This is a genomic window from Pseudomonas sp. AC252 (assembly GCF_979258105.1).
In genome coordinates this window covers 2223823-2454508 of the sequence record NZ_OZ409837.1, presented here as the reverse complement: position 1 = coordinate 2454508, position 230686 = coordinate 2223823, and the positions used below count along the sequence as shown (strand labels likewise).

The following is a 230686-nucleotide window of genomic DNA, read 5'->3' as shown; positions in this document are numbered from 1 at the left end:
CATCACCGTGACCACGCATCCGGCGGCTGACGGCCAGTGGGTCTGGTACATGGGCGGCGACATCGCCGAAAGCGAAGGCGTGGCTCGCGAGCCGGCAGAACAGATTGCCACGGCGCAAAAGGAAATCGCCCAGCTGCTGCCGTGGATCGACCTCAGCACCACGCGATGGGCCACCCTGCGCGTCGACCGCGCCGAGCCGCTGCAGACTGGCCTGACCCGCCCGGACAACGCGTTCCTCGCCGAGGAAGGCCGCTTGCTCGTCGGCTGGCCGACCAAACTGGCACTGGCGCCGGACTTCGCCGACCGCGTCATCGCTTCGCTGCAACACGACGGCATCCAGCCGCAAGCGACCGAGCCGCTGCCGCCGTTGCCTAAACCGCCGCTCGGCGTACCCGCGTGGGAGCAACTGCTGCCATGACCATCGCCACTCTGCACGATCTGCATCGCCCGTTGGGCAGCACCGGCCTGACGGTTTCCCCGCTGGGCCTGGGCACGGTCAAACTCGGCCGTGACCAGGGGGTGAAATACCCCAACGGCTTTCAGATTCCCGGCGACGACGAGGCGCGCATGCTGCTGCGCCAGGCGCGCGACCTGGGCATCAACCTGATCGACACGGCACCGGCCTATGGTCGCAGCGAAGAACGCCTCGGCCCGCTACTGCGCGGTCAGCGACAGGATTGGGTGATCGTCAGCAAGGTCGGCGAAGAGTTTGCCGACGGCGTATCGCGTCACGACTTCAGCGCCGCGCACACGCGGATGTCGGTCGAGCGCAGCCTGCAACGTCTGGAAACGGATTTTATCGATCTGGTCCTCGTGCACTCGGACGGCAATGACAAGGTCATTCTTGAGCAGGAAGAGGTGTACGCCACCCTCGCGGCGTTGAAGGCCGAGGGCAAAATCCGCGGCTTCGGTTTTTCCGGCAAAACCGTCGAAGGCGGCTTGAAAGCGTTGGAGCAAGGCGACTGCGCGATGGTCACCTACAATCTGAACGAACGAAACGAAAAAGCGGTCATTGACTATGCTGCTGCCCACGGCAAAGCCATTCTGGTGAAAAAAGCCCTGGCCAGTGGTCATGTCTGTCTGAGTCCGGGAGTCGATCCGGTGCGCGCCAGCTTCGAGTTGCTGTTCACTCAGCCCGGCGTCGCCAGTGCTATTGTCGGCACGATCAATCCGCTGCACCTCGCCCATAACGTAGCGACCGTTGCCCAGGTCCTGCGTGGTCACTGACGCCGCCCCGCGGCCTTAAGCAGGAGCTGATATGCCGCGCACGCTCATCCGCAAGAACCCGAGCAACTTCAAGACGCTGCCGCTGTTCGTCGAAGCCACGCCCGAAGGCCTGAGCTACCAGAGCGTCGGCATGCCGCTGAATTTCGCCCAGACTCTGCAACGACGCAAACCGGTCAGCGTCGCCGACAGCGAGCGCTTTGCCGTCGAATTAGCCAACCTCGGCGTATCCGTGCGCCTGACCCTGCATTGGCAGAACCGCGATTATTGGGTGCTGGTCCGCCAGCGTCGGCAGGATCGCGGCGATGTCGTGCTGAAGCTGATTTCCGGCTACGTGCCGGCCCATGAATTGAATATCCCGCTGCACACGGCGATTCAGGAAATTGCTGAAGAGTGCCTGCTGGAAACCCCGGAAGGCTGGCTCGGCGGGCGCTTCAACGAAACCTGGCTGCCAGCGCCCTACTCCGCTGCCCTGCATTATCGCGAGGCGCTGCCGTTTCGCCTGTCGCCGCTGTCCGGCTCGGCGCGTCCGGTACGCTGCGCCAACCTGCAACTGCTGGAACGGCCACGGGCCTACGTGCATTTGCCGACCGCGTCACTGCAATTGATCTACGACTTGCGCCTGGAAGTGCCCAAGGAAGCCAAATCCCTGAGCCTGTTCCATGTCGATGAACGCCTGGAGGGCGATCAACTGGTGGCGCGGCTGGACCGCAAGCGTCCGGATCTGTATCTGATGCCACTCAAGGACGGCGCGCCAACCGCGGAGCTGTTCACCCTCAAACGCGACAAGCTGATACCGGCGAGCACCCGCGGCATTCACCTGGCTGAAAGCTTCGCTACGCAGCAAGGCTGGGTCGTGCATGACGAACGCATTCGCTGGAAGGACTGGCTGGTGCAACAAGGCCTGCAACCGGCCAAGGCACCGCGCACGGGTCTCAAACAATTGAGCATCAAGGCACTGCGCCTGGTCGGGCTGGGCAGGAAGCGCGCGAGCCGATAACCCCTAGCGGCGACGATCCCGCCAAGTGCGCAACTTCGCGAAGAAATGGAAGTAACGGTTTTCGCGCTTGCCCATGCCACGCTTGGGTGAGAACGACTCTTCGGCAAATGCGCCAGTGATTCGAACGCGCGACGCCTGGATCGGCAACGTGCAGACCTTGGCGCCTGCCTCGAGCAGGGCGTATTTGAGCAAGCGCTCGGAATGCAGCTTGCGGCCGGTCGCCTTGCAGAAATCGAAGATGCGCTCGATGCGTTTGCCATAGGCGATATACGTATCGCGCCCGCATACGGCGAACCGATCATTCAGACCACCCCACCACTGCCAGTCCGGGATATAGACGTTGTGCCGTCGCGCTTCGGCGTGGTTGAACAGGTAGCCCGGCAGCGGCGTGTGGAAGAAATTGTCCGGCCGCACGAACACAACGAAATCCGGATTGAAGGATTCGATCTCGGTGGTAACGGTGTGCAATGAGTTGAGCTGATAAATCAGGTTGCGCAGCGACGCATAGTCGTCGGCCCAGGTATCACCCTGCGCCTTGACCTGCTCGAAATCCCAGCGCTCCAGCACACCTTCAGTCGAGGTGAGCGCGCCGGTCATCGATTCGAAGGGCTGGTAGTTGTCAGCCGCCAGCTCGCCTTTCTCGCCGGAGCGCGAATTCTGCACTTCATCGACTTTATACAGATGATAAAAGCACTCGACCTCGCTGCCCGCAGGCAACTGCGCAAGTACGTTCTGTTCGATTGAAGGGAAGCAGATCGGCGAATTTCTCGGAATTCCGAAAAACGCCACGGCAATTTTCACCACTCGATTGCACCTATGAAGAAATGATTCGGCCCGGCAGGCACCTGACTGCGGCGTGGTTTATTTGCGTTTGAACAGTTTCTGCCACCAGCGTCGGGGTTGCAGCGGCACGACAATGACATTGGACTTTTGCAACCAGTCCCGCTCGTAATCCCAGGCATGGCCACCCCACAGTTTCCCCGCTTCGTTGGAGAAACCCAGGGTCATCAGCTGATAGGTATAAGCGAGATGCCCGCGCAGCCAGTCGAGCAGCACCAGCGTGTTGAAGCCGGTGGAGGGGCCGACGTAGCGCTTGCCGCCCGGGCGGTCGACCGGGTAGTTCCACAGCGGCGGCAACGGTATGCGATCCCAGTACATCGCCACGCGCGGCATCGGGCACATCGGCGCTGCGCAACCCACGAGCATGGTGAAGCAGCGCTCGCCCGCGCGGTCGAACAGTCGCTGTACGTCCTGGTTGCCGGGCAGCCCGAAGAAATAGGCGTCGGGCGCGTTGTAGCCGTGCACGAAGAGATTGACGCTTTGCTCATTGAGCAGCGACGCCTTGATGCAGTGATTGAAACTGACGACGACGTCATTAGCGCCGATATTCAGCGCTGCGAAATCTGCTGCGGTAATCGCGGGATTATTAGCGATCAATACCACCCGCGCCGCACGGCTGAGGCATTCGCGCAGGGCTTCGGGCAAAGCCTGCAAAACCGACTGGTCACCACCGGGCAGCGCATCCAGCGCCATGTATTCGTCCGTCATTCAGGCCGGCACCTTCATGCCGTAACGCAGCTTGACCCAGAACCGAGTGAAAGCCGACGGTGGCTGCCATGGACGCATCTCGCGCTGGATGGCCTCGGCGAGTGCCTGACCGACCCGCGCAAACGAATAGCGACTCTCGGCAAACGCCTGGCCGTTGCTGGCGATGCGTTGCGCCAGCTCGGGGTCGTCCTGCAGCATCTTGATTTTGGCCACCGCCTCGTCTTCGCTGCGATAGAACACGGTGTTGTGCATGTCTTCGAAACCAAGCAAGCGGTCTTCCTCGCCCTGGCTCCAGGCCAGCAGCACACAGCCGCACGCCATGGCTTCGAAGTTCTTGATCATGAACTCGTTCATGCCGATATCGGCGCTGACGAAGATTTTGATGCGATTGAGCGTTTCGAGGTATTCCGCACCCGATTTGGTGCGAGTCACGAGCATGCCGGTACGCTGCGAAAGGGATTCGAGCATGGCCTTGCGCTCGGCGTACTCAGTGCTTTTCAGGCTGCCGAGGAAGCCGATCGGGATGTCGCGCGCGACGCCGGTGTTGCGCAGCATCTGCTCGTCGTAGCCTTTGGAGACGAACACCGTATCGATGCCTTCCGCCAGCATCTTGCGCGCGACAACAGCGCCGGACACCAAGGCCCGGCAGCTCGGCAAACGGCTATACAGGCGCGAATACACGCCGCGGTATTTACTGGCGGGCATGTAGTTCTGGTAGGCATCGTGCTCGAGAAAGACCAGCCCGGGAATGCACTTGAGCACCCGCAGTTGCGGGGCCAGACGCTTGACCCGGGAGAAAATCACCACGCGGTCAAAGGTCTGGTAATCGACCGAAGCCAGAAAAACGCCGAGGTTCATCTGCTGCTGTTTGCTCAGACGATAGATGAAACACTCATCGCAGTTCTGCTGAACGATGTCGTAGAGCCGGTCAAGTATGACCCGTTGCTCGTCCATCACCAGAAGCATGACTTTCATAGATTAGTCGACCACGTAACATAGGCGGGCAAGCGCAGCGGATTCAAACCTGCCTACATCAACGGAAACGGTGAAATCCCCAAGGCAAAATCCGTTCACACGCGGTACACAACGGCAAAAACTCATCTGATCAGCGACTGCGTATTTTTTCGACAATCGCGGTCGTCGAGCTGTTTTCCACCAGCCCCAACACTTTCACGGTACCGCCATAAGCGGTGACGATATCAGCACCGACAACCTGATCGATGCCGTAATCGCCGCCCTTGACCAGCACATCAGGCTTGACCTCGCGCAGCAGGTTCTCAGGCGTACCTTCCGGGAAACTGATGACCCAATCCACCGCACCGAGGCCCGCCAGAACAGCCATGCGCCGGTCGACACTGTTGATCGGGCGACCAGGGCCTTTCAGGCGACTGACCGAGGCATCGTCGTTGACCGCGACAATCAGTCGATCGCCTTGCGCTCGTGCCTGCTCAAGATAAGTCACATGGCCGGCGTGCAGGATGTCGAAGCAGCCGTTGGTGAAGACAATTCGTTCGTTATGCGCACGGGCGTCGGCAACGGCCAGCACCAATTGCTCAAGACCCAGCACACCACGCTCGGAGCCTTCCTCGCGCTGAATGGCGCGACGCAGCTCCGGGGCGCTGATCGCTGCGGTACCCAGCTTGCCGACGACAATGCCCGCCGCCAGATTGGCCAGCGCCACCGCGTGCGGCAGTTCTTCGCCAGCCGCTATGGCCGCTGCCAACGTGGAAATCACCGTATCGCCTGCACCGGTCACATCGAAGACTTCCCGGGCACGGGCAGGCAAATGCAGTGCTGGATGATCGGGCCGTAACAGCGTCATGCCGTGTTCGCCACGGGTGACCAGCAGCGCCCCGAGATCGAGATCATGCATCAGCGCTGCGCCCTTGCTGACGAGTTCGTGTTCGTCAACGCAACCGCCGACGATGGCTTCGAATTCGCTCAGGTTCGGCGTGATCAGGCTGGCGCCACGATAGATGGAAAAATCCTTGCCCTTCGGATCGGCCAGTACCGGAATGTTTTTCGCCCGTGCCGCCTGAATCAGCGCCTGATGATTTTTCAGCGCGCCTTTGCCGTAATCGGAAAGGACCAGCACCTTGATGCCCTCAAGCAGGTCGTCGACCTGCGAGCCAAGTGCCAACGCGTCGGTGGCAAAGGGTTCTTCGAAGTCGATACGCAGCAATTGCTGGTGCCGACTCATGACCCGCAGCTTGACGATGGTGGGCTGGTGCGCGATGCGCTGGAACAATGCGCGTACGCCGGCCCCCTTGAGACTGTTGCTCAGGCTGTCGGCGGCTTCGTCATCGCCGGTCACGCCGACCAGCGATGCCGGCGCACCCAGCGCGGCAATGTTCAAGGCAACGTTCGCGGCACCGCCCGGGCGGTCTTCGATCTGCTCGACCTTGACCACCGGCACTGGCGCCTCAGGGGAAATCCGTGAGGTTCCGCCATGCCAGTAACGGTCGAGCATGACATCGCCGACCACCAAGACAGGGGCTTGATCGAAACGCGGCATGGACAACTTCATGGAGCAACCCACATACAAAATGAACAGGGGCGCGATATTAACACAGGGTAAAGCGCCGTCCGCCTCAATCTCAAAGGTCGCGGACCCAGAACAGTTCGTGGCGGCGAACAGCCTTGCGGAAAAACTCGTTACTGCCTGTGACAGGCCAGCGACGTCCAGCAAGCACCTGTTGAATGACGCGACGCAACTGCCGCTTGAATCCGAGCGGGCCCTGCAGGTCATGCTCCATGGCCAGCGCCATGGCCTTGTCCAGCTGCACGTCCGCTGACAGCAGCGGACTCCACAAACGGTCGGCCGGCAACGGTTCGATCGCCGGCGGCAGTGCAATACCGCCACCGGCCGGGCCCATTGGCCAACGATCATTGTCATGCAGATGGTTGGCGTACATCAGCAAGGTCGACGGCTGCCACGTACTGGCGGCGATGGCTTCCAGCAGGGCACGGGTGGAAGCGACGTGATCGCTGTGCGGGTCCAGTTCGGGATGCGGAGTGACGACGACTTCGGGGCGAAAGTGCTCGAGCAATTGCCGTAAATCGCCGACCAGATTGATCCAGGTCGGCGCGCCATCGACATCGCCCGGCAGGTCGAACGGATTGTGCTGACGGACAGTACGCACATCATTTTCGCCGGATTCGCGCGAGCCGAATGAGGTGTTCGGCTCTTCGGCCATCGCTGGCAATTGCAGGCAGTAATAGCCCAGCTGTACACAACGACTGGCCGGCACCCCGCCCCACAACGGAATACTCAGGCTGTCCCAACTGCGCAGGCGACCTTTCAAACGAGCCGCCTGAGCCTTGTCCAGACCCAGTCGCTGAAAATCTTCGGCTTCGATTTCGCCCTGGGTCAGGGTGACGATGCTTGCTTTTTCGCCGCGACTGTAGAGCCCGAACGCTGCAAGCTCGGCATCATCGGCGTGGGGCGCGATGACCATGACCCGTTGCTGCGCGTAATCGGGATTGCTCATGACCCACAACGTGCCGCTGGAACTCAGCGTGCAATGCCGACCACGCACTGTCAGCGCGTTTTCGCCAAGCGCTGCGGCTTGCCCGGAGAGATTGAGAAAGCGCCGCCCACCGACGCCACGCTCGAAATCCTGGCGATCATTACCCAACTCGACATAGGGATCGCGCCAGCGGCCCAGCCACGTCGCTTTGATCTGAAGTTCCAGCAGCAGCGTTTCTCCCGGCGCCAGCGGCTCGCTCAGATGTACGACTCCGCCATCCAGCTTCACGCTTTGCCGCGCTGTATCGCCGGGAAACTGGTACTGATAGTCGTCGCTTGCGCGGTAGAACAGGTGGTCGGCGAACCACGCTTCGTGCGCCCCCCACGCCAACACCAGTAGCACCGGCACCAGCCACCAGCCCAGCCCGAAACCGGCCGCCACCAGGACGATCAGGAACGCGATGAGGAACAAGCGCTTGCTGCGCCGATGCGCCTTGAGGAGCTGTTGCTTGCGAGCAGTCATGGCTTCAGACCTTGTAGACGGGCACCGTGTGGCACCAGCGATCCTTGTATTCACGGTCGGCACGGCCGAACGAATAGCGCAGCGTCTTGCCCAGTGCCTGAGCATCCGCCCAGGCCTGCTGGGTGTTGACGAAGCTCAGCACACTGCCGGGGCTGAACTCACGGCTTTGCGGATCGACGCCGCCGTTGACGTATTCCAGCGATACCCATTGCGGCGCTTCGACACGGTAGAGGATCTGAATTGCCACTGGCGCCGACTCAAGCATGACCACTGAACCGGTCATGAACTCGCGCAAGAGCGTGAAGACCTCGACCAACCCGGCCTTGCCGGGCACCTCGAACCCCCAGCGACGCTGGAACAGATCACCGTAAGCGGCGGCCTGCTCCTGTGGCGTCAAGTCGGCCATCGGAATCAGCGCACCACCCGCCTCTTCCAGCAGGCGCTGTTCGCGACGCTGGTTGTAGCGAAACTTCTTCGAGTAATCCTCGGGCAGCCGCGCCAGTGCCAGGCCTTCGGGCTGGGCGCGCAGGGTGCTGATCTGCTCGGCGTTGAGTTGCGACACGTAAGCCATGCGCTGGCGAACCGGAACCACGGCATCCGCAGCAATCGGCAGAATCACTTCGGCGTTGCCCATGTCCAGCAGCCCGCGCTTGCCCTCGCGCTTGAGCACTTCCTTGGACAGCGCGGCATGTTTTCCCCAGCAAGCAACAGCCGCGACGACTTCGCCGTCAACGATCCAGCCCAAATAATGCAGCTGGATGCCGACAAATGCCGACAGCCGCTCCACCACATCGGGATGCGTGGCAAAACTGCCACCGAAGCGCTGCCAGGCCTGTGCGTAGGCCGCCTGATCGATCTGGCTCCAGCCGCGCTCCCGCCAAGCGCGAAACGCCGTCAGCATAGGTCGGTCACATGGGTCGGCTGCGGCTCGTCGCCTTCTTCGAATTCCTTCGCATGCAAGCGTGCGTAATAGCCATTTTGCGCGAGAAGGTGGGCATGAGTGCCGCGTTCGACAATCTTGCCGTCATCCATGACCAGAATCAGATCAGCCTTTTCGATCGTGCTCAAACGGTGAGCGATGACCAGCGTCGTGCGGTTCTGCACCACATGATCGAGAGCCGCCTGGATATGCCGTTCCGACTCGGTATCGAGGGCCGAGGTGGCCTCATCGAGAATCAGCAGCGGCGCGTCCTTGAGCAATGCACGTGCGATGGCGATGCGCTGACGCTGTCCACCGGACAGCAACACACCATTTTCGCCGACCAGGGTTTCATAGCCCTGCGGCATCTTGACTATGAACTCATCGGCGTAGGCTTCGGTGGCCGCGCGTTTGACCTCATCGAACGGCGCCCCCGCCAGGTCGCCGTAAGCGATGTTGTTGGTCACCGTGTCGTTGAACAGCGTGACCTGTTGGGTCACGAGGGCTATCTGCCGACGGAGGCTGCGAAGGGTCAGGTCCTGCACCTGCACATCATCGAGCAGAATCTGCCCATGTTCCTGCTCGTGCTGGTAGAAACGCGGAATCAGACCGGCCAAGGTCGACTTGCCACTGCCGGAACGACCGACCAGCGCGACCATTTGTCCTGGTTCGACGACGAAACTGATGTCATCAAGGACTTTCTTCTCACTGTCGGGATAACTGAAGCTGAGGTTGCGCACTTCGAGGCGACCTTGCAGACGGTCGCGCTCGACCGTGCCGTGATCGACTTCCGCCGGCTCGTCCAGCTGCTCGAAAATGCTCTCGGCACCGGCCACGCCCTTCTGGATCGTCGAGCTGACTTCCGAGAGCTGGCGAATCGGTTTTGGCAGCAGGCCGGCCATGGTGATGTAGGCCACCAGATCACCAGGCGATGCATCACCGCGAAGGTACAGGACCAGAAACATCACCACCGCCATGGCGCTATAGGTCACCAATTGCAGCATCGGTGTATACACCGCGCCGGTCTTGGTCATGGTCAGTTGCTTGTCGGTGTTGCTTTGGCTGGCGTCGTGAAAGCGAACCTTTTCGTAGGTTTCGCCACCAAAGCTGCGCACCACGCGGTAACCATGAATCGTCTCGGACGCCACATGCGTGACGTTGCCCATCGACACCTGAATCTTTTTGCTCTGCTTGCGGAATTTCTTGCTGGTGCTGTTCACCATCAGACCGATTACCGGCAGGATGGCGACCATCACCAGGGTCAACTTCCAGTTCATCCACAACAGGGTGCAGAACAGGAAAATCACGGTCATGCCTTCGCGGATCACCACTTTGATCGCGTCGGTGGCGGCGCCGGTGACCATCGTCACGTTGAAGGTGATACGGGAAATCAGGTGACCAGAGTTGTTCTTGTCGAAATAGCTGTTGGGCAGATCGAGCAGCTTGTTGAACAGGACCACACGCAGGTCATGCACCAGCCCCAGCGAAACCCGCGCCAGAAAGTAGTTGCCCAGATACGAGCCGACGCCTTGCCACACGGCAATCAGCACGATCAACAACGGCACACTCTCGAGCAATTGCAACTTGCCAAGGTAAGGATTGCCGGGGAACAGACTGGCCTCGGGATTGGCCAGACCGTCGACGAAATATTTGAGGATGTAGGCGAGCATCGGTTGGGTCGATGCGAAGATCAGGAAGCCGACGATACTCAGGATGAACAAGCCGGCGTAGGGACGCACGTAAGCCAAGAGGCGGAAATAGATCGCCAGCGTTGACTGGGCTTTCGGTTCAGGACTGCTCATGGTAATCCGCGTAAATCAGTGAGGCGGCGATGATATCACAGGCCCTTTTGCGCCGATAAACATCGCCGGACGCCAGCCTTTGGCCAAGTCGGTTAAGATAGCCGGCTCACGATGGGGAGTCAGGCATGCAATCGATTGATCACAGCACTTACGAGGCACTGCGCAAGGGCGCTCAGGTACTCGAAGCCGACGGTTCCGGCGACAAGGTGCTCAGGTTGGCCGACGGTCGCATGCTCAAGCTATTCCGCCGCAAGCGCTTGTTGAGTTCAGCGCTGTTCTTTCCCTACGCCCAGCGCTTCGCCAACAACACCAAGGCGTTGCAGCAGCGCGGCATTCTCTGCCCCGATGTGATCGCGGTTTATCGTATTCCAAGCATTCAGCGCGATGGCGTGTATTACGCACCGCTGGCGGGCGAGACCGTACGGCAATTGCAGGGCACGCCCGAAGAAACCGAGACGTTGCGCGCTCAGTTGGGCGCGTTCATTGCGCAACTGCACGAAAAAGGCGTGTATTTCCGGTCCCTGCACTTCGGTAATGTCGTGCAGACGCCGCAGAATCAGCTCGGGTTGATCGACATCGCCGACCTGCGCTGCCAGAGGCGCGCTCTGAGCGACAGCAAGCGACTGCGCAACTTCGCCCATTTGCTGCGCTACAAACAAGACCGGCAATGGCTGCTCGGCGACGACGCCGGGCACACCTTCCTGGAAGGTTATCGCCAGGCGTTGCCGAGCAAGCGGCAGGCTGCGCTGATCGAACGCCTGCGCCTACTGCTCGATTGAGCCTTACTTGCCGATCACCAGAATCGTCGCACCCTTGCGATTGGCGAAGCGCTCAATGATGCGCATCTTGTGCGCCACCAGCCACTCGCCCAGCCACGACTCATCGCCTTTGCCTTCGATCAGGAAATAGCGATAGTCATCGGCGTGCTCCGGCGACATCGCCTGTTCACGCGTGAGCGTCGGCAGGACATAACCCCGCCCCGCGTAATAGCTGATGCGACCGTCTTCGAACCAGGCGCTGGCCTCAGGCTCAACGTGCGCGGACATCCAGCGCCCGGCGGCCACGTAATGGGTCTTGCCAGCGCCAGTCGAAATCACATTCGACAGCATCACCAGCAACGCTGCCACGACCAGCACTTTGGTCCAGCGCGGAAACTGCCGGGCAAATGCCGCCAGCCCCATCGCCAGTACCGGTACGAACAGCAAATTCAGGAAACTCAGATACCGGGCGTTCATGAACTGCTGCTTGATGAAAAACAGCATCAGCACGACGAGATACAGCAGTGCTGCCCAGGCGAACGGACGATAGTCACGCCAGTAAACACCCAAGACTCCCCAGTTGCGACGCAGGACAAATGGCGCAGCGAACGGCCCCATCAGCTTGACGAAGGTGATCATCATCGTCGCCAGCAGCCCGAAGAACACGATGCGCCCGGCTTCATCCTGGGAGTACTTGTTGATCAGCGAGTTGCCAAACTGTTCAGACAGCATCTGAAACGACTTGTAGACGCCCTGCGGTGCAATCATGTCCAAATACAGGAGGAAGCGTGCCGACATGAAAAATCCGAAGGCCGATGCAACCAGCAGCCCCACCACCGGCAACAGAGCAAACTGCAGCAAACGCGCGCGCTGACCGGAGCGCCACAGCCCCGGCAACTGCCACAGCCCCAGCGCTGGCAATAAAAGCAATGCCTCCAGCCGGAACAGCGCTGCGGCCACGATAGCCAAGTGAATCAGGCCGGCTCTGAGCCAGCCGCCCAAGGCTTGCCAACGCAGCGCCTGCCATAACGCCAGCGTGCAGAAAAACCAGAAACCGCATTCACGGATGATGTCATTTCGAAAGGAATTGACCGCGGGCATTGCCAGCACAACCAGGCATGCCCACCCGGCAAGTTGTGGCGAACGTCGGCGAATACAATCGACCATCAGGGCACTGGTGCCGGCGAAAAACAGACCGCACCAGAGATAGGCGCTCAACTCCAACGGCAACCACAGAAAGCGATGGGTCAGGGCCAGAAGAATGGAGAACCACGGCCAGTCGAAATGCACCCAGGCCACGTCGGCCCCGTGCAAGACAACCTCATGGGCGATATCGATGTACAGCGCGGCATCGCGACCGACCGTTGCGGTACCCCACACGGCGATCAGTGAAAGGAGAATGCTTGCCCAGAACGCGACACTGACCGGTCGCTCATTGATTACCCGAGCTGCCTTGATCACCCACTTGTTATCCGTACCTTTCACCCAGCCCCCTCAACATCACGCGCCACAGGTACGCCAAAAAACAACAGATTTATCGGAACAGCAGGCGCAAGGCTTTGCGCATGTAAGACCAACGCCCGAGAATGCGCCAGTCGGCGCGTAGCGCCTGCATGTAGAATGCTTTCGCCAATGCGTATTCGCCATGCGAATAGCAATCTCGAAACAATGACAGGCATCGTTGAGCGAGATATGCCTGACGCAAATCGTGAAATTCTCGCGGCATCCGCTGACTGGAAAAAACTTCAGCAACCACCTGCTCGGTACCCGCTGCCAAGCTCTGGCGCAAATCATGGCGCATGCTGTCGGCGTGCTTGTAAATGAGTGCCAGTGGCTGTTCGATCACCGTGCAGGGAAAGCGCGCCAGCACTTGCGCAAATACCGGTAAATCCTCAACGTTGCGCAGATGCTCGGGATAGTTGCCCGGCGCGAATACATCACGATGCATTGCGCAAGCACCGTTGGAGATCGACACCGTCTTGTCCAGCAAATAGCCTCTGACCCGCTGGCGCAACGTTGCCGGCAGTGGTTTGACAGCCTGCAGGCTGCGCTTGCCACCGGAGAAGATTGACCAATGAGCGCCGATGATCATCCGCGTTTCAGGGTAACTGGCGATGTGTTGCGATAACGCCGCCAGTGCCCCGGAAGCCATCTCGTCATCTGCGTCGAGAAAAACCAGAAATTGCCCGACGGTTTCCTCGATCCCGCGATTGCGCACTGAAGACAGTCCGCCATTGCTTTGGCGTATGGCACGAAAACGCCCGGGGTGCTCTGCCAGCAACGCTTGTACAACCTCAGGCGTCGCGTCAGTGGAACCGTCATCGATAACCAGCAGATCCGCCGTCGCTTCATGCAACTGCGCCAGCACCGACTCCACAGCCCGAGGCAGCGAACTGGCGTAGTTGTACGCGGGGATCACAACGCTGATCAGTGTTTCAGTCAAGACCGTTTCCTTGCACGCCGTCTTTGACGACAAGAATATCTTCCATGATCAGATATTGCAGGTCAGAACCAAAAAACATATTCAGCGCATCGGTCGGCGAGCAGATCATCGGTTCGCCTCGACGGTTGAGCGAAGTGTTCAGCGATACGCCGTTGCCGGTCAGGTCTTCCAGCGCCTTCATCATGTCGTAGTAGCGCGGATTGTATTCACGCTTGAGCACCTGGGCGCGGGAAGTGCCGTCTTCATGGACAACTTCCGGCACGCGGGTTTTCCATTCTTCGGCGACTTCGAAGGTGAAAGTCATGAAGGGCGCCGGGTGATCGATCTTGATCATCTGCGGCGCGACGGTGTCGAGCATCGACGGGCAGAAAGGCCTCCAGCGCTCGCGGAACTTGATCTGGTGGTTGATTCGATCAGCCACACCGGGAATGCTCGGGCACCCGATGATCGAACGACCACCCAATGCGCGCGGGCCGAATTCCATCCGGCCCTGGAACCAGGCCACCGGATTGCCCTCAACCATGATTTTGGCAATCTCTTGCGGCATGTTGTCGAGCTTGCGCCAGGTCGGCTTGTTCTCATGACGGGCGCACGCAGCGATCACATCTTCGTTGCTGTAGGACGGGCCGAGGTAGACGTGTTCCATCTTCTCGACCGGTACGCCACGGGCGTGCGACACGTAAGCGGCAGCGCCGACCGCGGTGCCGGCATCGCCGGACGCAGGCTGTACGAACAGCTCTTTGATGTCGTCACGGGCGATGATTTTCTGATTCAGCTTGACGTTCAACGCACAGCCACCGGCGAAAGCCAGTTTGCCGGTTTCCTTGAGCACGTCGCCCAGGTAGTAGTCGATCATCTGCAACGCCAGCTTCTCGAACAGCGCTTGCATGCTCGCGGCGTAGTGGATGTACGGCTCGTCGGCGATGTCGCCTTCGCGCTTCGGACCCAGCCACTCGATTAGCTTCGGCGAGAAGTAGAAGCCTTTGCCCTTTTCTTTATAACGACGCAGGCCGATCACGTTGGCGTAGTCGGTGTTGATCACCAGCTCGCCATTTTCGAACGAGGCCAGACGCGAGAAATCATATTTGCTGGCATCGCCGTACGGCGCCATGCCCATGACCTTGAACTCACCGTCGAGCATCTCGAAACCGAGGAACTCGGTGATCGCACCGTACAGGCCGCCGAGGGAATCCGGGTCGAAGAATTCCTTGATCTTGTGAATCTTGCCGTTTTCGCCATAGCCGAAGAAAGTCGTGGCGTATTCGCCCTTGCCATCGATGCCGAGAATCGCGGTTTTCTCTTTGAAACCCGAGCAGTGATAGGCGCTGGAAGCGTGTGCCAGGTGGTGCTCGACCGGCTCGATCTTGATTTTCTTCGGATCGAAGCCCAGTTGCTCGAGGCACCAGACGATCTTGTTGCGATAGCGCTTGTAGCGGCGGTTGCCCATCAGGATTGCATCGAGAGCGCGATCCGGGGCGTACCAATAGCGCTTGGCGTAGTGCCAGCGGGCCTTGCCGAACAGGCTGATCGGGGCGAATGGAATTGCCACCACGTCAACGTCGGACGGCTTGATGCCAGCTTGCTCGAGGCAGAATTTCGCCGATTCGTAGGGCATGCGGTTCTTTGCATGTTTATCGCGTACGAAGCGCTCCTCTTCAGCCGCCGCGACCAGCTTGCCGTCGATGTACAAGGCTGCGGAAGGATCATGGCTAAGGGCGCCGGACAGGCCAAGAATCGTCAATGCCACAGGGGTCTAGCCTCTTTAGTCTGCATGCAGGCGCGATGCGCCTTGAGTATTGATGTGCCTTCGCACAGGGCGAGTGGCAGCTAAAGGGCGGGATTATAGCGTAAACATGACGGGAATTACCTTGTGCGAATTGTCACCTGCGCGAATGGGCCGATTCAACGGACCGAACGACTCAATAGCCGTCTCTGCGCCAGTAAATACTCAGGTTTGAGTCGGCGACCTGGCGATGAATCGTATAGGGCAGCGACAGCGTATCGAACACGGCGGACAGCGGAAGATCAAGCAACACAAAGGGCGCCAGCATGCCCGTCGGATCGGGCGGCGCATTCAACGTGCAAAAATCGAAGGCCAGGCCACTGTATACGCGCGGAATCGATTGGCAGTAGGTCTTCTTCTTGCGCAAGTCACGGGCAGCATCGGCGTCGTCCTGCAATACGGTCGAGACACTGCCACAGCCTGAGAGAACCCAGGAAAGAACGCCCAGCGTCATCAGTTTTTTCATGCTCAAGATTCGCCCTCCAGAATCGACAGGCAAATTAGCATCGAGGCCGAGCAGGGCACAGTTCATGGCTTCTGGAGAAGCTGTAGGACAAGTCGCTGTGTTTTGTCCGTTACTGCCCGCAGACTCGGATCCGCAGGGGACCGAGTCCATCGCCGGAAGCGGCCTGCTCGCGAAATGGAGTCACCCCGCGCTCGAGACCTCTTTCGGCAGGCGCTGATCAATGACGCGATACAACGCACTGCCTGGCGGCCAGTTGCGCATGAAACGCGCGCGATCCCGGGCGTAGGCCGGGGCAAAGCTGCTGACAGAGCCGTGCTGGCACATCGAGTCGAGGTCGATCAAAGCCCAGCGATCCGTCTGCCAGAACAGGTTGTGGCCCTTGAAATCGCCATGACTGATGCGCTCGGCAATCAACCGGGCAAACAGCTGATCCAGTGCCTGCAACTCGGCTTCTGGTGCCTCGCCATTCTCCACGTAAGGCGTGAAGCGCTCGATGATGTCTGGCCCCGGCAGGAATTCCGTGACCAGATAGGCACTGCGGCGCAGCCACAAAAACCGCTTTTCCAGTACCGCCAGCGGTTTCGGCGTGGCGATACCAAGGAAGGCCAGGCGATTGCCTTCGCGCCACGAATGCCAGGCCCGACTCGGGCGCCAGAAGCGCTTGAGCCAGTGGGCAAAGCCCTTGATGTTGTAGCGCTTGATCACCAGCGTGCGGCCGCCCGCCTCGACTCGGCCGACGCTGGCCGCGCCACCGGTCTTGTACAGATGCCCCCGATCAAGCAAGGCGTCGGCCTGTTCGAGTACCGGCAGCATGGCGGTTTCTTCTTCGCGGCGAATGGCGCGCAAGGCGAATGCGCCGCGGTGAACCGCGAACAAGGTGCAGTCGCGGCCGACCTTGATCAGATAATCCCTGAGTCGCCAGCTACGGACCTTGTCGATCTGCTTCTGCAATGCCTCCAGCGGCAGCGCATGTTCGCTGTTGCTCAGCAGGTAATACACCAGCAATTCTTCGGTGAACGGTTCGAGTGACTTGGGCAGTTGGGCGAAAAACACTCCGAGGTTTTCCAGAACCTTTTGCCGGGACAATGGCTGCCCGGGCGTTTCCGCACGCACCCCGGCACCATCGATCAGATACAGCTGGCCGCCGTGACGCAGCAGATTGTCCAGGTGCAAGTCTTCCTGCCAGAGCCCTTTGCCATGCAGGCGACCGATGGCATCCAGCGCTTCGGCCAACACGGCCGTTTGCTCATCGGCCAACACAGGCAGCGACTCGACCTTCGCCCAGGCATCACCGAGGCTTTCGGCGTCTTCGAGAAATTCAAACAGCAGCCAGCCGCCCTCGCCGTCTTCCAGCCCATCGGCCAACAGCAGCGGCGTGGTCAGGCCCTGCGCAGCGAGTAGCCGCACGCCATCCAGCTCACGCTGAAAATGCCGGGCAGCCTTGCTGCCGACCAACAACTTGGCCAGTACCGGCCGACCGCGCCAGACCCCGGCACCGACGTAGCGCTGCCCGGGCAGCACCCGTAACAGGCTCAGCAACTGCAAATCCGCAGCCCCGGCTGCATCCGCCAGAGTCACAGTCAGCGGCAACGAGGGTGAGCGCCCGGATCGGGCCAGTTCGGACAAGCGCATCAGCGGGTCTCCTTGTGACTGCGCCGTGCCGTCAGCCGATCGAGCCAGCGGTCGAGCAGCGAACTGTCAGTCGGCTGATCGAGATAAGCCGCGAGCAACTGGCGCAAGTCCGCCTCGCTCCACTGCGGCGAACGGCGCTGCAACGGCTCCAGATCCTTGACCCGATCACGCGCGCCGAACAGCAGCGGCCGGGTCTTTTCCAGATCAATCAGTTGCGCCTCGAAACCGTCGCCAGTGGCGCGCAGAAAAATATGCTTGGGATAAAAACAGCCATGCACCTGACGCATGCCGTGCAGACGCCGCGCCAGCAATCCGCAGGCCTTGAGAATCGCCGAATGTTGCGCGGCACTGAGTTGAGCCCAGCGTTCAAGCAACGAATCCAGATCGCTCCAGCCGTCCAGTGCGCGGGTCAGCAAAATGGCGCGCACTTCCCCATCAACCTTGCGCTCACCGAAAAACGCGGCCTGCAATGCCGGGATGCCAAGCTTGCGATAGCGGCTGATATTGCGGAACTCGCGGGCAAAGCTCGGCTCGCCAAGCGGTGCATGCAAGGTGCGGGTCAGATAGTTGCTCTGGCGCTTGAGGTAGTAACCCTGGCCTTCCAGGTTCAGGCGGAACACGCTGCTCCAGCCGCCGCCAGAAGTGTTGGGCTCATCCACCGCTTCCAGCTGTTTGGCCCACAGCGCGTCGAAAGTGCCGAGACCGTGGCGTTCCAGCAGCGCACGGTCCTGCTCGGCAATAAAATCAGTCATTCACGTCCCTCAAAAATCTCACCACGTGCCGAATCCGTTTCTTGTCGGCGCCATCGAGCCGATCGCACTGGCGGTACTGCTTATAGAAACGCAGGCGTTGGGTATTGGACAGGTGATATTTGGCCAGCTTGTCGAGACAGGCCAGGTCCTTGGTGATCCGGTACTTGAGCCAGAAGCCGCGCCAGAACTCACCGTTGGGGCAGTCGATGAGAAAGATACGCGCCTGATCGTCGATCAACAGGTTGCGCCATTTCAGGTCGTTATGGGTAAAGCGGTGATCATGCATGGTCCGGGTATAACCGGCCAGTTGCCGGCTGACACCGTCGACCCAGGCGCGATCCTTGAGTTTGGGATCCTTGCGCTCGGCCAGCGCGGAGAGGTCTTCAGTGTTGGGCAATTCGCGAGTGATCATGGCGCCACGATCATAAGCCGCACCACGTCGTTCCAGCCCCCAGGCGACCACCTCGGCGGTAGGGATGCCCCACTTGGCGAAGCGCTTGAGGTTCTGCCACTCCATCTTCACTCGCGGCTTGCCGAGGTAGCGACGCAGGCCCTTACCGGCGCCGACGTAGCGCTTGACGTAATAGTTGACGCCGGCGCGCTGCACGCGAATGACCTCCGAGAGCGGGTCGCGAGTCAGGCGTTCACCCTGCAACGCAAATACGGCGTCGAGGCTGCCAAACTCTTCGGCGAGTTCGCTGTACTGCGGCTCAAGCGTCCAGCCCGCCATCAGAGCGCATCCCCGTAACGCTGCTTGCGTTCGTAGAGCTTGTCGGCCTTGCCTTGCAGCCAGTTCAGCAGCGGCGCCTCTTCTGCCAGAATCTGCCGCAGCGGTTGCTGGAAATAACCCTTGAGGAAACGCAGCTTGTCGCGGCGAGTCAGGCCGATGTCCAGCGCGGAGAAATACAGCGCCGCCAGATCCTTGTTGCGCCAGCGCTGAGTGATTTTCGCGCGGGTCTGGGCACGGTGCAGATCGATCACCGAGAGTTTGAAATCTTCCGGCGTCACCGGTTTGTCGGTGTGCAGCAGGAAGTGGCAGATGTAGCAGTCGCGGTGGTTGACCCCGGCGCGGTGCATCATGCCGGTCATCCGCGCCACTTCGGCAATCAATGCGCGCTTGAGTGTTGGCTCGGGGGGTGCTTGACCCAGTCGATGCTGAAGTCTTCCAGGCTGATGGTCGGCGCCAGTTCTTCGGTGACGATGAACGAATGCTGATCCGCCGGGTTGCTGCCCTTCTCGCCGTAGGCGACGGCGGTCATGGTCGGCACGCCGACTTCCTGCAGGCGCTGAATGGCTTTCCACTCTTGCCCGGCGCCGAGCACCGGCAGCTTGGCGGTCAGCAGGTTCTTGAAGATTTCGCCCCAGCCGATGCCACGGTGGATCTTGACGAAAAAGCCATGGCCGTCGACTTCCGTGCGCAATGTCCGGCGTGCTTCCAGCTCGCGGTATACCTCGCCCTGCAAGCCTTCGACTGCGGCGAACGGGTCGCGTCCGGCCCAAAGGCTTTTGAACGGTTCAGCCAGCATCAACTTCATTAAGCGTGCTCCGCCAGAATCACATCCGCCGCATGCTGCGGCATGCTGTAGAGGTCGGCCGTCTCGGCGAAGGCCAGACCGTTGCGGCTCCAGGCCGCACGTGCAGCGTCATTGCTCAACATCTCGGTCAGGTATTGCGTCAGCTGCGCCTGCTCGAACGGCTCGTCCAGCACTCGCCCGGCGTCGGCCTCGGCAATGTAATGGGCGTATCCGCAGACCGCGCTGACCAGCACCGGCAAACCGGACACCAACGCTTCAAGCAGCACGGTACCGGTGTTTTCGTTGTAGGCCGGGTGAATCAACAGGTCGGCGCCGAGCAGAAAACGCGGGATATCGCTGCGCCCTTTGAGAAAGGTCACGTTGTCACCCAGGCCCAGCGTCGCACTCTGCATCTGGAACAATTTGGGGTCATCCTGGCCGATTACAAACAGCCGGGTGCGTTTGCGCAATTCGGCGGGCAGTGCGGCCAGCGCTTTGAGGCTGCGATCGACACCCTTGGTCTTGAAGCCGGAGCCGATCTGCACCAGCAGCAGCTCGTCGTCCTTGAGATTGAATTCAGCGCGGAAACCGGCGCGAATTTCATCAGCATTCGCCGGACGTCGACGATCCTGGGCGATGCCCGGCGGCAGCAGATGGAAGCGCTCAAGCGGCGTGTCGTAGTGCTTGATGAACAGTGGTTGCTGCACTTCGGAAATCATCAGCACTTCGGTCTTCGCGTCCTTGGCGAACACCGCGCGCTCGTATTCGGCGAAGTGACGATAGCGGCCCCAGCGGCGATACAGCGAGTTGCGCAGGTTCTGCGCCTTGTCTTCGAAGCAGCCATCAGCCGCGTAGTACACGTCCAGGCCCGGCATCTTGTTGAAACCGATCAGACGATCGACCGGGCGCCTGGCCAGATCTGCCGCCATCCACGCGCTGAGTTTCTCATTGCGACGGTGATTGAAGAACGCCTTGACGGGCGCCACCAGCACTTCAAAACCCGGCGGTATATCGCCTTCCCAGATCAACGTGTAAACACGGATCTGATGGCCGCGCTTCTGGCATTCGAGGGCGATGCGCATGAAGTCGCGCTGCAAGCCACCGAACGGGAAATATTTGTACAGGACGAATGCCAATTGCATCAGCGCAGCTCCTCAGCCATCAACAACGTGCTCAGTCGGCTGGCGACACGCTCGGGATTTACACGCGTGAAGCACAAAGGCTGCTCGCGTTTCAGGTCAAACTGACGGGCATCCTGCTCGGTCGGTTGGTAGGTACATTTTTTCTGCATGCAGGGCGCGCACGGGAAGTCGCTGGCCAGATGAATCTGCAGCTTGCCGTAGGCGCCAGTCAGGCCCGGGTTGGTCGGGCCGAACAGCGAGATGGTCGGCACGTCCAGCGCAGCGGCCAAGTGGCCGAGACCGGTGTCCACCGCCACACAAGCCTGCGCGCCGGCGAGGACTTTGCCGACGCCGGCCAGATTGAGCTTCGGCAGCACTTCGGCATGTTTGAAGCCGGCAGCGATGCGCTCGGCGCGGGCTTTTTCCTGTGGGTTGCCCCACGGCAACTTCACGCCAACGCCGAGGTAGCCGACCCGCTCGGCCAGCTCGCGCCAGTAGATTTCCGGCCAGTGCTTGGTGTCCCAAGTGGTGCCGTGGAGGAACACCACGTAGGCATTCTTGCGCGGCAACTCAACCAGTCGCTCGACGTTGAGGCCGTAATCACCGAGGCCTTTGGGCAAGTCGTAACCCAGCGCGATGGCGAACAACTGGCGCACGCGCTCGACGGCATGTTGGCCACGGGCGACAGCGAGTTTGCGATTGTAGAAGCGCGCAGCCATCGGCTCGCGAGCGGAGGTTTTATCGAGGCCGGCCACCGGCGCTTTGACGTAGCGGGTCAGCCAGGCGCTTTTCAGCAAGCCTTGAGCGTCGATCACCAGGTCGTATTTATTGGCGCGCACGCTTTGCTTGAAGCGTTTCCACTCGCCGCTGGTGATGGTGTTCCACAGATTCTTGCGCCAGCGGCGGATGGCCACCGGAATTACCTTATCGACCGCCGGGTGCCAGCTCGGAATCTCGGCGAAGCCTTCTTCCACCACCCAGTCGAACTTGATGCCCGGGATCGCGCGGGCGGCGTCGGTCAGCGCTGGCAACGCGTGAATCACGTCGCCCAGCGATGAAGTCTTGATCAGCAATACCCGCAAGTTAATGAACCTCGATCACGGAGCCCTGCAACTTCTGCAAGGCATCGTTGACCGCGTCCGGCATCAGCTGGCGCAGGCAGTTGTAATGGCCAAAACGGCAGGTGCGATCGAAGCACGGGCTGCATTCGATGCCCAGGCGCACGATCTCGACCTGCTCGGCCAGCGGCGGGGTGAAGCCCGGCGAGGTCGAGCCATAGACCGCGACCAGCGGGCGATTCAATGCCGCAGCGACGTGCATCAGGCCGGAATCGTTAGAGACAACCGAATCAGCACAGGACAGCAGGTCGATGGCCTCGGCCAAAGAAGTGCCGCCGCTGAGGTTGACCGATTCTTCGCGCAGGCCCGGGATCAGCCGGGCGCGAATGTCCTCGCCGACCGCGTGATCGTTTTTCGAACCGAACAGCCACACCTGCCAGCCCTCGCGAATGCGCGCTTCGGCGACCTTGGCGTAGTGCTCGGACGGCCAGCGCTTGGATTCGCCAAACTCGGCGCCGGGGCACAGGGCCAGGACCGGGCGATCGAGGCTCAGGCCGAATTTGGCCAAAGCGGCTTCGCGGGTGACCGGGTCAATTTGCAGGCTCGGGCGCGGATAGGGCTTCGGCAATTCCGCATCGGTTTCATAGGCCAAGGCCATGAAACGCTCGATCATCAGTGGATAGCGTTGTTTGTCGAGGGTGCGCACGTCGTTGAGCAGACCGTAGCGGAATTCGCCGCGCCAGCCGGTGCGCTTGGGGATGCCGGCAAAAAATGGCACCAGTGCCGATTTCAGCGAATTGGGCAGCAGGATCGCCTGATCGTACTGGCCGCGCAGGGATTTGCCGATGCGTCGACGCGTCGCCAGTTCCAGCGCGCCGTGGCCGAGCGGGAAGCTCAAGGCCTTGCGCACTTCGGGCATGCGCTCGAGGATCGGCCGGCTCCATTCGGGCGCCAGCACGTCGATTGCGCATTGCGGGTGGCGCTGTTTGAGACACTGAAACAGTGTCTGCGCCATCACCATGTCACCGACCCAACTGGGCCCAACGATCAGAATATTCATGTGGTTTCCAAAAACGAACCGGGGAGGCATTTACGCCTCCCCGCCTCGATAATCATTGTGGAAGCGGCGCTGCTGGCGATGGGTCATTTCCTTCAACATGACTGTCGACTGTCACTCCGCTATCGCGAGCAGGCTCACTCCTACAGGGTTTTGCATCCGGCCATACATCTGTGGTTCAGCTTAGCCCCAACTCTTTCCAGATCCGCAACACCTGTTGCCGCTCTTCGACAAACTGATCCCCGGCTATCACCCCGGCGTCCTTCTGCAAGGCCTGCCGGTGGGCGGCGGAGCGGAAAGCCTTGTAGGCCTCGCGCAACAGACTGGCATCTTCGGCGGGCATCAGCCCTTCGTGCTCCAGCTCTTCCAGAATGCGGATGTTATCGGTCCAGCGCAGCAGTGGCGGATGGCTGTGTGACCACGCCAGGGCCGCGTATTGCACCATAAATTCAATATCGACGATACCTCCGGCGTCCTGCTTGAGGTCGAACGGCACGCCCGCGTCGAACGCATTCGCCGCCGTGCCGGCCGCGGTGCTGCGGGTGCCGAGGTTGTCGCGCATCTTGGCACGCATCTCGCTGACTTCCTGCTGCAGTTTGGCCAAATCCCGAGGCTTGCCCAGCACCTGCGCGCGGACTTTCTCGAAGGCCTGGCCAACATCCTGGCTGCCCACCAGCACCCGCGCGCGCACCAAAGCCTGATGCTCCCACGTCCAGGCTTCATTTTCCTGATAGCGAGCGAACGCGCCGAGAGAACTCACCAGCAGCCCGGAAGCGCCGGACGGACGCAGGCGCATATCCACTTCATAGAGCTGGCCGGAGTTGGTCTGCGCCGTGAGCAGGTGAATGATCCGCTGCCCCAGACGCGTGAAGAACTGCGCGCCGTCGATGGATTTCGGCCCATCGGTTTCCGCCTGCGGATCGCCGTCATGGATGAACACCAGATCCAGATCGGAACCATGCCCCAGTTCGATACCGCCGACTTTGCCATAACCGACAATGATGAAGCCGGGATCGCACAGCGTGCCGTCGGTGCGCAGCGGCGTGCCGTACTTGGCCACGGTCTGCCGCCAGGCCAGGGCCAGCACTTGTTCGAGAATCGCCTCGGCCAGCCAGGTCAGGTAATCGCTGACCTTCATCAACGGCAGGCTGCCGGCGATTTCCGAGGCGGCGACGCGCAAGCGGTGCGCCAGTTTGAAATGGCGCAAGGCTTCCATTTGTTGCTCGAGGTCGTCCTCGGGAATTCGCGTCAGCCGTTCGCGCAACTCGGCCGCCAGTTCCGGCGCCAGCGGCGGCTTGAACAGCCGGCCCTCGTTGAGCAATTCGTCGAGCAGCAGCGGGAAGCGCGTGATCTGCTCGGCAATCCACGGGCTCGCCGCACACAGGGTCAGCAGGCGGCGCAGCGCGCCGGGGTTTTCCGTGAGCAACACCAGATACGCCGAACGCCGCGCCACCGCTTCCACCAGTGGCAGCACGCGCTCAAGCACCAAATCGGGATTGGCATGCTCCACCGCTTGCGCGAGCAGTCGTGGAATAAACGCATCGAGACGCTCGCGCCCCAGTCGCTGCATCGCGCGCAATTGCGGACTGCCACGCAAACCGGCCAGCGCTTTCAGCGCTTTGCCGGCATCGACAAAACCGCCTTCCTGCAACTGCCGGCACGCGGCCTCTTCGTCCTGTTCTTCCTCCCACAGCGGCAGCCATTCACCACCGACCACCACTTCGCTTTCGCCGCCCTCTTCTTCGTCGGGATCAGCGATCACTTGGGCGAAATGCCAGGCCACACGCCCACGCCAGTACATCAGTTGTTCATGGAAGGCGGGCCAATCGGCGAAACCCAGCATGAAGGCGATGCGCGCCTGATCCTGAGCATTGTCCGGCAGCATTTGCGTCTGGCGGTCAGCGATCGCCTGAATCGCGTGTTCGGTGTAACGCAGAAACTCGTAACCCTCGCGCAATTCACTGACCACCGCCGGCGGCAGATAACCCTGCCCTTCCAGCGTGCTCAGCACCTTTAATAAAGGACGCTGTTGCAGGCTCAGGTCGCGGCCACCATGGATCAGTTGAAAGGCCTGAGCGATGAATTCGACCTCACGAATGCCGCCGGAACCGAGCTTGATGTTGTCGGCCATGCCCTTGCGCCGCACTTCCTGCTGGATCAACTGCTTCATGGTGCGCAGCGCTTCGATCGCCGAAAAATCCAGATAACGCCGATAAACGAACGGCCGCAGCATGTCGAGCAACTGCGCGCCGGCCACCTGATCGCCAGCCACCACCCGCGCCTTGATCATCGCGTAGCGTTCCCAGTCGCGGCCCTGATCCTGGTAATACTGCTCCAGCGCATTGAAGCTCAGCACCAGCGCACCGGACGATCCGTATGGGCGCAGGCGCATGTCGACGCGGAAGACGAAGCCGTCGACCGTCATGGGATCCAGCGCCTTGATCAGACGCTGGCCGAGACGGATGAAGAATTCCTGGTTATCCAGCGAGCGTTTCACGCCGACGGTTTCGCCGCCTTCGGGGTAGGCGAAGATCAGGTCGATGTCGGAAGACAGATTCAGCTCGACCGCGCCGAGCTTGCCCATGCCGAGGATGACCATCTGCTGCGGCTCACCACTGCGCCGACCGGTCGGCGTGCCGAATTGCTCGCAATGACGGCTGTAAAGCCATTGATAAGCCTGATCGATGGTGGCGTCGGCCATGTCCGAGAGGTCGCGGCAGGTCTGCACCAGATCGGCCTGGCGTGTCAGGTCGCGCCAGATGATCCGCACCTGATGGCGCGCGCGTTGGCGACGCAAGGCGCGGCCGAGTTCGTCTTCGCTCTGCGCGCTGTTTACGGCGGCGGCGATCTGTGCGCGCAACTCGCCGGGCGCAAAGGGCCGATCGAGTTCGCCGGACGCCACCAGTGCCAGCAACATCAAAGGGTCACGAATGCTCTGTTCAATGACAAATTCGCTGGCAGCGCTGACGCGGGCGAATTGCGCCCAGCGCTCCGGCGTCCAGCTCGACAGGCCGTGATCGTCTTCAAGGGCGGCGACGGACGTACGGAACGACTGCTCGGATCGGCTGACCAACGGCAGGAGAATGGCGGGCAGTTCGGCAAGCACGGGCAGGGTCATGGTCTATCCTTGATCGGCGTATAAAGGGCCGCTTGTAGTGAATGATGAAAACCCGCTACGTGAAGGACTGTCGAACAAAAGTTAGAAATAGCTGAAATTTCTTCTTCTTTGGCATCCAGCATCAAACTTTCACCTTATTCGGATGGAAATCGACCCGCCTTAACGATTATTTTCACAACGCAGTCGGAGGCCACAAGCCTTTCATCTGTAGTTTTACTACTCGTCTATACATTCGAAAGGCTGAAATGCCGGAAGATTTGTAGTAAAACTACACGCCGCCGGAACAACCTGTCGGCAATCCAAGAATTTTAAATCGTCTGCCCACAAGGCCAGTCGCAAACTCAGGCAACCGATTCTGGAAGCCTTTCCGCCCTGGAGCAAGCCATGCAAGACCTCGATCCCGTCGAAACCCAGGAATGGCTGGACGCCCTGGAATCGGTTCTCGACAAAGAAGGCGAAGACCGTGCTCACTATCTGATGACCCGTATGGGCGAACTCGCGACCCGCAGCGGCTCGCAGCTCCCTTACGCGATCACCACGCCTTACCGCAACACGATCCCCGTTACCCACGAAGCACGCATGCCTGGCGACCTGTTCATGGAACGCCGCATTCGCTCGCTGGTACGCTGGAACGCGATGGCCATGGTAATGCGCACGAACCTGCGAGATTCGGACCTGGGTGGTCACATCTCCAGCTTCGCTTCCAGTGCGACCCTGTATGACATCGGCTTCAACTATTTCTTCCAGGCCCCGACCGACGAACACGGTGGCGACCTGATCTACTTCCAGGGCCACACCTCGCCAGGCGTTTATGCCCGCGCATTCATGGAAGGCCGCATCACCGAAGACCAGATGAACAACTTCCGTCAGGAAGTCGATGGTCAAGGCCTGTCGTCCTATCCGCACCCTTGGCTGATGCCTGACTTCTGGCAGTTCCCGACCGTATCGATGGGTCTGGGTCCGATCCAGGCGATCTACCAGGCGCGCTTCATGAAGTACCTGGAGCACCGCGGTTTCATCCAGCCGGGCAAACAGAAGGTCTGGTGCTTCCTGGGCGACGGCGAGTGCGACGAGCCGGAATCCCTGGGCGCGATCTCCCTGGCCGGCCGCGAGAAGCTGGACAACCTAATCTTCGTCATCAACTGCAACCTGCAGCGCCTCGACGGCCCGGTTCGCGGCAACGGCAAGATCATCCAGGAACTCGAAGGCGTGTTCCGCGGTGCACAATGGAACGTAACCAAAGTCATCTGGGGCCGTTTCTGGGACCCATTGCTGGCCAAGGACGTCGACGGCATCCTGCAGCGTCGCATGGACGAAGTCATCGACGGCGAATACCAGAACTACAAAGCCAAAGACGGCGCGTTCGTTCGCGAGCACTTCTTCAACACGCCTGAACTCAAGGCAATGGTTGCCGATCTGTCCGACGACGAGATCTGGAAACTCAACCGTGGCGGCCACGACCCGTACAAGGTCTACGCGGCGTACCACGAAGCGGTCAACCACAAGGAACAACCGACCGTCATCCTCGCCAAAACCATCAAGGGTTATGGCACCGGTGCCGGCGAAGCGAAGAACACCGCGCACAACACCAAGAAGGTCGACGTCGAGAGCCTGAAGCTGTTCCGCGATCGCTTCGATATCCCGGTCAAGGACGAAGAGCTGGAGAACCTGCCGTTCTTCAAGCCAGAGCCGAACAGTGCCGAAGGCCGCTACCTGGCCGAGCGTCGCGCTGCATTGGGCGGCTTCGTGCCACAACGCCGTGCGCAGAGCTTCAGCGTGCCGACTCCGGATCTGGACACCCTCAAAGCCATCCTCGACGGCTCGGGCGACCGTGAAATTTCCACCACCATGGCCTTCGTGCGGATCCTCGCGCAACTGGTCAAGGACAAGGAAATCGGTCCGCGCATCGTCCCGATCATCCCGGACGAAGCCCGTACCTTCGGTATGGAAGGCATGTTCCGTCAGCTGGGTATCTACTCCTCCGTCGGCCAGCTCTACGAGCCAGTCGATAAAGACCAGGTGATGTTCTACAAGGAAGACCAGAAAGGTCAGATCCTTGAAGAAGGCATCAACGAAGCAGGCGCCATGAGCTCGTTCATCGCTGCCGGTACTTCGTACTCCAGCCACAACCAGCCGATGCTGCCGTTCTACATCTTCTACTCGATGTTCGGCTTCCAGCGTATCGGCGACCTGGCCTGGGCCGCTGGCGACAGCCGTACCCGTGGCTTCCTGATCGGCGGCACCGCCGGCCGTACCACCCTGAACGGTGAAGGTCTGCAGCACGAAGACGGTCACAGCCACCTGCTGGCCGCGACCATCCCGAACTGCCGCACCTACGATCCGACCTACGGCTACGAGCTGGCGGTGATCATTCAGGACGGCATGAAGAAGATGACCGAAGAGCAACAGGACATCTTCTACTACATCACCGTGATGAACGAGTCGTACCAGCAGCCAGCCATGCCGGCCGGTGCCGAAGAAGGCATCAAGAAAGGCATGTACCTGCTCGAGGAAGACACTCGCGATGCGGCGCACCACGTTCAGCTGATGGGCTCCGGTACCATCCTGCGCGAAGTGCGTGAAGCGGCGAAGATCCTGCGTGAAGAGTTCAACATCGGCGCTGACGTGTGGAGCGTTACCAGCTTCAACGAACTGCGTCGCGACGGCCTGGCCGTAGAACGCAGCAACCGTCTCAAGCCTGGCCAGAAGCCTCAGCTGAGCTACGTCGAAGAGTGCCTGAACGGCCGTAAAGGTCCGGTCATTGCCTCTACCGACTACATGAAGCTGTTCGCCGAGCAGATCCGTCAGTGGGTACCGTCCAAGGAATTCAAGGTCCTGGGCACCGACGGTTTCGGCCGCAGCGACAGCCGCAAGAAACTGCGTCATTTCTTCGAAGTCGACCGTCATTTCGTGGTGTTGGCAGCCTTGGAAGCACTGGCTGACCGTGGTGATATCGAACCTAAGGTTGTGGCTGAAGCCATCGCCAAGTTCGGCATCGACCCGGAAAAACGCAACCCACTGGACTGCTGAGGAGACATTTTGTGAGCGAACTCATTCGCGTACCTGACATCGGCAGCGGTGAAGGTGAAGTAATTGAACTGTTTGTGAAGGTCGGCGACCGCATCGAAGCCGACCAGAGCATCCTGACTCTGGAATCGGACAAGGCCAGCATGGAAGTGCCGGCCCCGAAAGCCGGCGTCATCAAGAGCCTGAAAGTGAAGCTGGGCGACCGTCTGAAAGAAGGCGACGAACTGCTCGAACTGGAAGTCGAGGGCGCTGCTGAAGCGGCCCCTGCGCCGGCCGCCGCACCTGCTGCGAAAGCCGAAGAGAAACCGGCTGCCGCCCCTGCTGCTGCCGCGCCTGCCGCTGCTCCTGCTGCCGCTTCGGTACAGCAAGTGCACGTGCCGGACATCGGTTCGTCGGGCAAGGCACAGATCATCGAGATTCAGGTCAAGGTCGGCGACAGCGTCGAAGCTGATCAATCGCTGATCACCCTGGAATCCGACAAGGCGAGCATGGAAATCCCGTCGCCTGCCGCTGGCGTGGTCAAGGCCATCAGCGTCAAGCTCAACGACGAAGTCGGCACTGGCGATCTGATTCTGGATCTGGAAGTGGCGGGTGCTGCGGCCCCTGCTGCGGCCGCTCCGGCTCAGGCTGCTGCGCCTGCTGCTGCCGCTGCGCCAGCCCCGGCTGCTGCTCCGGCCGCACCGGCCGCTGACAGCGTTCAGGACATCCACGTGCCGGACATCGGTTCGGCCGGCAAGGCGAAGATCATCGAAGTGCTGGTCAAGGCCGGCGACACCGTCGAAGCCGACCAGTCGCTGATCACCCTGGAATCCGACAAGGCCAGCATGGAAATTCCATCGCCTGCCGCTGGCGTGGTCGAAAGCGTTTCGATCAAGCTGGATGACGAAGTCGGCACCGGCGACCTGATTCTCAAGCTGAAAGTCAAAGGCGCGGCACCTGCTGCTGCCCCGGCTGCACCCAGCGCGCCGGCACCTGCCGCTGCTGCTCCGGCTGCCGCTGCCGCTAAACCTGCCGCCGCTCCAGCCGCCGCACCGGCCAAGCCGGGCGCGAAGGTTCACGCCGGCCCTGCCGTGCGTCAACTGGCTCGTGAGTTCGGCGTCGAGCTGAGCGCCGTTGGCGCCAGCGGTCCGCATGGTCGCATCCTCAAGGAGGACGTGCAGGTTTACGTCAAGGCGATGATGCAGAAGGCCAAGGAAGCACCGGCCGCTGCTGGCGGCGCTACCGGTGGCGCGGGCATCCCGCCGATCCCGGTGGTCGATTTCAGCCGTTTCGGCGAAATCGAAGAAGTGCCGATGACCCGCCTGATGCAAGTCGGCGCGGCCAACCTGCACCGCAGCTGGCTGAACGTGCCACACGTGACGCAATTCGACTCGGCGGACATCACCGAGCTGGAAGCCTTCCGTGTAGCGCAAAAAGCCGTGGCCGAGAAGGCTGGCGTCAAGCTGACCATCCTGCCGCTGCTGCTCAAGACCTGCGCGCACCTGCTCAAGGAGCTGCCGGACTTCAACAGTTCGCTGGCGCCAAGCGGCAAGGCGATCATCCGCAAGAAATACGTGAACATCGGCTTCGCCGTCGACACTCCGGATGGCCTGCTGGTGCCGGTGATCAAGAACGTCGACCAGAAGAGCCTGCTGCAACTGGCGGCCGAAGCGGCTTCGCTGGCTGAAAAGGCCCGCACCAAGAAGCTGTCCTCGGACGAGATGCAAGGCGCCTGCTTCACCATTTCCAGCCTCGGTCATATTGGCGGCACCGGCTTCACGCCAATCGTCAACGCGCCGGAAGTGGCGATCCTCGGTGTTTCCAAGGCAACCATCCAGCCGGTCTGGGACGGCAAAGCCTTCCAGCCGAAGCTGATGCTGCCACTGTCGCTGTCCTACGATCACCGTGTGATCAACGGCGCTGCAGCTGCACGCTTCACCCAGCGTCTGGGCAGCCTGTTGGGCGACATCCGCACCATCCTGCTGTAACCCAAACGGCCCTCCGGCAACGGAGGGCTGTTTGCTGCACCCTTTCGAGCGCCACACGCTCGTACCTCAACCCCGTCAATTGACGGGGCTTTTTTTTGCCTGAAATAAACCGGATCGCGCCTCTTTCCTACAACCTGCGCTGACATCGGCCACAGGCCTGGTCCACTTAACGCCAATATTTTCCGCCGCCGGCCAACTAACCTCTGCTCAGGAAAGTTGCTTCAATGCGCTCCGCTTATTTAATTCATCTTATTAAAATCTCGAACGGAATCGATCATGTTCAAACCGACTATCGGCCCTATTGTGGGCCACACCACAACTAACGAAGTACGCATTTTCATTCGCGGCGAACAGCAGGACAGAAAAAGAGTGTTTGCCGGAGTCCGCGCTCGCAAGGCCGGTGCGGAAAAATGGTCCAACAGCGTATTTGCACTTTTGAATCCGGCTAATGACATGTCGGGTGTGCTCGTATTGCACGATCTCGATGCCGATTGTGAATACGAATATCAAGCCGGTTGCCTAAGTCCGATGAACCCGGTGCATACCATCGACACGGTGGTCGAGTTTCCATTGCAATGGCCGCGTCAGCTCTACCGCTTTCGCACCCGAACTGCGCAGGGCAACCAGCCCCGCAGCTTTATCGTCGGTTCGTGCCGTTATCTGCGGATCACCGCAGGCATCGCTTCCCTGCCGCAACTGGGCGACCGCATCTTTGGCTCGATCAATCAACTGATCGAAAACAGTCATCTACCGGTCAGTGCGGTAATCATGACCGGCGACCAGGTTTATGTAGATGACTTGAATATCATTGCACCGGATCGCGAAGCCAAAGACATTCTGAAGAAATATCGAACGGCATTTTCGCAACCGAATATTCAACGACTGATGTCCAGTACATCGACTTACATGATGCTTGACGATCATGAAATCGAAGATAACTGGCCCGCCAATGCCAAAGATGCGGACAAGGACTTGTATCGCAATGCCATGGCCGCTTATGAACTTTATCAAGCCAGCCACAGCCCGGTTTATGCATGTAACGGCAAGGGCCAGATAGACCGGGACAGCTTGAAGCATTACTGGTATCAGTTCGGCGACAGCGATATCGCTTGGTTCGTTACCGACAGTCGCACCCAGCGCAACCTGTCGAAAGACGATCGGCGCATTCTCGACGTCGAACAGGAACAAGCGCTGCTTGAATGGCTGATTCACACTCCGGCACGGGTGAAATTCGTGGTGACCAGCGTGATGTTTTATCCCGACCGCAAGCTTCACGGTGACGATGCCTGGAAAGCTTTTCCCGAACAGCGTCTGCGCCTGCTGGAAACCATTCGTACCCATCGGATCAAAAACGTGGTGTTCGTCTCAGGCGATGTCCATGGCTCGCTGACCAGTCGCTTGACTCACAGCGAAGACACCGATTTCGAAGTGCACACCATCGTGTCGTCACCGCTGCACAACAGCAAACTGTTGCCGTATGCCAAAGCCTCGACGTTTATCCTCGATCAACCGCTGGTGCGCACGGCAGCCGGGGATTATCGGCACGAGCTGACCGGTGCCGTGGTGAGTCAGGACAATTTTGCGCATGTGGTCGTTGAGGCTGATCAGATATGGGTCAACTACCATGACCGCGATGGCAAGAAGCTGCAGTCGATCAGTATGAAATTGCGTTGAAACAGCAAAAGATCGCAGCCTTCGGCAGCTCCTACACCAGGCGCATTACCCTGTTGGGGCGGCGTGAAGCTGCGATCTTTTGTTCATTTCAGTCATGCACTGGAGAAATGTTCACTGCAGCCGACATATTCTTATAGCACTTGGCCTTCATCTCTCTTGTCAGTCGGTGCCGCAATGATGCAACCTTGCCGCAGCCAACAGACAAGAGGGCGAGAGCCCGGCGCATTCAGCATATTTCCAAGCGAGTTCCCTTCATGAAGAGCCAACCCGATGCCGCCAGCCGTATGGCGGCCGAGGTAGTGACGCAGTTGCCTGTGCCCTCGCGGCTCGGCATGCTGCGTTTCGAGCGCTTGAATGAAGCCAGTTGGGCGATGCTGTTCCTCGATCCCAACTGCGAACGCCAGTTCGGCCAGCCGGCCGTCGAGCTCTGCGCCCTGGTCGGCTCGCCCTACGCCAGCCTGATGGAGCCCGAAGCGCGCTACCAACTGCATGACGCGATCCAGCAGCAGTTGAGCAAAAGCGCGCATTACGTGGTGCGCTACACCCTGCACACCGCCGCCGGCGCGTTGAACATCCTCGAGCTGGGTGAAGCCTACAAACAGCACAACCGGCATTTGCTGCGCGGCTACCTGCTGGCCGTCGACGAGGTGTTCGACGAAACCCAGGCGCTGCCTTCGGTCGACCTGGAAACCCAGAACTCGCGCCTGCAAATCGCCCTTGAGCTGAACCAGCGTGCCCAGCAGGAACAACTGCAGCATCTGGAACGCGTACGCGCCCAGCAGGATCTGATTCTGCTGCTCGCGCGCCAGCGCTACAGCACCCACAATTCGCTGCAGGAAGCCGCCGAGCTGATCACCCGCTGCGCCTGCGACATTTACGAGATCGACTGCGCCAGCCTGTGGAACCTCGAAGGCCAGCGCTTGCTGCCGATCTCCGCCTACCATCGCGCAACTCAGGAATACATCCTGCCGGAGCCGATCGATATCAGCGGCTTCCCCGATTACATGGAGGCGCTGCACAGCAGCCGCGCCATCGATGCCCACAACGCCATGCACGACCCGCGCACCCGCGAGATGGCCGAGGCGATGCGTCCGCGTGACGTTAACGCCATGCTCGACGCCAGCATTCGCGTCGACGGGCAAGTGGTCGGCGTGTTGTGTCTGGAACAGACCGGCGCGACCCGCGCCTGGCAGTCCGACGAAATTGCCTTTGCCGGCGAGCTGGCCGACCAGTTCGCGCAAGTGATCAACAACCACAACCGCCGCACTGCCACCAGCGCCCTGCACCTGTTTCAGCGCGCGGTCGAGCAAAGCGCCAACGCCTTTTTGCTGGTCAACTGCGACGGCGTTGTCGAGTACGTCAACCCGAGCTTCACCGCGATCACCCAGTACACCACCGAGGAAGTCCACGGTCAGCGCCTGTCGGAGTTGCCGGCGCTGGAAAACCTCAGCGAACTGCTGTTCGACGCGCCCTCGGCGCTGGCCCAGAGCAACAGCTGGCAGGGTGAATTCAAGAGCCGCCGGAAAAACCTCGAACCCTACTGGGGGCAGTTGTCGATTTCCAAGGTCTATGGCGACAACCGTGAGCTGACGCATTACATCGGCATCTACGAAGACATCACCCAGACCAAACTCGCGCAGCAGCGTATCGAGCGCCTGGCCTATACCGACAACCTGACCAACCTCGGCAATCGTCCGGCATTCATCCGCAATCTCGATGAGCGTTTTGCCCGCGACAGCGATGCGCCGATCAGCCTGTTGCTGGTCGATATCGACAACTTCAAGCGGATCAACGACAGCCTCGGTCACCAGACCGGCGACAAACTGTTGATCAGCCTCGCCCGGCGCCTGCGCAACAGCCTCAGCCCGAGTGGGAGCCTGGCGCGTTTTGCCAGTAACGAATTTGCCGTATTGCTCGACGACACCGATCTTGAAGCCGGGCAGCAGATCGCCAGTCAGTTGCTCATGACCCTCGACAAGCCGATGTTCGTCGACAATCAGCTGATCAGCGTCACCGGCTCCGTCGGCCTCGCCTGCGCGCCGCTGCACGGGCGCGATCCGCAGACACTGATGCGCAACGCCGGTCTGGCGCTGCACAAGGCCAAGGCCAACGGTAAACATCAGTTGCAGGTGTTCACTGAAGCGCTGAACGCCGAAGCCAGCTACAAACTGTTCGTCGAGAACAACCTGCGCCGCGCCCTGACCCAGAACGAGCTGGACGTGTTCTACCAGCCGAAACTGTGCCTGCGCAGTGGGCGCCTGCTGGGTATGGAAGCGCTGTTGCGCTGGAACCATCCGGAACGCGGCATGATCCGCCCGGACCAGTTCATCAGCGTCGCCGAGGAAACCGGCCTGATCATTCCGATCGGCAAATGGATCGCCCGTCAGGCCTGCCGCATGAGCAAATCCTTGACCGCCGCCGGCCTGGGCAATCTGCAAGTGGCGATCAATCTGTCGCCGAAACAGTTCTCCGATCCGGATCTGGTCGCCTCGATCGCCAACATCCTCAGGGAAGAAGCGCTGCCGGCGAGTCTGCTCGAACTGGAGCTGACCGAAGGCCTGCTGCTGGAAGCCACCGAAGACACCCACTTGCAGCTCGACCAGCTCAAGCGCCTGGGCCTGACCACTGGCCATGGATGACTTCGGCACCGGATACTCGTCGCTGAGCTATCTGAAGAAATTCCCGATCGACATCATCAAGATCGATCGCAGCTTCATCCATGAAATTCCGGACAACCAGGACGACATGGAAATCACCTCCGCCGTGATCGCCATGGCCCACAACCTGAAACTCAAGGTCGTCGCCGAAGGCATCGAAACCGCCGAGCAACTGGCGTTCCTGCGCCGGCACCGTTGCGACGTCGGCCAGGGTTATCTGTTCGACCGACCGATTCCCGGTGACGAGTTGATCAAAGCCCTCAAGCGCTACCCGCGTGGGCCGCTGTGCCTCTAAAGCCTGCCTCTATGAAGATCCCTTGTGGGAGCGAGCCTGCTCGCGAAGGCGATAAAACCATCGACATCTTCGTCGCCTGACACCCCGCTTTCGCGAGCAGGCTCGCTCCCACAGTTTTGATAGTGCGAATTCCGGCATCATTCGGCACACTGGCGGTCTGACTTTTTACCTCCAACCTGACTGAGAGGAACGCTCATGGTTCTGCGCTCGGAAATTCTGGTGAACAAAAACGTGCTTCCAACCAAAGAACAAGCCCTGCCCGGCCGCGAAACCCCGATGACTCTGCCGGAAAAACACTTCGTCTTCGAAGACACCCCGCTGCTCGGTCCATTCTTTCAGGACGTCGACTTTGCAATCTTCGGGCTGGGTTGCTTCTGGGGCGCGGAACGACGTTTCTGGCAGCGCGAAGGCGTGGTCAGCACAGTCGTCGGTTACGCCGGCGGCTTCACGCCGAACCCGACGTACGAAGAAGTCTGCTCGGGCCTGACCGGCCACGCCGAAGTGGTATTGGTGGTGTATGACAAGGCCCAAGTCAGTTACGAAGAACTGCTGGCGATGTTCTGGGAACTGCACAACCCGACTCAGGGCATGCGTCAGGGCAACGACATCGGCACCCAGTACCGCTCGGTGATCTACGCGACCACCCCGGAGCAACTGGATGCGGCGCTGAAAAGCAAAGACGTATATCAGGCGGAACTGGCCAAGGCCGGTCTGGGTGAAATCAGCACCGAGATCGACCAGGCCCCGACCGTGTACTTTGCCGAGGCTTATCACCAGCAGTATCTGGCGAAGAACCCTGAAGGTTACTGCGGGATTGGCGGCACCGGCGTGTGCATGCCGAGCTAAAAGCTGCTAGCGGCAAGCTTCAAGCTGCAAGCGCTGTTTTCGCTTCAGCTTGTAGCTTGTAGCTTGTAGCTTGTAGCTTGTAGCTTCATTCCGCTATTAACCAATCCATCTGCCAGCCACCCTGGGTCTGCCCCAGTTTCCTCGACAACCACGGCAGCAACTCACGCAACTCTTCCTCCAGCCCCCACGGCGGATTGGCGATCGCCAGCCCGGAACCGTTCAGGCTGTTCGGTGTGTCCAGCGGATGCACCAGCAGCTCCACACGCAGCAACTTCGGTGCACCCGTGCCTGCCAGGTCCTGATAAAAACGCCGCAGTGCACGCTGATCCTTCACCGGATACCAGATCGCAGCCACGGTCTGGCGCATGCGGCCGATGGCTTCTTTCATCGACGCCGCACAACGCTGCATCTCGTCCAGTTGCTCGAACGGCGGATCGATCAGCATCACCGCCCGCTTTTCCTGCACCGGCAACATCGCCCGTGCCACGTGCCAGCCCTCGCCCAGATGCACTTTTACCCGACGATCGCCGGCCATGTTGTCCTTGAGCAACACGCCATCTTCGGGGTGCTTCTCGTTGAGCATCACCCGATCCTGCGGCCGCGTCAGGCGCCGCGCCAGCTCCGGCGAACCCGGGTAATAGCGCAACTGGCCATCCGGGTTCATCTCGTGCAGCACCTTCATATAGTCGGCAGTCAGCGCCGGCAGGTCCGGCTGATCCCACAACCGCGCAATGCCTTCCAGGTACTCGCCGGTGCGATTGGCCTGATCGCCCTGCAAGTCATACAGACCAATGCCCGCGTGGCTGTCGAGATAGGCAAACGGCTGCTCCTTGCGCGACATCAGGGCGATGAGGCGGGTCAAGGTCAGGTGTTTGAACACATCGGCGTGATTGCCGGCATGGAAGGCGTGACGATAATTCATGGCTGCTCCTGCGAGGGCCGCAAAGTTTACCTTTTACCGGGCGGCAAGTCAGGGGTTCACAGCCGAGTGGACAAAAGCCTTTCCCTCACCCTAACCCTCTCCCGGAGGGAGAGGGGACTTACGGTGGCGATCTTGCGAGTTACATCGACCTGAATGATCGACGTGATATCAGGCTTGGCCAAGCGTAGATAAGCGCCCAAGTCGCAAGTCGTCACACGACCAGTTCCCAGAAAGAACTCCACCATCCAGGCTTGGCCAAGCGAAGTTCACCACTGAAGTCGCAGGTCGGCGTACATCACCCAGACAACTCGGTCAGTCCCCTCTCCCTCTGGGAGAGGGCTAGCGTGGGGGGCTTTGCTTTTATGCCGTTAAACTGGCTGACCATGAACGACAGGAAGTCAAAAACTCATGCGATATCTCATCATCTGTTCACTCAGCCTTCTAAGTCCATACCTCGCCCTTGCCGACGAAACTCACATTGAACAGGCACGCCAGACACTAAAGAACTACGGGCTGAGCCACTGCATTCTGAAGCCATACAACGAACGCTCAGCGCTGGAAAAAGACATTGCGCTGTCCGCCAATGCCTATTCATTCATGGGCAACGGCCTACATTCCATCCTGCAAAATGAAGACACGCTGCAAGTGCTGCACGATCCCTATAAAGAAACACTGAGCTACATATCGGCGGCTTACCAGCAGACACCTTCACGCAGCAAACACTCAAATGAAAAAGTGGTGTTCCTTGCGTGCCTGAAGATCTACAACTCCGAAGCGTTCAGCCGCTTTATCAAAACTCAAGATGCCTACATCTCTGACTGACCCCCTGATTTCAATCAACATCAAAAGATCGCAGCCTTCGGCGGCTCCTACACGGGATGGGCGCTCACTCTGCCGAAGGCTGCGATCTTCTGATCTTCAGGCGGGCAAGCTGCGCAGGCGCTTGCCGATGACATCGAGCACGTCACAGCCGTCACGCAATGGGATGGCGCACAGCAGGGCGAAGTCGCTGAGGATCACAGAGTCGCATTCGATCGAGCCGCGCATGCACATGTTTTCCAGAACCTGGACCACGGCGCGGATGCGATGGTTGGCGGCGTCCATGAGGATGTCGAGGGGCACGTGGGTGTCGATGAACAGGCTGGGCATGTCGCTGCAATTGCCGGTGAGGGCCATGAAGCGGTTGTCGGGGTGAGGCGTGATTTTTTCGTAGGGTGGATCAGTATGCATATTGGTCATTTTCCGGGTCCCATGATTGATAAACGTGAGCCGCCATCACACCTTCCTACGGGTTAGGGTGGCAGCTGTGCGCAGGAGTAGGAACCGAGCAATCATGGACCTCGGCCACGCCGAAGCGTGCCCCACGCACAGCCGCCGCGAACGATCTTACGGACTTGAACCAAGTGCCGCAAAAAGCCAACGAACTGTAACGTCATGAATGCGGGGATCCTTCACCCTGCCACCGCTCTCGCAGTGACAACGAAAAGACTATCCCTGCAACCCACCACGCACCAGTTCATGAAAACCGCCGCAATTCGAAGGAAACGTCCGAAGCGTTTGCCCCGAAATTTCATTCTGCCTCTGCCAGTAAAAACTCCAGAAGCGCCGATCGTGACGAATCTTCCGACATCGATAATTTGAAAAACTGCCCGACCTTGCAGCGCAGGACCGTCTCGGGAAACGCCTCGAACACGGCCGGCTGCTCCTCGCTCAGCCACTGCAGAACATTGGCGATGCGTACGCTCGCATCAGTCTGCGCCAACAGCGATTGCGGCACGCTCCACCACGGGAAGACCCGCCCCGAAACCAGCGCACGCCCCCCGACGTCAATGGCTTGGCCATTGATCAAGGCTCGCGAAACGACCGGCAGCAATTGCGCGGGATTGACCTCGCCAGACTGCAAAAGAGGCAGCAGAAAACGACCGTCCCAGAAGCGGAAAAACACCGCTTTACCGTCCGGCATCAGCACTTGAGTCAGGCTACGGAAATGTTCGACCAGCACTTCCAGATCTGCCGAAGACACCGCCAACCATCCCCAATCCCGAGATTCTGTTTCCGCCACCCAACGTAAAAACTCACTGTCCGCAGCGACAATTCCCACATAGGGCATCACCGCATCCCACTCGGCATAAATGGTCTCGGCCCACACTGGACTCGCTGTGCCCTGCCAGGCTTTGAACGCATCGGCGTCGCTGGCGCGGCTGAAAACTGAAAACAGTTGTTCTGACGCCAGCAGCGGCTGACGCGCCAGCCAATCTTCGGGGGTTAACTCTTCAGGCTGCACAAACACCATCCTTACAACGCTCGCACACTTCGCAGAACGGCGCATCACCTTTGAAACTCATGATCTGTGCGGCCGTGAGAATCGCCGCCGGCGCAGCGGCCAGTTTCTCCGCCAAACCCGGCACCACCGGCGCCGCGCTCATCGCCGCCATCGGCGCGCCGCCTACAACAATCGGCACGCTGCTGAAAATTCCGCCGGGGCCGATGTTGATCCACTGTCCGCCGGCCTGAATCGTCGCGCTCGCGCCGCCATCGATGACCACTTGCTGGCCTGCGCTGATATGGATTTGCGCCGAGGCGCTGGTGGCTTGACTGTTCACCCGAACCTGTCGATCGCCGAGCACGGACAAATGATCATCCTGCCTCACTTCGGTCTGACGCTGGCCGTGGGTGATGCGCTGTTCGTCGGCCTTCAGTTCATGGCGGGCGGTGCCGGTGACCACCACACTGCGCTGGTTGTCGACCTGCAACTGCTGGTCGTTGAGCACATGCTGGGTCCAGTTGCGCTGGGCACGCAGGTAGATTTCCTCGGCACCCTTTTTATCCTCGATGCGCAGTTCGTTATAACCGCCACCGCCAGGGCTGCTCTGGCTGCGGAAGATGCTGCGGGTCTTGTCCGCCGGCAGGTCCAGCGGCACCGGAGTCGCCGCATTTGGCAGGCATCCCATGACCAGCGGCTTGTCGGCATCGCCATCAATGAAGCCGACCAGCACTTCCATGCCGACTCGCGGAATCAATACGCTGCCGTAGTGATCGTGAGCCCAACCGGTCGCGACGCGCAGCCAGCAACTGGAGTGCTCGTTCAATTCGCCATCGCGGTCCCAGGCCAGTTGCACTTTGACCCGGCCAAATTCATCGCAATGGACCTCCAGGTCTTTCGGTCCGGTGACCACGGCGGGCTGGTAACCGGACATGCGCGGCTTTTCCGGCGCCAGCGCCGGACGGAAGATCACGTCCCACGGCGTGGCCACGAAAGTATTGCGGTAGCCCTGGAAGGATTCGCCATCGCTGGTCACCGACTCTTCCAGCACTTGCGGCTGGCGCCCGCGATGTTCGACGGTGGTGAGCAACCACAGATCATTCCAGTCGCTGCGTGGATGCTCGGTGAGTTGCAGGAAATGCCCGCAGACCAGTGAAGACTCGTCGCTGCTGCCCTCGGCCTGACGGTAATCGGCAACGTGCCGTTCCAGCGTTCGCCGAGTCAGCTGTTTGCCGGTTTCGCGATCACTGAATTGGCCGGGGAAGTGATAGTCCTCCAGCACCGGACGCTGCTCGCCGTCACTGCGACTTTCCAGAGACAGGCGTGGTTTTTCGAAGTTGTAGTCGCGCCGGGTGACGACGCTGGTGCGGGTTTCCACGCGCACATTGAAACGTTGAATCGCCGGCGCGCCAGCGGACATGCCGCTGCCCGGCAGATAAAGCGTCGGCTCGGGCAGCCTGGGGAACACGGTCTGGTCGTCGCCGAACACCAGCAGATGGCCTTCGGGGCTGTGTTGAAAGTGGTAATGAATGCCGACTTCGGCACACAGACGCTGGATAAAGGCCAGATCGCTTTCGGCGTATTGCACACAGTACTCGCGCTGCGGGTATTCGCTGCCCAGGCGAAATTCAAAGGCATCGCGCAGGATCGAATGGTCCTTGAGAACCTGAGTGACGATTTGCGGCACGCTCTGATGCTGGAAAATCCGCTGGTTGATGCGATGCCCGAGATACGTCAGACGCGGGACGAGGCTGAGGTGATAGCGTGTCAGGCGTTTCCCGGAGTCTCCCTGTCCGACCTGATAAATCTGACCATGAATACCGCAACCCTGAGCCTCGAAACTCAGAAACGCCTGACCATGCAGCAGGCTTTCCAGATCCAGGTCCGGCCGCTCGCTGACCAGTTCCAGTTCGAAGCGAAATGGCTGGCTGATGGCTTCCCTGCCCGTGAACTCAAGAACTTTGAGGTCATGCTGGGCGCCTTCGAGGGTCAACGTGAAACGCGGTTGATTGGCAGGCGCGAACATCCGATGTCTCTCTGCAGTGTGAGGGCGGGCGATTCTGCATGAGGGGCAAGGGGTGCTGAGCAGGTGACGGGAAATTCAGATTTGCCCTACGTGGTTTGCTGAAAGGACCTTTAGAAATTAGCACTTTGCCTGCAGACATTCCTTCAAGCCGGTCAGTGTCCCTGTGGGAGCTGGCTTGCCAGCGATGAGGTTGGCACATTCAACTTATCGCTGACTGACACACCGTCATCGCTGGCAAGCCAGCTCCCACAGGGTTCTCCAGTGTTATTGAAGAATCACAGGCAATAAAAAACGGCCCGCCTCCTGTAGGAAACGGGCCGTTTTTATGTGAGCCGAAGCTCAGTTCATCACTTGTTCAGGTGGAAATCTTTTTCCGCCGCTTCGAAGCGCTGCACCATGCCAGCAGTCGGCGCGCCGAGCTTGCTGACGATGTAGATGGCCAGGCTGGCGAAGATGAAGCCAGGGATGATTTCGTACAGCCCCATTACTTCCCAGTGCTTCCAGGCCACCACGGTGATTGCGCCGACTAGAATACCGGCCAGTGCGCCGTTGCGGGTCATGTCTTTCCAGACTACCGAGATCAGCACGACAGGACCGAACGCAGCACCGAAACCGGCCCAGGCGTAGGACACCAGGCCCAGTACGCGGTTTTCCGGGTTGGCAGCCAGCGCGATAGCGATCAGGGCTACCAGCAGCACCATGGCACGACCGACCCAGACCAGCTCCAGTTGCGAAGCGGACTTGCGCAGGAAAGCTTTATAGAAGTCTTCGGTCAGGGCGCTCGAGCACACCAGCAACTGGCAGCTCAGGGTGCTCATTACCGCAGCCAGAATGGCCGACAGCAACACACCGGCAACCCATGGGTTGAAGAGAATTTTCGCCAGTTCGATGAACACGCGCTCCGGGTTCTCGGTCACAGGACCGGCCACTTCCGGGTGCGCCGAGAAGTAAGCGATACCAAAGAAGCCCACCGCCACGGTGCCGCCCAGGCACAGGATCATCCAGGTCATGGAAATGCGACGCGCCTTGGCAATCGACTTCACCGAATCCGCCGCCATGAAACGCGCGAGGATGTGCGGCTGACCGAAGTAGCCCAGACCCCAACCCATCAGCGAGATGATGCCGATGAAGGTGGTGCCTTTGAGCATGTCGAAGTTGCTCGGATCTTGCGCTTCGATAGCGAGGAACGTGGTGTCGACGCCGCCGGTTGCCAGCAGGACGATGATCGGCGTGAGAATCAGCGCGAAGATCATCAGGGTCGCTTGCACGGTGTCGGTCCAGCTCACCGCGAGGAAACCGCCGATGAAGGTGTAGGCAATCGTTGCCGCCGCACCGGCCCACAGCGCCGTTTCGTAGGTCATGCCGAAGGTGCTTTCGAACAGGCGGGCACCGGCGACGATGCCGGAAGCGCAGTAGATGGTAAAGAACACCAGAATCACGATTGCCGAGATAATCCGCAGCAAGCCGCTTTTATCTTCGAAACGGCTGGAAAAATAATCCGGCAGAGTCAGGGCATCGCCGTTGTGCTCGGTCTGCACACGCAGACGGCCGGCGACAAACAGCCAGTTCAGGTAGGCACCGACGATCAGGCCGATGGCGATCCAGCTTTCGGACAGGCCGGACATGTAGATGGCGCCCGGCAGGCCCATCAGCAACCAGCCGCTCATGTCGGAGGCACCGGCAGACAGCGCGGTGACAACGCTGCCGAGGCTGCGACCGCCGAGAATATAGTCGGAAAGGTTGTTGGTGGAGCGATAGGCCATCAAGCCGATCAGCACCATTGCTGCGATGTAGATCACGAACGTGATCAGGGTTGGATTGCTTACGCTCATTGAGTTACGCCCTGGCTTTGTTTTTATGTAGCGGCGGTGGTGAACCGCTCGCAAACGACGACGTTTGGCAGACGATCCGGGATCCCGCGCATTTAAGACTGATGTTTCCCCAGGAAAGCCATCAGCCGGTACACCGGGTTATTCCCGGTTGCACCTTGGCGGCGAATGCTATGCAACAAAGCAAATAAGGTGCAACCAGTTTCGCGAGAATTAGTTGCACCCAGTCGGATTAATCGACGATCACCCCGTTTTTGCTCCCTTTTGTCGCAGTCATGGCTCTTTGCTAGAAGCAAAAGCACCAAGCAGGAGCAGCGCATTCGTACCAGAAATTATTTCCTGACGAGCTGCGTATTATTCCGGCAAAAAAAGGGTTGCACCCGGTTGCACCTCATTCAGCGCACGGCTAATCTTGCGGCCAGCTGATGCCACGCAACTGTGGCAACCATGAGGATAAAAATATGGCTACCACCACCCTTGGGGTCAAACTCGATGACCCGACCCGCGAGCGCCTGAAGGCTGCCGCAACCTCGATTGATCGCACGCCGCACTGGCTGATCAAGCAGGCAATTTTCAATTACCTGGAAAAACTCGAGGGTGGTGCAACCCTGACCGAGTTGAACGGTTTGACCGCCAAAGACGCCGATGACGTAGGCGAAGTGCAGACCGATCACGCTCACCAATGCTTCCTCGAATTCGCTGAAAGCATCCTGCCGCAATCGGTTCTGCGCGCTTCGATCACCGCCGCCTACCGCCGCCCTGAGCCGGAAGTGGTGCCGATGCTGATCGAGCAGGCGCGCCTGCCGGCCCCGATGGCCGAAGCCACCAACAAGCTCGCGGCGACCATCGCCGAAAAACTGCGCAACCAGAAAAGTGCCGGCGGTCGTGCCGGTATTGTTCAGGGCCTGCTGCAGGAATTCTCCCTGTCGTCTCAGGAAGGCGTGGCGCTGATGTGCCTGGCCGAAGCGCTGTTGCGCATTCCGGACAAAGGCACCCGCGACGCGCTGATCCGCGACAAGATCAGCACCGGCAACTGGCATCCGCACTTGGGCAACAGCCCGTCGCTGTTCGTCAACGCTGCGACCTGGGGCCTGCTGCTGACTGGCAAACTCGTCTCCACCCACAACGAAGCCGGCCTGACCTCGTCGCTGAGCCGCATCATCGGCAAGAGCGGCGAGCCGATGATCCGCAAGGGCGTCGACATGGCCATGCGCCTGATGGGCGAACAGTTCGTGACCGGCGAAACCATCGCCGAAGCGCTGGCCAATGCGAGCAAGTTCGAAGCCAAGGGCTTCCGTTATTCCTACGACATGCTCGGTGAAGCGGCACTCACCGAAGTCGACGCGCAGAAATACCTGGCCTCGTACGAACAAGCGATCCACTCGATCGGCAAAGCCTCCCACGGCCGTGGGATTTATGAAGGCCCGGGCATTTCCATCAAGCTCTCGGCCCTGCACCCTCGTTACAGCCGCGCGCAGTACGAGCGGGTGATGGACGAGCTGTACCCGCGCCTGCTGTCGCTGACCCTGCTGGCCAAGCAATACGACATCGGTTTGAACATCGACGCCGAAGAAGCCGACCGCCTTGAGCTGTCGCTGGATCTGCTCGAGCGTCTGTGCTTCGAGCCGCAGCTGACTGGCTGGAACGGCATCGGTTTCGTCATCCAGGCTTACCAGAAGCGTTGCCCGTACGTGATCGACTACGTGATCGATCTGGCCCGCCGCAGCCGCCATCGCCTGATGATCCGCTTGGTGAAAGGCGCGTACTGGGACAGCGAAATCAAACGCGCCCAGGTCGAGGGTCTGGAAGGCTATCCGGTCTACACCCGCAAGGTGTACACCGATGTTTCCTACATCGCTTGCGCGCGCAAACTGCTGTCGGTGCCGGAAGTCATCTACCCCCAGTTCGCTACGCACAACGCCCACACCCTGTCGGCCATTTACCACATCGCCGGTCAGAACTATTACCCGGGCCAGTACGAATTCCAGTGCCTGCACGGCATGGGCGAACCGCTCTACGAGCAGGTTGTCGGCAAGGTTGCCGAAGGCAAGCTGAACCGTCCGTGCCGTGTGTACGCTCCGGTCGGCACCCACGAAACCCTGCTGGCTTACCTCGTACGTCGCTTGCTGGAAAACGGCGCCAACACCTCGTTCGTCAACCGCATCGCCGACCAGTCGATTTCGATTCAGGAACTGGTGGCCGATCCGGTTGCGCAGATCGAGCAGATGGCCACCGTGGAAGGCGGTTTCGGCCTGCCGCACCCGCGCATTCCACTGCCGCGTGATCTGTACGGTGCCGAGCGCGCCAACTCCAGCGGCATCGACATGGCCAACGAACATCGTCTGGCTTCGCTGTCCTGCGCTTTGCTCGCCACTGCACACAACGACTGGAAAGCCGCGCCGATGCTTGGTTGCGCTTCCAGCAACGAAACGCCGGCGGCCGTGCTGAACCCGTCCGATCACCGCGATGTGGTCGGTCACGTTCAAGAAGCTACCGTCGAAGACGTCGACAACGCCATTCAATGCGCGCTGAACGCCGCGCCGATCTGGCAGGCCACGCCGCCGGCCGAGCGCGCGGCGATTCTGGAACGTGCCGCTGACTTGATGGAAGGCGAGATCCAGCCGCTGATGGGCCTGTTGGCTCGCGAAGCCGGCAAGACCTACGCCAACGCCATCTCCGAAGTCCGCGAGGCCGTCGACTTCCTGCGTTATTACGCAGTGCAGGCGCGCAACGATTTCAGCAATGACGCCCACCGCCCACTGGGTCCGGTGGTTTGCATCAGTCCGTGGAACTTCCCGCTGGCGATCTTCAGCGGTCAGGTGGCTGCGGCATTGGCCGCCGGTAACCCGGTACTGGCCAAACCGGCCGAGCAGACGCCGCTGGTTGCCGCGCAGGCCGTGCGTCTGATGCTCGAGGCAGGCATCCCGGAAGGCGTGCTGCAACTGCTGCCGGGTCGCGGTGAAACCGTCGGCGCCGGCCTGGTCGGTGACGAACGCGTCAAAGGCGTGATGTTCACCGGTTCCACCGAAGTCGCGCGCTTGCTGCAACGCAACATCGCTGGCCGTCTCGACAGCCAGGGCCGTCCGATTCCGCTGATCGCCGAAACCGGTGGCCAGAACGCGATGATCGTCGATTCCTCGGCTTTGACTGAACAAGTGGTGATCGACGTAGTGTCGTCGGCCTTCGACAGCGCCGGTCAGCGTTGCTCGGCACTGCGCGTGCTGTGCCTGCAGGAAGATTCCGCCGATCGCGTCATCGAAATGCTCAAGGGTGCGATGGCCGAAAGCCGTCTCGGCAACCCCGAGCGTCTGTCCGTGGACATCGGCCCGGTGATCGACGCCGAAGCCAAGGCCGGCATCGACAAGCACATCCAGGGCATGCGCGATAAAGGTCGCAACGTTTACCAGGTGGCGATTGCCGACAGCGAAGAGATCAAGCGCGGCACCTTCGTCATGCCGACCCTGATCGAGCTGGAAAGCTTCGACGAACTGCAACGCGAAATCTTCGGCCCGGTACTGCACGTGGTGCGCTACAAGCGCAAAGAGCTGGATAACCTGATCGGCCAGATCAACGCCTCCGGTTACGGCCTGACGCTGGGCGTGCACACGCGCATCGACGAGACCATCGCCAAGGTGATCGACAACGTCAACGCCGGTAACGTCTACGTCAACCGCAACATCGTTGGTGCCGTGGTCGGCGTGCAGCCGTTCGGCGGCGAAGGCCTGTCGGGTACTGGCCCGAAAGCCGGTGGCCCGCTGTATCTGTATCGCCTGCTGTCGACGCGTCCGACCGACGCCATCGAACAATCCTTCGCTCGCGGTGACGCCATCGTCGCCCCGGACGTGCGCTTGCGCGATGCCATGAGCCAATCGTTGAACGCGCTGAAAGCCTGGGCCGACAACAACCAGTTTGCCGACCTGAGCGCTCTGTGCGTGCAATACGCGGCGCAATCGCAGAGCGGCATCACCCGCGTGCTGGCTGGCCCGACCGGCGAGAAAAACAGCTACGCGATCCTGCCGCGCGAACACGTACTGTGCCTAGCGGAAGTTGAGGGTGATCTGCTGACGCAACTGGCGGCGGTGCTGGCGGTGGGCGGTTCGGCGGTGTGGCCGGAAACCGAGCTGACCAAGGCGTTGTTCGCCCGTCTGCCGAAGGAAGTGCAGGCGCGGATCAAGCGCGTTGCCGACTGGAACAAGGACGAAGTGGTGTTCGATGCCGTGCTGCATCACGGCCACTCCGACCAGTTGCGCGGCGTCTGCCAGCAGATCGCCCAGCGTGGCGGCGCGATCGTTGGCGTTCAGGGCCTGTCTCAGGGCGAGACCAACATTGCCCTGGAGCGTCTGGTGATCGAACGGGCATTGAGCGTCAACACCGCTGCGGCGGGGGGTAATGCCAGCCTGATGACGATCGGATAAAAGCAGCTACAAGCTGCAAGCTGCAAGCTGCAAGTAGAAGCCAACTGCTCTTACTTGCAGCTTGAAGCTTGTGGCTTGTGCCGCCCCATCACCCTTATCTATCTTCCTTCCCCATTTTTATGGGCCTACCTAGACTGCGGCATACTTTCTTTAAGGTAGGCCGCCATGTCCGAGACGCTGCTCAGTTCCCGCAATCTGGCTTTCGAGCTGTACGAAGTCCTCGATGCCGAGGGCCTGACCCGGCGCGAGCGCTTTGCCGAGCACAATCGCGAGACCTTCGACGCCGCCATCGGCACCGCGCGCAACATCGCCGAAAAGTATTTCGCCCCGCACAACCGCAAAGGCGATGAAAACGAGCCGCGCTATGAAGATGGCCAGGCCATTCTGATTCCCGAAGTGAAACCGGCGGTGGATGCCTTTCTCGAGGCGGGATTCCTCAACGCCGCGCGCAGTTTCGAGGCCGGCGGCATGCAATTGCCGACCCTGCTGTCGCAAGCTTGCTTCGCGCACTTTCAGTCCGCCAACGCAGCGTCGACCTCGTACCCGTTCCTGACCATGGGCGCGGCCAATCTGATCGAGAGCTTCGGCAGCGAAGAGCAGAAACAGCGCTTCCTGCAACCGATGATCGACGGACGCTTCTTCGGCACCATGGCCCTGACCGAGCCCCATGCCGGTTCGTCACTGTCGGACATTCGTACCCGCGCCGAACCTGCATCCGACGGCACCTATCGCCTCAAGGGCAACAAGATTTTCATTTCCGGTGGCGATCACCCGCTGTCGGAAAACATCGTGCACATGGTGCTTGCCAAGCTGCCGGACGCCCCACCGGGGGTCAAAGGTATTTCGCTGTTTATCGTGCCGAAGTTTCTGGTCAACGACGACGGCAGCCTCGGCCAGCGCAACGATGTGCTGCTCGCCGGCTTGTTCCACAAGATGGGCTGGCGCGGCACCACATCGACGGCGCTGAACTTCGGCGATAACGGCGAGTGCGTCGGCTATCTGGTAGGCAAGCCACACCATGGCTTGAGCTACATGTTCCAGATGATGAACGAAGCGCGGATCGGCGTCGGCATGGGCGCGGTCATGCTCGGTTATGCCGGTTACCTGTATTCACTGGAATATGCGCGCGAGCGGCCGCAGGGTCGGGTGCCGGACAGCAAGGATCCGACCACCGCGCCGGTGGCGATCATTCAGCACGCGGACGTCAGACGCATGCTGCTGACGCAGAAATCCTACGTCGAAGGCGCATTTGACCTCGGCCTGTATGCCGCGCGGCTGTTCGATGACACCACCACGCTGGAAACCGAAGCCGAGCGTAAACAGGCACATGAGCTGCTGGACCTGCTGACGCCGATCGTCAAATCCTGGCCTTCGGAGTTCTGCCTGAAGGCCAATGAACTGGCGATCCAGATTCTTGGCGGCCACGGCTACACTCGCGAATACCCGGTAGAGCAGTACTACCGCGACAACCGCCTGAATCCAATCCACGAAGGCACCCACGGCATTCAGTCGCTGGATTTGCTCGGGCGCAAACTGTCACAAAACGGCGGCGCCGGTCTGAAGCAATTGATCAGATTGATCGCCAACACTGGCGAACGCGCCACTGAGTACGACTCGCTGACTGCGCTGCGCGAACCGCTGGAAAAACTCGTGGCCCGCCTGCAAACCGTGACCATCGGCCTGCTCACGGATCTGGCCCAAGGCAAGGTCAACAGCAGCCTGGCGAACTCGGCGCTGTACCTGAAAGTGTTCGGCCACGCAGTGATCGGCTGGCGCTGGCTGGAGCAGGCGATCCACGCCGAGGAAGGCCTGGCCAAAGGCAATTCGACGGATGTCGACTTCTATAAGGGCAAGTTGCAGGCGGCGCGGTATTTCCTCACGTGGGAAGTGCCGGGTTGCCAGCATGAGCTGGACTTGCTGGAGGCGCGGGACGATACGTGTCTGGGGATGCGGGAGGAGTGGTTCTGATCCGGATTATGCGTAGTGGCTGATGCTGTCTTCGCGGGCGAGCCCGCTCCCACAGGTATTGTGGCGTGTTCATGATGCGTGAACACCCCAGAACCCTGTGGGAGCGGGCTTGCCCGCGAAGAGGCACGAGCTGACGGAGCATCAACTCAACTTGAACCCACCCATCTGCCGCGCCAGATCATCCGCCAGCCGCTGCAACATCTGACAATCCTCACGACACGCACGAACCTCCCCCGCCGTCGCCCGCGCCAGATCGGAAATCCCCTGCACATTGCGGTTGATCTCTTCAGTCACCGCCGACTGCTCTTCGGTCGCTGTGGCCACCTGATGGTTCATATCGCTGATGCGCTCGACCTGGCCGGTGATCGCCGTCAGCGATGCACCGGTCCGCTGGCTTGATTCAACCCCGGTGCCAGTTGCCGCCTGGCCGGTGCGCATCGAAGACACGGCGTTCTCCGCACCTTGCTTGAGGCTGCCGATCATCAGTTGAATTTCGTCGGTCGAGGCCTGAGTCCTGCGTGCCAAGGTGCGCACTTCATCAGCGACCACTGCGAAGCCACGGCCCATGTCGCCAGCGCGGGCGGCTTCGATGGCGGCGTTGAGTGCGAGCAGATTGGTCTGTTCGGAAACGCCACGAATCACCGCCAGCACCGAATCGATCGATGCCACTTGCTGCGCCAGCTCAGCCACCGCCCCCGCCGCCACGCCGATGTCATCGGACATGCTTTCGATATGACGGATCGAGCCGCCGACCACCTCCCGCGCCTGCAACGCTTCATCACGGGCTGTTTGCGAGGCGAGCGCGGCATTGCCGGCGTTCTGCGCGATTTCCTGCACGGTCAGGCCCATTTCGTGAACGGCCGTGGCGACCATGTCGGTCATTTCCTGTTGGCGGCCGGATCGCTCGGCGGTGTTGTCTACCACCTTCGCCACTTGGCCCACGGCCGTGCGCAAGCGCTCGCTGGTGGTCAGCACTTCGCCGATCATCGCGCGCTGGCTGTCGAGGAAACGGTTGAAGCCGCGAGCCAGGTCGCCGAGCTCATCGGCACGACTGGAATCTAACCGGTGAGTCAAATCTCCACCACCGCTACCGATGGCCACCAGCGCCCGTGTTACTTGTCGAATCGGTCGCACCAGCCCCTGCGCCAGCCACACCACAAGCGCCAGGCAAACCAACGCCACCACCAGACCGATGCCGCCACTCATCCACATCGCTTTGCGCGCTTCGGCGTAGATCTGCGACTGCGGCACTTCGGCCACCAGCGTCCAGCCGAGATCGCGCAGGGGCAGGCTGAAGGCGAGGAAGTCTTCACCGTCGCGCTGGAAGCTGCTGTTGACCGCATCCTTGTGCCCCATCAGCGCTTGTGCCGCATTGGCACCGATCTGCTCGGTCAAGGTGCGTTTGCCGCTGAACTGCGCCTCAGGATGGACCTGAATCAGACCGTCGGAACGCACGAGATAGACCTTGCCGCGCTCGCCGAAGCTGAAGTTGTGAATCAGCTCCGACAGCTCTTTCATGCTCAGCCCGAGCCCGGCGACACCGACGACTTTACCGGCCTGCTCGACCTTCAAATCGATGAACAGGGCCAGCTCGCCAGTGGCGCCGTCGTTGTCGATATTGAGGGTGCGCGGCTGATTGCTGTCGAGAAAGGAATAGAACCACGCATCGGCCGGTTTTGAACGGCTGAGGGTGCGGTCCAGGCCTTTTTCGGTGATGTAGTGGTTGGATTCAGTGCCGATGATCAGCGCGGTAAACGCTTTGTGTTCAGCGCGGATGCCTTCCAGATACTCTGCGAAGAGCGCGGTTTTGCTGCTGCCTTCGCCGGATGCCAGCCAGTCACGCACCATGCTGTTGCTGGCGATGTCTTTGGCGGCGGTGAGCGGTTGTACGAGGATCCGTTCGATGTCGTTGCGCGTCGCTTCGATGCTCGACGGCAGCGCTTGTTCGACCAGATAGCTCTGGGCGAGGCGGTTGACCACCAAGGTATAAATGCCAACCACAATCACGATGCTGATCAGCAGGGCCGCGCCCATGCCAATAATCAACTGCCACTGAATACTGCGTCGCCACCACTGCATGGAGCACCCCCAAGGAATAAGTGGCCGAAACACTGCAACAGCCGTGCCGATTGTATACATCCCAACCGACAATCTATTCCCTGGTTGTGCGCAACCTCATCAGCCCTGACTGATGGTCTTGGCAATCGTCTCGACCGTGGCGCTGACTTGCTCTTGATAACGCTCGAGTTCTTCTTTGTGCTGCTTCTTCATTTCGATCTGCTGCGAGCACAGATTCATCGCTGCCAGCACCAGCAAACGGTCACCGATCAGCGTCGGGTATTTGCGCTTGGTGTCTTCCAGCGCTGCCTTGAGCATCATCGCCGCGTCCAGCAGGGTCTGTTCTTCCCCGGCCGGTGCCTTGATCGAATAGTCCTCGCCGAGAATGGAGATGACTTTTACCCCTGCTGTGCCGTGGTTCATGCGCTGACAGGACCGGCATTGACGCGATCAACCAGCGCCTGGATGCGCGCGGCGGTGGCGCCGTGTTTTTCTTCCTGCTCCATCAGGTTCAGTTGCAGGTTTTCGTTTTCATCCTTGGCCTGGGCCAGTTCCGTGGACAGGGTCTGGTTGGTCTGCAGCAGGGTCTGGTTCTGTTGCACCAGGTCGCTGACGAGCTGTTCCAATTGGCTGAGGGATGCTTCCAACATTTTGATCTTCCAAGCGTTTTTCAAAGGGCGCGTACGATAAAGAAAAGTCACCACGGATGCCAGGGTTAAACCGGCGCAAGGCCTTGATTTTCCTGGGTGGCGAAGCTTCTCGCGAGTTTAAAAGACTGTGATTGGTCGATCTGGTTCCTGCACTTCGTCGCTCAAGCCTGTCTGCGACAAATACGCACACCACCTCAAGACTTTAGTCGTATGACCGATAAGTCACCCATACAGCAGTCTCAGCCCGCATGGATGCGGCCCTTTTCGGTATCCGCCCATGTCCCTTCGCAATATGAATATCGCCCCACGGGCGTTTACTGGTTTCGCCCTGATCGGCGGCCTGATGTTGATCCTCGGCGTGTTTGCGCTGAACCAGATGAGCAAGATCCGCGCGGCCGGCGAAGACATCGCCACCGCCAGCGTGCCATCGATCAAGGCCCTCGATGAGTTCACTCAACTGACCCTGCGCCTGCGCGTGCTTTCTTACCGCCTGCTGATCAACCGCGAACCCGACGTGCAGCAGAAAACCATCGAGCTGTTCGACCTGCGCAACCGCCAGATCGCCGATGCGCAACGCGCCTATGAGCCACTGATCGAAGGCCCGCAGGAACGTGCGGCGTACGATCAGTACGTGCAATTGCTGGCGCAGTACCGTCAGCTTGAAGAGCGCATGAAAACCCTGTCGCGCAACAATCAGGTCGACGAGTTGCGGCAGATGCTCAACAGCGATTTGCTGAGCAATTCGGAAGCGGTGAATACCGCGCTGGCGCGCTTGCTGGAGATCAACACCCAGCAGATCGCCGAGACCAATCAAGGTGCCAGTGACCAGTATTCAATGTCGTTCAACCTGGTCGTCACCCTGTTGGTGATTGCCAGCGGCCTGACGTTGCTGTTCGCCTGGTTATTGACCACTAGCATCACCAAGCCGATTTCCAAGGCACTCGAAGCGGCGGAAACCATCGCCGAAGGCAACCTGACCCAGCCGATCCATGTCGATGGCGAAGATGAAGCCGGGCGCCTGCTGGCGGCCATGGCGAAGATGCAATCGAAGCTGCGCGACACCCTGCAGCGCATCTCCGGTTCGGCCACACAGCTTGCTTCTGCTGCGGAAGAGCTGAACAGCGTCACCGACGAAAGTGCTCGCGGCCTGACCCAGCAGAACAATGAAATCGAGCAGGCGGCCACTGCGGTCAATGAGATGACCAGCGCCGTCGAGGAAGTCGCGCGCAACGCGGTCAGCACTTCGGAAGCCTCGAAGAACGCCACCACTTCGGCGGGCGACGGTCGTGATCTGGTGCAGGAAACCGTCAGCGCCATCGAACGCATGAGCGCCGATGTGCAAAGCACCGCGTCCCTGATCGGCGATCTGGCCAATGAATCCCGCGACATCGGCAAGGTGCTCGACGTGATTCGTGGCCTCGCCGATCAGACCAACCTGCTGGCCTTGAACGCAGCGATCGAAGCGGCTCGTGCCGGTGAGGCCGGTCGTGGTTTTGCCGTTGTGGCGGACGAAGTGCGCGCACTGGCCCATCGCACCCAGCAGTCGACCAGCGAAATCGAGCGCATGATCGGCAGCATCCAGAGCGGCACCGAACACGCCGTGGATTCAATGCGCAACAGCACCGAACGCGCCGAATCGACGCTGAACATCGCCCGTGGCGCGGGGATGTCGCTGGACACCATCAACAGCGCCATCGTTGAGATCAACGAGCGCAACCTGGTCATCGCCAGCGCCGCCGAAGAGCAGGCGCAGGTAGCGCGTGAAGTCGATCGCAACCTGGTCAACATCCGTGATCTGTCGGTGCAATCGGCGACCGGGGCGAATCAGACCAGCGCGGCGAGCAATGAGCTGTCGCGCTTGGCGCTGGATCTGAACAACATGGTTGGGCGGTTCAGCCTGTAACACACTTCGCTGGAACTTCCCCTGTGGTGAGGGGATTTATCCCCGTTGGGTGGCGAAGCCGCCCCAAAACAGCGTATGCGGTTCCACCTGAGGACCCGCGTACAACGGTTTTACGACGGCTGCGCCGCCGAACGGGGATGAATCCCCTCGCCACAGTCATCACTCGCCGCATCTGCAAGGCGATTCTGCACAAAAGCTTTTTGACAGCATCACATTTCAACAGGTTAGAATCGCTGGCACGCAGACTGCATGGTCAGTTTGTGCCTCGTCTTTACGCTTCTGGAGTACTGCCTTTGAATGCGACGACCATCAACAGCCTGTTCTTGATCGGCGCGTTGCTGGTAGGCGCAAGCATTCTGGTCAGCTCGCTTTCTTCACGTCTCGGCATTCCGATTCTGGTCATCATTCTCGCGGTCGGCATGGCGGCCGGGGTCGATGGTGGCGGGATCATTTTCGACAACTACCCGACGGCCTATCTGGTCGGCAACCTCGCCCTGGCGGTGATCCTGCTCGACGGCGGTTTGCGCACGCGGGTATCGAGTTTCCGCGTGGCGTTATGGCCGGCGCTGTCGCTGGCCACGGTCGGCGTCTTGATCACCACCGGGCTGACCGGCATGGCCGCTGCGTGGCTGTTCGACCTCAATCTGATTCAGGGTCTGCTGATCGGTGCCATTGTCGGTTCAACCGATGCCGCTGCGGTGTTCTCGTTGCTCGGCGGTAAAGGCCTCAACGAACGGGTCAGCGCCAGCCTGGAAATCGAATCCGGCAGCAACGACCCGATGGCGGTGTTTCTCACCGTGACCCTGATCGACATGCTCGCCAGCGGCGAGACCGGCCTGCACTGGAGTCTGCTGACCCACTTGATCCGCGAATTCGGCATCGGTGGCGTGATCGGTCTGGGCGGCGGTTGGGTGATGCTGCAATTGGTCAACCGCATCAATCTTGCCGCCGGGCTGTATCCGATCCTGATCATCGCTGGCGGGCTGGTGGTGTTTGCGCTGACCAACGCCTTGCACGGCAGTGGCTTCCTTGCCGTGTACCTGTGCGGTCTGGTCATCGGCAACCGCCCGGTGCGCAGCCGCCACGGCATTCTGCACATGCTCGACGGCATGGCGTGGCTGGCGCAGATCGGCATGTTCCTGGTGCTGGGCCTGCTGGTCACGCCCCACGATCTACTGCCGATCGCCCTGCCCGCCCTCGGTCTGGCGCTGTGGATGATCCTGTTCGCGCGGCCGCTGTCAGTGATGGTCGGCTTGCTGCCGTTCAAAGCCTTCCACGGTCGTGAAAAGGCCTTTATTTCCTGGGTCGGCCTGCGCGGCGCGGTGCCGATCATTCTCGCGGTGTTCCCGCTGATGGCCGGCCTGCCGCAAGCGCAGCTGTATTTCAATCTGGCGTTCTTCATCGTGCTGGTGTCGCTGCTGGTGCAGGGTACGAGCCTGCCGTGGGTGGCCAAATTGCTCAAGGTGACCGTTCCGCCAGAACCCGCGCCGATATCCCGGGCGGCACTGGAAGTGCATGTGACCAGCGAGTGGGAGCTGTTCGTTTACAAGCTCGGCGCGGAGAAATGGTGCATCGGTTCGCCCCTGCGTGAGCTGAAAATGCCCGAAGGCACACGCATCGCCGCCCTGTTTCGTGGCCAGCAACTGCTCCATCCGTCGGGTAGTACGGTGCTGGAAGTCGATGATTTACTGTGTGTTATTGGCCATGAACACAACCTGCCGGCCCTCGGCAAACTGTTCAGCCAGGCGCCGCAACGTGGCCTCGATCTGCGTTTCTTCGGCGACTTCGTGCTTGAAGGAGACGCCCAGCTTAAAGCGGTTGCAGCGTTGTATGGCTTACCGGCCGAAGGCATCGATCCGGACATGACTTTGGGCGCGTTCATTGCGCAAAAAGTCGGGGGTGCCCCCATCGTCGGTGACCAGGTGGAATGGAACAACACCCACTGGACGGTGGCGGTCATGGACGGGAACAAGATCGGCAAAGTGGGCGTCAGATTCCCCGAAGGAAGTCGCCCGGGCCCCGGACTCTTCCTCTAAACTGCCTCCACTCTCACTTGCTTGACCGGTCTCTATGCCTACCCTGCGCTCCTTTTTCGCCGCGGCCCTGCTGGGCCTCAGTCTTGTCGTCGGCCCGCTGCATGCTGCCGAACCACCGTCCAGCGATGCCGTGCAGGCCAGCCTCGACAAGCTGGCCGACAGCAAACTGCCGGACGCCGACAAGAAGACCCTGCAGACCGTCCTGCAGAACACCCTGAATCAGCTGAACAACCAGCGTGATTACGAGCAGAAGCTGATCGATCTCAAGCGTCAGCTGGCCAACGCGCCGAAGCAGACGATCGAGAACACCCGCGAACTCAGCCGCCTCAAGGCCACCGCACCAGTGCCGGTCGCGCAGCGTTTTCCGAAAGAGTCGATCCAGCAACTGGAGCAGATCCTCACCGATCGCTCGACCCAGCAAAGCGATCTGCAGAAAGCCCTGGCCGAAGCCAACAGCCTGATCATCACCGCGCAGACTCGCCCCGAGCGCGCTCAGGCGGAGATTTCCGCCAGCCAGACGCGCATCCAGCAGATCAACACCATCCTCAAATCCGGCAAGGACACGGGCAAAACGGTCACCGCCGAACAGCGCGACCAGTTGAACGCCGAACTCGCCGCACTCAATGCACTGATTCCGCTGCGCCGCCAGGAACTGGCCGGCAACACCCAGTTGCAGGATCTGGGCAACGCTCAGCACGACTTGCTTTCGGAGAAATCCGATCGGCTCGACCGCGAGATCCAGGAATTGCAAACCCTGATCAATCAGAAGCGTTTGGCGCAGTCGCAGGAAACCGTCACCCAGCAATCGATCGAAGCGCAGAAGGCCGGCGGCAGCAGCCTGCTGGCGAGTGAGAGCGCGACCAACCTCAAGCTTTCCGATTACTTGCTCAAGAGCACCGACCGTCTCAACGAAGTCACGCAGCAGAACCTGCAGACCAAACAGCAACTCGATACCCTGACCCAGAGCGATTCGGCACTGGATGAGCAGATCAGTGTGCTCAAGGGCAGCCTGCTGCTATCGAAAATTCTCTATAAACAGAAGCAGGCGCTGCCGCACTTGAAGGTCGACCGCGACCTCGCCGACCAGATTGCCGATATTCGCCTGTATCAGTTCGATGTCAGCCAGCAACGCGAGCTGCTGAGCAGTCCGGCGACCTACGTCGACAATTTGCTGGCCACGCAGCCGCCGGAGCAGGTCACGCCGCAATTGCGCAAAAGCCTGCTCGATCTGGCCAACACCCGCGCTGATCTGCTTGAGCGGCTGAACCGCGAGTTGAGCGCGATGCTCAATGAATCGATCACCCTGCAACTCAACCAGAAACAATTGCTGAGCACCGCGCAAAGCCTGCGCGCGACCCTCGACGAACAGATGTTCTGGATCCCCAGCAACAAGCCGCTCGATGTGGAATGGATGCGCGGCGTGCCCGAGCGCCTTGAGCGGCAGGTCAACACCTTGCCGTGGGCGTCGAGCCTGAGCGAGCTGACTGACGGCCTGACCCAGCGGCCATTGTTGTTCCTGCCATTGGCGCTGCTGATCGGCGCCCTGTTGTGGCGACGCAAGGCCCTGTACGGACGACTCAACAAGGTTCACCAGGACATCGGCCACTTCAAGCGCGACAGCCAGTGGCACACGCCGCAGGCGATTCTGATCAATATTCTGTTGGCGATGCCGGTGGCGCTGGGTCTGGCGCTGTGCGGTCTGGCCTTGCAGATCGACGCGCGCGGGCAGAACGCCAATATGGGCGCGGCGCTGCTGCAGATGGGGCAGGCCTGGCTGGTGTTCTACACCGCGTACCGGATTCTCGCGCCCGGTGGCGTGGCGGAATTGCACTTCCGCTGGGAAAAGCCACAGGTCGAGTTCCTTCAGGGCTGGGTGCGTCGACTCGGCCTGGTAGTAATGGCGCTGGTGGCCGTGGTGGCCGTCGCCGAGTTGCAACCGGCGGCGCTGGCCGATGACGTGCTCGGCATGCCGGTGGTGCTGACCTGTTACGCCTTGATGGCCTGGCTGCTCAGTCGCCTGCTGATCAGCAGCCCGACGCACCAGAACGCTTCGCTGTTCCGCAAAGCCGTCGGGGTGATGTTCACTCTGCTGCCGATCGCCCTGTTTGTCGCGGTGTGCTTCGGCTACTACTACACCGCGCTGAAACTCAGCGACCGCTTGATCAACACCCTGTACCTGCTGATGTTCTGGCTGGTGATCGAGGCCACTTTCGTCCGGGGCCTGAGCGTTGCCGCGCGGCGCCTGGCTTACCAGCGCGCGCTGGCGAAACGGCAGGCGGCGAAAGAGGCCGGCGACGGCGAAGCGGTGATCGAAGAGCCGACGCTGGATATCGAAAAGGTCAACGAACAGTCCCTGCGCCTGATCCGCCTGGCCCTGCTCGGCGGCTTCATCGCGGCGCTGTACTGGGTCTGGTCGGACCTGATTTCGGTGTTCTCGTATCTGGACAACATCACCCTCTACGAATACACCAGCGGCACCGGCGCCAACATGAGCATGGTGCCGATCAGCATCGGCGACATGCTCGGCGCGCTGATCATCATCGGCATCACTTTCGCTCTGGCGCGCAACTTGCCCGGCCTGCTCGAAGTGTTCGTGCTGTCCAAGCTCAATCTGGCGCAGGGCAGCGCTTATGCGACAACCACGCTGCTGTCCTACGTGATTGCCGGCGTCGGTTTCGTCACCACCCTGTCGACCCTCGGCGTCAGTTGGGACAAGTTGCAGTGGCTGGTGGCGGCGCTGTCGGTGGGCCTTGGTTTCGGTATGCAGGAGATCTTCGCCAACTTCATCTCCGGCATCATGATTCTCTTCGAACGCCCGGTGCGGATCGGCGACACCATCACCATCGGCAACCTGTCGGGCACGGTAAGCAAGATCCGCATCCGCGCCACGACCATCACCGATTTTGACCGCAAGGACATCATTGTCCCGAACAAGACGTTCATCACCGGGCAACTGATCAACTGGTCGCTGACCGACACCATCACCCGCGTCACGCTGAAACTCGGTGTGGACTACGGCTCGGACCTGGACCTGGTCAAGGAACTGCTGCTCAAAGCAGCTCGGGAGAACCCGCGTGTGCTCAAAGAACCAGAGCCGCACGTGTATTTTCTCAACTTCGGCGAAAGCACCCTCGATCACGAACTGCGCATGCATGTGCGCGATCTCGGTGACCGCAACCCGGTGCTGGATGAGGTCAACCGCTTCATCAACCGAGAGTTCAAGAAGCAGCACATCAACATCTCGTTCCGGCAGATGGAGGTTTATCTGAAGAACCTGCACGGTCAGGAATACAAGATGGTGCCTGTGGAGCCGGAGAACAAAACCATCGTGCCGGTCGTCGACGGGCAGAAACCGTTGCCGGAACCGCCACCGAGCAAACTCGACTAACCGACATGGTCCCAGCAGAATGCTCGGACATTCTGCTGGAGCCGGCCCGTGAAAGCCCTCGACGAACTGACTTTCGACAACCGCTTTGCCCGTCTGGGCGACGCGTTCTCCGCGCACGTGCTGCCCGAGCCGATCGACAATCCGCGCCTGGTGGTCGCCAGCCCGGCCGCTCTGGCCTTGCTCGATCTCGATGCGGCCAGCGCCGACACCGAAGAATTCGCGCAACTGTTCGGCGGCCACAAATTGTGGGCCGATGCCGAGCCACGGGCGATGGTGTATTCCGGCCATCAGTTCGGCGGCTACACCCCGCAACTGGGTGACGGTCGCGGCCTGCTGCTGGGCGAGGTCTACAACAACGCCGGCGAGCACTGGGACTTGCACCTCAAGGGCGCCGGGCAGACGCCGTTTTCACGCATGGGCGATGGCCGCGCGGTGCTGCGCTCATCGATTCGCGAATTTCTGGCTTCCGAAGCGCTGTACGCGCTGAACATCCCGTCTTCGCGGGCCGCCTGCGTGATTGGCTCCGATACCCCGGTCTGGCGGGAAAAGCAGGAACGCGCGGCGATGGTGCTGCGTCTGGCGCCGAGCCACATCCGCTTCGGCCACTTCGAATATTTCTACTACACCAAGCGCCCCGAGCAGCAGAAACAGCTCGGCGAGCATGTGCTGGCGATGCACTTCCCCGAATGCCTCGAACAACCGGAACCGTATCTGGCGATGTTTCGCGAAATCGTTGAGCGCAACGCCGAGCTGATCGCCAAGTGGCAGGCTTATGGCTTCTGCCACGGCGTGATGAACACCGACAACATGTCGATCCTCGGCATAACCTTCGACTTCGGCCCGTTCGCCTTCCTCGATGACTTCGACGCACATTTCATCTGCAATCACTCCGATGATCAGGGCCGCTACTCGTTCAGCAATCAGGTGCCGGTCGGCCAGTGGAACCTCAGCGCTCTCGCACAGGCACTGACGCCGTTCATCAGCGTCGAAGCGCTGCGGGAAACCCTCGGCTTGTACCTGCCGCTGTTCCAGGCGCATTACCTCGACCTGATGCGCCGCCGCTTCGGCTTCACCACCGCCGAGGACGACGATCAGCAACTGCTGGAAAACCTGCTGCAACTGATGCAGAACAGCGGCGTCGACTACACGCTGTTCTTCCGCCGCCTCGGTGAAGAGTCAGCCGAACAGGCCATCGCCCGCCTGCGCGACGATTTTGTCGATATCAAAGGTTTCGATGCCTGGGGCGAACGCTACGTCGCCCGGGTGACTCGCGACGGCAATGCCGATCAGGCACAACGCCGCGCGCGGATGCATGCGGTCAATCCGCTGTACATCCTGCGCAATTACCTGGCGCAAAAAGCCATCGATGCGGCTGAGCAAGGCGATTATTCCGAGGTGCGCCGGCTGCATGCGGTGTTGAGCAAGCCGTTTGAGGAACAGCCGGGAATGGAAGGTTATGCCGAGCGGCCACCGGAGTGGGGCAAGCATTTGGAGATCAGTTGTTCTTCGTAGGCGCTTCAGCTTAGCGGGTCGATTGCACTGATTACACGGTCGACGATGTCAGACATTGTCACGTCATCCAGTCGCTCGATGAATTTGGCCGTGCCGTCTCGTACCCGTTGTTCTATGTCAAAACTGCGAACCTGATTACACACCGCTACACCATTGGTTTCGTGGCCAGTAATGGCGACCGCCAAACCCATATTCCGGCTGAAATTCCCACCGCTAGTAACAGGCACCGTCATGCTCACGCCCAATGCGTTGATCTCTCTGGGCGTGATCACCACAAAGCGATGTCTGTTCATCATCTCCCGCCCCGCCACTGGGTTTGGATCAATCCAGTAAACGTCACCCCGCTGAGGGGGCTGTCGGCGCACCATCAACCCAGCTCCCGGCCGACAGAATCACCTTCAAGGGTCTCGCTAGTCTGGGCGTTAAGTTTCTGCAATTCTTCTGCGCCTTCGAGTAGCTCTGACAAACTATAACGCTTACGCGTAGCGGCTACGGCTGGACGAGCAATCAGTTCGCCATCGACCACATTCAGCTCTAGCTGTGCGCCAACCTCCAGATGCAACAACTTTAAAAGCGTGGGCGGAATCGTAATGACGGCAGCGCCGCCTTGGCGGCGTATCTTGGAAGTTACGGACATTATGTCGCTCCGATTTGATGCATAGGAATCATCGATTCCTGGATTAGTGCAACAAAAGTAGCACTCATATAAAGACAAAGCGATCTCCTCACGACAAGCGTAAAACGCCGAATTGGTCTTCAGACTAGCCATCGATCCCGGAACTGTTTTGAGAAAAATGTGAGCAGTTGCGACATTGATAAGTTGGCAGACCGACTTCAAATCAGTTCTATAGACTGCCTATCAGAGAACCAATCATGACCACCCCACTCCTCATCCCCTGCCCCACCTGCAACGGCCTCAACCGCATCCCCGCCGAGCGCCTGGCTGACCAGCCCAAATGCGGGCGCTGCAAGTCTGCGGTGCTGTTGAGCAAACCGTTCGAGCTCAAGCAAGGCGATTACGCCAGTCAGATCAAGGGCGATCTGCCGTTACTGGTGGATGTCTGGGCGGACTGGTGCGGGCCGTGCAAGTCGTTCGCGCCGGTGTTCGAACAGGCTGCGGCGCAGTTGGCGGGCAAGTGTCGGCTGGCCAAGCTCGACAGCGAGGCGAACCAGCAGTTGTCGGCGCAGTTGGGGATTCGCTCGATTCCAAGTCTGATTCTGTTTAGAAACGGCAGGGAAGTGGCGCGGCAGAGCGGTGCGTTGCCATTGCCGCAGTTGATGGCGTGGCTGCGTAGCCAAGGCATCTGACCCAACACAGAAACCTGTGGGAGCTGGCTTGCCAGCGATTGCGATCGATCAGTCACGAAAGATGCAGAGTCTGCCGCCCTCATCGCTGGCAAGCCAGCTCCCACAGGGATTAAGAATTCTTCGAGGGATCAGTGGTCTTCCAGCAGATTGTGCAGTTCCACAAACTGCTGCGTCAGTTTGTGCCGTGGGTCGAGGTGGATCAGCGGCATGCTGGCCTGGTGCGACTCGCGCATGCGCACCGAACTGCTCAGGTACACCGGCAATACCGGCAAGCCTTCGGCAATCAACTCATCGAGCATCTGCTGTGGCAGGCTGGCCCGCGCCTGAAACTGATTGACCACGATGCCTTCGACTTCCAACCCTTCGTTGTGGTCATCCTTCAACTCTTCGATCTCGGCGATCAGTCCGTACAGGGCCTGACGGGAAAAGCTGTCGCAGTCGAAGGGAATCAGCACGCGATCCGCCGCAATCAGCGCCGATACCGCGTAAAAATTCAGTGCTGGCGGGGTATCGAGATAGATCCGGTCGTAGTCTTCCGATAGCTCATCGAGCAACTTACGCAGCTTGTTGATCTTGTGTTTCGCCTCTAGCTTGGGCTGTAGGTCGGCCAGCTCGGCGGTGGCGGTAATGATGTGCAGGTTGTCGAACGGAGTTTCGTAGATGTCCGCCTGATTCTTTTTCGAGAACGGCCCGGACGACAGTGTCTGTTTGAAGAAATCGGCGATGCCCATCGGAATGTCATCGCCGGTGAGCCCGGTCAGATACTGAGTGGAATTGGCCTGAGCATCGAGGTCGACCAACAACGTGCGATAACCCTCGCTGGCGCTGACCGCCGCCAGATTGCAGGCAATGCTCGATTTGCCCACGCCACCTTTCTGATTGAACACCACGCGCCGCATGACCAAACCTCCGTGTATCAAAGAATGACCGAGTGTAGTTGGCGGTGGCCGCGCTTCGCTACCTTCACCGACATGGACTACGCCGCCAGGTGTAAATATCGGCGCCCACGCATGGAAAAAACCGCCAGCCGTCACAGAGACACCTGACAGACTGACCCCGGGGAATATGGATAATGGCCAAGTGATAGCCACTCCAGCGAACCGCTCGGTACATTTTGTTGAGCAAAATGTAACCAACATTTGCTACACACCCGTCGCACCGGGATAATGCGCGCCACCCGGCGCCCTGCGCCAAGCCAGGCCTGCTGCGGCGCTGGCGACTCAACGCGTCAACGAAAGCCCGCAGGGGCGGGATGAATGTCCGTGATCAACTTCAACATCGCCCAATGGCGCGCGTGGGCCTCGGGGCTCGACAGCGTGGACGCCTGGCAGGCCTGGAGCCGACAACCGGTCGTGCTGCAGAGCAGTGATGCCGCGCCCGATGTGTCGTTTCTGCCGGCCATGCAACGCCGTCGCCTCAGCCGCCTGGCGCGGATGGCGTTCAGTGTTGGCTGGCCGCTGGCCGACGGACGGGACCATCTGCCGCTGGTGTTCGTTTCCCGGCACGGCGAAACCCCCGCACGTTTGAAATTCTCCGCGACCTGGCCACCGAACAGCCCTTGTCGCCGACCCAATTCAGCCTTTCGGTGCATAACGCGATCATCGGTTTGTGGTCGATCATGCGCGGTGAAACCAGCGAAATGACCGCCCTCGCCGCCGCTGGCGACGGTCTGGAGCACGGCATGCTTGAAGCTGCCGCACTGCTCGAAGAAGGTGCCCCGGCGGTGCTGCTGGTGATCACCGAAGAACAACCGCCCGAGGCGTATTCGCAGTGGGTCGATGACGTGCCATTCCCTTACGCGCTGGGTTTATTGCTCACGCCCGGTACCGACTGGCGGCTGACCCTGAGCAGCAGCCCAAAACCCGAGTCCAAAGTGCACTGGCCCCACGCGCTGAACCTGCTGCGAACCCTGCTCGGCCAGCAACCTGACTGCCAACATGCGTGGAAGAATCGTGTATGGACCTGGCATCGCAACCCGTGACCGCCAAATACCGCGACGCCTACTACTGGCGCCTGCTGGCCACTGCTGCGAGCTTCGCTTTGTTCGGGCTCGGCGGGCTGTGTCTGCGCGTGCTGGTATTTCCGGTGCTCGGTTGCCTGCCCGGTGATGCACTTGAACATCGCCTGCGCGCCCGGCGCACGGTCAGCCGATTGTTCTGGTTTTTCGTGCGGTTCATGGCCCGCACTGGCGTGCTCACCTACGACATCGAGGGCGCCGAACGCCTTGGCCGGCCGGGACAGATGATCATCGCCAACCACCCGTCGCTGATCGACGTGGTTTTCCTCATCGGTCTGGTGCGCCACGCCAACTGCGTGGTGAAGAAAACCCTTTGGGAAAACCCATTCACCCGTGGCCCGCTGCGCCGCACCGAGTACATCAGCAACGACGGCAGCATGGACATGCTCGACGCCGCCGCACAGTCGTTGCAGGACGGCCAGACCCTGATCATTTTCCCCGAAGGCACGCGCACCCAGCCGGGGCAGGCGCCGGCCTTTCATCGGGGGGCGGCGGCGATTGCCCTGCGCGGTGCGAAAATCGTTACCCCGGTGATCATCAAGGTCAGCCCGACCACCCTGACCAAAGCCGAGCCGTGGTATCGCATCCCCCATCGCCGCGTGCACTTCAGTTTTCGCGTGGGGGCCGATATAGACCCACAGACCTTCGCCGCGCAAGGCCCCGCACCGCAGGCCTCGCGCAAGCTCAACGATTATTTGCATGACTATTTCATTAAGGAGCTCGCCGCAGATGAGCGAACTGAACACCGCTAGCCTGGTGCGTGACATCAAACTGCTGATCATCGACGCCTTGGGCCTGGAAGACATCAGCCCCGAAGACATCGGCGACGAGCAGACACTCTTCGGCGAAGGCCTCGGCCTGGATTCCGTGGACGCGCTGGAACTGGGCCTGGCGATCCAGAAAAAATACGGCATCAAGATCGACGCCGATGCCAAAGACACTCGTAACCATTTCACCAACGTGGCCAGCCTTGCGGCGTTCGTCACGGCAAAACAGGCAGCTTGAGACCGGACCATGCAAACTCGTGACGATATTTTCAACACCCTGCGCGATGCCCTGGTCGAGCTGTTCGAACTGGATCCGGCCCGTGTAAGCATGGACGCCAACCTGTATCAGGACCTGGAAATCGACAGCATCGACGCCGTCGACCTGATCGATCACATCAAACGCCAGACCGGGAAGAAAATCGCCGCCGAAGAATTCAAGTCGGTGCGCACTGTCGGTGACGTGGTCGAGGCGGTGTTCCGTCTGGTTCAACCGGCCGCATGAGCCGACTGATCGGCCTGGGCCTGCTGCTGGCCGGTCTGCTGTACCCCTTTGCGGTGTATTTCGGCATGGAGCATTTCGCCCCGTGGCAATTTGCGCTGCTGCTGGGCAGCCTGTGGCTGGCGCGCGCCCTGACCGGCGAACGCAAGCCCGGCAGCCTGTGGATGGCCTGCACAGCGATCGGGTTCTGCCTGTTGTTGGCGGTATTCGACAGTCCGCAGCTGTTGCGCTGGTACCCGGTGCTGATCAGCGCGTTCATGCTGGTGCTGTTCGGCGTGAGCCTGAAATACGGCCCGCCGATGGTCGAGCGCCTGGCGCGGTTGCGCGAGCCGGAACTGCCTGAGGTTGCCATTCGCTATACGCGCAAGGTGACGCTGGCCTGGAGCGTGTTTTTCTTTTGCAACGGTTTGTGCGCCGCCCTCCTCACTCTGTGGGCGCCGCTGGATTGGTGGATGTTGTACACCGGCCTGATCTCCTATGGATTGATCGGCCTGATGTTTGCCATTGAATGGCTGATACGACAACGGGTAAGAGGCCGTACATGAATTGGATAAAACTTGAGCAGCTGTTGCTCAAGGCACTGCCGGCACGGGCGATCTGCCATGCGCCGGCCCTCGATCACACGCAACTGCGGGAGCAGGCTCTGAGCGTTGCCGCAGGCCTGCAAAACCGGGGCGTGAAACGTCTGGCCGTGCATCTGGAAGATGCTGCCGACCTCGCCATCGCCCTGCTCGGTGCATGGCGTGCCGGCGTCAGCGTGTTGCTGCCGGCGGATCTGCAAGCGCAGACACGTCAGCGCTGGTCGCAGGAAGTCGATCTATGGCTGACCGATCAATCGGGCGACGCACAGGTGAACGACTTCACCCAACCCGGACTGCCCGGCGCCGCACTGGATCTGGATCAGTGTCGGCTGAGCCTGTGCACCTCCGGCTCCAGCGGCGAACCCAAGCGCATCGACAAGACCCTGCGCCAGTTGGCCAACGAGGTCGAAGCGCTGGAGCAGTTGTGGGGCGCTGACCTCGGTCAAGCCTGCATCATCGGCAGCGTCGCCACCCAACACATCTATGGCCTGCTGTTCCGCGTGTTGTGGCCACTGTGCGCCGGGCGCCCGTTTGTGCGCCGGCAACTGGCCTTTTCCGAAGACCTGCAGCGCGCCAGCCGCGAGCATCCGGCCTTTGCCTGGGTCGCCAGCCCGGCGCTGCTCAAGCGCATGGGCGACAACCTCGACTGGCCGGCCCTGAGCGCGGTGCGCCGGGTGTTTTCCTCCGGGGGCGCGTTGCCACTGGAGGCTGCGCAAAGCCTGCAACAGCGCTTGCAGCAATGGCCGACGGAAATCCTCGGCAGCTCGGAAACCGGCGGCATCGCCTGGCGTCAGGGCGAGTCGTTGTGGCAACCGTTTGCTGGCGTCGAACTGAGCCAGGACAGCGACGGCGCCCTGCTGATCGCCTCGCCTTACCTGCCTGCCGGCCATGTCGAACACAGCGCCGACGCCGCGCGCATCGCCGCCGATGGTCGTTTCGAACTGCTGGGGCGACTGGACCGCATCGTCAAACTGGAAGAAAAACGCATCTCGCTGCCGATGCTTGAGCAGGCCTTGGCAGCCCATGACTGGGTCGCCGAAGCGCGCCTCGGTGTGGTCCAGGAAAACCGCGCCTCGCTCGGTGCGCTGCTGGTGCTCAGCGAATCAGGCCTGTTCGCCCTGCGCGAGCATGGCCGCCGTGGCCTGACCGAGACCCTGCGCAAACATCTGAGCCAACATTGCGAAGCCCTCGCCCTGCCCCGACGCTGGCGCCTGCTGCGGCAAATGCCGTTGAACAGCCAGGGCAAACTGGCGCAAGCCGACGTCGAAGCGCTGCTGCTGGCCGCACGGCCGAAAGCCCCCGAAGTGCTGGAGCAGAGCGCAAGCGACGGCGAGTGGAGCCTGCAACTCAGCGTGCCGCCGGATCTGGCCTACTTCAGCGGACACTTTCCCAAGGCGCCGGTTTTACCCGGCGTGGTGCAGGTGGAGTGGGCGCTGAATCTGGGTCGGCAGTTACTGAAGCTGGACGGCGCGTTTGCCGGAATGGAAGTGCTGAAGTTCCAGCAACTGGTGCGCCCGGGGGATGCCATCCAGCTGCATCTGCGTTTCGATGCCGAGCGCGGCAAGTTGTATTTCGCTTATCGCAACGACACGGCGACGTGTTCCAGCGGACGCATTCTCCTGGGGCCTGCCCATGCATAACCCCTGCGCCGTGATCCCGGTGTACAACCACGAAACCGCGATCACCACCGTGGTCGATGCCCTGCTTGCACAAGGTCTGCCGTGCATTCTGGTCGACGATGCCAGCGAGCCGTCCTGCGCACGGGTGCTCGACGCCCTGGCCGAGCGCGACGGGGTTTTTCTGGTGCGTCTCACAGCCAATCAGGGCAAGGGCGGCGCGGTGATGACCGGTCTGCGTGAAGCCTCGCGTCTGGGTTACAGCCATGCTTTGCAGGTCGATGCCGACGGCCAGCACGATTTACACGACGTCGCGCGCTTCGTCGGCGAATCCCGCGCCCATCCCGAGGCGATGATCTGCGGTTATCCGCTGTACGACGAGAGCGTGCCGAAAGGCCGACTGTACGCGCGCTACCTGACGCACGTGATGGTGTGGATCAACAGCCTGTCGTTGCAGATTCGCGATTCGATGTGTGGCTTCCGCGTTTATCCACTGGCGCCGACTCTGGCGGTGATTGATTCGGCGAAAGTCGGCAAGCGCATGGATTTCGACTCGGACATTCTCGTGCGTCTGGCCTGGCGCAATCAGCCGATGCGCTGGCTGCAGACCAGCGTGCATTATCCGCTGGACGGCGTGTCGCACTTTCGCCTGTTCCACGACAACGCGCTGATCTCCAGCATGCACACGCGGCTGTTCTTCGGCATGTTGCTGCGTTGGCCAGTGATCCTCTGGCGGCGGTGGAAACCATGAGCGAAGAAGTCGACAAGAAGCACTGGGCCGACCGCGAAGAGCGCGGCAGTTTCCTGCTGATGAAATTCACCGCGCTCGCCGCCAAAGTCCTCGGCCGGCGACTGCTCAGTCCGTTGCTGTACGGCATCGTGCTGTATTTTTTCCTCTTCGGCCGCGTCGCCCGGCGCAGTGCCTGGCAGTACCAGCAGCGGCTGGCCGAGTGGAGCCGGCGCGACGACCTGCGCCCGAGCCACTGGCGGGTGTTCGGCCAGTTCATGACCTTTGCCGATTCGCTGCTCGACAAGCTCGACGTGTGGAACGGCAAGCTGAGCATCGAGCAGATCGAAATCATCGACCCGGCCCTGCTGCGCAAGCAGTTGCGTGGCAGTCGCGGGCAACTGCTGGTCGGCGCGCATCTGGGCAATCTCGAAGTCTGCCGCGCGCTGGCGGAGATCGGCGAAAAGGTCACCATGAACGTGCTGGTGCACACCAAGCATGCCGAGCAATTCAACCGCTTGCTCGGCGAGGCCGGGGCGACCAATCTGCGCCTGATCCAGGTCAGCGAACTCGACCCGGTGATCATGCTGCAACTGCATGAACGGCTGGAACGCGGCGAGTGGCTGGCGATTGCCGGCGACCGCGTGCCGCTGCACGGCGGGCGCAGCGTGATGGTGGATTTTCTCGGCCATCCGGCGCCATTTCCGCAAGGCCCGTGGTTGCTGGCCGGCCTGCTCAAGTGCCCGGTCAATCTGCTGATGTGCCTCAAGCAACCCGACGGCCACTATCGCCTGACCCTCGAACCGTTCGCCGACGCGGTGGTGTGGACACGCCGCGAGCGCGAGCAGGTCATTCATCAGTGGGCCACGCGCTACGCGCAGCGCCTGAGTCACTATTGCCTCGAAGCCCCGCAGCAATGGTTCAACTTTTACCCTTTCTGGAAGACCGATGACGACGCCAACCCATGAGCCGGTAACCTTCGGCGAACGCCCTTTGCGCATCGAAGACGTGCTGGCCCTGGCCAACCGTCAGGCGCCCGTGCAGTTGCAGGCTGACGCCGACTATCGCGAGCGCATCGCCAAGGGCGCGCGGTTTCTCGATTCGCTGCTGGACAAGGAAGGCGTGATCTACGGCGTCACCACCGGTTACGGCGATTCTTGCGTGGTCGCGGTGCCGCTGCATCACGTCGAGGCGCTGCCGCGTCATCTCTACACCTTTCATGGTTGCGGCCTGGGCAAACTGCTCGACGCGCAGGCGACCCGCGCGGTGCTGGCGGCGCGTTTGCAGTCGTTGTGTCACGGCGTTTCCGGGGTGCGCGTCGAACTGCTCGAGCGTCTGCACGCGTTTCTCGAATACGACATCCTGCCGTTGATTCCCGAAGAGGGTTCGGTGGGTGCCAGCGGCGATCTGACGCCGCTGTCCTATGTCGCCGCAACCCTGTCCGGCGAGCGCGAAGTGATGTTTCGTGGCGAACGTCGTCAGGCTGCCGACGTGCATCGCGAACTCGGCTGGACGCCGCTGGTGCTGCGCCCGAAAGAGGCGCTGGCGCTGATGAACGGCACAGCGGTGATGACCGGCCTCTCCTGCCTCGCCTTCGCTCGCGCCGATTACCTGCTGCAACTGGCCACGCGCATCACCGCGCTCAACGTCGTCGCGCTGCAAGGCAACCCGGAGCACTTCGACGAACGCCTGTTCGCAGCCAAACCGCACCCGGGACAGATGCAGGTCGCCGCGTGGCTGCGCAAGGATCTGGCAATCGACGCGCCGACTGCACCGCTGCATCGTCTGCAGGATCGCTACTCGCTGCGTTGCGCGCCGCATGTGCTCGGCGTGTTGGCCGACAGTCTGAACTGGCTGCGCGGCTTCATCGAAACCGAGCTGAACAGCGCCAACGACAACCCGATCATCGACGCCGAAGCCGAGCGCGTCCTGCATGGCGGGCACTTCTACGGCGGGCACATCGCGTTCGCCATGGACAGCCTGAAAAACCTTGTGGCCAACGTCGCCGATCTCCTCGATCGGCAACTGGCGCTGCTGGTCGACGAACGCTACAACCACGGCTTGCCGAGCAACCTCTCCGGCGCGCCAGCCGATCGGGCGATGATCAACCATGGCTTCAAAGCGGTGCAGATCGGCACCAGCGCCTGGACCGCCGAAGCGCTGAAAAACACCATGCCGGCCAGCGTGTTCTCGCGCTCCACCGAATGCCATAACCAGGACAAGGTGAGCATGGGCACCATCGCCGCCCGTGATGCGATTCGCGTGCTGGAGCTGACCGAACAGGTCGCCGCCGCCACCCTGCTTGCCGCCAACCAAGGCGTGTGGCTGCGCGCTCAAGCCTTCGATGCGCGTCCGCTGCCACCGGCGCTGGCGGCGATGCACGAAGAACTCGGCAAGGACTTCCCGCCGGTCATCGAAGACCGCGCACTGGAAGGCGAACTGCGCCTGTGCCTGCAACGCATCGCCGCGCAACACTGGAGGCTGCATGCGTAGTGCCGGAGTGCTTCACGCCGATACCGAGATTCTCGTGCCGTTTTTCGACGTCGACACCATGCACGTGGTCTGGCACGGCCATTACGTCAAATACCTCGAAGTGGCGCGCTGTGCGCTGCTGGACAAGATCGGCCACAACTACACGCACATGGTCGAGTCGGGTTACGCCTGGCCGATCATCGACCTGCAATTGCGCTACGTGCGCGGCGCGGTGTTCGGCCAGCGGCTGAACGTGCGAGCCAGTCTGGTCGAGTGGGAAAACCGTCTGAAGATCAATTACCTGATCACCGATCTGCAGACCGGCGAACGCCTGACTCGCGCCAGCTCAGTGCAGGTCGCTGTTGAAGTCAGCAGCCGCGAGATGCAACTGGCTTCACCAAAAGTCTTCACCGATGCCGTGGAAAGGATGCTGCGATGAATGTGTTTTTCAGAAGCCTCGGCGCGCTGGCGCTGCTGGCCGTGTCGTCATGGGCCAATGCCTTCGACCTGCAACAACTCAGTGAACAACTGGCGAAACCGGACGTGATCCACGGCCAGTTCATTCAGGAAAAACACCTGCGCGCCCTGCCGCAGCCGCTGGTCAGCAAGGGCAGCTTCGTCCTCGCCAAAAATCATGGCCTGCTGTGGCTGTTGAAAACCCCGTTGCAACAGGATTACCGCATCACCGCCAATGGCATTGCCCGCCGTGACGCCAGCGGCTGGCAACTGCTGCCGAACAAGAGCGCCGGTGCCGAGCAGAACCGGCTGTTTCTCGCCGTGCTGCAAGGTGACAGCAGCGGTCTGCAACGGGATTTCGAACTGGCCCTGAGCGGCACGGCGCAGCAGTGGCAACTGACCCTGACGCCGCGTTCGGTGCTGCTCAAGCAAGTGTTCAAGCAAATCAATATTGACGGCGGTGCTCTGGTGCAAAGCATCGAACTGCTGGAAACCCAGGGCGACAGCACACTGCTGCGCATGCAGGACAGCACGGCCGGGCAACCCCTGAGCGAAGCGGAGCAACATGACTTTGCCGAGTGAACGCAGGCTGCCCTGGCTGTTTCTGAGCCTGCTGCTGGCCGTCGTCGCGCTGGCTGCCTGGCAGTGGCGCGACGGTGCGCCGCTGTCGGCCAATCTCATGGAGCTGGTGCCTGGCACCAATCCAGACGCGCTGGAATTGCGCGCCGAGCAGCGCATGCAAGAGCCGCTCAACCGCGAAATGCTGGTGCTGGTCGGCCACGCCGATCGCCAGCAAGCGCTGACCATGGCTCAGCAACTGGGCGAACAATGGCAGGCCAGCGGTCTGTTCGAAACCGTGCAATGGAACCTGCAAGCCGACTTACCGGCGCTGCGCAAGCAATTGCTGCAAGGGCGTTTGGCGATGCTCTCGGCGGATGACCGGCAACTGCTCAGCGAGCATCCCGAGGTGTTCATTCAGCAGCGGGTGCAGGCGCTGTTCGACCCGTTCAACGGCTTTACCCTGGTGCCCAGCCAGGACGATTGGCTGGGCCTGACCGGACGCATCCAGAACAGCCAGCCAAAGCATGGCGCGGTGCAACTGGACATCGGCAGCGGCGCATTGGTCGCCGATGCCGACGGCAAGAGCTGGGTGATGCTGCGTGCACGCACCACCGGCAATGCCTTCGACATGAACCTGCCGCTGCAAGTGGCAGAGCTGCTCCAGCACAGCCGCGAGCAAGCGGCGCAAAGCGGCGTGCAGTTGCTCGCCGCCAGTGGCCTGCTCTATGCCGCCAACGGCCAGCAACAAGCTACCCGCGAAATGACCTGGGTCGGCGGTGGTGCGACGGTCGGCATTCTGCTGTTGCTGCTGTTGGCGTTTCGCCGCTGGGGCGTGCTGCTGGCGTTTGTGCCGGTGCTGGTCGGCATGCTGTTCGGCGCGGTGGCCTGCGTGGCGCTGTTCGGTCACATGCATGTGATGACGCTGGTGCTCGGCTCGAGTCTGATCGGCGTTGCCGTCGATTACCCGCTGCACTATCTGTCCAAGAGCTGGAGCTTCAAGCCCTGGCGCAGCTGGCCGGCCCTGCGCCTGACCTTGCCGGGACTGACCCTGAGCCTGATCACCAGCGTCATCGGCTATCTGGCGCTGGCGTGGACACCGTTCCCGGCATTGACGCAGATCGCGGTGTTCTCCGCTGCCGGCTTGCTCGGTGCCTATCTGTCGGCGGTCTGCCTGCTACCAGCGCTGCTGAGGAATGTCCAACTGCGCCCGGCGCAGTGGCCGCTGCGCCTGGCCGAACGCCTGATTCAGCTGCGCGAGGCACTGCTCGCTTGCATCCGCACGCCCGTGTTGCTGGCGCTGCTGATTGCCTTCTGCGTCGGCGGCCTGATGCAACTGCAGAGCAAAAACGACATCCGCCAATGGGTCGGTGCGCCGCAGCATCTGACCGACGAAGCGCAGACCATCGCGCGCATCACCGGGTATCAACCGACCAGCCAGTTCTTCCTCGTCCGTGCGGCCAATCAGGAGCAGTTGCTCGAGCGCCAGGCGGCGCTGAGCGAGCGGCTGCAGCAACTGGTCAACCTCGACAAACTGCAAGGTTTTCTGGCCCTCGATCAACTGGTCAGCGCGCCGAGTCAGCAACAGCAGGTGCGCGAATCACTGAACAAGCTGCCGTCGTTCTGGCAACCGCTGCTCGATCTCGGCGTGCCAGCGGCGGCTTTGCAAAACGAACTGCAGCAGTTACAGACGCTGCCTACTGAAGACATCGACGCCGCGCTGGCCGGCCCGCTCGGTGAGCCGTACCGCACGCTATGGCTTGGCCCGACTGACGACGGCGTTGCGGCAATGACCAGCCTGCAGGGCTTGAACAATCCGTCGTTGCTGCGGGTGCAGGCGCTCGATTTGCCGGGGGTGGTGCTGGTTGATCGTCTCGGTGACCTGAACAAGGTCTTTGCCGCCACACAGGTCAGCGCCGCTGAACTGAAACTCGCCTCCTGCGTGTTGATCGTGCTGGTGCTGATGCTGCCGTTCGGCCTGACCGGCGCGCTGCGTATCGTTGCCCTGCCGCTGCTGGCGGCGCTGTGCAGTCTGGCCAGCCTCGGCTGGCTCGGTCAGCCGCTGACCCTGTTCAGCCTGTTCGGCCTGTTGCTGGTGACGGCGATCAGCGTCGATTACGCGATCCTCATGCGCGAGCAGGTCGGCGGTGCAGCGGTGAGCCTGCTCGGCACCTTGCTCGCTGCGCTGACAACGTGGCTGTCGTTCGGCCTGCTGGCGGTGTCCAGCACGCCAGCGGTGAGCAATTTCGGCTTGTCGGTGAGCCTGGGGCTGGCGTTCAGCTTCATGCTCGCGCCATGGGCCGGGCGCCACGAACCGGCTGCGGAGCCAAGCGCATGATGGTCTTCGGCTTCTGGTTGCTGGCCTTGGCGCTGTTTGCGCTGGCGACCCGGGTCGGCCGCCATGTCGGCCTGATTCCGATCGTCAGTCAGTTGCTGCTGGCGAGCTTCGGTTTGCCGTTGCTGATGTACTTCTGGATCGAACCGGGCTGGCAGCTCAGCGGCGCACAGCTGATCGCACCGGACTGGTTGAAAAACCTCTACAGCCTGAGCTTCGCCTTGCTGCTTGGGCATATCCTCAGCGACGTCATCGACCTGCGTCTGGATCGCCAGAGCGTAAAAATCGCCGTGCCGAGTTTCGCTGTGCCGTTCGCTTGCGGGCTGGCGGTCGCGTATTGGTTGCTGCCGTCGCAGCCGTGGCTCAACGCACTCGCCATCGGCCTGGTCTTCGCGATTACGGCGATCCCGGTGTTGTACCTGTATTTGCGTCACATCGATTACCCGCCCGCTGCCACCCGGCGTCTGGTGCAGACCGCGATCCTTATCGACCTGATCTGCTGGACGCTGTTCGGCCTCGCCCAAGGCAGCCTGCACTTGAGCAGCCTGTTGCTGCCCGTGGCCATGGCCGGCGTGCCGCTGCTTTTGCACCTGCTGCGCGTGCGTCGCCCGCTGACTTACAGCCTCGGCTTCTTCGCGTTGCTGGTGATGGCGGAGCATTACAAACTCAACGCGCTGATTTTCGGCATCGGCTATCTGCTGTGCATGGCGCTGCTGAAAGTGCCGTTGGTGCTGCCGCTGCCGACGCGCTGGATGAGCCGCTTGCAGACGTGGATCGCGATCCCGCTGATCCTCACGTTCGGCATCGTCCAGATCGACGTGCACAGCGCCCTCGCCAGCCTAGACGCCGGGCAGTGGGCGGCGCTGCTGCTGTTGCCGATTGCCAGTAAACTGCTCGGCAACTGGCTCGGCCTCGGTTGGGCGGGCGCCTCGTTTGCCGGCGCCAGCCGCTGGCGCGAAAGCGTGCTGCTGAACATTCGCGGCCTCAGCGAAATCGTCTTTCTCAACCTGTTGTTGCAACAACAGCTCATCACCCCGGCGCTGTATTTCGCGCTGATGCTGATGGGCCTGATCGCGACGCTGCTGCCGGCCCTTAGCGGCCTGCATCGCGCGCCCCTGAATCTGAACAGTCCCTTGCCCCGGAGCTCACGTGCCAATCGTTGAAATGGAATCCCGTCAGGTCGTGATCATCGGTGCCGGCCCGTCCGGCGCTATCGCCGCCGCCCTGCTCAAGCGCAAGGGCCACGATGTGCTGGTGCTCGAGCGCCAGCACTTCCCGCGCTTTTCGATCGGCGAAAGCCTGCTTAGTCACTGCCTGGATTTCGTCGAAGAAGCCGGCATGCTCGACGCCGTCAACGCCGCTGGTTTCCAGCGCAAGACCGGCGCGGCGTTTGCCTGGGGCGAGCGTTACAGCGCTTTCGATTTTGGCGACACCTTCACCGCTGGCAAGCCGACCACGTTCCAGGTGCAGCGCGCCGATTTCGACAAGTTGCTGGCCGATCAAGCGGCACTGCAAGGCGCAGAAATCCGCTATGGCGATGCGATCGTCAGCGTCGATTTCGATCAGGCGAAACCATTCCTTGATGTGCGTCGCGAAGACGGCAGCGAGTACCGCGTCGAAGCCGATTTCGTCCTGGACGCCAGCGGCTATGGCCGCGTGTTGTCGCGTCTGCTCGACCTCGAAGCGCCTTCGAATTTCCCGGTGCGTCAGGCGGTGTTCACCCACGTTGAAGATCACATCGACAACCCGGCGTTCGACCGCGAAAAGATCCTCGTCACCACACATCCCGAGCATCGCGATGTGTGGTTCTGGACCATCCCGTTCAGCAACGGCCGCTGCTCGGTGGGCGTGGTGGCTGCCGCCGAGCACTTCGCCGGTCGCGATGCCGATCTCGATGTCTGCCTGCGCAGTTTTATCGCCGAGACGCCAAGCCTCGCCGGGGTTCTCAATAACGCGGTCTGGGACACCCCGGCGCGCACTCTCGGCGGCTACGCGGCCAACGTGAAAACCCTGCACGGCCCGGGCTTTGCGCTGCTGGGCAACGCCGCAGAATTTCTCGACCCGGTGTTCTCCTCCGGCGTGACCATCGCCATGCGTTCGGCGAGCATGGCCGCTGGCGTACTGCACCGTCAGTTGCAGGGTGAAACGGTGGACTGGCAAAGCGAATTTGCCGAGCCGTTGAAACGCGGCGTCGACACCTTCCGCTGCTACGTCGAAGGCTGGTACGCCGGCACTTTCCAGGACGTGATTTTCTATGAGGACAGCCAGGCGGAGATTCGCCGGATGATCTGCTCGATCCTCGCCGGTTACGCCTGGGACGAGCGCAACCCGTTCGTCAGTGAAGCGCGGCGCCGGCTGAAGATGATTTCCCAACTCTGCGCGCAGGACACCCCATGAATTACCTGAGCGACAGCTACGTCGAGGAAACCCGCTTTGGTCTCTGGTTCCTGCGCAGCCACACCTGGCAGCACCATGTCCTGCGTGTGGCGATCAACGACCTGCGTGGTTTGTTCAGTGAAGCGCTGCCGGAACACCCGGTGCTGCTGGACGCCGGTTGCGGGCAGGGCAAGTCGTTCGGCCACCTGCGCCAGACCTTCGCCCCGCAGCGCCTGATCGGCGTCGACGCCGACCCGCACAGCCTGCAACTCAGCGCCGAAGAGGCCGCGCGCCTGGGCATGCCGGTCGAGTTGATCGGCAGCGATTGCGCCACGCTTCAAGTCGCCGATGACAGTGTCGATCTGCTGTTCTGTCACCAGACCTTTCATCACTTGGTCGAGCAGGAAAAGGCCCTGGCGGAGTTCTATCGCGTACTGAAACCGGGCGGCTATCTGCTGTTCGCCGAGTCCACCGAGGCTTACATTGATACCTGGGTAATTCGCTGGCTGTTCCGCCATCCGATGCATGTGCAGAAGAGCGCCGCCGGCTATCTGCAGATGATCCGCGAGCAGGGTTTCGAGTTTGCCGAGCGCAATGTGTCCTACCCGTATCTGTGGTGGAGCCGGTCGAAGGATTTCGGTTTGCTGGAGCGGTTGCGTTTGAGCAAACCCAAGCCATTCGGTGAGCGTGAAGAGACGCTGGTGAATGTTGTTGCGCGCAAGCCATTGCAAGGTGACACCTGATGCACCACTTTCGACCTGAATACATTGGTCCCTGTGGGAGCTGGCTTGCCAGCGATGGCGGTGTGTCTGTCAAAAAAAATGCTGGATGTGCCGACGCCATCGCTGGCAAGCCAGCTCCCACAAGGTTTGCGGTGTGGTTAGTATTGGTGCTAGTTGCCTTGCTCAGCGCCTGCGCCAGCCAGCCGCCACTACCCGCAGCCAACCCGACTTTGCCCCTGCCGCTGCAACTGCACATCGAACGCGAGCAAGCCGGACAGCGGCAGGACTGGCTGCTGGTGATCCAGCACGAAGGCGCCGGCACGCGTTGGTCGATGATGGATCCGCTGGGCATTCCCCTGGCCCGTCAGCAGCTGATCGACGGACACTGGCAGGCCGACGGTCTGCTGCCGCCGAACCCGGAAGCGCGGGAATTGTTCGCCGCATTGCTGTTCGCCCTGACGCCGTCCGCCGAGCTGCTGCGCAACTATCCCGACGCCCGGCAACAGGCCGATCAGCGTTCACTGCCGGCGCGCTGGAACATCCGCTATTCACAACCGTTGAGCTTCCAATTGAATCTGCCTCAAGGCCCGCACTATCGCGTTTCCCAGTTAGGTGAATCGACGCCATGACCGCTTACCTGAATGCCCTCGGCGTGATCTGCGCTTTGGGCCGCGACAAGTCTGAAGTCGCGCGCAATCTGTTTGCCGGCGACTGCTCGGGGATGCGCCGCGATACCGGCTGGGTCGCTGAACGTGAGCTGCCTGTCGCGGGCGTGCACGGTGAATTGGCGCCGATCCCCGCCGAACTGCTCGAACACAGCAGTCGCAACAATCAGCTGCTGTTGGAAGCCGCGCTGCAAGTCCGCGCTGACATCGATCGCGCGATCCAGACCTATGGCCGTGAGCGCATCGGCGTGGTGCTCGGCACCAGCACCTCGGGCATCGACGAGGCCAGTCGGGGTCTGGCGCATTACATCCGCGAGCAGCAGTTTCCCCGCGAATACGACTATCGCCAGCAGGAACTCGGTGCCCCGGCGAATTTCCTTGCCGAATGGCTACAACTGAGCGGCCCGGCCTACGTGATTTCCACTGCCTGTACCTCCAGTGCCCGCGCGCTGATGAGCGCCCAGCGCCTGCTCGATCTGGGCCTGTGCGATGCGGTGCTGTGCGGCGGCGTCGACAGTCTGTGCAAGCTCACGTTGAACGGTTTTTCTTCGCTGGAAGCCGTTTCAGATGAACGCTGCAATCCGTTCTCCGCCAACCGCAACGGCATCAATATTGGCGAAGCAGCGGTGCTGTTCGTGATGAGCAAACAGCGCGGCGAAGGCCCGGGCATCGCACTGTTGGGTGCGGGCGCCAGCTCGGATGCGCACCATATTTCCGCGCCGGAGCCGAGCGGTCGCGGCGCCCTGCAAGCGATGCAAAAAGCCCTTGGCCGCGCGCATCTGCAAGCCGGGCAAATCAACTACCTGAACCTGCACGGCACCGCCACTGCGCACAACGACGCCATGGAAAGTCTGGCGGTCGCGGCGCTGTTTCCCGACGGCGTCGCCTGCTCGTCAACCAAACCGCTGACCGGTCACACCCTCGGCGCCGCCGGCGCGCTGGAAGCGGCGTTCTGCTGGCTGAGCCTGAGTGCCGAAAACCCTGAACAGGCGTTGCCGCCGCACATCTGGGATGGCCAGGCCGATCCCGCGCTGCCGCCACTCAAGTGGGTGACCGCGAGCGAACGCCTGACGTCCATTGCACCGCGCTACCTGATGAGCAACTCGTTTGCCTTCGGCGGCAACAACGTCAGCCTGATTATCGGAGACGCCCCATGAGCCACTGGCCGCTCGCCGAACTGCTGCCGCACGCCGGCGACATGATCCTGATCGACGCCATCGAGCGCTTCGACGACGAGCAGATTTTCACCCGCCTCACGGTCAAGCCCGACGGCCTGTTCAACCTGCCCGACGGCAGCCTGCCGGCGTGGGTCGGCGTCGAGCTGATGGCGCAGAGCGTCGCCGCTTTCGCCGGTTGCCACGCCCGGCAAAAAGGCAATCAGGTGGAGCTGGGTTTTCTCCTCGGCACGCGCAAATTCGAGTGCAACGTTGAAGCCTTTGCGGCCGGCAGCGAGCTGACCATCCATGGTCTGCGCTCACTGGAGGACGACAACGGCATGGGCGTGTTCGAATGCCATATCCACGGCAACGGCATACTTGCCAGCGCTCGGCTCAACGTTTTCCGTCCACCCGAAGCCAACCAATATCTGCAACAGACAAAGGAGTCGCACGATGACTGAATCCGTACTGGTCACCGGCTCCAGCCGTGGCATCGGCCGCGCCATTGCCTTGCGTCTGGCGCAGGCGGGGCATGACATCGTCCTGCATTGCCGCAGCGGCATGACCGAAGCCCAAGCGGTGCAGGCCGAAATCGAAGCACTGGGTCGCCGTGCGCGCATCCTGCAATTCGACGTCGCCGACCGCGAAGCCTGCAGAAGCATTCTCGAGGGCGACGTCGAAAACCACGGCGCCTATTACGGCGTAGTGCTCAACGCCGGGCTGACCCGCGACGGCGCGTTTCCGGCGCTGAGCGATGACGATTGGGACGTGGTCCTGCGCACCAACCTCGACGGTTTCTACAACGTTCTGCACCCGGTGATGATGCCGATGATCCGTCGTCGCGCCGCCGGACGCATCGTCTGCATCACCTCGGTGTCAGGCCTGATCGGCAACCGTGGGCAAGTCAATTACAGCGCCTCGAAGGCCGGCGTGATCGGTGCGGCAAAGGCGTTGGCGATCGAGTTGGGCAAGCGCAAAATCACCGTTAACTGCGTCGCCCCCGGCCTGATCGACACGGCCATGCTCGACGAAAACGTGCCGGTGGAGGAACTGATGAAAATGATCCCCGCGCAGCGCATGGGCACCCCGGAAGAAGTGGCCGCTGCGGTGAATTTCCTGATGTCGGCGGAAGCCTCGTACATCACCCGCCAGGTGCTGGCGGTCAACGGAGGCCTGTGCTGATGAAGCGCGTCGTCGTCACCGGCATGGCCGGCATCACCTCGCTGGGCAGCGATTGGCCGACCATTGCCGGCAATTTCGCAGCCAATCGCAGCGGCATTCGCCGCATGGACGAGTGGGATCGCTTCACTGAGCTCAATACGCGTCTGGCCGGGCCCATCGATGATTTTCTCGTGCCGTCGCACTGGACCCGCAAGCAGTTGCGCAGCATGGGCCGGGTTTCGCGACTGGCGGTCGGGGCAGCAGAAAAGGCTCTGGCCGATGCAGGCCTGCTCGGTGACGAATCGATCAAGGACGGGCGCATGGGCGTCGCTTGTGGCTCGTCCACCGGCAGCACTGACGAAATCAAAGCGTTCGGCAACATGCTGCTCAACTCGGTGGCCGAGGGGCTGAACGCCAACTCCTACGTGCGGATGATGCCGCACACCACCGCCGCCAATATCAGCATCTTCTTCGGCCTCACCGGCCGCCTGATTCCGACGTCCAGCGCCTGCACCAGCGGCAGCCAGGGCATCGGCTATGCCTACGAGGCAATCAAGTTCGGCCGCTTGCCATTGATGCTCGCCGGCGGCGCCGAAGAACTGTGCCCGACCGAAGCCATGGTGTTTGACGCGCTTTACGCCACCAGCCTGAAAAACGATGCGCCACAGACCAGCCCACGCCCGTACGACAAGGGCCGCGACGGTCTGGTGATCGGCGAAGGCGGCGGCATGCTCGTGCTTGAGGAGCTGGAACACGCCCTCGCCCGTGGCGCACGTATTCACGCGGAAATCGTCGGTTTTGGCAGCAACGCCGACGGTCAGCACACTACGCGTCCAGAGCAAGTGACCATGCGCCGCGCCATGGAGCTGGCGCTGGAAGACGCCGGGCTGGCGCCAGAGGCCATCGGTTATGTAAATGGCCATGGCACGGCTACAGAACAGGGCGACATCGCTGAAACGCTGGCCACCAACAGCCTGTTTGGCGAACACATGCCGATCAGCTCGCAGAAGAGTTTCCTCGGCCACACCCTCGGCGCCTGCGGTGCGCTGGAGTCGTGGTTCAGCATCGAGATGATGAATCGCGATCAGTACGTGCACACCTTCAACCTCGACGAGGTCGACCCGCACTGCGGCAAGCTCGATTACCTGCGCGGCGAATTCCGCCAGATGCACCACGACTACGTGATGAACAACAATTTCGCTTTCGGCGGCGTCAACACTTCGTTGATATTCCGCCGCTGGGCATAACCGAATCAATCCAGGTCAAGGAGACCTTCATGCACTTCAAGAAATTTGCCGCCGTCACCCTGCTGCTCTGCGCTTTGCCAGCGGTCAGCCAGGCCCGCGACACGGCGGTCTACCTGCCATTCGACAAAGCCGTCGCCGAAGCCACCCGCTCGGGCAAGATTGATGGCAGCGTGAAATTCTATCTGGCCGGCAACACCCCGGCCGGTAAAGTCACCGTGGTCAGCCCCGGCGCCGTGACCAACAAGAAAACCAACGCTTTCAATAAATCTGACGAAGTTGCCTGCGAGTGGGTCGCCCAATCGGCAATCATCAGCCTGCACCAGGCCGCGAAAAACGCCGGCGCCAATGCCGTGACCAACATCGTCAGCTTCTACAAGAGCAACGAGCGCAAGGACACGCATACCTACGAATGCCACGCCGGCGCGATCATGGCGGGCGTTGCATTGAAGGGCGATCTGGCGAAGGTTCAGTAAAGGCCAGAAATGACAAAGGGCGCCATTCGGCGCCCTTTCACAGACAGGTTGGCATGTCATCGCCGATTACCTGCTTGGCTCTGCGATGGCTGGTTGCCCAGGATCCTCAAAGTCTCACAAGCCCCTTTCGGGATAGTTACTCATAATTTCAAGACGCGCTCGCTCTATTCAGAAATGATCACTGACCACAGAGTGTGCTGCTACCGGGACCAGCATGTGTGCTGCTTCCGGCTTCTTCGCGAGCAGGCTCGCTCCCACAGGAGCTAGGAGACATACACAATTTCGGTGGAGACCCAGCTCAACTGTGGGAGCGAGCCTGCTCGCGAAAGCGCCGGCCGCCTTCACACCGTCAGCGGCTCGACCTTGCGCGTCAGCAGTTCGACAAACGCCTTGGCCATCGGTGATTTCTGATCTTTGCGCTGCACCAGCCACACCGCCGAGATTGCTTCCGGATCTAGCAGCGAACGGTAGACCACGCCATCGATGCGCATGCGTTGGTAAGACGCCGGCAGTACCGATACACCCAATCCCGCCGCCACCAGACCAATAATGGTCATCGCCTCGCCAGCCTCTTGGGCAAAATGCGGGCTGAAGCCGGCGTCACGGGCCAGACTGAGCAGTTGTGCGTAGAGCCCGCTGCCATAGCTGCGCGGAAAAAACACGAACGGCTCCAGCGCCAGCGCCGAGAGAAACAGGCCTTCGTCTCTGCCTTGGGCCAACGGATGCTTGGAACTGAGCACCGCCACCAATGGCTCGCGCATCAACTCCACAACACTCAGTGAATCTGGCAATCCGAGCGGGCGCATGATGCCGACTTCGATCGACTCGTCCACCAAGGCGTCGGCGACCATGGTGCTGCTCATTTCGCGCAGGTTCAGATGCACCGTCGGAAAGCGCTGACGAAAGGAAAAAATCGCCTGCGGAATGGTCGAGTTGAACGGTGCCGACGAGGTGAAGCCAATCTTCAGTTCGCCAAGCTCACCAAGCTGCGCGCGCCGGGCCACATCCGCTGCCTTGTCGACCTGCGCCAGCACCAGCCGCGCCTCCTGCAGAAACAACCTGCCCGCCTCGCTCAACTCGACCCGACGATTGGTGCGCTCGAACAGGCGTGCGCCGAGCTGCTGCTCCAGCGCTTGAATCTGCTGGCTCAGCGGAGGCTGCGAGATGCCCAGCACCTGTGCGGCCCGGCCAAAATGCAGTTCTTCGGCGACGGCAATGAAGTAACGCAGATGACGCAATTCCATAGGATTTCCATTAGGTCGCTGAAGCTATCAAACAGGTCGAACAATATATTGGATAGAAACATTAGCCAGCTATATGATTTTTTCATTGCCTGCCCGGCTGCGCTCTCTGAGGTCTGAAGTGAAAACTGCTGTCGCGCCCCTTGCCCACGAAATCCCGCCCGCTGCCGACGACGATGTGCGCGCCGAGCTGCAGGAGATCTACATCGAAAAAGGCACGCCGGCGTTCATGCGCACGGTGCTGGCGCTATTCTGTGGCGGCTTTGCGACGTTCGCGCTGCTCTATTGCGTGCAACCGATGATGCCGCTGCTGTCCCACGAATACGGGATCAACGCGGCGCAGAGCAGTCTCATCCTCTCGGTGGCGACCGGCATGTTGGCCTTCGGTCTGCTGATCACCGGGCCGATTTCCGACCGCATCGGACGTAAGCCGGTGATGGTCGCCGCACTGTTCGCTGCCGCGTTGTGCACCATCGCCAGTTCGATGATGCCGAGCTGGCACGGCGTATTGATCATGCGCGCGCTGATCGGCCTGTCGTTGAGCGGGCTCGCAGCGGTGGCGATGACCTATCTGAGCGAAGAAATCCATCCACAACACATCGGCCTGGCGATGGGTTTGTACATCGGCGGCAACGCGATCGGCGGCATGAGCGGACGCTTGATCACCGGCGTGCTGATCGACTTCGTCAGCTGGCACACGGCGATGCTGGTGATCGGCGGTCTGGCGCTGGTCGCAGCGGCGTTGTTCTGGAAGATTCTGCCGGAGTCGCGCAACTTCCGCGCCCGCTCACTGCACCCGCGCAGCCTGCTCGACGGCTTCACCATGCACTTTCGCGACGCCGGCCTGCCGCTGCTGTTTCTTGAAGCGTTTGTGCTGATGGGCGCGTTTGTCACGCTGTTCAACTACATTGGCTATCGCTTGCTGGCGGCGCCGTACAACCTCGATCAGGTGTTTGTCGGTTTGCTCTCGGTGGTCTACCTGTCCGGTATCTACAGCTCGGCCAAGATCGGCTCGCTGGCGGACAAGCTGGGGCGACGCAAAGTGCTCTGGGCGACGATTGCGCTGATGTTCGCCGGACTGGCACTGACCATGTTTACCTCGTTGTTGCTGGTGATCGTCGGCATGCTGGTGTTCACCTTCGGCTTCTTTGCCGCGCACTCGGTGGCGAGCAGCTGGATCGGTCGGCGCGCGTTGACGGCCAAGGGTCAGGCGTCGTCGCTGTATCTGTTCAGTTATTACGCCGGATCGAGCATTGCCGGCACAGCGGGCGGGGTGTTCTGGCATTTGGGCGGGTGGAACGGGATCGGCTTGTTTATTGGTGCATTGTTGCTGATTGCCCTGCTGGTGGCGTTGAAGCTGGCGAAGTTGCCGCCATTGCAGGGCGTCAAAGCCTGACATAAAACCCTGTGTCCGACATTGGATCGTGCAAACAAAAACGCCCGGCATTTGGCCGGGCGTTTTTTATTGGGCGCTGATCACTCGTGATACTGAGCCGACAGCTCATGCACCGCACGCAGGAACGCGCCGGCATGTTCCGGATCCACCTCGGGCGTAATGCCGTGGCCAAGATTGAACACGTGGCCGCTGCCCTTGCCGTAGCTGGCCAGAATGCGCCCGACTTCAGTGCGGATCGCTTCCGGTTTGGCGTAGAGCACGGTCGGGTCCATGTTGCCTTGCAGCGCGACCTTGTCGCCGACACGGGCACGGGCGTTGCCGATGTCGCAGGTCCAGTCCAGGCCGAGGGCGTCGGCGCCGGCTTCGGCGATGCTTTCCAGCCACAGGCCGCCGTTCTTGGTGAAGAGAATCACTGGCACTTTGCGTCCATCGTTCTCGCGGATCAGGCCGCTGACGATTTTTTTCATGTAGGCCAGGGAGAATTCCTGATACGCCGCCGCCGACAGGTTGCCGCCCCAGGTGTCGAAGATCTGCACCGCTTGCGCACCGGCCATGATCTGGCCGTTGAGGTACGAGGTCACCGACTGCGCCAGCTTGTCGAGCAGCAGGTGCATGGCTTGCGGATTGTCGTAGAGCATCGCCTTGGTCTTGCGGAAGTCTTTCGACGAGCCGCCTTCGACCATGTAAGTCGCGAGCGTCCATGGGCTGCCGGAGAAGCCGATCAGCGGTACGCGACCGTTGAGTTCACGGCGGATGGTGCTGACCGCATCCATCACGTAGCCGAGGTCTTTGTGCGGGTCAGGGATCGGCAGGGCTTCGATGTCGGCGAGGGTGCTGACGACTTTCTTGAAGCGCGGACCTTCACCGGTCTCGAAGTACAGGCCCTGGCCCATGGCATCGGGAATGGTGAGGATGTCGGAAAACAGGATCGCCGCGTCCAGTTGCGGGTAGCGGTCGAGCGGTTGCAGGGTGACTTCGCAGGCGAATTCCGGGTTCATGCACAGGCTCATGAAGTCGCCGGCGTGGGCGCGGCTGGCGCGGTACTCCGGGAGGTAGCGACCGGCCTGGCGCATCATCCACACAGGGGTGACGTCAACGGGTTGCTTGAGCAGGGCACGGAGGAAGCGGTCGTTCTTCAGGGCAGTCATGTCGGCATCCGGAAAAAAGTGCGGGCATGGTCTCAAAAGACAGCGGCAAGCAGCAAGCTACAAGCGGCAAGTTAAAAGCAGGATTGCTTTGTAGCTTGCCGCTTGAAACTTGAAGCTTGCCGCTGGCGTCGTCAGACGCCCAGATAATCGAGGATCCCTTCAGCCGCATTGCGCCCTTCGAAGATCGCCGTCACCACCAGGTCGGAACCGCGCACCATGTCGCCACCGGCAAAGATTTTCGGGTTGCTGGTCTGATGCTTGTACTGACCTTGCTCGGGCGCAACAACGCGGCCCTGGCTGTCGGTCTGGATCTCGAACTGTTCGAACCACGGCGCCGGGCTCGGGCGGAAGCCGAAGGCGATGACCACGGCGTCGGCCGGGATGATCTCTTCGGAACCCGGGATCGGCTCGGGGCTGCGACGGCCACGGGCGTCCGGTTCGCCGAGACGGGTCTCGACCACTTTCACGCCTTCGACCTTGTCTTCACCGACAATGGCGATCGGCTGGCGGTTGTAGAGGAATTTCACGCCTTCTTCCTTGGCGTTCTTCACCTCTTTGCGCGAGCCGGGCATGTTCGCTTCGTCACGACGATAAGCGCAGGTCACCGACTTGGCGCCCTGACGGATCGAGGTGCGGTTGCAGTCCATCGCCGTGTCGCCGCCGCCGAGTACCACGACCTTCTTGCCTTTCATGTCGACGAAATCTTCCGGCGACTTTTCAAAGCCCAGGTTGCGATTGACGTTGGCGATCAGGAAATCCAGCGCGTCATAAACGCCCGGCAGGTCCTCACCGGCAAAACCGCCCTTCATGTAGGTGTAGGTGCCCATGCCCATGAACACCGCGTCGTATTCGGCGAGCAGTTGTTCCATGGTCACGTCTTTACCGACTTCGGTGTTGAGGCGGAACTCGATGCCCATGCCGGTGAAGACTTCGCGACGATTGCTCAGCACGGTCTTCTCAAGCTTGAACTCGGGGATGCCGAAGGTCAGCAAGCCGCCGATTTCCGGGTTCTTGTCGAACACCACCGGAGTTACGCCGCCACGCACCAGCACGTCGGCACAACCCAGACCCGCCGGGCCTGCGCCGATGATCGCGACGCGTTTGCCGGTCGGCTTGACCTTGGACATGTCCGGGCGCCAGCCCATGGCGAACGCAGTGTCGGTGATGTACTTCTCAACCGAACCGATGGTCACCGCGCCGAAGCCGTCGTTGAGGGTGCAGGCACCTTCGCACAGACGATCCTGCGGGCACACCCGGCCGCAGACTTCCGGCAGGGTGTTGGTCTGGTGCGACAGCTCGGCGGCCTGGAGGATGTTGCCCTCGGCCACCAGTTTCAGCCAGTTGGGAATGAAGTTGTGCACCGGGCACTTCCATTCGCAATACGGGTTGCCGCAACCCAGGCAGCGGTGGGCCTGGTCGGCCGACTGCTGGGGTTTGAACGGTTCGTAGATTTCGACGAACTCTTTCTTGCGTTGACGCAACAGTTTCTTCTTCGGATCCTTGCGCCCGACATCGATGAATTGAAAGTCGTTACTGAGACGTTCGGCCATCTTCAAAACCTCGTACACGACAGCTTCAAGCTACAAGCTTCAAGCTGCAAGAAAATCAAATTAATCCGCCTCACCGCGCAAGCTTCTAGCTTGTCGCTTGAAGCTTGCAGCTGCTTCACTGTGGGCTTGCCCGCGTACTGGAGAGCAGAGATTTCAGACTCGCTGCCTTCGGTTTGACCAGCCAGAAACGACGCACGTAATCGTCGAGGTTCTCGGCGAGTTCACGACCCCACTCGCTGTCGGTTTCGGCGACGTACTCGTTCAGCACGTTTTGCAGGTGGCTGCGATAGGCTTCCATCGCCTCGCCGCTGATCCGCTGGATCTCCACCAGTTCGTGGTTGACCCGGTCAACGAAGGTGTTGTCCTGATCGAGCACGTAGGCGAAACCACCGGTCATGCCAGAACCGAAGTTGTAACCGGTCTTGCCCAGCACGCAGACGAAACCACCGGTCATGTACTCGCAGCAGTGATCACCAGTGCCTTCCACGACGGTGTGGGCACCGGAGTTACGCACGGCGAAACGCTCGCCTGCGGTACCGGCGGCGAACAGCTTGCCGCCAGTGGCACCGTACAGGCAGGTGTTGCCGATGATGGCGCTTTCCTGAGTTTTATAAACGCTACCCTTCGGCGGCACGATGACCAGCTTGCCGCCGGTCATGCCTTTGCCGACATAGTCGTTGGCGTCGCCTTCCAGGTACATGTTCAGACCGCCGGCGTTCCACACACCGAAGCTCTGCCCCGCCGTGCCTTTGAAACGGAAGGTGATCGGCGCTTTGGCCATGCCTTGGTTGCCGTGCTTGCGCGCGATTTCGCCGGAAATCCGCGCGCCGATCGAACGGTCGCAGTTGCAGATGTCCAGATCGAACCCGGCGCCGCTGAGGTCGTTGATTGCCGATGAGGCCAGCTCAACCATCTTCTCCGCGAGCAGACCTTGGTCGAACGGCGGGTTGCGCTCAACGCCACAGAACTGCGGTTTGTCCGCCGGGATGTGATCGCTGCCCAATAGCGGCGTCAGGTCCAGGTGATGTTGTTTGGCGGTCTGGCCTTCGAGGATTTCCAGCAGATCGGTGCGACCGATCAGCTCTTCGAGGGAGCGCACGCCAAGCTTGGCCAACCACTCACGGGTTTCTTCGGCGACGTAGGTGAAGAAATTCACCACCATGTCGACGGTGCCGATGTAGTGATCCTTGCGCAGCTTCTCGTTCTGCGTCGCGACACCAGTGGCGCAGTTGTTCAGATGGCAGATGCGCAGGTATTTGCAGCCCAGTGCGATCATTGGCGCGGTACCGAAGCCGAAGCTTTCGGCGCCGAGGATCGCCGCTTTAATCACGTCGAGGCCGGTTTTCAGGCCGCCGTCGGTCTGGACCCGGACTTTGCCGCGCAGGTCGTTGCCGCGCAGGGTCTGGTGGGTTTCAGCCAGGCCGAGTTCCCACGGCGCGCCAGCGTATTTGATCGAGGTCAGCGGCGAAGCACCGGTGCCACCGTCGTAGCCGGAAATGGTGATCAAGTCCGCATAGGCCTTGGCCACACCGGCGGCGATGGTGCCGACGCCCGCTTCTGCTACCAGCTTCACCGAAACCAGCGCCTGCGGGTTGACTTGCTTCAAGTCAAAGATCAACTGCGACAAATCTTCGATTGAATAGATGTCGTGGTGCGGCGGCGGCGAAATCAGGGTCACGCCCGGCACTGCGTAACGCAGCTTGGCGATCAGCCCGTTGACCTTGCCGCCCGGCAGTTGCCCGCCCTCGCCCGGCTTGGCGCCCTGGGCGACCTTGATCTGCAGCACTTCGGCGTTGACCAGGTATTCCGGAGTCACACCGAAACGGCCGGTGGCAACCTGCTTGATTTTGGAACTCTTGATGGTGCCGTAACGCGCCGGATCTTCACCACCTTCGCCGGAGTTGGAGCGCGCGCCGAGGCGGTTCATGGCTTCGGCCAGGGCTTCGTGAGCTTCCGGTGACAGCGCGCCCAGCGAGATACCGGCGGAGTCGAAGCGCTTGAGCACCGACTCCAGCGGCTCGACTTCACTGATGTCCAGCGGCGTGTCGAGGGTCTTGACCTTGAACAGGTCGCGAATCATCGACACCGGACGGTTGTCCACCAGCGACGTGTATTCCTTGAACTTGGCGTAGTCGCCCTGCTGCACAGCGGCTTGCAGAGTGTTGACCACGTCCGGGTTGTACGCGTGATATTCGCCACCGTGGACGAACTTCAGCAGACCGCCCTGCTGGATCGGCTTGCGCGGACTCCAGGCTTCGACGGCGAGGGCTTTCTGCTCGGCTTCGATGTCGACGAAACGCGCGCCCTTGATCCGGCTCGGCACACCACGGAAGCTCAGGTCGCAGACTTCTTCGGACAGGCCGATGGCCTCGAACAGCTGCGCACCACGGTACGAAGCGATGGTCGAAATACCCATCTTCGACAGGATCTTCAGCAGGCCTTTGGTGATGCCTTTGCGGTAGTTCTTGAACACCTCATAGAGGTCGCCCAACACTTCACCGGTACGGATCAGGTCGCCCAATACTTCGTAGGCCAGGAACGGATACACCGCCGAGGCGCCGAAACCGATCAGCACCGCGAAGTGGTGCGGGTCACGGGCGGTCGCGGTTTCAACGAGGATGTTGGAGTCGCAACGCAAACCTTTTTCGGTCAGGCGGTGGTGCACTGCACCGGTCGCCAGCGAAGCGTGGATCGGCAGCTTGCCCGGAGCGATATGACGGTCGCTCAGGACGATCTGGGTACGCCCGGCGCGCACAGCTTCTTCAGCCTGATCGGCAACATTGCGGATCGCCGCTTCGAGGCCGAGGCTTTCGTCGTAGTTGAGGTCGATGATCGCCCGTTCGAAACCCGGACGGTCGAGGTTCATCAGCGAGCGCCATTTGGCCGGCGAGATCACTGGCGAGCTGAGGATCACGCGCGAGGCGTGTTCCGGCGACTCCTGGAAAATGTTGCGCTCGGCACCGAGGCAGATTTCCAGCGACATCACGATCGCTTCACGCAGCGGGTCGATCGGCGGGTTGGTCACCTGCGCGAACTGCTGGCGGAAATAGTCGTACGGCGTGCGTACACGCTGGGACAGCACGGCCATCGGCGTGTCGTCGCCCATCGAGCCCACGGCTTCGTAGCCTTGCTCGCCGAGCGGACGCAGCACCTGATCACGCTCTTCGAACGTGACCTGATACATCTTCATGTATTGCTTGAGCTGATCGACGTCGTAGAAAGCCGAACCGTGGTCGTTGTCTTCCATGGTCGCCTGAATGCGCAGGGCATTCTTGCGCAGCCATTGCTTGTACGGATGACGGGACTTCAAACGGTTGTCGATCGCATCGGTGTCGAGGATCTGCCCGGTTTCGGTGTCCACGGCGAAGATCTGCCCCGGGCCGACACGACCCTTGGCGAGCACGTCTTCGGGCTGGTAGTTCCACACGCCGATTTCCGAGGCGAGGGTGATGAAACCGTTCTTGGTGGTCACCCAGCGCGCCGGACGCAGACCATTACGGTCGAGCAGGCACACCGCGTAACGACCGTCGGTCATTACTACGCCGGCCGGGCCGTCCCACGGCTCCATGTGCATCGAGTTGTACTCGTAGAACGCACGCAGATCCGGGTCCATGGTTTCGACGTTCTGCCACGCAGGCGGAATGATCATCCGCACGCCACGGAACAGGTCGATACCACCGGTGACCATCAGTTCGAGCATGTTGTCCATGCTCGATGAGTCGGAACCGACACGGTTGACCAGCGGACCGAGCTCTTCCAGATCCATCAGATCATTGGTGAACTTGGTCCGACGGGCCTGTGCCCAGTTGCGGTTACCGGTGATGGTGTTGATTTCGCCGTTGTGGGCGAGGAAGCGGAACGGCTGCGCCAGCGGCCATTTCGGCAGGGTGTTGGTGGAGAAACGCTGGTGGAACACGCAGATCGCGGTTTGCAGGCGCTCGTCACTCAGGTCTGGATAAAACGCGGCCAGGTCGGCCGGCATCATCAGGCCTTTATAGATGATGGTCTTGTGCGAAAAGCTGCAGATGTAGTGGTCGGTGTCAGCGGCGTTGGCCACCGACGAACGGCGACGGGCGCTGAACAGCTTCACGGCCATGTCCTGATCGCTCAGGCCTTCGCCGCCGATGTAGACCTGCTCGATCTGCGGCAGGCGCTCAAGGGCGAGACGGCCGAGGACGCTGGTGTCGATCGGCACTTTGCGCCAGCCGATCAGTTGCAGGCCTTCGGCAAGGATCTCGCGGTTCATGTTCTCGCGAGCGGCTTCGGCCTTGGCCGGATCCTGATTGAAGAACACCATGCCCACGGCATATTGCTTGGGCATTTCGACGCCGAAGCTTTCCTGGGCAATGGCTCGCAGGAAGGCGTCGGGTTTTTGAATCAGCAGACCGCAACCGTCACCGGTCTTGCCGTCGGCATTAATCCCACCGCGGTGGGTCATGCAGGTCAGGGCCTCGATGGCCGTTTGCAAAAGGGTATGACTGGGCTCGCCCTGCATATGAGCAATCAGGCCGAAACCGCAGTTATCCTTGAATTCATCTGGTTGGTACAGACCTGCTTTCATAGACACTTTCTCACCAGGCTGCCTCTATTCGAGGCAAATTTCTTTTCAATTCAACCACTTGCGTTCCGCGCCGAACGTACGCCGGCTTAGCGGGGGCAAAAGGGTGGTCATTGTACACAGCGACACAGAGGCTCACAAATTTGACGACGAACTGTCGCAAATTCATGTCGCATTTGTGAAAGGTTTAAAGCGATCTGCTGTGCTAGTCAAAACTTTTTTAAATTCTGACCGCAACGACTCAAAAACTACTGTGACGCAGACACCACAAGGCACGCGATCTTTTCAGAAAGCGCGCACTCGTGGAGATTTTGAGGTGCCGGGAGAGGCGGCCTGGGTAAGGCCGCCGAATCTTCAGCGAGTTGTTGCCAGTTCCTGTTGGACGCTGGCGACAGTGCGAGGCCAAGGTTTACCAGCCTGAACCTTCGCTGGCAAGGCCTTGATGGCAGAAACGGCCGCATCACGATTGGCAAAGTTGCCGTAGGTGATCACGTAAAGCGGCTTGCCGTTGAGGACTTTCTTGAAATAACGGTACTCGCCGCCCTGCTCCTTGACGAAGTTCTGCGCGGCGGTCTCCGAGCTGGTGCCGAGAATCTGCACGACATAGTTGCTGGTCGGCTGACCGGCGTACCAGCTGCCACCGGCAGCCTTGGCCACGGTAACGGGCTTGTCGGCAGGCTTGGCCGGAGCAGGAGCCGGTTTCGCAGCTGGCGCTGGCGTGGCCGGAGCAGGCTTGGCCGTGGCGATCTGCGTCGGAGCCGGGGTTGGTGCCGGCTTGGCCGCAGGGGTCGGAACCGGTGTCGGCGCAGGACCGGCCGGAACGCCCGCAGGCGGCGCGGAGGTGGTTACGGTTGGCGGAGTATCGCTGGAGCCTTCCAGCGGCACGCCGTCGTCGCCTTCGGTGATACCACCGGCGGCTTCGGCCAGCGGGCCACGCATGACCGGCTGCGAGTTGCCGACCAAAGGCAGCGGCATCGGCTGGGTGTTGCCAGCGAACTCGACGGATGGATTGGCGCCGTTCGCGGCGCCCTGACCCAATGGCAGTTGCGCCTGTTCATTGGCCGGAGCACCGGTGGTCGGCGCCTTGCTGCGACCCGGCATCAACCAGGCGGCGGCAACCGCGACCACAACGACGGCGGAAATCGCCAATACGTGTTTCTTCGGCATGTTGAACCCCATACTTGGACGCTTGACCGCGGAGCGGCTGGCAATCATGACTTCGATCAGAGCATCGCGAGCGACCTGGTTGATGTTGCCCGGCCAGCCCTCGGAGCTTTCGTGAATATCAGAGATCTGATCTGCAGTGAAAAGTTCGACACCCCGGCCCGCGCCTTCCAGCCGCTGGTCGAGATATTCGCGGGTCTCTTCTTCGGTGTACGGCTGCAATTCGATGACGTGGAAACGCTCTTCTTCGAGCTGCAACGCCTCGAGCTGAGCGATCAGCGACGACTCGCCGAACAGGAACACATGCGGACGACCTTCCGGCGTGCCGGCGCCCAGCGCCATCAACGCTTCCAGCGCCGACTCGTCGAGCTGCTCGGCATCGTCCACCAGCAGATAGACTTCCTGCCCGGTCAGACCGAGTTGCACCACCTGCTCGAGAATCGCGCCGACTTCGGCCTGCGCGACATCCAGCGCTTGCGCCACCTGGCGCAGCACGCCGGCCGCATCCCCGGCGCCACGGGCAGAAACCACCACGCTCTGCACCGATTGTTTATTGGTGCTGGCCACCAGCGCCTGGCGCAGCAGGGTCTTGCCGCTGCCCTGCGGACCGGTGACAACCAGCAGCAACTGGCTGTAACGCGCCAGATGATGCAGTTGACCCAGCACCGGCTTGCGCTGGGCCGGGAAGAATTTGAAGCCCGGCACCCGTGGCGCGAACGGGTCGTGACTTAACTGGAAATGGCCGAGAAACGCCTCGTCGGCATGCAAACTAGTCATCGGAATCGTTTTAACCTTTAAGCTGAGCCAGGGCGCGGTAATCCGCTCCCAGCGTGGCCTGTAGAACCTCTTTCGGATAATCGTCGGTCACTACCGCTTCGCCCATCCGGCGCAGCAGCACCAGGCGCAGACGACCGTCGATCACTTTTTTATCAATTGCCATGTGTTGGAGAAAATCGGCTTCGCTCATCTCTTCAGGCGGAATGACCGGCAGACCGGCCCGCTGGAACAGACGAATGCCGCGATCACGCTCCTGCTCGCTGATCCAGCCCAGGCGCGCGGACATTTCAAGCGCCATCACGGTACCAGCCGCCACCGCCTCGCCATGCAGCCAGACACCATAGCCCATGTGGGTTTCGATGGCGTGGCCGAAGGTATGGCCGAGATTGAGCGTGGCGCGCACGCCGGTTTCCTTTTCATCGGCGCCGACCACCGCAGCCTTGGCCGCGCAGGAACGCTCGATCGCATAGGTCAGCGCGGCCTGATCCAGCGCGCGCAGGGCGTCGACGTTTTCCTCGAGCCAGGTCAGGAACGGCTCGTCGCAGATCAGGCCGTACTTGATGACCTCCGCCAGACCCGCCGACAACTCGCGCTGCGGCAGGGTTTTCAGCGATGCGGTATCGATCAGCACTACGTTCGGCTGATAGAACGCGCCGACCATGTTCTTGCCCAGCGGATGGTTGATGCCGGTCTTGCCGCCGACCGACGAATCGACCTGCGACAACAGCGTGGTAGGAATCTGGATGAAATCGACACCGCGCTGATAACAGGCGGCCGCGAAACCGGCCATGTCGCCGATCACCCCGCCGCCCAAGGCGATCACGGTGGTGCGGCGGTCATGACGGGCGGTCAGCAAACCATCGAAAACCAGTTGCAGGGTTTCCCAGTTCTTGAAGGCTTCGCCATCAGGCAACACCACCGAGATCACCGAGAACTGCGCCAGGCTGCGGGTCAGACGTTCGAGATAGAGCGGCGCGACGGTTTCGTTGGAGATGATTGCCACCTGCCGCCCGTGGATATGCGGCGCCAGCAGTTCCGGCTGATCCAACAGACCTTCGCCAATATGAATCGGGTAGCTGCGCTCGCCTAGATCGACCTTGAGTGTCTGCATGTGTCCCCACAGTGAAGATGGAAGCAGGCATCCTGCCCTGAAATTATTGGTGTTCTGCGGCCTGTAGCGGTATGACGCCGCTCGCCCGGCATCCGCCACACCCTCGGCGGACGCTGACAGGACGCCGAGAATAGCGCATTTCCGCCGATGCTTTAACGGGGTGGCAACTGCGCGAGGCGGTCGAGAATGTCGAGCACCACCATGCGTGGCGGCCGCTCGTCGGTTTCCACCACCAGATCGGCGATTTCCCGATAAAGCGGATCACGGATTTCGAGCAGGTCACGCAAAGTTTTCGCCGGATCGGCGGTGCGCAGCAGCGGCCGATTGCGATCGCGGGAAGTGCGGCCGACCTGCTGCTCGACGGAGGCGTGCAGATACACCACGCGCCCGCCCTCATGCAGGGCCTTGCGATTGGCATCACGCATCACTGCGCCGCCGCCGGTCGCCAGCACCACGCCATCGAACGCGCACAGCTCGGCGATCATCGCCTGCTCGCGGTCACGAAAGCCGGGCTCGCCTTCCTTGTCGAAGATCCATGGGATATTGGCACCCGTGCGCAGCTCAATTTCCTTGTCGGAATCCTTGAACGGCAGGCGCAGCTCTTTGGCCAGCAATCGGCCGATGGTGCTTTTGCCAGCACCCATCGGTCCTACAAGTATCAAATTTCGCACAGAATCAACGACTCACAGCAATCGCCTGGTTATTCATGATACGCGGAGTGAGAAATACCAGCAGCTCGGATTTTTTCTCCGAAACCACATCACGCCGGAAAAGGCGGCCAAGATACGGCACATCGCCAAGAAATGGCACCTTATCTACAACCTTGCTCTGAGTATTTGAAAAAACACCGCCGATTACGATGGTCTCGCCGTCATTCACCAGCACTTTGGCGTTGACCTCGTTTTTCTTGATCGGCGGCACATCCTGCACTTTGTTCAGGTAGTCGGGCTCATCCTTGGTGACCTTGACCTCCATGATGATGCGGTTGTCGGGCGTGATCTGCGGGGTGACTTCCAGTGACAGCGAGGCCTCCTTGAACGACACCGACGTGGCGCCGCTGGAGCTGGCCTCCTGATACGGAATCTCGGTGCCTTTGAGGATTTTCGCGGTTTCCTTGTCCGAGGTGACCACCTTCGGCTGCGAGACGATTTCGCCGTTGCCGGTCTTTTCCATCGCCGTCAGTTCCAGATCCAGCAACACGTTGTCGGTGATGAAAGCGATACCGATCCCCGAAGTGTTGTTGACCGTGCCCATGTCGACGAACGGCGAGTTGGTGCCGGTGCTGCCCGGCGTGCCGATCGTGCTCGACGAACCGTTGACCCCGGAGGCGTTCCAGTTGCCCTTGTTCTGCACCGAACCGCCCCAGCGCACGCCCAGGCTCTTGTCATAATCGACGTTGGCCTCAACGATGCGCGCCTCGATCATCACCTGGCGCACCGGAATATCCAGTTGCGCGACGATCCGCCGCAATTCGTCGAGGCGATCCTGGGTCTGGTAGGCAATGATGTTGTTGGTCCGCTCATCAACGGTAATCGAACCGCGCTCGTCGACCTTGGCTTCGGCACTGGTCACCGACTGGAACAGCTTGGCAATGTCCGCCGCCTTCGCATAATTGACCTGCAGCAGCTCGCGACGCAATGGCGCCAGCTCGGCGATCTGCTTCTGCGACTCCAGCTCCTGACGCTCACGGGCGGCGATTTCATCGGCCGGCGCGACGAGCAGCACGTTACCGATCTTGCGTTTATCCAGGCCCTTGGTTTTCAGCACCAGATCCAGTGCCTGGTCCCACGGCACGTTCTGCAGGCGCAACGTGATGCCGCCCTGCACCGTGTCGCTTGCCACGAGGTTGAGATTGGTGAAGTCAGCGATCAGTTGCAGCACCGAGCGCACGTCGATGTCCTGAAAATTCAGCGAGAGCTTGTCGCCGACATAGGCCTGACGGTCGGCGTTGCGCTTTTGCAGGTCGTCGACGCTCATCGGCCGAACGCTCACGGTGAGCTTGTTGTCGGTCTGGAACGTGGAATAGTCGAAGGTGCCGCTGGGCTCGACGCTGATCACCGTGCGATCGCCGGTAACTGCTGCGTTGACGAACTGCACCGGGGTCGCGAAGTCCTTGACGTCGAGGCGCACGCGCAGTTTTTCCGGCAATTGCGTGCGGGCGAAGCTGAGGATGATCTTGCCATCGTGCTCCTGGATATCCGGGGCAATGGTCGGATCAGAGAGGTCGATGACCACGTTGCCCTCGCCTTCGGTGCCGCGCTGGAAATCGACGCCGCGAATCGCCCGGCTGCGCGGCAGCGAAGATCTGGCGGGTGCCGCACTGGCCGTGGCGGCACGCGGTGCAACGGCGGCCGGGCGCGGCGCAGTCGTCGAGGCGCCCTGGCCGACCACGACGAACAGATTATTGCCTTCGACCCGCGTGCTGTACGGCGCCAATTGCGTCAGGCTGACAATCAGCCGCGTGCGATCCTTGGCTTCGGCTACCGTGGCCGTGCGCGCGTTGCCGCTGCCCAGATCAAGATTCCTGTTGGCCAACTGGCTGGTCACGCCCGGCAGATCCAGTGCAATGCGTGCCGGTGACTCGGTTGTGTAGCCCTTGGGCTGTGGTGGCGGGCCGTCGAACGACAGCTTCAGTTCGACGCGGTCACCCGGCAGCGCGGCGACATCCAGCGCTTTCAGACTGGCCGCCATTACCATCGGTGACACCAGCGCTATCCATAGCGAAAAACCGAGGGTGGAGAAAATCCTGTTCATTGTTCGACTTCCACTATGAGTGCTCTTTCAAAGGAATGGTGCGCGGCCGCTCCAGCCAGGCGCCGGCGCCGTCGGGCACGATCTCGACGACATCGACCTGGGTGGCGCTGATGGCGACGATCCGGCCGTCGTTGCGGCCCAGGTAGTCGCCGACCTTGAGGCGATGCACTCCGCCCGCGCCGCGCAGCAGCGCAAACGAGCCCGAGGCATTGGCAATCGTGCCGACCATTTCGAACTGCTCGATATTGAACCCTTCAAGGTATTGCTTGACCCGGTTGGGGTCGGGTTTGACGTTGCGCGAGCCGTGCTTCTGCCCGGCCAGATCGACCCGCGCCTGCCGCGAAAACGGACTGCGCAAGTTGGCGGCGCTGTAAGTGAATGTGGGGTAAGACCGGAATGTCGGCGTTGGTTCAATCTTGCCCGCCGGGCGCAGGCGCACTTCGTTGAGGTACGCGTCGAGGTCGCTGAAGTCATCGCCTCCACTGCAGCCGCTCAGGACCAGCAGCATCGGCAGGACGAAATAACGAATCGGGGTCATTTTTCCAGCCCCTTATCGTTATAGCGATACGTCTTGGCGAGGATGCTCATGCGCAGCTTCGGCCCGCCTTCGGGGTTGGCCGGCGCCAGTTCGAAATCGTGCAGGGTGACGATGCGCGGAAGGCCGGCGACGCCGCTGACGAAGGTCGCAAGGTCATGATAGGCGCCAGTCACGGTGATCTGGATCGGCAGTTCAATATAGAACGGCTGGGTCACTTCCGGCAGCAGCTTGATCTCTTCGAACTCCAGGCCGCTGCCCAGACCGGTTCGGGTGATGTCTTCAAGCAGGCCCGGGACTTCGGTGTCGCTGGGCAATTGCCGCAGCAACACGCCGAAGGTGTTTTCCATTTCTTTCATCTGCTGGGTGTACAGCTCAAGGTTTGCCGACAGCCGCGCCTTGCTGGCGAACTGCTCCTTGAGGGTGGTTTCCTCTTCGCGCTTGAGCTCGAGCTGATTTTCCATATCACTGATGAAGAAGTAATAGCCAAGCGCGAGGATCAACACCATCACCAGCGCACCGCACAGGGTTTTTACTGCCGCCGGCCAGGAGCCGATATTGCTGGTGTCGAGGTCGTTGAAATCGATATTGCGCAGGCTTAGCAGCCACTCGGAGGCTTTCATTGCTCGTCCTCCGGCACCTTGGGCTGGGTCTGACGAACGGTCAACTGAAAGACATTGGCCTGTTCGACCTGATCGGCGCTGGTCGTCTTGACCTCATTCAGGCTCGGCGCGTCGAACCAGTCGGACGCATCAAGGTTGCGCATCAGCTCGGAAACCCGATTGTTCGACTCGGCCGCACCACTGATGGACAGGGTCTTGCCGGCCATTTTCACATCGGTGAAATACACACCGTCCGGCAACGTACGCGCCAGTTGATCGAAGATCCGCCCGCTGATCTGCCGGTTGCCCTGCAGGTCCTGAATGATGCGCATGCGCTCGACCAGTTGCTGGCGGCGCGCCTTGAGCTCACTGATCTGCTTGATGCGTTCGTCGACCACGGCGATCTGTTTGCCGATGTAATCGTTGCGCGCCATCTGCCGCTCGATCGCTGCGCTGATGATCTGATCGGCAATCAGCACTGCGCCGATCGAGCCGGCGAGCACGCCGATCAGGATCAGCAGGAAGCGTTTGCGCCGCTCTTCGCGGCGCTCCTCGCGCCAGGGTAGAAGGTTGATCCGCGCCATCAGTCGAAACTCCTGAGCGCGAGCCCGCAGGCGATCATCAATGCTGGCGCGTCACTGGCCAGCGCGCCGGCGTTGACCTTGCTGCCCAAAGCCATGTCGGCAAACGGGTTGGCCACTTGGGTCGGGGTGTTCAGACGCTGTTCGATCAGACGATCGAGCCCGGGCACCGAAGCCGTGCCGCCGGCGAGCAGGATATGGTCGACCGCGTTGTATTGGCCGGAGGCGAAGAAGAATTGCAGCGAACGCGAAACCTGCTGCACCAGCGCTTCACGAAATGGCTGCAAGACTTCACTCACGTAATCATCCGGCAGGCCGCCCTGCTTTTTCGCCAGTCCCGCCTGCTCGACCGTGAGGCCATAGCGGCGCTGGATCTCTTCGGTGAGCTGGCGTCCGCCAAACAGTTGCTCGCGGGTGTAGATGATCTTGCCGTTGTGCAGGACGCTGAGGGTGGTCATGGTCGCGCCGATGTCGACCACCGCCACGGTCAGGCGCTCCTGGGAGGCCGCCAGATGCGTCGCCAGCAGGCCGAACGAGCGCTCGAGTGCGTAGGCCTCGACATCGACCACCCGTGCAGTCAGACCGGCGAGCGCCAGCGCTGCTTCACGAACCTCGACGTTTTCCTTGCGACAGGCGGCAAGCAGCACGTTGACCCGTTCCGGGTTGCGCGGCGACACGCCCCGGACTTCAAAGTCGATGGCGACTTCGTCCAGCGGATAGGGAATGTATTGGTCGGCTTCGATCTTGAGCTGGTTTTCCAGCTCGTCGTCGGACAGCCCGGCGTCCATCTCGATGACCTTGGTGATCACCGCCGAACCGGCCACCGCTACTGCCACGCTCTTGACCCCGGTGCGCGCCTTGACCAGTACCCGGCTCAGCGCCTGGCCGACGCCCTCGAGTTCAGCGATGTTCTTTTCGACCACGGCGTTCGCCGGCAACGGCTCCACCGCGTAGGCCTCGACCCGGTAGCGCTCGCCCTGACGGCTCAGTTCCAGCAGCTTTACCGAGGTGGAGCTGATGTCGATCCCCAGTAACGCATTGGTCTTTTTATTGAAGAGTCCCAGCACTACCAATTCCCTATGACTTTCCGTGAGTTACGGACTCTGTAATACGCATTGCGTTCCTTGACCCCCGTCTTGACAGAAGCGTCAATGACGCCCCCGACGGAAAAGTGCTTATAATGCCCAGCGATTTTTTCCGCTTTTTACTGCCCGCGCGGATGGCTCTGTGTGTAACCGCAGCCCCGTGCCAAATTCATTCTTTGCCCTGGATGTACAAAAGCCTTGATTCGTCTGCTGAAATTTTTCGGTTGGTCCATCGTCGCCGTTTTCTGCGGACTGCTCTTAGGTCTCAGCGGCGCTTTTCTTTACCTTAGTCCGGGTTTGCCGTCTGTGGAGGCGCTGAGAAGCATTCAGTTGCAGATTCCTCTGCGCGTCTACAGCAGCGACAACAAGTTGATCGCAGAATTTGGCGAAATGCGCCGTACACCGATCCGTTTCGCCGACATTCCGCCCAATTTCATTAATGCGTTACTAAGTGCTGAAGACGACAATTTTGCCAATCACTATGGCGTTGACCCGAGCAGCCTGATGCGCGCGGCGACCCAATTGGTCAAAAGCGGACACATTCAGTCCGGCGGCAGCACCATCACCATGCAGGTGGCGAAGAACTTCTTCCTCACCAGCGAGCGCAGCTTCTCGCGTAAAACCACAGAAATTCTCCTGGCCCTGCAGATCGAGCGGCAGCTGACCAAGGACGAGATCCTTGAGCTGTACGTCAACAAGATCTATCTGGGCAACCGCGCCTACGGCATCGAGGCGGCGGCGCAGGTGTATTACGGCAAATCGATCCGTGACGTCAGCCTGGCGCAGATGGCGATGATCGCCGGCCTGCCGAAAGCACCGTCGCGCTTCAACCCGCTGGCCAACCCGGCGCGCAGTAAAGAACGCCGCGACTGGATCCTGGGGCGCATGTACAAGCTGGGCAAGATCAGCGAGGCCGACTACACCGCGGCGATCAACGAGCCGCTGAACGCCAGCTACCACGTGCCGACGCCGGAAGTGAACGCACCGTACATCGCCGAAATGGCCCGCGCCGAAATGGTCGGTCGTTATGGCAGCGACGCCTACACCGAAGGTTTCCGCGTCACCACCACAGTGCCGAGCAATCTGCAGGAAATGGCCAACACCGCGCTGCACGAAGGTCTGATGACCTACGACCAGCGCCACGGCTACCGCGGCCCCGAGTCGCGCCTGCCGGGCAAGACCCGCGAAGCCTGGGCCAGCGAGCTGACCAAGCAGCGCACCATCAGCAGCCTGGAACCTGCGATCGTCACCCAAGTCGATAAAACCGGCCTGCAAGTGTTGACCCGCACCGGTGAAGAGCACGTTGCCTGGGACACGATGAAATGGGCGCGACCGTTCCTCAATACCAACAGCATGGGCGCCAACCCGCGTCAGCCGTCGGATGTCGCGCAGGTCGGTGATCTGATTCGCGTGCAGCGCCAAAAAGACAATTCGCTGAAATTCAGCCAGATTCCGCAGGCGCAAGGCGCGCTGGTGTCACTGGATCCGCAGAACGGCGCGATCCGTTCGCTGGTCGGCGGTTTTGCCTTCGAGCAGAGCAACTATAACCGCGCTCTGCAGGCCAAGCGTCAGCCGGGGTCGAGCTTCAAACCGTTCGTTTACAGCGCCGCGCTGGATAACGGTTACACCGCCGCCACCCTGGTCAACGATGCGCCGATCGTGTTCGTCGACGAATACCTGGACAAGGTCTGGCGACCGAAAAACGACACCAACACCTTCCTCGGCCCGATCCGCCTGCGTGAAGCGCTGTACAAGTCGCGCAACCTGGTGTCGATCCGCTTGCTGCAAGCCATGGGCGTGGTCAAGACCATCGACTACATCACCCGTTTCGGTTTCAACAAGCAAGACCTGCCGCCGAACCTGTCGCTGGCACTCGGTACCGCGACGCTGACGCCGATGGAAATTGCCACCGGCTGGAGCACCTTTGCCAACGGCGGCTACAAGATCACCCCGTACATCATCGACAAGATCGAAAGTCGTAACGGCGACACGCTGTTCGTCGCCAATCCGCCGACCGTGCCACAGGGTGGTTCGGCGACCGACGGTATCGCTGCGCCGGCCACCGAGTCGTTCACGGTCAATGCCGCCCCGGTTGCCGGTGAAGCGCCGGGCAACCCGGCAGTGCCGCAAGCGCCGGCCGTAGCCGAGCGGATTGTCGATGGACGTACCACCTACATCCTCAACAGCATGCTGCAGGACGTGATCAAGCTCGGTACCGGCCGTCGCGCACTGGCCATGGGCCGCAGCGACATCGCTGGCAAGACCGGTACCACCAACGAATCGAAAGATGCGTGGTTCTCCGGCTACAACGCCGATTACGTGACCACGGTGTGGACCGGTTTCGACCAACCGGAAAGCCTCGGACGCCGTGAGTTCGGCGGCACCGTGGCGCTGCCGATCTGGATGAATTACATGTCCGCCGCGCTGAAAGACAAGCCGCCACATGTGCAGCCTGAGCCGGAAGGCTTGCTCAGCCTGCGGGTGGATCCGGTCAGTGGCCGCGCCGCGACGCCGAGCACGCCGGGGGCCTACTTCGAACTGTTCAAGACTGAAGACACACCGCCATCGGTGAACGAGCTGGGCAACGGCACCGTGCCAGGCAGCCCGCTGCCGGCGGATGAACAGGCGCCGATCGATCTGTTCTAGGGGAGCAGCTGCAAGCGCCAAGCTACAAGCGGTAAGCAAAAGCGCGAACGATGCACGCTTGCAGCTTGTAGCCCATAAAAAAACCCAGCACCAGGCTGGGTTTTTTTATGGGCGGCTGCTTTTAACCGTTGAACACGTCATCCACGCTTTTCAGCGGGTAGTTCTTCGGATACGGCAGGGTGGCCACGCCGGTCTCGATCGCGGCCTTGGCCACGGCGTCGGAGATCAGGGTGATCAGGCGCTTGTCCATTGGCTTCGGAATGATGTACTCACGGCCGAATTCCAGCGGAGCACCGCCGTAGGCATCGCACACGTCCTGTGGAACAGGCAGTTTGGCCAGTTCGCGCAGGGCGTTGGCGGCGGCGACTTTCATTTCTTCGTTGATGCGCTTGGCGCGAACGTCCAGGGCACCACGGAAGATGAACGGGAAGCCCAGCACGTTGTTGACCTGGTTCGGGTAGTCCGAACGGCCGGTGGCCATGATCACGTCGCTACGGGTGGCGTGCGCCAGTTCCGGGGAGATTTCCGGATCCGGGTTCGAGCAGGCGAACACGATCGGATTGGCCGCCATCGACAGCAGGCCTTCGGCGCTCAGCAGGTTCGGACCGGACAGACCGACGAATACGTCAGCGCCTGCCAATGCGTCAGCCAGGGTGCGCTTGTCGGTAGCGTGGGCGAATACGGCTTTGTACTGGTTCAGGTCGTCACGGCCGGAGTGAATCACGCCGGTACGGTCAACCATGAAGATGTTTTCGATGCGAGCGCCCATGCTCACCAGCAGTTTCATGCAGGAGATGGCGGCAGCACCGGCGCCGAGGCAGACAATCTTCGCTTCCGGCAGGGTTTTGCCAGCGATTTCCAGGGCGTTGATCATGCCCGCAGCGGTCACGATCGCGGTGCCGTGCTGGTCATCGTGGAACACCGGAATGTCGCACTGCTCGATCAGAGCGCGTTCGATCTCAAAGCACTCTGGCGCTTTGATGTCTTCCAGGTTGATGCCACCGAAGGTGATGGAGATGCGCTTGACGGTGTCGATGAAGGCTTGCGGGCTTTCCGAATCGACTTCGATGTCGAATACGTCGATGCCGGCGAAGCGCTTGAACAGCACGCCTTTGCCTTCCATTACAGGCTTGGAAGCCAGTGGGCCGAGGTTGCCCAGGCCCAGAATAGCGGTGCCATCGGAAATGACTGCCACCAGGTTGCCCTTGCCGGTGTATTTGTAGGCCAGTTCAGGATCGCGAGCGATCTCGCGCACTGGTTCAGCTACGCCGGGGCTGTAGGCCAGCGACAGGTCGCGGGCGGTAGCAGTGGCCTTGGTGAGCTCGACACTCAGCTTCCCCGGACGAGGATTGGCGTGGTATTCGAGAGCGGCAGTTTTCAGATCAGACATTTTGGCATTCCGCTTTTTTACTGTTGGACAGACTGGTCAGCGAGGATACGCGCCTCGCAAAGTCCCCACAAGACTGGGCAGTCACTGCTGTCAAGCGCCCTGCCCTACGACTTTGGGCCAAGAGCCACGGCGCACAAGGGCTGGACTGTTCACAATCAATCAGAAAAATGTCTACAATTTTTCTTCAGTGCGGTACGTGCAACATCGAAGGATCAGACAATGGCAGCAACCAGCGCGGCTGATCTTTTTGCAAACCACCGCGCCGCGATCGGTCTACCACCCAGCCACGTGCTTCGACCTGCTTGCCCTTCAGCGCCTGCAAGCGGGCGCTGTCGAATTGTCCCAGCAGATTGGGTGCAACCCGCAATACAAGCGTGTCCTGCAACTCGATCCATATTCCGCCGCGATTGCGCTGCACCTTGCTCACCCGACCGCTGACCACGGCGAAACCCGAACGCTGAATCTGCTGAGCCTTGATTACCGGGGATTGCCGCCAGAGACCAAGTCCGGCCTGTCGCGCGCGGCGTTCGGCGGCCTGCTGGCAGACGACCAAATCGACGTTCGGCGCCACGGCAACCTGAAACCCCAGGCCAGCGGCAAGCATCTGCGCTTCGAGATTGGCACCGCTGACGCTGTAAACATGCGCGAGCGTACGGCCGTAATGGTCTTTCGCCTGCTTGCCAGGCCGCAGACCGACGCGGCCGCCACTGTCATCGACCAGCGCCTGCAGGTGTTTGCGCGCCGCCACGGCGAACGGTTCGTCGCTGCGGCCCTTCTTGCCCAGCTCTGGCGTATTGAGGCCGATCATGCGCACGCTGCGACCATCACTCAGGCGCAGGGTGTCGCCATCGACCACCCGCTGCACGGAAACGCTGGTCAGCCCTGCGGGTGCCGGACAAAAGGCCTGGGCGGCGGACAGCCAAATCGCAGACACAAAAAAGGCGCCCGCAAGGGACGCCTTTTTCATCAGTCTGGAGAAGTCGAAGCGACCTTCCAAAATGATCAGCCTCAGGCTTTTTTGCCGACGCCGAAAGTAGCGAAACGGTCTGCGAACTTCTGCACACGGCCGCCGGTGTCCAGAGTCTTCTGCTTACCGGTGTAGAACGGGTGGCATTCGTTGCAAACGTCGATCGCCAGGGCTTTGCCGTAGGTCGAACGAGTTTCGAACTTGTTACCGCAGCTGCAGGTAACAGCGATTTCCGGGTAGTTCGGATGGATTTCGGCTTTCATGGTGTCTTCCTCAGGCTAGCGTGCCGCCACCCAACACTATTGTTGAATACCGCACGTAATTAGGCCGCGGATTCTACCAGACCTTTTCAATCGCGCAAGCTGTCACCGAGACCGACCGTCTGCTAGGCTCCCGGCCTTGAACGCATTACCCTGTGGGAGCGAGCTTGCTCGCGAATGCGTCGTGTCAGTCAATGTTCAAGCGCCTGATACACCGCCTTCGCGAGCAAGCTCGCCCCCACAATTATCTGCGTTCAACCCTTCTTTTGCGTTTATAGAGATCCCCCGCGTGCCCGACGCCATTCTGCACCTTGCCCTGCCTTCGCCTTTGCGCCGCCTGTTCGATTACCGGGCGCCGGCCGGGGTGCGGCGCGAGCAATTGCAGCCGGGCATGCGCCTGCGGGTGCCGTTCGGGCGGCGCGAGATGATCGGGATTCTGGTCGAGGTCACCGATACCAGCGAAGTGCCGGCAGAAAAACTCAAACCGGCACTGGCTCTGCTCGATACGACTTCGCCACTGCCGCCAGCGCTGTTCAAGCTGTGTCTGTGGACCGCGCAGTATTACCAGCACAGCCTTGGCGACACCTTGAACTGGGCCTTGCCGGTGCTGCTGCGTCAGGGTGAGCTGGCCGAGATACGGCAGGAACGCTTCTGGTCAATTGCCCCCGGCGCCAGCGTTGACGACCCTCGGGTCGCCCGTGCGCCGCGCCAGCGCGAGGCGCTGACCACTCTGGCCCAGCATCCCCACGGCGTGGCGCATCAGTTGCTGAGCAAACTGATGCTGAGCAAGGACAGCCTCGATCTGCTGCTGGCCAAGGGGCTGGTGCAGGTCGAAATCCGTCGCCACGCCCCCGGCGTTCGCCATGAACACTGGCTGGCGCAACCGGAGCTGCCGCTCAACAGTGAACAGCGCGCCGCGTATGAAGCGATTCGCGCCGGCTTCGACAGTTATCACGCCTTCCTGTTGGCCGGCGTCACCGGCAGCGGCAAGACCGAAGTCTATCTGCAACTGATCCGCGAGACCCTCGAAGCCGGCAAGCAGGCCTTGGTGCTGATCCCGGAGATCAACCTCGGCCCGCAGACCCTGGCGCGTTTCGAACAGCGCTTCAATGCGCGCATCGCCCTGCTGCACTCGGCGGTAAATGATCGCGAACGCCTGGAAGCCTGGCTCGCCGCCCGTGATGGCGAGGCCGACATTATTATCGGCACCCGCTCGGCACTGTTCACGCCAATGAAAAATCCCGGGCTGATCATCATCGATGAAGAACATGACGGTTCCTATAAACAGCAGGAAGGTCTGCGCTACCACGCTCGCGATCTGGCGCTGGTGCGCGCGCGGCAGGAAAACATCCCGATCGTGCTCGGCTCCGCCACGCCGTCGCTGGAAAGTCTGCACAACGCTTACACCGGCCGCTACGGCCTGCTGCGCCTGAACGAGCGCGCCGGCGGCGCCAAGCAACCGCGCTTTCTGCGTCTGGACGTCAAAAGCCGTCCGCTCGACAGCGGTATTTCCGGACCGATGCAGCAAGCCATCGGCCAGACCCTCGCCAACGGCCAGCAGGTGCTGGTGTTCCTCAACCGTCGCGGCTTTGCCCCGACCCTGCTCTGCCACGATTGCGGCTGGATGTCCGAGTGCTCGCGCTGCGATGCGCGCATGACCGTACACCAGCGTTACGGCGAGTTGCGCTGTCACCACTGCGGCAACGTTGAGCGCACGCCACGCCAGTGCCCGAAGTGCAGCAAGGTCGATCTGCGCCCGGTCGGCGCCGGTACCGAACGCGCCGAAGAACGCTTGGCGATTCTGTTTCCGGATTACCCGGTGCTGCGCGTCGATCGCGACAGCACCTCGCGCAAGGACGCGATGAATCAGCTGTTCGCGACGATCCAGAAAGGCCAGCCGTGCATTCTGGTCGGCACGCAGATGTTGGCCAAAGGGCACCATTTCCCACGGGTGACGCTGGTGTCGATCCTGGATGCCGACGGCGGCCTGTTCTCCGGCGACTTCCGCGCCAGCGAGCGCATGGCGCAGTTGATTGTCCAGGTCGCCGGGCGCGCCGGCCGGGCTGAGGAACCGGGCAGGGTGATCATCCAGACGCACCTCGCCGACCATCCTTTGTTGGTGCAACTGACCGAGCAAGGTTATTTCGCCTTCGCCGAACAAGCCCTGAGCGAACGCCGCGCGGCCGGGTTGCCGCCGTTTGCCCATCTGGCGCTGCTGCGCGCCGAAGCGCACAAGCCGGGGCAGGCGGAAGGTTTTCTCGATGAAGCGTGCAGCGAGGCCGAGCGCTTGCTGGCGGAATTGAATCTGAGCGGCATCGAATTGCTCGGGCCGGTGCCGGCGCCGATGGAGCGCCGTGCCGGGCGCTATCGCGCGCAACTGTTGTTGCAGGCGACCGCCCGGGCGCCGCTGCACCGGTTGCTGGCCAGCTGGATGCTGGTGCTGGAGCAGATGCCGAGCGGGCGGGCGGTGCGCTGGTCGCTGGATGTTGATCCGGTGGATCTGTATTGAGCTGAAGATCGCTTTCGCGAGCAGGCTCGCTCCCACAGTGGATCAGCGCCGTACATACCTTGTGTGTCCTGCGCAAAACCTTGTGGGAGCGAGCCTGCTCGCGAAAGCGGACTTTTTGTCACCACATATCCACATCCTGCCTGCTAAGGTTGGCAAGCCCGTCTTCGCAACGGATAATGCCCAGTTTTTCCACCCGCGCATCGATGCGCCCGCCGCGCTTGCGGTCGAAAGAGAAGACCATGAAAGACACCATTCGCCAGCTGATCCAGCAAGCCCTCACCCAACTCGTCAACGAAGGTGTGTTGCCTGAAGGCCTGACGCCGGCGATCCAGGTGGAGAACGCCCGCGACAAGACCCACGGCGACTTCGCCAGCAACATCGCCATGATGCTGGCCAAGCCAGCCGGCATGAAGCCGCGCGACCTGGCGGAGAAAATCATCGCCGCACTGCCCGCCGACGAGAACGTCACCAAGGCCGAAATCGCCGGCCCGGGCTTCATCAATTTTTTCCAGAACACCCAGGCCCTGGCCGCGCGTCTCGACGCCGCGCTGGCCGATGCCCATGTCGGCGTACGCAAGGCCGGCCCGGCGCAGCGCACCGTGGTCGACCTGTCGGCACCGAACCTGGCCAAAGAGATGCACGTCGGCCACTTGCGCTCGACCATCATCGGTGACGGTGTGGCTCGCGTACTCGAGTTCCTCGGTGACGAAGTGATCCGCCAGAACCACGTCGGCGACTGGGGCACTCAGTTCGGCATGCTGATGGCTTATTTGCAGGAAAACCCGATCACCAGCGACGAGCTGTCCGATCTGGAAAACTTCTACCGCGCGGCCAAGCAGCGTTTCGACGAATCCGAAGAATTCGCCGACCGCGCCCGTGGCCTGGTGGTCAAGCTGCAGGCCGGCGATGCCGAATGCCTGGCGCTGTGGACCCGGTTCAAGGACATCTCGCTGTCGCACTGCCAGAAGATCTACGAACTGCTCAACGTCAAACTGACCATGGCCGACGTCATGGGCGAAAGCGCCTACAACGACGACCTGATCAACGTGGTCAACGATCTCAAGGCTGCCGGCATGCTGGTCGAGAGCAACGGCGCCCAGTGTGTGTTCCTCGACGAGTTCAAGAACGCCGATGGCGACCCGCTGCCGGTGATCATCGTCAAGGCCGACGGCGGTTACCTGTACGCCACCACTGACCTCGCCGCCGTGCGCTACCGCAGCGGCAAGCTCAAGGCTGATCGCGCACTGTATTTCGTCGATCAGCGTCAGGCCCTGCACTTCCAGCAGGTCTTCGCCGTGGCGCGCAAGGCCGGTTTCGTCACCCATCCGATGGAAATGGAACACATGGGTTTCGGCACCATGAACGGCGCCGATGGCCGTCCTTTCAAGACCCGTGACGGCGGCACCGTGAAGCTGATCGATCTGCTCACCGAAGCCCAGGAACGCGCCTACAACCTGGTGAAAGAGAAGAACCCGACCCTGGCCGAAGACGAGTTGCGCAACATCGCCAAGGTCGTCGGCATCGGCGCAGTTAAATACGCCGACCTGTCCAAGCATCGCACCAGCGACTACAGCTTCAACTTCGACCTGATGCTCAACTTCGAAGGCAACACCGCGCCATACCTGCTGTACGCCTACACCCGCGTGGCCGGTGTGTTCCGCAAACTGGGCAAGGACTTCAGCGAAGTCGACGGCCAGATCGTCCTCGAAGCGGCGCACGAGCAGGAGCTGGCGGCGAAGCTGGCGCAGTTCGGCGAAGTGCTGAACAACGTCGCTGAAAAAGGCACGCCGCACATTCTCTGCACCTACCTGTACGACGTCGCCGGCCTGTTCTCCAGCTTCTACGAGAACTGCCCGATCCTCGCCGCCGACACCCCGGCGCAGATGCAGAGCCGTCTGCGTCTGGCCGCACTGACCGGTCGCACCCTCAAGCAAGGCCTGGAGCTGTTGGGTCTGGAAACTCTGGAGCGTATGTAAGTTGGCTGCCAAGAAAAACCTGCACCCAAACGCGGCGCCAGTCGCTATCAGGCCCCAGCGAAACAACCGATTCCGGGCTGGCTGTGGATGGCCATCGGCCTGACCGTCGGCGCGTTCATCGTGTTTCTGATGAAACTGGAACCGGGCAAGGGCAGCGACACGGTCAAGCGCGAGAAAGTCGAACAGCAGCAGAAAGCGTCGAAGATCGCCGAGGCCAACAAGACCCCGCCGAGCCCGACGCAACCGGTGAAGCCGAAGTACGACTTCTACACCTTGCTGCCGGAATCGGAAGTGATCGTGCCGCCGGACGCAGTACCTGAGAAGACCCTGCCGACGCCGCAAGTGCCGGCCATCCCGACCACGCCGGTGACCCCGGCCGAAGCGGCGAAGATCGACACCGCACGTGCGCAGGCAGCCCTGGCCGGGATTACGCCGCCGCCAGCGCCGCCAGTGAGCAAGGCCGCGCCAGTGACCAAGTTCTTCCTCCAGGCCGGTTCGTTCCGCAAGGAAACCGATGCTGACAAGGTGCGTGCGCAGATCATTCTGCTCGGGCAAGCCGTCGCGGTGGAGTCCGGTACGGTCAAGGATGAAACCTGGTACCGCGTCTTGGTCGGCCCGTTCAGCAACCGTGAACAACTGACAACGGCACAGAAACAACTGGCCGGTGCCGGCTTCAGCAACCTGTTGTTACAACAACGCCAGAGCCGCTAAGGCTCTCAGAGGTCAGCTGCAACTTGCAGGTGACCTTCAAACTTTGTGGCGAGGGGATTTATCCCCGTTTGGCTGCGGAGCAGCCCTGAAACCAGCCATTGCGGTGCAGTAGGCATACCGCAAATGATGGTTTCGCTACTGCTTCGCAGCCGAACGGGGATAAATCCCCTCGCCACCGTCATCACACACACCATTCGTCTCCCATCGTCCCTGCCGGTTGAAATCCCCTCCAGCACCCCCATATGAATGGGCATAAGGCATTTTCGCCCCGCTGCGTGGAGACTCTTCCCTTGACCACCATCGTTTCAGTCCGCCGCCACGGCAAAGTCGTCATGGGCGGCGACGGCCAGGTTTCTCTCGGCAACACCGTGATGAAAGGCAACGCCAAAAAGGTTCGTCGCCTGTACCACGGCCAGGTCATCGCCGGTTTTGCCGGTGCCACCGCCGACGCCTTCACCCTGTTCGAACGCTTCGAAGGCCAGCTCGAAAAACATCAGGGCCACCTGATCCGCGCCGCCGTCGAACTTGCCAAAGAATGGCGCACCGACCGCTCCCTGAGCCGTCTCGAAGCGATGCTCGCGGTTGCCAACAAGGATGCCTCGCTGATCATCACCGGCAACGGTGACGTGGTTGAACCCGAAGATGGCCTGATTGCCATGGGTTCCGGCGGCGCCTACGCGCAAGCCGCCGCCAGCGCCCTGCTGAAAAAGACTGACCTGTCGGCGCGCGAGATCGTCGAAACCGCCCTCGGCATCGCCGGCGACATCTGCGTATTCACCAACCACACCCAGACCATTGAGGAGCAGGATCTCGCTGAATAAGCCTGTTTCGGCCCGTGTGCCACGGCTTGTTTCTGCTTGAGGACCGTCAATTATTATGTCCATGACTCCCCGCGAAATCGTCCACGAACTCAACCGCCATATCATCGGCCAGGACGATGCCAAGCGCGCCGTCGCGATTGCCCTGCGCAACCGCTGGCGCCGCATGCAGCTGCCTGAAGAGCTGCGCGTTGAGGTGACCCCGAAGAACATCCTGATGATCGGCCCGACCGGTGTCGGTAAAACCGAGATCGCCCGTCGCCTGGCGAAACTGGCCAATGCGCCGTTCATCAAGGTCGAAGCGACCAAATTCACCGAAGTCGGTTATGTCGGTCGTGACGTCGAGTCGATCATCCGTGATCTGGCCGATGCTGCGATCAAGATGCTCCGCGAGCAGGAAATGACCCGCGTACGCCACCGCGCCGAAGACGCCGCCGAGGACCGCATCCTCGACGCGTTGCTGCCGCCGGCCCGCATGGGCTTCAGCAACGAAGAAGCGCCGAGCTCCGATTCCAATACCCGCCAGCTGTTCCGCAAGCGCCTGCGCGAAGGTCAGCTGGACGACAAGGAAATCGAGATCGAAGTCGCCGAAGTTTCCGGCATCGAAATCGCCACGCCGCCGGGCATGGAAGAGATGACCAACCAGCTGCAATCGCTGTTTGCCAACATGGGCAAGGGCAAGAAGAAGTCGCGCAAGCTCAAGGTCAAGGAAGCGCTGAAACTGGTGCGCGACGAAGAAGCCGGACGTCTGGTCAACGAAGAAGAGCTGAAAGCCAAGGCGCTGGAAGCGGTCGAGCAGCACGGCATCGTGTTCATCGACGAAATCGACAAAGTCGCCAAGCGCGGTAACGTCGGCGGCGCCGATGTGTCCCGTGAAGGCGTGCAGCGCGACCTGCTGCCGCTGATCGAAGGCTGCACCGTCAACACCAAGCTGGGCATGGTCAAGACTGACCACATCCTGTTCATCGCCTCCGGTGCGTTCCACCTGAGCAAGCCGAGCGATCTGGTGCCGGAGCTGCAAGGCCGTCTGCCGATCCGCGTCGAACTCAAGGCGCTGAGCCCGGAAGACTTCGAGCGCATCCTCAGCGAACCGCACGCCTCGCTCACCGAGCAATACTGCGCGCTGCTGAAAACCGAAGGTCTGAACATCCAGTTCCAGCCCGAGGGCATCAAGCGTCTGGCGGAGATCGCCTGGCAGGTCAACGAGAAAACCGAGAACATCGGCGCCCGTCGCCTGCACACCCTGCTTGAGCGTCTGCTCGAAGAGGTGTCGTTCAGCGCCGGCGACCTGGCCAGCGCCCACGATGACAAGGCGATTCTGATCGACGCCGACTACGTCAACAGCCACCTTGGCGAATTGGCGCAGAACGAAGATCTGTCCCGCTACATTCTGTAGAGCGGCAAGCTACAAGCTACAAGCGGCAAGCTGAGTTAAGCTTGCAGCTTGTAGCTTGCAGCTGAAGGCTGTTTTTCATGATTCCCACCGACATCAAACTGCACAAAGCCTCGAAAACCCTGACGCTCACTTACGCGTCCGGCGAGGAATACACTCTGCCCGCCGAGTTTCTGCGCGTGCACTCTCCCTCCGCCGAGGTCCAGGGCCACGGCAAACCGATCCTGCAATTCGGCAAGCTCAACGTGGGTCTGAGCAAGCTGGAACCGGCTGGCAACTATGCACTGAAACTGACCTTCGACGACGGTCACGACAGCGGCCTGTTCACCTGGGAATACCTCTACGAACTCGGCAAGCGCCAGAACGAACTCTGGGACGATTATCTTGCCGAGCTGCGCGCTGCCGGAAAATCCCGGGATCCGAACGAGTCGTTCGTCAAGCTGATGCTCTAGGCCGTGGCTCTTGCTCTTTAGAGGGCATTTTCTAACTTCATCTGTTTGAATGCTCCGCTCACGCAGCCCAGGATGGGCCGCTTGCGAAAAAAATTAAACTCGGGTAACCAATGGAGCTGGCAAGTTCCCTGCAGTGCTCTACGACTGTAAAGCAGCTATGCAGAATCAACGGTCACCCGAGCAGTAGTACCCGGCATTGGCTGTGGAAGCGACAGCGTGAAACCGGGTACTCGTCTCAGGACAATGGAGCGTCGTAGATGAGTGACAAGAATAACGATGACCTGAAGTACCAAGCCTCGGAAAACACTCTGGGGCTTAACCCCGTCGTCGGGCTGCGCGGAAAGGATCTGCTGGCCTCTGCTCGAATGGTGCTGAAACAGGCCATCAGACAACCGATTCACAGCGTCAGGCACGTGACCCATTTCGGCCTCGAGCTGAAGAACGTGCTGCTGGGCAAATCCGCGCTGCAACCGGCCGGTGATGACCGCCGCTTTGCCGACCCGGCGTGGAGCCAGAACCCGCTATACAAACGTTATCTGCAAACCTACCTGGCCTGGCGCAAGGAACTGCATGCCTGGATTGATGACAGCAGCCTGTCCCCCAAAGACATCGCTCGCGGCCATTTCGTCATCAACCTGATGACCGAAGCCATGGCGCCGACCAATACGGCGGCCAATCCGGCGGCGGTCAAACGCTTCTTCGAAACCGGCGGCAAAAGCCTGCTCGACGGCCTCTCGCATCTGGCCAAGGATCTGGTGCACAACGGCGGCATGCCGAGCCAGGTCAACATGGGTGCGTTCGAGGTCGGCAAAAGCCTCGGCGTCACCGAGGGCGCGGTGGTGTTCCGCAACGACGTGCTGGAGCTGATCCAGTACCGGCCGATCACCGAGCAAGTCCACGAACGCCCGCTGCTGGTGGTGCCGCCGCAGATCAACAAGTTCTACGTTTTCGACTTGAGCCCGGACAAGAGCCTGGCGCGCTTCTGCCTGCGCAACAATGTGCCGACCTTCATCATCAGCTGGCGTAACCCGACCAAGGCCCAGCGCGAATGGGGTCTGTCGACCTACATCGAAGCGCTGAAGGAAGCGGTCGACGTGGTCACCGCGATCACCGGCAGCAAAGACGTGAACATGCTCGGCGCCTGCTCCGGCGGCATCACCTGCACCGCCCTGCTCGGCCACTACGCCGCGCTCGGCGAGAACAAGGTCAATGCCCTCACCCTGCTGGTCAGCGTGCTCGACACCACCCTGGACAGCGACGTCGCCCTGTTCGTCGATGAGCAGACCCTCGAGACCGCCAAGCGCCACTCCTATCAGGCCGGAGTGCTGGAAGGCAAAGACATGGCCAAGGTCTTCGCCTGGATGCGCCCCAACGATCTGATCTGGAATTACTGGGTCAACAACTACCTGCTCGGCAACGAGCCACCGGTGTTCGACATCCTGTTCTGGAACAACGACACCACCCGCCTGCCCGCTGCGTTCCACGGTGACCTGATCGAGATGTTCAAAAACAATCCACTGATCCGTCCCAATGCACTGGAAGTGTGCGGCACGCCGATCGACCTCAAGCAGGTCACCGCCGACATCTTCTCGCTGGCCGGCACCAACGACCACATCACCCCGTGGAAGTCCTGCTACAAGTCGGCGCAGCTGTTCGGCGGCAAAGTCGAATTCGTGCTGTCGAGCAGCGGCCATATCCAGAGCATTCTCAACCCGCCGGGCAATCCGAAGTCGCGCTACATGACCGGCGAAGAGATGGCCGCCACTGCCGATGACTGGCAGGAAAACTCGACCAAGCACACCGATTCCTGGTGGCTGTACTGGCAGGCATGGCTGGCCGAGCGCTCGGGCAACCTGAAAAAGGCCCCGACAAAACTGGGCAACAAAGCGTACCCGGCGGGCGAGGCTTCGCCGGGCACTTACGTACATGAGAGATAGCGGCAAGTTTCAAGCTGCGAGCGACAAGCTGAGGGGTTCTGCTTGAAGCTTGCGGCTTGCAGCTGCTCCCAACTGACCCGAAGGGTTTGACCCATGCCGCAACCGTTCATATTCCGCACCGTCGATCTGGATGGCCAGACCCTCCGCACGGCGGTGCGTCCCGGCAAGCCTCATTTGACGCCTCTGCTGATCTTCAACGGCATCGGCGCCAACCTGGAGCTGGTGTTTCCGTTTGTCGCAGCGCTCGACCCGGATCTGGAAGTGATCGCCTTCGACGTGCCCGGTGTCGGCGGCTCGTCGACGCCGAACCGGCCGTATCGCTTCCCCGGTCTGGCCAAACTGACGGCGCGGATGCTCGATTATCTCGACTACGGTCAGGTCAATGTGATCGGTGTGTCGTGGGGCGGTGCCCTTGCGCAGCAGTTCGCCTACGACTACCCCGAGCGCTGCAAGAAACTGGTACTGGCGGCCACTGCGGCCGGTGCGGTAATGGTCCCGGGCAAGCCGAAAGTGCTGTGGATGATGGCCAGCCCGCGCCGCTACATTCAGCCATCCCATGTGATTCGCATCGCGCCGATGATCTACGGCGGCTCGTTCCGCCGCGACCCGACGCTGGCGGCCAGCCATGCGGCGAAAGTGCGCTCGGCGGGCAAGCTCGGTTACTACTGGCAGCTGTTCGCCGGCCTCGGCTGGACCAGCATCCACTGGCTGCACAAGATCCATCAGCCGACGCTGGTGCTGGCCGGCGATGACGACCCACTGATTCCGCTGATCAACATGCGCATGCTCGCCTGGCGCATTCCCAACGCGCAGCTGCACATCATCGATGACGGCCATCTGTTCCTGATTACCCGCGCCGAAGCGGTGGCGCCGATCATCATGAAGTTTCTCGAAGAGGAGCGTCTGCGCGCAGTCATGCATCCGCATCCGGCGCCGCTGGGCGGCTGATCGCGGCGGCCTGCTTTATGCAGCACTTTTCAAATCAAGCGCGCGGCAGGACGCCGCGCAGGCAGCAACCGGTAACAGCGTCTATGGTGTTCTGGTTCGGTGAGTGAGTTTTTGCCCTGAAGACGAAGGAGTGTTGAGTCATGCGCGAAAAACCAGCGACGGGCGTGGTGCCCAGCCCCGCCGTGTTTATCAACGCCCAGAGTGCGATCGCCGGTCTGCGTGGCAGGGACCTGCTGTCGACACTGCGCAGCGTCGCCGCCCACGGCTTGCGCAATCCTTTGCACAGCGCCAGGCACGCGCTGAAGCTTGGCGGGCAGTTGGGCCGCGTACTGCTCGGCGAAACCCTGCACCCGACCAATCCGCAAGACAGCCGCTTCGCCGATCCGGCGTGGAGCCTCAACCCGTTCTACCGGCGCAGCCTGCAGGCGTATCTGGCCTGGCAGAAACAGGTCAAGAGCTGGCTCGATGAGGGCGACATGAGCCCTGAAGATCGCGCCCGTGCGCACTTCGCTTTCACTTTGCTCAATGACGCCGTAGCGCCATCCAATACCCTGCTCAATCCGCTGGCGGTCAAGGAGCTGTTCAATTCCGGCGGGCAGAGTCTGGTGCGTGGCCTGAGCCATCTTTTCGATGATCTTTTGCACAACGACGGCCTGCCACGGCAAGTGACCAAACAAGCATTCGAGGTTGGCAAAACCGTGGCGACCACCAGCGGATCGGTGGTGTTTCGCAATGAAATGTTCGAGTTGATCCAGTACAAGTCGATGAGCGAAAAGCAGTACGCCAAGCCGCTGCTGGTGGTGCCGCCGCAAATCAACAAGTACTACATCTTCGATCTGAGCCCGCAGAACAGCTTCGTCCAGTACGCCCTGAAAAACAGCCTGCAGACGTTCATGATCAGTTGGCGCAATCCTGATGTGCGCCATCGCGAGTGGGGCCTGTCGAGTTACGTCGAAGCGGTCGAAGAAGCGATGAACATCTGCCGGGCGATTACCGGTGCGCGGGAAGTCAACCTGATGGGCGCCTGCGCCGGCGGCCTGACCATCGCCGCCCTGCAAGGCCATCTGCAGGCCAAACGGCAACTGCGCCGGGTCGCCAGCGCGACGTACCTGGTCAGCCTGCTCGACAGCCAGATCGAGACCCCGGCCACGCTGTTCGCCGATGAACAAACACTGGAAGCGGCCAAGCGACGCTCGTACCAGCGAGGCGTGCTCGACGGTCGCGACATGGCCAAGGTCTTCGCCTGGATGCGCCCCAACGATTTGATCTGGAGCTATTTCGTCAACAACTACCTGCTGGGCAAGGAGCCGCCAGCTTTCGACATCCTCTACTGGAACAACGACAACACACGCCTGCCGGCGGCGCTGCACGGCGATCTGCTGGACTTCTTCAAGCACAACCCGCTGATCCACGCGGGCGGCCTCGAGGTGTGCGGCACGCCGATCGACCTGCAGAAGGTCAACGTCGACAGCTTCAGCGTCGCCGGCATGAACGACCACATCACGCCATGGGACGCGGTGTATCGCTCGACCCTGCTGCTCGGTGGCGAGCGACGCTTCGTGCTGTCCAACAGCGGCCACGTGCAGAGCATCCTCAACCCGCCGAGCAACTCGAAAGCTGCCTACGTCGAGAACGCCAAACTGAGCAGCGACCCGCGTGCCTGGTACTACGATGCCAAACACGTCGACGGCAGCTGGTGGCCACAGTGGCTGGAATGGGTCGCGCAGCGCTCCGGCGCCCTGAATGAGACTCGCACCACCCTCGGCAGTCCGAACTATCCACCGATGGAAGCGGCACCCGGCACCTATGTGCATGTGCGTTGACGCTCAACCGAATTTTTCTAAGAAGACTGGATGAAAACCCGCGACCGGATTCTCGAATGTGCGCTGCAACTGTTCAACGAAAAGGGCGAGCCGAACGTATCCACCATGGAGGTGGCCAACGAAATGGGGATCAGCCCCGGCAATCTCTACTACCACTTTCACGGCAAGGAACCGCTGATTCTCGGTCTGTTCGAACGCTTCCAGCATGAACTCGCGCCCCTGCTCGACCCGCCGCCGGACGTGGAGCTGGCGCCGGAGGATTACTGGTTGTTCTTGCATTTGATCGTCGAGCGGCTGGCGCAATACCGGTTCCTGTTCCAGGACCTGTCGAACCTCGCCGGGCGCCTGCCGAAACTGGCCAAGGGGATTCGCAATCTGCTCAACGCGCTGAAGCGCACGCTGGCGTCGTTGTTGGCGCGGTTGAAGGCTTCGGGGCAACTGGTCAGCGATACCCAGGCATTGGGGCAACTGGTAGAGCAGGTGACCATGACGTTGCTGTTCTCGCTGGACTACCAGCGGATTCTTGATCGGGAGGGGGAAGTGAGACTGGTGGTTTATCAGATCATGATGCTGGTGGCGCCGCATTTGCTGCCGCCAGTGAAGGTGGCGACAGAGCGGATGGCGCTGCAATACCTTGAGGATCATGACTGACCCGAGCGCTGCGCCTACTCACAATTCAATGTGGGAGCGAGCCTGCTCGCGAATGCAAACTTTCAGCTGATTCCTGTGTAACTGATCCACCGCTTTCGCGTGCAGGCTCGCTCCCACAGGGACTTGCAGTGATCGAGATAATCTCCACAAACAAAAACGCCCGACCTTCACAGGCCGGGCGTTTTTGATTTGCCCTGCAATCAGGACTGACTGGATGGGGTCGACGGTGTCGATGCTGCAGTCGGGGTGGCTGCCGCAGTCGGTGCCGCAGCGGAGTTTGCCGCGCTGGCCGGGGCTGTTGGAGCAGTCGATGGCGTAGCGGCCGGTTTTGGCGCAGCCGCTTTCGGCGCGGCCGGTTTTTTCACAGCAGGCTTTTTCGCCGCAACCGGTTTGGCCGCAGGCTTCGCAGCAGGTTTGGCGGCAGCGGTCTTCGCTGCTGGTTTCGCTGCAGTTTTAGCCGCAGGTTTTGCTGCTGCTTTGGCTGCCGGTTTCGCAGCGGCTTTGGCGGCAACCGGTTTGGCGGCAGCTTTGGTCGCAGGCTTGGCGGCCGCAGTTTTGGTCGCAGCTTTCGCAGCAGGTTTTGCTGCCGCTTTGGCCAGTGGCTTGGCTGCGGTTTTCGCCGCAGGTTTGGCCGCTGCAGTTTTACTGGCAGGTTTCGCCGCAGCGGTTTTCGCCGCCACAGGCTGAGCTTTCAGACCGGTGAGTTTCTCGATCTGTCTGGTCAGCGTATCGACCTTGGCGTTGAGTGCCTTGACCTCATTGCGGCTCGGTACACCCAGGCGCGAAATCGCGCTGTTCAGACGCTTGTCGAATGCGCCTTCCAGCTCGTCCCACTTGCCCATGGCGCGGTCCTTCACGCCGCTGATGCGCGACTTGGCCGAGGAGGTCGAGTCCTCGACTTTCTTGCCGACAGCAGTCTTGGTGAGCTTCTCGGCTTTCTCGCCGTCTTTGACCAATGCATCGAAGAGTTTGCTGCCGTCAGTGTCGATCTTCGAGTACACGCCTAAACCAGCCAGCCAGATTTTGCGGGAGTAGGACTCGACCTTCCCGACCCACGAGCTGCTTTCTTTATCGGTGTTCTTTTTGCCAGCCATCCCGTTCTCCTTAAGATTTTCGCGCGACGCGTTCGAGCAATGCCGTCAGCTCATCGAGCTTAGCAGAGAGTGCCTCAACGTCATGTTTAGACGGAATGCCGATTCGATTCAAGGCGCTGGCCACACGGTTGTCGAAGGCCTTCTCGACCTTGTCGAGCTGAACTTCAACGCGGCCCTTGAACGAGCTGACCTGAGTGGCCGCGTCATCGATCTCGGCGTTGGCTGCTAGGAGTTTTTCGGTGACGGCTTTTTTGCCTTTCTTTTCAACAGTTTGACCGGCGGCGACGAGCTCTTGAAAGTACTCGCTGCCCTCCTGCCCGACCTTGGTATAGGCGCCCAGGCCTGCCAGCCAGATCTTGCGGGCATAGGATTTGACGTCGCTCAGAGTGGAAGTCGGAGCGTCGATTTTTTCTTCAAAATGACTTTGGCCATGGTGCACCTCACGCGCAGAAGGTTTGAGGAACTGCCGGACGAGTGTCGGGCTCAGGCACAAAGTAGGCAGAAAAATTAGAAAGGGCACCCTAACCAGCGGGAGCATCATTAAACAAATGTGGGAGCGAGCCTGCTCGCGAAAGCGGTTTGTCAGTCACGAATAATTTGACTGAAAGACCGCCTTCGCGAGCAGGCTCGCTCCCACAGGGGATTGGATTTCAACCTTAATCAGGCCAGGGCTTTATCCAACGCCTTCTCGATCTCGGCTTTGATCATGCCGCTCATGGCCGACATCATCAGGCCCAGTTCGACGTCGACCCGGATCGAATCGTCCGCCACATGCACTTCGCCTTTTACGCCCGAACGCTTGAGGTTCAAGGTATCGCCCGACCACTGCGGCTCAAGGCCGTATTGTTCGTTGAGCTTTTTGGCCAATTTGTCGGCCTTCTCGCGGGCGGCTTCCTTGCCCAGGCTGTGGGCGCGCTCAACACTGATTTTGGCCATGAAATGACTCCTGATGATTGAATGGCTATCGTTGAATCTTGACCGCATCTGCGGCAAATCGTCCCGAGGGTTGCCCATCTTACCTTTAGCCATTCCAAGACAAAGCATGGCGTGGGGATTAGAATGTCGCGCATTCTCTTTTGGTGACAGCGATATGACTGATCAGCGCAAAGGCAGCGATGCCGAACCCACCACTCACTTCGGCTTCAAAAACGTTCCGGAAAGCCAGAAAGCGGAAAAAGTCGCTGAGGTTTTCCATTCCGTAGCCGCGAAATACGACCTGATGAACGACCTTCTGTCGGGCGGCATGCACCGTCTGTGGAAGCGGTTCGCGATCGAGCTTTCCGGCGTGCGCAGTGGCAACCGCGTGCTCGACATCGCTGGTGGCACCGGCGACCTGACCCGCAAGTTCTCGAACCTCGTCGGCCCGACCGGCCAGGTCGTGCTGGCCGACATCAACGAATCGATGCTCAAGGTCGGCCGTGATCGCCTGCTCGATCTCGGCGTTGCCGGCAACGTCGAATTCGTCCAGGCCGACGCGGAAAAACTGCCGTTCCCGGACAACCATTTCGACTGCGTGACCATCGCCTTCGGCCTGCGCAACGTCACGCACAAAGAAGACGCGCTGCGTTCGATGCTGCGCGTGCTCAAGCCCGGCGGGCGCCTGCTGGTGCTGGAATTCTCCAAGCCGACCAACGCACTTATGTCGAAAGCTTACGACGCCTACTCGTTCGCCTTCATGCCGCTGATGGGCAAGCTGATCACCAACGATTCGGAAAGCTATCGCTACCTGGCCGAATCGATCCGCATGCACCCGAATCAGGAAACCCTGAAGTCGATGATGGTCGAGGCCGGTTTCGACCGCGTGACCTATCACAACATGACCGCAGGCATCGTCGCCCTGCACCGCGGCATCAAGCCCTGATGTTGCTTACCGGGCTGCTCGCCAGCGTCGAACTCGGCCTCAACCGGGTGCTGCGTCTCGACAGCACGGCGCTGCCGCGCCTGGCGCATCTGACCGGCAAGGTGATTGCCGTCGACTGCCGCAGCCCGGCGCTGCAATTGTTCATTCTGCCCAGCGATGAGGGCCTGATGCTGGCTTCGCAGTGGGCAGCGGATGTCGATTGCACGTTGCGTGCACCGGCCTCAAGCCTGGTGAAACTGGCCCTGAGCAAAGACAAGACCGCCGTGCTGCACGCACCGGAAGTCGAGCTCGATGGCAACAGCGGCGTGTTGCTGGAACTGGCCGGCGTTCTGCAAGACCTCGAGCTGGACTGGGAGTACGAACTCTCGCGCTGGCTCGGCCCGGTCGCCACGCAACTGCTCGGTGGCCATCTGCGCAGCCGCGCGCGCTGGTATCAACAAGGATTTGCCAGCCTCAACCAGAATCTTGCCGAATACCTCGCCGAAGAATCGCGCACCCTCGTCGGGCAACGCGAAGCCGAGGCGCGATTCAGCGAACTGGACCGGATCAAACTTGATCTGGAACGACTCGAGGCGCGTTTCGAGCGCCTTTCCCGATCCCTCGACCCAAGCGATAACGCATGAAGCTGCTTGCCGTCCGCCGTCTGTTGCGCATCCAGCGCGTCGTGATCCGCTACCGCCTCGATGACCTGCTGTTCGATCTGCCGCTGCCCTGGTTTCTTCTGGCCGTGCGCTTTTTGCTGCCGTGGCGCTGGCTGCCGCGCAAGCCGCTGGAGCTCAACCGTGGCGCGCGCTTGCGCTTGGCGTTGCAGGATCTGGGGCCGATCTTCATCAAGTTCGGGCAGATTCTTTCGACCCGCCGCGACCTGTTGCCGGAAGACATCGCCGATGAGCTGATGCTGCTGCAGGACCGCGTGCCGCCGTTCGATTCGCAAGTGTCGATCAAGCTGATCGAAGAACAGCTGGGCAAGAAAATCAGCGAAGTGTTCAGCCGTTTCGACGTTGAACCACTGGCCTCGGCTTCGGTGGCGCAGGTGCACGCGGCGCAGCTGAAAAGCGGCGAAGAAGTCGTGGTCAAGGTCATTCGCCCGGGCCTGAAACCGGTGATCGCGCAGGATCTGGCGTGGCTGTTCATTCTTGCCCGCGCCGCCGAGAAATTCTCCGCTGACGCGCGCCTGCTGCACCCGGTCGACGTGGTGCAGGATTACGAAAAGACCATTTACGACGAGCTCGATCTGTTGCGCGAGGCGGCCAACGCCAGCCAGTTGCGCCGCAACTTCGAAGGCTCGCAGCTGCTTTATGTACCGCAAGTCTATTGGGATTGGTGCCGGCCGAAAGTGCTGGTGATGGAGCGCATCTACGGCATTCAGGTCACCGATCTGGCGACCCTTGCCGACCAGCGCACCGACATGAAAATGCTCGCCGAGCGTGGTGTGGAGATTTTCTTCACTCAGGTGTTCCGCGACAGCTTCTTCCACGCCGACATGCACCCGGGCAACATCTTCGTCAGCACGGTCAACCCGTGGAGCCCGCAGTACATCGCGATCGACTGCGGCATCGTCGGCAGCCTGACCCCGGAAGACCAGGATTATCTGGCGCGCAACCTGTTCGCTTTCTTCAAGCGTGACTACCGCCGTGTGGCGCAGTTGCACATCGATTCGGGCTGGGTGCCGGCGGAAACCAAACTCAACGAATTCGAAGCGGCGATCCGTACGGTGTGCGAACCGATCTTCGAAAAACCGTTAAAAGATATTTCATTTGGCCAGGTGCTGATGCGCCTGTTCCAGACCGCTCGCCGTTTCAACATGGAAGTGCAGCCGCAACTGGTGCTGTTGCAGAAGACCTTGCTGAACATCGAAGGCCTCGGTCGCCAGCTGTACCCGGATCTGGATCTGTGGAACACCGCGCAGCCGTTTCTCGAGCGCTGGATGCGCGAACGCGTCAGCCCGAAAGCCTTGCTGGGCAACGTGCAGAGCCAGCTGGAGCAGATTCCGCACCTGTCGAACATGGCCCGCGACCTGCTCGAACGCATGTCGCAACCTCACGCCAAAGACCCACCGCCGCCGTGGCGCAAACGCAAGGACGACTGGTTCCTGCGCCTGCTCGGCTGCGCGCATCTGGCCGGCGGCGCGATCCTCGCTGCGGGCGGCCCGTTGACCGAGTGGTCGCACTGGCCCGCCGGAATCATGATCGCGGTCGGTTTGTATCTGGTCGTTCGCCGATAGCACGAATCAGCTGCAAGTTATAAGCTGCAAGCCTCAAGCTTGACGACACAGGTACACCGCGCAACCTGCTTTTACTTGCAGCTTGAAGCTCATGGCTTGCTGCTGCTTTTCGAGATTTGAAGATGAAAAACTGGCTGGACGAGATCAAGTGGGACGCTGACGGCCTGGTGCCGGCGATCGCTCAGGATCACAAGACCGGGCGCGTATTGATGATGGCCTGGATGAATCGCGAAGCGCTGGAACTGACCGCAGCGGAGAATCGTGCAATCTACTGGTCACGTTCCCGTGGCAAGCTGTGGCGCAAGGGCGAAGAGTCCGGCCATGTGCAGACCCTGCATGAAATGCGTCTGGACTGTGACTCCGACGTGATCATCCTGATGGTTGAACAGATCGGCGACATCGCTTGCCACACCGGCCGTCAAAGCTGCTTTTACCGGGTCTTCGAAAACGGCGACTGGAAAACGGTCGACCCGGTTCTGAAAGACCCGCACGCTATCTATTCCGCAGGACACACACATGAGTGACACCCTGACCCGCCTCGCTCAGGTACTTGAAGAGCGCAAAGGCGCAGCAGCCGACAGCTCGTATGTCGCCAGCCTGTATCACAAGGGGCTGAACAAGATTCTGGAGAAAGTCGGCGAAGAGTCGGTCGAAACCATTATTGCCGCCAAGGATGCCGCCATCAGCGGCGATTGCAGTGATGTGATCTACGAGACCGCCGACCTGTGGTTCCACAGCATGGTCATGCTCGCCCAACTGGGGCAGCATCCGCAGGCCGTGCTGGATGAACTGGACCGTCGCTTCGGCCTGTCCGGACACGTCGAGAAAGCCTCGCGTCCGTCCGCCTGAACAACTTTTAGAGAGGAATCGCCACATGGGCATTTTTGACTGGAAACACTGGGTCGTCATTCTGATTGTCGTGGTGCTGGTATTCGGTACCAAGAAACTGAAAAACCTCGGCACCGACGTTGGCGAATCGATCAAGGGCTTTCGCAAAGCCATGAACGACGATGAAAAACCGACCGAGCCGAACGTGACCCCGCCGGCGCAGCCAGTGCCACCGGTGCAGCCGCAAACCACCGCCCAGGCCAACCCGCCGCACACCATCGACGTGCAGGCGCAGAAAGTCGAAGAGCCGATCCGCAAAGACGTGTGAGCACTGACTAATGTTTGGTATCAGCTTCTCTGAATTGCTGCTCGTCGGCCTCGTTGCCCTGCTGGTGCTCGGCCCCGAGCGTCTGCCGGCGCTGCGCGCACCGCCGGTCTGTGGGTCGGCCGCCTGAAGCGCAGCTTCAACGCGATCAAACAGGAAGTTGAACGTGAAATCGGTGCCGATGAGATCCGTCGGCAACTGCACAACGAGCATATTCTGTCGCTGGAGCAAGAGGCGCGGAAGATCTTCAATCCAAACCAGCAGGAGCCGACGCCGGCGCAGCCAACCGCTGAGCCGACGATTCATGCGCCGACGGCGCCTGCGGCTGGTGTCGCGCCGACACAATCCGCTCCCGCAGAAACGTCGGTTGAACATGTAGCCTCGAATACCGCGCCGATTACACCTGCGCCTCACGACACCACTTTGCCGCCGCGAGCCCCATGAGCGATCTTCCGGAAAACGACCAGCACATGCCGCTGGTTTCGCACCTCACCGAGTTGCGCACCCGCCTGCTGCGTTGCGTGGCGGCGATCTTCATTATCTTTGCCGGGCTGTTCGCGTTCACCCAGCAGATCTACACCTTCGTCTCGACGCCGCTGCGCCAGTACCTGCCGGTCGGCGCGACGATGATTGCCACCGACGTGTCGTCGCCGTTCCTGACGCCGCTGAAGCTGACGATGATGGTTTCGCTGTTCCTCGCGATTCCGGTGATCCTGCATCAGATCTGGGGCTTTATCGCGCCAGGCCTGTACAAGCATGAAAAACGCGTCGCGGTGCCGCTGCTGATCTCCAGCATCCTGCTGTTCTACATCGGCATGGCGTTCGCCTATTACTTCGTCTTTCCGCTGATCTTCAAGTTCTTCGCCGCTGCCACCCCGGCTGGCGTGGAAATGATGACCGACATCGCCAGCTACCTCGATTTCGTCATGACGCTGTTCTTCGCCTTCGGCGTGGCGTTCGAAATCCCGGTGGCCGTGGTCCTGCTGGTGTGGATCGGCGTGGTCGACGTCAAATACCTGAAGAAAATCCGCCCGTACGTGATCATCGGCTGCTTCGTGGTCGGCATGATCCTGACCCCGCCGGACATCTTCTCGCAGACGCTGCTGGCTGTACCGATGTGGATGCTGTTCGAGATCGGCATTCTCTTCGGCGCGCTGGTCAGCAAGCGCGAACGCCCGGACGAAACCCCGGCCGACGACCACAACGACCAGCCGCCAGCGACCCAGGCATGAACCTGCTGCTGCTCGAAGAGGCCGATTTCATTGCGGCGGACCGCGTAATCCTGGGTGATCGCCGCCTGACCCACATGCAGGAAGTGCATCGCTCGGAAGTCGGCGACAGCCTGCGCGTCGGGCGCATCAACGGGTTGATGGGTTCGGCCGAGTTGTTGCGTCTGGAAGCAGGCGAAGCGGAACTGCGTGTCAGCCTCGACCAGCCACCGCCGGTCAAGTTGCCGCTGACGCTGGTGCTGGCCCTGCCCCGGCCGAAAATGCTCCGCCGCGTGTTCCAGACCGTTGCGACCATGGGTGTGGCCAAGGTGATTCTGGTCAATAGCTATCGCGTCGAAAAAGCTTCTGGCAGACGCCATTTCTGGAGCCGGAAGCGATTCGTGAGCAGTTGATCCTCGGGCTCGAACAGGCTCGCGATACGGTGCTGCCAGAGATCGTCATCGAAAAGCGCTTCAAGCCTTTTGTTGAAGATCGCTTGCCGGCGATCGCCGAGGGCACCCTAGGCCTGGTCGGCCACCCCGGCAACTTCCCACCCTGCCCGCGCGCCCTGAGCGAACCGGTGACCCTGGCCATCGGCCCCGAGGGTGGCTGGATTCCCTACGAAATCGATCTGCTGGCCAAATCCGGCCTGCAACCGGTGCAACTGGGCGAGCGCATCCTGCGCGTCGAAACCGCCGTTACCGCCCTGCTTGCACGCCTGTTCTGACGCAACCGCGTCGGACAAAAGGCGTTACAGATTGCCATCACCCAGCCGATACAGCCCCTATAAGTCCAATTGAGTGGTCCGAAGGGAGTGGTCGCATGTACCGTTGGTTAGCCGAGAGTCTTGGAAACGTCAGCGTCAAACGCAAGCTGGGCATCGGTTTCGGCCTGGTGCTGTTGCTGACGCTGTTGATCACTTTCACCGGCTGGACCGGCATGAGTGGGATTATCAGCCGTGGCGACAAGCTCGGCTTCATTTCCAGCCTCAACGAGCTGACCAAGGACCTGCGCCTGGCACGCATGGACTACGACATGCGCCGTGGCGAACAGGGTCCGGGCGCGGTCAACGGATACCTCAACCAACTCGAAAGCGGTCTGCAATCGGCACGCGGCATGATCGAGCAGCCGTCCGACGTGGCGATGGTCGATCAGCAATTGGCTGCGGTTGCCGAATACAAACGCGCCTTCGGCGAAATGACCCAGGCCACCGTGCAGCGTGAAGATGCGCGCAGCAAGCTGGGCGCTAACGCTGATAATGCCGTGGCCAAGGTCAGCGAAGTCGAAAGCGCGCTGCTGCAAGGCGACAGCGTCGCCCAATACAACGCGGTGATCGAGCTGAGCAAATTGTTGCAGCAGGCGCGCTATCAGGTGCGCGGTTACACCTACAGCGGCAAGGCCGATGCCGAGCAACCGGCGCTGACCGCCATCGACAATGCGCTGAAAAATCTCGAGAGCCTGCCGACCCGCGTACCGGAGCAGCACATCGCCAACCTGCAGCAAGCCACCGACTCGCTCAAGGCCTACCGCGCTGCTGTTGCCCAGTTCCGTGATTCGCAGGTCAAGAACACCGCCGCACTGGCCAACATGTCGGCTCAGGGCGAGATCCTGATGTCGGTCAGCAAAAAACTCACCGAATCGCAAACCGTGGTGCGCGACACCGATGCCGCCCATGCCAAGAACATGCTGCTGATCGCCACTGCGCTGGCATTGGCCTTCGGTCTGATTGCCGCTTGGGCGATCACCCGGCAAATCATCATTCCGCTGACCCAGACCCTGAAAGTCGCCGAACGCGTGGCCGCCGGCGACCTGACCCACAACCTGGTGTCCCTGCGTCGCGACGAACTTGGCCAATTGCAGCGCTCGATGCAAAGCATGACCCAAGGCCTGCGCGAATTGATCGGCGGCATCAGCGACGGCGTCACGCAGATCGCCAGCGCCGCCGAAGAACTCTCGGCGGTGACCGAGCAGACCAGCGCCGGGGTCAACAATCAGAAGGTCGAGACCGATCAGGTCGCCACCGCCATGAACGAAATGGCCGCTACCGTTCAGGAAGTCGCGCGCAACGCTGAAGAGGCTTCCGAGGCCGCCGTCGCCGCTGACCAACAGGCCCGCGAAGGCGACAAGGTTGTCGGCGAAGCCATCGCCCAGATCGAACGTCTGGCGCTCGAGGTGGGGCATTCCACCGAAGCCATGGGCGAGCTCAAGCGTGAAAGCGACAAGATCGGCAGCGTCCTCGACGTGATCAAGTCGGTCGCCCAGCAAACCAACCTGCTGGCCCTCAACGCTGCCATCGAAGCGGCCCGTGCCGGTGAAGCCGGACGTGGGTTCGCCGTGGTTGCCGACGAAGTGCGCAGCCTCGCCCAGCGCACGCAGAAGTCCACGGAAGAAATCGAAGAGTTGATCGTCGGCCTGCAAAACGGCACCCAGCAAGTGGCGACGATCATGGACAACAGCCGCAGCCTCACCGACAGCAGCGTCGAACTGACCCGGCGCGCCGGCGGCTCACTGGAGAGCATTACCCGCACTGTGTCGGCGATTCAGGCGATGAACCAGCAGATTGCCGCTGCTGCCGAGCAGCAGAGCGCCGTGGCCGAAGAGATCAACCGCAGCGTGCTCAACGTGCGCGATGTGTCGGATCAGACCTCGGCGGCGAGTGAAGAGACCGCAGCGTCCAGTGTTGAGTTGGCGCGGTTGGGAACGCATTTGCAGATGCTGGTGGGCCGCTTCAAGGTTTAACAGCCCAAAAACAAAAGATCGCAGCCTTCGGCAGCTCCTACAGGTGTACACATACCCCTGTAGGAGCTGTCGGAGGCTGCGATCTTTTTTGCGGTTAAAGGACCTGGCGCAGGAAGGCCTGAGCGCGCGGATCCTTTGGCGCATCGAAGAATGCCGCCGGCGCGGCATCTTCGAGCAATTTGCCGTGATCGAAGAACAACACCCGATCCGCCACTTCCCGGGCGAAGCCCATCTCGTGCGTGACGCAAACCATGGTCATGCCTTCCACGGCCAGATTTTTCATCACGTCGAGCACTTCGCCGACCATTTCCGGGTCGAGGGCCGAGGTCGGTTCATCGAACAGCATGACTTTCGGCTCCATCGCCAGCGCCCGGGCAATCGCCACGCGCTGTTGCTGACCGCCGGACAGGCGTGACGGAAACTCGTTGGCCTTCTGCGCAATGCCGACCTTCTCCAGCAACGCCATGGCCTTGGCCTCGCGCTCTTTCTTGCCGCGCTTGCGCACGACTTTTTGCGCCAGACAGAGGTTCTCCAGCACGGTCATGTGCGGGAACAGGTTGAAATGCTGGAAGACCATGCCGACTTCGCGGCGGTAGGCATTGACGTCGGTTTTGGCGTCAGCCAGTTGCAGGCCGTCGATGCTCACCGAGCCGGAGTCGAATTCTTCCAGACCGTTGAGGCAACGCAAGAAAGTCGACTTGCCGGAACCGGACGGGCCGATTACCACCAGCACTTCGCCCTTGGCGACGTTGGTGCTGACGTTATCCACAGCGCGCACAACCTGGCCACGGGTGTCGAAGACTTTTACCAGATCGCGGACTTCAATCACTTTGCGCGAGCCTCCGCTCAAGCCGGCTGGCGATTTTCGACAGCGGCAGGTTGATCAACAGGTACAGACCGGCGACGCAGAACAGGATTTCGAACGGCGAAAACGAGGTCGTGATGACTTCCCGGCCGCTTTTCAGCAGCTCGGTGATGGCGATCACCGACACCAGCGACGTGTCCTTGACCAGACTGATGAATTGCCCGGCCAGCGGCGGCAGCACGCGTTTGAATGCCTGTGGCAGGACCACATGGCGCATCGACTGGCCGGCACTCAGGCCCAGCGAGCGCGCAGCTTCGTTCTGGCCACGGGCAATCGATTGCACGCCGGAACGGATGATTTCGGCCACGTAGGCGCCAGTGAACAGCGACAGCGCGGCGATCCCGGCGAACTCGCGGGACAGGTTCATCACCGTGCCGATGAAGAAATAGAAAATGAAAATCTGCACCAGCAGCGGCGTGCCGCGTACCAGTTCGACGTAGATCGTCGAGAGGTCGCGCAGGGTCGGGTTGTTCGACAGGCGGCAGAGGCCCGTGACCAGACCGATCAGCAAACCGAGAACACCGGACACGAGCGACAGCCAAAGCGTGGTCCACAACCCCCACAACAGCGGTCCTGCCGCCCAATGCCGGGTCACGCCCACGACGTCGCCTTCAGCGACATCGTCGCCCTGAGCGAATTGCAGGCTGTTTTCGTCGACCGTCAGGTGCTGTTCGTCACCGGCATCGTTACGCAGCGTGACCTGGGCACTGCCGCCCTTGCGCACCAGCTCGGTGACCGTGGAAATGTCCGCGGCGCGCTGGGCCTCTTCGGCCTGATAGGCGAAGTACTGCGGCACGCGGTTCCAGCGCCACTCGTAGGACATCAGCGACGTCGCGTGATACAACGCGCCGGCCAGGCCGACCAGCACCAGCACGGTGAGGACGTGCCAGGGCCATTGGGCTTTTTTCTGTTTCATTGCAGGTTCTCGGATGATCGTTCCCACGCTCTGCGTGGGAATGCCGCTCGGGACGCTCTGCGTCCCTGCCTGTTCGTGACGCGGAGCGTCACAGGATGCGTTCTCACGCAGAGCGTGGGAACGATCAGCGGATGCGCGTTATTCCATGTCCTTGAGCCACTCGGTGCTCTTGAACCACTTATCATGGATGCGATCGTAGGTGCCGTCTTCGTGGATCTGGTGCAGGAAGTTGTTGATGAAGTTGAGGCTGTCGAAATCGCCCTTCTTCAGACCGAAGGCCAGTGGCTCGTAGGTGAACGGCTTGTCGAGGAACACCAGTTTGCCGGCGCCGACCTTGTTCAGCGCGACAACGTTGTACGGCGCGTCGTAGATAAAGGCGTCAGCCTTGCCATTGACCACGTCGAGCACGGCTTCCTGTTCGTTGTCGTAGCCGTGGTACTTGGCTTTGGAGATCAGCTTCCCGGCAACCATTTCGCCGGTGGTGCCGAGCTTGGAGGTGATGCGGTAGTCAGCCGTGTTCAGGTCTTTGTAGGACTTGATGGTGCCTTCCAGCTCCTTGCGAATCAGCAGGGTCTGGCCGACGACGATGAACGGATCGCTGAAGTTCAGGCGCAGATTGCGCTCCTGGGTCAGGGTCATGCCGCTGCCGATCATGTCGAACTTGTCGGTCATCAGCGCCGGAATGATGCCGTCGTAACCCGTCGAGACCAGCTCGAGCTTGACGCCCATGGCCTTGGTCATGGCTTTGAGGATATCGACTTCGAAACCGATGATTTCGCCGCGTTTGTTGGTCATCTCAAACGGCATGTAGGTCGGGTCCATGCCGACTTTCAGCGAGCCGCGCTTGACCGCGTCATCGATAGCGCCGGCCTGCGCCGCATTGACTGCAACCAGTGCCGCGACGCCGACCAGCAGCATCGACAGATACTTCTTCATCTTCAAGTCCCCAAAACCATTGCGTGTGCGGCGCGAAAACGACAGAGACGGGCAAAAAAGCCCGGGCGCGCCAATTCGGGGACGGATGCTAACGCACTCGTCCATTAGCACAAGGCTTTTTGCCGGCAATTGTTGTGACGGGTCAGGCCGTACAAGCAAAAATCGCAGCCTTCGGCAGCTCCTACACAGGATCGATGTACACCCTGCAGGAGCTGCCGAAGGCTGCGATCTTTAAAAAAGCCCCGCATTCGCGGGGCAATTTCATCAGGCCGGCTGAGCCTGCAAACTCACCGGTCGCAGCGGCAGCAACGGCGCATGCGGATCGGCTTTCACCGACGATCGCCAGGCGTCCAGCCACTCGGCATGACCTTCGGCCCAGACCTGCTCATGCAGACGCGCCAGTGCGACAGGGTCACTGAGCAGTTGCAAGCGATCATGGTTGTTCAGCCCGGCCGGGCCGACCTTGATCGCGTGACGCACCCGCTCCTGACGCAGCCACTCGATCGGTTCAGCCTGACCGTGACGCGAGGTCGCCAGCGAGCACGCCAGGGCGTTCTGCTGCGGATCGACCACGGCGCGAACGAAGCCGTCGTTGAGGGCGTGATAACGGTTTTCGTGGGTGTACTGATCGGTTGCCAGCAACGCCTGCGGCGGATTGTATTCCTCGGGGATGAGGAACAGGCTCTCGTCGCGGGATTTCAGGCCCAGACCCACACGGCTGGAGATCACCGACACCGGGATCGACAGCATCAGCGAACCGACGATCGGCACCAGCCACCAGAGGAAGCTCGGGTTCAGCCAGATCACCAATAATGCCCAGAGAAAGCCCAGCAACGTCTGCGGACCGTGGCGCTTGACCGCTTCGCTCCACGGCGTCGAGTCGTCGTCACGTTGCGGCGAATTCCAGGTCGCGGCCCAGCCGAGGAACGCGGCGAGGACGAAACGGGTGTGGAAAATCATCCGCACCGGCGCCAGCAGCATGGAGAACAGCATCTCCAGCAGCATCGACAGGGTCACCTTGAACTTGCCGCCGAACTCTTTCGCGCCCTTGGCCCAGATCAGGATGATGCTCAACAGCTTCGGCAGGAACAGCAGCACGATGGTCGTCGAGAACAGCGCGATGGCCTTGTCCGGGTGCCATTGCGGCCACAGCGGATAGAGCTGACGCGGTTCGAGGAAGTACTGCGGCTCCATCAGCGTGTTCACCGCCAGCAGCGCCGTCGACAAAACGAGGAAGAAGAACCATAACGGCGCCGACAGGTACGACATCACGCCGGTGAGGAACACCGCGCGGTGCACTGGGTGCATGCCCTTGACCAGGAACAGGCGGAAGTTCATCAGGTTGCCGTGGCACCAGCGACGGTCACGCTTGAGCTCGTCGAGCAGGTTCGGCGGCAACTCTTCGTAACTGCCCGGCAAGTCGTAGGCAATCCATACGCCCCAACCGGCACGGCGCATCAGTGCAGCTTCGACGAAGTCGTGGGACAGGATCGCACCGGAGAACGCGCCCTTGCCCGGCAACGGCGCCAGGGCGCAGTGGTCGATGAACGGCTTCATGCGGATGATCGCGTTGTGCCCCCAGTAGTGGGATTCACCCAACTGCCAGAAGTGCAGACCGGCGGTAAACAGCGGGCCGTACACGCGGGTGGCGAACTGCTGCATGCGCGCATACAGGGTGTCCATGCCCGACGCACGCGGCGCGGTCTGGATGATCCCGGCGTCCGGCGTGGCTTCCATCAGGCGCACCAGACTGGTCAGGCATTCGCCGCTCATCACCGAGTCGGCGTCGAGCACGACCATGTATTTGTAGTCACCGCCCCAACGACGGCAGAAGTCGTCGAGGTTGCCGCTCTTGCGTTTCACACGACGGCGACGACGGCGATAGAAGATCTTGCCGAAGCCCTTGGCTTCGCGGCAGACATCCAACCAAGCCTGTTGCTCGGCGACGCAGATATCGGTGTCGTTACTGTCGCTGAGGACGAAAAAGTCGAAGCGATCCAGATCACCGGTAGCGGCGACCGATTCAAACGTCGCACGCAGACCGGCGAATACACGCGGCACGTCTTCGTTGCAGATCGGCATGACCAGCGCAGTGCGCGCATCTTTCGGAATCGGCTCGTTACCGGCGCTTTTCCCGGAGATACGGTATTTATCGTGACCAGTGAGCAACTCGAGGAAGCCCATCAGCGCGGTCCAGAAACCGGCCGACACCCAGCAGAACAGAATCCCGAACAGAATCAGGATGCTGGTTTGCAGCGCGTACGGCAGCACTTGCGTGGCGGTTTGCAGCAGCGGCTGATGCAGGACTTCATCCAGATCGACGAACGACCAGCCCTGATACGGCATGATGCCTTTCATGTACCAGCCGGCCACGATGGTCTGGCCGAGCATCAGCAGCAGCAGGATGTAACGGCGGATCGAACCGACGGTGCGCCAGCGCGCGGCCGGCAGGACATTGGCGTCCTTCGGCGGCTGCGGCGGGTTGGTGCGCCCGGTCAGACGGCGCCAGCCACGCACCAGGATATTGGTGCGCCACGGCTCCGGCACAACCTTGGTACGGCGGATCGGCGGCGTCGCCTTGAGGCTGACCCGACCACTGGCGTCGAGCACCAGCATTTCCGCTTCAGCCAGTTCTTCGGCAGTGCTCAGGGTCAGACGCTTGCCCACCGAAGCCTGGGCGGCTTCGGCAGGGGCGTCGAATGTGGAGGATGACAGGCGTTCATGCAGCTCGCTGAACGACTGGCAACCCGCGAGTTCCGCGCGTTGCTCGTCGGTCATCGGCAGATGCGCCAGATACTCGGACAGAGTCTCTGGCTGTACTGGTGAATTACTCATCGGCAGGCAACTGATAGCTCCAGGTCTCGGTCAGGACTTCTTCAGTCGGCGCCGATTCCGGTGTGGCTGGGGCCGCGTCGGCAGCGACTGGCTGCTTGGCGTCTTTATTGGCCTTGTCCTTGGCGTCGACTGCAGGCTTGGCTTCAGCCTGTTTGGCTTCGGCGGCCTTGGCTTCCTTGTCGAGTTTTTCCTGTTGCTTGGCGGCAACCTTGTCAGCCTTGGCGACCGACGAGTTGGAGGCCGGCACCGATTTGGCCAGATCTGCGGTAACCACTGGCTGAACCAGGGCGGCGCGCATTTCGGTTGCCTTGCTCGGATCCTTGATCTTCATCCGCAGGGTCAAGCGCCAGCCCTTGGTTTCCGGGTTGTAGCGCACGCTGTTCTCGACCAGTTCGGCGTTGTCGCCGACGCTGACCTGACTGCGCACGTCGGCATCCGGCGTCAGGGCCGCCAGCGACGGGCCTTCGAAGTCGACCAGATAGGCAACGCTGCCATCGGGCTGACGGATCAGGTTGGATTGCTTGACGTCACCGGTCGAACGCAGGGTCTGCGCCACCCAGGCGCTGTCCGGCGCGTGAATTGCTGCTTCGTCCATGGTCCAGTGCATACGGTAGGCGAAGTCCAGCGGCTGGCCTGGTTCCGGCATTTTTTCCGGGCTCCAGAACGCAACGATGTTGTCGTTGGTTTCGTCAGCGGTCGGAATCTCTACCAGATCGACAGTGCCCTTGCCCCACTCGCCCTTCGGCTCGATCCAGGCGCTTGGGCGCTTGTCGTAGCGGTCGTCGAGGTCTTCGTAGTGGCTGAAGTCACGGCCACGCTGCAGCAGACCGAAACCACGCGGGTTCTCGACGCTGAAGTTGCTTACGGCCAGATGTTTCGGGTTGTTCAGTGGGCGCCAGATCCACTCGCCGTCGCCAGCATGGATCGACAGACCGCTGGAGTCGTGCAGTTCACGACGGTAGTTGAGCACTTTCGACGGCTGGTTGGCGCCGAACAGGAACATGCTGGTCAGCGGCGCGATGCCCAGTTTGCCGACTTTGTCACGCAGGAACATCTGCGCCTTGACGTCGACGATGGTGTCGCTGCCCGGACGCAGGATCAAACGGTAGGCACCGGTGGCACGCGGCGAATCGAGCAGAGCGAAGATCACCAGGTGCTTGTCACCGGGCTTGGGCTGTTGAATCCAGAACTCGCGGAAACGCGGGAATTCTTCGCCCGACGGCAACGCGGTGTCGATCGCCAGACCACGGGCCGACAGACCATAGGTGTGGCCCTTGCCGACGACGCGGAAGTAACTCGCGCCGAGCATGGTCATGATTTCGTCTTGCTTGTCGGCCTTGTTGATCGGATACAGCACACGGAAACCGGCATAACCCAGTTGCTCGGTGGCCTTCGGATCGAATTTCAGATCGCCGAAATCGAAGCGGCTCGGATCGTATTTGATCTCCGAGACGGTGTTCGCGGTGATTTCGTTGATTTTCACCGGCGTATCGAAGTGCATACCCTGGTGATAGAAGGAGAGCTTGAACGGCGTCTTCTGATCGGCCCACTCAGCCTTTTCGGTGAGGAAGCGGATCTTCTGGTAGTCCGCGAACTTCATTTCGCGGAATTCGTTCGGCAGGTTGCTGCGCGGGGCTTCGAACTTCTGCCCGGCCAGCTCTTTGGCCTTGGCCGATACGTCGTCAAGATTGAACGCCCAAAGCTGACCGGCGCTGAGCAGGCACAGGAGCGCCGAACCCGCTACCAGAGCACTTCGCATGCGTTTGGCAGACATTTTTGCTGCATTACAGGGACTAACAATCACGAGCAACCCTCGCCGAAAACAGATCAATAAACCAACGGCCAGCTATCTTTATGCCAGGTTGGCGAGCAATGTTCCGACTCCGCCGGGGCAAAATGATTCCCCAATCGGATCCAGACAAGTCTCTACCTAAGTCAAAACGGATCAACGAATGTCGATCCCCGCAGCGCGCGATTATCTAGTAGCCCGGATGACAACGCATCAGGGGTAACAAAGTATTTATCGCGAAAACAGCCTAAAAACAGTCGAAATTTCCGAAAAAGGTGTTTCAGGCACTGTCAGGTCTGTAACAAAAAGGTCACCGGGCCATCGTTGACCAAGTGCACCTGCATATCGGCGCCGAATCTACCTGATGCCACAGTGCCATGCACCTGTTTCGCCTGGCTCAATAAATAGTCGAACAACTCAGCACCCAGCGCCGGCGGTGCAGCCGTGGAAAAGCTCGGACGCAGGCCGCTTCTGGTGTCGGCGGCGAGTGTGAACTGAGAGACCAGCAGCAACCCGCCACCCACATCCGCCAGGGACAGATTCATCTTGCCCTCGGCGTCACTGAATACCCGATAGTTAAGCAGCTTATGCAGAAGTTTGTCGGCGCTGGTACGCGTGTCGTCGGGTTCTACCGCCACCAGCACCAGCAAACCCTGGTCGACCGCGCCGACTACCTCGCCGGCGACTTCAACACGCGCACCACGTACGCGCTGTAACAGCGCCTTCATGCTTCTTCGAGCGGCAGGTCGAGCAGGCGCTGGGCCATTTTGCTCGCGGCGCGCACCAGCGCATCGGTGATGCCCGGTTCCGACGCAGCGTGGCCGGCGTCGCGGATCACCTGCAATTCGCTGTTCGGCCAGGCCTGATGCAATTCCCAGGCATTGTCGAGCGGGCAGATCACGTCGTAGCGGCCATGGATGATCACGCCGGGCAGGTGGGCGATCTTGCCCATGTCGCGGATCAACTGGTTCGGCTCAAGGAAGGCATTGTTGGTGAAGTAGTGGCATTCGATCCGCGCGATCGACAACGCGCGCTGCGGCTCGGAGAAACGATCGACCACCAGCGGGTTCGGCCGCAGGGTCGCGGTGCGCCCTTCCCAGGTCGACCACGCCTTCGCCGCATGCATCTGGGCGATCTGATCGTTGCCGATCAGGCGTTTGTGGAAAGCGTTGAGCAGGTCGTCGCGCTCGTCCAGCGGGATCGGCGCGATGTAGTCCTGCCAGTAATCGGGGAACAGACGGCTGGCGCCGGCCTGATAGAACCATTCGATTTCCTGCGGACGGCAGAGAAAGATCCCGCGCAGAATCAGACCGTGCACCCGCTCCGGGTGGGTTTGCGCGTAGGCCAGCGCCAGGGTCGAACCCCATGAGCCGCCGAACAGCACCCATTTTTCAATGCCCAGATGTTTGCGGATGCGCTCGAGATCCTCGACCAGATCCCAGGTGGTGTTGTTTTCCAGGCTCGCATGCGGGGTGGAACGACCGCAGCCGCGCTGGTCGAAGGTGACAATGCGATACAGATTCGGATCGAAATAGCGCCGGCTCTGCGCATCGCAACCGGCGCCGGGGCCACCGTGGATGAATACCACCGGCAATCCCTCCGGCGAGCCGCTTTCATCGACGTACAGCGTATGGGTGTCATCGACAGCCAGATCGTGCCGGGCGTGGGGTTTGATCTGCGGAAACAAAGTCTGCATTGCGCGCTCCGTAAGGGGTCGAGGTCATCCCTGGGGGACTCGTATTATTCTGCCGTTGGGCATCATAAACCCGATTTGCGTCAATGAGCATGCTCCGGGGCCTGATCGTTCCCACGCTCTGCGTGGGAACGCCTCTTGGAACGCTCCGCGTCCAGTGACGCGGAGCGTCACGGGCTGCATTCCCACGCAGAGCGTGGGAACGATCAAAGATCGCAGCCTTCGGCAGCTCAGGGGTGCATCAGGCGTTGTGGTGTTTTTCACCCCAAGCGAGCAGTCCCTGCAGCAATTCCCTGAGCACCCCCCGCGTTGGCTCGGCCAGGTCGGCGCGGTAGCGGAACGGTTCGAACTCTTCCATGTAGGTGGACTGGCACAGTTCCAATTGCACGGCGTGGATGTTCTGCGTCGGGTCGCCGTACTGGCGGGTGATGTGTCCGCCCTTAAAGCGACCGTTAAGCACATGGGTGAACTGCTCGTGCCGCGCGCAGATCGCTTCCAGTTGACTCGCCAATTGCGGATCACAACTGGCGCCATTGAAGGTGCCGAGGTTGAAGTCCGGCAACTTGCCGTCGAACAGGTGCGGGATGATCGAGCGGATCGAGTGCGCATCGAACAGCAGCGCGTAGCCAAATTCAGCCTTCAGCCGCGCCAGCTCTTGCTGCAAGGTGCGATGGTATGGCGTCCAGATCTGCTGCAAATAAGTCGCGCGTTCTTGCTGCGAAGGCTCCCGACCCTCCAGAAACAACGCAATGCCGTCGAACAACGTCGCCGGATACAACCCCGTGGTCGCCCCGGCGTACAACGGCTTGTCGTCGGACGGCCGGTTGAGGTCGATGACGAAACGCGAATACTCAGCGGCCAAGGTGCTAGCGCCCAGCTCCTCGGCGAAATCGTAGAGTTGCGGGATATGCCAGTCGGTGTCCGGCAAACTCTTCGCCGCGGGGATCAACCCGGCTTCGACCGCCGGGGTCAGACGCACACCGGCGTGGGGCATGCTGATCAGCAACGGCACGCGGCCTTGTTTGAAATTCAGAACCTTGTCCACAACAGCTCTCCTACAGATTCGATTCAACGCCGTGACGCACGACGCGTTTTTGCAGATCGCCACCGAGCCAATAGGCCAGATCCGCCGGACGCTCGATGTCCCACGCCACGAAATCGGCGACCTTGCCAACCTCCAGCGAGCCATGGGTCTGCGCCATGCCCAACGCCTGCGCGGCATGGATGGTCGCTCCGGCCAAGGCTTCTTCCGGGGTCATGCGGAAACAGGTGCAAGCCATGTTCAGCATCAGACGCAACGACAGCGCTGGCGAGGTGCCGGGGTTGAGGTCGCTGGCGATGGCGATCTTCACCTTGTGCCTGCGCAGCGCGTCCATCGGCGGCAGCTGGGTTTCGCGCAGAAAGTAGAACGCGCCGGGCAGCAGGACGGCGACGGTGTCGGCGGCGGCCATGGCGATCGCGTCGGCCTCGTCCATGAATTCCAGGTGATCGGCGGACAAGGCTTTGTAACGCGCGGCGAGGCTGGAGCCGTGCAGCGAGGACAACTGCTCGGCGTGCAGCTTTACCGGCAGACCGAGTTGTTGCGCGGCGACAAAGACTCGCTCGACCTGCTCCGGCGAGAACGCCAGGTATTCGCAGAACGCATCCACGGCATCCACCAGACCTTCGGCGGCAAGGGCCGGGAGCATCTGCTCGCAGACCAGATCGATGTAATCGTCGGCGCGATCCTTGTACTCCGGCGGCAAGGCGTGCGCCGCCAGGCAAGTGCTGCGAACGCTGATCGGCAGCTCTTCGGCCAGACGCCGGATGACCCGCAGCAGCTTGCGCTCGTTGGCCAGATCGAGACCGTAGCCGGACTTCATTTCCACCGTGGTCACGCCGTCGCGCATCAGGCTTTTCAGACGTTTGGCGGCGCTGGCGAACAACTCGTCCTCCGTGGCTTCACGGGTGGCGCGCACGGTGCTGGCGATGCCGCCGCCCTGCGCGGCGATCTCGGCATAGCTGACGCCTTGCAGACGTTTTTCGAACTCGCCACTGCGGTTGCCGCCGAACACGGTGTGGGTGTGGCAGTCGATCAGGCCGGGAGTGACCCAAGCACCCTGCAGGTCATTGACCGCCGGGTATTCGCCGGACGGCAATTGAGTACGCGGGCCGATCCACTCGATCAGCGTGCCGAATGTCACGATCGCGGCATCCTCGATGATCGAATAGGCGCCGTTGGCCATGGTTGCGACGTGGCAGTGTTGCCAGAGGGTTTTCATCCCGGTTCCTCTTATAGTGATCGTTCCCACGCTCTGCGTGGGAATGCAGCCCGTGACGCTCCGCGTCACTGGACGCGGAACGTCCCTTGAGGCATTCCCACGCAGAGCGTGGGAACGATCAGTGGGTGGATTAGAGGCTCGGCAAAAGCTTCGCCGAAACCAGCTCGGTCAAACACCGCGACGCCAGCAATTCAGTCGCCGCATTGATGTCCGGGGCAAAGAACCGATCCTTCTCATAAAACGGCACTTCCCTGCGCAAAATCGCCCGCGCCTGTTCGAGCTTCGGCGAGGTCTTCAGACCGTTACGCAGATCCAGGCCCTGCACCGCCGCCAGCCATTCCACGGCGAGAATGCCGCGAGTGTTCTCGGCCATTTCCCACAGACGCTTGCCGGCGGCCGGGGCCATCGATACGTGATCTTCCTGGTTGGCCGAGGTCGGCAGGCTGTCCACCGAATGTGGATGGGACAACGCCTTGTTTTCACTGGCCAACGCCGCAGCGGTGACCTGAGCGATCATGAAACCGGAGTTCACCCCGCCATTGGCCACCAGGAACGGCGGCAGTTGCGACATGTGCTTGTCCATCATCAGCGAGATGCGCCGCTCGCTCAGCGAGCCGATTTCGGCGATGGCCAGCGCCATGTTGTCAGCGGCCATGGCCACCGGTTCGGCGTGGAAGTTGCCGCCGGAAATCACGTCGCCTTCAGCGGCGAAGACCAGGGGTTGTCGGAAACCGCGTTGGCTTCCACCGCCAGCACTTCAGCGGCCTGGCGGAACTGGGTCAGGCAAGCGCCCATGACTTGCGGCTGGCAACGCAGCGAGTACGGGTCCTGGACCTTGTCGCAATTCTCGTGCGAGGCGGAGACTTCGCTGCGCTCACCGAGCAGATCGCGATAAGCCGCAGCGGCATCGATCTGCCCTTTCTGCCCACGTGCGGCGTGAATGCGCGCGTCGAACGGCGAGCGCGAACCGAGCACGGCTTCAACAGTAAGACTGCCCAGCGCCAGTGCACCGGCAAACAGATCCTCGCCTTCGAACAAACCGCGCAGCGCAAACGCTGTGGAAACCTGGGTACCGTTGAGCAGCGCCAGACCTTCTTTGGCCGCTAACGTCAGCGGCGTCAGGCCGGCGACTTTCAGTGCTTCGGTGGCTTCAAGCCATTCACCCTTGTAACGCGCCTTGCCCTCGCCGAGCAGCACCAGCGACATGTGCGCCAACGGCGCCAGATCGCCGGATGCGCCGACCGAACCTTTCAGCGGAATGTGCGGATAGACCTGGGCATTGATCAGCGCGATCAGCGCATCGATCACCTGCCGACGAATCCCGGAAAAACCCCGGCTGAGGCTATTGACCTTGAGCACCATGATCAATCGCACAAGGTCATCGCTGATCGGCTGGCCGACGCCGGCAGCGTGCGAGAGCACCAGCGAACGCTGCAGGTTTTCCAGGTCTTCACTGGCGATGCGCGTCGAGGCGAGCAGGCCGAAACCGGTGTTGATGCCGTAGGCGGTGCGGTTCTCGGCGAGGATCTGCTCGACGCAGGCGACGCTGGCCTCGATCTGCGCGCTGGCGCTGTTGTCGAGGGTCAGTGTGACCGGGTTCTGGTAGACGTCACGCAGTTGGGCCAGGCTCAGTTGGCCGGGGATCAGGTTCAGCGCAGTCATTAAAATGCTCCTGTTAGGCATTGTTATTAACTACCAGTCGCTCCGGAGCATTCCGTTATCCGTCGCTTCACGTCTTGTGAACGATCCACGCCTTGGCACGCTGGTATGGGTAGTTGTCAGTGCAAGTCCGGTAGGACGTTGTGCGGCAGATTCGGGTGTTTCAATACGGTCGCAGCGGCAGCGATATCCGGCGCCAGCCAGCGATCCTCGTCGTAGGCGGGGACCGTTTCGCGCAGCAGTTTCCACGCGCGGTCAGTGCCCACGCCAAAGCGCTGTTCCTTGAGGAATTCAAACGCCTGCGCCGCCAGCAGATATTCAATCGCGAGAATCTGCGTGCAGTTTTCCAGCGCGCGGTGCAGCTTCAGCGCGGCGTTGGTGCCCATGCTCAGGTGGTCTTCCTGCAGGCCCGAGGTGATGTAGTTATCGAGCACCGCCGGTTGCGCCAATTGGCGGTTTTCCGCACACAGCGAGGCGGCGACGTATTGCACGATCATCATCCCCGAGTTGACCCCGGGATTGGCCACCAGAAACGCCGGCAAGCCGCTGACGTGCGGATTCACCAGACGATCGAGACGGCGCTCGGCGATCGAGCCGATTTCGGCCATGGCAATCGCCAGCAGATCGGCCGCCATCGCCACGGATTGACCGTGCGGGTTGGCCTGCGACATCACCCGGAAATTGTCCGGAGTGCCCAGCAGTAACGGGTTGTCGGTGCAGCCGTTGAGTTCGGCTTCCACCTGTTTGATCGCATGCTCCAGTTGATCACGGGCGGCGCCGTGGACCTGCGGGATCGAACGAATGCTCAGCGCATCCTGAGTGCGAATGCCTTTGCTCGCAGCGATCACTTCGCTGCCATCGAGCAAGGCGCGCAGGTTGTTGCCGACCTGCTGCATGCCCGGATGCGGCTTGAGCGCAATGATCTCTGCATCGAACGCATCGATCTGGCCGCGCTGGGCTTCGAAACTCATCGCACCAATGACATCGGCCCATTGCAGCAGCCGCGTCGCATCGGCAATCGCCAGGCAACTGAGGCCGGTCATGCACGGCGTGCCGTTGACCAGACACAAGCCATCCTTCGCGCCGAGCTGCACAGGTTGCAGGCCCTCCTCGGCCAGCGCCTGTTGCGCCGAAATGATCCGCCCGCGATAGCTGACATTGCCAACGCCGAGCAGCGCGATGCCGACGTGCGCCATGTGCGTCAGGTAACCCACCGAACCTTGCGACGGCACCTGCGGGGTAATGCCGCGATTGAGCAGCGCCAGCAGCCCTTCGACCACGCGCCGATGCAGCCCGGATTTGCCGTGGCTGTAGTTGTGGATCGCGGCGCAGATGATGGCGCGGGTCTGCTCATCGCTGAGCACCGGGCCGACACCGCAGGCATGGCTGAGCAAGGTGTTGCGCGAGAGTTGGCTGAGCTGTTCGTCCTGCAGCGAAACGTTCGACAGACCGCCCAGACCGGTGTTGACGCCATAGGCGCGCTCGCCGCTGGCGACAATGCGCTGAACGATGGCCTGCGCGTTGTCGATGCGCGCCCAGGTCTCGCTGGAAAGTTCCAGCGGCGCACGGTGACGGGCAACAGCAACCACGTCCTGCCAACGCAGAGGCGCGCCGGTGATGATGATTTTTTCAGCCTGGGACATCTCTAACCTCATACCAATTCTGTTGATGCCGGTAACCCTGTGGTGAGGGGATTTATCCCCGTTCGGCTGCGAAGCAGTCGTAAAGCCTGCCACCGCGGTCTGTCTGACGGATTTGCGGGCATGGTTTGGGGCGGCTTCGCCACCCAACGGGGATAAATCCCCTCGCCACATAGGCCACTCAGTGTCAGACCACCGCCGCCCGCCGCTGCACGAACCGGTCGACATACTCATCGGCCGGTGAATGCAGGATCTCTCTCGGCGTGCCCACCTGGATCAACCGGCCATCCTTGAGAATCGCGATGCGATTGCCGATGCGCACGGCTTCGTCGAGGTCGTGGGTGATGAAGACGATGGTCTTGTGCAGGGTCTTCTGCAGTTCGAGCAACTGGTCCTGCATCTCGGCGCGGATCAGCGGGTCCAGCGCACTGAACGCTTCGTCCATCAGGATGATGTCGGTGTCCGCCGCCAAGGCGCGGGCGAGGCCGACGCGCTGACGCATGCCGCCGGAGAGCTGGTGCGGGTATTTGTTTTCATAGCCTTTGAGACCGACGGTGTTGATCCAGTGCAGCGCGCGTTCGGCGCAGATCTGCTTGCTCTCGCCGCGCACTTTCAGACCGTAGGCCACGTTATCGAGCACGCTCTTGTGCGGCAGCAGGCCGAAGCTCTGGAACACCATGCTGATCTTGTGCCGGCGAAATTCGCGCAGGGCGTCCATGTCGTACTGCAGGATGTCCTCGCCATCGACCAGAATCGCCCCGCTGGTGGGGTCGATCAGGCGATTGAAGTGGCGCACCAGGGTGGATTTGCCGGAACCGGACAGGCCCATGATCACGAAGATTTCGCCGGTGCCGATGCTCAGCGACAAGTCATTCACGCCGACCACGCAACCGGTTTCGTTGAGCACCTGATCCTTGCTCTTGCCCTGGCCGACCATGGCCAGCGCATCCTTGGCGCGGTTGCCGAAAATCTTGAAGACGTTGCGCACTTCGATCTTGCTCACGCTTGCATTGCTCATTTGCTCACCTCATGGCGTGGCCGACCGTACGCTTGAGTGATGCGGTCGATGACCACCGCGAGAATCACGATCGCCAGCCCGGCTTCGAGACCACGGCCGACGTTGAGGGTCTGAATCCCCACCAGTACGTCTTCACCGAGGCCACGGGCGCCGATCATCGAAGCGATCACCACCATCGACAGGGCCATCATCGTGGTCTGGTTGATCCCGGCCATGATGCTCGGCAGCGCCAGCGGCAGTTGCACGCCGAACAGTTGCTGCCAGCGGTTGGCGCCGAAGGCGTTGATCGCTTCCATCACTTCACCGTCAACCTGGCGAATGCCCAGATCGGTCAGGCGAATCAGCGGTGGCGCGGCGTAGATCACCGTGGCGAAAATCGCCGGCACCTTGCCCAGGCCAAAGAGCATCAGCACCGGAATCAGATAAACGAAACTCGGCATCGTCTGCATGATATCGAGCAGCGGCATCAGCACCGAACGCAGGCGGTTGCTGCGCGCCGAGAGGATCCCCAGCGGAATGCCGATCAGCACCGAAATGATCGTCGCGACCATCATCAGCGCCAGCGTTTGCATGAGCTTGTCCCACAGGCCAACGGCGCCGACGAGGAACAGCAGACCGACAATCACCGCAGTGGTGACGACTTTGCGCGTGGCGTGCCAGGCGATCACGCCGACAATCGCCAGCATCAGCCACCACGGCGCCGCACGCAGCAAACCTTCGAGACTGACGATGGCCCAGAGCAGCGTGTCGGAGATATGCCGGAACACGTCGCCGTAGTTGGTCACCAGCGAATCGACCCAACCGTTGACCCAGTCGGCGATGGAAAAGGTAAAGCTTTCGGGAAACATAAGGGACTCTCAATCAAGGGGTTGCGATCAAGCGTCCGGCTGCCGTGCTGGCAGCCGGGCAAACCTGACCTACAAGGCCGCGTCGATTTTCCTGGCTGCGTCGTCGCTCACCCATGCGTGCCAGACTTCAGGATGTTCCTTGAGGAAGATTTTCGCCAGTTTTGCCGACTCGATCCGCTCCTTGGCCATGCGCCCGAGGTTCTGATTGAGCAGGTCGATCGGCAGGTTGACCTTTTCCAGCACGGCGACCAGTTCCGGGGCTTCGTCGTGGAAGGTTGTTGACAGGCCGACCTTGATGCTGATGGTCTTGTTGCCCTGCGCCTGGTCTTCAAGCCTGACCGCATCGATCTGGCCCATCAGCGGCGTCGGCGACCAGTAGTAGAAGAGGATCGGCTCGCCACGCTTGTAGCTCGACAGCACCGCTGCATCCAGCGCAGGGCCAGTGCCCGGGCGGAAGTTGGTGTAGCTGTTTTCGAGGCCGTAGCGCTTGAGCATTTCGCTGTTGTCGAGCTCGCAGGTCCAGCCGGCCGGGCAGTTGTAGAAGCGGCCCTTGGACGGCTCTTCGGCGTCCTTGAACACAGCGGAGTATTTGCCCAGGTCAGCGATGTTCTTCAGGTCCGGGGCTTTCGCCTCAAGCTTGCGCTTGGCGTCGCCTTCGATCACATAACGCGGCACGTACCAGCCCTCGACCGCACCCACCACCGGCGCGCCGACACCGACGACCTTGCCGGCCTTCTCGGCCTTGTTCCAGACCTCGCTGCGGCCGACCCACTCTTCGGCGAACACTTGAATATCGTTGCTGCTCAGGGCGTTTTCCATGGTGATGGAATTGCCCGGCAGGCTGTCGGTCTTGCAGCCGTAACCTTTCTCCAGCACCACTTGCAGCACGTCGGTCAGGAGCATGCCGCTTTCCCAGTTCAGGCCGGCGAATTTCACTGGTTTGCCCGATTCGCACCAGCCGGCGGCTTGGGTCGCACCGGCACTGGCCAACAGGCCCATGGACAGCAATGTGGTCAGCAGGGTCTTGTTCGATTTCATTGTCGTGACGCTCCTAATCATGAATGGGCTTACGGCAGTTCAAGAGGCATCCAGCCTGGTCCACGTCCAGATCAGGCCTGCGCCGCAGCGCGACCGGTCCCGCTGTTTTTTGCTTGTGGGGTGCTGTTCTGCTCGACCGGCAGAATCAGGCGATCGGGCACTGCGCTGTGCCATTTCTTTGCGCAGAAGTAATAGACGGCGGCCGGCAGCACCAGGCCGATGATCCAGGAAATATCCACATCACCGAGGGCCGCCACCAGCGGGCCGGTATAGAACTTGGTCGAGATGAACGGCAACTGCACCAGCACGCCGAACACGTAGACGCTGATACCGAGCAGGTTCCACCGGCCGTAGCGGCCGTTCGGATCGGCCAGCGCCGGCACGTCGTAGCGCTCGCGGGTGATGCAGTAGTAGTCGACCAGATTGATCGCGCTCCACGGTGTGAAGAAGGCGAGCAGAAACAGGATGAACGACTTGAACGCACCGAGGAACGAGTGCTGCCCGAGCAAGGCGATCAAGGTTGCCGCGCCGACGATGAACAGCACGAACACCAGCCGCTGCATACGGGAAACCGTCAGGTGCCCTTTGAAGCCACTGATGATGGTGGCGATGCACATGAAGCTGCCGTAGGAGTTCAGCGTCGAAATGGTCACTTTGCCGAACGCGATGCTGAAATACAGCAGCGCGGCGGTGGCGCCGGTACCGCCGAGGCCGACGATGTAGGCGACTTCATGACCGGCAAATTGACCGTTGGCCGAAGCGGCGGCAAACACGCCGAGGATCATCGCCACCTGCGCGCCAATCACCGAACCTGCACCAGCGGCGAAGAAGGTTTTCACCGACGAAGTGGCGCTCGGCAGGTAGCGTGAATAGTCCGCCACATACGGGCCGAAAGCGATCTGCCACGACGCCGCCAACGACACCGCCAGCAGAAAGCTGCTCCAGCTGAAATGACGAATCTGCAGAAGTGCACCAACGTCGGTCTGGCTCATCAGCCGCCAGAACAGGAACACAAAAGCGATCACGCCAATCACGCTGGCGACGCGGCCGATCCAGTGGATCACCCGATAGCCGAGCACTGTCACCAGCACGATGACACTGGCGAAAATCAGGATGCCAACACTGTCGCTGACACCGAACAACTGCCCCAGCGCTTGCCCGGACAGCACCGTACCGGTGGCGGTGAAACCCAGGTACATCAGGCACACCAGCACGATCGGAATCGCCGCGCCATAAACGCCGAATTGCACACGGCTGGAGATCATCTGCGGCAAGCCCAGTTTCGGCCCTTGCGCGGCATGCAGCGCCATCACGCCACCGCCGAGCAGTTGGCCGATCAGCAGACCGATCAACGACCAGAACACATCACCGCCAAGCACCACGGCCAGGGCCCCGGTGACGATCGCAGTGATCTGCAGGTTGGCGCCCATCCACAGGGTGAACTGGCTGAACAGACGACCGTGTCTTTCCGCTTCCGGGATGTAGTCGATCGAACGCCTTTCGATCAACGGGGTAGTGCCTGCACGTTCGTTGTTAACCGCCATGATTCAACCTCTGTGGATTGCTATTCGGGTTCACTGAGCATCGGTGGAGCTGCTTTTCTGTGGGAGCGAGCTTGCTCGCGAAAGCAATCTGTCTGCCGACACGAATGTTGACTGTGCCGGCCTCTTCGCGAGCAAGCTCGCTCCCACATGAAGCAAAAGCGTATTACTTGCCGCCGGTGATCATCGGCAGGTTCAGCCCTTGCTCTTTGGCGCAGTCGATGGCGATCGGGTAACCGGCATCGGCATGGCGCATGACGCCGGTGGCCGGGTCGTTGTGCAGCACACGAGCAATGCGCTCGGCGGCCTCATCGGTACCATCGCAGACGATCACCATCCCCGAATGCTGCGAGAAGCCCATGCCGACGCCGCCGCCGTGGTGCAAGGACACCCAGGTCGCGCCGCTGGCGGTGTTCAGCAGTGCGTTGAGCAGCGGCCAGTCGGAGACGGCGTCGGAACCGTCCTGCATGGACTCGGTTTCGCGGTTGGGACTGGCAACCGAGCCGGAGTCGAGGTGGTCGCGACCGATCACCACCGGGGCCGACAACTCACCGCTACGGACCATTTCGTTGAAGGCCAGACCGAGCTTGGCGCGCTGGCCCAGACCGACCCAGCAGATTCGCGCCGGCAGGCCCTGGAAGCTGATGCGCTCGCGGGCCATGTCCAGCCAGTTGTGCAGGTGCGCGTCGTCGGGGATCAGCTCTTTGACCTTGGCGTCGGTTTTGTAGATGTCCTGCGGATCACCCGACAGCGCCGCCCAACGGAAGGGGCCGATGCCACGACAGAACAGCGGACGGATGTAGGCCGGTACGAAGCCTGGGAAATCAAAGGCGTTCTCGACACCTTCTTCCTGGGCCATCTGACGGATGTTGTTGCCGTAGTCGAAGGTCGGAATGCCTTGTTTCTGGAATTCCAGCATGGCTTTGACGTGCACCGCCATCGACTGCTTGGCGGCTTTGATCACAGCGGCCGGTTCGGTCTTGGCGCGGGCGCGGTATTCGTCCCAGCTCCAGCCGGCCGGCAGGTAACCGTTGAGCGGGTCGTGGGCGCTGGTCTGATCGGTGACCATGTCCGGACGCACGCCGCGTTTGACCAGCTCCGGGAGAATTTCTGCCGCGTTGCCGAGCAGCGCGATGGAGATTGCCTTGCCTTCCTTGGTGTATTTGTCGATGCGCGCCAAAGCGTCGTCGAGGTCTTTGGCTTGCTCATCGACGTAACGGCTTTTCAGGCGGAAATCGATGCTGACCTGTTGGCACTCGATGTTCAGCGAGCAGGCGCCGGCCAGAGTGGCGGCCAGCGGTTGCGCGCCGCCCATGCCACCGAGGCCTGCGGTGAGCACCCAGCGGCCCTTGAGGTCAGCGTTGTAATGCTGGCGCCCGGCTTCAACGAAGGTTTCGTAGGTGCCCTGAACGATGCCCTGGCTGCCAATGTAGATCCAGCTGCCAGCGGTCATCTGGCCGTACATGGCCAGGCCTTTGGCGTCGAGTTCGTTGAAGTGTTCCCAGCTCGCCCAGTGCGGCACCAGGTTGGAATTGGCGATCAGAACGCGCGGTGCGTTGGCGTGGGTCTTGAACACGCCGACCGGCTTGCCCGATTGCACCAGCAGGGTTTCGTCGTCGTTCAGGTTGGTCAGGCTCTCGACGATCTTGTCGTAGCACTGCCAGTTGCGCGCGGCGCGACCGATGCCACCGTAGACCACCAGTTCTTTCGGGTTTTCGGCAACTTCCGGGTCGAGGTTGTTCATCAACATGCGCAGCGGCGCTTCAGTCAGCCAGCTCTTGGCGGTCAGTGTGTTACCGCGTGCGGCGCGGATCTGCACGTCACGAAACTTGTTGCTGTTCTGGGTATTGTCAGTCACGAAAAAGACTCCTCAGCGATCAATTCAAACCAACCCTGGCAGTGGGCAGCAGCCTGCGCGCTGTGCTGCGCGACAAGCGAATCAGTGGACGCTGCGGGGAGTCTTGACCGACTCATACGCATACGTCTTTACTTGTACATACAAGCATATGCAATCAAGCGGCCAACTTGTGGGAGGAGCGTTCAGGAAAAATCGCGAGCTAGGCTGGAGAGCGCCTGAATCGAGGGTTCTGGCGTGGATGAAATTTTCCGGGAGGGGATTCCGAGGAGATACGGCCAGGCCAGGTCAGCGTGGTTTTGCGCCACGCTGGGGCGTTCGGTAACAAGTTGGTGCGTGGAGGGAAACAAGAGTGGGGATGGCTTGTGGCGAGGGGATTTATCCGCGCTGGGCTGCGCAGCAGACCGCTTTTTTAATCAGGAATGGGGCCGCTTCGCGACCCAGCGGGGATAAATCCCCTCGCCACAGGGGTCAGCTTTGGAGAAGTTCGACTATGCAGCAAGCGCCATGGGTGGAGACTTCGACCAGCCCACTGTTACCGTCCAGTTGCAGACAATCATGCCGACCGAGCTGCGAAACGCCGTCGCCAACACGCACGTCCATCCACTCACTGACACTGAACACCAGCAACGTCGATGCCGAGCTGAAAAACCGCTGCTCACCCTCCAGCCATTGCAACCGCGCGCTGTAACGTTGCGGCGCATAGATCAGATTGAAATCGCGAATTGCACCGCCGAGCAACGTGCAGGACACCTGACTTTCGCCGCTGAAGGCAAACGGGTCGAGCGGTAACAGTGGGCGGGTATCGTCACCGTCGACACACAGAGTCATGCCGTCGCCCTGCAACACGGTGATGACTCGCTGGTAACCGGCGAATGTCGAGAAACCGCCCGATTCAGCGATGTCGGCAATCGACAGGCGCCAGCCGAAACCGTCCAGGCCAGTGCCGGCATCACGAGTGATTTCCTCGGTGCTGCCGCCGCCGTTTTTCCACGGCATGCGCGGGTAACCTTCAGCGCGTAAAACCTTCACTTGATGATTCATTTATGAAAGCGCCCTTCCAGACGATGACGCGAACCCGGATGGATCAAACGCGCCGCCGTCACCGGTTGACGCCCCGACCACGTGCGGCGACGAATCAGCAGGCACGGCTCGCCTTTCTCGATCTGCAGCAACTTGCATTCCGACGGTTCGGCCAGAATCGCTTCGACCACGTGCTCGCCTTCGGTCAGCGGTGCGACCTGATTGAGGTAGGCGTAAGGCGTTTGCAGGGTGAAATCCTGCTTGAGGTATTCCGGCGCGACGAGTGCGTTGACGAAACGGTCTTCGATTTGCACTGGAATGTCGTTTTCGTAATGCACGATCAGCGAGTGGAAGACCTTCTGGCCTTCGCGCATGTCGAGCGCCAGTGCGCGCTCGGAGCCGGCGGCCTCCTCTTCGAGGGTGATGACCTGGCAGGTGTGGCGATGGCCGCGCGAAGCGATTTCATCGGCGATGTTGTGCACTTCGAACAGCGCGGACTGGCTCTTCGGCTCGGCGACAAACGTGCCCACGCCTTGCATGCGCACCAGCAGGCCGTCAGCGGTCATCTCGCGCAGGGCGCGGTTGATGGTCATGCGGCTGAAGCCGAGCTGGCTGACCAGTTCGCTTTCGGACGGCACGCGGTAGTGCGGCGGCCAGTTACCGCTGTCGATCTGCTGGGTGATCATCTGTTTAACGCGGGCGTACAAAGGCGCCGGACTGTCGCCCATGTTCGCGGCCAACGGAGAAACTGGAGGCGGAGTCGGCACGGTTGATCCCTGTTCATTGGATGAAAGTGACTAGCTTGCCGGAGTTTACCGGGCAGGCAAACGTCTGTATATGTATATACAAATAACACACGATGGGGTGCCGAACGATGTCCGCCTTCTTTGCCGAACGCGCACTGCTGCCTAACGGATGGGCCAACAATGTACGTCTCGAGGTCAGCGCCGATGGGCTGTTGACCCGAATCCAGGCCGATTCCAGCGCAGACGGCGCCGAGCGGCTGCGCGGACCGTTGCTGCCGGGAATGCCCAATCTGCACTCTCACGCCTTCCAGCGCGCCATGGCTGGACTGGCCGAAGTGGCCGGCAACCCCAACGACAGTTTCTGGACCTGGCGCGATCTGATGTATCGCCTCGTCGGAAAAATCAGCCCCGATCAGCTCGGCATCATCGCTCGCCAGCTGTACATCGAAATGCTCAAGGCCGGTTACACCTCGGTCGCCGAATTTCACTACGTGCACCACGACAACAACGGCCAGCCGTACGCCGATCAGGCTGAACTGGCGCTACGAATCAGCCAGGCCGCGAGTGAAAGCGGTATCGGGTTGACCCTGCTGCCGGTGCTCTACAGCCATTCCGGTTTCGGCGGGCAAACACCCAATGACGGCCAGCGTCGCTTTATCAACAGCACTGAAAACTATTTGAATCTGCAAGCGCGTTTGCAGCCATTACTGGCGCAGCAGAAAGCGCAATCGTTGGGCCTGTGTTTCCACTCGTTGCGCGCGGTGACGCCGCAGCAGATCAGCGAAGTGTTGGCGGCCAGTGACAAACAATGCCCGGTGCACATCCACATCGCCGAGCAGCAGAAAGAGGTCGACGATTGCCTGAGCTGGAGTGGTCGGCGGCCGCTGCAATGGCTGTACGAAAATACCGAAGTCGATCAGCGCTGGTGCCTGGTCCACGCCACCCACGCCAACCCGGAAGAAGTCACGCTGATGGCCAAAAGTCGCGCGATCGCCGGGCTGTGTCTGACCACTGAAGCAAATCTGGGCGACGGGATTTTCCCGGCGGTGGATTTCCTCGCCCAGGGCGGGCGCATGGGCATTGGCTCCGACAGCCATGTGTCGCTGAGCGTGGTGGAAGAGTTGCGCTGGCTGGAATATGGCCAGCGCCTGCGCGATCAGCGGCGCAATCGCTTGTATGGCGCGGACCAGCCGATGGTCGGGCGCACGCTGTATGACGCGGCGCTGGACGGCGGCGCCCAGGCGTTGGGGCAGCCGATTGGTGCGCTGGAAGTGGGCAAGCGCGCGGACTGGATTGTGCTGGATGGCAGCGATCCGTATCTGGCGACGGCTTCGGGGGACGGGATTCTCAATCGCTGGTTGTTTGCTGGCGGCGATCGCCAAGTGCGCGATGTGCTGGTCAATGGTCAGTGGGTGGTGCGCGATGGCCGGCATGCTGGCGAAGAGGACAGCGCTCGCGCATTCACCCAGGTCCTGCGCGATCTCTTGGGCTGACCCAAAACCAAACTGTGGGAGCGAGCCTGCTCGCGAACGCGGTGTATCAGTCAATATTCATGTCGACTGATACACCCTCTTCGCGAGCAGGCTCGCTCCCACATTTGATTTGTAACGAGGCTTAATTGGACGTCTTGGCCATCTGCCGGTCCGACGCGCGCCAGATCAGGCGTGTGGTGTCGTAACCCTGCTGACGCGCCTTGCTCAGCAATTCTTCGCGTACCACACCGTTAACGGTTGGCGTGCGTGACAACAGCCACATGTACTTGCGACTCGGGTCGCCGACGATGGCGGTCTTGTAATCGTCGCTGACGTACAGCACCCAGTACTCGCCCTTCGCCACGCCCGGCACCAGGCGCGAGAACCAGTTATCGAATTCGACCCAGAGCTTGTCGGTCTTGCCCGGCACCTGTGGATAAGCCGTGCCTTTGGCCTCTTCCCACTGCCACTCCGGGGTCAGGCAACGGTTGAGCACGCCGACGTTACCGTCAGGCTTGAGGGTGTAGTGGGCTTCGGATTGCGCGCAGTGGCGCTGAAAGAACATCGGCAAGCGTGCCAGTTCATACCAGGTGCCCTGATAACGCTTGAGATTGACACTGTCGACGGTTTTGGGCGCCAACGGGTCGACGCCGGAAGTGGCGCAGCCAGCCAGTACCAGGCCAGCGAAAAGGATCAGCAATAACCGCTTCATTTTTTTCTCCGTGGGCGCGAAGCCCCGGTTTACTTCAGGCCTTGGCCGGAAAACATCAGCACTTTGTCACCGGCGTACTGCACGCTGATAAAGCTGTTCTTGTCGCCCCAGGTGCAGCTGGACATACCGAGCGCGCCCGAGCAATCGGTGGGCTTGCCGAGGAGGGTTTCCACTTCGGACTTGGCCATGCCGGCCGAGAGCTTGGAGTAGTTTTCCTGATTGACCTTGCTGCATGCGGCCAACAGCACGCAAAACGACAGCAGGGCGATAGATCGCAGCGACATGGTGAAACTCCTGAAACGAGGGGGGATGGCATGGTGCCAACCAGAAGCTTAGAAGAGAAAAGTGTCATCTGGTTCCGTGCCCGAACGCCTATTTATCAGCCCGCCCGTCTGGCTTTTGCCGATAAATCAAAAACTTTGTGAAGCTGTCGAGCATTTCGTCGACTTTCCCCGCAAGCGCCTAATCTTTGGCGCGGCGCGGTCGAAATAAGAGCAGCGCAACGCTGCCGAATATGGCAAATTGCCGCCCTTTCCTGACCAGCCCCTTCGCGGTAGTTCATTCGATGACCAGAAACATGAAATTCAGCCACAAGATTCTGCTGGCTGCTGCCCTTGTGGTGGCCGTTGCGTTCGCCTGTTTCATCTTCTTCAACGACTATCGCCAGCGTCAGGCCTTGAGCAGCAGCACCGAAGCGACCATGCAGGAGCTGGGCAGCCTGACCACCAGCAACATCCAGACCTGGCTGGAAAGCCGCATTCAATTGCTGCAATCGCTGTCGCAGCAAGTCGCCGTCGATGGCAATGCGCCCGCCAGCCTCAAGCGCATCATTGACCTGCCCGCCTACACCGGCAATTTCCAGCTCAGCTATTTCGGTGGCGCTGACGGTGTGATGTTCTCGGTGCCGGCCGGCAACCGTGCGCCGGACTACGATCCACGGGCGCGCGGCTGGTACAAAGCCGCCAATAGCGCACAGCAGACCATCGTCACCGAACCGTACATCGCCGCTTCGTCGGGCAAACTGGTGATCACCGTCGCCACCCCGGTGCAGCGTCAGGGCCAGATGCTCGGCGTAGCCGGTGCCGATATTGATTTGACCAGTGTCAGCGCGATCATCAACTCGCTGAACTTTGGCGGCCACGGTCATGCATTCATCGTCAGCGCCGAAGGCAAGATCCTGATTCACCCGGACAGCAAACTGGTGCTCAAGACCCTCGCCGAGGCCTATCCGAACGGCGCGCCTCAAGTCAGTCCGGGCCTGAAAGAAGTCGAGTTCGACGGCAAGACCCAGTTGATTTCGTTCACTCGCGTCAACGGAGTGCCATCGGCTGACTGGTACGTGGCGCTGGTGCTCGATAAAGACACCGCGTTCTCGATGCTCAGCGAATTCCGCACCTCGGCACTGATCGCCATGGTCATCGCCGTGCTGATCATCATCGGCCTGCTTGGCATGCTGATTCGCGTGCTGATGCAGCCACTGCTGACCATGGGCCGTGCGATGCATGACATCGCTGAAGGCGAAGGCGACCTGACCAAGCGTCTGGTGATTCACGGCAACGATGAATTCGGCGCGCTGGGCACTTCGTTCAACCGCTTCGTCGAACGCATTCATACGTCGATCCGCGAAGTGTCCTCGGCCACCGGCCAGGTCAACGAAGTCGCTTTGCGCGTGGTCGCGGCATCGAACTCGTCGATGTACAACTCCGACCAACAGGCCAGCCGCACCAACAGCGTCGCCGCCGCGATCAATCAGCTCGGCGCCGCCGCCCAGGAAATCGCACAAAACGCCGCCCTCGCCTCGCAACACTCCAGCGATGCGCGCAGCCTCGCGGTCGACGGCCAGCAGGTGGTGGATAAAACCATTCAGGCCATGCAACAACTGTCGGCGAAGATCAGCGACTCCTGCGGCAACATCGAAACGCTGAACAGCAACACAGTGAATATCGGCCAGATTCTCGAAGTGATCACCAGCATTTCCCAGCAGACCAACCTGCTCGCACTCAACGCGGCTATCGAAGCTGCGCGCGCCGGTGAGGCCGGTCGTGGCTTCGCCGTGGTCGCCGACGAGGTACGCAACCTCGCGCACCGCACTCAGGATTCGGCGCAGCAAGTACAGAAGATGATCGAAGAGTTGCAGGTCGGCGCGCGTCAGGCAGTAACCATCATGACCGAGAGCCAGCGCGAGAGCGAAAGCAGCGTCGGCATCGCCAACCAGGCCGGCGAGCGCCTGGGCAGCGTGACCCAGCGTATCGGCGAAATCGACGGCATGAACCAGTCGGTAGCCACCGCGACCGAAGAACAGACCGCCGTGGTCGAGTCGATCAACGTTGATATCAACGAGATCAACACCCTTAATCAGGAAGGGGTGGAGAACTTGCAGGCGACGTTGCGCGCCTGTTCGGATCTTGAGCAGCAGGCGGCGCGGTTGAAGCATCTGGTCGGCAGCTTCAGGATTTAAGCTGCGGCCTCAGGCCTCTTCGCGAGCAGGCTCGCTCCCACAGTGGAATGCATTTCAATTGTGGGAGCGAGCCTGCTCGCGAAAGCGGCATAAGCCGCACTGAAGATTCAGAATCTTGAACCGGGCCTGGACAGAAACTCCAATTCCTCAGCCGTAGACTCCCGCCCCAACACCGCATTGCGGTGCGGAAATCTTCCAAAACGGGCAATCACCTTCCGATGCCGCTCGGCATAGTCCAGGTTATCGGCAAACACCGCCCGCTCCGATTCCGGCTGTTCAGACACCAATTCGATAAATCTGGAAACCGCCTCGTTCTGCACCGCGAGGTTCTCGCAGTGTTCGAACACCAGGTAAATGAATACGCGCTGAATCGGCTTCAACTGCCGATCAAAATCCGCCGCAACGCCTTGCGCGACGAGTTTCTGCGCGCGCAGATCACCGGAAAACGCTTTGGGGGTATTGCGATAGATCATGCGTGGCAGCTGATCGAGCAACAGCACCACCGCCAGCCAACCTTCGGGACATTGCGTCCACTCGGTCAATTCACCAGCCAGGGCCTGATCGACGAAGACCCCGAAACGCGTCTGCGCTTCGAGGTCTTGGCTGTCTCGCTTGCCGAACCACAACTTGCCCTTTTCAGCCGCTACTGCATTCGGTGATTCAGCGTGTCCGAACCACCAGTCAAGCAACGGCTGCCAGGGTGCAGTCATGTTTATTCCTTGTGGTAAGCCGTGGCGCGTGCGACTTCTTCTTTCGAGCCGAGGAACACTGCAACGCGCTGGTGCAGGCCTTCCGGCTGAATGTCGAGAATGCGCTGGTGACCATCGGTGGACGCGCCGCCGGCCTGTTCGACGAGGAACGACATCGGGTTGGCTTCATACATCAGGCGCAGCTTGCCCGGTTTCGACGGCTCACGGCTGTCGCGCGGGTACATGAACAGACCGCCACGGGTCAGGATGCGGTGTACGTCGGCAACCATCGCCGCGACCCAACGCATGTTGTAGTTCTTTTTCAGTGGACCTTCTTCACCGGCCAGCAGCTCGCCGACATAGCGCTGTACCGGGGCTTCCCAGTGACGCTGGTTGGACATGTTGATGGCGAATTCCTGAGTGGTTTCAGGAATGGTGATGTCTTCGTGGGTCAGGACGAAACTGCCCATTTCACGGTCCAGGGTGAAGCCTTTGACGCCGTCGCCCAAGGTCAGCACCAGCATGGTCTGCGGGCCGTAGATCGCGTAACCGGCGGCAACCTGTTGGGTGCCTGGCTGCAGGAAGGCTTTTTCGTTCAGCGGCTCGTTCTGGCTCAGGTATTCGTTCGGGCAACGCAGTACCGAGAAGATCGTGCCGACCGGGGCGTTGATGTCGATGTTCGAAGAGCCGTCCAGTGGGTCGAAGACCAGCAGGTACGCGCCTTTCGGGTATTTACCGGGGATCTGGTAGGCATTGTCCATTTCTTCGGACGCCATGCCGGCCAGGTGACCGCCCCATTCGTTGGCTTCGAGAAGGATTTCGTTCGACAGCACGTCGAGCTTCTTCTGCACTTCGCCTTGCACGTTCTCGGTGCCCATGCTGCCCAGAACACCACCCAGGGCGCCTTTGGATACGGCGTGGCTGATCTCCTTGCAGGCACGCGCCACCACTTCGATCAAAAAGCGCAGATCGGCAGGAGTGTTGTTGCTGCGGGTCTGCTCAATCAAATAGCGACTCAAGGTAACGCGGGACATGGACGGCTCCGGTGGAATGGGGGCGGAAAACCCGCGCAGTTTACAGGGAGTCTGAAAACCTAGCGAGCGAAGACGCCGGCTAACGTGCGCCTGGGTGTATTTGCCTGTATGAGACGTGATTGTCGGTGCAGAGTTCAGGTGTCGGGTTGAGCGTAGTTCGGTTCAGCATGACCGGTTGAGGATTTTCCGTGTCTGCCCGGGCGCTTTCGCGAGCAGGCTCGCTCCCACAATGGAATGCATTTCAACTGTGGGAGCGAGCCTGCTCGCGAATGGCGCGCAGCGCCGCCATGCTCAGGTATTGGCAGGCGGTTTGCGCAACAGACTGAACGCCATCGCTCCGAGAAACGCCACGCTGAGCAACAACACCGCCCACAAGCCAAACTTCTTCCAGTTGGTCCCGGCCACCGCTGCCGTCGTCGCCGTCGAGGTCTGCGTAGCCAGCGCTTCGCCCTGCACCGTCGCCTTGCCGAGGCTCGCCAGTTTTTCTGGCTTGAAATCCGGAATCAACGTTGCCAGCGGCAGGTTCGCCGTTTTCACCGTGGCATTGCCCAAGGCCAGGCTGTACGGCCCGTCGCCGCGGGCGAGGAAAATCACTTGCGTGGCGCGCACCGCATATTTCAGGTCCGGCGCCTGCTCACCCAACCCGCCGCCGCGCTCATCCACGGTCAGCTTGAGTTGCTGCACGGTCTGCCCGGACAGCGGGATTTCGTTCTGTACCACGTCCTGATTGCTCTGGCTCAGGCGATAGAGCAAACCGCTGCTCAGTGTCTGCCACGGCAAGTTGCTCTCACGCCGACCGGCCAACGTCACCGGCGCCAGACTGTTCGGCTGTTTCAGCTCAACCTGCACCCGCTCGACATTCAGCCCCATCGGCAATTGCCAGGTGTACTCCCCGGACTTGGTGCTGCTGCCGGCTACGCTTGACGACCAGACCAAAGGCAGCGGCAGGTTGCGCGGGTCGCTGCTTTTCAGTTGCGCCGAGGTCAGGATCGGCGCCGAACCCGGCGACTCCCACAGCAGGCGCACGTAACGCGCGGTCTGCCCCGGCAGGCTCACTTGGTGCTGTTCGATGCGCTCATCGGAAAAGGTCAGCCGTGCCACTTGGCCCTCGCCCCATGACTGCCAGTGCTGCAGATCGTCGCTGGCCTCGATGCTGAAACGCTGGAAACCGTCGCGCTCGCTGGTCCAGTCGAGGATCAACTGCTGCAACGGTGCCTTGATTGCACTGGCATCCAGCAGCCAGCCGCGCAGCACTTCTTCGCCCGCCTCCAGTTGCGAGGACGGTTGCACTTCGACCAGCGTGCCGTTGATGGTCGACTGCACGCGCACGTTCGGCGCACGTTCGCTGGCGTCAGCGGCGTTGTACAGCGGGAACCACTTGACCTCGTGCAGCTTGCCGTCGTCGCGGGTCTGCGCCGATTCGCGAGCCAAGGCGTAGGCCTGCGCTTCGCCGGCGGCGTTGAACACACGCAAATCGCTGAGATCGGTCTGGCGCGCCTGCAATTGCGCGCTCAGCGGCAGGTCGAGGCGATACCACGGGCCATTGCCACTCACCGACAACGGCACCTGCGTGGCGAAGTCCGCCGGTTTTTCCTGAGCACCGGCCACCATCACCACGCCCAGCGCCAACCACCCCAGATTCAGCATGCGACTCAAGATGCAACTCCTTCGGTTTCCGGCGCGGGTTTGTCCGCCGCCGGTTCAGCCTCGACGCGTTTGGGTGGCAGCGGCGCGAAGTAGCCGACCACCAGCAGCAACACGCCAACGCCGATAAACGAGACGATCCGGGCGAGGCCGCCACGGTTGCTCAGTTCGACAAAAATCAGTTTGGCCACCACCAGCGCAATCAGCGCCGCGCCGATCAGCCACACTTCGCGGCGGTGGCGCAGATGGCCGCCGATCATCAGTCCCAGCGCCATCAACGTCCAGACGATCGACAGGCCGGCCTGCACCAGCATCGACGCGAGCAGTTGATCGACCTCGAACGGGATGCCGGCCCAGTGATGCGCAGCGCGGGTGACCAGCGCGGTGCAGAACGCGAACAGTGAAACCCCGGCGATCAGTTGCGTGGCGTGGTCGGCGTAGTCCTGGCGGATCGACAACTGCGCAACGGCGCTGCGCGACCAGATGTAAACGCCGAACAGCGCAAACAGCAGACCCAACTCCAGCGGATTAAGCAGCGGCACGTAAGGCAAGGGTTCGGCATTGCCATTGCTGACGCCATTGGCCAGCCAGAACCACGCCAGCATCAGCACCGCCAGCGGTGCCGCTGCGTACAAGCGGTACTCGCGAGCAAAAGCGGCGACCGGCCACGGCCAGTTGCGAGGTGCCGCCATCAGCAGCAGATACAGGCTCGGCAGAATCGCCCAGCCCAGCCAGCGCCAGGCGTTGTATTGCTCGGACAACAACAGCAGGCCGTAACGCAACTCCAGCGCCAGCACGCCAATCAGCAGCCAGCAACCGAGCACATGGGCGGCGCTCAACGCGCGCGCCGGCAACATCGACGCCAAGCGGCGCAAGCTGAAGAAATGCACCGCGAACAGCGCCGGCCACGCCAGCCAGCCGAAGTCGGCGGCCGGGTGGTAGCGCGACTGCCAAGCGCCGAGCAAAACCAGCGCCGCCGCCGGAATCAGCAAGGTGCAGAGCAACCCCAGCGCCGGCCACTTCAGACGCAGCGACAAAATCGTCCACAACGCCACACTGATTGCAGCGACGAACAGGAACAACGCGCCCTGCAGATCCGGCGGAGCAAACCGCAGCACTTCGCTGACCCACGCCAGCATCCACCAGGCAGCACCCCAGACCAGCAGCACCTGCGATAAGCGCTGCAAACTCCAGGCATCAAAAGCAGTGGCATGGTTGCCCAATTGCAAGCGCCACGCACCGATCAGCGCGGCCAGCCCCAGCACCAGCGGTGTCCAGAAGCCGCCATGGGCCAAGGGTTTCAATCCTTCGCTAGACAACGGCCCGAGCCATTCGGGGCCGGCGAGCACAAACGCTGCGCCGCCGATCACCTGCAACAGCAGGCCGAAAACGAAACTCAGACGCTGTTGCAGGTACAGGCTCAGCCAGATGATCAGCAAGCCGCTGGCCGCCCAGACCGCACTCGCGGTTTGCCACGGCAGCACGAACAGCACCGCCAGATTGATCAGCACCAGCCCGGCCAGCAAGATCACCGATAAGCCACGAAGCAAGCGCACATCAGCGCGCACCATCTCATCGCGAGCCGCGAGCAGCATGCCGCCGATCAAGGCCAGCCCGATCAGCGACGCACTGAGCAAACCGCTCCAACCGGCGCTGAACACCGCCGCCGATTCTTCGCCGGCACTTTGCAGGCGCAGCAGGAACAACGCGCCGCCCAGCAACTGCACGGCGAACGCGGTAAACAGGAATGTGCGCGATTGAATTCGCAAGCCAACAAACAATGTCGCCAACCCGGCCAACGCCCAACTGATCGCCGTGCCCTGGATGAACAGGAACAACGGTGCCAGCAGATACAGGAACGTCAGGCCCAGACATGCCAGCACTGGAAGCCCTTGGCGTTCCCACGGCGATGTCTGCTCAGGCGTAGCCTTGCGCAGTTGAAGGAAACTGAACAGCAGCGCGGCGCCGAGCATCAGCGCGCCCAGCGGTGCGCCGTCGAGCAGGCTGCTCTCGCCGAGCTGCAACTGGCTGAGAAACGCCAGCGCCGAACCCAGTTGCAACAACAAGGCAAAAGCGCGGGCAAACGGCCGATGCTGACGCAACCCGAGCCAGAAAATTCCCGCGCCTTCCACGGCCCACGCCGCAGAAGTCCAGCGCGCATCGAGCCCCAGCGGAATCGCCAGGCTGGCGAAAATCACTCCCAGCGCCAGGCAGGTTTCGCCCAGCAGCATCGCGCGCCCGCCCATCAAAACTTTGGCCAGCGCCATATAGATCATGCCCAGCGCCAACGCACTGAACGCCGCCGCAAATTCGAGGTGCTGCACCAGCGCAAACTGCAGACCGAAGCCAATGATCGGCGGGCCGAACAGCATGGTGCCGTCGACGTAATCACCCTTGCGTGCCGACCATTGCAGCAGCGCCTCGCGATCAGCCTCCGCCGGAGCATTCGGCAAGTCGCGCAATTTGCGCCGGGCGAAGAGCAGGCCGATGGCGAGGTACATGAGGAAAAACACAATCAGGAACGGCTCGGTGCTCCACAGCAGTTCCGGCGTGTAGGAACGCAGGCCCCAGGCGAAACCGATACCGAAGGTGCCGACGAAACCGATCAGGTTGAGCAGGCGCCAGGCCTTGAACCAGGCGATAGCAAGAATGCCGGCGTTGAGCAGAACGAAATAGCTGAACAGTGCGACGTGATTGCCTTCGCCTGTAGAGGTGAGAATCGGCGCGGCGAAACCGCCCAAAGCTGCCGCTGCGGCCAACCCCAGCGCGTCCTGGGTAATCGCCAGAATGGCCGAGAACACCGTCACCGCGACCAGCAAACCGAGTGCAGCGGACGGATCAAGCAACGGATGCAGACGCATCGCCGCAAACACCGTCAGGTACAACACCGCGATCCCGGTGCCTTGCAGCATCAATGCATAGTTGCTGTTGCGTCGGCGCAGCCACCAGCCCAGCCCAAGCAGGGCCAACGCCGCTGCCGCGACGCCGGCGTACCGCAACTCGATCGGCACCACCATGCCTTCGGTGGCGTAACGCAGCAAAAACGCCAGACCGAAAAACAGCAGCACCACGCCGACGCGCAGCACCGTGTTGCCGCCGAACAGCCAGTTGCGCGCAGCGCTGATGCCGCGTTCGATCAGGTTCGGGCCACGGGGTTCGGCGGGTTTTTGCGGTGGTGCAACGGGAGCCGGTTCGGCGCGCCAGACATCGGCCGGCAACGGCTGGCTGGTTTCGCGGGCGACGGCGGAAATCGGTTCGAGTTCGGGAGGCAGTTCCCAGATCAGTTCAGTGGTCGGGGCAGCCTGCTCAGCCACGTCGACGGGTGCGGCGACTGGCTCGGCTTCAGGTGGCGGCGCGGGCGCATGCGAGGGCGAACCCTCCAGCACAAACAGCCGCTGAGCCACGCCTTGCAAGGCTTCGCGCACTTGCTCGAGTTGGCGCTGTTGCTCCGCCGCCTGCGCGCCCAGACGCGCGATGCGCAGCATCTGGCCGATGACCAGCCCCAGCAGCGCACCCAACAGCGCACCACTGAACGACTCGTCGAGCAGTCCACCGAGCACCAGCCCGATCAACATGAACATCCATTGCATGGTCGATATCCCTAAGCAGCCCCGGGGCGGGGCGAGTCCGGCGATGGCTTCAGTCTAGGCACAAACCGTGTGGGAGCGAGCCTGCTCGCGAAGGCGGATTGTCAGCCAACATTTCTGTTTAAGTCGACGATCGCTTCGCGAGCAGGCTCGCTCCCACAGGGTACGGCGGTGACTGATGCCTTTTAACCGGTGCTCAGTATATCGATACGGCCCAACAAACGTTGGGCCTTGCGCAGATTTGTCGCGGAAAGTTACTCCAGTGCTTTCCAGATATCCGTGGCGTACTCGCGAATCGTCCGGTCGGAAGAGAACCAGCCCATCCGCGAGGTGTTGAGCACCGCCGAACGCCACCAGTTCTGCGAATCATGCCAGTGCGCATCAACACGCTTCTGCGCTTCCCAGTAGGAGTCGAAGTCGGCGCAGACCAGGAAGCGGTCATAGTCGATCAGCGAGTCGATCAACCCGGTGTAACGCGAGGTATCGTCCGGCGAGAACACACCGCTGCGAATCGCTTGCAGCACATCGTTCAAACGATGGGAGGCGGCGATGTCGGGTACGGCACTGAACTCGTGGTTCTGCTTGCGCGCTTCAACCTGTTGCGCACTGAGACCGAAGATGAACATGTGCTCGGCACCGATGCGCTCGCACATTTCCACGTTGGCACCGTCGAGGGTGCCGATGGTCAGCGCGCCGTTGAGGCCGAACTTCATGTTGCTGGTACCCGACGCCTCGAAACCGGCAGTGGAAATCTGCTCGGACAGGTCTGCCGCCGGGATGATGCTCTCGGCCAGGCTGACGTTGTAGTTGGGCAGAAACACCACTTTCAGCAGGCCGCGCACGGTCGGGTCGTTGTTCACCACCCGAGCGATGTCGTTGGTCAGCTTGATGATCAGCTTGGCCTGGTGATAACTCGCCGCCGCTTTACCGGCGAAGATCTTCACCCGTGACACCCAGTCGACTTCCGGCTCGGCACGAATCGCTTGGTACAACGCCACGGTGTGCAGCAGGTTGAGCAACTGGCGTTTGTATTCGTGGATGCGCTTGACCTGCACGTCGAACATCGCCGCCGGGTTGACCGCAATCCCCAGGCGCTCGTGAATCAGATAGGCCAGCGCCTTTTTGCTGTGCAAACGCTGCTCGGCGAAGGCCTTGCGGAACGCAGTTTTCTCAGCGAACGGCTCGAGCTCGAGCAGGCGTTCTTCGGGATGGTCGAGCACGTCCGGGCCAAGGGCATCGACCAGCATTGAGGTCAGTTCCGGGTTGGCCTGATACAACCAGCGGCGGAAGGTGATGCCGTTGGTTTTGTTGTTGATTCGTTCCGGGTAGAGCTTGTGCAGTTCGGCGAATACGGTTTTGCGCATCAGTTGCGTATGCAGACCGGACACGCCGTTGACGCTGTGCGAACCGAGGAACGCGAGGTTGCCCATACGCACCCGGCGGCCGTTGTCTTCTTCGATCAGCGACACTGCACGTAGCACGTCGAAGTCGTGGATGCCCTTGGCCCGCAACGAGTCGATGTGCTGCGCGTTGATCAGGTAAATGATCTGCATGTGCCGGGGCAGCATGCGTTCCATCAGCCCCACCGGCCAGGTTTCCAGCGCTTCCGGCAGCAGCGTGTGGTTGGTGTACGACAACGTATCGACGGTGACTTGCCATGCCGCGTCCCATGCGACGTCGTAGACGTCGACGAGTTGGCGCATCAGTTCGGCCACGGCGATTGACGGGTGAGTGTCGTTGAGTTGGATCGCCGCGTGATCACCGAGGGTCAGCACCGAGGTGTGCATGTTGCGGTGACGGCGCAGCAGATCCTGCAGCGAGGCGGCGACAAAGAAGTATTCCTGACGCAGGCGCAGCTCTTGCCCGGCTTCGGTACTGTCGGCCGGATAAAGGACGCGGGAGATACTTTCAGCGCGGGCCACTTCCGCCACGGCGCCCAGGTGGTCACCGGCGTTGAAGCGCTCCAGATGCAGGTCTTCCATGGCGCGGGCACGCCACAGGCGCAAAGTATTGACGCTCGCCCCGCGCCAGCCGACCACCGGCGTGTCGTAGGCAATCGCCCGCACGGTTTCCGCCGGCGACCAGACCTGACGAGTCTTGCCCGAGGCATCGGTGACGGTTTCGACGCTGCCGCCGAAGCCGATCGGGTACACCACTTCCGGCCGCTCGAATTCCCACGGGTTGCCGAAATCCAGCCAGTGCTCGGTTTGCTCCTGCTGCCAGCCATCGACAATCGCCTGACGGAACAAGCCGTGCTCATAACGAATGCCGTAGCCATGGCCGGCGATGCCGAGGGTCGACATGCTTTCCATGAAGCACGCCGCGAGACGTCCGAGGCCGCCGTTGCCGAGCGCCGCGTCGGGCTCCAGCAGGCGGATGCGCTCAAGATCCACGCCCAGTTCGGTCAACGCTTCACGGGCCACGTCGAGCAGACCGAGGTTGCTCAGGCTGTCATAGAGCAAACGGCCGATGAGAAACTCCAGCGAGAGGTAATACACCCGCTTCTGGCCTTTGCGATAGATCTGCCGGGTGTGGTCCATCCAGTGCTCGACCATGTGATCACGCGCAGCCAGGGCGATGGCTTCGAACCAGTCATGGTCGAAGGCGTGATCGGGGTCTTTGCCCACGGCGTAGGTGAGTTTGGTCAGGACGGCGTCGCGGAATGCGGCCACCTCTGCTTCGCGAACTAGTGGTTCTTGAGTCATCAACAGGACCTCGAGCGAGCGGGAATTTTCTGAGCCTAGACGGTCTGACCGGCGGTAATGGCTCTGGTTCGGCAGTATTTGCGCGGACTGTGCGCCAGTGCGACATAACCTTGGCGGATGAGCCAATGAATGCAGGGGCCGTGCCGTCCTGTCGGGCAAAATGCGGCGGCTGCGAAAATATCCGGCGAAAGGTTGTTCAAAATTCCACCACTCCCGGTATGATCGCGCGCCCTGATGCATACACGCCTGGTAACTCCCGATGATGAAGCCCAACCTGATCGCCGCCGCCGAGATTGACCGTCTCGATACGTGGGCCAAATACTCGGCGCCGATGTGCGGCTCGTGCATGTCCAGCTGCTGCACGCTGCCGGTCGAGGTCAAGATCAAGGATCTGGTACGCATTGGTGTGGTCGATGAGTTCGAATTGGGCGATCCGCCGAAGAACATCGCCAAGCGTCTGCAAAAGGAAGGTCTGGTCGAGCGCTTCAATCAGAAGTCGGGAATCTTCACCCTTCAGCGCATGAGCAACAACGACTGCTATTACCTGGATCGTAAAACCCGCCTGTGCACCATTTATGACAAGCGCCCGGACACCTGCCGCAACCACCCGAAAATCGGCCCGCGGCCTGGGTATTGCGCATACAAGCCAAAGGAAGTCGAGCGCGTGCAGAATTTCCGCGCGATCGAGAAGTTCTGATCGGTCTTGAGATTTTCAGCGGCTGACCGGCCGCCATCGCTGGCAAGCCAGCTCCCACAATGATTGTGGTCGAACACATATTTTATATACGACCCAAAACCCCGTGGGAGCTGGCTTGCCAGCGATGGGGCCAGCAAAAATATCGTTTAAACCCCAGACAAACAAAAACGCCCCCGGTCTCGCGACCGGGGGCGTTTTCTATTCCAGGGCTGAATTACGCCTTGGCTTTCTTGGCAGCGCGGGTACGCTCGCTTTCGTCGAGGATCTTCTTGCGAAGACGGATCGACTTAGGCGTGACTTCGCACAGCTCGTCTTCCTGGATGTATTCCAGAGCCTGTTCCAGGGTGAAGCGAACAGGTGGGACCAGAGCGATGGTCTCGTCTTTACCCGAAGCACGCATGTTGTCGAGCTTCTTGCCTTTGGTTGGGTTCACACCCAAGTCGTTGTCACGGCTGTTCTGACCAACGATCTGACCGTTGTAGATCTCCTGGCCGTGTTCTACGAACAGCTTGCCACGAGCCTGCAGGGTTTCCAGCGAGTAGGTCAGAGCCTTGCCGGTTTCAACCGAAACCAGAACGCCGTTCTGACGGCCGGACATGTGGCCCGACTTCACTGGAGCGTAACGGTCGAAGATGGAGGTCAGGATGCCAGCACCGTTGGTCAGGGTCAGGAACTGGTTACGGAAACCGATCAGACCGCGAGCAGGGATGTTGTATTCCAGGCGAACACGGCCCTTGCCATCCGGCACCATGTTGCTCAGGTCGCCCTTACGCAGGCCCATCTCTTCCATGACCTTGCCCTGGGATTCTTCAGGGATGTCGATGGTCACGTTTTCGAACGGTTCCTGCTTCACGCCGTCAACTTCACGGATGATCACTTCAGGACGGCCCAGGGCCAGCTCGAAGCCTTCGCGACGCATGGTTTCGATCAGTACCGAGAGGTGCAGCTCACCACGGCCGGAAACCTTGAACTTGTCAGCCGAGTCGCCTTCTTCAACGCGCAGTGCAACGTTGTACAGCAGCTCTTTGTCCAGACGATCCTTGATGTTACGGGAGGTCACGAACTTGCCTTCTTTACCGCAGAATGGCGAGTCGTTTACCTGGAAGGTCATGGAAACGGTTGGCTCGTCAACGGTCAGCGGCTTCATCGCCTCGACGGTGTTGATGTCGCACAGAGTGTCGGAGATGAACAGCTCGTCGAAGCCGCTGATGCAGACGATGTCGCCGGCTGCTGCTTCGTCAACGTCAATGCGGTGCAGACCGTGGTGACCCATCAGCTTCAGGATACGACCGTTGCGGCGCTTGCCGTCGGCGCTGATAGCGACAACCGGAGTGTTCGGCTTGACGCGACCGCGAGCGATACGGCCAACACCGATAACACCCAGGAAGCTGTTGTAATCCAGAGCGGAGATCTGCATCTGGAACGGACCGTCACGGTCAACGGCCGGAGGCGGAACGTGGTCGACTACCGCCTGGTACAGCGGAGTCATGTCTTCCGCCATGGCGGTGTGGTCCAGACCGGCAATACCGTTCAGGGCCGAAGCATAAACAACCTGGAAGTCCAGCTGTTCTTCGGTCGCACCGAGGTTGTCGAACAGGTCGAAGATCTGGTCCAGAACCCAGTCCGGACGCGCGCCTGGACGGTCAACCTTGTTGATTACCACGATCGGACGCAGGCCGGCTTCGAAAGCCTTCTTGGTCACGAAACGGGTTTGCGGCATAGGGCCGTCTTGAGCGTCAACCAGCAGCAGAACAGAGTCGACCATCGACATTACGCGTTCAACTTCGCCGCCGAAGTCGGCGTGGCCCGGGGTGTCCACGATGTTGATGTGGTAGCCGTTCCAGTTGATGGCGGTGTTCTTCGCCAGAATGGTAATACCGCGCTCTTTTTCCTGGTCGTTGGAGTCCATCACGCGCTCGTCGTTGAGCTCGTTGCGCTCCAGGGTGCCGGATTGACGCAGGAGTTTGTCTACCAGGGTGGTTTTACCGTGGTCAACGTGGGCAATGATGGCGATGTTGCGTAGATTTTCGATCACTTGTGTATCTCGATCAGAGGATTCGGTTTGCTGACAAGTCATGGCAGCGATTAGCAGTAGTGTCCGGCATGGCCGTTACAGCTTGACGGCGGTGTCGGGGGGCCGGTGACGCAGGCCACAGGCAAACAGCCCCGGGCACTTAGCTCGGTCGATAAACGCGCACATTGGCATGCCCCTCACTGAGCAAATGGTGGGCATGCAGGCGACTCATCACGCCTTTGTCGCAATACAGCAGGTACTGGCGAGTAGGGTCCAGTTCCTTGAAACGTGCGTTCACTGCATAGAACGGCATCGTCTGTACCTCTATGCCGGCGAGTTCCAGCGGGTCATCCTCGGCGGCATCCGGGTGACGGATGTCGATCACGATCTGACCGGCCAGCGCTTCGCTGACTTCTTCAATCTGCAAATCCTGGCCCAATTCGTCGATTACCCGATCGATCGGCACCAGTTTGGCGTTGGCGAGCGCGCGCTCGAGTACCGCCATGTCGAATTCTTTCTCTTCGTGCTCAACCCGGCCACGTTTGGCGGCGGTCTTGGGGTTGACCGAAATCACGCCGCAATATTCCGGCATGTGCCGGGCAAAATCGGCGGTACCGATCTCGTTGGCGGTGTCGATGATGTCCTGCTTGTGCGCGACGATCAGCGGGCGCAGCACCAGTTTGTCGGTCACGCAGTCGATCACCGACAGGTTCGGCAGCGTCTGGCTCGACACCTGGGAGATCGCTTCACCGGTCACCAGCGCATCGATGTGCAAGCGTTCGGCGATCTCGGACGAGGCGCGCAACATCATACGCTTCAAAACCACGCCCATATGACTGTTATCGACTTTGCCGAGAATTTCGCCCAGCACTTCCTCGAACGGCACACTGACAAATAGCACGCGTTGCGAGCTGCCGTACTTCTTCCAGATGAAGTGCGCGACTTCCATCACGCCCAATTCGTGGGCACGCCCGCCGAGATTGAAGAAGCAGAAGTGCGCCATCAGGCCGCGACGCATGATCTGGTAAGCCGCCACGGTCGAATCGAAGCCGCCGGACATCAACACCAGCGTCTGCTCCAACGCGCCGAGCGGATAGCCGCCGATGCCGTTGTGCTGGCTGTGGATCACGAACAACCGTTTGTCGCGAACTTCGATACGGACTTCGATTTGCGGCGCTTTGAGGTCGATTCCGGCCGCACCGCACTCGCGACGCAGCTTGCTGCCGACATATTTTTCCACGTCCATCGAGCTGAACGCATGCTTGCCTGCACGCTTGCAGCGTACCGAGAAAATCTTCCCGGCCAGCGCATCGCCGTAGTGCTGTTTGCACTTCTCGGTGATGTCGTCGAAGTCACCCAGCGGGTACTCGTCGATCTGCAGAAAGTGCGCGATGCCCGGCATGCAGGTCAGGCGCTCGCCCATCTCTTTCAAGGCTTTGGGGTCGGTAACGCGGGTTTCCAGCTCGAGGTTGTCCCACACGCCGTTCACCACCACGGCCGGGTCCAGGTCACGGAGCACGGTGCGGATGTTCTTGGCCAACTGGCGGATGAATTTCGTCCGGACAGGTCGGCTTTTGATGGTGATCTCGGGGAAGACTTTTACGATAAGTTTCATGAAAACAGCGCGCGAACGGCCAGCCGAAAAAGGGGGCGCGGATTATAGCGGAAATTGCTCAAGGTTTAACCAGTTAATGTGCAGAAGGTTTTGCGCGCACCAAAACAGGTCATTTCTGGAATTAAACGCAACATTACGGGGCGAGATTTGTCGATTCAGTTGCCCGCGCACCTTAATAAGCGTGAATTTGGGGCAAAAAACCCATGCTGGGGCACTGGCATGCAATTTGCTCCCTTGTGAGGCAGGTTGCCTTGGCAGAGTATTCGCGCCGGCATCACCATTATTAAGGGCATCCACTACCCGCCCTAATTCACCCGGAGGACACTATGTCGAAGTCGGTTCAACTCATCAAAGATCATGACGTCAAGTGGATTGATCTGCGCTTCACGGACACCAAAGGCACTCAGCACCACGTGACCATGCCGGCTCGCGATGCGCTGGATGACGACTTCTTCGAAGTCGGCAAGATGTTCGACGGCTCCTCCATCTCCGGCTGGAAAGGCATCGAAGCCTCCGACATGATCCTGATGCCGGTCGACGAAACTGCCGTGCTCGATCCGTTCACCGAAGACCCAACCCTGATTCTGGTCTGCGACATCATCGAGCCTTCGAGCATGCAAGGCTACGATCGCGACCCACGTGCGATCGCCAAGCGCGCCGAAGAGCACCTGAAAGCCACCGGTATCGGTGACACCGTATTCGCCGGCCCAGAGCCAGAATTCTTCATCTTCGACTCGGTGAAATTCAAGTCGGACATCTCCGGCTCGATGTTCAAGATCTACTCCGAGCAAGGTTCGTGGATGTCCGACCAGGACATCGAAGGCGGCAACAAGGGTCACCGTCCAGGCGTGAAAGGCGGCTACTTCCCGGTTCCACCGTTCGATCACGACCACGAAATCCGTACCGCCATGTGCAACGCACTGGAAGAAATGGGTCAGTCGGTTGAAGTTCACCACCACGAAGTCGCAACTGCCGGCCAGAACGAAATCGGCGTCAAGTTCAACACCCTGGTGAAGAAGGCCGACGAAGTTCAGACCCTGAAATACGTCGTGCACAACGTTGCCGACGCTTACGGCCGCACCGCGACCTTCATGCCGAAGCCACTGTACGGCGACAACGGTTCGGGCATGCACGTACACATGTCGATCTGGAAAGACGGCAAGAACACTTTCGCTGGTGAAGGCTATGCCGGCCTGTCCGATACCGCTCTGTACTTCATCGGCGGCATCATCAAACACGGTAAGGCCCTGAACGGCTTCACCAACCCGGCGACCAACTCCTACAAGCGTCTGGTGCCAGGCTTCGAAGCTCCGGTAATGTTGGCCTACTCGGCGCGCAACCGTTCCGCTTCGATCCGTATTCCATACGTGTCGAGCCCGAAAGCCCGCCGTATCGAAGCACGCTTCCCGGATCCGGCTGCCAACCCGTACCTGGCCTTCGCAGCACTGCTGATGGCCGGTCTGGACGGTATCCAGAACAAGATCCACCCAGGCGATGCTGCCGACAAAAACCTGTACGACCTGCCGCCTGAAGAGGCGAAAGAGATCCCGCAGGTTTGCGGCAGCCTGAAAGAAGCCCTGGAAGAGCTGGACAAGGGCCGCGCGTTCCTGACCAAGGGCGGCGTGTTCTCCGACGACTTCATCGACGCCTACATCGCGCTGAAATCGGAAGAAGAAATCAAGGTTCGCACCTTCGTACACCCACTGGAATATGAGCTGTACTACAGCTGCTGATCCGGTAGCGCTGCGTAAAGTGGCGTGACAAAAGAGGCCTCCTTCGGGAGGCCTTTTTTATTGCCTGGATTTTTAGCCCGACGATGAACCCTGTAGGAGTGAGCCTGCTCGCGATCGCGGTGGGTCATTGAAAAAATTGGCGACCGACACGACGCCATCGCGAGCAGGCTCACTCCTACAGGGGATTTGTGGTGTTTGAATGACCTCTGGATGTGTCGCCAGTTGGGCCAACAGCGCCACCTGTCCTATGCTGCTACCCATCGTTTCCAACCCCGGTCGATTTCATGGGTCGCACGCTTCTCTACATCCTGCTGCTGATCGCCCTGCCCGCCGCCGCGCAGATCTACAAGTACACCGATGCCAACGGCAACACGGCTTACAGCAATCAGCCGCCGGACGGCGTACAGGCGCAACCGCTCGAGTTGCCACCCCTCAACCGGGTCGAGCCGCAAGCACCGAGTGCGCCGCAGGGACCCACCGCAGAACAACCGCAACCACCGCGCAACGGCTATGAAGTCCTCGAGCTCGCCGGTCTGCCCACTGACGAGGCGCTGCGCGCCAACAACGGCACCTTCACGGTCAACGTCCTGATCAAACCGCGCCTGCAACCGCCGCATCAATTAAGGCTGCTACTCGACGACCAGCCTTATGGCCAGCCGAGCAACGTGCCGGTTCTGCAATTGATCAACATCGATCGCGGCGAGCATCGCCTGGCCGTGCAAGTGATCGATGGCCAGACTGTCATCCAGCAGAGCCCACCAGCGGTCTTCACCGTGCAACGGGTGCATACGCCGTGATTCGCGCGGGGCTGGCACTCATCCTGGTGTTGATGTCGACGTCCGCCTCGGCGGAGGTCTTTACCTACATCGACGCACAGGGCAACCGCGTCTATACCGACCAGCCACGCGCCAATGCCAAGCGAGTGCCGATCGCGACGAGCAATCGCATGGCGGTCCCTGCCAACACCGCAGCGCCGCTCACCACGGCGAAAAAATCCGCCGAACCAGCGCCCTTTCATTACGACATGCTGCGCATTCTGATCCCAGAGCCTGATGCCACCCTGCGCAGCAGCGCCGGCGAGCTGATCGTCAGTGTCACCAGCGAGCCCGGCCTGCAAAGCGGCCATCGTTATCGCCTGCTGCTGGATGGCAAGGCCACTGGCGAGCCCGGCGTCAGCCCGGTATTTGCACTGAGCAACATTGATCGCGGCAGCCACAGCCTTTCGATCGAAATCCTCGATGCCGACGGGCGCACCGTGGAACGCACCGCCAATCAGCCGTTCCACATGCTGCGCATTTCCCTGGCGCAGAAACGTCAGGTCAAACCCTGTGTCGCCGACGACTATGGCGTGCGCCCGGAATGCCCGCTCAAGGACAAACCTGAAGAACCGAAAAATCCATTTCTGCGCTTCTTTTAACGTCTTCCAAGCATTCGCACTCTATTGGTGCACTAAACTGCATCTCGCCCACAACCCAACCCATTTTGGTTCGAAACTTCCCGTTTGAGCTGGCTTCGTGCCATACAAACGCGCGTCAAACGCCTGTTTCAGGGCTCAAGCGCTTCTTTTCGGAGCCTTGGTTTGGTTTTTGCATTTTCCCGACATCAGCGCTTTGTTCTCGCGCACGCCTTGCTCCAAAAGGGGTCCAGATGACCATAAGCGACGCTATTCACCGTTTGCTGCTCGACAACCTGACCACGGCGACCATCCTGCTCGACGCCGAACTGCGTCTGGAGTACATGAACCCGGCGGCGGAAATGTTGCTGGCCGTCAGCGGTCAGCGCAGCCATGGCCAGTTCATCAGTGAGCTGTTCACCGAGTCTCCCGAGGCGCTCAATTCCCTGCGCCAGGCGGTTGAGCAGGCGCACCCGTTCACCAAGCGCGAAGCAATGCTCACCGCCCTCACCGGCCAGACCCTGACTGTGGATTACGCGGTCACGCCGATTCTGAGCAACGGCGCGACCTTGCTCTTGCTCGAAGTGCACCCGCGTGACCGCCTGCTGCGGATCACCAAGGAAGAGGCGCAGCTGTCCAAGCAGGAAACCAGCAAAATGCTGGTGCGCGGCCTCGCCCACGAAATCAAGAATCCTCTCGGCGGCATCCGTGGTGCCGCGCAGCTGCTGGCGCGCGAGCTGCCGGAGGAAAGCCTGCGCGATTACACCAATGTGATCATTGAAGAGGCCGATCGCCTGCGTAATCTGGTCGATCGCATGCTCGGCTCGAACAAATTGCCCTCGCTGGCCATGTGCAACGTTCACGAAGTCCTCGAACGCGTCTGCCAACTGGTGGAAGCCGAAAGCCAGGGCTGCATCACTCTGGTGCGCGATTACGATCCGAGCATTCCCGACGTATTGATCGACCGCGAACAAATGATTCAGGCGGTGCTGAACATCGTGCGTAACGCGATGCAGGCGATCAGCAGCCAGAACGAGCTGCGTCTGGGCCGCATCAGCCTGCGCACCCGCGCCATGCGCCAGTTCACCATCGGCCACATCCGCCATCGTCTGGTGACCAAGATCGAGATCATCGACAACGGCCCGGGCATCCCGGCGGAACTGCAGGAAACCATTTTCTTTCCGATGGTCAGCGGTCGCCCGGACGGTACCGGGCTGGGCCTGGCCATTACTCAGAACATCATCAGTCAGCACCAGGGCCTGATCGAGTGTGAGAGCCATCCAGGCCACACCACCTTCTCGATCTTCCTGCCACTGGAACAAGGAGCCACATCGACATGAGCCGTAGTGAAACCGTGTGGATCGTCGATGACGACCGTTCTATCCGTTGGGTCCTGGAAAAGGCCTTGCAACAGGAAGGCATGACCACCCAGAGCTTCGACAGCGCCGACGGCGTGATGAGTCGTCTGGCCCGGCAGCAGCCGGACGTGATCATTTCCGATATCCGCATGCCCGGTGCCAGTGGTCTGGATCTGCTGGCGCGGATTCGCGAACAGCACCCACGGCTGCCGGTCATCATCATGACCGCTCACTCCGACCTGGACAGCGCTGTCGCCTCCTATCAGGGCGGCGCGTTCGAATATCTGCCCAAACCTTTCGATGTCGACGAAGCCGTTTCGCTGGTCAAGCGGGCCAATCAACATGCGCAGGAGCAGCAAGGCCTGGAAGTTGTGCCAGCCCTGACCCGCACGCCGGAAATCATCGGCGAAGCGCCGGCGATGCAGGAAGTGTTTCGCGCCATCGGGCGCCTGAGCCACTCCAACATCACCGTGCTGATCAACGGCGAATCCGGTACCGGTAAAGAGCTGGTGGCCCACGCCCTGCACCGCCACAGCCCACGCGCGGCTTCGCCATTCATTGCATTGAACATGGCGGCGATTCCCAAGGATCTGATGGAATCGGAACTGTTCGGCCACGAGAAAGGCGCGTTCACCGGTGCGGCGAATTTGCGTCGCGGTCGTTTTGAACAGGCCGACGGCGGCACGTTGTTTCTCGATGAAATCGGCGACATGCCGGCGGACACCCAGACCCGCCTGTTGCGCGTGCTGGCGGATGGCGAGTTCTATCGCGTCGGCGGCCATGTGCCGGTAAAGGTCGATGTACGCATCATCGCCGCGACCCACCAGAATCTCGAAACGCTTGTCCACGCCGGCAAATTCCGTGAGGACTTGTTCCACCGCCTCAACGTAATCCGCATCCACATCCCGCGCCTGTCGGATCGTCGCGAAGACATTCCGACCCTGGCCCGGCATTTCCTCAGCCGCGCCGCGCAGGAACTGGCGGTGGAGCCGAAGCTGCTGAAAAGCGAGACCGAGGAATACCTGAAAAACCTGCCGTGGCCGGGCAACGTGCGCCAGCTGGAAAACACCTGCCGCTGGATCACCGTGATGGCCTCCGGCCGTGAAGTGCACATCAGTGACCTGCCGCCAGAGCTGCTCAACCTGCCGCAGGATTCGGCGCCAGTGACCAACTGGGAACAGGCCCTGCGCCAATGGGCCGATCAGGCTTTGGCCCGTGGCCAGTCGAGCCTGCTCGACAGCGCGGTGCCGGCGTTCGAGCGGATCATGATCGAGACGGCGTTGAAGCACACCGCCGGGCGCCGTCGAGATGCTGCCGTTCTGTTGGGTTGGGGGCGGAACACCCTGACGCGCAAGATCAAGGAATTGGGGATGAAGGTTGATGGTGGGGATGATGAGGAGGGGGAAGAGGGTTAACCCTTAAGGATTGTCGTGCACAGGATCGATCCCCCTCACCCAGTGAGAGGGGGAAGGGAGCCGATCTCGGGTGGTTTCGAGGCCTGAGTTCGGCTCGGTATCTCAGTCGGCGTAGCTTGACCGGGCAACTCGGTCAGTCCCCTCTCCCTCTGGGAGAGGGTCAGGGTGAGGGCTACGTGCACTGCATCAATGCACAATGACCCGCGATCGCGCACAGCCGTATCGCCACAATCACTCCTGAAAACACTGACAAACCCTTTATTCAAAAACGCGAAAGCCCCGAGTCCCGGGGCTTTCGCGTTCCCAAAGCGGTTTTTTGTCTCAGCAGATTAAAACCTGGCACGCCGCCTGCAATAACTATCACAGGTGATTCGTTTCACCACCCGTTTCGGGGACCTTGGTACAGGCAGGCCGGGGATTCCCCTCTTACATCGGGCTCACAGCGCAACGCGGCGAGCCCAACCTTTTGGGATCCTTGGTACAGGCAGGCCGGGGGTTCCCTCTTTATACCGGGCCGACGCGATACGCGAAGCCCACGCTTTTGGGAACCCTGATACAGGCAGGTCAGGGATTCCCGCTTTTACACCGCCACTGCGCCCCAACGAATTACTCAAGCCGTGGGCGCTTGGGCCGGTGATGTAACGGCGGGTTCTGCCGCCCCCCGTCATATTTTCGTATTTCCGCTTCCAGCCAATCGAGCATTTTCCCAGGACTTGATTCAAATTCGACGATTGTGCTCAGCCACGCTCGCTCCACCGCATCCGCCTGACTGAAATTTTCCAGAACCCGCCAGACTCGACGCTGTAAAAGCGGGCGCTCAACATGAAATTCGGGCGTGCGACTCAGCGTGCGTATACCGTTCAGCAGCGTACTCCAAGGACCTTCGAAACTATCCCAGAGTCTGGCCTTTTCAGCCGCCTGCGCTTGCGGAACATTTCGCAACCAGAGCGCTGCCGACCGATCAGTATGTTGCTCTGCGAGCCAAATATCGCTGCCAGTCTTGATACGGGCATGGATCAGACGTCGAAGAGAAGACGGATCGTTTATCGGGTTGCCGTTGAGATTAAATCCCGCTCTGAGCTCAACGGACTCGGGAATCGATTTGATCCGATTGTTTGAAAGATCCAATACTGTCGTTGGAAGTTGCGGGGTAATGCCTTCCGGGAATTTTTCCAGGCCGGTATTGGACAGATCCAGTTCTCGCAACGCGGTCAGTGTCTTGACTGACGGCGCAAAGTGCAGAGGGTTGTCAGCCAGCTTCAATACTTCCAGATGCTTCGGCCCTCTCTCGGAATCAAGCCCGGCTGGCGGCTTGAATATGCCGGTATCTGTCAGATCGAGATATCGCAGCTCGGCCATGTCGGAAACATTGGGGGCGGCTCTCAATACATTGCGCTGCAACTCAAGTACCTGTAAGCGTCGCAAGTCGGACAGCTGACCGACCAACGCAGAAAGATCTCGACCTGCATATGAGCTGCCGAGCTTTAGTACACGCAATTCGTTCATCCCTGCCACAGAAAAATCCGGCCTCAGCGCACATTCTTCCAAATTGAGCTCTCGCAACCCGGCAAGCTTTTTGAATTGTGCAACCAGAGGCGGGTTAACACTCGGGTGGAAATAAATCTGCCCCGACAGCCGGTTTATTGAAGGCGGTCCGAGTGGCGCCGCGATCTTCAGCGATTCAACATTGGGAAATTGAGCCAGAAATATGTGTACATCCGGCTCCCATCCCGCTCGTAGCGTGAGGTCGGAAATGGACCTGAACTGACGTGATGGAAGCTCTCGAACAGGCCACGAATCGAGATCGAGTTCCAGTTTGAAACCCGTCAGCCGCTCATTTTTGTAGACCCGTTCGTCAGGCTCCCCCAACCACTTGTACAGTCGCCGCAGTTTGGCTCCCACGGCACTAACTGCTGTGTAGGAGTCAGAATACTGATTGACCGAGAGCTCCCGAAGTCTGATCTTGCTGTCCAACTCGGAAAACCCGATCTGAACGCGCCTGAGCTCCACGTCTGCAATATCTTTGTCGCCGATCAGAGCAATGAAGTCGTCAGCCTGCTGATCGGTCGCTTCCGGCAGATATTTTTTCACCTGAGCTCGGGTCGCCTGTTCAACAACCAGGCGAGGGTGCCAGAGACCGCTCGCGGCGTCGCGCAGCAGCACCGGACCTGAAGGTAGCAACTCGCTTGGTCGACGGGCCCGGTACAGTCCGGTATGCGGATCAGCAGCAACCATAGCCATGCCGCCGATTTGCAGGTCAGCGTATGTGCGTTTGTTGATAACCCGAAGACCTTCATTGTTGACTGGCGCACGTATTGCGCGACCGTCAGTGACATAGGCAGCAAGCGACACGTCCGGAGCAATCGGTCGTGCATCAAGGGGAGCCGCGTGAACCACTACGGTATGCGACGGCGAGAAGGCTTCGATATCGGCACCAATGGATGACGGAACTGGGCGCAGCAAAGGATCGAGCGAAGCGCCCATCTCGAAGCCACGACGGCCTGGTAAATCCACCAATGCGGTGTCCAGGTCCGTCGGTCGAGCAGGGCTGGCTGGTGTATCGATATCAACGCGGCTACTGCCGCCGCGGGGTGGTTTGACCGGCATGTTTTTCATCCTTGAAGAGCTTCCCCTGCAGGTGCGCAAGGGCAGCTTGTGGTCGGCATCCTGCCGTTTGAGCGTGAGAGCGGACGATAACGCGCGCTTGCGGTGGCTGGGGGTGGGAAAGGTCAACGGCAGCGGTGGGAAATGCCGTTAAAAAACGTCGGAGGTAACGATGAAGTTCAGATCATTGCTCTCGCAATCGAACTTCCAGCCGCCAGCGGTCATCGACCTCGCTGCCGACCCAGTCACCCTGCAACGGCCGCGCCGCCAGCACCGTCAGCAACAACCCGCCGTCACTCTTGCGCGTGCGCCAGTTCACATCCCTGCCGTCGAGCTTGAGCTGGCCCTTTTGCGGCCGACCTTGCGCCTGAAACAGCAATGCGATGGTGCCGTCGATAATCTCGCCATGCAGCTTCGGCTCGTTGTTGAACCACACCACCAAACCGCCGTCGGTGACCTCGACGCGCTCCAGCACGCTCGGATCCGGCGTGGTCAGTCGACCGATCATCAGGCCGATCATCATTCCGACGATGGCCAGCGAACCGATCACTCGCGGGAATAGTTTCGAACGGTTGTCCACAGGCGGCGTAGAATGCCGCTCGTCTTTACCTTCGGAGCCGTGCATGTTTCACGTCATCCTTTTTCAACCAGAAATTCCGCCGAACACCGGCAACGTTATCAGGCTGTGCGCCAATAGTGGCTGCCACCTGCATTTGATCGAGCCGCTGGGTTTCGAGATGGACGACAAGCGCTTGCGTCGCGCCGGTCTCGACTACCACGAATATGCCACGCTGCAGCGTCACGCTGATCTGGCCAGTTGTCTTGAGAGTCTGGGCAACCCGCGGGTATTCGCCTTCACTACCAAAGGTTCACGGCCGTTTCATGATGCCGCATTCGTGCCCGGCGATGCGTTTCTGTTCGGCCCGGAAAGCCGTGGCCTGCCAGCGGACGTGCTCGACGCCCTGCCCGCCGAACAGCGCCTGCGCCTGCCGATGCGCGAAGGCTGCCGCAGCCTGAATCTGTCCAACACCGTGGCGGTCGCCGTGTACGAAGCGTGGCGGCAGAACGACTTCAAGTAACGCCGCAAAACAAATGTGGGAGCGAGCCTGCTCGCGAATGCGGTGCATCAGTCGACAGATCCGTCTCTGACACGCCCTCTTCGCGAGCAGGCTCGCTCCCACACGGGTGAGGCTGAACCATTATTGAACGGTCGGGGTCTCGCCGCTTTCCTGCATGCGCTGCAGCTCTTGCGCGTACAGGGCGTCGAAGTTCACCGGGGCCAGCATCAGCGCCGGGAACGAGCCACGGGTGACCAGGCTGTCCAGGGTTTCACGGGCATACGGGAACAGGATGTTCGGGCAGAACGCACCCAGGGTGTGGCTCATCGAAGCCGCGTCCAGGTTCTTGATCAGGAAGATACCGGCCTGTTGCACTTCAGCGATGAAGGCCACTTCTTCACCGTTTTTCACGGTAACGGAAAGGGTCAGCACCACTTCGTAGAAATCGCCTTCCAGCGCTTTCTGGCGAGTGTTCAGATCCAGACCGACCGCCGGGTCCCACTGCTGGCGGAAGATCGCCGGGCTTTTCGGGGCTTCGAAGGACAGGTCGCGTACATAGATGCGCTGCAAGGAAAATTGCGGTGCGGTTTCTTCTTCGCTGGCTGCAGTGTTCTGTTGGTCAGTCATCTCAGATCCTTATCGATCTTGGGTCTTTTAGGGAGTGCTGTACGTGGGTGCAGCCATTCAGCCTTTGAGCAGCGCGTCGAGTTTGCCGGCGCGCTCCAGGGCGTATAAATCATCACAACCACCGATGTGCTTTGCGCCGATCCAGATCTGCGGCACGGAGGTGCGTCCGGCCTTTTTGGTCATTTCGGCACGCAGCTGCGGCTTGCCATCGACCTTGATCTCTTCGAAGGCCACGCCTTTGCTGGCGAGCAGATGCTTGGCGCGCGAGCAGTAAGGGCAGTAATCGCTGGAATAGACGATGACGTCGCTCATATCACTTCACCAACGGCAGGTTGTCGCCTTTCCAGCTGGAAATCCCGCCGGACAGCTTGGCCGCGGTGAAGCCGGATTTCATCAGCTCGCGGGCGTGGGTGCCGGCGGTCTGGCCAAGGGCATCGACCAGAATGATGGTTTTGGCCTTGTGCTTTTCCAGCTCGCCGACGCGGGCAGCCAGTTTGTCTTGCGGGATGTTCACCGCGCCAACGATGTGGCCAGCGGCATAATCCTTGGCCGGACGGATGTCCACCACCACGCCTGCATCTTTATTGACCAGTGCGGTCAGTTCGCCAGTGCTCAGGCTTTTACCGCCGCCCTGCATCGTGTGCGCCAGCAACAGAGCCAGCAGTACGACGAAGATACCGACAAGAATGTAGTGGTTAGTGGCAAATTCAATCAGGTGAGCAACCATCGAAGGAGGTTCCAGGGCGTTAAAATGTCGGCCAGTATACACAGCCACTATGGTCGGCCAAACCCCGTCCGGCGGTGACGCGGTCGGAACTTCGCTTTAAACTCCAACTCCGTTTTCCATCGCCCTCTTCTTTATCAGCCACGAGTGGATTCCATGACGACTACGCCCAAACCTTTGGTCCTGATGATTCTCGACGGCTTCGGTCACAGCGACAGCCCCGAATCCAATGCCGTGTTCGCGGCGAAGAAACCTGTGCTGGATCGTCTGTGGGCCACGGTGCCGAACGGCTTGATTTCGGGCAGCGGCATGGACGTCGGCCTGCCGGACGGGCAGATGGGCAACTCCGAAGTCGGCCATATGAACCTTGGCGCCGGGCGCGTGGTGTATCAGGACTTCACCCGCGTGACCAAAGCGATCCGCGACGGCGAATTCTTCGAAAACCCGACCATCTGCGCCGCTGTCGATAAAGCGGTGGCCGCCGGCAAAGCCGTGCACTTCATGGGCCTGCTGTCCGATGGCGGCGTGCACAGCCACCAGGATCACCTGATCGCCATGGCCGAACTGGCCTTCAAGCGCGGCGCCGAAAAAATCTACCTGCACGCCTTCCTTGATGGTCGTGACACACCGCCAAAAAGCGCTGCTTCGTCGATCGAACTGCTCGACGCGACTTTCCAGGCCTTGGGCAAAGGCCGGATCGCCAGCATCATCGGCCGCTATTTCGCCATGGACCGTGACAACCGTTGGGATCGCGTCGCCCAGGCCTACAACCTGATCGTCGACGGCAATGGCGAATTCAACGCCGCCACCGCTCAGGAAGGTCTTGAAGCTGCCTACGCCCGGGGCGAAAGCGACGAATTCGTCAAAGCCACCTCCATCGGCGAGCCGGTAAAAGTCGAAGACGGCGACGCCGTGGTGTTCATGAACTTCCGTGCCGACCGCGCCCGCGAGCTGACCCGCGTGTTCGTCGAAGACGATTTCAAGGAATTCGCGCGCGCCCGCCAGCCAAAACTGGCCGGTTTCGTCATGCTGACCCAGTACGCCGCAAGCATTCCGGCACCGTCGGCCTTCGCCGCCGGCAGCCTGGAAAACGTCCTCGGTGATTACCTGGCGAAAAACGGCAAGACCCAGCTGCGCATCGCTGAAACCGAGAAGTATGCCCACGTGACCTTCTTCTTCTCCGGCGGTCGCGAAGAACCGTTCCCGGGCGAAGAGCGCATCCTCATCCCGTCGCCGAAAGTCGCTACCTATGACCTGCAGCCGGAAATGAGCGCGCCGGAAGTCACCGACCGCATCGTCGACGCCATCGAAAACCAGCGCTACGACGTGATCGTGGTCAACTACGCCAACGGCGACATGGTCGGCCATAGCGGCGTATTCGACGCGGCGGTGAAGGCGGTCGAGTGCCTGGACATCTGCGTCGGTCGCATCGTCGAGGCGCTGGACAAGGTCGGTGGCGAAGCGCTGATCACGGCCGACCACGGCAACGTCGAGCAAATGGCCGACGAATCCACCGGTCAGGCGCATACCGCGCACACCACCGAGCCGGTGCCGTTCATCTACGTCGGCAAACGCGACCTGAAAGTGCGCGAAGGCGGCGTGCTGGCGGACGTGGCACCGACCATGCTGATGCTGCTGGGCCTGGAAAAACCGGCGGAGATGACTGGCACTTCGATCCTGGTCTGATCCGAAGCCGGAAAATACCGCAAAACCCTGTGGGAGCTGGCTTGCCAGCGATAGCAATCTGACAGCCAACATTTATGTTGAATGTGCAGCCGCCATCGCTGGCAAGCCAGCTCCCACAGTGGTTTGTGCTGGTTTCGAAGATTATTTTCAGCTGTATCCCCAGCCAGTTATCACACAGCCCCAATTGGGCGTTTTTTTTGCAGCCTCGGGCGGGCATACTAGGCCGTCCCTTACCCTGGTGCCGCCCGCCCCTATGCTTCGCGTCCTGATTGCCCTTGCTCTGACCTGTCTGCTCCAGCCGGCCTTCGCCGACGAGCGCGCGCAAACCCAACAGCAGTTGGAGGCCACGCGCCAGGATATCGCCGAGCTGAAAAAACTCTTGGGCAAGCTGCAGGAAGAAAAGTCCGGCGTGCAGAAAGAGCTCAAGGGCACCGAGACCGAGATGGGCAAGCTGCAGAAGCAGGTCGACGCGCTGCAGAAAGAATTGCAGAAAAGCGAATCCGAGCTGCAGCGGCTCGATGCAGAGAAAAAACTCCAGAGCGCGCGCACTGAACAGCAGCGACTGATCGCCATTCAGGCCCGTGCGGCTTACCAGAACGGTCGCCAGGAATACCTCAAGCTGCTGCTCAATCAACAGAACCCCGAGAAATTTGCCCGCACTCTCACCTATTACGACTACCTGAGCCAGGCCCGCCTGGAGCAGTTGAAGAACTTCAACGAAACCCTGCGCCAACTGGCCAATGTCGAAAAAGACATTGGCCTGCAGCAGGCGCAGTTGCTGGTGCAGAAAAGCGACCTCGACACTCAGCGCGAAGCACTCGAGAAGGTCCGCAAGGAACGCCAGCAGGTTCTCGCCAAGCTAAATGACGACGTGAAAGCCCGCGATCAAAAGCTGGCCGCCCGCGAGCAGGATCAGGCAGACCTGTCTAAAGTCCTTAAAACCATCGAAGAAACCCTGGCGCGCCAGGCTCGTGAGGCAGAAGAAGCGCGGCAGAAAGCGCTGATCGCCCAGCAGGAAGCGGAAAAAAGCGTTTGCGTGAGGCGCAGGCTGACAACAGCGACGCCCCACGAAAACCCGCCAGATCAAGCCCCGGCGCGCTGGTATCGAGCAGCGGCGAAACCTTTGGCGGGCCTTTTGCTGCAACCCGGGGAAAACTTCCGTGGCCGGTTGATGGTCGATTACTCGCACGCTTCGGTGAAAGCCGTGGCGACGACGCCCGCACCAAGTGGGATGGTGTGATGATCAGCGCCTCCGCCGGCAGCCAGGTGCACGCCGTACACGGTGGGCGCGTGGTATTTGCCGATTGGCTGCGCGGTGCCGGGTTGCTGGTGATCCTCGATCACGGCAACGGTTTTCTGAGTCTTTACGGTCACAACCAGACGCTGCTCAAGTCGGCGGGTGATGTGGTCAAGGCTGGCGAGTCGATTTCCACTGTAGGTAACAGTGGCGGCCAGGACACGCCAGCGCTGTATTTCGCAATTCGTCAGCAGGGTCACCCGAGTGATCCGGCGCAATGGTGTCGTGCGCAAGGATAAGCGCACCATCTAATTCAGGAGTTCGTTCGACATGCTGCATTTGTCCCGCCTTACCTCGCTGGCCCTGACGATCGCTCTGGTGATCGGCGCGCCTCTGGCGTTCGCCGCGCAACCGGCCCCGACTGTCGCTCCGGCAGGCACTGCCGCGACCGCCAAGGCGCCGCTGCCGCTGGAAGAGCTGCGCACCTTCGCCGAGGTCATGGACCGGATCAAAGCCGCGTACGTCGAGCCTGTGGACGACAAGACCCTGCTGGAAAACGCGATCAAGGGCATGCTCAGCAACCTCGATCCGCATTCGGCCTACCTCGGCCCGGAAGACTTTACCGAACTGCAGGAAAGCACCAGCGGTGAGTTCGGCGGCCTGGGCATCGAAGTCGGCGCCGAAGACGGCTTCATCAAGGTTGTCTCACCGATCGACGACACCCCGGCCTCGAAGGCTGGCATCCAGGCCGGCGACTTCATCGTCAAGATCAACGGCCAGCCAACCCGCGGCCAGACCATGACCGAAGCCGTCGACAAGATGCGCGGCAAGATCGGCCAGAAAATCACCCTGACCCTGGTTCGCGATGGTGGCACGCCATTCGACGTGACCCTGGCCCGTGCAGTGATTCAGGTCAAGAGCGTCAAAGCGCAGCTGCTCGAATCGGGCTACGGCTATATCCGCATCACCCAGTTCCAGGTCAAGACCGGCGAAGAAGTCTCCAAGGCGCTGGCCAAGCTGCGCAAGGACAACGGCAAGAAGCTCAACGGCATCATTCTCGACCTGCGCAACAACCCGGGTGGCGTGCTGCAATCGGCGGTGGAAGTGGTCGACCATTTCATCACCAAAGGTCTGATCGTTTACACCAAGGGCCGCATTGCCAACTCCGAATTGCGCTTCTCCGCCACCGGCAAGGACGAGAGCGAAGCGGTGCCGATGGTCGTGCTGATCAACGGCGGCAGTGCCTCGGCTTCGGAAATCGTCGCCGGCGCCCTGCAGGACCAGAAACGCGCCGTGGTCATGGGCACCACCAGTTTCGGCAAGGGCTCGGTGCAGACCGTGCTGCCGCTGAACAACGACCGCGCGCTGAAGATCACCACCGCGCTGTATTTCACGCCGAACGGCCGCTCGATCCAGGCCCAGGGCATCGTGCCGGACATCGAAGTGCGCCGCGCGAAGATCACCAACGAAGCCGACAGCGAATACTTCAAGGAAGCCGATCTGCAAGGCCACTTGGGCAACGGCAACGGCGGCGCCGACAAACCGAGCGGTTCCGGCGGCAAGGCCAAAGCGATGCCGCAGGATGATGATTACCAGTTGGCCCAGGCCCTGAGCCTGCTCAAAGGCCTGAGCATCACTTCCGGCCGCTGAGGATGTTGCTGCGTTCCCTCTGCGTTCTGTTGTGCTGTCTGGCGGGTTTTGCCCAAGCAGAGCCCGCCAGCTCTACGCCGCACAAGGCCTACCTGACATTGATCATCGATGACCTGGGGCAGAACCTGCCCCGGGATCGTCGCGTGCTCGCCCTGCCCGGCCCGGTCACGGCAGCGATCATGCCTGATACCCCCCACGCCACCGAGTTTGCCCGCGAAGCCCATCGCGCCGGCAAGATCGTCATCCTGCACATGCCCATGGACCCGGCCACCGGGCCTTACGCCTGGCACCCCGAGCTGCCCATCGAAGAGCTGCAGAAACGCCTGAATGCCGCGTTCGAAAAAGTACCGTTCACTGCCGGTATCAACAATCACATGGGCAGCCGCATGACCGCCCAGCCGGCGGCGATGGCGTGGTTGATGGGCGAATTGCAGCGTCGGCACAAGTTCTTTGTCGACAGCCGCACCAGCGCGCAGACCGTCGCAGCGCAGCAGGCGCAGAAAATCGACCTGGCCAGCGTTTCCCGGGACGTGTTTCTTGATGATGAGCGCACCGAAGCGGCCATTGCCACTCAGTTGCAGACCGCGATCGCCCTGGCGCACAAACAGGGTTCAGCGGTGATGATCGGCCATCCGTACCCGCAGACCCTCGCGGTGCTGGAGCGCGAATTACCCAAGCTCAAAGCGCAGGGCATCGACTGGATCGATATCCGGCAGATGATCAGCGTGCGCAGCAATCGCGCCATGGCCGGGCATGGCAAGGACGGCGTTTACCGGTAAAACCCTGTGACGCTGGCACATACATAGTTACCACCCGATAACCGTCCCCGTTTCCGATAGTGCGACCTGCAACAGGTCACGACGCCCTCGCGCGTCGCCTTTCAACTATCAGGAATCATCATGACTATCGAAAAAAATATCGCCGCGCTGCCACGGCAAATGGAACCGATCATCCAGGACAACCTGCTGATCAACTTCACCATGGAGTTCAATCGGGTCTGGAGCAGCAACGGCTCGAAAGCGAAAACCGCCACCTTCTGGCGCCCTGCCCCCGCTCCGGATGCACTGCCGGGCTATTTCCCGCTGGGCGACGTGCTGATCCCCGGCGATGCCAATATCAACGGCGAAGTAGTCGCGGCCGTGGTCTGCGAGAGGGATTTGAAAGGACTAGACACCGCCAGAGGCAAGGCACTGGCGCGCCCTGTCGATTTTGAACTGGTCTGGAAAGAAACCGGGGCGCCCAATGTTGCGCGCCTGTCGATCTGGCGCCCTTTGGCACCTGTCGGTTACGTCGCCTTGGGGCAAGTCTGCACCACCGATCATTGCAAACCTTCGCTCAACTCAGTGCGTTGCGTCAGGGTCGACCTCGTCGTTGCGGCGAACCTCGGCGAGTTGATCTGGAATGACAAAGGTAGCGGCGCCAAAATGAGTTTCAGTGCCTACGCCATCGAACCGCCGACTGCGGCAGCAGGCGATATCCTGTTTGCAGCGGGCACATTCGCCGGCATTCAGGGCTACAGCAAGCCTGCGGCACCTTCATCGGCGTACGCGTTGCGCATGCAGATCCCTGTGCAACTGAGCGAACCACCGCAGGCTCCGGTTCTCGGTGGATATGCCAAGCCAGCCGAAAGCGAACCCGCCACGGTCACACATGTTGCCCGCCTGCCCTGGTTCGCGGTGAGAGATCATGCGCATCCCGGTGAACAGTTTCGCAACTCACCTTACTACGCACTCAAAAGGACCGACGAATACGTGCTCATCGGTTATGAGCGCAATGAGTCGGACGCATACCGCGCGACAAAATGGACTGCGCCGCGCGCGCAGAGCGCCGTGACGATGCGGATGTTCCATAGCTTCACCGCGATGGAAATTGTAAAAGCCTGGCCATCCGCGCCTCTGAGCGACATCCGCATGACCAGATTCTCGGCTTGCCTGCCGAAGGCCCTGACCCACACTGAAGCGTCTTCCAACGGCTGGCACGAGCTGCGACCGCAGGTCGTGATTGCCATGGTGCCAAAGCAATCAGCCGTAGCGGTCTATCAGATGCAAAGCCATTACGAACTGGTGAGGGAAGACGGTACTCAAGTGGCGGTCGATTTCGGCTATACCGACGACTCCAGCGTTCTGCTGACGCAATACCCGCCACAAACCATCGAGTCAGTCGACTCGTGTCCATCGCTGAAGACGGCCATCCCCGCTGAGCCAGGCATCGACAGCACCAGCGTAGAAGCGCTGCAAGCGCCTGGTCTGGATGTGGTTACAGATAGCGCGCCATGATTTCATCGACCACGCCTTCCTTGCGCATCTGATCCAGCGCGGTCTGCAGCCTGGCGACGACGTCATCGGAAACATCCTTGTTCAGCGCCAGGTACAACTCGGCGCTGTTGAAGCGCAGCACGGTCTTCAGACCGGTCACGCCATCCTGCCGTGCCAGATAACGGCCGGCAGGATCACCCGTGGCCCACAGATCGATCTGGCCATTGAGCAGCTTTTTAGCGTTGTCCTGATCGCGCAGCACCACCACCGGTTTGAGGCCTTGCTTGGTGAGTGTCTCGGCAATCGCATCGCCCTTGTAGGCGCCGATCTTGTATTTGCGCGCGTCGTTGAGGGTGTCAAGGGTGATCTTGCTGTCAGCCTTGGCCAGCAGGATCCAGTCATCCGGGCCGATCGGGCCGACCCATTTGAACAGTCTTTCGCGATCGGGCAGGCGCGCCATGACGAAGGCGCCGTAACCGGGATTTTCCAGGGCGAGTTTGTAGACACGCTCCCAGGGGAAACGCAGGGTCAGGCTGTAAGTGAGGCCGGCGCGCTGGAACATCTCGCGAACGATGTCAGTGGCAATGCCGTTGATGTTGTCGCCCTGGGCGAAATTCTTGCCGTTCTTCGCCATGTTGTACGGCGGGAAGTTTTCGGTAAGCAGCACCAGGTCGGTGTCGGGACCGTTTTCGGCGCGAGCATTGCTGATCAACAACAATGAGGCGCTGGCGAGAACAACAAGCAGGCGTTTGATCATGTCGGGCTACCGGAATCCATGGCGTGCCCAAGAGTGCCTTGGGCGCGCCATGCTGTCCACTGGCCTGTACGCTTTAGCGCATGATGATGCCGCGATGCGACATGTAGGCCTTGGCTTCCTGCACGGTGTATTCGCCGAAGTGGAAAATACTCGCCGCCAGCACCGCACTGGCGTGACCTTCGAGAATGCCGTCAGCCAGATGCTGCAGGTTGCCGACGCCACCGGAAGCGATCACCGGAATGCCCAGCGCATCACTGATGGCGCGGGTCACGCCGAGGTCGAAACCGTTTTTCATGCCGTCCTGATCCATGCTGGTCAGGAGGATTTCGCCAGCACCGAGGCCTTCCATTTTCTTCGCCCACTCGACTGCGTCGAGGCCGGTCGGCTTGCGCCCGCCGTGGGTGAAGATTTCCCAGCGCGGGGTTTCGCCGGGGCCGGAGACTCTCTTGGCGTCGATGGCGACGACGATGCACTGCGAGCCGAAATGCTGCGCGGCTTCGCCAACGAACTCCGGGTTGAACACCGCAGCGGTGTTGATCGACACCTTGTCTGCGCCGGCATTGAGCAGATTGCGGATGTCCTGCACGGTACGCACGCCACCGCCGACGGTCAGCGGAATGAACACCTGGCTGGCCATGCGCTCGACGGTATGCAGCGTGGTGTCACGGCCATCGACGCTGGCGGTGATGTCGAGAAAGGTAATCTCGTCGGCGCCCTGCTCGTCGTAGCGACGGGCGATTTCCACCGGGTCACCGGCGTCGCGGATGTTCTCGAACTTCACACCTTTGACGACCCGGCCGTTGTCCACGTCCAGGCAAGGGATGATGCGCTTGGCTAACGCCATAAGACTTAATCTCCGATTAAGAAGCTTCAAGCTTCAAGCTGCAAGAAAGGGCGGATTGCGGTCGCGCTTCTAACTTGCAGCTCGCAGCTTGCAACTTGAAGCTGCTTTTATCTGGCCGCGTAGCCATCACAAAAAGCTTGAGCCTCTGCAACATCCAAAGTGCCCTCATAGATCGCGCGGCCCGTGATCGCGCCGATGATGCCCGGTGCCTTGGCGTCGAGCAGCGACTTGATGTCACCCAGGTTATGGATGCCGCCGGAAGCGATCACTGGAATCTTCGTCGCAGCGGCCAGCGCAGCGGTGAACGGTACGTTGCAGCCCTGCATCATGCCGTCTTTGGCGATGTCGGTATAAACGATCGAGGACACGCCGTCGGCTTCGAACTGCTTGGCCAGGTCAATGACCTGCACGGTGCTGATCTCAGCCCAACCGTCGGTGGCGACGAAACCGTCTTTCGCATCCAGGCCGACAATGATCTTGCCCGGAAACGCACGGCAGGCTTCAGCAACGAACGCCGGATCTTTCACGGCTTTGGTGCCGATGATCACGTAGCTCACGCCCGCCTTGACGTAATGCTCGATGGTTTCCAGCGAACGGATGCCGCCACCGATCTGGATCGGCAGGGTCGGGTAGCGCTTGGCGATCGCGGTGACCACTTCGCCGTTGACCGGCTGGCCTTCGAACGCGCCGTTCAGGTCGACCAGATGCAGACGACGGCAACCGCCCTCCACCCACTTGGCAGCCATGCTCACCGGGTCATCGGAGAACACCGTGGAATCTTCCATGCGGCCCTGGCGCAGACGTACGCAGGCACCGTCTTTGAGATCGATAGCGGGGATAATCAGCATGCTTTTTCCTTCGTCAAAAGAGCGGCAAGCTGCAAGCCATAAGCTGCAAGCGCGCACGCGCGTCTATCTCTTGCAGCTTGCAGCTTGACGCTTGCCGCTGCTCTTAATTTTTTCGAGCGCCCACAGGTCGCTTTCGATGCTTTCAAACCGCTCCTTGAGGTGGGTCTGCACATCGAAAATCGCCCTGTTGTAATAGTGCGGAGCAATCTCGCGGGTAAACAGCTCAAGAATTTCCGCCGCCTCGAACGAACCCAGATCCAGTTCGAAACGGTCTTCCATGAACCGCTGAATCTTGCGATTGGCCTCGCTCTCCTGCTCGGGAGTGAGGGTCAGAATCGGCGGTTTGGACTTCTTGACGGCCATTTACCAGCGACCGTCCCACGCAGCGAAGTTCTGCAGCAATTGCAGGCCGTGGGTATGGCTTTTCTCCGGGTGGAACTGCACGGCGAAACGCGAGCCATCGGCCAGCGTGGCGGCGAAGTCGACGCCGTAATGACCGCTGCCCACCACCTGCCGCGCATTGGCGGCGGCGATGTAGTAGCTGTGCACGAAGTAGAATCGCGCCAGATCCGGGATGTCGTGCCACAACGGGTGACTGATGGTCTGCTTCACCTCGTTCCAGCCCATGTGCGGGACCTTCAGGTGCTCGCCGTCTTCGTGCAGATCCTTTCCGAAGAATTTCACCGCGCCCGGAAACAGGCCGATGCAGTCAACGCCTTCGTTCTCTTCGCTGCTGTCGAGCAAGGCTTGCATGCCGACGCAGATGCCGAGGAACGGCCGATCCTGGCTGACCTCACGGACCAGCGAATCGAAGCCGAGGCGACGGATCTCCGCCATGCAATCGCGAATCGCGCCAACGCCCGGGAAGACCACGCGGTCGGCTTCGCGAATCACGTTCGCGTCGCTGGTAATCAGCACCTTGCCGGCGCCGACGTGCTCAAGCGCTTTGGCAACCGAGTGCAGGTTGCCCATGCCGTAGTCGATAACTGCAACCGTCTGCATTACAGAACGCCTTTGGTCGACGGCATTTGCCCGGCCATGCGTTCGTCCAGCTCGACGGCCATGCGCAGCGCGCGGCCGAAAGCCTTGAACACGGTTTCGATCTGGTGGTGAGTGTTGGTGCCGCGCAGGTTGTCGATGTGCACGCTGACCAGCGCGTGGTTGACGAAGCCCTGGAAGAACTCCTGGAACAGGTCAACGTCGAAACCGCCGACGGTGGCGCGGGTGTACGGCACGTGCATCTGCAGGCCTGGACGACCGGAGAAGTCGATGACCACACGCGACAGTGCTTCATCGAGCGGCACGTAGGCATGGCCGTAGCGACGGATGCCTTTTTTGTCGCCGATGGCTTTGGCAAACGCCTGGCCGAGGGTGATACCGACGTCTTCCACCGTATGGTGGTCGTCGATATGCAGATCGCCCTTGCATTCGATATCCAGGTCGATCAACCCGTGACGGGCGATCTGATCCAGCATGTGCTCAAGAAAAGGTACACCGATATCGAATCGGGCCTTTCCGGTGCCATCAAGGTTGATCGAGGCTTTGATCTGGGTTTCCAGAGTGTCGCGCTCGACAGACGCCTTACGTTCGGCCATCACCAGCTCCGCAAAATCATTGGGCGAAAAAGGCAGCCATTATAGGCACGCAGGAGGCAAACAGAAACACGAGAGGTGAGATGCCTGACGGATAGAACGCCCGGCTGTCGCGGGTAGACATGTCCATACAAGCGAGAAGGGATGATGATCGCTCCCACGCTCTGCGTGGGAGTGCAGCCCGGACGCTCCGCGTCCGCTTCAAATGTGACGCAGAGCGTCACGGGAGGCATTCCCACGCAGAGCGTGGGAACGATCAAATGTAAATGACCTTAGTGAAACAGTACCGCCGTCTTCTGCAGGGTCACCCACACACCCCACGCCAACGGAATACCCACCACCAGCCATGCCGCGATCGCCAGAGGCTTGGTGCCCGGCGCCGCTTTCCACTCCAGAACGGTGCTGGCATCGGCACCCTTGTCGTGGCCCAGCGCCTGTTCGGCAGCCAGTTCGGCGTCGGTCATGAAGTACTTGTCGGCCACCGGGCGCACCATCAGGTTGCACAGGAAGCCCAGCACCAGCAGGCCGGCGAGGATGTACAGAGTGATGTCGTAAGCAGCAGCGCGTTCAACGCCGATGCTCAACTGATATTCACGCAGGTAGTTCACCAGCACCGGACCGAGCACGCCGGCAGCAGCCCAGGCAGTCAGCAGACGACCGTGGATCGCGCCAACCATCTGCGTGCCGAACAAGTCGGCCAGATACGCCGGAACGGTGGCGAAACCACCGCCGTACATCGACAGGATGATGCAGAACGCCGCCACGAACAGCGCAACGTTGCCCAGATGGCCCATGTTCGGAATCAGCGCGTACAGGGCAAAACCCAGCGCGAAGAACACGAAATAGGTGTTCTTGCGGCCCAGGTAGTCCGAGAACGAGGCCCAGAAGAAGCGACCACCGATGTTGAACAGGCTCAGCAGACCGGTGAAGCCCGCTGCGATTGCCGCGATCGAGGCCAGTTGGCCAGCGTCGAGTTGACCGAACGGCACATCGACGCCCAGCAGTTTGCCGCCGAACACTTCCTGCAACAGTGGCGAAGCCATGCCGAGGATACCGATACCCGCCGACACGTTCAGGCACAGCACCAGCCATACCAGACGGAATTGCGGAGTTTTCCACGCTACATTCACGTGAACGTGACGGTTGGTGATCATCGCGTTGGAAGCTTTCTTCGCCGGAGCGGTCCAGCCTTCAGGTTTCCAGCCGGTTGGCGGCACGCGGTAGGACAGTGCGCCACCGATCATGAACACGAAGTAGATGGCTGCCATGGCCACGAAGCTCTGCCATACGCCCACGCCTTCTGGCGAAGCGAAGTGGCTCATCAGTGCCGTCGCCAATGGTGCGCCGACCATCGCGCCGCCACCGAAGCCCATGATCGCCATGCCGGTCGCCATACCGCGCTTGTCCGGGAACCACTTGATCAGGGTCGACACCGGCGAGATATAGCCCAGGCCCAGACCGATACCGCCGATCACGCCGGAGCCGATCCACATCAGCCAGATCTGGTGGGTATAGATACCCAGCGCGGAAATCAGCAGACCGCCACACCAGCACAAGGCCGATACAACGCCAGCCTTGCGTGGACCGGCGTGTTCCAGCCAGCCGCCCCATATCGCTGCCGAGCAGCCGAGGAAGATGAAGAACAGCGTGTAGATCCAGCCGAGCATGGAGATCGGCCAGTCGCAGTTCGACGAAAATACCTGTGCGATGAAGCTCATGTCCGGCGCGCAAGCCACCGGCGCGGTAACGCCGAGTGCCTTGGACAGCGGCAACCAGAACACCGAGAAGCCGTAGGCCATGCCGATGCACAGGTGAATGGCCAAAGCGGCCGGTGGAACCAGCCAGCGGTTGAAACCGGGCTTGGCGATGATGCGTTCCTTGGACAGGAACGCAGGCTGGTCGGCTTTGAGGCCGTCCGCCGTGATGCTCGTGCTCATTGTGTATCCCCCAATTGTTAGTATGGTTCGCCAGCCACTGCTCACCCTCGGCCTTATGCACGCAGGCATGACCGTTTTTTTAGGTGAAGCTCCTTGAAGGCGCGACGTTAAGTCGCAGACGGGCGGACGAACTGGCGAAGGTTACCATTCTCAGGTGACAGAAAAACCAAACTGATATCACCTTTTTTCAAGTCATCTGTTCTCGTACGACTCGGGAAGCCGCGAACCCCGCGTCTGCAAAGGCACCACGACGTTTGCTACTTGTCCCATTTGTGCGTGCGAAAAATTACCTGTCGCGTTGGAATGGCTGAACCGCCGGTGAACCAAGCGCAGAAAATGGCATCGCAAATGGGGGCCGAATTACGCTGTCTGGTGCCCGCCGGGCATCCTCAAGCGCAGGGACCAATGGCAAAGTTGCAGGTACCGCTACCGACCCTCGGCGGATGACGCCACACCGAACCGGGTGCTCGCAGCGCTATACTCCCCGGCCATATGACCAATTCGACTAACTACAAGGACTCGCCCATGAAAGCGTTCGGCAAAATCCTGGGTCTGGTACTTCTCGGGCTGTTGCTGATCATTGTGGCGGCAGGTTTTGCCCTGACCCACCTCTTCGATCCCAACGACTACAAAGACGAGATCCGCCAGATAGCCCGCGACAAGGCCCACATCGAGCTGACGCTCAATGGCGATATCGGCTGGAGCCTGTTCCCGTGGCTCGGCCTGGAATTGCACGAGGCCAGCGTCGCCACCCTGGCCAAGCCTGCCGAACCGTTTGCCGACTTGCAGATGCTCGGCCTGTCCGTGCGCGTGCTGCCGCTGTTGCGCCGCGAAGTGCAGATGAGCGACGTGCGCGTCGAGGGCCTCAACCTGCGTCTGAACCGTGACAAGAACGGCCACGGCAACTGGGAAGACATCGGCAAAGTCCCAGCGGCGCCCGGCAGCACTGCGCCCGCCGCACCGGGCGCGACCGCCAGCGAGCCGACCGTCGCCGTGGAAAAACCGGCACAGCCGATCCGCCTCGACATCGACAGCCTGACCGTGAACAACGCCCGCGTTGAATACACCGATGAGCTGACCGGCAAGCAGTTCAGTGCCGAAAGCATTCAACTGAGCACCGGTCCGGTACACGATTCGACCAATATCCCGGTGAAAGCCACCGCGTTCCTCGGCACCAACCAACCGGTGCTGCGCGTGCGCACCGAGCTCAACGGCGAGCTACGCTTCGAGCGCGCCCTGCAACGCTACAAGTTCGAGGATCTGAAGCTGACCGGTGAACTCGCTGGTGATCCGCTGCAAGGCAAGACCATGACCTTCTCCGCTCAGGGCCAGTTATTGCTGGACAAGGCAGCGAACGTCGCCGAATGGACCGGCATCAAGATCTCGGCCAACCAGTTGCGCGCCCTGGGCGAGCTGAAAGCCAACGACCTCGACAAGACGCCACAGATCAGCGGCGGCATTTCCATTGCCCAGTTCGATCTGGCGAAATTCGTCGACAGCATCGGTCAGACACTGCCGGCGATGGGCGAAGGCAGCCTGAGCAAGGTCGAACTGGTCAGCCGCGTTGCGGCCACCCCGACCAGCCTGTCGTTCGACAACATCAACCTGAAACTCGATGACAGCAGCTTCAGCGGCCGCATCGCCGTCGAGGACTTCGCCAAACAGTCGCTGCGCGCGATTCTCAAGGCCGACACGTTCAACGTCGACCGCTACCTGCCACCGAAATCGGCTCAGGCCAATAGCGCGACGCAGACGCGTCAGGCCGAAGTCGCCAGCACTGAGGCCGGTGCCGTCGCAGGCACCACGCCGCTGCCGGACAAACCGAGCAAGACCGCCTGGAGCACCGAGCGTCTGCTGCCGGTCGAACGCCTGGCCAAACTCGACGTGGACGCCGACCTGACCTTCGGCCAACTGACCCTCGACAAACTGCCGATCCAGAACGCCGCGCTCAAAGCCACCGGCCAGGGTGGCTTGCTGACGCTGGCTAACCTGAGCGGTGATCTGTACAACGGCGGCTTCGTCGCCAACGGCACTCTCGACGTGCGCCCGAGCGCGCCGGTGCTGAACCTGCAGACCCGGCTCAATCGCGTCCCGGCGGAAAAAATCATCGAAAGCCAAGGCAAGAATCCGCCGGTCAAAGGTCTGGTAACGCTGACCAGCAGCCTCACCGGCAGCGGCAACAGCCAGCAGGCGCTGATCGATACGCTCAACGGCAACGCCAGTTTCGTCATCAACAATGGTGTGCTGCTCAACGCCAACCTTGAACAGCAATTGTGCAAAGGCATCGCCACCCTCAACCGCAAATCCCTCAGCGGCGAGCCACGGGGCAAGGACACGCCGTTCGAGGAGCTCAAGGGCAACCTGACCGTACACAACGGCGTCGCCAGCAACCCGGACCTGAAAGTGCGCATTCCCGGCATGACCGTCAACGGTGACGGCGACATCGACCTGCGCGTTTTGGGTATGGATTACCGCGTCGGCATCATCGTCGAGGGCGACACCAGCGCCATGCCCGACCCGGCCTGTCAGGTCGGCGAGAAGTTCGTCGGCATCGAGTGGCCGCTGCGCTGCCGTGGCCCGCTGGAACTGGGCGCCAAGGCCTGCCGCATCGACAATGACCGTCTCGGTCAGGTCGCCAGCAAGATGGCCGGCAACAAGCTCAGCGAAAAAATCGACGAGAAACTGGGCGACAAAGTCAGTCCGGAACTGAAAAACGCATTGAAGGGGCTGTTCAAGCGATGACAGCGGAGCAGTTTTCCACGGCGGTGCTGGAGTGGTTCGACCGCCATGGCCGCCACGATTTGCCGTGGCAGCAGGACATCAATCCGTACCGGGTCTGGGTATCCGAGATCATGTTGCAGCAGACTCAGGTCAGCACCGTGCTCAATTACTTCGAGCGCTTCATGGCAGCCCTGCCGACGGTCGAAGCGCTGGCCGCAGCCCCGGAAGACGAGGTGCTGCACCTCTGGACCGGGCTGGGTTATTACACTCGCGCTCGCAATCTGCAGAAGACCGCGAAGATCGTCGTCAGCCAGTACGCTGGCGAATTCCCGCGTGACGTGGAAAAACTCACCGAGCTGCCAGGCATCGGCCTGTCCACCGCCGGCGCGATTGCCAGCATCAGCATGGGCCTGCGCGCGCCGATCCTCGACGGCAACGTCAAACGTGTGCTCGCGCGCTTCACCGCGCAAGAGGGCTACCCCGGCGAACCGAAGGTCGCCAAGCAGCTATGGGCCAACGCCGAGCGCTTCACCCCGCACGATCGGGTCAACGCCTACACCCAGGCGATGATGGATCTCGGCGCCACACTCTGCACGCGCAGCAAGCCGAGCTGCCTGCTGTGTCCGCTCAAGGGTGGCTGTGAAGCGCACATGCTTGGCCTGGAAACCCGCTACCCGATTCCCAAGCCGCGCAAAGCCATCCCGCAGAAACGCACGCTGATGCCCATGCTCGCTAACGGTGAAGGCGCGATTCTGCTTTACCGCCGCCCGTCGACAGGACTGTGGGGCGGTTTGTGGAGCCTGCCGGAACTGGATGATCTGGAAGACCTGCAGCATCTGGCCGATCAGCACTCGCTGACCATGGGCCAGCAGCAGGCGCTGCCGAGCCTCGTCCATACGTTCAGCCATTTCCAGTTGTCCATCGAACCGTGGCTGGTTCAGGTGCAAGAAGCCAGCCATCACGTGGCCGAGGCCGACTGGCTCTGGTATAACCTCGCCACCCCGCCGCGCCTGGGCCTTGCTGCCCCGGTCAAGACCTTGCTCGAACGCGCGGCCGCCGTCTTGAATGCAGGAGAATCGCCATGACCCGCACCGTAATGTGCCGCAAGTACAAAGAAGAACTGCCCGCGCTGGAACGCGCCCCGTTCCCGGGTGCCAAGGGCCAGGATATTTTCGACCACGTCTCGGCGAAGGCCTGGGCCGACTGGCAGAAACACCAGACCCTGCTGATCAACGAAAAGCGCCTGAACATGATGAACGCCGAAGATCGCAAATATCTGCAGGGCGAAATGGACAAGTACTTCTCCGGCGAGGAATACGCCAAGGCCGAAGGCTACGTGCCGCCAGCCGAATAACCCGTATATTTCGTAAGCGACGGAATTAATTTAAGAAATTTTCAAAAAGTCGTTGACGTAAATCCGAAAAACCCTTTTAATGCGCCCCGTTGCCCAGATAGCTCAGTCGGTAGAGCAGGGGATTGAAAATCCCCGTGTCGGCGGTTCGATTCCGTCTCTGGGCACCAAATACCGAAAACCCTGAATCGCAAGATTCAGGGTTTTTTTATGTCCGGGATTTGATGAACACTGCTTACCCCTTACGGAAAAGGGCTATCACTCGATGAATCAGAAACGAACCCGCGTCCTCCTGCCCCATCCCCCGCCGTATCGGCAAAGCCGCTTGAGTTATTGGCTGACCGTCCTCGCCGGTGTGCTGATTGCCATTGCCGTCTGCCTTTCAATCTACATGCTGATCGAAAGCTGGATCAGCGGCTCCATTACCACCAACAATCGTGGGCCGCGCAGCACCTACACCTTGGCACTGCAACCTCGGCGATACTGGTTCGAGTTCGTTTGGCAGAGCTTCTGGACGGCATTCATGCTAGCCATTGGTGTGTTTGGGTTGTGGATTTATCGCAAAGGGCGAGGTCGTGAGCAGAGGCCGAAGGGCAAGCGCTCGCGATGATGCGATTGACTGGGCAAAAGTACGAAATGGACTACGGACATTTACCCCGTTACGCGCCTTCCGGCGGCAGTGTCCTGCAACGCCAATCCCGCGTTTCCTTCCGAACTCGCAGGTTCGCCCGACATACCTGCGTCGCCATTCCCGGCATGCTTGCGCCTCTGTTTCCAGAATGCGGAAGACCCGATGAGCCAGCTAAAACCTGCTGAAACCCAAGACCCGAAAATCGATTCACTGCTGGGCGAACTGGGCGACCTGATTCGCCAGGCGCGGCAAAAAGTGCTACGCGCGGTCGACACGATCCAAGTGCAGACCTGTTGGCAAATCGGCCGGCATATCGTCGAATTCGAACAAAAAGGCGCTCAGCGTGCGGGTTACGGAAAACAACTGATTGCCCTGTTGGCAAAGGATCTGACTGGGCAGTTCGGGAAAGGGTTCGACGAAACCAACTTGTGGAAGATGCGCCTGTTTTATCAAAAATTTTCAATTCGAGACGCACTGCGTCCCGAATTGAGCTGGACCCACTACCGCCGCCTGCTACGCGTCGAAAGCGAGAAAGCGCGCCTGTGGTACATGAACGAATGCGCCGACCTCAACTGGTCAAGCCGTGCCCTTGATCGTCAGATCCTGACGCTCTACTACGAGCGCCTGCTGATGAGTCAGGACAAAGCCGAGGTGGTCGAGGAAGCCACGACCAACATCGACGCGATGAAATGCAATCCGCGGGAATTCATTCGCGACCCAGTCATGCTCGAATTTCTCGGCCTGCCCTCGGCAGGCAAAGTCAGGGAAAGCGGCCTCGAACAAGCCCTGATCGACCACTTGCAAAGCTTTCTGCTTGAACTTGGCAAAGGCTTTTCCTTTGTTGCCCGCCAACAACGCATCAGCACTGATGGCGTCGACCTCTATATCGACCTGGTCTTCTACAACTACCTGCTCAAGTGCTTCGTGATCATCGACCTGAAACGCGGCAAGCTCAGTGCTCGCGATGTCGGGCAGATGGACATGTATGTGCGCATGTATGACGAGCTCAAACGCAGCGAGGGTGACAAGCCAACCGTCGGCATCATTCTCAGCGCGGAGAGCAATGACTCGGTGGCGCGCTACTCCATGCTCAAAGGCAATGAGCAACTGTTCGCCAGCAGCTACAAGACCATACTGCCGAGCGAAGAAGAGTTACGTGCCGAACTCAACCGCGAACAGGCGTTGATCGAAGAACGCATGCTCACTCAATCCGAATGAACCGGCCGGATTGTTCTTGATCAGCGCGGCGACTAAGGTGGGCAGCTAACCACCGAGGTCAAGCGCCATGGGCAGTCAGCCCCCATTTGAGTTGGAAGACGCAGAGTTGAGCCAACCAGTTTCGACTGCAGCTGAAGACACGTCCTTCAAGGAAACTGCCGACGACGGCTACGCACTCGGCGGCTTCACCTGGCGCCATAGTTCGCACGATCCACAGCGCTCGGTGGTCATCATCAACGCCGCCACCTCCGTGCGCTGTCGCCATTACTCAAGGTTCGCAGCCTATCTGTTCAGTCACGGCTTCGACGTGATGACCTACGACTACCGGGGCATTGGCGAATCACGCCGCGAATCGATCAAAGGGCTACGTGCCTCGTGGAGCGACTGGGGCGCGCTGGATTTCGAAGCGATGCTCAAACGGGCGCAGCGGGAGTTTCCCGGTCAGCCAATCGATGTAGTCGCCCATAGTTTCGGCGGCTGCGCGGCAGGCCTGGCAGCGTCGGGCACGGTCATCCGACGGCTGGTTACCGTCGGTGCGCAGTTCGCTTACTGGCGCGATTACGCCCCCGAACAGCGCTGGCGGATGTTCGGCAAGTGGCATGTGGTCATGCCTTTGATGGCGCTGCTCTGCGGCTATTTTCCAGGCAAACGGCTAGGTTGGCTGGAGGACACGCCAACCGGCGTGGTCCGCGACTGGAGCATGCCCACCGCACGTTACGAGCAACGCCCAAGCGGTCGCGCGCTGATGAAAAAACAGGCGCCCTGCCCTTCGCCGACGTCCGCGCGCAGACCCTCGCAATCAGCCTCGCCGATGATCCTTACGGCACAATCCCTGCGATCGAACGCCTGCTCGGCTACTTCAGCAACGCGACAAAAACTCACCTGCGCATCGCGCCGCAGGACATCGGCGAACAACAAGTCGGACATTTCGGCTTTTTTCGCAGCGCATACCAAGCCACACTATGGCACATCGCTCTGACCTGGCTGCAGAACGGCGCGCTGGCCCCCGACACACCCGGCCGGCAAGTCCCGCGCAGTTGAGCCCTTCTCCACGCACGACGGAACACTCCATGGCCTCCGCCAACAAGCAGCAAAAACGCGCCACCCGAGCCAAAGCCAAGGCCAAGCAGAACCGCACCAAACGCGCCGAAGCGCCGGTCGAGCTGGACCCGAACGATAACCGCATCGATTTCGAATCGGTGGACCTGACCGAACTGTTCAAGAAAATGATCGACGCCGAGAAGATCAGCCAGCAAGCCATGTGCAGCGCGTTCCTCGAAGACCCGCTGCTGGAACTGGTGTACGAGCAGGAAGGCGAAGAAGGCGCGATGGATTTCATCCTTGCCGCGCTGATCGAGTATCGCCAGTGGTCGCAGGAAACCGACGAGGCCGGCGCGCTGGCGTGGATCGAATCCCCGGCATTCCAGGCTGACTATGTAGCGGCATCCGACGCGATCGCCGCACAAACCCAACAGAAGAACTGAGCTCCCATGGCATCCCTGAACAAGCAACAGAAACGCGCCAAACGCGCCAAGGCCAAAGCCAAGCAAATCCGCATGGTCGGGCGCAAACCGCTGGATCAGGACGAAGACCTCGGCCACCTCGCCGAGCCGATTCCGGAATACACCCTGGCGATGTTCAGCAAAATGCGCGACGCCGAAGCCGTCAGCCGCGACGAAATGCTGCTGACCCTGCTGCGCGAACTGGCCTTCATCATCGTCGACCATCCCGAACTGCTGGACATGGAAAACGCCGACAACGAAGGCATGGCCGCCACCCACCTGGCCGCCGACATGCTGATCGACTACCGCATGTGGGCCGACGGCATGACCATCGAAGAAGCCCAGGCCTGGCTGAGCGAACCGCAGTTCATCACCGATTTCGGGGTGGCGCTGGATGCTTATGGGAAGTCGGTAGACACCCAGGAAGACAAGAGCGAATAAGCCCTTCTCAGAAACCAAAATGGCCGCTAGTCATCCCTGACAGCGGCCGTTTTCACATCACGCGTTGCGACTCAGTTCAACACCACCGCACCACGCTTTTCCATCTTGCGACGACGCGACACCAGCAGACCGGCAGCCACCACCATCAGGCTCAGCAGACCGGTGGCGAGCATTTCCACGCGGTGGGCTTCCTGGAACAGCATGATGGTCAGCGCGGCGACGATGAAGATGATCACCGCCCAGGTCAGCCCGGGGAACAGCCACATGCTGAAGACGATTTTCTCGCCGCGCGCCATGCGCTGCTTGCGCATGCGCAGTTGCGAGAAGGCGATCACCAGGTACACCAGCAGGGCGATGGCGCCAGAGCTGGCCAGCAGGAATTCGAACACCGCGGCCGGAGCGACATAGTTGGCGAAGGTGCAGAGGAACGCTGCGCCGGTCGACAGCATCACCGCCCAGTAAGGCGTGCCGCTCTTGTTGGTGCGGGTCGACATGGCCGGGGCGTCGCCACGCTTGCCGAGGGAGAACAGCATGCGCGAGGAGGTGTACAGCGCCGAGTTCAGGCAACTGGTCACCGCGACCAGCACGACGATGTCGACAATCATCTTGGCGTTGGGGATGCCCATGCGCTCAAGCACTGTCTGATAGGAACCGAGGTTGGCCAGTGTAGGATCGTTCCACGGCACCAGCGCCACCACGATGAAAATCGAAACCAGATAGAACAGGCCGATCCGCCAGATCACCGAGTTGGTCGCCTTGGAGATCTGCTTGCCTGGGTCCTTCGATTCCGCCGCCGCGATGGTGACAATCTCGGTGCCCATGAACGAGAACATGGTGGTCAGGATCGCCCCCAGTACAGCGCCCATGCCGTTGGGCAGGAAGCCACCGCTGTCGAACAGATGCGACACACCGCTGACCTGACTGGTTGGCAGGAAGCCGAAAATAGCCGCAAGGCCGAGGCCGATGAAGCCGATGATCGCCAGCACCTTGATCAGGGCGAACCAGAACTCGAACTCGCCGTAGTTCTTCACGCTGAACAGGTTGGTCACGGTCAGCAGCAGGGTGATGACCAGCGCGAAAGCCCAGATATCCACCCCCGGGAACCACGCGTGCAAGATGGTTGCGGCGGCGTTGGCTTCCAGCGGAATCACCAGCACCCAGAACCACCAGTACAACCAGCCGATGGTGAAACCGGCCCAGTGACCGATCGCGCGGTCAGCGTAAGTCGAAAACGAACCGGTGTCCGGCGAAGCCACGGCCATTTCGCCGAGCATGCGCATCACCAACACAACCAGAGTACCGGCGGCGGCGTAAGCCAGCAGCACGGCCGGGCCGGCGGCAGCAATGGCGTGGCCGGAGCCGACGAACAGACCGGCGCCGATCACACCGGCGATCGACAACATGGTCACATGACGCGGTTTGAGCCCCTGTTCGAGGCCATTGGAGCTTGGGGTACTGCTCATAGAGACTACCTTTGCAAGGAAAGCGGGTGCATCCGGCCGGTCTGAAAATTCTTTCTCGTAAAAAGAATCCAACGGCCTGTTCCTTATTCTGCACGCAATATTTGCGCCAAAATGTTTCAAGTCCTTGAGGCCCGGGGGCTTCGGCATCCGATGCAAGTCCTTGAGTTTGATGGCTATTCGCCAGAACGTTACCCGGCGACTCACTTTCACGACGAATCCGCGCACCAGAAACACACAGAAAAACCGTGCGACGCACAGAAAAAGGGCGAATAAGGAACGTTCGGCCGGATAGCGCTTCCAACACCCCGTCAAAGCTGGCAACATCGCGCCTTTTTTTACGCAGCACCCACGGGTTTGCACGATCAAACACCCGTTCGGTTGTTGATGGGGCGACAGTCTGCTGCGCCGATGCGACAACCCGCCACAGGCCACCCGTTTACCGCTCGTAGCGCTGTTGGCTGCCATTGAAACGCTATGCTAGCTTGGCCGCCTCGCCAGGAAGGCCCGCCAACAGCAGGAGCGCAACATATATGAGGAACGCACATGGCTGAGGCCACGCCCGCGCTTGAAATCCGCAACTTGCACAAACGCTACGGACAGCTGGAGGTGCTCAAAGGCATCTCGCTGACCGCCCGCGACGGCGACGTGATCTCGATCCTCGGCTCTTCCGGTTCCGGCAAGTCCACGTTCCTGCGTTGCATCAACCTGTTGGAAAACCCGCACCAGGGCCAGATCCTGGTGGCCGGTGAAGAACTCAAGCTCAAAGCCGCGAAGAACGGCGAATTGGTCGCTGCTGACGGCAAGCAGATCAATCGCCTGCGCTCGGAGATTGGTTTTGTATTTCAAAACTTTAATCTGTGGCCGCACATGAGCGTGCTCGACAACGTCATCGAAGCCCCGCGCCGCGTGCTCGGCCAGAGCAAGGCCGAGGCCATCGAAGTCGCCGAAGCGTTGCTGGCCAAGGTCGGCATCGCTGACAAGCGCCACGCCTACCCGGCGCAATTGTCCGGTGGTCAGCAACAACGCGCCGCCATCGCCCGCACGCTGGCGATGCAACCGAAGGTGATCCTGTTCGACGAACCGACCTCCGCGCTTGACCCGGAAATGGTTCAGGAAGTACTTAGTGTCATCCGCGCATTGGCCGAAGAAGGCCGCACCATGCTGCTCGTGACCCACGAAATGGGCTTCGCCCGCCAGGTCTCCAGCGAAGTGGTGTTCCTTCATCAGGGCCTTATAGAAGAGCAAGGATCGCCACAGCAGGTGTTCGAAAACCCGCTTTCGGCGCGCTGCAAACAATTCATGTCCAGCAACCGCTAACGGAGCAACATGCATGCAGAATTTCAAAAAGGTCTTCCTGGCTGCCGCCGTCACCTTGGCGTTCAGCGCCGGTGCCATGGCTGAGACCCTGAAAATGGGCATCGAAGCGGCCTATCCGCCGTTCAACAACAAAGACGCCAGCGGCCAGGTTGTCGGCTTCGACAAGGAAATCGGCGACGCCCTGTGCGCGAAGATGAAAGTCGAGTGCACCGTCGTGACGTCCGACTGGGACGGCATCATCCCGGCCCTGAATGCGAAGAAGTTCGACTTCCTGATCTCCTCGCTGTCGATCACCGACGAGCGCAAGGGCGCGGTGGACTTCACCGACCCGTACTACTCGAACAAGCTGCAGTTCATTGCACCGAAAAACGTCGACTTCAAAACCGACAAGGACTCGCTCAAAGGCAAGAAGATCGGTACCCAGCGCGCGACGCTGGCCGGGACCTGGCTGGAAGACACCTACGGCGATGACATCTCGGTCAGCCTCTACGACACCCAGGAAAACGCCTACCTCGACCTGACCTCGGGTCGTGTCGACGCCATCCTCGCCGACAAGTACGCCAACTATGACTGGCTGAAAACCGACGCCGGCAAGAGCTACGAGTTCAAGGGCGACCCGGTAGTGGAAAGCGACAAGATCGGCATCGCCGTGCGCAAGGGTGATCCTCTGCGCGAGAAGCTGAACGCCGCACTGAAGGAAATCGTCGCTGACGGTACCTATAAGAAAATCAACGACAAGTACTTCCCGTTCAGCATCTATTGATCTGACCTGTGGGACTGGCGCTGTGACCAAGCGGCGCCGGCTCCCGACTTTGCCTGCCGCAATTTGAACAGAAACCCATGATTATCGACCTCTACGGATTCGGCCCGGCGCTCGCCGCTGGCGCGCTGATGACCGTCCAACTGGCCCTCACCGCCCTGTGCCTGGGCCTGGTGCTCGGCCTGCTCGGCGCCTTGGCCAAGACTTCCCCGTACAAGCCGCTGCAATGGCTTGGCGGCACCTATTCGACGCTGGTGCGCGGCGTTCCGGAATTGCTCTGGGTGCTGTTGATCTACTTCGGTACGGTCAACCTGATGCGCACCCTCGGTGAGTACTTCGGCAACCCCGACCTGCAACTCAACGCCTTTGCCGCCGGTGTGATCGCACTGGGCCTGTGCTTCGGCGCCTACGCCACGGAAGTGTTTCGTGGCGCCCTGCTGGCCATTCCCAAAGGTCACCGTGAGGCCGGCCAAGCGCTGGGCCTGTCGAAGTGGCGGATTTTCACCCGTTTGATCATGCCGCAGATGTGGCGCATCGCCCTGCCCGGCCTGGGCAATCTGTTCATGATCTTGATGAAAGACACCGCGCTGGTATCGGTCATCGGTCTCGAGGAAATCATGCGTCACGCGCAAATCGGCGTGACCGTGTCGAAACAGCCGTTCACCTTCTATATGGTCGCGGCCGTCATGTATCTGGGCCTGACGGTACTGGCGATGACCGGCATGCACTTTCTGGAAAAACGCGCCGCTCGCGGCTTTGCGAGGAGCGCGCAATGAACTGGGAAGTCATTATCAAGTGGCTGCCGAAACTGGCGCAGGGCGCGACCCTGACGCTGGAACTGGTCGCCATTGCGGTCATCGCCGGCCTGCTGCTCGCCATTCCGCTGGGCATCGCGCGTTCTTCGAAGCGCTGGTACGTCCGCTCGCTGCCTTACGCCTACATCTTCTTTTTCCGCGGTACACCGTTACTGGTGCAGCTGTTTCTGGTCTATTACGGCCTGGCGCAGTTCGACGCGGTGCGTGAAAGCGCGTTGTGGCCGTACCTGCGCGATCCGTTCTGGTGTGCAACCGTGACCATGACGCTGCATACGGCGGCGTACATCGCTGAAATCCTGCGCGGCGCGATTCAGGCAATTCCACCCGGTGAAATCGAAGCCGCCCGTGCCTTGGGCATGTCCCGGCCCAAAGCGATGTTCTACATCATCCTGCCTCGTGCAGCACGGATCGGCCTGCCGGCCTACAGCAACGAAGTGATCCTGATGCTCAAGGCCAGTGCCCTGGCCAGCACGGTGACCCTGCTGGAACTGACCGGCATGGCGCGCACGATCATCGCCCGCACTTATCTGCCGGTTGAGATCTTCTTCGCCGCGGGCGTGTTCTATCTGGTCATGGCTTACGTGCTGGTTCGCGGCTTCAAGCTGCTGGAGCGCTGGCTGCGCGTCGATGCCTGCCAAGGCCGCTGATACTTCCCACGTGCTGACGGGCGAGGCCCTACTCGCCCGCTTCCGCGCGCTGGATGCTTTTTTGATCAAGCATCAGGCGCTTTGGAAACCTCGTCCGTTTACGCATCTTTCGCTTCCTTGGGAAACGTCCTACCCCGAGTTGTCTTCGTGGCTACGCGGGCGGTCGCTGGAAGATGCAGAACGCGCGCACAACCGTCCGGCTGATCTTGTCGATGCGCCTGAGCCGTTCGCTTCATTGGCGAAGTTATCGGCAAAATTGAGTGCGGTCGGTTCGCTGCCGGGGCATGCGCTTGAAACCGCCGGCCACCGCTTGAATGTCGATGTGCCGGGGCGCAAATGGCAACAGATCGAGGCGTTTGCCAGCCGTTTGGCTTTTTCATCGCAGCCGACGCATTGGCTGGACTGGTGTTCGGGCAAAGGTCATCTGGGCCGGCGGTTGCTCAACGCAGGACAGCAACTGACGTGTGTCGAGTACGATCCTGCGTTGGTTGCCAGCGGTCAGGCACTGAGTCGGCGCCACCATTTGCATGCTCTGCACATCGAACAGGACGCGCTGGCGGCCGACGCATCCGCCGTGTTGAACGCTGCGCACACCCCCGTCGCGCTCCACGCTTGCGGCGATCTGCATGTCCGCTTGATGCAACTGGCCAGCGCGACCGGGTGCCAGCAGATGGCGATTGCGCCGTGTTGCTACAACCGCACCGTCCACAGCGAATATCAGGCACTGTCCTCCAACGGCCTGCGATCTTGCCTACGGGTATCGCGGGAAGATCTGGCACTGCCGATGAGCGAAACCGTCACCGCCGGTGCACGAGTCCGACGCCAGCGCGACACGTCCATGGCGCGACGACTGGCCTTCGACTTGCTGCAACGGCAGTTGCGTGGCGTTGACGAATACTTGCCCACCCCGTCATTGCCGAGCGCCTGGCTGGATAAACCGTTCGCTGACTACTGCCGCGATCTCGCCGCTCTCAAAGACTTATCCACAACCGGCTCGACGGATTGGGAGCATTTGGAAACCGCCGGTTGGCAACGTCTGGCCGAAGCTCGCAACCTGGAATTGCTGCGCGGGCTATTCCGCCGGCCACTGGAGCTTTGGCTGAATCTGGATCGCGCGCTTTTTCTGGTCGAGCAAGGCTATGCCGTGCGTCTGGGCACATTCTGCGAAACGGCGCTGACGCCGCGTAATCTGCTGCTCTTGGCCGAGCGCGGATAACAGCCCGCCAACCTGTGGATAACTCTGTTGATGAAATTTACGCGGATCCAATATCACCGCCTGTTTCGGCCCGTACACTGCTTTGGTCATTTTTTGTTCACATGAATAAAAAACCGGCAAAACAGCAATTTGCATACAAAATGAGAATGCCTGCTAAAAACTGCACTCAGTCAGTGAGCAAGGCTTCAAGTTGTGCATAAGCCGCCAATCAAAACGGCATAACCGCCGAATTTCGGGCATCCAAAGCGAATAATTGCGGGCCCCCGCCAGCCTTGCTATACAAAGCCTCACCGCCTCGCCAGCACACGCCCGAACAATAAAAATCGACCGACAGGAAGCGACCGTGACGTTCATCTCCTATGCACAGAACTTCGAAGACGTCCGCCTGTGGCGCGCGCTCAAGCAGTTCGAACACGGATTCTACATCGACGTCGGCGCCAACGACCCGAACCACGACTCGGTCACCAAAGCGTTCTACGATCATGGATGGCACGGAATCAACGTCGAACCGATGCAGGATTATTACGACGCGCTCTGCCAGCAACGCCCGCGCGACACCACCGTGCAATGCATCGCCAGCGACCAGCCCGGCGCCGTAACCTTCTACGGCATCCCGGACACCGGCCTGTCCACCGCCGACCCCGTCGTTGCCCAACAACGCAAAGACCTCGGCATGACCGTGCAGAGCTTTACGGTCGAGGCCCGCACACTCACCTCGCTCTGCGAACAACACGCCCCCGACCGCCCAATCCACTTCCTCAAGATCGACGTCGAAGGCCACGAAGAAACTGTCCTGCGCGGCATGGACTTCAACCGCTTCCGCCCCTGGATCATCCTCATCGAAACCCCATGGCTGCGCGATCACACCTGGGAACACCTGGTCACCGATGCCGGCTACCAATCAATCCTGTTCGATGGCCTCAACACCTGGTTCCTCGCCAACGAACACCTCAACCTCAAACCCGCGTTCGACATCCCGCCCTGCAACCTCGACAACTTCCAGCTCTGCCGCGGCCACGCCCTTGCGCATCCACTCAGCCCCGACGAGCCCGACACCGCCAGACAACTCGCTGACGCCCTGCATCGCGCCGAACAGGTTGAAAGCCAACTGCATGCACTGCAAAACAGCCGCACAGTGCGAGCACTGCGGAAGCTGCGAAACGTACTGCGCAGAGCGTGATTTGCGGCAACGCAAAAATAGTCTGAATTCAGGGGTTTACAGGATCTTCCCAATCGCTATAATCGTCGCCCACACGCCGGTATAGCTCAGTTGGTAGAGCAACTGACTTGTAATCAGTAGGTCCCGGGTTCGACTCCTGGTGCCGGCACCATTTAAAACAAAGGCTCGCAGCAATGCGGGCCTTTTGTTTTTGCGCTAGACGTAACAAGGGACATAACAACCATTTGTTAACTGCGAGGGCTGCGCTATGGAATGGCTAAAGACTTTCTCCGCTGATTATGCAAATGCAGTTACGGCCGCTGTAGCAATCCTAGCGCTCTTGATCACCAGCATTACCCTTTTCTACTTAAGGCGAGAATACAGGGCGAAATATCGTCCGTACGTAGTGCCAGTCGTGAACGTAGAGCGTTTCAATCCTGCGCCAGAGGAAACGGTATACGTCACTAGCGTCCGTCCATTGAACATTGGGCCGCACCCCTGCTTTGTGATGCTGACCTCTCTTCAACTGCAAGTCGGCGATGAGACATATGACACGCCTAGTAACCAAAGGTGGTCATTGATTGGGCCTGGTGGAGCCGCCTATACGTTCCCCATAGGCCATATCAATCAATTCGGAATGGACGGTGTCCGTGAGGGCCGGTACAGACACAATCGGATCGAGGTGAGATTTCAGCTTCACTCGAAGTCGGTAGATGACGGTCATCAGCAAATTCAGCAATTCATTTTTGAAATTGTCGCTCAAGAAAATCCAATTGCAGTGATCCGGCCCGAGTGGATCACCGACGTAAAGGGGAACTGAGCCACTGTGAGCCATTCGATGACTTTTAACAGTGCGTATATGCAGAATTGTGCAGAATTGGGACAGACCACGTTTTTCAATTAACGACACAGTCGCAACCTGAATTCTTTTTACGATTTTAGTGCTGACGTCATACAAAACGAAGCCCATGCAGAAATGCAGGGGCTTTGTTGTATTCAGTAGCAGACGCCAGGCAAAAGGTTTTAGTGGTATCAAGCACTATGCAGATCCCGCAACGCCTCAGGATGCTGACTTGCCACCCGCAAGAGAGTCTGCGCTGCACCCGTCGGCTGCCGGCGACCCTGCTCCCAATCCTGCAAAGTCCGCAGGCTCACACCGATCAGTTTGGCAAACGCACTTTGAGAAACGCCCACTTTGGCACGTGCTTCAGCTGCCGCAGAGAGCGGCACATGCGTTACACGAGCGGCCTTTCCAGCCTTCATCTGACGTACAGATTCCAGCAAGTCCTGCTGGAATTGCTCCAGTTCATCGACCATCGCTGATTTCCTCCTTCAGTTGCTTAAGGAAGGCTACGGGTAAGTTGTCGAGCTTTGCCTTGGTGTAGGCAATGAGCAACCAAATCGAGCCTTCAGAAAGCGTGTTGTAATAAATGACACGTGTACCGCCTCGCTTACCCATGCCGCTGCGAGTCCACCCCACCTTGCGCATACCTCCACTACCAGGCACGACATCACCAGCCAGAGGGTTTGCAGCAAGCCAATTGATGAATTCATGGCGCTCACCATCGGCCCATATGGCGTCGGCATAGCGCTTGAAAATTTAGGTTTCGATGATTGTATACATGAATCGGAATATACGGCTACGCCGTATAAACAAACCATAAACGCTTATGGGAATAGATCGACGAAATGCGTGGCGCGAAGCCTTGCGAAATCACATCTCCAAGCTACTGACCGCTGACTCCATAGTCTCTCGCGACCCTGACCTTCACGCCTACGCCTCCCAATATCTGCAAGAGTTAAGCAAGGCGCTGATCGATGATGTGGTTAAAGTAATGGATGCGCCGCCAGACAAGCCGTTGATCTAAATCACATATGAAGCCCTCTTTGATCCGAGGGCTTTTTGCGTTTCACACCTGACTGATCTCGAGCACATACGAAATCCTCTGCTCGTTCGCACTCCAGACATAGCGCAAATGCTTCCCCTGCTTCGGAATCGAAACCGCCGGCGGCCGAAGCGCTGCAACACATTCATGCCCTGCCAATCGCACGCTTTTATAGAGCAAGCCCCACGATTCAGCATCGCGCAGCTGCCGCGCGAACGCTTGCGATGGGCCGTAAGCTTCCGGGTCAGGCTGATGCAGACTTTCGAAGCCTTGGCGAACGTCATGCAGCGGCTTGACCACTCGATTGACGTAGGTGCGCATGGTCAACTCAAGATCGGCTTCCTGAGTCGCAGCGAGAAATCGCTCCTGATGAAAGCAGGTCTCAGCGATCGCCGCTGCCTGGCTGCTCGCGGCGTAGTAGACGCCGAAGGTGCCGTCGCTGAAACGGCTGCGTTTGCCGACGTGGGTGAAGGCGGCCATCACCGGGCTGGAGCCGGGGCCGGACAGGCGGTCTTCGGGGCGTACGCGTGCGAGTACGCCAGCCTGTTCGATGAGGCGATCATTGGTCAGCGCTTCGATGGCGTAGGCGATTTCGAGGTCTTCGGGGTCGAGCACGTCTTCGAACAGGGCAATCGGCGGGAAGCTGCTGTTGACAATGCGATACGCCCGCGGCCATGGCACATCGACCAGCGCCGGGGTTTTCAACCGCGCACTCCGTCGAGGTAGCGGCGCACGTCGGCGATGTCGATCACCCTCCCCGCCAGCATGTAATCCAGCGCCGTTTGGCCATTGAACGGTGCTGCGGTGTTCGGGCTGCTGACCCAGGTGTAGGCGCGTTCGCGGCTGTTGCTGAAGATGATGCTCAACGCCTTGTGAATGCCCATCAGGTACGAGATGCGCTCAAGGGTGTCGTGAGGTAAACGGATGTTGGGCGGCAGGTGCTTGTATTTGTAGAACGTGGTGTTGCCGACGCCGCCAAGTAAGGTGCGTTGCTGCTCGGCGCTGCAGCCCCAGTGCTCCATGAGATTGAAGAAAAACTTCAGCGCAACGCGGCCGGCTTCGGGGGCGTCGAGTTGTTCGCGTGGGTTTAACGCAGTAGATGAAGTTGGCATTTGGCCGCCTCCAGAGAAATCATCATGCCTTGAGGTTAGTACATATCTGTACATTTACTCAAAACTAATACACTTAGGAACAACCGTGCAGACTGAAAAATCCATACTGCTTGCACACATTTTTTGATCTCCATCACCCCCATCCCAGCAAAAACCCCGATCCTCTATCAGCCTCCAGCCATCGGCGGGGAAATCAATTCGCTACCAAGTCCGCGACAACTATGCTCAGGTACGGGAATATAGCCAGCATATGGCGCCGGTTCAGTCGTCTCGTAAACAACAATACCAGCCCACTTCAGAGGGCATTACCCATGGATAGCAGAACCTTACGCAACCTGATGCGCATCGTGCAGACTGGCTCGCTGTCGGCTGCAGCCGAGCATTCGTGCCTGACCGTGCAGGCATTGGCCGCACAGTTGAACAAGGTCGAAGAGCAGTTCGGTTTCCGCTTGTTTCGCCGTTCCAACAAGGGACTGACGCTGACGCCGCAAGGCACGGAGCTCACGCCCTACATCGACAAAGTGTTGATCGCCACGCGACAGATGGAAGAAAAGGTCGAGGCGCTGAAGGTGCCCGGGCAGCGGACGTTGAAGGTGGCGTTGAACAACACCCTGTCGCCTGATTTCAACCGACGCATGATCGGACGCCTGATCGAGGTGTTTCCGGATTATCAGATGGAGTTCAGCTACGCCGAGTCGATGGAAAATCTGAGTAAGCTGAAGAACGAAGATTTCGACCTCGCCGTGCTGATCGGTCCGCAGCGCCCGGGCTTGCCGAGCATTGTGCTGCCGGACGTGCAGGTTCAGGTGGTTGGTGCGCATTGTGGGCAGGAAAACGATCCGCTGACGTTGCTGGGCAACAAGTTTCAGGTGCGTCCTGCGGAAGATTGTCCGTATTCCCACAGCTTTTTGCGCTTTCTCGACGCCGGGCTGGGCAATCACGAGAACGGTCAGCGCATGGTCTATTCCTGCAGCGAAACCCTGACGCTGTCGTTGATCACGCAGATGGACGCGGTGGGTATGGTCTCGCGTGAGGCCGCGCAGAAACACGGCCTGACGATATTCCCCGGCTTCGAGGATTTCCTCGAAGTGCGCCTGGCGGTGAACAATCCTGAATTGTCCCACCAGGCCCTGAACGATGTCGTCGATATGCCGCTACATGAACGAGCCGAGCGCAATGTACGCAGCCGTCCCCACCGCCACACTGAGAAAGAGGTTTTTGCTGAAATACGCACATAGCAACGTCGGAATCGCGGCATAGAATTCCGGGCGATCGAGCTGTATCTGCCGGTCCTTGATCAACAAGGGGGTCAGGCTGATCGCGGCGACGATCGCCACCGGCAAGTATTCCAGTGCCCGCGCGATAAATGGCGGCCAATGTTCGGTGTTGATTTGCAGCGGCAGTGCCCGTGGCAGGAACGTCACGGCCATCATCAGCACCACCACCAGAATCAGGAACGTTTGGTCAGGCATACACCCACTCCGCAGCCCACAAACGTGGCGATAAATACGTTGAAGGGCGAACTGCCGATCAGGCTCAGCGCGCCCATGCAGATCACGGCGGCAGCAGCGGCGATCAGTTTGTTGCGCGTGTTGCACAGCGACACCAGCACGTAGAGCATCATCGCCGTCAGCGCGTAGTCGAGCTGATACTTGATCAAGTGCGCCGCGTACTGCGCGCAGACCGCGCCGAGCAAACCTCCGAGCACCCACGAGGTGTGGCAGAACAGGTTGAAACCGATCAGATAACGCACGTTGACCGGTGCGCCGGTACCGAGCTTGACGCTGTGGAAAGCGAAGGACTCATCGGTCAGGCCACCGGCGTAAGCCCAACGCTCCATGCGGCTCAAACCCAGCGCGCGCAGGGCCTTGGCCATGTACACCGACATCAGCATGTGCCGCGCATTGATCAGGAAAGTGGTCAGCACAATGGTGGTCAGTGATGCGCCGCTGGAGATCAGCGCCAGCGCGGCGAATTGCGAAGCGCCGGCATAGACAAACAAGCACATCGCCACCGGCAGCCACATCGGCAGGCCGGCGTTGACCGCCATCAACCCGAAGACAAACGACACGGTGAAATACCCGGCGACCACCGGGCTGGCTTCGGCAAACGTGCGCGACGGCTGATGAGTCGCCATCAGCGGTGCGCTGCCGGACCTTTCATTCATAGATCCCTCTCAAATGTCCGTTCGCCGTGAGGCTCGCAAAAACCCTGGGCAGTCCAGAATCGCTTGCCCGCGAGGTTAGCATCGTCGACGAACAGAAACATCCGCAGCACCCCGACCCGCTTCATGTCGGACGATGCAGCTTCGACAAGGCGCTGTCCCACGCCTTGGCTGCGGTAGCGCGGGCTGACCGCCAGATGGTTGATCGTGCCACGACTGCCGAGCATGCCACCAAGCACCGCGCCGACGATTTCACCCTCCACATCGAACGCCAGATACGCCGTGGTGGTTTTCTGGATCAACACGCCGCGCAGGCATTTGGCGTCCTGCCATTCGCAGAACGACACTTCGTCGAACTGGCGGAAGAAGCGCTCCATGCGTTGCGCATCCTTGGCGGTGGCGCGGCGCAGGACCACTGGCGTCGAGCACTCGACGCCGTCGATTGGGGTGATCTGATTAGCGAACAATGTCGAAAGCGGTCCCGGGCCGCGAGAAGGAAATCGCCAGAATCTGACGGTACGCCATGGCATGGGTGTGGGTGTTGCGCGCCGGGGTCACGTAATGGCGCATGTCGCGATCGAGGAAGTAGGTGGTGTCGAGAATTTCCTCGTAGGTGGTCGCCGCCAATTGATGCTCGTGGATGTCGTACAAACGGCTCTCCGCGCCATCGACGTTATTACGCCCCCAGAAGTGCACGCCGCTGAACGGATAGCCGTCGCAGTGAATGCCTTCAGGCGTGATTTCCAACTGTTTACCGGGTTTGATTTCGATGCGGATCTGATGGATCTGGCACTGCCAGATCTCATCGTGCAACTCTTCCGGCAATACACTTTTGTACACTTCGAAATCAGTGTCGATCAGGCTGCGCATCACCGGGGAAGAGATCACTTCTTCGGAAAAATCCTGAAAGTGCCGTACCACGCCACCGACGTAAGCGTTGTTCTCTTTCGATTGCACATAAGCGCGATGCTCAAGTTGCTTGAGCTCACGGGTTTTCGGGTTGTATTCAAAGTCGCTGTAACGACGGTAACGCATGCCGGCCTCGGCCTGACCGTAGTAGCTGTCAGGCTCCATGTTTTCCCAACTTTTGGTCAGTCTGACGAAGTCGGCAAAATGACCGTAGAGATTGAAGTCACCACCCTGGACGTTGACAAACTTGTCGCGCCGTAGCGATTCGCCCACTTCTCTGTTCAAAACGATCATTACCCAATTCTCCGCTGCGTTGAACGCCCTAATCTATTGGGTGGAGAATTTGCGTCCATGAGAAAGAATTTCAGGCATTTGAAGCACTGCTTGAAACGAAATCTGCAGCGCTTGAAAAACAACTTTTACATGACAAAAACATCGGTTATTTCCGGTTTCCGCTGAAAAACCGTCGAAAAAAACCCCGAACGAATCGGGGTTTTCTCATTTTCCTTACAACGTATCGATCATCAGAAGATGTTGATCGGATAGTCCACGAATACCCGCAGCTCGTTACCGCTGACGTTGTATTCGCTGGATTTCTGCGATACGCGCAGGATCGAGCTGCGCAACTTCACGCTCAGGTCTTTGGCCGGGCCACTTTGCACGACGTACTTGAACTGGTTGAAGATCTCGCGCTCGGTACCGCCTTCGCTGGTGGAGGTGGTGATGTTATCGCCACGCACGTAAGCGAAGTTGTAGCTCAGACCCGGAACGCCGAATGCGCCGAAGTCCAGGCCGTAGCCCAGTTGCCAGCTGCGTTCGTCTTCGGCGTTGAAATCCGACCAGTAGGAGTTGGCCAGGTAGATGGTGTTACCACCGTCACCGACACGACCCTGATCTTTCTGATAACCGCCGTAGGCATAACCCAGGTTGCTGTCACCGGTGGAACGCTGATGCGCCACGGTGAACGAGTGCGGGCCGGTGGCGAAAGTGGCTGCCAGGCTCCAGATCTTGTTGTCGTCACCGGTTACACCGTTTTCGCGGACATAGGAATTGTCCAGCTTGGTGCGGTAGCCGTTGAAGTCCAGGGTGAGGGACTGATCCTTGTTGAACGGGATCACGTAGTTGGCGTTCACGTACTGTTTCTTCAAGACGTCTTCAACGTCGGACGCGTACAGCGCGCCTTTGAAGTGTTCGGTGAACTGATAGCTACCGCCCAATACGTTGATCGCCTTCAGACCGCCGCTGTCACGGCCTTCATCGCTCTTGCGCGACTCGGCGGTGAAGCGACCGGCGTTCAGTTCCAGACCTTTGATCTCACGAGAGGTGATCAGAGTACCGGTGTAGCTTTCCGGCAGCAGACGCACGTTGTCGTAGCTCAGCACCGGCAAGGCCGGCATCTGGTCACCGTAAGTCAGCACGGTGTTGGACACACGGAATTTGACCGCTGCGCCGCCCTTGGCGATGTCATGGGCCGCGCGACCATCGTTTTCCTGTTTGAAGAAGTCGATACCTTGCGCGCCGGTGCGACCCTTGCCGCCGTCCAGACGCAGCGCGTACAGACCAAAGGCGTCAACGCCGACACCCACGGTGCCTTGGGTGAAGCCGGACGAGAACGTCCCGATCGCCGCCTGGCCCCACTCGGCTTTGTCCGGACGACCGTCTTTGTAATCACGATTGATGTAGGCGTTGCGCAGCAGCACTTTCAGGCTGCTGTCTTCAACGAAACCCTTGGATTCGGCCTGGTCGTTAGCCATAGCCTGTGTAGCACTCAACATCCCCAGTGCGATCAGGCTGATTCGCTTGTTCAACATTTTGTTTTCCTTATTACGGGTTGAAACGCGCTGTGTCGAACGGCTGAAACGGCGCTTTTGCACTCTTGTATTCACCCCGAAACAAAAAGACCCGCCAACGCAAACGTCATGGCGGGCCTGCTCCTTGTTTTGAGTCATGGCGGTTAGCCACAGGCGTTGGGCCGAATCGTAGCCGCGCCCTGAACAGTGTGTCAATTTCAAGAATCGTCTTTAAATAGGCGAAAAACGTCTAAGAAACGTAAATTCTTAGCTGGGCGATTGCAAAAAAATGAAGTTAAGCAGGGAGTTTTGGTCTGTGTGCGAGCCTGCTCGCGAAAGCGGTGGCCAGTCAACAAGGCAGTGACAGTGCTGACGCCTTCGCGAGCAGGCTCGCTCCGATCTTTGAACGCCTGTGGATTAAAATCAGGCAAAAAAAAGCGCCGCCATCCCGGCAGCGCTTTACCAATCCCTATTGTTCCTATCCTTCTATCACATCCCACAACGCTTCCAGTTCAGCCTCGCTGAACAGGCCAGCGGGGTAGCGCTCGATCATCATCCGGCGCGGATCAGGTTGTCTGATCTGACGCGTTCCATTGGACTTCAACCAGTGCGCAACCAGCTGGAGCGATTCGCCGTTAACGGCCATGGGATGCACAGTCCGCTCGCTGACTACGTTCACTTCGGCGTTCATTTCAGCGCTCTCTCCCCGTTCATGAGCGGCTACGTTATCCAAGGTTTGTGACAGAACTGTTGAAGTTCCCCTCCCTCCCTAGTGCACCAGAAGCAATACAAGAGGTATGCCAAGGCGCGCAGATTCCCGACCAGCGCGCATGAAAAAGCCCGCGGTCCTGATGGGCCGCGGGCTTGCTTTCATGCCTGGCGAGCTAAACGTTGTGTCGCTGTTTTGCTAACCGACTCAAGCTGTTACGACTCAACTCACTCTTTGTGCGGCGCTGGCTGCTGTTGGGTAAGGCAGTGAATATTGCCGCCGCCCAGTAACAATTCGCGGCCCGGCACCATCACCACTTCATGCTGCGGGAACAGCTTCTGCAGGATTTCCCTGGCCGGCGCATCCATCGGGTCGCCAAAGCTCGGCGCGATGATGCCGCCGTTGACGATCAGGAAGTTCACGTAGGAACCGGCCAGGCGCACGGATGGATTGCGCTCCTGCGAACCGTCCACCGCATCGACTCCGAAGCATTCTTCTTCGGTCGCATACAGCGGCCCCGGAATCGGCATTTTGTGCACCGTGAACGGGCGGCCCTTGGCGTCGGTGCTGTTTTGCAGCACTTGCATTGCGACCTGGCAGCGCGGGTAGTTCGGATCCTGCGGATCATCGGTCCATGCCAGCAGCACTTCGCCCGGACGCACATAGCAGCAGAAGTTATCCACATGGCCGTCGGTTTCATCGTTGAACAAGCCATCCGGCAACCAGATGATCTTGTCCACCGACAGGTTGTCACGGAGCACCGCTTCGATTTCTTCGCGGTTCAGGTGCGGATTGCGATTGCGGTTGAGCAGGCACTCTTCGGTGGTAATCAGCGTGCCTTCGCCGTCGACGTGTATCGAACCGCCTTCAAGCACGAAACCTTCGGTGCGGTAGCGCGGGCTGCGCTCGATTTCGAGAATCTTGCCACCGACCTGCGAATCATGGTTCCACGGCGCATACAGGCCGCCATCGAAACCGCCCCAGGCGTTGAAATCCCAGTTCACGCCGCGCACTTCGCCACGGTTGTTGATGACGAAAGTCGGGCCGCTGTCGCGAACCCAGGCGTCGTCGCTGGACATTTCCACCACGCGGATATTCGGCACGTCGAGACGCGCGCGGGCGTTTTCGTATTGACCGGCGGAGACGGCAACGGTCACCGGCTCGAAGCGGGCGATGGCTTTGGCCACTGTGGCGTGCGCGGCCTGCGCCGGTTTGCCGCCCAGACGCCAGTTGTCCGGGCGCTCGGGCCAGATCATCCAGGTCTGGGTCTGCGGCGCCCACTCGGCCGGCATGTAGAAGCCATCGGCGCGTGGGGTACTTTTCAATGTGGTCATCAGGACTCCAGGGAACCGTCGAGGGTTTTCAACGCGCCGTACAGATTCGGCCGGCGGTCACGGAATGAACCCCACGCGCTGCGAATATGTTCCAGCTCGTCGAGGTTGAACGTGTGCACAAGAATACCTTCTTCGGTTTTATTCAGCTCCTGCACTTTTTCGCCGAACTGGTTGGCGATGAACGACGAGCCGTAAAAGGTGATGTCATAGCCGTCCTGCTCTTCGTTGCCGATGCGGTTGCTGGCGATCAGCGGCATCAGATTGGCGCCGGCATGGCCCTGCTGCACCCGCTGCCAGTGATCGCGTGAAGAAATGGTCTTGTCGTGGGGCTCGCTGCCAATCGCGGTCGGATAAAAAGGATTTCCGCACCTTGCAGCGCCATGCTGCGTGCCGCTTCCGGGAACCACTGGTCCCAGCAGATGCCGACGCCGATTTTCGCGTAACGGGTGTTCCATACCTTGAAGCCGGTGTCGCCCGGGTTGAAGTAATACTTTTCGTGATAGCCCGGGCCGTCGGGGATGTGGCTCTTGCGATAAATCCCGAGGTTGCTGCCATCGGCGTCGATGATCGCGATGCTGTTGAAGCGCGCACGCCCTGCCAGTTCGTAGAAGCTGATCGGCAGCACCACCTGCAGCTCCTTGGCGATTTTCCGGAAATGCTTGATGGCCACGTTTTCTTCAACCGTCGTTGCCAGTTGCAGGTAATCCGGATTCGGCTTCTGGCAAAAGTACGGCGCCTCGAACAGTTCCTGGATGAGGATGATCTGCGCGCCTTTGGCGGCGGCTTCGCGGACCAGTCTTTCAGCGGTTTCGAGGTTGGCTTCCAGGTCCCACGAACAGGCCATCTGCGTGGCGGCGACGGTAACGATACGGCTCATGAATCATCTCCGGGCTAGTGCTTTGACGGTCGAAGAATTCAACCGAAAAGAAAACGCGCGCACCGGACAAGAGATCGCCATGCCGGGGCAATGGCGACTTTATAACCGATAAATATCGGCTTTAAAAGCTATAATACGGGAACCTCTCATTTCAAACGCTAAATAAGCCGATACAAATCGAACTTAAAACCGAAAAAAATGTGGGAGCGAGCCTGCTAGCGAATGCGCTGTGTCAGTCACCGCATGTGGCGGCTGATACACAGCTTTCGCGAGCAGGCTCGCTCCCACAGGGAATGTGCCTTGCTTACAGGCCTTCGCTCAACACCCGGTCCAGCATATCGACAAAGAAATCCACACTCTGGCGCGACGTCACCATCGGTGGCTTGATCTTGAGGATGTTCAAGTCATCGCCGGTCGGCTGCATGAAAATCCCCAGCTCACGCAGCCGATCACACAGCCACGCAGTCTCGGCGGTTGCGGGTTCCAGCGTCTCGCGATTGCGGATCAGTTCCAGCCCGAGGTAGAAACCGGAGCCGTGCACCGCGCCGACCAGCGGATGTTTATCGATCAACGCCTCAAGGCGCTCTTTGAAGTGGGCGCCGACCACCTGGGCGTTTTCCCAGAGCTTTTCTTCGTCCATCACATCGAGCACCGCCATGCCGATCTGGCAACTGACCGGACTGCCGCCCGCCGATGAGAAGAAATAACCCTCGGCCTCCAGCGCCTCGGCGATTTCCCGGCGAGTGATCACCGCGCCCAGTGGCTGGCCGTTACCCATGCCTTTGGCCATGGTGATGATGTCCGGCACCACGCCCTGCTCTTCGAAGCCCCAGAAAAAATGGCCCATGCGCCCGTAACCGACCTGCACTTCGTCAGCGATGCACACCCCGCCCTGCGCGCGGACCCTTTCATACACCTGCGGCAAATAGCCCGGCGGTAAAGAAATCCCCCCGGCATTGCCGTAGACCGGCTCGCAGATGAAACCCGCCAGTTGGCGCTTCTGCTCGGCGAGTTTCTGCAGATGATGTTCGACGCTGCGCACGTAATCCGGCGCTGAATCGACGCCACGGAATTCGCCACGATAAGTGTTCGGCGCCGGCACTGGGTGCACCCAGTCCGGGCGACTTTCCAGCGCCTTCGGGTTGTCGGCAATTGACGTCGATACCGCATCGGCACCGACCGTCCAGCCGTGATACGCCTCGAGCACGCTGATCATGTCGCGCCCGCCGCTGAAGGCCCAGGCCAGACGAATCGCCAGGTCGTTGGCCTCGCTGCCGCTGTTGACCAGAAACACCCGATCCATGCCCTTTGGCGCCAGTTTCAGCAAGCGTTCGGAAAACTCGGCGACTGCCGCATAGTTGAAGCGCGAATTGGTATTGAGCAACGACCACTGCCGTGCTGCGACCGCCGCCATCCGAGGGTGACCATGACCGAGCACGGCGACGTTGTTGAGCATGTCCAGATACGAACGGCCGTGCATGTCGATCAGGTGGTTGCGCCAGCCGCGTTCAATGCGCGGCGGGTCGACGTAATAGTGTTTTTGCGTGCGGGCAAAACTGGCGTCGCGGCGCTCGAGCAGCGTTTTCGCGTCCAGCTCCGGCTCGGCGTCGCAGGCCAACCCGAGCAAGGTCGCCGGTGACGGACACAACGCCTGCCAGGCCGGCGCACGGGACGGCGTGCAAAACAGCGGCGCGTCGAGTTCTGCTTCTCGGCACAACTGCACCAGCAGCGGCCCCGTGACCGCACCGAGTTTCTGGCCTCGATCCACTGCCACCCCATGCTCAAGAACAGGCGTCACGCCCCACAGGCGAAGGCTGAACTGTGGGCCATCGAGTTGCAGCGCACCGTTTGCCGCTTGATTCAGAACGCCGGCGAACGGCGTTTGCACTTCGCTTCCAGACGGCGCACGTAATTCGACATGCAACGCGAACGTATCCGGCTCAGTCGCGCTGTCCGGCCGAGTACGTGACAAGCGGTACTGACCATAACGCGTCGCCGCCAGCCCATGCACCGCTGCGGCTTCGGTCAGCAAGCGCTGATCGATGCCCGGCTGCTCCCAATTGCCCGCCTCGAAGTGCGGACTCAACACGCCCAGATCGATCAGCGCAAATTCGCGCCCGACCAGTCCGGGCAACAGCAGCGCAAATTCTGCGTGTTCGTTCCTCGGTAAAGTCTGGCCCACGGCAGTGAGAATCGCCGCCTCCATCAGCGCCAATGGCACCGAAGTCGCGACGCGGAAGATCTCCCACTCATGATTGAGATTGTCGCGGCTGTAGGTGTTGCCCGGATCGATGCTGACCTGCTGCTCGCCACTGAGCACCAGCACCGCCGCTCGCGCGACGATCAACGGCCAGAGCGCTTGCAGTTCTGCATAGTGCAACGGATTGACCGCGTGATAAGCCTTGATCGCCGGCAGGATGACAAACGGATCGCCATCGGCGTGATGCAGCAATGCCGCGCAGGTCACCGACAGGTCGGTGATACGCCAGGTGCGCACCAGATCACCGAAATCGATCACGCCCTGCAACTGCCAATGCCGCTGGGCATCCCGCGCCCAGACGACGTTGTCATCGGTGATATCCATGTGAATCGCCTGCACCGGCAGTTTGTCCAGCAACGGCTGCAAACGGCGCTCGGCCTGATCGGCAGCTGTGCTAATCACCGTACGCTGCTGCTCATCCTTGATCACTGGCAACAGATGACTGATCAACGCGCTGGCGTGACGCGCGTCCCACTGCAATGTGCGCTCAAGGCCCGGATGATCGAAACCTTCCAGGGCCAGATCCATCTCGCCACAGAGCCGGCCAAACCCGGCGACCACGTCCTGGCCAAGATGATCGAAATCGGTCAACGGCTGCCCGTCGATGTATTCCAGCAATCGCACATGAACCGCTTCGCCATTGGCTTGCAGCGACAACAGGTCTTCACCATTATTGGCGGCGATTACCTGCGGCACCTTGATCGCCGAGTGCTCGGCCAGGTATTTGAGACCTGCGTGCTGGGCTTGCAGCTCCACCAGCGCGTAATCGCCACGACAGATTTTCAACACGAAGCGCCCACGCGCACTGTCAACGCGATAATTCAGATCCTGCTGGCTGCCCAGCGCCTGCAACGTGCCGCTGAGCCCGTAATGCTCGGCCAGCCATTGCAGCGCCTGCGCCTCTGAAACCTGCGGAGCGGGCAAACTGGCGCGATGAATCAACGTGGCGAGCGGCATGAGACGACCCCTGAAGTATTATTAGGCGCTTATATCGCCATTGCGTTGCTCGATACGCAACCCCCGTCCGACATTGACTACGGTATTTGCATCGGTACTCGCACCCGGTAGCACTTTGCGCAAGAATACCGGCCGTTCGCCTCGAATCTATGGAAATACTCATGAATGTAATCACCACCGACCTACCCGGTGTTCTGATCATCGAACCGAAGGTGTTTGGTGACGAGCGCGGTTTTTTCTACGAGAGTTTCAATGCCAAGGCGTTTCTGGAAGCAACCAGCCTGGATGTGCAATTTGTGCAGGACAACCATTCGCGCTCACAAAGAGGCGTATTGCGTGGCTTGCATTACCAGTTGCAGCAAACCCAGGGAAAACTGGTGCGCGTGACCGCCGGTGAGGTGCTCGATGTTGCTGTGGACATCCGCCGCAGCTCGGCGAACTTTGGTAAATGGGTGGCCGTGCGGCTGTCCGACGAGAACCATCGGCAGATGTGGGTACCCGAGGGTTTTGCCCATGGCTTTGTGGTGCTGAGCGATTACGCCGATTTTCTCTACAAGACCACCGATTACTACTCCCCGTCAGACGAACGCGCCATTCGCTGGGACGACCCGGCAATTGGCATCGACTGGCAACTGGACGAAGCACCGACGCTATCGGCCAAGGATCAGGCGGCCGCGCTGCTCAAGGACGCTGACGTCTTCGCCTGAGGCCGGGCATAATGCGCCAGTTACCTCAGGCGCATCCGGCTCATGAAACCACCGCTTCCCCGCAGACCTCGCTGGCGCAGCCTCGCGCTGTTGGCCCTGTGCCTGGCGCCGCTGCTGTGGCCGTTGGAACATCTTGCCGAACGCTATTACCGCAGCGAGCTCGCCGGGCAGAATCGCCAGACCCTCGATCTGTACGTCGCCAACCTGCTCGGCACCCTTCATCGCTATGAAGTGTTGCCGCAGATTCTCGGCGATCTGCCGGCCCTGCGCGCGGTGCTCGGTGCGCCGGACGACGGCGTCACCCAAGGCAACGCCAATCGCCTGCTGAACAACATCGCCGCGCAGACCGGCGCTGAAGTCATGTACCTGATGGACACGTCCGGTCAGACGCTGGCGGCGTCGAACTGGGACAAACGCGACAGCTTCGTCGGCCGCAACTTCGCCTTCCGCCCGTATTTCAGCGAAGCCATGGCCGGGCGCCTCGGACGCTTCTTCGGCCTCGGCACCACGTCGGCCAAACGCGGATATTTCTTCGCCGCCGCTGTGCGCAACGGCGAGAAAATCATCGGTGTGCTGGTGATCAAGGTCGACCTCGACCACACCGAAAGCCTGTGGGGCAAGACGCCGGAACAACTGCTGGTGACCGACCATAACGGCGTGGTCATCCTGACGTCGCGCCCGGAATGGCGTTTTCGCGCCACCCGTGAGCTGAGTGAAACCGAGCGCGCTGCAATCACCGCGATCCAGCCCTACCCGACCCGCGAACCCCGGCCGCTTAACCTGAGCGCCGACGCCTGGCTGACGCAGACCCACGACATCGCCGAAACCGGCTGGAGCGTCAGCATCCTCGCCCCGCGCACGCTGATCGATCGTCCGGTGCGCACGGTGGTCGCGATCGGCGGCGCCACGCTATTGGTGGTGATGCTGCTGGTGGGTTTGATGATGCAGCGCCGCCGGCATTATCTGGAGCGCATCGCTTTCGAAGCCAAGGCCCGGCGCGAACTGGAAGGCCGGGTGGCTGAACGTACCAGCGATCTGGAGGGCCTCAACCGGCGTTTGAAACAGGAAGTGCTCGAGCGTGAGCAGGCGCAGCAGGAGCTGGTGCGCGCCCAGGACGACTTGGTCCAGGCGGGCAAATTGTCGGCGCTGGGGACCATGTCGGCGAGCATCAGTCACGAACTCAATCAACCGCTGGCGGCGATTCGCAGTTATGCGGAGAACGCCGAAGTGCTGCTCGATCATCAGCGCACCGAGGACGCCCGGGGCAACCTCAAGCTCATCAGCGAACTGACCGGGCGCATGGCCTCGATCATCGCCCACCTGCGCGCCTTCGCCCGCCGCGATCGCCACGCACCGGAAAGCGTTGCCCTGCAACCGGCGCTGGACGATGCGCTGGCATTGCTGGCCAAACGTCGGCGCAGCATGGAAGTCGAACTGATCCGCGATCTGCCAGCCGCGACGCTGTGGGTCGAGGCCGGCGAAACCCGCTTGCGTCAGGTGCTGGGCAATCTGCTCGCCAACGCCCTCGATGCGCTCACCGAAAAAGGCCCGCCGCGCAAATTGTGGCTAAGTGCCGAAGCCACCGCCGACGGCGTCAATCTGTACATTCGCGACAATGGCCCCGGGTTCTGCATGGAAGCCCTTGGCCGCGCCAGCGAGCCCTTTTACACCACCAAGACCCGCACCCAGGGTCTGGGCCTGGGGCTGGCGATTTGTGAAACGCTGATGCGCGCCTTTGGTGGCGAGCTGTCGTTCGCCAACCACAAGCAAGGCGGCGCCCTGATCACCCTGCGCCTGCGCGCCGGCGCGCCCGGAGTCAGCCTGCAACCGTCCGAGGACCGAAGTGCATGACCATCGACAATCGCATCCAGGTAGTGTTGATCGACGACGATCCGCACCTGCGCCAAGCCCTCGGCCAAACGCTGGATCTGGCCGGCCTGAAAATCCTGCCGCTGTCCGAAGCCAAGGGCCTGGCCGCGCAACTTGAGCGTGACTGGCCCGGCGTGGTGGTCAGCGACATCCGCATGCCGGGCATGGACGGCCTCGAACTGTTGAGCGAGTTGCATGCACAGGATCCGGAGCTGCCGGTGCTGCTGATCACCGGCCATGGCGACGTACCGCTGGCAGTGCAGGCGATGCGCGCCGGCGCTTACGATTTTCTGGAAAAACCCTTTGCCAGCGATGCACTGCTCGACAGCGTCCGTCGCGCCCTCTCGCTACGGCGTCTGGTGCTGGACAACCGCAGCCTGCGTCTGGCCTTGAGCGATCGCAACGAATTGAGCGCGCGACTGGTCGGCCATTCGACGCCAATGCTGCGCCTGCGTGAGCAGATCGGTGCGCTGGCGGCGACCAAGGCCGATGTGCTGATCCTCGGCGAAACCGGTGCCGGCAAAGAAGTCGTGGCCCGCGCGCTGCACGACTTGTCGAGCCGCCGCAACGGTCCGTTCGTGGCGATCAACGCCGGCGCCCTGGCGGAGTCGGTGGTGGAAAGCGAGCTGTTCGGTCACGAACCCGGCGCCTTCACCGGCGCGCAGAAACGCCGCATCGGCAAATTCGAATTCGCCAACGGCGGCACGCTGTTTCTCGACGAAATCGAAAGCATGAGCATGGACGTGCAAGTGAAACTGCTGCGCATGCTGCAGGAGCGGGTCGTCGAACGTCTGGGCGGCAATCAGTTGATCCCACTGGACATCCGCGTCATCGCCGCGACCAAGGAAGACCTGCGTCAGGCGGCGGATCAGGGACGCTTCCGCGCCGACTTGTATTACCGCCTCAACGTCGCGCCGCTGCGCATCCCGCCGCTGCGCGAAAGGGGCGAAGACGCACTGGTGCTGTTCCAGCACTACGCCGATGAAGCCAGCGCCCGCCACGGCTTGCCGCCCCACGAACTGCAACCGGCACACCGCGCCTTGCTGCTGCGCCACACCTGGCCGGGCAACGTGCGCGAACTGCAAAATGCTGCCGAACGCTTCGCCCTTGGGCTTGAGCTGGCACTGGACAACAGCGCTGATGGCAGCGGCGGCACGCCTGTCGAAGTGGTCAGTGGCGGCCTCAGCGAGCAAGTGGAAAACTTCGAGAAATCGCTGATCGCCGCCGAATTGGCGCGCTCGCACAGCTCGGTGCGCAGCCTTGCCGAAGCCTTGGGCATTCCGCGCAAGACCCTGCATGACAAACTGCGCAAACACGGTCTGAATTTCGGCGACAGCAGCCACGGGGAAGACAACGAATGAGCAGCGTAAGCGCATACCTGCAAACGGTGCTGCATCACGACATTCCGCTGACTGCCGAGATGGGACTTGAAGTTCTCGAATGGCGGGATCAGCAACTGCGCCTGCACCTGCCGCTCGCGCCCAACGTCAATCACAAGAGCACCATGTTTGGCGGCAGCCTGTACTGTGGCGCGGTGCTGGCCGGTTGGGGCTGGTTGCATCTGCGGTTGAAGGAAGAAGGGATTACCGACGGACACATCGTCATTCAGGAAGGGCAGATCAGTTATCCGCTGCCGGTAACCGGGGACGCCGTGGCTATTTGCCCGGCGCCGGATGCGGCGATTTGGAAACGCTTTGTGGCGATGTATCGGCGTTATGGGCGAGCTCGGTTGACGCTGGATACGCGGATCCTGAATGCGGGAAGTGAGGACGTTGCGGTGAGATTTACCGGCCAGTACGTTTTGCACCGTTGAAGATCAAAAGCCCCCTCACCCCAGCCCTCTCCCGAGGGAGAGGGCTGGGGTGAGGGGATTCCGGATCAGAACATTAACCTCGGGCCAACTCCAACAACCGAGCTCGCCACGCAGCCTTCGCCGGCAGCGCCAGAAAGAACTCGTTCAACAGCGATTCCCGCGCCGGATAACAAAACGCTTCACCGCGCAGATCGAGCACTTCTCCACCAGCCCCTTCCAGCACGCCCTGCGCCGCCGCCGTGTCCCACTGTGAAGTGGGCGCAAGACGTGGATAGCAATCAGCAGCACCTTCGGCCAATAGACAGAACTTCAAGGAACTGCCGATATTGGCCAGTTGCAGCTCACCGAGACTGGCGCTCAACCCGGCCAGCAAACGCTCTTGCTCGGGACTGGAATGTCGACGGCTGGCGACCACGGTAAACCCCTCGCCCGGTGCAGGCACATCGCGCACCTGAATCGCCGTCGGCGTACCACTCTTGTCGCCACGCCAGGCACCGAGTCCGGCACCGCCGACGTAAAAGCGACCGTTGGTCGGCATCGTCACCACGCCAAACACCACCCGGCCATTTTCAATCAGCGCGATGTTCACGGTGAATTCCTCACTGCCACTGATGAATTCCTTGGTACCGTCCAGCGGATCCACCAGCCACCAGCGCTGCCAACTGGCGCGCACGCTCTGCGGGATATCGGCGTCCTCTTCCGAGAGCACCGGAATGCTCGGATCCAGCGCCGTCAGCCCGGCGACGATAAGATGATGCGCAGCCAGATCGGCGGCCGTCACCGGCGAATCATCGGACTTGGCGGTGACTTCAACGCCGGCGCGCCAGAACGGCAGAATTGCCTCGCCAGCCTGTAAAGCCAACTCAATTACCGGTGCCATCAGCGGATGGGGAAAATTCATCGAGGTCTCACTCATAGCTGAACATCCCGCGCTGGCGCAGCAGATCACGGGTCAAATACAGCGCCGCCAATGCGCGGCCTTCGGTAAATTGCGGATTCAGCGCCAGCGCCGACAATTCGCGCAGGTTGACCCTGTCGACCCGCATCGGCTCCGGTTCATCGCCTTCCAGCCGTTCTTCGTAGAGATCGGTGGCCAGCACCACTTGGATCTTCTGGCTCATGTAACCGGGTGACAGCGACAGTTCGGTCAAATGTTCAAGTTGGCGCGCGCCATAACCGGCTTCTTCCTTGAGCTCCCGCTCGGCCGCCGCCAGCACGTCTTCGCCCGGCTCAATCAAGCCTTTGGGCAGAGACAATTCGTACTCGTCGGTGCCGCCGCAATATTCCTCGATCAACACCGCGTGTTCGGCATCAAGCATCGCGACGATCATCACCGCGCCGTAGCCCGCACCCTTGCCGACCAGACGCTCATAGGTGCGCTCCACGCCATTGGAAAATCGCAGCTTGAGTTCTTCGACGCGAAACAGGCGACTGGTGGCGACGATCTCGCGGGCGAGTACGGTGGGTTTCTGGCGCATGCAAAGCTCCTTGGCGTGAACGCGCTACTATAACGCGGCTTTCCCGATTGTTTGCGTCGGATATCCTTTCACCGTTCGAGACGTTGCCATGCCTTCTTTACCGTGGTCCGACATCGATACCGTTCTGCTCGACATGGACGGCACGCTGCTGGATCTGCACTTCGACAACCACTTCTGGCTCGAGCACCTGCCCCAGCGCTACGCCGAACTGCACGGCATCAGCCGGGCCATGGCCGAGCTGGAATTGCAGCCGCTGTTCGAACGCCACGCCGGCCAGTTGCAGTGGTACTGCCTGGATTTCTGGAGCGCGGAACTGAAATTATCGGTGCGCGAACTGAAACAGGAAACCGCCCACTTGATCGCCCTGCGCGCGGATGCCGACACCTTTCTCGACGCGATCAAACGCGCCGGCAAACGGGTGATCATGATCACCAACGCGCACCGCGATTCGTTGTCGTTGAAACTGGAACGGATTGAACTGGCACCGTACTTCGAACGGCTGATCAGCTCGCACGACTATGGTTATCCCAAGGAGAACCCGCAGTTCTGG

General features: G+C 60.7%; 188 protein-coding genes, 2 tRNA genes and 16 pseudogenes (2 of these 206 running past the window's edge). 99 read left to right on the top strand and 107 right to left on the bottom strand.

The genetic code is table 11. The annotated features are described in order from the left end of the window. The 3 genes in view from ACZZZ4_RS11315 to ACZZZ4_RS11305 are tightly spaced (at most 31 nt apart) and all read left to right on the top strand, a layout consistent with a single transcriptional unit that may run on beyond the window. Window positions 1-418: the final stretch of an NAD(P)/FAD-dependent oxidoreductase gene (locus ACZZZ4_RS11315; protein ID WP_463547829.1), read on the top strand. 758 nt of this gene lie to the left of the window's left edge; only the last 418 of its 1176 coding nucleotides appear in the window; its start codon lies off the left edge, out of view; it ends in the stop codon at window positions 416-418. After that, on the top strand, window positions 415-1227 hold the full coding sequence (locus ACZZZ4_RS11310; protein ID WP_463547828.1) for an aldo/keto reductase: 813 nt from the start codon (window positions 415-417) through the stop codon (window positions 1225-1227). The genes ACZZZ4_RS11315 and ACZZZ4_RS11310 overlap by 4 nt, the downstream gene beginning before the upstream one ends. A 31-nt stretch (window positions 1228-1258) precedes the next feature. After that, the gene (locus ACZZZ4_RS11305) at window positions 1259-2224 is read left to right on the top strand and encodes a metal ABC transporter ATPase (protein WP_463547827.1); all 966 of its coding nucleotides are present in this window, start codon (window positions 1259-1261) and stop codon (window positions 2222-2224) included. Window positions 2225-2227: 3 nt separating this feature from the next. Here ACZZZ4_RS11305 and ACZZZ4_RS11300 read toward each other — a convergent pair whose 3' ends face one another. The 7 genes from ACZZZ4_RS11300 to msbA form a co-directional block, all read right to left on the bottom strand. Beyond that, window positions 2228-3028, bottom strand: coding sequence for a hypothetical protein (locus tag ACZZZ4_RS11300; protein WP_463547826.1), 801 nt, complete (start codon window positions 3026-3028; stop codon window positions 2228-2230). 57 nt (window positions 3029-3085) lie between these two features. Continuing rightward, window positions 3086-3772, bottom strand: coding sequence for a hypothetical protein (locus ACZZZ4_RS11295; RefSeq protein ID WP_463547825.1), 687 nt, complete (start codon window positions 3770-3772; stop codon window positions 3086-3088). Next, window positions 3773-4747, bottom strand: coding sequence for a glycosyltransferase (locus ACZZZ4_RS11290; RefSeq protein WP_310404009.1), 975 nt, complete (start codon window positions 4745-4747; stop codon window positions 3773-3775). A gap of 130 nt (window positions 4748-4877) precedes the next feature. Beyond that, window positions 4878-6299: a bifunctional D-glycero-beta-D-manno-heptose-7-phosphate kinase/D-glycero-beta-D-manno-heptose 1-phosphate adenylyltransferase HldE gene (gene hldE, locus ACZZZ4_RS11285; RefSeq protein ID WP_039756793.1), complete on the bottom strand. Its 1422-nt coding sequence runs from the start codon at window positions 6297-6299 to the stop codon at window positions 4878-4880. 70 nt (window positions 6300-6369) lie between these two features. Continuing rightward, the gene (locus ACZZZ4_RS11280; RefSeq protein WP_463547824.1) at window positions 6370-7764 is read right to left on the bottom strand and encodes a PIG-L deacetylase family protein; all 1395 of its coding nucleotides are present in this window, start codon (window positions 7762-7764) and stop codon (window positions 6370-6372) included. A 4-nt stretch (window positions 7765-7768) separates the two neighbouring features. Further along, entirely contained in the window at window positions 7769-8665 is an 897-nt protein-coding gene (locus ACZZZ4_RS11275; protein ID WP_129998210.1) for a GNAT family N-acetyltransferase, read from the bottom strand. Further along, on the bottom strand, window positions 8659-10485 hold the full coding sequence (gene msbA, locus ACZZZ4_RS11270) for a lipid A export permease/ATP-binding protein MsbA (protein WP_463547823.1): 1827 nt from the start codon (window positions 10483-10485) through the stop codon (window positions 8659-8661). The genes ACZZZ4_RS11275 and msbA overlap by 7 nt, the downstream gene beginning before the upstream one ends. Window positions 10486-10610: 125 nt before the next feature. Between msbA and ACZZZ4_RS11265 the strand changes: the two genes are divergently transcribed. Then, entirely contained in the window at window positions 10611-11264 is a 654-nt protein-coding gene (locus ACZZZ4_RS11265; RefSeq protein ID WP_039756786.1) for a lipopolysaccharide kinase InaA family protein, read from the top strand. Window positions 11265-11267: 3 nt separating this feature from the next. Here ACZZZ4_RS11265 and ACZZZ4_RS11260 read toward each other — a convergent pair whose 3' ends face one another. The 13 genes and pseudogenes from ACZZZ4_RS11260 to ACZZZ4_RS11200 form a co-directional block, all read right to left on the bottom strand. After that, window positions 11268-12728, bottom strand: coding sequence for a hypothetical protein (locus tag ACZZZ4_RS11260; protein ID WP_463547822.1), 1461 nt, complete (start codon window positions 12726-12728; stop codon window positions 11268-11270). Between the two features lie 49 nt (window positions 12729-12777). Next, complete coding sequence (locus tag ACZZZ4_RS11255; protein WP_039756783.1) at window positions 12778-13686, bottom strand: glycosyltransferase family 2 protein; 909 nt, start codon at window positions 13684-13686, stop codon at window positions 12778-12780. Then, complete coding sequence (locus ACZZZ4_RS11250; RefSeq protein ID WP_039756782.1) at window positions 13679-15433, bottom strand: carbamoyltransferase family protein; 1755 nt, start codon at window positions 15431-15433, stop codon at window positions 13679-13681. The genes ACZZZ4_RS11255 and ACZZZ4_RS11250 overlap by 8 nt, the downstream gene beginning before the upstream one ends. A 172-nt stretch (window positions 15434-15605) precedes the next feature. Next, complete coding sequence (locus ACZZZ4_RS11245) at window positions 15606-15935, bottom strand: YceK/YidQ family lipoprotein (RefSeq protein WP_405045553.1); 330 nt, start codon at window positions 15933-15935, stop codon at window positions 15606-15608. A 180-nt stretch (window positions 15936-16115) separates the two neighbouring features. Beyond that, a complete protein-coding gene (locus ACZZZ4_RS11240) occupies window positions 16116-17567 on the bottom strand; it encodes a lipopolysaccharide kinase InaA family protein (protein ID WP_463547821.1) in 1452 nt (483 codons plus the stop codon). After that, window positions 17567-18319 carry a lipopolysaccharide kinase InaA family protein gene (locus ACZZZ4_RS11235; protein ID WP_039756775.1) on the bottom strand — a complete coding sequence of 251 codons (753 nt, stop codon included), beginning with the start codon at window positions 18317-18319 and terminating at the stop codon, window positions 17567-17569. Before ACZZZ4_RS11235 ends, ACZZZ4_RS11240 begins: the two co-directional genes overlap by 1 nt. After that, a pseudogene (locus ACZZZ4_RS11230) lies at window positions 18316-19049 on the bottom strand (lipopolysaccharide kinase InaA family protein). Before ACZZZ4_RS11230 ends, ACZZZ4_RS11235 begins: the two are co-directional and overlap by 4 nt. Continuing rightward, a pseudogene (gene rfaP, locus ACZZZ4_RS11225) lies at window positions 19049-19854 on the bottom strand (lipopolysaccharide core heptose(I) kinase RfaP). The pseudogenes ACZZZ4_RS11230 and rfaP overlap by 1 nt, the downstream one beginning before the upstream one ends. Next, a complete protein-coding gene (locus ACZZZ4_RS11220) occupies window positions 19854-20975 on the bottom strand; it encodes a glycosyltransferase family 4 protein (protein WP_463547820.1) in 1122 nt (373 codons plus the stop codon). The pseudogene rfaP and the gene ACZZZ4_RS11220 overlap by 1 nt, the downstream one beginning before the upstream one ends. After that, on the bottom strand, window positions 20975-22036 hold the full coding sequence (gene rfaC / locus ACZZZ4_RS11215; protein WP_463547819.1) for a lipopolysaccharide heptosyltransferase RfaC: 1062 nt from the start codon (window positions 22034-22036) through the stop codon (window positions 20975-20977). The genes ACZZZ4_RS11220 and rfaC overlap by 1 nt, the downstream gene beginning before the upstream one ends. Window position 22037: 1 nt before the next feature. Continuing rightward, on the bottom strand, window positions 22038-23072 hold the full coding sequence (gene waaF, locus ACZZZ4_RS11210; protein ID WP_463547818.1) for a lipopolysaccharide heptosyltransferase II: 1035 nt from the start codon (window positions 23070-23072) through the stop codon (window positions 22038-22040). Window positions 23073-23247: 175 nt separating this feature from the next. Then, window positions 23248-26187 (bottom strand): bifunctional [glutamate--ammonia ligase]-adenylyl-L-tyrosine phosphorylase/[glutamate--ammonia-ligase] adenylyltransferase, encoded by a 2940-nt coding sequence (gene glnE / locus ACZZZ4_RS11205; RefSeq protein WP_463547817.1) that lies wholly within the window; start codon window positions 26185-26187, stop codon window positions 23248-23250. Beyond that, the gene (locus tag ACZZZ4_RS11200; RefSeq protein ID WP_301291621.1) at window positions 26184-26309 is read right to left on the bottom strand and encodes a hypothetical protein; all 126 of its coding nucleotides are present in this window, start codon (window positions 26307-26309) and stop codon (window positions 26184-26186) included. Before ACZZZ4_RS11200 ends, glnE begins: the two co-directional genes overlap by 4 nt. Window positions 26310-26571: 262 nt before the next feature. On the opposite strand from ACZZZ4_RS11200, the gene aceE reads away from it, so the two are divergent. The 5 genes and pseudogenes from aceE to msrA all read left to right on the top strand — a co-directional run bounded on the left by aceE (window position 26572) and on the right by msrA (window position 36653). Then, complete coding sequence (gene aceE / locus ACZZZ4_RS11195) at window positions 26572-29217, top strand: pyruvate dehydrogenase (acetyl-transferring), homodimeric type (RefSeq protein ID WP_415763835.1); 2646 nt, start codon at window positions 26572-26574, stop codon at window positions 29215-29217. Window positions 29218-29228: 11 nt separating this feature from the next. Continuing rightward, entirely contained in the window at window positions 29229-31181 is a 1953-nt protein-coding gene (gene aceF, locus ACZZZ4_RS11190; protein ID WP_463547816.1) for a dihydrolipoyllysine-residue acetyltransferase, read from the top strand. 276 nt (window positions 31182-31457) lie between these two features. Continuing rightward, entirely contained in the window at window positions 31458-32855 is a 1398-nt protein-coding gene (locus tag ACZZZ4_RS11185; RefSeq protein WP_463547815.1) for an alkaline phosphatase D family protein, read from the top strand. 254 nt (window positions 32856-33109) lie between these two features. Then, window positions 33110-35807: pseudogene (locus ACZZZ4_RS11180) on the top strand (putative bifunctional diguanylate cyclase/phosphodiesterase). A 195-nt stretch (window positions 35808-36002) separates the two neighbouring features. Then, a complete protein-coding gene (msrA, locus tag ACZZZ4_RS11175; protein WP_129998224.1) occupies window positions 36003-36653 on the top strand; it encodes a peptide-methionine (S)-S-oxide reductase MsrA in 651 nt (216 codons plus the stop codon). Between the two features lie 85 nt (window positions 36654-36738). On the opposite strand, the gene ACZZZ4_RS11170 is transcribed toward msrA, so the two are convergent. Next, window positions 36739-37575: a 23S rRNA (adenine(2030)-N(6))-methyltransferase RlmJ gene (locus ACZZZ4_RS11170; RefSeq protein WP_415763839.1), complete on the bottom strand. Its 837-nt coding sequence runs from the start codon at window positions 37573-37575 to the stop codon at window positions 36739-36741. Window positions 37576-37983: 408 nt separating this feature from the next. Here ACZZZ4_RS11170 and ACZZZ4_RS11165 point away from each other — a divergent pair, with 408 nt between their 5' ends. After that, on the top strand, window positions 37984-38397 hold the full coding sequence (locus tag ACZZZ4_RS11165; RefSeq protein WP_463547814.1) for a hypothetical protein: 414 nt from the start codon (window positions 37984-37986) through the stop codon (window positions 38395-38397). A gap of 96 nt (window positions 38398-38493) precedes the next feature. Here ACZZZ4_RS11165 and ACZZZ4_RS11160 read toward each other — a convergent pair whose 3' ends face one another. From ACZZZ4_RS11160 to putP, 4 genes are all read right to left on the bottom strand, one after another. Continuing rightward, the gene (locus ACZZZ4_RS11160) at window positions 38494-38814 is read right to left on the bottom strand and encodes a hypothetical protein (protein WP_415763841.1); all 321 of its coding nucleotides are present in this window, start codon (window positions 38812-38814) and stop codon (window positions 38494-38496) included. A 331-nt stretch (window positions 38815-39145) separates the two neighbouring features. After that, window positions 39146-39859, bottom strand: a complete 714-nt coding sequence (locus ACZZZ4_RS11155) for a DUF4123 domain-containing protein (protein ID WP_463537379.1) — start codon at window positions 39857-39859, stop codon at window positions 39146-39148. Beyond that, window positions 39849-41864 (bottom strand): type VI secretion system Vgr family protein, encoded by a 2016-nt coding sequence (locus ACZZZ4_RS11150; protein WP_463547813.1) that lies wholly within the window; start codon window positions 41862-41864, stop codon window positions 39849-39851. The genes ACZZZ4_RS11155 and ACZZZ4_RS11150 overlap by 11 nt, the downstream gene beginning before the upstream one ends. A 347-nt stretch (window positions 41865-42211) precedes the next feature. Continuing rightward, window positions 42212-43696 (bottom strand): sodium/proline symporter PutP, encoded by a 1485-nt coding sequence (putP, locus tag ACZZZ4_RS11145; protein WP_463547812.1) that lies wholly within the window; start codon window positions 43694-43696, stop codon window positions 42212-42214. Between the two features lie 458 nt (window positions 43697-44154). On the opposite strand from putP, the gene putA reads away from it, so the two are divergent. Together putA and ACZZZ4_RS11135 are read left to right on the top strand one after the other, a co-directional pair. Further along, window positions 44155-48108 (top strand): trifunctional transcriptional regulator/proline dehydrogenase/L-glutamate gamma-semialdehyde dehydrogenase, encoded by a 3954-nt coding sequence (gene putA, locus ACZZZ4_RS11140; RefSeq protein ID WP_463547811.1) that lies wholly within the window; start codon window positions 44155-44157, stop codon window positions 48106-48108. 165 nt (window positions 48109-48273) lie between these two features. Then, window positions 48274-50076, top strand: a complete 1803-nt coding sequence (locus tag ACZZZ4_RS11135; RefSeq protein WP_463547810.1) for an acyl-CoA dehydrogenase — start codon at window positions 48274-48276, stop codon at window positions 50074-50076. 141 nt (window positions 50077-50217) lie between these two features. Here the strand turns inward: ACZZZ4_RS11135 and ACZZZ4_RS11130 are convergent, their stop codons facing one another. From ACZZZ4_RS11130 to ACZZZ4_RS11115, 4 genes and pseudogenes are all read right to left on the bottom strand, one after another. Continuing rightward, the gene (locus ACZZZ4_RS11130) at window positions 50218-50949 is read right to left on the bottom strand and encodes a methyl-accepting chemotaxis protein (RefSeq protein WP_463549271.1); all 732 of its coding nucleotides are present in this window, start codon (window positions 50947-50949) and stop codon (window positions 50218-50220) included. 135 nt (window positions 50950-51084) lie between these two features. Further along, window positions 51085-52110 (bottom strand): annotated as a pseudogene (locus ACZZZ4_RS11125) (cache domain-containing protein); the annotation flags it as partial. Between the two features lie 144 nt (window positions 52111-52254). Next, window positions 52255-52557 (bottom strand): cell division protein ZapA, encoded by a 303-nt coding sequence (locus ACZZZ4_RS11120; protein ID WP_039756738.1) that lies wholly within the window; start codon window positions 52555-52557, stop codon window positions 52255-52257. After that, a complete protein-coding gene (locus tag ACZZZ4_RS11115) occupies window positions 52554-52784 on the bottom strand; it encodes a hypothetical protein (protein ID WP_016772015.1) in 231 nt (76 codons plus the stop codon). Before ACZZZ4_RS11115 ends, ACZZZ4_RS11120 begins: the two co-directional genes overlap by 4 nt. A gap of 277 nt (window positions 52785-53061) precedes the next feature. Here ACZZZ4_RS11115 and ACZZZ4_RS11110 point away from each other — a divergent pair. From ACZZZ4_RS11110 to selO, 5 genes and pseudogenes are all read left to right on the top strand, one after another. Next, window positions 53062-53784, top strand: a pseudogene (locus ACZZZ4_RS11110) (MCP four helix bundle domain-containing protein); the annotation flags it as partial. Window positions 53785-53814: 30 nt separating this feature from the next. Beyond that, window positions 53815-54687 (top strand): methyl-accepting chemotaxis protein, encoded by an 873-nt coding sequence (locus tag ACZZZ4_RS11105; RefSeq protein WP_370695130.1) that lies wholly within the window; start codon window positions 53815-53817, stop codon window positions 54685-54687. 293 nt (window positions 54688-54980) lie between these two features. Then, window positions 54981-56723 (top strand): potassium/proton antiporter, encoded by a 1743-nt coding sequence (locus ACZZZ4_RS11100; RefSeq protein WP_024011302.1) that lies wholly within the window; start codon window positions 54981-54983, stop codon window positions 56721-56723. Between the two features lie 34 nt (window positions 56724-56757). Continuing rightward, window positions 56758-60111 (top strand): mechanosensitive channel MscK, encoded by a 3354-nt coding sequence (gene mscK, locus ACZZZ4_RS11095; RefSeq protein ID WP_434767481.1) that lies wholly within the window; start codon window positions 56758-56760, stop codon window positions 60109-60111. 48 nt (window positions 60112-60159) lie between these two features. Further along, window positions 60160-61623, top strand: a complete 1464-nt coding sequence (gene selO, locus ACZZZ4_RS11090; RefSeq protein ID WP_415763848.1) for a protein adenylyltransferase SelO — start codon at window positions 60160-60162, stop codon at window positions 61621-61623. A gap of 5 nt (window positions 61624-61628) precedes the next feature. Here the strand turns inward: selO and mazF are convergent, their stop codons facing one another. Then, window positions 61629-61991: a type II toxin-antitoxin system toxin MazF gene (gene mazF / locus ACZZZ4_RS11085; RefSeq protein WP_041477600.1), complete on the bottom strand. Its 363-nt coding sequence runs from the start codon at window positions 61989-61991 to the stop codon at window positions 61629-61631. Then, the gene (mazE, locus tag ACZZZ4_RS11080; RefSeq protein ID WP_008077592.1) at window positions 61991-62260 is read right to left on the bottom strand and encodes a type II toxin-antitoxin system antitoxin MazE; all 270 of its coding nucleotides are present in this window, start codon (window positions 62258-62260) and stop codon (window positions 61991-61993) included. Before mazE ends, mazF begins: the two co-directional genes overlap by 1 nt. A gap of 236 nt (window positions 62261-62496) precedes the next feature. Here mazE and trxC point away from each other — a divergent pair, with 236 nt between their 5' ends. Beyond that, complete coding sequence (gene trxC / locus ACZZZ4_RS11075) at window positions 62497-62931, top strand: thioredoxin TrxC (RefSeq protein WP_129998237.1); 435 nt, start codon at window positions 62497-62499, stop codon at window positions 62929-62931. 128 nt (window positions 62932-63059) lie between these two features. Here the strand turns inward: trxC and ACZZZ4_RS11070 are convergent, their stop codons facing one another. Next, window positions 63060-63830 carry a ParA family protein gene (locus ACZZZ4_RS11070; RefSeq protein ID WP_024011296.1) on the bottom strand — a complete coding sequence of 257 codons (771 nt, stop codon included), beginning with the start codon at window positions 63828-63830 and terminating at the stop codon, window positions 63060-63062. Window positions 63831-64187: 357 nt separating this feature from the next. Between ACZZZ4_RS11070 and ACZZZ4_RS11065 the strand changes: the two are divergent. The 21 genes and pseudogenes from ACZZZ4_RS11065 (at window position 64188) to ACZZZ4_RS10965 (ending at window position 82760) form a co-directional block, all read left to right on the top strand. Then, a pseudogene (locus ACZZZ4_RS11065) lies at window positions 64188-64912 on the top strand (beta-ketoacyl synthase chain length factor). Further along, on the top strand, window positions 64888-65700 hold the full coding sequence (locus tag ACZZZ4_RS11060) for a lysophospholipid acyltransferase family protein (protein WP_129998238.1): 813 nt from the start codon (window positions 64888-64890) through the stop codon (window positions 65698-65700). The pseudogene ACZZZ4_RS11065 and the gene ACZZZ4_RS11060 overlap by 25 nt, the downstream one beginning before the upstream one ends. Continuing rightward, window positions 65678-65953 (top strand): phosphopantetheine-binding protein, encoded by a 276-nt coding sequence (locus ACZZZ4_RS11055; RefSeq protein WP_039756723.1) that lies wholly within the window; start codon window positions 65678-65680, stop codon window positions 65951-65953. Before ACZZZ4_RS11060 ends, ACZZZ4_RS11055 begins: the two co-directional genes overlap by 23 nt. A gap of 9 nt (window positions 65954-65962) precedes the next feature. Next, the gene (locus ACZZZ4_RS11050) at window positions 65963-66217 is read left to right on the top strand and encodes an acyl carrier protein (RefSeq protein ID WP_016772026.1); all 255 of its coding nucleotides are present in this window, start codon (window positions 65963-65965) and stop codon (window positions 66215-66217) included. Beyond that, complete coding sequence (locus tag ACZZZ4_RS11045; protein WP_129998239.1) at window positions 66214-66759, top strand: COG4648 family protein; 546 nt, start codon at window positions 66214-66216, stop codon at window positions 66757-66759. The genes ACZZZ4_RS11050 and ACZZZ4_RS11045 overlap by 4 nt, the downstream gene beginning before the upstream one ends. Next, window positions 66756-68435, top strand: a complete 1680-nt coding sequence (locus ACZZZ4_RS11040; RefSeq protein ID WP_463547809.1) for an AMP-binding protein — start codon at window positions 66756-66758, stop codon at window positions 68433-68435. Before ACZZZ4_RS11045 ends, ACZZZ4_RS11040 begins: the two co-directional genes overlap by 4 nt. Next, complete coding sequence (locus ACZZZ4_RS11035; protein WP_463547808.1) at window positions 68428-69162, top strand: glycosyltransferase family 2 protein; 735 nt, start codon at window positions 68428-68430, stop codon at window positions 69160-69162. The genes ACZZZ4_RS11040 and ACZZZ4_RS11035 overlap by 8 nt, the downstream gene beginning before the upstream one ends. Continuing rightward, window positions 69159-70106: an LpxL/LpxP family acyltransferase gene (locus ACZZZ4_RS11030; protein ID WP_463547807.1), complete on the top strand. Its 948-nt coding sequence runs from the start codon at window positions 69159-69161 to the stop codon at window positions 70104-70106. The genes ACZZZ4_RS11035 and ACZZZ4_RS11030 overlap by 4 nt, the downstream gene beginning before the upstream one ends. Beyond that, a complete protein-coding gene (locus tag ACZZZ4_RS11025; protein ID WP_463547806.1) occupies window positions 70087-71631 on the top strand; it encodes an HAL/PAL/TAL family ammonia-lyase in 1545 nt (514 codons plus the stop codon). Before ACZZZ4_RS11030 ends, ACZZZ4_RS11025 begins: the two co-directional genes overlap by 20 nt. Continuing rightward, window positions 71624-72049, top strand: a complete 426-nt coding sequence (locus tag ACZZZ4_RS11020; RefSeq protein WP_039756713.1) for an acyl-CoA thioesterase — start codon at window positions 71624-71626, stop codon at window positions 72047-72049. The genes ACZZZ4_RS11025 and ACZZZ4_RS11020 overlap by 8 nt, the downstream gene beginning before the upstream one ends. Continuing rightward, window positions 72046-72648, top strand: coding sequence for an outer membrane lipoprotein carrier protein LolA (locus ACZZZ4_RS11015; RefSeq protein ID WP_039756710.1), 603 nt, complete (start codon window positions 72046-72048; stop codon window positions 72646-72648). The genes ACZZZ4_RS11020 and ACZZZ4_RS11015 overlap by 4 nt, the downstream gene beginning before the upstream one ends. Beyond that, a complete protein-coding gene (locus ACZZZ4_RS11010; RefSeq protein WP_463547805.1) occupies window positions 72632-74962 on the top strand; it encodes an MMPL family transporter in 2331 nt (776 codons plus the stop codon). The genes ACZZZ4_RS11015 and ACZZZ4_RS11010 overlap by 17 nt, the downstream gene beginning before the upstream one ends. Beyond that, complete coding sequence (locus ACZZZ4_RS11005; RefSeq protein ID WP_463547804.1) at window positions 74959-76122, top strand: cation:proton antiporter; 1164 nt, start codon at window positions 74959-74961, stop codon at window positions 76120-76122. The genes ACZZZ4_RS11010 and ACZZZ4_RS11005 overlap by 4 nt, the downstream gene beginning before the upstream one ends. After that, a complete protein-coding gene (locus ACZZZ4_RS11000; protein WP_129998246.1) occupies window positions 76109-77356 on the top strand; it encodes an NAD(P)/FAD-dependent oxidoreductase in 1248 nt (415 codons plus the stop codon). Before ACZZZ4_RS11005 ends, ACZZZ4_RS11000 begins: the two co-directional genes overlap by 14 nt. Continuing rightward, entirely contained in the window at window positions 77353-78078 is a 726-nt protein-coding gene (locus tag ACZZZ4_RS10995; protein WP_463547803.1) for a class I SAM-dependent methyltransferase, read from the top strand. The genes ACZZZ4_RS11000 and ACZZZ4_RS10995 overlap by 4 nt, the downstream gene beginning before the upstream one ends. Continuing rightward, window positions 78078-78686, top strand: a complete 609-nt coding sequence (locus ACZZZ4_RS10990; protein ID WP_463547802.1) for a hypothetical protein — start codon at window positions 78078-78080, stop codon at window positions 78684-78686. The genes ACZZZ4_RS10995 and ACZZZ4_RS10990 overlap by 1 nt, the downstream gene beginning before the upstream one ends. Further along, the gene (locus ACZZZ4_RS10985; protein WP_463547801.1) at window positions 78683-79879 is read left to right on the top strand and encodes a beta-ketoacyl-[acyl-carrier-protein] synthase family protein; all 1197 of its coding nucleotides are present in this window, start codon (window positions 78683-78685) and stop codon (window positions 79877-79879) included. The genes ACZZZ4_RS10990 and ACZZZ4_RS10985 overlap by 4 nt, the downstream gene beginning before the upstream one ends. Further along, window positions 79876-80340, top strand: coding sequence for a hotdog family protein (locus tag ACZZZ4_RS10980; protein ID WP_415763862.1), 465 nt, complete (start codon window positions 79876-79878; stop codon window positions 80338-80340). The genes ACZZZ4_RS10985 and ACZZZ4_RS10980 overlap by 4 nt, the downstream gene beginning before the upstream one ends. After that, window positions 80333-81061 carry a 3-oxoacyl-ACP reductase FabG gene (gene fabG / locus ACZZZ4_RS10975; protein WP_039756699.1) on the top strand — a complete coding sequence of 243 codons (729 nt, stop codon included), beginning with the start codon at window positions 80333-80335 and terminating at the stop codon, window positions 81059-81061. The genes ACZZZ4_RS10980 and fabG overlap by 8 nt, the downstream gene beginning before the upstream one ends. Continuing rightward, window positions 81061-82287, top strand: coding sequence for a beta-ketoacyl-ACP synthase (locus ACZZZ4_RS10970; protein WP_129998250.1), 1227 nt, complete (start codon window positions 81061-81063; stop codon window positions 82285-82287). Before fabG ends, ACZZZ4_RS10970 begins: the two co-directional genes overlap by 1 nt. 29 nt (window positions 82288-82316) lie before the next feature. After that, window positions 82317-82760: an excinuclease gene (locus tag ACZZZ4_RS10965; RefSeq protein WP_463547800.1), complete on the top strand. Its 444-nt coding sequence runs from the start codon at window positions 82317-82319 to the stop codon at window positions 82758-82760. A 341-nt stretch (window positions 82761-83101) separates the two neighbouring features. Here ACZZZ4_RS10965 and ACZZZ4_RS10960 read toward each other — a convergent pair whose 3' ends face one another. Then, entirely contained in the window at window positions 83102-84004 is a 903-nt protein-coding gene (locus ACZZZ4_RS10960) for a LysR family transcriptional regulator (protein WP_463547799.1), read from the bottom strand. Between the two features lie 118 nt (window positions 84005-84122). Here ACZZZ4_RS10960 and ACZZZ4_RS10955 point away from each other — a divergent pair, with 118 nt between their 5' ends. Then, window positions 84123-85397 (top strand): MFS transporter, encoded by a 1275-nt coding sequence (locus tag ACZZZ4_RS10955; RefSeq protein WP_463547798.1) that lies wholly within the window; start codon window positions 84123-84125, stop codon window positions 85395-85397. An 80-nt stretch (window positions 85398-85477) separates the two neighbouring features. On the opposite strand, the gene hemE is transcribed toward ACZZZ4_RS10955, so the two are convergent. From hemE to ACZZZ4_RS10900, 11 genes are all read right to left on the bottom strand, one after another. Further along, complete coding sequence (hemE, locus tag ACZZZ4_RS10950) at window positions 85478-86545, bottom strand: uroporphyrinogen decarboxylase (protein WP_016772044.1); 1068 nt, start codon at window positions 86543-86545, stop codon at window positions 85478-85480. 131 nt (window positions 86546-86676) lie between these two features. Next, complete coding sequence (locus tag ACZZZ4_RS10945; RefSeq protein WP_039757038.1) at window positions 86677-88095, bottom strand: FAD-dependent oxidoreductase; 1419 nt, start codon at window positions 88093-88095, stop codon at window positions 86677-86679. A 115-nt stretch (window positions 88096-88210) separates the two neighbouring features. Then, window positions 88211-92656, bottom strand: coding sequence for a glutamate synthase large subunit (gene gltB / locus ACZZZ4_RS10940; RefSeq protein ID WP_463547797.1), 4446 nt, complete (start codon window positions 92654-92656; stop codon window positions 88211-88213). A gap of 351 nt (window positions 92657-93007) precedes the next feature. Further along, window positions 93008-94594 (bottom strand): AAA family ATPase, encoded by a 1587-nt coding sequence (locus ACZZZ4_RS10935; RefSeq protein ID WP_039756683.1) that lies wholly within the window; start codon window positions 94592-94594, stop codon window positions 93008-93010. A gap of 10 nt (window positions 94595-94604) precedes the next feature. Continuing rightward, a complete protein-coding gene (gene aroB, locus ACZZZ4_RS10930; RefSeq protein WP_039756682.1) occupies window positions 94605-95705 on the bottom strand; it encodes a 3-dehydroquinate synthase in 1101 nt (366 codons plus the stop codon). A gap of 152 nt (window positions 95706-95857) precedes the next feature. Continuing rightward, entirely contained in the window at window positions 95858-96376 is a 519-nt protein-coding gene (gene aroK / locus ACZZZ4_RS10925) for a shikimate kinase AroK (RefSeq protein WP_024011270.1), read from the bottom strand. Window positions 96377-96380: 4 nt separating this feature from the next. Then, the gene (gene pilQ, locus ACZZZ4_RS10920) at window positions 96381-98459 is read right to left on the bottom strand and encodes a type IV pilus secretin PilQ (protein ID WP_463547796.1); all 2079 of its coding nucleotides are present in this window, start codon (window positions 98457-98459) and stop codon (window positions 96381-96383) included. A 13-nt stretch (window positions 98460-98472) separates the two neighbouring features. After that, a complete protein-coding gene (locus ACZZZ4_RS10915; RefSeq protein ID WP_463547795.1) occupies window positions 98473-98997 on the bottom strand; it encodes a pilus assembly protein PilP in 525 nt (174 codons plus the stop codon). Further along, window positions 98994-99617: a type 4a pilus biogenesis protein PilO gene (gene pilO, locus ACZZZ4_RS10910; RefSeq protein ID WP_039756677.1), complete on the bottom strand. Its 624-nt coding sequence runs from the start codon at window positions 99615-99617 to the stop codon at window positions 98994-98996. Before pilO ends, ACZZZ4_RS10915 begins: the two co-directional genes overlap by 4 nt. Next, complete coding sequence (locus ACZZZ4_RS10905) at window positions 99614-100180, bottom strand: PilN domain-containing protein (protein WP_463547794.1); 567 nt, start codon at window positions 100178-100180, stop codon at window positions 99614-99616. Before ACZZZ4_RS10905 ends, pilO begins: the two co-directional genes overlap by 4 nt. After that, entirely contained in the window at window positions 100180-101244 is a 1065-nt protein-coding gene (locus ACZZZ4_RS10900) for a pilus assembly protein PilM (RefSeq protein WP_463547793.1), read from the bottom strand. Before ACZZZ4_RS10900 ends, ACZZZ4_RS10905 begins: the two co-directional genes overlap by 1 nt. A gap of 219 nt (window positions 101245-101463) precedes the next feature. On the opposite strand from ACZZZ4_RS10900, the gene ACZZZ4_RS10895 reads away from it, so the two are divergent. Beyond that, window positions 101464-103908: a penicillin-binding protein 1A gene (locus ACZZZ4_RS10895; RefSeq protein ID WP_463549270.1), complete on the top strand. Its 2445-nt coding sequence runs from the start codon at window positions 101464-101466 to the stop codon at window positions 103906-103908. A 121-nt stretch (window positions 103909-104029) separates the two neighbouring features. On the opposite strand, the gene ACZZZ4_RS10890 is transcribed toward ACZZZ4_RS10895, so the two are convergent. The 3 genes from ACZZZ4_RS10890 to rpmE form a co-directional block, all read right to left on the bottom strand. After that, window positions 104030-105298: a malic enzyme-like NAD(P)-binding protein gene (locus ACZZZ4_RS10890; protein ID WP_129998265.1), complete on the bottom strand. Its 1269-nt coding sequence runs from the start codon at window positions 105296-105298 to the stop codon at window positions 104030-104032. 184 nt (window positions 105299-105482) lie between these two features. Beyond that, complete coding sequence (locus tag ACZZZ4_RS10885) at window positions 105483-106265, bottom strand: thermonuclease family protein (protein WP_463549269.1); 783 nt, start codon at window positions 106263-106265, stop codon at window positions 105483-105485. A gap of 41 nt (window positions 106266-106306) precedes the next feature. Then, on the bottom strand, window positions 106307-106528 hold the full coding sequence (gene rpmE / locus ACZZZ4_RS10880) for a 50S ribosomal protein L31 (protein ID WP_016772055.1): 222 nt from the start codon (window positions 106526-106528) through the stop codon (window positions 106307-106309). 286 nt (window positions 106529-106814) lie between these two features. Here rpmE and ACZZZ4_RS10875 point away from each other — a divergent pair, with 286 nt between their 5' ends. Next, a complete protein-coding gene (locus ACZZZ4_RS10875; protein WP_463547792.1) occupies window positions 106815-109034 on the top strand; it encodes a primosomal protein N' in 2220 nt (739 codons plus the stop codon). A gap of 118 nt (window positions 109035-109152) precedes the next feature. Here ACZZZ4_RS10875 and ACZZZ4_RS10870 read toward each other — a convergent pair whose 3' ends face one another. Next, a complete protein-coding gene (locus ACZZZ4_RS10870) occupies window positions 109153-109275 on the bottom strand; it encodes a hypothetical protein (protein WP_016772057.1) in 123 nt (40 codons plus the stop codon). On the opposite strand from ACZZZ4_RS10870, the gene argS reads away from it, so the two are divergent. The 9 genes and pseudogenes from argS to ACZZZ4_RS10825 all read left to right on the top strand — a co-directional run bounded on the left by argS (window position 109274) and on the right by ACZZZ4_RS10825 (window position 119743). Beyond that, on the top strand, window positions 109274-111010 hold the full coding sequence (argS, locus tag ACZZZ4_RS10865) for an arginine--tRNA ligase (protein ID WP_415763868.1): 1737 nt from the start codon (window positions 109274-109276) through the stop codon (window positions 111008-111010). The two genes, ACZZZ4_RS10870 and argS, sit on opposite strands and share 2 nt — an antisense overlap. A gap of 12 nt (window positions 111011-111022) precedes the next feature. Next, a pseudogene (locus ACZZZ4_RS10860) lies at window positions 111023-111721 on the top strand (SPOR domain-containing protein); the annotation flags it as partial. Window positions 111722-112011: 290 nt separating this feature from the next. Beyond that, window positions 112012-112542 carry an ATP-dependent protease subunit HslV gene (hslV, locus tag ACZZZ4_RS10855; protein ID WP_007968352.1) on the top strand — a complete coding sequence of 177 codons (531 nt, stop codon included), beginning with the start codon at window positions 112012-112014 and terminating at the stop codon, window positions 112540-112542. 55 nt (window positions 112543-112597) lie between these two features. Then, window positions 112598-113935 carry an ATP-dependent protease ATPase subunit HslU gene (gene hslU / locus ACZZZ4_RS10850; RefSeq protein ID WP_016772060.1) on the top strand — a complete coding sequence of 446 codons (1338 nt, stop codon included), beginning with the start codon at window positions 112598-112600 and terminating at the stop codon, window positions 113933-113935. A gap of 77 nt (window positions 113936-114012) precedes the next feature. After that, the gene (locus ACZZZ4_RS10845) at window positions 114013-114384 is read left to right on the top strand and encodes a gamma-butyrobetaine hydroxylase family protein (RefSeq protein WP_016772061.1); all 372 of its coding nucleotides are present in this window, start codon (window positions 114013-114015) and stop codon (window positions 114382-114384) included. Between the two features lie 257 nt (window positions 114385-114641). Continuing rightward, window positions 114642-116321 carry a class II poly(R)-hydroxyalkanoic acid synthase gene (phaC, locus tag ACZZZ4_RS10840; RefSeq protein ID WP_101156650.1) on the top strand — a complete coding sequence of 560 codons (1680 nt, stop codon included), beginning with the start codon at window positions 114642-114644 and terminating at the stop codon, window positions 116319-116321. 93 nt (window positions 116322-116414) lie between these two features. Beyond that, window positions 116415-117269 (top strand): poly(3-hydroxyalkanoate) depolymerase, encoded by an 855-nt coding sequence (phaZ, locus tag ACZZZ4_RS10835; protein ID WP_463547791.1) that lies wholly within the window; start codon window positions 116415-116417, stop codon window positions 117267-117269. A gap of 140 nt (window positions 117270-117409) precedes the next feature. Further along, window positions 117410-119092, top strand: a complete 1683-nt coding sequence (phaC, locus tag ACZZZ4_RS10830) for a class II poly(R)-hydroxyalkanoic acid synthase (protein ID WP_463547790.1) — start codon at window positions 117410-117412, stop codon at window positions 119090-119092. 30 nt (window positions 119093-119122) lie between these two features. Beyond that, window positions 119123-119743, top strand: a complete 621-nt coding sequence (locus ACZZZ4_RS10825) for a TetR/AcrR family transcriptional regulator (RefSeq protein ID WP_024011259.1) — start codon at window positions 119123-119125, stop codon at window positions 119741-119743. A 200-nt stretch (window positions 119744-119943) separates the two neighbouring features. On the opposite strand, the gene ACZZZ4_RS10820 is transcribed toward ACZZZ4_RS10825, so the two are convergent. The 3 genes and pseudogenes from ACZZZ4_RS10820 to ACZZZ4_RS10810 all read right to left on the bottom strand — a co-directional run bounded on the left by ACZZZ4_RS10820 (window position 119944) and on the right by ACZZZ4_RS10810 (window position 121773). Further along, the gene (locus ACZZZ4_RS10820) at window positions 119944-120837 is read right to left on the bottom strand and encodes a phasin family protein (RefSeq protein ID WP_463547789.1); all 894 of its coding nucleotides are present in this window, start codon (window positions 120835-120837) and stop codon (window positions 119944-119946) included. 10 nt (window positions 120838-120847) lie between these two features. After that, window positions 120848-121269: pseudogene (locus ACZZZ4_RS10815) on the bottom strand (phasin family protein). Between the two features lie 228 nt (window positions 121270-121497). Continuing rightward, window positions 121498-121773, bottom strand: coding sequence for a polyhydroxyalkanoic acid system family protein (locus tag ACZZZ4_RS10810; protein ID WP_129998272.1), 276 nt, complete (start codon window positions 121771-121773; stop codon window positions 121498-121500). Window positions 121774-121927: 154 nt separating this feature from the next. Here ACZZZ4_RS10810 and ubiE point away from each other — a divergent pair, with 154 nt between their 5' ends. From ubiE to ACZZZ4_RS10755, 11 genes and pseudogenes are all read left to right on the top strand, one after another. After that, complete coding sequence (ubiE, locus tag ACZZZ4_RS10805; protein ID WP_016772069.1) at window positions 121928-122698, top strand: bifunctional demethylmenaquinone methyltransferase/2-methoxy-6-polyprenyl-1,4-benzoquinol methylase UbiE; 771 nt, start codon at window positions 121928-121930, stop codon at window positions 122696-122698. After that, window positions 122698-123321: a ubiquinone biosynthesis accessory factor UbiJ gene (locus ACZZZ4_RS10800; RefSeq protein WP_039756653.1), complete on the top strand. Its 624-nt coding sequence runs from the start codon at window positions 122698-122700 to the stop codon at window positions 123319-123321. Before ubiE ends, ACZZZ4_RS10800 begins: the two co-directional genes overlap by 1 nt. Further along, window positions 123318-124922, top strand: a complete 1605-nt coding sequence (gene ubiB, locus ACZZZ4_RS10795) for a ubiquinone biosynthesis regulatory protein kinase UbiB (RefSeq protein ID WP_415763873.1) — start codon at window positions 123318-123320, stop codon at window positions 124920-124922. Before ACZZZ4_RS10800 ends, ubiB begins: the two co-directional genes overlap by 4 nt. A gap of 122 nt (window positions 124923-125044) precedes the next feature. Beyond that, window positions 125045-125446 (top strand): phosphoribosyl-AMP cyclohydrolase, encoded by a 402-nt coding sequence (gene hisI / locus ACZZZ4_RS10790; RefSeq protein WP_463547788.1) that lies wholly within the window; start codon window positions 125045-125047, stop codon window positions 125444-125446. Then, the gene (locus tag ACZZZ4_RS10785; RefSeq protein ID WP_003220849.1) at window positions 125439-125771 is read left to right on the top strand and encodes a phosphoribosyl-ATP diphosphatase; all 333 of its coding nucleotides are present in this window, start codon (window positions 125439-125441) and stop codon (window positions 125769-125771) included. The genes hisI and ACZZZ4_RS10785 overlap by 8 nt, the downstream gene beginning before the upstream one ends. A 25-nt stretch (window positions 125772-125796) precedes the next feature. Further along, window positions 125797-126078: a twin-arginine translocase TatA/TatE family subunit gene (locus tag ACZZZ4_RS10780; RefSeq protein ID WP_039756649.1), complete on the top strand. Its 282-nt coding sequence runs from the start codon at window positions 125797-125799 to the stop codon at window positions 126076-126078. Window positions 126079-126088: 10 nt separating this feature from the next. Further along, a pseudogene (gene tatB / locus ACZZZ4_RS10775) lies at window positions 126089-126519 on the top strand (Sec-independent protein translocase protein TatB). Then, window positions 126516-127307 carry a twin-arginine translocase subunit TatC gene (tatC, locus tag ACZZZ4_RS10770; protein ID WP_016772075.1) on the top strand — a complete coding sequence of 264 codons (792 nt, stop codon included), beginning with the start codon at window positions 126516-126518 and terminating at the stop codon, window positions 127305-127307. Before tatB ends, tatC begins: the two are co-directional and overlap by 4 nt. After that, window positions 127304-128010: pseudogene (locus tag ACZZZ4_RS10765) on the top strand (16S rRNA (uracil(1498)-N(3))-methyltransferase). Before tatC ends, ACZZZ4_RS10765 begins: the two are co-directional and overlap by 4 nt. 95 nt (window positions 128011-128105) lie before the next feature. Beyond that, window positions 128106-129167: pseudogene (locus tag ACZZZ4_RS10760) on the top strand (methyl-accepting chemotaxis protein); the annotation flags it as partial. Beyond that, window positions 129150-130022 carry a methyl-accepting chemotaxis protein gene (locus ACZZZ4_RS10755; protein WP_372339873.1) on the top strand — a complete coding sequence of 291 codons (873 nt, stop codon included), beginning with the start codon at window positions 129150-129152 and terminating at the stop codon, window positions 130020-130022. The pseudogene ACZZZ4_RS10760 and the gene ACZZZ4_RS10755, both read left to right, overlap by 18 nt. A gap of 94 nt (window positions 130023-130116) precedes the next feature. Here ACZZZ4_RS10755 and ACZZZ4_RS10750 read toward each other — a convergent pair whose 3' ends face one another. The 18 genes and pseudogenes from ACZZZ4_RS10750 to hutC all read right to left on the bottom strand — a co-directional run bounded on the left by ACZZZ4_RS10750 (window position 130117) and on the right by hutC (window position 152667). Continuing rightward, window positions 130117-130851: an amino acid ABC transporter ATP-binding protein gene (locus ACZZZ4_RS10750; protein WP_463547787.1), complete on the bottom strand. Its 735-nt coding sequence runs from the start codon at window positions 130849-130851 to the stop codon at window positions 130117-130119. After that, window positions 130844-131803, bottom strand: a complete 960-nt coding sequence (locus tag ACZZZ4_RS10745; protein WP_463547786.1) for an amino acid ABC transporter permease — start codon at window positions 131801-131803, stop codon at window positions 130844-130846. Before ACZZZ4_RS10745 ends, ACZZZ4_RS10750 begins: the two co-directional genes overlap by 8 nt. Before the next feature lie 138 nt (window positions 131804-131941). Further along, entirely contained in the window at window positions 131942-132739 is a 798-nt protein-coding gene (locus ACZZZ4_RS10740) for a transporter substrate-binding domain-containing protein (protein ID WP_463547785.1), read from the bottom strand. Between the two features lie 264 nt (window positions 132740-133003). Then, entirely contained in the window at window positions 133004-135574 is a 2571-nt protein-coding gene (mdoH, locus tag ACZZZ4_RS10735; RefSeq protein WP_415763876.1) for a glucans biosynthesis glucosyltransferase MdoH, read from the bottom strand. Next, window positions 135567-137348 (bottom strand): glucan biosynthesis protein G, encoded by a 1782-nt coding sequence (locus ACZZZ4_RS10730; RefSeq protein ID WP_463547784.1) that lies wholly within the window; start codon window positions 137346-137348, stop codon window positions 135567-135569. The genes mdoH and ACZZZ4_RS10730 overlap by 8 nt, the downstream gene beginning before the upstream one ends. A 305-nt stretch (window positions 137349-137653) precedes the next feature. Next, window positions 137654-138091 carry a D-aminoacyl-tRNA deacylase gene (gene dtd / locus ACZZZ4_RS10725; RefSeq protein ID WP_463547783.1) on the bottom strand — a complete coding sequence of 146 codons (438 nt, stop codon included), beginning with the start codon at window positions 138089-138091 and terminating at the stop codon, window positions 137654-137656. Beyond that, window positions 138088-139059: a prolyl aminopeptidase gene (pip, locus tag ACZZZ4_RS10720; protein ID WP_024011249.1), complete on the bottom strand. Its 972-nt coding sequence runs from the start codon at window positions 139057-139059 to the stop codon at window positions 138088-138090. The genes dtd and pip overlap by 4 nt, the downstream gene beginning before the upstream one ends. A 238-nt stretch (window positions 139060-139297) precedes the next feature. Next, complete coding sequence (gene hutG / locus ACZZZ4_RS10715; protein WP_463547782.1) at window positions 139298-140101, bottom strand: N-formylglutamate deformylase; 804 nt, start codon at window positions 140099-140101, stop codon at window positions 139298-139300. 10 nt (window positions 140102-140111) lie between these two features. Then, window positions 140112-141317, bottom strand: coding sequence for an imidazolonepropionase (gene hutI / locus ACZZZ4_RS10710; RefSeq protein ID WP_463547781.1), 1206 nt, complete (start codon window positions 141315-141317; stop codon window positions 140112-140114). Between the two features lie 130 nt (window positions 141318-141447). Next, window positions 141448-142979 (bottom strand): annotated as a pseudogene (gene hutH / locus ACZZZ4_RS10705) (histidine ammonia-lyase). A 116-nt stretch (window positions 142980-143095) separates the two neighbouring features. Next, on the bottom strand, window positions 143096-144619 hold the full coding sequence (gene hutH / locus ACZZZ4_RS10700) for a histidine ammonia-lyase (protein ID WP_463547780.1): 1524 nt from the start codon (window positions 144617-144619) through the stop codon (window positions 143096-143098). A gap of 184 nt (window positions 144620-144803) precedes the next feature. After that, the gene (locus ACZZZ4_RS10695; protein ID WP_052269055.1) at window positions 144804-145634 is read right to left on the bottom strand and encodes a quaternary amine ABC transporter ATP-binding protein; all 831 of its coding nucleotides are present in this window, start codon (window positions 145632-145634) and stop codon (window positions 144804-144806) included. Beyond that, on the bottom strand, window positions 145631-146482 hold the full coding sequence (locus tag ACZZZ4_RS10690) for an ABC transporter permease (protein WP_016772087.1): 852 nt from the start codon (window positions 146480-146482) through the stop codon (window positions 145631-145633). The genes ACZZZ4_RS10695 and ACZZZ4_RS10690 overlap by 4 nt, the downstream gene beginning before the upstream one ends. Window positions 146483-146551: 69 nt before the next feature. Further along, window positions 146552-147520 (bottom strand): ABC transporter substrate-binding protein, encoded by a 969-nt coding sequence (locus ACZZZ4_RS10685; protein ID WP_463547779.1) that lies wholly within the window; start codon window positions 147518-147520, stop codon window positions 146552-146554. 71 nt (window positions 147521-147591) lie between these two features. Next, the gene (locus ACZZZ4_RS10680) at window positions 147592-149064 is read right to left on the bottom strand and encodes a purine-cytosine permease family protein (protein WP_129998287.1); all 1473 of its coding nucleotides are present in this window, start codon (window positions 149062-149064) and stop codon (window positions 147592-147594) included. Between the two features lie 163 nt (window positions 149065-149227). After that, window positions 149228-150919: a urocanate hydratase gene (gene hutU, locus ACZZZ4_RS10675; RefSeq protein WP_463547778.1), complete on the bottom strand. Its 1692-nt coding sequence runs from the start codon at window positions 150917-150919 to the stop codon at window positions 149228-149230. Between the two features lie 468 nt (window positions 150920-151387). Beyond that, complete coding sequence (locus ACZZZ4_RS10670; RefSeq protein WP_463547777.1) at window positions 151388-151960, bottom strand: HutD/Ves family protein; 573 nt, start codon at window positions 151958-151960, stop codon at window positions 151388-151390. Then, on the bottom strand, window positions 151957-152667 hold the full coding sequence (gene hutC / locus ACZZZ4_RS10665; protein ID WP_162803449.1) for a histidine utilization repressor: 711 nt from the start codon (window positions 152665-152667) through the stop codon (window positions 151957-151959). Before hutC ends, ACZZZ4_RS10670 begins: the two co-directional genes overlap by 4 nt. Window positions 152668-152813: 146 nt before the next feature. Here hutC and ACZZZ4_RS10660 point away from each other — a divergent pair, with 146 nt between their 5' ends. Then, window positions 152814-154178, top strand: a complete 1365-nt coding sequence (locus tag ACZZZ4_RS10660; RefSeq protein WP_463547776.1) for a formimidoylglutamate deiminase — start codon at window positions 152814-152816, stop codon at window positions 154176-154178. Window positions 154179-154299: 121 nt separating this feature from the next. Here ACZZZ4_RS10660 and ACZZZ4_RS10655 read toward each other — a convergent pair whose 3' ends face one another. Then, entirely contained in the window at window positions 154300-154869 is a 570-nt protein-coding gene (locus tag ACZZZ4_RS10655) for a lipocalin family protein (RefSeq protein WP_039756616.1), read from the bottom strand. Between the two features lie 29 nt (window positions 154870-154898). Then, window positions 154899-155153, bottom strand: coding sequence for a hypothetical protein (locus tag ACZZZ4_RS10650; protein WP_016772095.1), 255 nt, complete (start codon window positions 155151-155153; stop codon window positions 154899-154901). Between the two features lie 281 nt (window positions 155154-155434). Here ACZZZ4_RS10650 and ACZZZ4_RS10645 point away from each other — a divergent pair, with 281 nt between their 5' ends. Then, the gene (locus tag ACZZZ4_RS10645) at window positions 155435-157327 is read left to right on the top strand and encodes a methyl-accepting chemotaxis protein (RefSeq protein WP_206665449.1); all 1893 of its coding nucleotides are present in this window, start codon (window positions 155435-155437) and stop codon (window positions 157325-157327) included. A 107-nt stretch (window positions 157328-157434) separates the two neighbouring features. Here ACZZZ4_RS10645 and ACZZZ4_RS10640 read toward each other — a convergent pair whose 3' ends face one another. The 5 genes from ACZZZ4_RS10640 to ACZZZ4_RS10620 all read right to left on the bottom strand — a co-directional run bounded on the left by ACZZZ4_RS10640 (window position 157435) and on the right by ACZZZ4_RS10620 (window position 166986). After that, window positions 157435-158037 (bottom strand): DUF924 family protein, encoded by a 603-nt coding sequence (locus ACZZZ4_RS10640; RefSeq protein ID WP_039756613.1) that lies wholly within the window; start codon window positions 158035-158037, stop codon window positions 157435-157437. A 2-nt stretch (window positions 158038-158039) separates the two neighbouring features. Beyond that, the gene (locus tag ACZZZ4_RS10635; protein WP_039756611.1) at window positions 158040-159050 is read right to left on the bottom strand and encodes a class 1 fructose-bisphosphatase; all 1011 of its coding nucleotides are present in this window, start codon (window positions 159048-159050) and stop codon (window positions 158040-158042) included. A 291-nt stretch (window positions 159051-159341) separates the two neighbouring features. Further along, window positions 159342-160706 (bottom strand): DUF3999 domain-containing protein, encoded by a 1365-nt coding sequence (locus ACZZZ4_RS10630; RefSeq protein WP_463547775.1) that lies wholly within the window; start codon window positions 160704-160706, stop codon window positions 159342-159344. Then, on the bottom strand, window positions 160703-164284 hold the full coding sequence (locus ACZZZ4_RS10625; protein ID WP_463547774.1) for a DUF2339 domain-containing protein: 3582 nt from the start codon (window positions 164282-164284) through the stop codon (window positions 160703-160705). Before ACZZZ4_RS10625 ends, ACZZZ4_RS10630 begins: the two co-directional genes overlap by 4 nt. A gap of 251 nt (window positions 164285-164535) precedes the next feature. Continuing rightward, window positions 164536-166986: a glycogen/starch/alpha-glucan phosphorylase gene (locus tag ACZZZ4_RS10620; protein WP_463547773.1), complete on the bottom strand. Its 2451-nt coding sequence runs from the start codon at window positions 166984-166986 to the stop codon at window positions 164536-164538. 259 nt (window positions 166987-167245) lie between these two features. Here ACZZZ4_RS10620 and ACZZZ4_RS10615 point away from each other — a divergent pair, with 259 nt between their 5' ends. Beyond that, entirely contained in the window at window positions 167246-167683 is a 438-nt protein-coding gene (locus ACZZZ4_RS10615) for a YkgJ family cysteine cluster protein (RefSeq protein WP_133337377.1), read from the top strand. Between the two features lie 214 nt (window positions 167684-167897). On the opposite strand, the gene typA is transcribed toward ACZZZ4_RS10615, so the two are convergent. Further along, a complete protein-coding gene (gene typA, locus ACZZZ4_RS10610) occupies window positions 167898-169718 on the bottom strand; it encodes a translational GTPase TypA (RefSeq protein WP_016772102.1) in 1821 nt (606 codons plus the stop codon). 139 nt (window positions 169719-169857) lie between these two features. Then, window positions 169858-171312, bottom strand: coding sequence for a tRNA uracil 4-sulfurtransferase ThiI (gene thiI / locus ACZZZ4_RS10605; protein ID WP_024011233.1), 1455 nt, complete (start codon window positions 171310-171312; stop codon window positions 169858-169860). Window positions 171313-171638: 326 nt separating this feature from the next. On the opposite strand from thiI, the gene glnA reads away from it, so the two are divergent. The 5 genes from glnA to ntrC all read left to right on the top strand — a co-directional run bounded on the left by glnA (window position 171639) and on the right by ntrC (window position 177211). Then, window positions 171639-173045, top strand: coding sequence for a type I glutamate--ammonia ligase (gene glnA, locus ACZZZ4_RS10600; protein WP_016772104.1), 1407 nt, complete (start codon window positions 171639-171641; stop codon window positions 173043-173045). Window positions 173046-173329: 284 nt separating this feature from the next. Further along, entirely contained in the window at window positions 173330-173842 is a 513-nt protein-coding gene (locus ACZZZ4_RS10595) for a DUF4124 domain-containing protein (RefSeq protein ID WP_463547772.1), read from the top strand. Window positions 173843-173874: 32 nt separating this feature from the next. Continuing rightward, a complete protein-coding gene (locus ACZZZ4_RS10590; protein WP_463549268.1) occupies window positions 173875-174462 on the top strand; it encodes a DUF4124 domain-containing protein in 588 nt (195 codons plus the stop codon). 230 nt (window positions 174463-174692) lie between these two features. Then, window positions 174693-175778: a nitrogen regulation protein NR(II) gene (gene glnL, locus ACZZZ4_RS10585; protein WP_039756599.1), complete on the top strand. Its 1086-nt coding sequence runs from the start codon at window positions 174693-174695 to the stop codon at window positions 175776-175778. Continuing rightward, entirely contained in the window at window positions 175775-177211 is a 1437-nt protein-coding gene (gene ntrC / locus ACZZZ4_RS10580) for a nitrogen regulation protein NR(I) (RefSeq protein WP_039756597.1), read from the top strand. Before glnL ends, ntrC begins: the two co-directional genes overlap by 4 nt. 606 nt (window positions 177212-177817) lie before the next feature. Here ntrC and ACZZZ4_RS10575 read toward each other — a convergent pair. After that, a complete protein-coding gene (locus tag ACZZZ4_RS10575; RefSeq protein ID WP_463547771.1) occupies window positions 177818-179818 on the bottom strand; it encodes a leucine-rich repeat domain-containing protein in 2001 nt (666 codons plus the stop codon). Window positions 179819-179999: 181 nt separating this feature from the next. Beyond that, window positions 180000-180440, bottom strand: a complete 441-nt coding sequence (locus tag ACZZZ4_RS10570) for a hypothetical protein (RefSeq protein WP_463547770.1) — start codon at window positions 180438-180440, stop codon at window positions 180000-180002. Between ACZZZ4_RS10570 and ACZZZ4_RS10565 the strand changes: the two genes are divergently transcribed. After that, on the top strand, window positions 180439-180894 hold the full coding sequence (locus ACZZZ4_RS10565) for a tRNA (cytidine(34)-2'-O)-methyltransferase (RefSeq protein ID WP_016772113.1): 456 nt from the start codon (window positions 180439-180441) through the stop codon (window positions 180892-180894). The two genes, ACZZZ4_RS10570 and ACZZZ4_RS10565, sit on opposite strands and share 2 nt — an antisense overlap. Window positions 180895-181014: 120 nt before the next feature. On the opposite strand, the gene secB is transcribed toward ACZZZ4_RS10565, so the two are convergent. Genes secB through ACZZZ4_RS10550 form a run of 3 tightly spaced genes read right to left on the bottom strand, consistent with a single transcriptional unit; the run spans window position 181015 to window position 182227 of the window. Beyond that, entirely contained in the window at window positions 181015-181500 is a 486-nt protein-coding gene (secB, locus tag ACZZZ4_RS10560; RefSeq protein ID WP_016772114.1) for a protein-export chaperone SecB, read from the bottom strand. Window positions 181501-181557: 57 nt separating this feature from the next. Then, window positions 181558-181812, bottom strand: a complete 255-nt coding sequence (gene grxC / locus ACZZZ4_RS10555; protein ID WP_039756592.1) for a glutaredoxin 3 — start codon at window positions 181810-181812, stop codon at window positions 181558-181560. Between the two features lies 1 nt (window position 181813). Then, window positions 181814-182227 (bottom strand): rhodanese-like domain-containing protein, encoded by a 414-nt coding sequence (locus ACZZZ4_RS10550; RefSeq protein ID WP_016772116.1) that lies wholly within the window; start codon window positions 182225-182227, stop codon window positions 181814-181816. Between the two features lie 153 nt (window positions 182228-182380). On the opposite strand from ACZZZ4_RS10550, the gene gpmI reads away from it, so the two are divergent. The 5 genes and pseudogenes from gpmI (at window position 182381) to ACZZZ4_RS10525 (ending at window position 189073) form a co-directional block, all read left to right on the top strand. After that, window positions 182381-183910 carry a 2,3-bisphosphoglycerate-independent phosphoglycerate mutase gene (gene gpmI / locus ACZZZ4_RS10545; RefSeq protein ID WP_463547769.1) on the top strand — a complete coding sequence of 510 codons (1530 nt, stop codon included), beginning with the start codon at window positions 182381-182383 and terminating at the stop codon, window positions 183908-183910. 253 nt (window positions 183911-184163) lie between these two features. Continuing rightward, a pseudogene (locus tag ACZZZ4_RS10540) lies at window positions 184164-185446 on the top strand (murein hydrolase activator EnvC family protein). 31 nt (window positions 185447-185477) lie between these two features. Next, window positions 185478-186797: a S41 family peptidase gene (locus ACZZZ4_RS10535; RefSeq protein ID WP_039756590.1), complete on the top strand. Its 1320-nt coding sequence runs from the start codon at window positions 185478-185480 to the stop codon at window positions 186795-186797. Window positions 186798-186799: 2 nt separating this feature from the next. Then, window positions 186800-187576 carry a divergent polysaccharide deacetylase family protein gene (locus ACZZZ4_RS10530; RefSeq protein ID WP_463547768.1) on the top strand — a complete coding sequence of 259 codons (777 nt, stop codon included), beginning with the start codon at window positions 186800-186802 and terminating at the stop codon, window positions 187574-187576. A gap of 120 nt (window positions 187577-187696) precedes the next feature. After that, on the top strand, window positions 187697-189073 hold the full coding sequence (locus tag ACZZZ4_RS10525) for a Vps62-related protein (RefSeq protein ID WP_463547767.1): 1377 nt from the start codon (window positions 187697-187699) through the stop codon (window positions 189071-189073). On the opposite strand, the gene ACZZZ4_RS10520 is transcribed toward ACZZZ4_RS10525, so the two are convergent. The 7 genes from ACZZZ4_RS10520 to ACZZZ4_RS10490 all read right to left on the bottom strand — a co-directional run bounded on the left by ACZZZ4_RS10520 (window position 189054) and on the right by ACZZZ4_RS10490 (window position 195030). Beyond that, entirely contained in the window at window positions 189054-189809 is a 756-nt protein-coding gene (locus ACZZZ4_RS10520) for a substrate-binding periplasmic protein (RefSeq protein WP_415763898.1), read from the bottom strand. The genes ACZZZ4_RS10525 and ACZZZ4_RS10520 overlap by 20 nt on opposite strands. Window positions 189810-189882: 73 nt before the next feature. Beyond that, on the bottom strand, window positions 189883-190653 hold the full coding sequence (gene hisF / locus ACZZZ4_RS10515) for an imidazole glycerol phosphate synthase subunit HisF (RefSeq protein WP_463547766.1): 771 nt from the start codon (window positions 190651-190653) through the stop codon (window positions 189883-189885). A 107-nt stretch (window positions 190654-190760) separates the two neighbouring features. After that, window positions 190761-191501, bottom strand: a complete 741-nt coding sequence (gene hisA, locus ACZZZ4_RS10510; protein WP_281875451.1) for a 1-(5-phosphoribosyl)-5-[(5-phosphoribosylamino)methylideneamino]imidazole-4-carboxamide isomerase — start codon at window positions 191499-191501, stop codon at window positions 190761-190763. Window positions 191502-191564: 63 nt separating this feature from the next. After that, on the bottom strand, window positions 191565-191864 hold the full coding sequence (locus ACZZZ4_RS10505; RefSeq protein ID WP_460123038.1) for a DUF2164 domain-containing protein: 300 nt from the start codon (window positions 191862-191864) through the stop codon (window positions 191565-191567). Next, on the bottom strand, window positions 191865-192503 hold the full coding sequence (gene hisH / locus ACZZZ4_RS10500) for an imidazole glycerol phosphate synthase subunit HisH (protein ID WP_463547765.1): 639 nt from the start codon (window positions 192501-192503) through the stop codon (window positions 191865-191867). Next, on the bottom strand, window positions 192503-193096 hold the full coding sequence (gene hisB, locus ACZZZ4_RS10495) for an imidazoleglycerol-phosphate dehydratase HisB (protein WP_016772125.1): 594 nt from the start codon (window positions 193094-193096) through the stop codon (window positions 192503-192505). Before hisB ends, hisH begins: the two co-directional genes overlap by 1 nt. 269 nt (window positions 193097-193365) lie before the next feature. Continuing rightward, window positions 193366-195030 (bottom strand): OFA family MFS transporter, encoded by a 1665-nt coding sequence (locus tag ACZZZ4_RS10490; protein ID WP_016772126.1) that lies wholly within the window; start codon window positions 195028-195030, stop codon window positions 193366-193368. A gap of 525 nt (window positions 195031-195555) precedes the next feature. On the opposite strand from ACZZZ4_RS10490, the gene ACZZZ4_RS10485 reads away from it, so the two are divergent. The 9 genes and pseudogenes from ACZZZ4_RS10485 (at window position 195556) to ACZZZ4_RS10445 (ending at window position 202894) form a co-directional block, all read left to right on the top strand. Beyond that, window positions 195556-197772, top strand: a complete 2217-nt coding sequence (locus tag ACZZZ4_RS10485; RefSeq protein ID WP_415763901.1) for an AsmA family protein — start codon at window positions 195556-195558, stop codon at window positions 197770-197772. Next, window positions 197769-198836: an A/G-specific adenine glycosylase gene (mutY, locus tag ACZZZ4_RS10480; protein WP_129998309.1), complete on the top strand. Its 1068-nt coding sequence runs from the start codon at window positions 197769-197771 to the stop codon at window positions 198834-198836. The genes ACZZZ4_RS10485 and mutY overlap by 4 nt, the downstream gene beginning before the upstream one ends. Next, complete coding sequence (locus tag ACZZZ4_RS10475) at window positions 198833-199105, top strand: oxidative damage protection protein (RefSeq protein ID WP_016772129.1); 273 nt, start codon at window positions 198833-198835, stop codon at window positions 199103-199105. Before mutY ends, ACZZZ4_RS10475 begins: the two co-directional genes overlap by 4 nt. A gap of 91 nt (window positions 199106-199196) precedes the next feature. Continuing rightward, window positions 199197-199272 (top strand) — tRNA-Phe (locus ACZZZ4_RS10470). Between the two features lie 95 nt (window positions 199273-199367). Then, window positions 199368-199712: a hypothetical protein gene (locus ACZZZ4_RS10465; protein ID WP_415763903.1), complete on the top strand. Its 345-nt coding sequence runs from the start codon at window positions 199368-199370 to the stop codon at window positions 199710-199712. 183 nt (window positions 199713-199895) lie between these two features. Beyond that, complete coding sequence (locus tag ACZZZ4_RS10460) at window positions 199896-200951, top strand: PDDEXK nuclease domain-containing protein (protein WP_310404261.1); 1056 nt, start codon at window positions 199896-199898, stop codon at window positions 200949-200951. A 67-nt stretch (window positions 200952-201018) separates the two neighbouring features. Next, window positions 201019-201992: pseudogene (locus tag ACZZZ4_RS10455) on the top strand (alpha/beta hydrolase family protein). 29 nt (window positions 201993-202021) lie between these two features. Further along, complete coding sequence (locus ACZZZ4_RS10450) at window positions 202022-202435, top strand: hypothetical protein (RefSeq protein ID WP_463547764.1); 414 nt, start codon at window positions 202022-202024, stop codon at window positions 202433-202435. A 6-nt stretch (window positions 202436-202441) separates the two neighbouring features. Continuing rightward, window positions 202442-202894 carry a hypothetical protein gene (locus tag ACZZZ4_RS10445; protein ID WP_463547763.1) on the top strand — a complete coding sequence of 151 codons (453 nt, stop codon included), beginning with the start codon at window positions 202442-202444 and terminating at the stop codon, window positions 202892-202894. Window positions 202895-202965: 71 nt separating this feature from the next. Here ACZZZ4_RS10445 and gabP read toward each other — a convergent pair whose 3' ends face one another. Then, complete coding sequence (gabP, locus tag ACZZZ4_RS10440) at window positions 202966-204357, bottom strand: GABA permease (RefSeq protein ID WP_463547762.1); 1392 nt, start codon at window positions 204355-204357, stop codon at window positions 202966-202968. 543 nt (window positions 204358-204900) lie between these two features. Between gabP and ACZZZ4_RS10435 the strand changes: the two genes are divergently transcribed. The 7 genes from ACZZZ4_RS10435 to ACZZZ4_RS10405 all read left to right on the top strand — a co-directional run bounded on the left by ACZZZ4_RS10435 (window position 204901) and on the right by ACZZZ4_RS10405 (window position 210443). Further along, the gene (locus ACZZZ4_RS10435) at window positions 204901-205674 is read left to right on the top strand and encodes an ABC transporter ATP-binding protein (protein ID WP_039756564.1); all 774 of its coding nucleotides are present in this window, start codon (window positions 204901-204903) and stop codon (window positions 205672-205674) included. Window positions 205675-205687: 13 nt separating this feature from the next. Next, window positions 205688-206437: an ABC transporter substrate-binding protein gene (locus ACZZZ4_RS10430; protein ID WP_039756562.1), complete on the top strand. Its 750-nt coding sequence runs from the start codon at window positions 205688-205690 to the stop codon at window positions 206435-206437. A 77-nt stretch (window positions 206438-206514) separates the two neighbouring features. Further along, complete coding sequence (locus ACZZZ4_RS10425; protein ID WP_463547761.1) at window positions 206515-207210, top strand: ABC transporter permease; 696 nt, start codon at window positions 206515-206517, stop codon at window positions 207208-207210. Then, window positions 207207-207896 carry an ABC transporter permease gene (locus ACZZZ4_RS10420; protein WP_016772145.1) on the top strand — a complete coding sequence of 230 codons (690 nt, stop codon included), beginning with the start codon at window positions 207207-207209 and terminating at the stop codon, window positions 207894-207896. Before ACZZZ4_RS10425 ends, ACZZZ4_RS10420 begins: the two co-directional genes overlap by 4 nt. Next, complete coding sequence (locus ACZZZ4_RS10415; protein ID WP_463547760.1) at window positions 207877-209112, top strand: methyltransferase; 1236 nt, start codon at window positions 207877-207879, stop codon at window positions 209110-209112. The genes ACZZZ4_RS10420 and ACZZZ4_RS10415 overlap by 20 nt, the downstream gene beginning before the upstream one ends. 343 nt (window positions 209113-209455) lie before the next feature. Beyond that, window positions 209456-210292, top strand: coding sequence for an FkbM family methyltransferase (locus tag ACZZZ4_RS10410; RefSeq protein WP_415763907.1), 837 nt, complete (start codon window positions 209456-209458; stop codon window positions 210290-210292). A gap of 75 nt (window positions 210293-210367) precedes the next feature. Continuing rightward, window positions 210368-210443: transfer RNA gene (locus tag ACZZZ4_RS10405), tRNA-Thr, on the top strand. Between the two features lie 402 nt (window positions 210444-210845). Here ACZZZ4_RS10405 and ACZZZ4_RS10400 read toward each other — a convergent pair. The 3 genes from ACZZZ4_RS10400 to ACZZZ4_RS10390 form a co-directional block, all read right to left on the bottom strand. Then, entirely contained in the window at window positions 210846-211241 is a 396-nt protein-coding gene (locus ACZZZ4_RS10400) for a hypothetical protein (RefSeq protein ID WP_463547759.1), read from the bottom strand. A gap of 62 nt (window positions 211242-211303) precedes the next feature. Continuing rightward, complete coding sequence (locus ACZZZ4_RS10395) at window positions 211304-211588, bottom strand: helix-turn-helix domain-containing protein (RefSeq protein WP_463547758.1); 285 nt, start codon at window positions 211586-211588, stop codon at window positions 211304-211306. After that, window positions 211578-211871, bottom strand: coding sequence for a transcriptional regulator (locus ACZZZ4_RS10390; protein WP_463549267.1), 294 nt, complete (start codon window positions 211869-211871; stop codon window positions 211578-211580). Before ACZZZ4_RS10390 ends, ACZZZ4_RS10395 begins: the two co-directional genes overlap by 11 nt. Window positions 211872-211986: 115 nt before the next feature. Here ACZZZ4_RS10390 and ACZZZ4_RS10385 point away from each other — a divergent pair. Further along, window positions 211987-212139, top strand: a pseudogene (locus tag ACZZZ4_RS10385) (DUF3077 domain-containing protein); the annotation flags it as partial. 42 nt (window positions 212140-212181) lie between these two features. Here the strand turns inward: ACZZZ4_RS10385 and ACZZZ4_RS10380 are convergent. Beyond that, complete coding sequence (locus ACZZZ4_RS10380) at window positions 212182-212847, bottom strand: RES family NAD+ phosphorylase (protein ID WP_463549266.1); 666 nt, start codon at window positions 212845-212847, stop codon at window positions 212182-212184. Window positions 212848-212858: 11 nt separating this feature from the next. Continuing rightward, the gene (locus tag ACZZZ4_RS10375; protein ID WP_039756470.1) at window positions 212859-213269 is read right to left on the bottom strand and encodes an MbcA/ParS/Xre antitoxin family protein; all 411 of its coding nucleotides are present in this window, start codon (window positions 213267-213269) and stop codon (window positions 212859-212861) included. A 311-nt stretch (window positions 213270-213580) separates the two neighbouring features. On the opposite strand from ACZZZ4_RS10375, the gene ACZZZ4_RS10370 reads away from it, so the two are divergent. After that, window positions 213581-214507 carry a LysR family transcriptional regulator gene (locus tag ACZZZ4_RS10370; protein ID WP_039756469.1) on the top strand — a complete coding sequence of 309 codons (927 nt, stop codon included), beginning with the start codon at window positions 213581-213583 and terminating at the stop codon, window positions 214505-214507. Here the strand turns inward: ACZZZ4_RS10370 and ACZZZ4_RS10365 are convergent. The 9 genes and pseudogenes from ACZZZ4_RS10365 to ACZZZ4_RS10325 all read right to left on the bottom strand — a co-directional run bounded on the left by ACZZZ4_RS10365 (window position 214424) and on the right by ACZZZ4_RS10325 (window position 224269). Further along, the gene (locus ACZZZ4_RS10365; RefSeq protein ID WP_039756468.1) at window positions 214424-214741 is read right to left on the bottom strand and encodes an AzlD domain-containing protein; all 318 of its coding nucleotides are present in this window, start codon (window positions 214739-214741) and stop codon (window positions 214424-214426) included. The genes ACZZZ4_RS10370 and ACZZZ4_RS10365 overlap by 84 nt on opposite strands. Next, window positions 214720-215436, bottom strand: coding sequence for an AzlC family ABC transporter permease (locus ACZZZ4_RS10360; protein WP_039756466.1), 717 nt, complete (start codon window positions 215434-215436; stop codon window positions 214720-214722). The genes ACZZZ4_RS10365 and ACZZZ4_RS10360 overlap by 22 nt, the downstream gene beginning before the upstream one ends. After that, complete coding sequence (locus ACZZZ4_RS10355; protein WP_003220700.1) at window positions 215433-215810, bottom strand: GNAT family N-acetyltransferase; 378 nt, start codon at window positions 215808-215810, stop codon at window positions 215433-215435. Before ACZZZ4_RS10355 ends, ACZZZ4_RS10360 begins: the two co-directional genes overlap by 4 nt. A gap of 79 nt (window positions 215811-215889) precedes the next feature. Beyond that, window positions 215890-216636 (bottom strand): 2OG-Fe dioxygenase family protein, encoded by a 747-nt coding sequence (locus ACZZZ4_RS10350; protein ID WP_039756465.1) that lies wholly within the window; start codon window positions 216634-216636, stop codon window positions 215890-215892. Window positions 216637-216866: 230 nt separating this feature from the next. Continuing rightward, window positions 216867-218153, bottom strand: coding sequence for an OprD family porin (locus ACZZZ4_RS10345; RefSeq protein WP_039756464.1), 1287 nt, complete (start codon window positions 218151-218153; stop codon window positions 216867-216869). Window positions 218154-218610: 457 nt separating this feature from the next. Continuing rightward, window positions 218611-218823 carry a hypothetical protein gene (locus ACZZZ4_RS10340; RefSeq protein WP_463547757.1) on the bottom strand — a complete coding sequence of 71 codons (213 nt, stop codon included), beginning with the start codon at window positions 218821-218823 and terminating at the stop codon, window positions 218611-218613. A 245-nt stretch (window positions 218824-219068) separates the two neighbouring features. Further along, on the bottom strand, window positions 219069-220175 hold the full coding sequence (gene aguA / locus ACZZZ4_RS10335; RefSeq protein ID WP_463547756.1) for an agmatine deiminase: 1107 nt from the start codon (window positions 220173-220175) through the stop codon (window positions 219069-219071). After that, window positions 220175-221052 (bottom strand): annotated as a pseudogene (aguB, locus tag ACZZZ4_RS10330) (N-carbamoylputrescine amidase). Before aguB ends, aguA begins: the two are co-directional and overlap by 1 nt. Before the next feature lie 304 nt (window positions 221053-221356). After that, window positions 221357-224269 (bottom strand): aminotransferase, encoded by a 2913-nt coding sequence (locus tag ACZZZ4_RS10325; protein ID WP_463547755.1) that lies wholly within the window; start codon window positions 224267-224269, stop codon window positions 221357-221359. A 161-nt stretch (window positions 224270-224430) separates the two neighbouring features. On the opposite strand from ACZZZ4_RS10325, the gene rfbC reads away from it, so the two are divergent. From rfbC to ACZZZ4_RS10305, 4 genes are read left to right on the top strand one after another with little or no spacing between them, the layout of a single operon-like run. Continuing rightward, window positions 224431-224976 carry a dTDP-4-dehydrorhamnose 3,5-epimerase gene (gene rfbC / locus ACZZZ4_RS10320; protein ID WP_039756457.1) on the top strand — a complete coding sequence of 182 codons (546 nt, stop codon included), beginning with the start codon at window positions 224431-224433 and terminating at the stop codon, window positions 224974-224976. A 42-nt stretch (window positions 224977-225018) separates the two neighbouring features. After that, window positions 225019-226827, top strand: coding sequence for a sensor histidine kinase (locus ACZZZ4_RS10315; protein WP_463547754.1), 1809 nt, complete (start codon window positions 225019-225021; stop codon window positions 226825-226827). Continuing rightward, entirely contained in the window at window positions 226824-228206 is a 1383-nt protein-coding gene (locus tag ACZZZ4_RS10310) for a sigma-54-dependent transcriptional regulator (protein WP_310404395.1), read from the top strand. The genes ACZZZ4_RS10315 and ACZZZ4_RS10310 overlap by 4 nt, the downstream gene beginning before the upstream one ends. Continuing rightward, window positions 228203-228658: a thioesterase domain-containing protein gene (locus ACZZZ4_RS10305; protein WP_129998337.1), complete on the top strand. Its 456-nt coding sequence runs from the start codon at window positions 228203-228205 to the stop codon at window positions 228656-228658. The genes ACZZZ4_RS10310 and ACZZZ4_RS10305 overlap by 4 nt, the downstream gene beginning before the upstream one ends. 73 nt (window positions 228659-228731) lie before the next feature. Here the strand turns inward: ACZZZ4_RS10305 and cysQ are convergent, their stop codons facing one another. Both cysQ and nudE read right to left on the bottom strand, forming a co-directional pair. Beyond that, complete coding sequence (gene cysQ, locus ACZZZ4_RS10300; protein WP_415763974.1) at window positions 228732-229559, bottom strand: 3'(2'),5'-bisphosphate nucleotidase CysQ; 828 nt, start codon at window positions 229557-229559, stop codon at window positions 228732-228734. A 7-nt stretch (window positions 229560-229566) separates the two neighbouring features. After that, complete coding sequence (gene nudE / locus ACZZZ4_RS10295) at window positions 229567-230136, bottom strand: ADP compounds hydrolase NudE (RefSeq protein WP_039756454.1); 570 nt, start codon at window positions 230134-230136, stop codon at window positions 229567-229569. A gap of 88 nt (window positions 230137-230224) precedes the next feature. On the opposite strand from nudE, the gene yrfG reads away from it, so the two are divergent. Continuing rightward, on the top strand, window positions 230225-230686 hold the 5' portion of the coding sequence (yrfG, locus tag ACZZZ4_RS10290) for a GMP/IMP nucleotidase (protein ID WP_071174081.1). The gene runs 201 nt beyond the window's last position; the window shows 462 of its 663 coding nt (coding positions 1-462); the start codon lies at window positions 230225-230227; its stop codon lies off the right edge, out of view.

Bases quoted from the DNA above. Each gene is read 5' to 3' on its own strand.
- ACZZZ4_RS11290 (WP_310404009.1), bottom strand. From the start codon at position 4,747: ATGAAAGTCATGCTTCTGGTGATGGACGAGCAACGGGTCATACTTGAC.
- ACZZZ4_RS10435 (WP_039756564.1), top strand. From the start codon at position 204,901: ATGGCTGAGGCCACGCCCGCGCTTGAAATCCGCAACTTGCACAAACGC.
- ACZZZ4_RS11295 (WP_463547825.1), bottom strand. From the start codon at position 3,772: ATGACGGACGAATACATGGCGCTGGATGCGCTGCCCGGTGGTGACCAG.
- ACZZZ4_RS10650 (WP_016772095.1), bottom strand. From the start codon at position 155,153: ATGTCGCTGCGATCTATCGCCCTGCTGTCGTTTTGCGTGCTGTTGGCC.
- glnL (WP_039756599.1), top strand. From the start codon at position 174,693: ATGACCATAAGCGACGCTATTCACCGTTTGCTGCTCGACAACCTGACC.
- ACZZZ4_RS10590 (WP_463549268.1), top strand. From the start codon at position 173,875: ATGTCGACGTCCGCCTCGGCGGAGGTCTTTACCTACATCGACGCACAG.
- hutI (WP_463547781.1), bottom strand. From the start codon at position 141,317: ATGAAAACCCTCTGGCAACACTGCCACGTCGCAACCATGGCCAACGGC.
- ACZZZ4_RS10360 (WP_039756466.1), bottom strand. From the start codon at position 215,436: ATGAATGAAAGGTCCGGCAGCGCACCGCTGATGGCGACTCATCAGCCG.
- ACZZZ4_RS10995 (WP_463547803.1), top strand. From the start codon at position 77,353: ATGAATTACCTGAGCGACAGCTACGTCGAGGAAACCCGCTTTGGTCTC.
- ACZZZ4_RS10625 (WP_463547774.1), bottom strand. From the start codon at position 164,284: ATGCAATGGATGTTCATGTTGATCGGGCTGGTGCTCGGTGGACTGCTC.
- hisH (WP_463547765.1), bottom strand. From the start codon at position 192,503: ATGCAGACGGTTGCAGTTATCGACTACGGCATGGGCAACCTGCACTCG.
- mazF (WP_041477600.1), bottom strand. From the start codon at position 61,991: ATGGTGCGCCGACAGCCCCCTCAGCGGGGTGACGTTTACTGGATTGAT.
- ACZZZ4_RS11070 (WP_024011296.1), bottom strand. From the start codon at position 63,830: ATGCGGCGCGTGGTGTTCAATCAGAAAGGTGGCGTGGGCAAATCGAGC.
- ACZZZ4_RS10415 (WP_463547760.1), top strand. From the start codon at position 207,877: ATGCCTGCCAAGGCCGCTGATACTTCCCACGTGCTGACGGGCGAGGCC.
- ACZZZ4_RS10350 (WP_039756465.1), bottom strand. From the start codon at position 216,636: ATGATCGTTTTGAACAGAGAAGTGGGCGAATCGCTACGGCGCGACAAG.
- ACZZZ4_RS10965 (WP_463547800.1), top strand. From the start codon at position 82,317: ATGCACTTCAAGAAATTTGCCGCCGTCACCCTGCTGCTCTGCGCTTTG.
- secB (WP_016772114.1), bottom strand. From the start codon at position 181,500: ATGACTGACCAACAGAACACTGCAGCCAGCGAAGAAGAAACCGCACCG.
- ACZZZ4_RS10565 (WP_016772113.1), top strand. From the start codon at position 180,439: ATGTTTCACGTCATCCTTTTTCAACCAGAAATTCCGCCGAACACCGGC.
- ACZZZ4_RS11160 (WP_415763841.1), bottom strand. From the start codon at position 38,814: ATGACCAATATGCATACTGATCCACCCTACGAAAAAATCACGCCTCAC.
- ACZZZ4_RS10785 (WP_003220849.1), top strand. From the start codon at position 125,439: ATGAGTGACACCCTGACCCGCCTCGCTCAGGTACTTGAAGAGCGCAAA.
- ACZZZ4_RS10365 (WP_039756468.1), bottom strand. From the start codon at position 214,741: ATGCCTGACCAAACGTTCCTGATTCTGGTGGTGGTGCTGATGATGGCC.
- ACZZZ4_RS10570 (WP_463547770.1), bottom strand. From the start codon at position 180,440: ATGCACGGCTCCGAAGGTAAAGACGAGCGGCATTCTACGCCGCCTGTG.
- ACZZZ4_RS11005 (WP_463547804.1), top strand. From the start codon at position 74,959: ATGATGGTCTTCGGCTTCTGGTTGCTGGCCTTGGCGCTGTTTGCGCTG.
- ACZZZ4_RS10400 (WP_463547759.1), bottom strand. From the start codon at position 211,241: ATGGGCTTCGTTTTGTATGACGTCAGCACTAAAATCGTAAAAAGAATT.
- fabG (WP_039756699.1), top strand. From the start codon at position 80,333: ATGACTGAATCCGTACTGGTCACCGGCTCCAGCCGTGGCATCGGCCGC.
- ACZZZ4_RS10325 (WP_463547755.1), bottom strand. From the start codon at position 224,269: ATGCCGCTCGCCACGTTGATTCATCGCGCCAGTTTGCCCGCTCCGCAG.
- ACZZZ4_RS11010 (WP_463547805.1), top strand. From the start codon at position 72,632: ATGACTTTGCCGAGTGAACGCAGGCTGCCCTGGCTGTTTCTGAGCCTG.
- ACZZZ4_RS10430 (WP_039756562.1), top strand. From the start codon at position 205,688: ATGCAGAATTTCAAAAAGGTCTTCCTGGCTGCCGCCGTCACCTTGGCG.
- ACZZZ4_RS10990 (WP_463547802.1), top strand. From the start codon at position 78,078: ATGCACCACTTTCGACCTGAATACATTGGTCCCTGTGGGAGCTGGCTT.
- ACZZZ4_RS11185 (WP_463547815.1), top strand. From the start codon at position 31,458: ATGTTCAAACCGACTATCGGCCCTATTGTGGGCCACACCACAACTAAC.
- ACZZZ4_RS10670 (WP_463547777.1), bottom strand. From the start codon at position 151,960: ATGAATCATCAAGTGAAGGTTTTACGCGCTGAAGGTTACCCGCGCATG.
- ACZZZ4_RS10310 (WP_310404395.1), top strand. From the start codon at position 226,824: ATGACCATCGACAATCGCATCCAGGTAGTGTTGATCGACGACGATCCG.
- ACZZZ4_RS10980 (WP_415763862.1), top strand. From the start codon at position 79,876: ATGAGCCACTGGCCGCTCGCCGAACTGCTGCCGCACGCCGGCGACATG.
- ACZZZ4_RS11045 (WP_129998239.1), top strand. From the start codon at position 66,214: ATGAGCCGACTGATCGGCCTGGGCCTGCTGCTGGCCGGTCTGCTGTAC.
- ACZZZ4_RS10755 (WP_372339873.1), top strand. From the start codon at position 129,150: ATGCAAAGCATGACCCAAGGCCTGCGCGAATTGATCGGCGGCATCAGC.
- ACZZZ4_RS10450 (WP_463547764.1), top strand. From the start codon at position 202,022: ATGGCCTCCGCCAACAAGCAGCAAAAACGCGCCACCCGAGCCAAAGCC.
- ACZZZ4_RS11150 (WP_463547813.1), bottom strand. From the start codon at position 41,864: ATGTTCGCGCCTGCCAATCAACCGCGTTTCACGTTGACCCTCGAAGGC.
- ntrC (WP_039756597.1), top strand. From the start codon at position 175,775: ATGAGCCGTAGTGAAACCGTGTGGATCGTCGATGACGACCGTTCTATC.
- ACZZZ4_RS10890 (WP_129998265.1), bottom strand. From the start codon at position 105,298: ATGTCTGATCTGAAAACTGCCGCTCTCGAATACCACGCCAATCCTCGT.
- ACZZZ4_RS10915 (WP_463547795.1), bottom strand. From the start codon at position 98,997: ATGACCCCGATTCGTTATTTCGTCCTGCCGATGCTGCTGGTCCTGAGC.
- ACZZZ4_RS10820 (WP_463547789.1), bottom strand. From the start codon at position 120,837: ATGGCTGGCAAAAAGAACACCGATAAAGAAAGCAGCTCGTGGGTCGGG.
- cysQ (WP_415763974.1), bottom strand. From the start codon at position 229,559: ATGAATTTTCCCCATCCGCTGATGGCACCGGTAATTGAGTTGGCTTTA.
- ACZZZ4_RS10645 (WP_206665449.1), top strand. From the start codon at position 155,435: ATGACCAGAAACATGAAATTCAGCCACAAGATTCTGCTGGCTGCTGCC.
- ACZZZ4_RS10420 (WP_016772145.1), top strand. From the start codon at position 207,207: ATGAACTGGGAAGTCATTATCAAGTGGCTGCCGAAACTGGCGCAGGGC.
- waaF (WP_463547818.1), bottom strand. From the start codon at position 23,072: ATGAATATTCTGATCGTTGGGCCCAGTTGGGTCGGTGACATGGTGATG.
- ACZZZ4_RS11245 (WP_405045553.1), bottom strand. From the start codon at position 15,935: ATGAAAAAACTGATGACGCTGGGCGTTCTTTCCTGGGTTCTCTCAGGC.
- mscK (WP_434767481.1), top strand. From the start codon at position 56,758: ATGCCTACCCTGCGCTCCTTTTTCGCCGCGGCCCTGCTGGGCCTCAGT.
- ACZZZ4_RS10635 (WP_039756611.1), bottom strand. From the start codon at position 159,050: ATGTCCCGCGTTACCTTGAGTCGCTATTTGATTGAGCAGACCCGCAGC.
- ACZZZ4_RS10780 (WP_039756649.1), top strand. From the start codon at position 125,797: ATGGGCATTTTTGACTGGAAACACTGGGTCGTCATTCTGATTGTCGTG.
- ACZZZ4_RS10305 (WP_129998337.1), top strand. From the start codon at position 228,203: ATGAGCAGCGTAAGCGCATACCTGCAAACGGTGCTGCATCACGACATT.
- ACZZZ4_RS11120 (WP_039756738.1), bottom strand. From the start codon at position 52,557: ATGAACCACGGCACAGCAGGGGTAAAAGTCATCTCCATTCTCGGCGAG.
- ACZZZ4_RS11165 (WP_463547814.1), top strand. From the start codon at position 37,984: ATGCGATATCTCATCATCTGTTCACTCAGCCTTCTAAGTCCATACCTC.
- ACZZZ4_RS10730 (WP_463547784.1), bottom strand. From the start codon at position 137,348: ATGTCTGCCAAACGCATGCGAAGTGCTCTGGTAGCGGGTTCGGCGCTC.
- putP (WP_463547812.1), bottom strand. From the start codon at position 43,696: ATGAGCGTAAGCAATCCAACCCTGATCACGTTCGTGATCTACATCGCA.
- tatC (WP_016772075.1), top strand. From the start codon at position 126,516: ATGAGCGATCTTCCGGAAAACGACCAGCACATGCCGCTGGTTTCGCAC.
- ACZZZ4_RS10315 (WP_463547754.1), top strand. From the start codon at position 225,019: ATGAAACCACCGCTTCCCCGCAGACCTCGCTGGCGCAGCCTCGCGCTG.
- ACZZZ4_RS10575 (WP_463547771.1), bottom strand. From the start codon at position 179,818: ATGCCGGTCAAACCACCCCGCGGCGGCAGTAGCCGCGTTGATATCGAT.
- ACZZZ4_RS10885 (WP_463549269.1), bottom strand. From the start codon at position 106,265: ATGAAAAAGGCGTCCCTTGCGGGCGCCTTTTTTGTGTCTGCGATTTGG.
- ACZZZ4_RS10395 (WP_463547758.1), bottom strand. From the start codon at position 211,588: ATGGTCGATGAACTGGAGCAATTCCAGCAGGACTTGCTGGAATCTGTA.
- hutH (WP_463547780.1), bottom strand. From the start codon at position 144,619: ATGTCCCAGGCTGAAAAAATCATCATCACCGGCGCGCCTCTGCGTTGG.
- hisA (WP_281875451.1), bottom strand. From the start codon at position 191,501: ATGCTGATTATCCCCGCTATCGATCTCAAAGACGGTGCCTGCGTACGT.
- ACZZZ4_RS10445 (WP_463547763.1), top strand. From the start codon at position 202,442: ATGGCATCCCTGAACAAGCAACAGAAACGCGCCAAACGCGCCAAGGCC.
- ACZZZ4_RS11130 (WP_463549271.1), bottom strand. From the start codon at position 50,949: ATGGTCGCCACGGCCGTTCACGAAATGGGCCTGACCGTGCAGGAAATC.
- ACZZZ4_RS11040 (WP_463547809.1), top strand. From the start codon at position 66,756: ATGAATTGGATAAAACTTGAGCAGCTGTTGCTCAAGGCACTGCCGGCA.
- ACZZZ4_RS10525 (WP_463547767.1), top strand. From the start codon at position 187,697: ATGACTATCGAAAAAAATATCGCCGCGCTGCCACGGCAAATGGAACCG.
- ACZZZ4_RS10695 (WP_052269055.1), bottom strand. From the start codon at position 145,634: ATGAGCAATGCAAGCGTGAGCAAGATCGAAGTGCGCAACGTCTTCAAG.
- aguA (WP_463547756.1), bottom strand. From the start codon at position 220,175: ATGACCACATTGAAAAGTACCCCACGCGCCGATGGCTTCTACATGCCG.
- glnE (WP_463547817.1), bottom strand. From the start codon at position 26,187: ATGACCCTGCCCGTGCTTGCCGAACTGCCCGCCATTCTCCTGCCGTTG.
- ACZZZ4_RS10970 (WP_129998250.1), top strand. From the start codon at position 81,061: ATGAAGCGCGTCGTCGTCACCGGCATGGCCGGCATCACCTCGCTGGGC.
- ACZZZ4_RS11220 (WP_463547820.1), bottom strand. From the start codon at position 20,975: ATGCAATTGGCATTCGTCCTGTACAAATATTTCCCGTTCGGTGGCTTG.
- aroB (WP_039756682.1), bottom strand. From the start codon at position 95,705: ATGCAGACACTCAAGGTCGATCTAGGCGAGCGCAGCTACCCGATTCAT.
- ACZZZ4_RS11115 (WP_016772015.1), bottom strand. From the start codon at position 52,784: ATGTTGGAAGCATCCCTCAGCCAATTGGAACAGCTCGTCAGCGACCTG.
- ubiB (WP_415763873.1), top strand. From the start codon at position 123,318: ATGAAGCTGCTTGCCGTCCGCCGTCTGTTGCGCATCCAGCGCGTCGTG.
- aceE (WP_415763835.1), top strand. From the start codon at position 26,572: ATGCAAGACCTCGATCCCGTCGAAACCCAGGAATGGCTGGACGCCCTG.
- ACZZZ4_RS10985 (WP_463547801.1), top strand. From the start codon at position 78,683: ATGACCGCTTACCTGAATGCCCTCGGCGTGATCTGCGCTTTGGGCCGC.
- mazE (WP_008077592.1), bottom strand. From the start codon at position 62,260: ATGTCCGTAACTTCCAAGATACGCCGCCAAGGCGGCGCTGCCGTCATT.
- ACZZZ4_RS11030 (WP_463547807.1), top strand. From the start codon at position 69,159: ATGAGCGAAGAAGTCGACAAGAAGCACTGGGCCGACCGCGAAGAGCGC.
- ACZZZ4_RS11310 (WP_463547828.1), top strand. From the start codon at position 415: ATGACCATCGCCACTCTGCACGATCTGCATCGCCCGTTGGGCAGCACC.
- phaZ (WP_463547791.1), top strand. From the start codon at position 116,415: ATGCCGCAACCGTTCATATTCCGCACCGTCGATCTGGATGGCCAGACC.
- hutC (WP_162803449.1), bottom strand. From the start codon at position 152,667: ATGGGCGACAGTCCGGCGCCTTTGTACGCCCGCGTTAAACAGATGATC.
- ACZZZ4_RS11060 (WP_129998238.1), top strand. From the start codon at position 64,888: ATGGACCTGGCATCGCAACCCGTGACCGCCAAATACCGCGACGCCTAC.
- ACZZZ4_RS10460 (WP_310404261.1), top strand. From the start codon at position 199,896: ATGAGCCAGCTAAAACCTGCTGAAACCCAAGACCCGAAAATCGATTCA.
- ACZZZ4_RS10340 (WP_463547757.1), bottom strand. From the start codon at position 218,823: ATGAACGCCGAAGTGAACGTAGTCAGCGAGCGGACTGTGCATCCCATG.
- ACZZZ4_RS11265 (WP_039756786.1), top strand. From the start codon at position 10,611: ATGCAATCGATTGATCACAGCACTTACGAGGCACTGCGCAAGGGCGCT.
- hemE (WP_016772044.1), bottom strand. From the start codon at position 86,545: ATGACTGCCCTGAAGAACGACCGCTTCCTCCGTGCCCTGCTCAAGCAA.
- ACZZZ4_RS10530 (WP_463547768.1), top strand. From the start codon at position 186,800: ATGTTGCTGCGTTCCCTCTGCGTTCTGTTGTGCTGTCTGGCGGGTTTT.
- ACZZZ4_RS10615 (WP_133337377.1), top strand. From the start codon at position 167,246: ATGATGAAGCCCAACCTGATCGCCGCCGCCGAGATTGACCGTCTCGAT.
- ACZZZ4_RS10945 (WP_039757038.1), bottom strand. From the start codon at position 88,095: ATGGCCGAACGTCTCAGTAACGACTTTCAATTCATCGATGTCGGGCGC.
- ACZZZ4_RS10345 (WP_039756464.1), bottom strand. From the start codon at position 218,153: ATGTTGAACAAGCGAATCAGCCTGATCGCACTGGGGATGTTGAGTGCT.
- ACZZZ4_RS11235 (WP_039756775.1), bottom strand. From the start codon at position 18,319: ATGACTGATTTTATTGCCGAGCAGGACCGTGCGCTGCTGGAACGCCAC.
- hslU (WP_016772060.1), top strand. From the start codon at position 112,598: ATGTCCATGACTCCCCGCGAAATCGTCCACGAACTCAACCGCCATATC.
- pilQ (WP_463547796.1), bottom strand. From the start codon at position 98,459: ATGAACAGGATTTTCTCCACCCTCGGTTTTTCGCTATGGATAGCGCTG.
- ACZZZ4_RS11025 (WP_463547806.1), top strand. From the start codon at position 70,087: ATGACGACGCCAACCCATGAGCCGGTAACCTTCGGCGAACGCCCTTTG.
- hisI (WP_463547788.1), top strand. From the start codon at position 125,045: ATGAAAAACTGGCTGGACGAGATCAAGTGGGACGCTGACGGCCTGGTG.
- ACZZZ4_RS10485 (WP_415763901.1), top strand. From the start codon at position 195,556: ATGAAAGCGTTCGGCAAAATCCTGGGTCTGGTACTTCTCGGGCTGTTG.
- thiI (WP_024011233.1), bottom strand. From the start codon at position 171,312: ATGAAACTTATCGTAAAAGTCTTCCCCGAGATCACCATCAAAAGCCGA.
- hisB (WP_016772125.1), bottom strand. From the start codon at position 193,096: ATGGCCGAACGTAAGGCGTCTGTCGAGCGCGACACTCTGGAAACCCAG.
- ACZZZ4_RS10375 (WP_039756470.1), bottom strand. From the start codon at position 213,269: ATGCCAACTTCATCTACTGCGTTAAACCCACGCGAACAACTCGACGCC.
- ACZZZ4_RS11015 (WP_039756710.1), top strand. From the start codon at position 72,046: ATGAATGTGTTTTTCAGAAGCCTCGGCGCGCTGGCGCTGCTGGCCGTG.
- ACZZZ4_RS11200 (WP_301291621.1), bottom strand. From the start codon at position 26,309: ATGCTGGATGCCAAAGAAGAAGAAATTTCAGCTATTTCTAACTTTTGT.
- ACZZZ4_RS10800 (WP_039756653.1), top strand. From the start codon at position 122,698: ATGTTGCTTACCGGGCTGCTCGCCAGCGTCGAACTCGGCCTCAACCGG.
- ACZZZ4_RS10870 (WP_016772057.1), bottom strand. From the start codon at position 109,275: ATGGTCTTCTCTTTCGACCGCAAGCGCGGCGGGCGCATCGATGCGCGG.
- ACZZZ4_RS11240 (WP_463547821.1), bottom strand. From the start codon at position 17,567: ATGCGCTTGTCCGAACTGGCCCGATCCGGGCGCTCACCCTCGTTGCCG.
- phaC (WP_463547790.1), top strand. From the start codon at position 117,410: ATGCGCGAAAAACCAGCGACGGGCGTGGTGCCCAGCCCCGCCGTGTTT.
- ACZZZ4_RS10655 (WP_039756616.1), bottom strand. From the start codon at position 154,869: ATGAAGCGGTTATTGCTGATCCTTTTCGCTGGCCTGGTACTGGCTGGC.
- ACZZZ4_RS10465 (WP_415763903.1), top strand. From the start codon at position 199,368: ATGAATCAGAAACGAACCCGCGTCCTCCTGCCCCATCCCCCGCCGTAT.
- mutY (WP_129998309.1), top strand. From the start codon at position 197,769: ATGACAGCGGAGCAGTTTTCCACGGCGGTGCTGGAGTGGTTCGACCGC.
- pip (WP_024011249.1), bottom strand. From the start codon at position 139,059: ATGCAGACTTTGTTTCCGCAGATCAAACCCCACGCCCGGCACGATCTG.
- phaC (WP_101156650.1), top strand. From the start codon at position 114,642: ATGAGTGACAAGAATAACGATGACCTGAAGTACCAAGCCTCGGAAAAC.
- ACZZZ4_RS10810 (WP_129998272.1), bottom strand. From the start codon at position 121,773: ATGGCCAAAATCAGTGTTGAGCGCGCCCACAGCCTGGGCAAGGAAGCC.
- pilO (WP_039756677.1), bottom strand. From the start codon at position 99,617: ATGAAAGCCTCCGAGTGGCTGCTAAGCCTGCGCAATATCGATTTCAAC.
- msbA (WP_463547823.1), bottom strand. From the start codon at position 10,485: ATGAGCAGTCCTGAACCGAAAGCCCAGTCAACGCTGGCGATCTATTTC.
- ACZZZ4_RS11275 (WP_129998210.1), bottom strand. From the start codon at position 8,665: ATGCTGACGGCGTTTCGCGCTTGGCGGGAGCGCGGCTGGAGCCAGATC.
- ACZZZ4_RS11305 (WP_463547827.1), top strand. From the start codon at position 1,259: ATGCCGCGCACGCTCATCCGCAAGAACCCGAGCAACTTCAAGACGCTG.
- ACZZZ4_RS10425 (WP_463547761.1), top strand. From the start codon at position 206,515: ATGATTATCGACCTCTACGGATTCGGCCCGGCGCTCGCCGCTGGCGCG.
- ACZZZ4_RS10370 (WP_039756469.1), top strand. From the start codon at position 213,581: ATGGATAGCAGAACCTTACGCAACCTGATGCGCATCGTGCAGACTGGC.
- ACZZZ4_RS10905 (WP_463547794.1), bottom strand. From the start codon at position 100,180: ATGGCGCGGATCAACCTTCTACCCTGGCGCGAGGAGCGCCGCGAAGAG.
- ACZZZ4_RS10690 (WP_016772087.1), bottom strand. From the start codon at position 146,482: ATGTTTCCCGAAAGCTTTACCTTTTCCATCGCCGACTGGGTCAACGGT.
- ACZZZ4_RS11035 (WP_463547808.1), top strand. From the start codon at position 68,428: ATGCATAACCCCTGCGCCGTGATCCCGGTGTACAACCACGAAACCGCG.
- ACZZZ4_RS11020 (WP_039756713.1), top strand. From the start codon at position 71,624: ATGCGTAGTGCCGGAGTGCTTCACGCCGATACCGAGATTCTCGTGCCG.
- ACZZZ4_RS10960 (WP_463547799.1), bottom strand. From the start codon at position 84,004: ATGGAATTGCGTCATCTGCGTTACTTCATTGCCGTCGCCGAAGAACTG.
- ACZZZ4_RS10620 (WP_463547773.1), bottom strand. From the start codon at position 166,986: ATGACTCAAGAACCACTAGTTCGCGAAGCAGAGGTGGCCGCATTCCGC.
- ACZZZ4_RS10935 (WP_039756683.1), bottom strand. From the start codon at position 94,594: ATGACTAGTTTGCATGCCGACGAGGCGTTTCTCGGCCATTTCCAGTTA.
- ACZZZ4_RS10550 (WP_016772116.1), bottom strand. From the start codon at position 182,227: ATGGTTGCTCACCTGATTGAATTTGCCACTAACCACTACATTCTTGTC.
- hldE (WP_039756793.1), bottom strand. From the start codon at position 6,299: ATGAAGTTGTCCATGCCGCGTTTCGATCAAGCCCCTGTCTTGGTGGTC.
- ACZZZ4_RS10355 (WP_003220700.1), bottom strand. From the start codon at position 215,810: ATGGAGCGCTTCTTCCGCCAGTTCGACGAAGTGTCGTTCTGCGAATGG.
- trxC (WP_129998237.1), top strand. From the start codon at position 62,497: ATGACCACCCCACTCCTCATCCCCTGCCCCACCTGCAACGGCCTCAAC.
- ACZZZ4_RS10505 (WP_460123038.1), bottom strand. From the start codon at position 191,864: ATGGCCGTCAAGAAGTCCAAACCGCCGATTCTGACCCTCACTCCCGAG.
- ACZZZ4_RS10745 (WP_463547786.1), bottom strand. From the start codon at position 131,803: ATGAAACAGAAAAAAGCCCAATGGCCCTGGCACGTCCTCACCGTGCTG.
- ACZZZ4_RS10595 (WP_463547772.1), top strand. From the start codon at position 173,330: ATGGGTCGCACGCTTCTCTACATCCTGCTGCTGATCGCCCTGCCCGCC.
- gabP (WP_463547762.1), bottom strand. From the start codon at position 204,357: ATGAGCAGTACCCCAAGCTCCAATGGCCTCGAACAGGGGCTCAAACCG.
- rfbC (WP_039756457.1), top strand. From the start codon at position 224,431: ATGAATGTAATCACCACCGACCTACCCGGTGTTCTGATCATCGAACCG.
- ACZZZ4_RS10490 (WP_016772126.1), bottom strand. From the start codon at position 195,030: ATGAGCACGAGCATCACGGCGGACGGCCTCAAAGCCGACCAGCCTGCG.
- ACZZZ4_RS10640 (WP_039756613.1), bottom strand. From the start codon at position 158,037: ATGACTGCACCCTGGCAGCCGTTGCTTGACTGGTGGTTCGGACACGCT.
- rpmE (WP_016772055.1), bottom strand. From the start codon at position 106,528: ATGAAAGCCGAAATCCATCCGAACTACCCGGAAATCGCTGTTACCTGC.
- ACZZZ4_RS10535 (WP_039756590.1), top strand. From the start codon at position 185,478: ATGCTGCATTTGTCCCGCCTTACCTCGCTGGCCCTGACGATCGCTCTG.
- ACZZZ4_RS10660 (WP_463547776.1), top strand. From the start codon at position 152,814: ATGTCCGCCTTCTTTGCCGAACGCGCACTGCTGCCTAACGGATGGGCC.
- mdoH (WP_415763876.1), bottom strand. From the start codon at position 135,574: ATGAGTAATTCACCAGTACAGCCAGAGACTCTGTCCGAGTATCTGGCG.
- gltB (WP_463547797.1), bottom strand. From the start codon at position 92,656: ATGAAAGCAGGTCTGTACCAACCAGATGAATTCAAGGATAACTGCGGT.
- dtd (WP_463547783.1), bottom strand. From the start codon at position 138,091: ATGAAGGCGCTGTTACAGCGCGTACGTGGTGCGCGTGTTGAAGTCGCC.
- nudE (WP_039756454.1), bottom strand. From the start codon at position 230,136: ATGCGCCAGAAACCCACCGTACTCGCCCGCGAGATCGTCGCCACCAGT.
- ACZZZ4_RS11170 (WP_415763839.1), bottom strand. From the start codon at position 37,575: ATGAATTATCGTCACGCCTTCCATGCCGGCAATCACGCCGATGTGTTC.
- ACZZZ4_RS10475 (WP_016772129.1), top strand. From the start codon at position 198,833: ATGACCCGCACCGTAATGTGCCGCAAGTACAAAGAAGAACTGCCCGCG.
- gpmI (WP_463547769.1), top strand. From the start codon at position 182,381: ATGACGACTACGCCCAAACCTTTGGTCCTGATGATTCTCGACGGCTTC.
- argS (WP_415763868.1), top strand. From the start codon at position 109,274: ATGAAAGACACCATTCGCCAGCTGATCCAGCAAGCCCTCACCCAACTC.
- ACZZZ4_RS10825 (WP_024011259.1), top strand. From the start codon at position 119,123: ATGAAAACCCGCGACCGGATTCTCGAATGTGCGCTGCAACTGTTCAAC.
- msrA (WP_129998224.1), top strand. From the start codon at position 36,003: ATGGTTCTGCGCTCGGAAATTCTGGTGAACAAAAACGTGCTTCCAACC.
- ACZZZ4_RS10685 (WP_463547779.1), bottom strand. From the start codon at position 147,520: ATGAAATCGAACAAGACCCTGCTGACCACATTGCTGTCCATGGGCCTG.
- putA (WP_463547811.1), top strand. From the start codon at position 44,155: ATGGCTACCACCACCCTTGGGGTCAAACTCGATGACCCGACCCGCGAG.
- ubiE (WP_016772069.1), top strand. From the start codon at position 121,928: ATGACTGATCAGCGCAAAGGCAGCGATGCCGAACCCACCACTCACTTC.
- ACZZZ4_RS11105 (WP_370695130.1), top strand. From the start codon at position 53,815: ATGGCGAAGATGCAATCGAAGCTGCGCGACACCCTGCAGCGCATCTCC.
- ACZZZ4_RS11280 (WP_463547824.1), bottom strand. From the start codon at position 7,764: ATGACTGCTCGCAAGCAACAGCTCCTCAAGGCGCATCGGCGCAGCAAG.
- ACZZZ4_RS10740 (WP_463547785.1), bottom strand. From the start codon at position 132,739: ATGAAGAAGTATCTGTCGATGCTGCTGGTCGGCGTCGCGGCACTGGTT.
- ACZZZ4_RS11135 (WP_463547810.1), top strand. From the start codon at position 48,274: ATGTCCGAGACGCTGCTCAGTTCCCGCAATCTGGCTTTCGAGCTGTAC.
- hisF (WP_463547766.1), bottom strand. From the start codon at position 190,653: ATGGCGTTAGCCAAGCGCATCATCCCTTGCCTGGACGTGGACAACGGC.
- ACZZZ4_RS10845 (WP_016772061.1), top strand. From the start codon at position 114,013: ATGATTCCCACCGACATCAAACTGCACAAAGCCTCGAAAACCCTGACG.
- grxC (WP_039756592.1), bottom strand. From the start codon at position 181,812: ATGAGCGACGTCATCGTCTATTCCAGCGATTACTGCCCTTACTGCTCG.
- ACZZZ4_RS10680 (WP_129998287.1), bottom strand. From the start codon at position 149,064: ATGGCGGTTAACAACGAACGTGCAGGCACTACCCCGTTGATCGAAAGG.
- ACZZZ4_RS11055 (WP_039756723.1), top strand. From the start codon at position 65,678: ATGAGCGAACTGAACACCGCTAGCCTGGTGCGTGACATCAAACTGCTG.
- ACZZZ4_RS11050 (WP_016772026.1), top strand. From the start codon at position 65,963: ATGCAAACTCGTGACGATATTTTCAACACCCTGCGCGATGCCCTGGTC.
- glnA (WP_016772104.1), top strand. From the start codon at position 171,639: ATGTCGAAGTCGGTTCAACTCATCAAAGATCATGACGTCAAGTGGATT.
- ACZZZ4_RS10520 (WP_415763898.1), bottom strand. From the start codon at position 189,809: ATGATCAAACGCCTGCTTGTTGTTCTCGCCAGCGCCTCATTGTTGTTG.